The organism is Mesorhizobium sp. ESP7-2 (assembly GCF_020164715.1).
In the GTDB taxonomy this organism is placed as follows: domain Bacteria; phylum Pseudomonadota; class Alphaproteobacteria; order Rhizobiales; family Rhizobiaceae; genus Mesorhizobium.
In genome coordinates this window covers 1-169877 of record NZ_JAIUGQ010000011.1, presented here as the reverse complement: position 1 = coordinate 169877, position 169877 = coordinate 1, and the positions used below count along the sequence as shown (strand labels likewise).

Sequence of the window (169877 nt, the reverse complement as noted above, 5' to 3'; positions counted from 1 at the left end):
GCCGACGTCCAACCCTCAGCAGCGCGCCGCGTCCTCTGGCATGGCGCCAAAAACACAAAACCCGCCTTGCGGCGGGTCGTTGGCGCAAATCAGCACCACGGACGAATATGTAGCATGGCTGCCCTCACCCGGTCAACGATTTTCTAGGAAAAAATTCACATTCGGCCGAAAGGGCATGGAGCCGGCGCTGACACTGCATCCGGCTTTTCATCAGCCGGCTCCTGTGAAATCATCGGCGCCAGCTCATGGAATGATTCCCGTCGCACGGCCTTGTGGAGAGGACGATGGACAGACCAGCCATGGCATCCGTCTTCAGGATGAGGCATGCTCCGGCCACGGTTTCCGGTGTGCGCAGCACTGGCCAGGGCCAGGCGGATCCGATCATCCGGGTGCACTCGCTTGGCGAAGCGATCCGCTTCGTCGCCGGCGCTTACCCCAACTACGACATCGGCACCGTTGCCATAGACTGCGGCGACCCTTCGATCCCGCGCCTCGGCAGCCTGGAGGTCAGGGCGCTGTGGCGCGAATATGGCGAGCGCCTGACGCAGGAGTAGAGGCTTCCGGCCGACCGGCGTCCTGGGATCGGAAACGGCGCTGACGCGTTTCCACTGCGATCAATGGAGGGAGCAATCCATGAACGTCGCCAACCTGCAACTCGAAGGCCTGCTGATGGCCGTCGCCTCGATCAACCAAGTCCTGGTCAAAAAGGGGGTGCTCACATCGGAGGAGATCGATATCGCCCTGCGCAAGGCCGAGGCCTCGGAAACCGGCGAGGAGCGGTCCGGAGGCATGTCGGCGTCGAGCCGCGACGCCGTCAATTTTCCGATCCGGCTACTGGAACTCGCCAACCAGTGCCAGCCGGAGGCGGACATGCCGTCCTTTTCGAAGCTGGCCCGCATGGTCGGCCAGATGAAGGAGCCTTATAACGATCAGATGTAAGGCCCTCCTTACGCCCTGCCCCGGCGAGCGTCATGCCCTGCCCCGGGCGGGCCTACGCCCTGCCCGGCCATCCCAGGTTCAGCGCCAGAATCCTTCCCGGTCCGTGGACCGCCGCGAACAGCAGTCCGGCCAGGAACGAGAAATGGTCGACGAAAAAGCCGAACTCGGCCTGGTTGCCGGTCCAATGGCTGGGTCCGTGGAAGGCAAAGGCCAGGAACAGCACATAGGCGGCGGCGACCAGGGCGGCCTGCGAAAAGAAGGCGCCGCTGAGCAAACACAGCACCAGCGCCACCTCCAGGATCGCCGCGCACCAGGCGAGGAAGAGCGGGAACGGGAAACCGGCGGCCGCGATATAGCCTGCCGTGGCCTCCATGCCCATGAACTTGAAGGTCACCGCCATCAGGAAGACGGCGGCGAAGATCACGCGGGCAACGAGAAGGGCCGCGGTCTGCCACGGCGATTCTGCGATTTGAGACATGGTTGTATTCCTCCAGTTTCATCAGCCCCAAGGACGCGCCGCCGCGCGCGGATCCGACATCTGCCAGTGATTTTTCATGGCCAGCGATTTTTCATGGACCCGCGATTTTCCTCCCGGTTTGCCGGCCGCCGCGACACGCGCCAGGCGTTCACGAACGATTAACGATGCTGAAACTTGTCCGTAACCAGCAACGGGATATCGTTAGCCGGGGCTAATGCACGGCGTGTCCTGTGCAGTAATTTTGGGCGGGTTGAGTTCGGGCGCAAGTATCAGCTTGGGGACGAAGTCCTATCTGGTCAGGTCACCGGTTCTGGAGTGCGATGGCTGCGGCGGCACCGGACAGGTTTTCCAGTGCCCGCGCTGGACGAGTTCCAACGGCCTTTGCTGTCCCGCCGGCACGCATTACCGCGGCTGCCCCGGCGCCAGCGCCCCCTGCGCCGAATGCGGCGCAACCGACAGCCACAGCGCCGACCCGGCCCCTCCATCGGCCTGAACCGGGCCGGCGGTAAGCGCTGGCGGTCACCGCCACCCGCCATGGAACCAGCATGGCCGATCCGTGTTATGTCTGACCGCGACATCTAGGCGTCCGCGCGACCATGCGGCTTACAGAAAGTGAGGCCCGACATGCCCGACGACAAATCGAAGACCAAACAGGACCGCAAGCTGGTCTCGAGCGAGGAGACTTACGAGGTCGCCGACTTCGCGCGCAAATACGGCATTCCGCAGAGCGAGGCCCAGACCATCATCAAGCGCTACGGTCCTTCGCGCAAGAAGCTCGACAACCACATGGCCGCGCGCGGATAGAAAGGGCCGCGAGGCGGCAACCATTTCGCCGGCGTCGCGTGGGGGATGCCGTGGGCCGCGTCAACGGGGCCCGGCGGTAAGCTGAACAGGATGTCTTTTTCCCGGGTTCTCATCCTGGCCAACGAAATGGCGGACGAACATCTGTCGGCTCGTGGCATGCCAAACTGACAAAGCCATGCAGGCGAAAAAAACGGAGGGCGCAACCATGTCCGAGACAACACGCAGGACCGGTAGCTGCCTGTGCGGCGGCGTGCAGTTCGTCGTCACCGGCCAGCCGTCGCGGGTTGGTCTTTGCCACTGCAAGGACTGCCGCAAGGCGGGCGGTTCGGTCTATTCGGCCTTTGCCATCTGGCCGCGCGATGCCTTCGAGACATCGGGCGAAGTGGCCAGCTACGGCACACGCAGCTTTTGCCCGACCTGCGGCAGCCGCCTCGCCTGGGTCGACGACAACGAGGCCGAGGTGATGCTCGGCAGCCTCGACGTCGCACCGACGGACCTGGCACCGCAATATGAATTGTGGACCGGCCGGCGCGAACCCTGGCTGCATGCCTTGCCCGACGCCGAGCAGTTCGAGCATGACCGGCCACAGGCGCAGGGCGCGGATTTGCCCGTGCCCAGGCCGTTGTCGGACGCCGTCGCGCGCGACTGAAAGCAGATTGAAAATTGATCGTTCGGGCTTGGAACCCTCCCCTGGCGGCGACGTTATCCGCCGCTTCCTCTGTGCATGGTCCTGCCCGGGTCTTGGCCGACATGCACGATTCATGGAGACGACCGTTGAACGACAAGATGTTTCCCCGACCGATCCGCTTGAAGTTCTTCCACGGGCGGGAGCGCGTGGTGCGCAGCGCCTGGGAGGGGCTGGAATGCCTCGGTGACTGGCCGGCCGGCCGAGGCCGGCGCTACCGGGCGGCACTGCGCAGCTGCCGCGATGCGCTGGATGGCTGGGCGCCGCCGGAAAAGGCGATGCGGGCGATGATCGACGCCGCGCGCGAGGCGCGCATCCTCCAATAGCGGGAAAAACAATGGCCGATTTGATGCTGTCGACACCGCTGCGGGTCAAGCCGCATGGCTCGGACACGATCCGTGAGGTGGCCACGCTTCAAGACGCCAGTGAAATCCTGATCGACTGGCCACACGCCAAGCGCGGCCCTTTCTACCAGGCCGCGCGCGGAAAGGTCGAGTCGGCGCTGGAGAACGATGAAAGCGCGGCGCAGGCGCAGGAGGCCTTCACCGCGCTGTGCGAGCACGCCGGCCTTCTGGTCAGGTAAGTCAAGCAACTCCACAAAAAGCAGGCGTACTCGCCTGCTTCGCGGAACTGGGTTCGATCCCAGCTTCGATCATTGTGTGGGCAGATCACCGTCCACGATCGGGTGGGAGCTCTCGAAGCCGACGCTCTTCGGCGCCATCAGCATCAGGACGATCACGGCGGCAATAGAGACAAGCAACGTAGCGATCCTGGCAATATCTTTCACATTCTCATCCTTCCCGGATCCGGTTTTGCCATAGAAACGTCTCCTGATCTGCGAGGTTCCGCTGCCGCGATGGCAATGTTGCCTGACAAGCTCTACTGCTTCGGGGGCTGGGGCGGCACTTCGCCCGGCTTGATTATCGGCGTCTTGCCTTCGTCGGGCGCCGGCGCGGCCATGCCCTGATCGCCAGTGGCCGGCGGCTTCAACACGCCGCCGCAATCGTTGAGCTTTTCGCTCAGGCCGCCGCCGCCGGGCTGCTGCTTGCCGCCCTGATCCGTTTGCGCCCGGCATTTGTCGGCCTGCTGGTCCGGCGCCTGCTGAACCGTCTGTGCCACAGCCGGGACCGCCAGGGCCAGCATAATGGCGCATGACGCAATGGCGAGAGGTTTCATCTCGGCCTCCTTCGTTGAACAGCCGCCCGCGGCGGCCTTTCCCTTCATGGGGACAACGCCCGTCGGCCCAAAAGGTTGGCCCCAAGGGTTGGCTCCAAGGGTTGGCCCCAGGGGTTGGCGAAGAGAGGCCTGTTCGCGGGACCGGCCGTTGGAGCCGGTGCGGCTTTCTTGTCGCCCTCTTCCGAAAGCTCTGCCTGGGTTCGAGCCGGTGCAGAAGCCCTACCACGATCAGCACGATCAGCGCGGCGCCCGGCTCAGCCGGGACCACTTGTCGGCGGCCGCAAATAGCCGTCGCTTGCGCAAAAGGCGCTGCAACCAACCCCGTTCTCCAACCGTTGCCTGTGCCGGAGGCCGGCCATGTTCGAGCATTTCCAAGCCATGGACGTCGACATCGGGGACGCCGACATCTTCGTGCGCAGCGCGGGTGGCGGACCGGCGGTGCTTTTGTTGCACGGCTTTCCGCAAACCCATCTGATGTGGCGCGATATTGCGCCGGTGCTCGCCGAGCGTTTCACCGTCATATGCGCCGACCTGCGCGGCTATGGCCGCAGCGCCTGCCCGGCATCGAGCGCCGATCATGCGCCCTATGCCAAGCGGGCCATGGCGTCGGACATGGTGGCGATGATGGCGGAACTCGGCTTTACCTCCTTCATGGTCGCCGGCCATGACCGCGGCGGGCGTGTCGCCTACCGCCTGGCGCTCGATCATCCAGATCGTATCGAGAAACTCGCCGTGCTCGACATCGTGCCCACGGCCGACGCCTGGGACCGGGCCGATGCCCGGCTGGCCCTCGGCTACTGGCCGTGGTCGTTGCTGGCGCAGCCCGAGCCCTTGCCGGAAAAGATGCTGGCGGGCGCCGCCGATGCCATAATCGACAATGCGCTGGGCGGCTGGGGTTCGTCGCCCGATGTCTTTCCCGCCGGCATCCGCCAGGCCTATATCGATGCCTTGCGCGATCCCGCCCATATCCACGCGATCTGCGAGGAATACCGGGCGGCGGCAACGCTCGACCGTGAACACGACCGGGCGGACAAAGCCGCCGGCCGACGCATCGCCTGCCCGGTTCTGGCCTTGTGGAGCGGGCAAGGCGCGCTCGCCGAATGGTATGCAGGCGAAGGCGGACCGCTGGCGCTATGGCGGAACTGGGCTGATGACGTGCGTGGCCACGCGATGTCAGGCGGACATTTCTTTCCCGAGGAAGCGCCCGGGCAAACGGCTGCCGCGCTGATCGATTTCTTCGGCAAGGTCAAGGCGGGGGCCGGTTAGCCACCGCCACGGCCACCTCGGATCAGCCGGCTGATTCCTCCGATGTAGACTCGCCGTCGGGTTCACCAGGCCGGCAAGGATCGGATCTTCGCGGACACTCCTCGAAACCATGGTCTCGGCCGCCGCAGAAGGAACAGCACATCGCCTCACGGCCCTCGTTTCCGGGCCGCCATTGCGGTGTTTCGTAAGGCTTCCTGCCGTCCATGCCCAGCAATGCGCGACGCCCGATTTGGTTGCGCGGCCGCCGGCGCCGCGCCCGAAGGCGCACGCCGCACGGCCTGTCGCGGAACCAACGGACACGATGCGGGTTGTGTGCGACAATGGATGCGGTCATTCCAGCGCTAATCCGGACCGGCCGCGCGCGCAATCGTGTCAAACCAAAGAGAACCTCCATGTCCGCTCGTATTCCGACCCTGTTGACGGCGATGGGCGTCGTGCTCGCGGCGACCGGACTGGCCGATGCCCGGCCCGACAGCCGCTCCATGAACTGCGGCGAGATCCGGGCCATGATCCAGAGCCACCGTGCCGTGGTGCTGACCACCGGCCCCAACACCTATGACCGCTATGTCAGGCAGTTCGGCAACGAGTGCGACTGGCCTGAAGTGCCGATGTCGGCCTATGTCCCGTCCCGCGACGGCGACTGCCCGGTCTATCGCTGCGAAGAGCCGGTCAACAATTTCCCGAATTGACCGCAAGCTGCCTGGGCGCCATAACGTCCTGCTTCTCCCGCTTCGTCTAATGGTAGGACAGCGCCCTTTGAAGGCGTGAATCGTGGTTCGAGCCCATGAGCGGGAACCAAGCAGATGATCTCAATCAACCTAGCGTGAACGGAATCTGGTCGGGTCGCTCCCGATCCTCTCCCATCAATTCGGACACAATCCGGGACAGGTAAAGGACCGGCCGTGATCCTGCCGGGCAGGAGGAAGGTGGCTTCCGCCCAGGACCTCGCTCGCGATTGACGGCAAGTTAACGTTACGTTAACTTCAAATTAGCCCATCCTAAAATAGGAGATCCTGATGAAGATCGCCTTTGTTTGTCTGGCGCTCGTCCTCGCCGGGTCGAGTGTCGCTGCGGCGCATGGAAAAAAGGCAAGAGTCACCGCTGACAAGGCATGTGCTCGTCTGTCGATCAAGGCGGCAGTGGCGGCAAAATTGGACTGCAATGCAACGGGAACCGCCACATCGACCCAGACCGACGCAACGAATGCTAAGCCGCGCCTTGGCTACGAAAACGCTTGGACGATATCCTCGTTTGGCCTTTAACGTTCCCAGCATTTCCTCTACCCAAAAGGCCCGGACCGGAGCGCTGGGCCTTTGTAAAACGTGAGTGGCGCTATCAGATCTCGTCCTTGACTCTTCCCAGCCCCCTGGGCTTCTCGACAAATCAGACCAACTGATTGAGGGTCGACCGCTTCCATGAGCGGGAACCAAATAGTTTCGATTGCAGCGTTAAGTGCAGCCGAATGCCCGGAACCTCAATCGGTCTAAGCCATCGCGAGCGCTCGGTCCTGATCAGCATGAAACCTCGCGGCCTATTGCGCGTTCATTGTCGGCCAACAGGAGAATTCCATGGACCCGGCAACCGCGGCGGTGATGATTATGCTTTCATGCAGCGCATCGCTCTGTCGGCCCACGGAGTCGCGCCCGGCCGTCTACCCATCGATGGAAGAATGCCAGGCGGCACTTGAAGTCAGATTGGCACCGTGGCCGAACGGCGAAATGATCGGTCGATGCAAGCAGGTCGACCAGACGGCGACCGGCTCGATTCCACCGGAGGGCTACGCCGCGGTTCAAGTCACGCGGGGGATAGGCAGCGATGCGGTCACCACCAACTACTTCGTTCCGAGAGCCGACAACTAGGAAGCCCGGAAGCCGAAGCTGTCGGCCGTTGACAAGTTCGCAGTTGGCGAACCGCTAGACATCGACGGGCTCTTGGGTTTGGCCCGACCCTCCGGAAACCATTTCAGGGACCCGGCGTTAACGGCCGGCATGGCCAGACACAGGAGACATTCCCATGACCGTCAATTGCCGCATATCCATCGACAACCGGCCTGACGCGACCAACGCCACTTTCCAGGCTGTGCCGCGCATTGGCGAGACGGTTTCCCTGTCGGTCGACGGAAGCCCGCAGGATCTCAGGGTCTCGCGTGTCGTGCATGTTCCCAACGGTGGACTGGAAGGCGCCGCGATCATCGTCGAGGTGACGACCAACATCCTCTAGACCTTGTTTCGCCGCGAGATGCCCGGAGAGTTCACGCTACAGTGATCGGCGCGATGAAACCTCGCGCGGCCAAGCGCGTTCCATGCCTGCAACAGGGTCCAGGTTCCAATGCAAACCGCGTGGTTCTCCAAGCCCGTCGTGGTTTCGGTCGGCGTTACCGGAGCCACCCGCAACCTGTCCAACACACAACAGGCCATCGAGCTGCTGACGACCCATTGGCGCGATGCCGGCAGCCTGAAACATCAGTCCGCGCTGCGCGCCTGCCGCCGGGCAACGAGCGGCGACGTGCCCCCCGACATCGCCAGGGAGGCTTTTGTCGAGGCCGCGCGCGAGGCGCATATCCTGGTCGAGTAGGTCGAGCTGATACGATTTTGGGCACGGATTTGGGCGGCGTTCCAGACCGGCAGATTTATCCTAGATGCCGAAACCCGGCGAAACGTCGTCGGCCTCACTGCCGGCGTGCGCCACGATGATGGATGCCAAGGGCGCGCTCAGCCGCCATTTGAGATGGCCGGGCGACCGCTCCAGAATGGCGGAGCCGCCTAGCGACTGCGGCGCCACGCGCTGTAGCACGACGGTGCCGAACCCCTTGCGCGTCGTCTGGTCCCGCCGGTCGCCGGGATGCGGCGTCGACGTCTCCTCCCAGGTCAACTGGAATTCACGCTCGCCCGCTGAGCCGGGGTCTTGCGCCCCGGAGTCGATTGTCCAGGTGATCTCCACCCGGCCGCCTTCGCTGCCCAGCGCGCCATATTTGGACGAGTTCGTGCCCAGTTCGTGGAAGGCCATGCCAAGGTTCTGCACCGCGTTCGACTGCAGCGTCAGGACCGGGCCGGAGAGCAGGATCTGCTCCTCGCGGCCAAAAGGCTTGAGATGTTCCTGGATCAGGTCGAACAGGCTCGCGCCCGCCCATTCCGAGGTGACGAGCAGATCGTGCGAGCGCGACAGCGCCATGATGCGGGCGCGGATCAGTTCCTCGAACTCGCTTGGATCGCTCGAACGTTTGCTGGTCTCCCGGACCATCGACAGGATGACCGCGAACTGGTTCTTGACGCGATGGTTGACCTCGCGCATCAGCAGCCTGATCCGGCGCTCGCTCTCCTTGGCGGTGGAAATATCGCGGGCGATTTGCGAGGCGCCGACGATCTCGCCATTGCTGTTCTTGATCGGCGAAATCGTCAGCGAGACGGAAATCGGCACGCCATCCTTGCGCCTGCGCGTCGTCTCAAAGCTCGCCACCCGGTCGCCGCTGCGAATCTTGTTGATGATCTCGATCTCCTCGTTCTTGAGGCGATCGGGGATCAGCATCAGGATGGATTGGCCGATCGCCTCCTCGGCGGTGTAGCCGAACATGCGTTCCGCCGCCTGGTTCCAGCTTTGAATGATGCTGTTCAGATCCTTGCTGATGATGGCATCGAAGGAGGAATCGACAATTGCCGCGAGCCGGGCGTCGGCAGTCGCCCCCTGTCTGTCGCTGCCGTCAATGTCGTTCATCGCCATCCGCAATTGCATCTTCTCCCAATCAGATAAGGCGCAAACCGGTCAAGGCAATCGCAGGCGCGAGAATGGACAACTTTATCCCGTTTCACTCCGCCTGTTCCGGCGGCGCCTTGCCGTCGCCACTGGGCATGAGCACGCCGAACTCCTGCGACTTGGCACCCATCTCCGCCGTCAGGAAGCCGTCGGAGGCAAGACCACGGCGCAGCAATTCGCGCACCGCCGCCGAACGGCTGGGCATCCGCTTGTCGAAACGCCAATTTTCCAGCGCTGCCAGTTCATCCTGTGTCAACATGACCTGCAATCGTTCCGGGCGTTCCAGTTCCATGTGCGCCTCCCCGCGCGAGATTTGCTGAGTTAGTAACTATCTCATTCCACTTACAGTTAGGAATTCCCTCATCGTACGTCAAGTGTGGGCAATGAGCGAATGCAGCGTTGTATCAACGATGAGGATCGAGCGCAGGTTGCGTATTCGCATAACTCTACTAACTACCTGATTTTGTTTACGGATTTTTCAATTTTAACTTGCCAGGCCCCGATATCGGGCGCATCTTGCAGACTTGAGGAAACCAACTCGCTTTGGGAGGTTTCGATGCGATACGACTATTCCACCATGCTGCGTGAAGACGTCTATTCGACCGTCTGCACCGCATTCAAGACAGTGGGCATCATCAACGTGTCTGTGGTGGCGGAAAGGATCAGGATCAGGAATCTGGCAGAGAATGTCGCCCTCGAGGACATTGAGCATCTGGTCCTGCAGGCTGCCCAATTGATTGGAGCGGCAATCGAATTCGATGCTTGGTCCAATGGACTAGCTTGGCCTGGAAACGATGGCGTCGAGAATGGCAAGGAGAGTGCCAACCTCCCGCCCGATCTTGGTCGATCGGCCTCGATGCAATAGCCAAAGCCGCCCTCCTCCCGCGACGTCGCTTCAAATATGTGAGCACGGTGCGCTTACCATCAGACTTGGCCGAGCGGTCCCGGCGTGACCGCGACGCCGCCGATGAGCTGATGGCGAAGCCGGCGCGTAAAGCGTCATGCCCGATGCTATCCGTCGAGACCGCGCCGAACACCCTGTGGGAATTGAGCGAGCGCCTTATATGATCCTGGTCATCTCCTTCCTTCCCTCTCGGAGCTCCACCCATGACCCTCAACACACGCAAGCTCGGCAGCCAGGGGCTGCAGGTCTCGGCCATTGGTCTCGGCTGCATGGGCATGAGCCAGTCCTACGGCCCGGCTGACGAGGCCGAATCCATCGCCACGCTGCACCGCGCCATCGAACTTGGCTGCACGTTCCTCGACACCGCCGAGGTCTATGGCCCGTACACCAACGAGGCCCTGCTCGGCCGGGCGTTGAAGGGCAAGCGCGACAAGGTGACCATCGCCACCAAGTTCGGCTTCCTCATCGAAAACGGCAAACAGGTGGGGGTCGATAGCCGGCCCGGGCATATCCGCGAGGTCGTGGAAGCCTCGCTCGGCCGTCTCGCCACCGATCATATCGACCTGCTCTACCAGCACCGCGTCGACCCCGCGGTGCCGCTGGAGGATGTCGCGGGCGCTGTCGGCGAGCTGGTCGCACAAGGCAAGGTGCGGTTCTTCGGCCTGTCGGAGGCAGGTGCCGCCAACATCCGCCGGGCGCATGCCGTGCATCCGGTGTCGGCGTTGCAGAGCGAATATTCGCTGTGGGAGCGCAATCTGGAGCCGGAGATCATCCCGCTGCTCGGGCAACTCGGCATTGGTCTGGTGCCGTTCTCTCCACTCGGCCGCGGTTTTCTCACCGGCGAGGTCAAGCGCGCGGAGGACTACGCCGAGGGCGACTACCGCCGCAACGACCCGCGCTACCAGGGCGAAAACTACGACGCCAACGTCGACGCGGCGGCCAAGGTGCGCGACATCGCCACGGCCCGCGGCGTCAAGCCCGGCCAGGTCGCGCTGGCCTGGCTGCTGGAGAAGGGCAACGGCTTTGGCGTCGACATCGTGCCCATCCCCGGCACCAAGCGGATCAGATATTTGGAGGAAAACGTCGCCGCCGCGTCATTGAAACTCGGCGCCGCCGAAATGGCCGCGCTCGACGATGCCCTGGCGCCGGGAAAAATCTCCGGCCCGCGCTACACCGAGCGCGGCATGGCGATGGTCGATCGGTAGGCGCTCGGAGCGCAAAGATCCGAACACCGGGATCATCCTGGCTTGTATCTCGATCGGCGAAGACTTCAGACTGTGCGCCTCGCATGCCTCGCCAGCGCGTGCTCGATCAGCGCGTCGATGACCTCGCTGTAGCCGATGCCGTTCGCCGCCAGCGCCTTGGCGTACATCGAGATGTCGGTGAAGCCGGGCAGCGTATTGACCTCGTTGATCAGCAGGGAGCCGTCGGCGCGCAGGAAGAAGTCGACGCGCGCCATCGCCTCGCAGCCCAGCGCCTTGAAGGCTTGCCCCGCCATGTCCCGCGCTCTGTCGGCGATCGCGGCGGGGACGTCGGCGGGCACTTTGACCACCGCGCCGTCGGCATCGAGATATTTGGCCTCATAGGTGTAGAAGCCATGCTTGCCGGCCGGGATGATCTCCCCGGGCAGCGAAACCGTCAGCGAGCCATCGGCCCGTTGCAATACCGAGCACTCGATTTCGCGGCCCTCGACGAACTCCTCGATCAGCGCCTTGCCGTCATAGCGGAAAGCCGTTTCGACGGCCTCTGTGAAGCCATCCCTGTCGTCCACCTTGCTCACGCCGAAGGACGAGCCCTGGCGCGCCGGCTTGGCGAAGAAAGGCAGCCCAAGCGCCCCGGCGATTTCCTGGAACGAACCGACATCGCCTCTACGCACGGTGACCGAGCGGGCGACGGCAAGGCCGGCTTCGCGCAGCAGTCGCTTGGCGACGTCCTTGTCCATGGCGGCGGCCGAAGCGAGGATGCCGCAGCCGACATAGGCGACATCGGCAACCTCGGCATAGCCCTGCACCGAGCCGTCCTCGCCGAACGGACCGTGCAGCACGGGAAAGACGACATCGACCGGCGTCAGGTCGGTTGCCTCGTGCGACGCCGAGATCAGCCGGCCCTTGCCGCCGGGCAGCAGGGCGACCTCCACGCCGTCCTCCGACACTGGAGCCCCTGCCCCTTCGCCTGCGGCCTCTGACGTCGGCTGCTGAAGCAGCCATCTGCCGTCCCTGGAAATCGCGATCGGCACCACCTCGTAGCGGCTCCGGTCGATCGCCTTCAGCACATTGGCTGCCGACAGTCGCGACACGTCATGCTCGGCCGAGCGACCGCCGTAGAGGATGGCAACCCTGATCTTTCCGGTCATCGAAATCCCTCAACTGTCGAAAATCAAATGGCGACGGCAATGCCGCGATTGGCGAAGAAACGATCGAAATCGGCTGGCGCCAACACTGCGTTTGCCTGTGTGGCGCTGGTATGGCCGGATGGGTTGTGAAAGCGAAAACCGTCGTGCGACGCCGCCGTGACCAGCACCAGATGACCGCCCTTCGACGGCGGCTCGCGCTCCGGCCAGCGGATCGAACTGCTGACCGAAGCGATGAAGAAGCGCGACCCCGCCAGGATCGCCGGAATGTCGGTTGCCGCGACATTGGTCATCACCTCGGCCTCGAGGCCGAATTCCTGCTTCACGAAGGTAACGAAGGGCGCGTAGATCAGGCCCTTGATCGAGCCTTCATTGACGACATAGCCGCCATATCCGGTGCACCGCCTTGCCAGCTCGATCGTCGGCACGATCTGGCCACGCGTCGCCAGGATCATCTTGAGACACGCCATGCCGCAGACATTGGCGGCCCAGACCGCGTATTCGTCGAGCGTGCCGGCACCTGATCCCTGCCACAGCGGATCCCGCCGCAACGCGGCGTCGGCGCCATCGGCGAGCACCGCCAGCGTCATGTCGGGCGTCTCCCACTGACTGAAAAACGGCACGGCTTCAGGCAGTGGACTCATGCGGACTCCTCGGGCAGCCGATCCATCTTCCGCCTTCTTTCGACAGCGAGGAGATTGGTCGGCGCGCCGTGCAGCATCACCTCGCCTTCGAAGCGAAAGCCGCATTTTTCCAGGACGCATCGCGAGGCGGGATTGGCCGTCCGCACCAGTCCTATGACCCGTTCGGCATGCAGGTCATCGAAGGCGAAAGCCAGCGCCGCGCGGACCACCTCGGTGGCATAGCCATGCCCCCAGCTTTCGGGGTGCAGATGATAGGACAGATTGAGCCCCTCGAATTCCTTGGACACCGTGACGCCGCCGAAGCCGACCGGCGCGCCGTCGGTCTCGATCGCCCAGCGCCCAAATCCATGCTCGCGCCAATGGCCGATGTCGCGCAGCAGCCGGTCGGTGCTTTGCCGCGCCGTGTCGGGGCTGGGATCGGGCCGATGCGCGACCAGTTCCGGCCGGGCGAACAGCCGCGTCACGAACGCAAGATCGTCCGCCGCCGGCTGGCGCAGCAGCAGGCGGGCGGTGCGGAGGCTGCCGGTTTGCCGGGCGTCACCGCGATAATTCTCGGGCATGGGCTGTCATCGCTTGTGCTGGCCGGAATGAATTGCCTCCAGTCATGCAGCCAATTGCGATGCAATCATGGCAGCGCCTTCCAGCCGTGCCGCCATCCTACTTCGTGTTGATCACCGAAGCCGGCCAGTAGGTGTCCATGGTCGCCCCGTTGCGGTCCTCGTCGAAGAGGGAGTCGCTGCCGAAGCTGGCGCGCAGGCCGATGACCACCTTGTTGGCCCTGATGTCCTGGGTAGACGTTTCGAACTTTCTGCTTTCGAATTCATAGCGTCCGAACACCGCCCACGCCGCGACCTGCTGTAGAGCGGTCAGCGATTCAATGAAGCAATGAATCGCTCTACCTGGCGCCACTCGGCGTCGAGCCGAAGCGACGGCGAAAACAGCGGTTGAAATAGGAGACGTCGGAAAAGCCGCTCAACAGCGCGATCTCGCTGACCCGCATGCGGTCGTTGCGCCGGTCGCGCAGCATGCGATGGGCTCTTTGCAGGCGCAGTTCGAGAATATGCTCGGCGAAACTGGAGCCCGTTTCCTGCAGGAGGTCATGGACGTAGCGCGCGGAAAGCCGCAAATGCTGGGCGATGTGCTGGGCCGAGATGGCGGGATCGGCGAAGTTGTCCCGCATCCTCTGCAGGATGGCCTGCAGCCTTGCCGCGCGCAGGCCACGCACGCCCGCCAGCTCGGCGATCTCGCCCTTGGCGCCCGTCGCCAGTCCGATCAGGTCGACGATCGTCTCGGTGGCGTGGGCGACAAGATCGGGCGAGAGCAATGCCGGTCCCGCTTCCAGGAAGCCGCAATAGCGCTTGAGCATATCGAGCGCTTCATTGTCGGCGCCGATGGTCAGCGCCAGGCGATCCTCGACATGGGCGAAGGCATTTTCCAGGATTTCGCGGGGCACCACGACATTGGTCCAGACATTACGGTCGCCACCTGTCATTCCAGCGCTTCCGAAGCCGAGACCAACGCGCCCTCGCCCCTGCCTATGCCGTAGTCGCGGCCGGCCTGCACACCGCTCAGCCTGGTGTCGCCGTCATTGACCAGCAGCAGATAGCCGTCGCGGCCGTCATCGGCGATGTTGCGTGTCTTGCGGCTGGCATGCCTAATCGTCCCGGCCATCCGCCCGAGCACCAGCGGCCGGATGGCGGTGGCCTCGATATCCGCCTGGAACGGCACGTATCCGGAGATGGCGTATTCGACCGACCATATCTCCGCGACATGGATGTCCTGCCAGAGCGCGAAGCGCGCGCGGTCGTCGAGATGCGGCGGCAGGTCGACCGATGAGAAGACGTTCTTTTTCAACGAGCAACCGGCCTTTCCCGCGCACGCGTCTTCCCTGAAGCCGCACCGTATGGGACCGATTTGCCTCTTGTCCAGAGACGGCGACATCCATGCCTTGCAGGACAATTTCAGTGCCGCCCAGGTCAAGAATCCGATCGGATTCGCCGGCCCGGCGTCCGATTTCCAAAACACGCGGAATGCGGCATGGGAATCACCCGGCCTCGCCTGGCGCGGTGTCGCCAGCCGGCCGAGTGCACCTAGAATGTGATCTTCACGGAGGCCGCACTCCGGTTGGCCGGACCGTGGTGGACGGCCTCGATGTTGTTGCCGTCCGGGTCGAGCAGGAAGGCGGCATAATAGCCGGGATGATAGGGCCGCTCGCCCGGCGCGCCATTGTCCGTGCCGCCGGCCGCCAACCCGGCTTCGTAGAAGGCATCGACCATGGCGTGATCCCTGGCCTGGAAGGCCAGATGATGCCGGCCGGTCAGCTTTCCCAGTGCCGCCCGGCTGTCGAGGCTGGAGATGAACAATTCGTCGGCCCAGAAATAATCCTCGCCGGTGCCGCCGATCGGGACACCAAGCACCTGGAAGAGCGCCTCGTAGAAACGCCGGCTGGCGGGGAGATCCCGGACCACGAGCTGGAGGTGGTCGATGAGCCGGCCGCGATGCAATTCCTGGGTTTCCATGAAAAGCTCCTCCTCGCAAGGCCTCGAATTTAGGCCCGGGCGGCAGGGCGTCAACGCGGGGCGCGTGCGTCTGCTGACAACCGGCGACAAATCTTCGGGTCCGACGGAACTTTTCGGCTGACGGCAAGTTTGGTGGCGCGGCGGGAGGAATAGCGATTGGATTGTTTCAGAAGCTTGAAGCACTGGTCGACGGCGCCAATGCCGGCGGCATCGAGGAAGCGAACGCTTTGCTGCGCCGGTTCAAGGACAGGTCCGAACAGACCGCGCGGGCCATCGACGAGTTCATGCTGGACTTCAAGACATTGGTCTTCGTCGTCGAAACCGGCGAAGAGGGTTTCCAAAAGCCGATCCGTAAGCTCGCCCGCGCCAGGCTTGCGACGCTCGAGCAGCTGGTGAACGTGCCGGCGTAGTGGAACACGCGCAAGCTGTCGCGGCCCGCATCAGCGCAAAGCCGCCCTCACCTTTCGCGCCGTACCTTACCGAAATGTATGAGCCGACCGGTTGTCAAACCGTCGAACCGGGTCGATGCTTCGTTGAGCCTGTAACGATTTTCGGCCGCGCACTCACGGCCATGAAGGATCGACCGACAGATGCGTTTCGTGATCAAGTCCGGCGACGCATGCTTCGGCCCGGCGCGCCGGCAATTCCTGCTCGGCGCTGCCGGCGTGCTGCTGACCGGCCTTCGGCCGGCCGCCGCCAACGTCCCTGTCGCCCATGACCCCAACGCGATCCCGCCGATGGACAGCCGCGTCAGTTTCATCGACTGGATGAGGAAGAACCGCGGCGAGGATGCCGGCTTCCTCGGCCAGCGCTGGGATCGCTTCCAGGCACTGGTTACGCACAAGGATGTTTGGGACAAGCGCGACATGCGCGCCTATCTGATGACGCCGCGGGAGGAGTTCGTCACCGGACCCAACCGCGGCCGCGCCTATGAATGGCACTATCTCGACATCGGCTACGGCGTCACCATCACAGGCCCGCACAGCGTCGCGCGCATGACCAATTCGCTTGAGATACACCCTGGCGACAAGGTGCTCGAGATCGGCACCGGCTCCGGTTACCAATCTGCCTATCTGTCCAACCTCACCGACAAGGTGTTCTCGATCGAGATCATCAAGCCGCTGGCGGCGAGGACTCGCGCGCTTTACGACAGGCTGATCACGGAAGGTTATTCCGAGTACAAGGCGATCACCACTCGCAATGCCGACGGCTATTATGGCTGGCAGGAAGAGGCGCCGTTCGACAAGATCATCGTCACCTGTGGCATCGATCACATTCCGCCGCCGCTGCTGAAGCAGTTGAAGGCGAATGGAATGATGGTCATCCCGGTCGGTCCACCCGGTGCGCAGCATGTGCTGAAGATAACCAAGCACCAGGAAGCGGACGGCACGTTCAACGTCGTGCGCGCCGACATCTACAATGGCGGAACGCTGTCCTTCGTGCCCTTCACCAAGCTGGAAGGAGGCGCCATAAAAGGCACCCACAACGGCCCTTGAGCGCGGGACAGGGAGGCTTACCCCTTGAGCAGCGCCGCCAGCCTTGGAATGCCCTCGCTCACGGCGCGGCGGTCGGCCAGCGTGAAGGACAGCCGCAACGTGTTGCGTCCGGTGCCGTCGGCATGAAAAGCATTGCCGGGCACGAAGGCGACGCGCGCCTCCTTCACCGACCGCGCCAGGAGTTCCGTGGCATCAGTGCCTTCCGGTAGCGTCACCCAGACGAACATGCCGCCTTCCGGGCGGCTCCAGCTCACGCCCTTCGGCATGTTGGCTTCCAGCGCGCCAAGCAGGCCGTCGCGCCGCCCGCGATAGGCGCCGATGAGCTTTTCCACCTGGCCGTCGAACACGGATTCGGCGGCGCGGTGCATCACCATCTGGTTGACCGACGGGCTGTGCAGGTCCGAAGCCTGCTTCATCAGCACCAGTTTTTCGATCACGTGGCGCGGCCCGCAAACCCAGCCGACGCGCATCCCTGGCGACAGGATTTTCGAGAACGAGCCGCAATAGAGCGTGCGCGCCTTGTCGATGCCGCCGGAACGCGCGCAGTCGAGCGCCAGGATCGGCGGCACACCCTCGCCGTCGTAGCGCAGCGCCCGATAGGCGGCATCCTCGATGACGGCGATGTCGAGCTCGCCGGCAAGGTCGAGCACGGCCTCGCGCTGCTTCCGGTCCAGCGTGTCGCCGGTCGGGTTGGCGAAATCGGGCACCAGATAGGCGAATTTCACTCGGCCGCCATTCGCGGCGGCAGCGGTGTGGTAGGCTGCCGGCGTCATGTTGCCACCGTCGGGCCGCAGCCGGTCGTAGCGCGGCTCGTAGGCGTTGAAGGCCTGCAGCGCACCGAGATAGGTCGGCCATGTCACCAGCGCGGTATCGCCCGGCGACAGGAACAGCTTGCCCAGATAATCCAGCGCCTGCTGCGAGCCGGAGGTGATGAAGATGTTGGCCTCGTCGCAGGCGATGCCGAGCTTGCCCATCTGCCCGGCAAGCCAGCGCCGCAGCGGCAGATAGCCTTCCGAGACCTGGTATTGCAGTGCTGCCCCCGCCTCCGCACCGCCGAGCACATCGGCATAGGCCTCGCGGATGGCATCGGCCGGAAACAGCGACGGATCGGGAATGCCGCCGGCAAACGAGATGATGTCGGGCTGGTCGAGCAGCTTCAACAGCTCGCGGATTTCCGAGGCTTTCATGCGCGACGAGCGCGAGGCCAGGAGGTTCATAAGGGTCACGACACGCCTCCCCAGACGTTTTTACAATAGGTCAATCTAGCTGACCTATATCCGCTTTGCCGTGCGATTTGAATAGTGCCTGAAGGGCTTCCGCTATACGCCAGTCGCCGCCAGGCCGGAACCGGCGACGGCGCGCGGGCGTCCGTTAAAGGCTCTTCTTGTAACCGATATGGCTGGCGGTGAAGCCGAGCCCGTTATAAAAGCGGTGCGCGTCCGCCCGGCCCTTGTCGGTAGTGAGCTGTACAAGGCCGCAGCCCCGCGCCCGGCATTCGTCGATCGCCCATTCGAACATCTTCTTGCCGATGCCGTCGGAGCGCCTGGCGCTGGCAACGCGAACCGCCTCGATCTGCCCGCGCCAGCCGCCCTTGCGCGAAATGCCGGCAAGGAAGGTGATCTGCAAGGTGCCGATCACCTCCGCGCCGTCCACAGCCACCGCCAGCAGCTGGCTGGGGTCGGCGTCGATGGCGTTGAAGGCATCGAGATAGCCCTGCGCCAACGGCAAGGAGGCATCCTCGCGGGCAGCCCCCAGCGGATCATCGGCGAGCATGGCGACGATGGCCGGCAGATCGGAGGCTTGCGCCTTGCGGAATTGGATGTTGGTCATGGGCGGATGAGATACGGCCGGCAGTACACCAGGGCAAGCCGCTAATGGAATGGAGATCAATGGGCGGAAGCTTGCGCTGCCCCTCATCCGCCTGCCGGCACCTTCTCCCCGTATAGGGACAGGGAGAAGAATGCTGTGCCATCCCTCGGCGCCTATTCCTCAGCGTCGGCAATTGGCGAAATCGCCGGCGACAGCGTCTTTCTCCCCGTCCCTATACGGGGAGAAGTGTCCGGCAGGACAATGAGGGGCAGCGCAACCTCTCGAGGCTCAATCCCCGTCACCTGCCGGCTTGGCCTTGCCGCATTGCGCCAGCACCTTGCCGATGGCGCCGCTCGAGCCCTTCAGCGGAAAACTGATAGCGCCATATTTGGCCGCGCTGACCGACAGATCCCCCTTCGAACGCAGCAGGTCGAGCAGCGGGTCGGCCTTGGTCAGGTCCGCCACGAAATAATTGTACATCTCCTCCAGTTGCAGCGTCTTCGTCACCGTCTTGCCGTCGGCCTTGAAGTCGAACGAGCCGCTGATGCCCGGTTCCAGCTGGGGGCCGCTGGCACCAAGATCGTAGCTCAGCACCGGATTGTCGAAACAGGTCAGCATCAGATACGCGTCGCCTTTCGGCCCGCCGCAGACGGAAGCGGTCAACACGCTGCCGCCCTCGTCTTCTTCCATCTTCGCGCTCCAGCCGCAGGACGCGGCAAAGGCCGGCTGCGCGCCGAGCAAAGCCGCCAAGGCACCGGCGGCAACGAGACATCTTCTCATGACTTCCCCCTCCGGGCATTTGCAGCACCCGCCGGCAGCATATAGGAAAAGCCGTTGAATGGCATTGCTTGTCCAGCAAGGCCGCGCCTTGGAGAGAGCGGTGTTGAGAGTCCGCCTGTGTCTTCTGACAGCCGCCCTGGTGGCGTCGCCGCTCGCCGCGCACGCCGAATGGAAGCCGGTCGAGAAGGTCGAGACCTACGCCATTTCAGGCCAGTCCGGGCTCGAGCTCTACCGGTCGATCGGCCAGAACGGACCGAATGTCGGCATTGCCCGCGCCATTGCCTTCACCAATTTCAAGCTGACCTGGGGAGTCAGGGACTACAAGCCCAGGGGCAAGGGCTGCGTGCTGACGGCGGCGAAGCCGAAACTGATCATCACCTACACATTGCCAAGCCCCTCCGCGCCGCTGCCGCCGGCCGTCCAGAAGAGCTGGGAGGTATTCATCGCCGGCGTCAGTGCCCACGAGAAGGTCCACGGCGCCAGTATGATACAAATGGTCCATGACATCGAAGCCGCGACAGACGGCCTGACCGTTGCCGATGATCCCAAATGCAGCAAGACCAGGGCCGAGGTGGTCCGTCGGCTCGACGCAATCTCGAAGGCGCGGGTGCAGGCAAGCCGCGATTTCGACCGCGTCGAACTCGGCCAGGGCGGCAATCTGCAGAAGCTCATTCTTGCGCTTGTGAATGGCGGCTGAAAGGCCACCGCGCCCTGCGGCGCGACGGCATATCGGCGTTTCGCCCGGTCCCTATCGGCTCAGATCGAGCGCCGCTGAGAGATCGCCCATCGGCGGCTGGTCGTTGTTGCGCAGTGCCTTGTCGCGGGCGACGATGCCGGTCAGCACCGGCAGATCGAAGCGCGCGGTGATGAAGCGCAGGATCGATGTGGTGTCGTATTGCGTGTGGTCGACCGTGCCCATCTTGGCATAGGGCGAGATGATGAAGGCCGGGATGCGGTTGCCCGGGCCCCAGCGGTCGGCCTTGGGCGGCGCGACGTGATCCCAGAAGCCGCCATTCTCGTCATAGGTGACGACGACGAGCATGTGGCTCCATTGCGGGCTTTTCTCCAGATGCGAAACGACGTCGGCCAGATGCTGGTCGCCGCTCGCCACGTCGGCATAGCCGCCATGCTCGTTGAGATTGCCCTGCGGCTTGTAGAAGGCGACTTGCGGCAGCTTGCCGTCATCGATCGCCTTGATGAACTCGGCGCCGTCCAGGCCGCCATCCCTGAGATGCTCGGTGCGCGCGGCGGTCCCGGGCGCGTAAGCCGCGAAATAGTTGAACGGCTGGTGGTGGAACTGGAAGTTCGGCACCGGCGTCGCGTTCTTGCCGTCCAGCGTTGCCTGCCAGGCGCCGGCATACCAGGCCCAGCTCACCCCCTTCAGCGACAGGAGATCGCCGATGGTGATGTCGTGCTGCGGCGGCAGCGTGGTGGGCGCGGCCGGGTCGGCGAGCGCCTTGTCGCCGCCCTCGGCCGGCTTGTTGTGGCTCGGCTGGTAGGGTGGCTGCATGGTGTTGACGGCGTAGAAGTCGGGCGTGATGGCGCCGTCATTGACGAATTTCGGCGCGCCGCCGAGCGCCGAGGCCGGCGAATTGTCGGCAACCTTCAGTGTCACGCCGTCGGGCTCGACGACGGCGATCTGGTCCTTCACCGGGCTGGTGTCGGCGTTGGGATAGACCGGCGTACAGGCGCAGGCGAGCTGGAAATGGTTGAGGAACGAGCCACCGAAGGCGCCCTGGAAGAAATTGTCGGCCAGCACGTATTTCTTCGCCACCGCCCACATCGGCAGGATCGAACCATCATAATGACCCATGACCAGGCCGCCGGAATCGGCCCAGGCGACGAATTTGTCGTTCTTGCCGCCGTCGATCTGCATCTGCTCCTGATAGAAACGGTGCCACAGATCGTGGGTGATGACGTTGGTGCCCTCGTTGAAACCCTTGGGGTCGTCTATGGCGAAGGCGGCGTTGGCGAGATGCGCCGTCTGCGCCTCCGTCACCGCGGGCGTGACACCTTTTCCGGTCAGCCCGCCCCAGGCCGGCGGAAGTTCGGCGAGCGGCTTGCCGTCGCGGTCGAACTGGCGCGCCTGATCGGTCGAGACATTGGCCAGCCCATTGGCGCCGGGGAAGCCGCCATAGAGATTATCGAAGCTGCGGTTTTCGGCATAGATGACGACGACCGTGTCTATCTTGTCGAAGCCGGGAGGGGCGGCATTGGCCGCCGCGAGAGGAATGAGGGCCGAACCGGCCAGACAGAAGGAAGTGAGGAGCTTGAGCCTCGTCATGGAAAGACCTCGTGGCTTGACGGTGGCGGGAGGAACGCGGGGAACCATAGCGGCAGGTAACGTGGATGCCTTGTCACCTTTGTGACATCCGCCGCCTCGGCGAACACGGTTTCGTGAGCACTGGGGCCGGTCATCAATCCGTTGCACTGCATTCCTATTTCCGGGCCAAAGCGGACCATGCCCCATGAAGACGAGACGATGGAAAAGCCTGATGATCGCGATTGCCGCGATCTCGACATTCGGCTTTGCTGCGCCCGCGAATACGGCGGACGGCGTCCATCCCGGCCCGCTATCGCGCGCGCAGGCGTTCGCGCGCGCCGAGGCGCTCACCGCCTTGGGGCGAAAAATGTTCTTCGACCCGGCGCTGTCGGCCTCGGGCAAGCAGGCCTGCTCGTCCTGTCATGATCCGCGCCACGCTTTCGGTCCGGCCTCGGCATCTCCGGTCGAGATGGGAGGCCCGAACCTCGACCAGCCGGGCGTGCGCGCCGTGCCGTCGCTGCGCTATCTCCAGGCGGCACCGGCCTTCACCGAGCATTTCCACGATTCCGAGGACGAAGGCGACGAGAGCGTCGACAACGGTCCGACCGGTGGCCTGACCTGGGACGGCCGCGCCGACCACGGCAAGGATCAGGCGAAAATCCCCCTGCTCTCGCCCTTCGAGATGGCCAACAAGGATGAAGCAGCCGTCTCCGCCTCCCTGCGCAAGACCGCCTATGCCGATGACTTCAAGGCCGTGTTCGGGCAGGATGTCTTCGAGCGCCCGGGCGACGCCTTCACCGCCGCCGCCGAGGCGCTTGGCACGTTCGAGCAGAGTGCCGCCGATTTCTATCCCTATTCCAGCCGCTACGACGCCTTCCTTGCCGGCAAGGCGACGCTGTCGGCGCTGGAACAGCGCGGCCGCGCCCTGTTCGAGGACGAGGCGAAAGGCAACTGCGCCTGCTGTCATATCAGTGAACCCGCCAATGACGGCGAGCCGCCGCAATTCACCGATTTCGGCCTGATCGCCATCGCCGTGCCGCGCAATCCGGCCATCCCTGCCAACGCCGACCCCGCCTATGCCGATCTCGGCCTATGCGGCCCGCTGCGCACCGATTTTCGCGGCCGCGCCGATTATTGCGGCCTGTTCAAGACACCGACGCTGCGCAATGTCGCTCTGCGCAAGAGCTTCTTCCACAACGGATATTTCCACACGCTGCGCGACGCCGTCGCCTTCTACGCCAGCCGCGACACCGACCCAGGCCACTGGTATCCCAGGAACGCCGACGGCACGATCAGGCAATATGACGATCTGCCAAAGGCTTACTGGGGAAATCTCAACCAAGAATCGCCCTTCAACGGCAAGAAACCCGGCGACAAGCCGGCGCTGAACGACGCCGAAATCGACGATATCGTGGCGTTTCTGCAGACGCTCACCGATGCCGATCAGCGGACCGAGCCAGCGAATTGAACCCTTGGACCTCGCGCGGGCCGACGTGCCGGATTGGCCGCGCCCGCGAACCAGTTTCTGGCCTTGCCGGATTGCCGCGCGGGCCGGGAGGAACGGTAAAGAAGGACATTCGTCATTAGGGCTTCCTAAACTGCTCTGGGGTATCCCTTGCCAATCGATGGTAGGACGCCGATGAACGCATTCGGGCGAGCAGTCGGATTTGTTGTGATCCTTGTCACCGGCGCAGCAATGCTGGTGGCTTTGCACATCGATGCCCAGCGGGATTACGCGCTTGCCAGGGAACGTTATCTGGAAAACTCCCGGGCGGCATCGCGCGCGACCGCCAAGACCGTCGAAGACGCCTTGCGGTCCGTCTACGAAAATGTCCGGACCCTGACCTATCTGCCAAGCGTCAGGAACCTCGACCGGCACGGCACCAATCTGGGCGACGAAGGCCGTGCGACCATCCAGCAGATCTACAATAACCTCGCTAACAACGTCTCCATTTCCGAGGTCTACTTCCTGCCGCTGGATTTCGACCCGGACCGCTTCGACGCCGTGACCGGCAAGCTCGAGGAGCCGATCCTCCAGTTCGACCAGTTGATCGTGAATGCCAGGGCAAGGTCAGACGCCGCCGCGGACACAAAGCCCGTCAAGCTGGATGACAATTCGCTGATCCGTCCGCCCGAAGAAGTTGAAACCTATGAATACCATGAGCTGGTCAAACAGCTTGCCTGGCTGAAGGCGAACTATCCCAATTCCAGCAACATCGACGGGCTGGATGTGCCGGTCATCGGCACGAAGGAACTCATCACCTGCGACAACACCGATTTCATCCATACCGGCAATGACGCTGATCGCTCCGGCTTCATTCTTTCGGTCCCGGTCTTCGGCCAGGATGGCAGACTGCGCGGCTCCGTCTCGGCGATCATGCTCACCTCGGCGTTGAGGAAACTGTTGCCGAGCAGCGACTATGTCATCGTCAATTCAGGCTACGGGTTCGAATCCGACCAGCACAAGATGTCGACGGCCCTGGCGGCTGATTCCCACGCTTTCACGGCTGCGGACCCCAATCTGATCTATTCCGAAGTCCTCCCGCTCTCGCTCAACGATCCTAGAAGTGCCTGGGGTCTCTGGGCCGGTTTTCCCAACAGCAGATTCGACGACAACATGGACGCCCAGGCCGTGCGGGAATTCGAACTGGCCGGCTACGCGGCGGTCGCGGTCGTCACGCTGCTGGCGCTGGCCTGCTGGTATGCGATCGGGCGCACGATGACGATGCAGGCCGATGCCGCCGAGACCCTGGAGCGGCGGGTCGAGGAACGCACCATCGAGATCCAGCACCTCGCCACGCACGACATCCTTACCGGCCTGCCCAACCGGGGTCTGTTGGCCGGCACGATGGACGAGGCGCTGAGAAGCCTCAGGGAGGGCGAGAAGCTGGCCGTCCATTGCGTCGATCTCGACCGTTTCAAACCGGTCAATGACACGCTCGGCCATCCGATCGGCGACCGGCTCCTCAGTGAAGTGGCGAGGCGCCTGCAGCAGCAGGCCGGTGAGACCGCCATGGTGGCAAGGATCGGCGGCGACGAATTCGTCATCCTCCAGCTCTTGCTCGATGGCAGTGACGAGGCCGGCGTGCTGGCGAGCCGGGTCATTCACGCCCTGGCCGGCGAATTCTTGATCCAGGGCCACAAGATCAACATTGGCAGCAGCATCGGCATCGCCGTCTTCCCGGACGATGGGCAAAGTTCGGAAATCCTCATCCGCAATGCCGACCTTGCCTTGTACAAGGCCAAGATGGAGGGCCGCGGGACCTGCAGGTCTTTCGAGGCAGGAATGGACGCAAGACTGCGGGAGCGGCGCCAGCTCGAGTCCGAGCTTGCTCTCGGCGTCGCGAACGAGCAGTTCGTCCTGCACTATCAACCGCTGCATGACGCACAGACCTCGGAACTGACGGGCTTCGAAGCGCTGGTGCGATGGGAGCATCCGCGCCTCGGCCTGCTCCAACCATCGGAGTTTATCCAGATGGCCGAGGAGACGGGCGTGATCGAGGCGCTTGGCGAGTGGATCTTGAGGCGTGCCTGCGTCGACGCCGCGAAGTGGCCCGCGACCATCAAGGTCGCGGTCAATCTCTCGCCGGCCCAGTTCAAACAGCAGACGCTGCCGCTTCAGGTTGCCTCGGCGCTCGCGGCCTCGGGCCTGCTGCCGTCACGGCTCGAGCTGGAAATCACCGAGTCGGTGCTGCTTGCGCACAATGAAAACACGATAACGACGCTCCACCGCCTGCAGGATCTGGGCATCAGCATAGCCATGGACGATTTCGGCACCGGCTATTCCTCGCTGAGCTATCTCAGGTCGTTTCCGTTCAACCGCATCAAGATCGACCGCAGCTTCGTCAGCCTGATGTGCGAGAGCAGCGAAAGCCGGGCGATCGTCAAGGCCGTCGCCGAACTCGGCGCGACGCTCGGCATGACCACGACCGCGGAAGGCGTCGAGACCGAGGACCAGTACAGGCTGGTCAAGGAAAATGGTTGCACGGATGTCCAAGGCTGGTTCTTCGGCCGCCCAATGCCGTGCTCCGAGGTTCATAGACTTTTCGAAAGGCCAAATGCCTTGAGCGCGTAGGCGATGCGGCGCGCCGGAGACACCGACACTGCGCGACGCCGTCGCCTTCTACGCCAGCCGCGACACCGATCCCGGCCGGTGGTATCCCAGGAATGCCGACGGCACGATCAGGTAATATGACGATCTGCCAAAGGCTTACTGAGGAAATCTCAACCAAGAACCACCCTTCAACGGCAAGAAACCCGGCGACAAGCCGGCGCTGAACGACGCCGAAATCGACGATATCGTGGCGTTTCTGCAGACGCTCACCGATGCGGATCAGGTAGCGAAGCCGTCGCAGTGAATGCGTGGCACGGATAACGCAGGGCTAGTTTCCGGTCTTAATAGCCAATTCCGAACGCAGCCGGGCCACTTCCGCCAGCAATGCCGGAATATCCTGCCGTGCCGCGGCAATGAAGTCTTGATCGGCGTTGGTGGCTCCCAACAATTCTATGTCGGCATCGCCTCCGGTTCCGATCATATTCGACCCCGAAGTGTGATCGCGACCCTCAATCCAGGACTTCCATGGCCCTGGTGTGGCACGTAAGCATCGCTCTGCAATTTCCTTGAGTTCCTGCTCTTCCATAATCCATCCCGGGCGTCAGAGGTGCTGCCAGATCACCTTCAGCGGTGAACCCATGGCTTGTTCAATCGTCCGCAACTGTTCACTGCTTACGGAGTTCACGCCCGGACTGATGACCGTAAGCGCACAAACGCCAAACGCCGCCGGCCAGACGTAGCGCAGATCGTTCAGCGAGGTCGGCCTGTGGCAGCATGGCGTGGTGACCGAAAGGTCCTCGAAGCGCGACTCAGCCGCCTGGTTCATCGCGTCGCCCCACCATTCCTCGATATCGCTGCCGCAAAACGGACAATGGACGCTTTCCGTATTGGCACCGGCATCGAAGAAAGTCGCCCCTTGCTCGTATTCGACAGCAATATGTCCCGCAGCTGGAAACAGCCCGTGCGCAGCGTTCACAGCCGCAGTCGCCGCGTGTTGAGCCGGATACCACCGTGGATCATAGGGCACCAGTCGCAGGTAGTTGTCAGACATTGCTCGCTCCGTTTCGGGTCAAGGATGAGCGTTCAACCAACAGCATGCAACAGCCACGAGACCCTTCAAGCTCGACAACGAGGGTCTCGTTCCTTGGCGCCCCCCGCTGTTCCCCGGCGTCTGCGAAAAATTCTGTGTCGCGATATTCGGCTTGAGCCCCTGTCGTCACAGCGCCCGGATCACGCCCCCATCCACGCGGATATTCTGCCCCGTAATATATCCCGCCCCATCCGAGGCCAGGAACGCAATCGTCGCGGCGATCTCCTCACTCGTCCCGTAGCGCTGCATCGGCACGTTGTCGCGGCGCTCTTCGGTGCCGGGCAGGCTGTCGATCCAGCCGGGCAGCACATTGTTCATGCGCACATTGTCGGCCGCATAGGTGTTGGCGAAAATCTTGGTGTAGGCGGCAAGGCCGGCGCGGAACACGGCCGAGGTCGGGAACATCGCGTTCGGCTCGGCGACCCAGGCCGTCGAGATGTTGATGATGGCGCCGCCCTTCTGCTTGACCATCTGCGGCGCCACGATGCGCACCGGTCGGATGACGTTCATCAGGTAGACGTCCATGCCGGTATGCCACTGCTCGTCCGTGATCTCCAGGATCGGCGCGCGCGGGCCGTGGCCACCGCTGTTGACCAGCACGTCGATGCGGCCATAGCGCTCCAGCGTCAGGTCGGTGAGACGCTGCAGATCGTCGTTCGACTGGTTGGAGCCGGTGACGCCGAGCCCGCCAAGCTCCTTGGCCAGCGCCTCGCCCTTGCCGGACGAAGACAGGATCGCGACCTTGAACCCATCCGCCGCCAGGCGCTTCGCCGCCGCCGCCCCCATGCCGCTGCCGCCCGCCACGATGACGGCTGTCTTTTCTGAATTCATCGGGATTTCCTCATTGGGTTGGCGGGACTTGCGGTTTCAGCGGTCCTATAGCCGGTTTCGCCGCGCAGTTCGAACCAGAAAGACTGAATCGAGCTGCAGAAAACTTGCGCGGTGAGCTGCGCCCCCTACCCCTCCACCGTTTCCAGCACGCTCAGCAGGGTGCCTTCCATGTCAGGCTCGTCGCCGGAGCAGACGCACAGCATCTCGGCGTCGCCCTCGCCCACCGAGAGATAGGCGTGGCCCATGGTGGAATCGATATAGACGCTCTCGCCCTCTCTCAGCCGCACCGGAGCGTACTGGTCGGTGTGCAGTTCGATCTCGCCCTTGAGCACGATCAGGAATTCCTCGCCGGCGTGCCTGGTCAGCGGGCCGAATTCTTCCGGCGTGCGGGCGCGCGCATAGGCATGGATCGGCACCATGCGTTTGCGCACCAGGTCGGTGGCGAGATACCGGTAGTCGTAGTTGCGGGTCAGCTGGCGCAGCGTGTTGGATTGCGAGGTCACCGAACGGCGGGTGCGCGACGCCGGCTGCTTGCGGTCGCCGCTGAGCAGTTCCGTCACATGGATGCCGAGCCCCTCGCAAATCTGCAGGAGCTTGTCATAGCTCAGCGACATCTGGTCGTTCTCGACCTTGGACAGCGTCGACACCGCGACGCCGGTGAGAGAGCTGACCTCCTGCAAGGTCCAGCCATGGGTTTTTCTCAGGGCCCGCAGACAATCACCGAGGTTCGGTTGCTCCGACATTGTCAGCTCCATGGCGCGGCGGTCCAGCCGCTTCTCCACTCTAGCTATTCGAACTCCCCGCCGTCATCAACAACGCCAATAATTTTCCTATACGCTAAATATTGACTGGATACGAAATTATTTTTACGACTGATGGATGCAGTCGAATTCTCCCATCATCGTCATCGGCGGCGGCATCGCCGGCCTCTCGCTTGCCGCCGAGGTGGCGGATTGGGCCGAAGTCACCGTCATCGAGCGTGAGCCGCATCTCGGCTACCACGCCAGTGGCCGTTCCGCCGCTCTGTTCACCGAGACCTATGGCAACCGCCTGGTGCGCGCGCTGACGCTGGCCAGCCGGCAGGCAATAGTTGAAGGCGGCTTCGTCGCCCATCGGCGTGGCGCGCTGCACGTCGGCTGGGTCGGCGACGATACCGCCATCGACAAGCTGGCTCATGAATTGCAGGCGCTGGTGCCGAGCGTGCGGCGTCTGTTGGCGGCCGAACTCCACGCACTGGTTCCGGTCATTGCCAGGGAAAACACCTGCGGCGGAGTCTATGAACCGGACGCGGTGGATGTCGATACCGGCAAGATGCTGGGGTCCAGCGCCTCGGCTCTGAAGGCCAGTGGCGGCATCATCCGCACGGGCGAGGAGGTCCGCGCCATATCACGCGACGGCAGCGCTTTTCGGGTCGAAACGAGCGCCGGCGTCTATTCCGCCGACATCGTCGTCAACGCCGCTGGCGCCTGGGTCGATGTTGTCGCCGGCATGGCGGGGCTCCCGAGCCTCGGCTTCCAGCCCAAACGGCGCACCGCCTTCCTGTTCGATCCGCCCGCCGACATGGACATCGCCAATTGGCCGCTGGTGGTCGACTTGCACGAACAGTTCTACTTCAAGCCCGATGCCGGCAGGCTGATCGGTTCGCTCGCCGACGAGACCGATTCCGAGCCTTGCGATGCCTGGCCGGAAGACATCGACGTCGCCATCGCCGTCGACCGCATCGAACAGGCGACGTCGATGCGCATCGGCCGTCCGGCGACGCCATGGGCGGGCCTGCGCACCTTCGCGCCCGACCGCACGCCGGTCACCGGCTTCGACCCGCGCCTGCCCGGCTTCTTCTGGCTCGGCGGTCAGGGCGGCTACGGCTTCCAGGTCTCGCTGACGCTGGCAAGGCTGAGCGCGGCGCTGATGCGCGGGCAGTCTTTGCCCGGGGATGTTGCGGCACTCGGCGTCACCGCGACGGCACTGGCACCCGATCGCTTCCTGGCCCCGGCGTCGGCTCCATGAATTTCACGCCCTTGCCTCAACCCGTAAAATGTCATCAGGAGCGTTTGCGATGAAATCCACCGTTCCAGAGCGCCTATGCCGACCGCGCCTTCTATGGGCACCAGGGCAGCATTCCGGGCTACGTCGCCGTCATGCTGCACGACCCGGAGGCGGACCTCACCATCGCCATGACCAGCGATGTCGGCTCCGGCAATCGCCTCTCCTTCCAGGCCAGCGGCCTGCACCCGGTGGTCGATCAGGCGATCCGCATCATTCTCGACTGACCGCGTTCAGCCGCCCTGCCCGGACGATGGATCGGGCAGGCCCGGCAGCATCTGGCTCAGCACCCGGTCGCGAAGGAAGACGTGATGGAAGATGGCAGCGGCCGCGTGCAGGCCGGCGAGCCACATGATGATATCGCCAAGCGTGCCATGGATCTGCGCCAGCGGCGCGCCCCAGGAGCCGGCAAACGGACCGATCGCTCCCAACCCATAGAGCGTGACCGGGTGGCCGCCGAACAAGGCGCCGACTATGGCTGTCGCCGGAACCGCGAACAGCAGAGCGTAAAGCGCCCAGTGCGTTGCTTTCGAAGCAATCTCCATCCAGCTAGGCATGGCCGGCGAATCGGGAATGCGATCGAAAAAGCGCCAGAGCAGGCGAATGCCCAGCAAACAGAGAACCGAGAAGCCAAGCGACTCGTGCAGCAGCAATGTCGATGCCCTGGCCGTGGAATAGACGCGTTCGGGCGGCCCTCCGGCGGATACGAGGAAGGCGGCGAGCACCAGCAAAGCCGTCAGCCAATGGAGAGCCTGGGCAACGCGTCCATAACGGGTTGTCGAGCCGGAAAGCGACATGCGAAAACTCCCAAAAAGGTGAGAAAAATCCTGGCGAGGATGAACGTGCAGCTATTTTCCCGGTTCCTCAAGTAACATCAGTTTACCGCCCATGTCGGTTGCGTCGCTGCCGCTGGCGGCGCTGCCTGACGAGACGAAGTCCCTAGAGCGGTTCAGTGTTTGTTGAAATCGCCGAACCGCTCTAACTCTTTGTTTTCACGCAATTCCCTAGGGAAAGCGCTACGCGCTTTTCCCGGGAAAACCGCTACGCACTTTTCCTGGAATTGCTCTAGCCTTGCTCCGTCCAGATCAGACGCAGGAGGCGAAGCAGCGTTGCCCGCTCCTTGGCTGTCAGCCGATGCAGGAACCGGTCTTCATGCCGGCGAACCTGTCGCCGCCATCCGGGCATGGCCTTCCTCGCGGCCGGTGTCAGGCTCAGCACCTGCACGCGCTTGTCGTCCGAATGGTCGTCGCGCTCGACCAGCCCTCGCCCTTCGAGCTCGGCAAGCAGCGGCGCCATGTTGGCGCTCTTCATGCCGAGCTGGCGGCAAAGTTCGGCGGCGCGGATACCGGGTTGTTCGTCGATCAGCGCCAGCATGCCGTAGGTGACCGGGCGCAGCGCCGCATCCGCCAGCTCGACGGCGAAATCATTCAAGGCCAAAGTCGAGGCACGCCTGAGATTGTAGCCGATCTGCGCGTCGAGCGCATCTTCGGTAATCGACCCTAATGCCCCGGGATCGGGGTGCGCACTGGGATCGGCGTGAATTTCCGTCTCGTCCATGCTCGAACCGATCGCCGTGATCAAAGCCCTTGTCAAGCAAAAAAGACTATGCGACATAGCAAACTAGATCGCTATATCGCATAGCAATTTTCGCGACCGTCGCGCCGCATGGGAGGACACTGACCATGACCGAAGAGCCCGTTGCCTTCGATGTCGAGAACGGCATCGCCTGGGTGCGTTTCAACCGGCCGGACAAGCGCAATTGCATGAACCCCGCGCTCAACCAGCGGATGATGGAGGTTCTGGGCGAACTCGAATTCCGTGACGATGTCGGCGTGCTGGTGCTGTCGGGCGAAGGCAGCGCCTGGTCGGCGGGCATGGACCTCAAGGAGTATTTCCGCGAGACGGAAGCCAAGGGCCTCGGCGCCGTCCGCAAGGCGCAGTTCGAAGCCTATGGCTGGTGGCGGCGCCTGCGCTGGTACCACAAGCCGACCATCGCCATGGTCAATGGCTGGTGTTTCGGCGGCGGCTATGGCCCGCTCTTTGCCTGCGACCTCGCCTTCGCCGCCGATGAGGCGCGGTTCGCCCTGTCAGAGATCAACTGGGGCATACTGCCCGGCGGCGGCGCCACCAAGGTGGTGGTCGATCTGCTCTCGATGCGCGACGCCATGTACCATGCGCTGACCGGCGAGCTCATCGACGGCAGAAAGGCCGCCGCCTGGAAGCTGGTCAATGAAAGCCTGCCGCTGGCCGACTTGAAGACGCGTGTCACCGAGGTCGCGAACGTCCTTTTGAAGAAGAACCCGATTGCCCTGAAGGCGACCAAGGACGCCATCCGCCGCGTCGCCGAGATGACCTATGACAATGCCGAGGATTATCTCGTGCGTGCGCAGGAAGCGGCCAACTCCCATGACAATGACGGCCGCAAGGAAGGCATCCGCCAGTTCATCGACGAGAAGAGCTACAAGCCGGGTCTTGGCGCCTACGACAAGGCCAGATGACGCGATAAACCATCGACGCAATCTGGGAGGAGATGCGAATGCCGGCCTGGACGACATCGGATCCCGTGGCCTTGCACGCCAAGATGCAGCCGGACCGTCTTGCCTGCGTCGACCTGGCATCCGGCAGGCGCTGGACTTATGCGGCGCTCGACCGGGCCATCCAGCGCGCCGTCGGCGTCCTCGAAACCGCCCGTGGCATCGAAAGGGGGCAACGGGTCGCCACGCTTGTCCGCAACAGCGCCGACCTGCTTGTCCTGCAGCAGGCCGCCATGCGGCTCGGCGCCATTTTCGTGCCGCTCAACTGGCGGCTCGCCGGCGCCGAACGGCAGGCGATCCTTGCCGATTGCGGCCCGGTTTTGCTGCTGCATGACGCAGCGCTCGAAATGACGTTGCCGGCGGGCTGCCTATCGATCGAAGTCGCGACCTTCGCCAAGGCGGTTGAAGCCCAGGCACCGGCGCCGCGCCGTCCCCCGCCGGACGGCGATACACCGTCGATCATCCTCTACACATCGGGTACGTCGGGCCGGCCGAAAGGCGTCATCGTCACGGAGGCCAACGCGTTGGCCACCGCGGTCAATTTCGGCGTACTGGGGCGCGTCGGCAATGCCAGCGTCTTCCTCTGCGATGCACCGATGTTCCATGTCATCGGTCTCATCACCAGCCTGCGTCCGCCGCTGCTGCAAGGCGGCACGGTGCTGATCTCGCCCGGTTTCGACGCCGGTGTGACCAACCGCCGCCTGGCCGACCCCGGCCTCGGCATCACCCATTATTTCTGCGTGCCGCAGATGGCCAGGATGCTGCGTGAACACCCCGACTTCGCGCCGGCGCGCTGGACGTCCCTCACCGCCATCTTCACCGGCGGCGCGCCGAACCCGGCCATCGATATCGATTGGTGGCTGGCACAAGGGGTCCGCATGGTCGACGGCTTCGGCATGACGGAAGCCGGCACCGTGCTTGGCATGCCGGTCGAGGCCGAGCGGATAGCCCGCAAGGCCGGCTCGGCCGGCCTGCCGGCGCCGACGATCGGCCTGCGTATCGTCGACGACGACGGCCGGGACGTCGCCGCCGGCGAACCGGGCGAGATATGGCTGTCCGGCCCCTCGATCACGCCGGGCTACTGGAACCGGCCGGAAGAGACGGCGCGCGCCTTCACCGCCGATGGCTGGTTCCGTACCGGTGACATCGCGCGGCGCGATGACGAAGGCTTCGTCACCCTCGTCGACCGTCGCAAGGACATGTTCATCTCCGGTGGCGAGAACGTCTATCCCGCCGAAATCGAAATGGTGCTGCTCGACCATCCCGACATCGCCGAAGCCGCCGTGATCGGCATCGCCGACGAGCGCTGGGGCGAAGTCGGCCGCGCCTTCATCGTGGTCAAATCCGGCCGGGTCCTGGATCCGGCAGCTCTGGCAAGCCATTGCGGCGCCCGCATCGCCCGCTACAAGGTGCCGAAGCAGTTTCTGCTCACCGAGGCGCTGCCGCGCACCGCTTCCGGCAAGATCCAGAAACACATTCTTCGCGGGTGGGCGGCCGGCGGATAGGCCTGACGCAAGATCGCCACGGCGTTCGCCTAACCTTTTATGAGCATATCGACGCTAGGGTCGGCGCGACACCAACGGAGGGGGCTCCTTGCTCACCGTCACCGAGGACGATTTCTCCGAATACCATGTGCCGCCCAGACGCATGCTCATGCATCATCCCCGGCACGGCCTGTCATTGGAGAACCTGTCCAGGGAACGGCTGGCGGCGCTCAATTTCCTCGACCTTCCGCATGTCGACGAACTCTACGCCGAATATGACGCCTTCGCCGCGCTGATCGGAAGCCATGTCGACACCCTCTATCTCGATGACGTGCTTGCCGACCATGAGCCGTACCGGCTAGAAGCCGCCGGCAATCCGAACCTGATTTTCATGCGTGACAGCTCGGTGACCTTGCCGTGGTCGCCCTCGACATTCATTCCGACCCGGCCGGCTCTGCCGAGCCGCGCCCGCGAGGCTGAAATCGTCACCGCCGCCCTGCAAAGACTGGGCATGAAGCCGCTCACCCGTCTCGAGCATGACGAATATCTGGAGGGTGGCGACGTTCTGCCGGTAACCTTCGACGGCCGGCGCGTGTTGCTTGTCGGCTTTGGCGTGCGCACCACCAAGGCGGCCGCGATCAAGCTGGCGCTCGACCTCATCCCCCACCATGTCGACTATATCATCGGCCTCTCGCACGATCCCGAGTTGCTGCATCTCGACACCGGCTTCACCGTGCTGCCCAACAAGGTCATCCTGGCGGCGGCCGGCATGTTCGGCGCTGGCTTCCTCATCGACGAGGATCGCCGGCTGAGCCCGGTGAACCCGCTTGCTTATGCAGAGGCGCTGGGCTGTTCAATCGTTCGCTGCGACAAGGCCGATGCCATCGCCCATGAACGTTGCAACCTGTTGCCGCTGGGCAATCGCAGCTACCTCGCCTTCGACCTCCCGGCCGAACTCAAGGCCACGCTGGAAGCGGCCGCCGGCGTAACAATCCATCTCGTCAAGGGCACCGAGATCGCCAAGGCGACCGGCGGCGTCCATTGCCTGACTAGGCCATTGTACGCCTGACACGGGAAGCCGGCTGGCCGGCCGCTGATCGGCTCGTCGACCCCAAGTGCGGTCAGAGAAGTCACAGTCAGAGAGATCGCGGTCAGAGAGGTCGGCGTCAGAGCTTGTCGTATTTGATGTTGGAGGCGACATACTCGTTCTTCAGCCGTCGCTGGCCGCCTTCGAACGGACCGGTGTTGAAGGCAAACACCTTGAGCTCCGGCATGTTCTCCGGCGTTGCCGTGCGCTTCCAGGCGTTGAGGAAATCGCCGTTCATGGTGGCCAGCCTCTCGAACACCGTCTCCTGCAAGGTTTCGACCGGCAGCGGCAGTGTCGCCCCCTCGACCAGTTCGACAGCCACTTCCATGCGCTTGTTGTGGGCGGCGTCCTCATAAGAGATCAGGCGGAAGGTCGACAGCACCGGCGCCAGCACGTCGAGGCCGAACAGGATCTCGCGCAAACTGTCCGGCGTGACCTTGGCGCCGTAGTATTCGATCGACATGTCGGAGCGGCCGTAGATGAACAACAGCGGCAGATCGAGGATGCGACCGCTGTTTTTCAGCATGTCGCCATGTCCAGTGTCGCGCAGGATGCGCTTCAATTCGCCGAAGCGCAGCACATGGCCGCGATCGTGGATGTTGTAGCGGATCTTGGGCGATATGTTGTAGGGCCGCGAAATCGTCGCCACCAGTTCGCCCTTGGCGTTCTCCTCCAGATAATAGGCCAGCGGATTGTACTGGAAAACCATCGGCGTGACGCCGTAGCCGACACGGATGATGGCCTCGCGCAACCGTTCGTCGCCGAGCAGTGCGCGGCGCAAATTGATGGTGAGTTCGCTCTCGAGCGCGAGATTGACCTCGAGATCGGAGGCGCCGTAGCTGCCGACGACGCGGCGGAATTTCTTCAGGAGATAGTCGCGCAGGCTTTCCGAGATCCCCTCGCCGCCAAAGGCGGCATCGATGGTGAATTTGGACCAGTCGAGACGCGGATCGTCGACGAGCGTCTTCAGGAACGGCGGGTAGCCCATGACCACATAGCGGAAGCGCGGGCCGAACTCGTGGATCGTGTTGACGATCTTGTCAAGGTTCGGGCCCGTCGACTTCAGGATCGTCGTGTCAGTCAGGGAGATCGCGACGTTCATGCCGGTCGCCCACGCGCCGAGCGCGAAGGCGTTGAGGATGAACAGGGTTTCGTTCTCGCCAGTGATGCGCAGGAACGTCATCTGCATCATCTGCTTGGTGATCAGCCGTTCGGTCTTGCCCCGGACCCAGCTTGTCGGCATGCCGCTGCTGCCGGAGGATTCATCGACCATCACCCCCATCGACGGCAGCTTGCCACCCAGCAGCCGCTCTTCCTGAGGGTATTTCTTGACGTAGCTGTCCTTGTCCATTTCCGGAATGGACGTCAGGTCCGGCTTGGTGACGTGGTCGAGCATAATTTCGGGCTTGCCGCCCAGCCTGTCGATATAATCGCGATAGGCCGGGACCTTGGCGTAGGCATGATAGAAATTCGCCCAGGCGCGCCAGGCGCCGACGCCCCACCGCAGCCGCTCGAAACCCGGGATGAGCAGGATCTTGTAGGCATGCCGCGACGAGGCGAAGGTGCGCTCGACGACGTTGACGAGCGCGACCAGCGCCAGGAAGAAAGGCCGCACCGCTTGCTTGATCAGCCGCATAGGATGATGTCCTCGAACGGGAGCCGGTAGCTCAGGGGTGGGGTTTGGCTCTTGCCGAGCCGCAGCAGCAGCCAGACCATGTCCGCGCCGCCTTTTTCATCCGGCATGCCGAAATAGCCGATCATGTTGGTGCGCGCCTCGTCCGAGGTGATCACCGAACCGTAAGGCTGCCAGTAGTAGCCATGGCGGGTGACGATCAGCCAGAGACGGAACATGGTGGTGCCGGCGTTGAACCAGTCCTCCATGGTCACGTAGGGACCGCGCAGCCAGCCGATGGTGCCGACGCCCTTCATGCTGCGGCCATAGACGAAACCGACAAGGCTTTTGATGCCGGGCAAGGTCCAGAAGCCGGGGCTGGTGAAGAAGCTTTTGAGCAGCCGGGCGGAGAAACCGAGACAGCGTGCCGACAGGCCGTCGCCGGTAATGTCTTCCTCGCGCGTGCCGAAGCGCAGCCAGCGCACCAGCTCGTTGCGGATCGGCGCGTTCATCATGTCGTGAAAGAGTGCCTGGCGGTTGAGCTCGATCACCCAGTCGATGGCCTGGGCATCGCTGCGTGCCTCGAAGCGGTGGCCGGTGCGCCGCGCTTCGGCCTCCATGTCCAAAAGCAGCGCTTCGGGGATCGCCTGCCCGTCATAGGGAAGCCGGGAGGTGTGGCGATCGAGAATCAACTGGCTGTCGAAATCGGCCACGGGAGCCGCCGCCGGCCTCAGCGTCAGGCGTGAGATGATTTGCGGCGTCTCGGTATCGCCGCCGGGATACATCGCGGAGAAATCCGTGCGGCAATCGAGCTCGTAGCCCAGGCCATGCGCGGCGATGGCGCAAACCTGGGCGAAGATGCCCGCGGTCAGCCAGGTAAAGCGGCCATGCGGATCGGCCACCCATAAACCGCGGCGCGGCAGAAAGATGATGTCCGCCTCGCTGTCGCTGCGGATGCGCAGCCGGAAAGGTTGCGTGTTGTGAGGACTGGGGCAACTGACCGCGTAGCGGGCAATTTCCCGCCAGATGGCCGGTATCGTTACATTGCTTTCGGTCAAGGTATCGCCCTCCACGCGCGCCTTAGCAAGTAACAAACAAACAATACTGAAATGTGATTTCAGATGACTAACAAACGCTTATGCAAATGTACGGGATACTGCCGGTGTCAGGGACGTCGGGCACCCGCCTCGACCTTGAAGTCAGCTGAATCGCCGGGCAAAAACCGCGGCGGCAGCGGCCACGATCTCCGCATTGTCCCTAGCCACCGAACCGCGCAAAGCCGTCGCGCCGTCACTCCTGACACGACGGCGCCGCCGTCACCCGTGCCTCTTCACGGCACTCGCGGCATTTGAATAAAAGGCGCCTGTGGATATTTACCCAGCGTTGCGCCAGGCCGGCCAAGATAACATTAGGGCGGGATCATGGAGGGACCATTGACCAGCGATTTTTCAGCCGCCCGTCTCCATCTCGAACGCGCCTACCATTATCTTCGCGGCAATGACGAGACGAGCCGTTCGACATGCGAGGCCCTCGACCTGTTGATCGAGATGGTGGCGGAAGCACAGCACAGGAAGCCGGAACCCGGGCTGCTGGAATTTCCGCGAGCGGCGGCGCGCCGGCACGGTTGAACAAAACGCGCCGTGTTCAACGGATTCAGGCCGCGCGCATCAAGTCTTCATCTTCTTCACGCATGTCGCTTTGGAGCGACATGCATTTTGTCTGTCAGGACGCTCTGCGTCTCGATGCGTCGTCGGCCATTGGTGCCGCGCGCGCCACGATCCGCTCCAGCGGTTCGGGCCGGTGCAGCAGGAAGCCCTGGCCGAACTCGACGCCGATGTCGCCCAGCATGGCCACCGTGTCCTGCCGTTCGATCTTCTCGGCCACGACGGCGCAGCCGAGGCTGCGGGCGATGCTGGTGATGGCCAGCACGATCTCGCGGTCGAAGCGGCTTTCCGTGATATGCTCGATGAAGGAGCCGTCGATCTTGATGGCATCGACCGGAAAGCGCCTGAGATATTCAAACGAACTCATGCCGGCGCCGAAATCGTCTAGGCTGACCCTGCAGCGCCGCTCGCGCGCCTTGCGCACGAAGGTTTCGGCGGCATCGAAATTGGTGACGGCGGCGGTTTCGGTGATCTCGAAGCCGATGCCCGAATGCGGCGCCCCGGTTTCCTCGATGATGCTGTCGACGAAGTCCCACAGCCCAGGATCGCTCAGCGTCTGTGCCGACAGGTTGAAGCCGAGCGTGATCACGCCGGATTTCATCGCCGCGCTATGCTGCGACAGCGCGGTGCGGATGATCCAGCGGTCGAGCCGGGCGGCAATGCCGAAGCGCTCCGCCGCCGGTATGAACTCGCCGGGCGAGATCAGCCGGCCGCCCTTCCCGGCAAGCCGCGCCAGCACCTCGACATGGCGGTTCTCTTCCCAGGGCCTGCCCAGCCGGTGGATCTCCTGGCCGAACAGTTTCAGCCTGCCGTCATCCATGGCGTCCACCGTGTCGGCGGCGAGCCGTGCCGCGTTGAGGCCGCCCGAACCCGAGATGTCATCGGTCGAAAACAGCGCGAAGCGATCGCGCCCGGCGGCTTTGGCCGCGTAGCAGGCATCGTCGGCACAGGCCAGCGCGTCGGCAACCGTGGTGACACGGTCGCGGACAATGGCGATGCCGATGCTGGCCGCCAGTCGGCGCGACGTCGCGGCAAGGCCGAGATCGGCGTCGCGCACGGCCGCCAGGATGGCGCAGGCCAGCCGCTCGGCTTGCACGGTGTCGCAACCGGGCACCATCAGCGCGAACTCGTCGCCGCCGAGCCGCGCCGCATGCGCCGACGGCGGCAGGCAACGGCCAATACCCGCCGCGACGCTCTTCAGCGCCAGATCGCCCGCGGCATGGCCGGCGAAATCGTTGAGTGCCTTGAAGTAGTCGAGGTCGATGTAGAACACCGCAAGCGTCACGCCGGTGGCGATGTGGTCGGCGAGCAGCCTGTCGAAGGCGGCGCGGTTCCACAGTCCGGTCAATGCGTCGTGGCGGGCGGCGAAGGCAAGCTCCTGCTCGCGCAGCTTGTCCTCGGTGATGTCGCGCACCGTGCCGAGGACTTGACCGGCGGCACCGGCGGCGGCGATGAGACGCAGCAGCGATTCGACATGGCGGATCTGGCCGTCGCGCTTGATAATGCGGTACTGCGAGACGATGACGCCGTCGGTTTCCAACGGCACCCTGTGGGCGCGTTCGGCGGCGTCCTTGTCGTCGGGATGCAGGTAGCTGTGCCAGAGATCGGCCGTCACCTCGTCGGTCACCGCCACGAGGCCGAATATCTCCCTTGTGCGCGCGTCCCAATAGCTCTTTTTGGTGGCGATGTCGTAGTGCCAGATGCCACTGCCGCTGGCGGCGAGCGCCAGGCGAAACCGGATATTGACCTGTTCGAGCGCGGCTTCGGCGGCCTTCTGCTTCGAGATGTCGGTCTGCACGCCCATCAGCCTGAGCGGCTTGCCGTCGGCGTCGCGCTCGACGATGCCGCCGCGGTCGAGCACCCATATCCAATGGCCCTGCTTGTGCTTGAGCCTGAGTTCGGTCTCGATGGCGTCGGTCAGCCCGGCAATGTGGCGGTCGCCGCTGGCCAGCGCCCGTTCCCGGTCGTCGGGATGGGTCAGTTGCAGCCACAGGTCGCTGGCATTGGCAAGTTCGCCCTCCTCGTAACCCAGCATCCGGGCCCAGGTCGCCGAATAGAAGCAGTCGCCGGTGCTGAGATCCCAATCCCAGACGCCAAGATCGGCGCTCTCCAGGGCCTTGGCCCAGAACGCTCCGTTGCGACTTTTCTTGCCCTGATCCGCCATCGTCCGTTTCGCCTGCCCCACCCCGCCGGCAATCTGCGGCAAAACCAGAGAAGAAACAGTTACCGGGGCAGCGAAGGGGCGGAGTGTCTACTCTCCCGGCGGCAATCGTGACTGCAGCCTTTCGATTGGCGGACAAGAACCGGAGTTTTGCGCGCCTCGAACGATCCTAGGAATGCCCGAGGTCACCAGCCAGTCCGGTGATCCCAACGCAAACGAGAAGAGGATCCTCCCATGACCAAGCAGGAAGACAACAAGGCCGTCGTCGTCAAATGGTTCACCGACTTCTGGGGTGAAACCTGCGATCTCTCCGTTGTCGACGCCATCGCCGCGCCCGACATGCTGCTGAAATATTCGCTGCACGAGCCGCGCCGCGGCCGCGACGACATCAAGGCCTTCATGACCGATTTCCGTGCCGCCTTCCCCGATCTCAACTTCTGGGCGACGGCGGACCTCATTGCCGAGGGCGATTACGTCGTTGGCCAGTGGGAAGGTGGCGGCACGCATACCGGGCTGGCCTTCGGCGATTTCCTCGCCGGCTCGCTGCCCGCCGCCACCGGCCGCACCATGCGCTTCACCGGCACCACGGTGCTGAAGGTGATCGACGGCAGGATCGTCGAGGAAATCGGCCTCGACGACGGCGTCACCGCCCTCACCCAGCTCGGCCTGATCAAGGCCGCCTGAGAAACTTCGCGCAATATCGAGGCTTCGGCCAGGCGGATTGGTGCCGCCTGGCCGTGCCGGTTACTGGGTTGGCGCCATCGCGTGCTCGCATGACACTTTGGGGTTCATGTCGGCGAACGTGCCGGTTGGGTTGCCTTTCCAGGCCCAGACATGCAGCTCGTAGAATTCACCCAGGCCATAGCGGTTGGGCGCGCTGTTGAAGTTGAACAGCTGCCCTTCGAGGGAGACCGGCCCCTTCGAGGTGATGTACTCGACCGCCACCAGCTTCAGCGTGCCGTCGGCCATCGGCTCGTACATCACCGCTTCGGGACGGGCGATGTCTACCTTGTCGACCTTCAGATACCCGCCATTGACATAGTGGATGCCCATGGCGCCGCCGGTGATGCCGCTGGCGCAGGGAATAGGCGCATAGCCTTCCGCCGTCGCGGCATTGACGTCGAGAAACCGGCTGTTGGCTGCCCGCACCTTCTCGGCCAGCGGACTGGCATCCGGCGCGCCCGCTGGCGCCTCCTGATGTGCCTGTGCGAAGGTCGTGCAGACGACCAGCATGGCCCCCGCCATGAGAAGCCCGTTGCGAAAGTTCGATTTCATATCCATTCCGTTCCTGTTGAAAAAGCACGGCTGGCCGGCCGCCGACAATACGGCGGCGCGACAGGCAAGCGCCGTGGCTGTTGTTGCGTGGAGATCCCGAAAACCCGGCGAATGCCGGTCATCCCTTCGGCAGATACGGGATCGTTCCGGCCAGATCGGTGTCGTCGATCAGCTGGAAACGGCTGTCGCTGCCGTCCTGGCGGGCCGAAACGAAAGGCGCATAGGCCGGATCGTTGGTGAAGGCGCGCGCCGCGGCTTCCGACGGGAAAGCCATCAGGGCGATCAGCGTCGTGTCGAGCGGCTTGCCTTCGAGCGTCTTCACATTGCCGCTGCGCGACAGATATTTGCCGCCATGCTTGTGGACGAGGTCGTGCACCGAGGCGGCATAGGCCGGGACCCATTTCGGATCCTTCATCTTGATGTCGGCGATAACGTAAGCAGTCATTGTGGTCTCCTGGTTGCGCGCACAGGGGTATCCCGTGCACCGGCCAAAGGGCTCGCATGGCAGGACCCACGCCAGCCAGTCCGCGATCTGTACTGGGCCGGTACAGTTTCTGTACTCGCCGCTTCAATCATGAAGGACTAATGTTCTCCCAAGGTTCGAGGGAGAGGCACAAGTCATGACCCAGCACGGATACAAGCAGTTCTGCCCGCTATCGATGGCCGCCGAGGTGCTGTGCACCCGCTGGACGATGGTGCTGATGCGCGAGCTCGTGGCGGGTTCGACCCGCTTCAACGACCTGCGCCGCGGCGTGCCCAAAATGTCGCCGACCCTTCTGTCGCAACGGCTGAAGGAGCTTGAACTGGCGGGGATCGTCGAGCGCAAGGAGGTCCAGGGAGAAAAAGGGATCTTCGACTACCGGCTGACCGAGGCCGGCTGCGATCTGCGCCCAGTCGTCGAGGCGATGGGGTTCTGGGGCCAGAAATGGGTCGAATCCCGCCTGTCCCTCAAGAACCTCGATCCGTCGCTGCTGATGTGGGACATGCGGCGCAACCTGAACCCCTCGCCGCTGCCGGAAGGACGCACGGTGATACAATTTTTGTATCAGGAACTCCCCGCCTCCAAACGCTCATGGTGGCTGATCGTCGAAAAGCACGGGGAAGTCGACCTGTGCTGGTACGATCCGGGCTTCGACGTCGACCTCTATGTCTCGACCGACCTGCACACGATGACGGCGATCTGGATGGGAGTGCTCACCGTCGAGAAGGCCGGCGCGAAGGTCACCCTGACCGGCGATCAGGCCATCGGCAGGAAGATGCAGGCCTGGCTCGGGCTCAGCCCGTTCGCGGTGGAACCCAAACGCGCGGCGTAGGAGCCAGTGCTGTCGTCAAGCGCGTGAAGAAGGCCTATTCGGTTGCCCGAGGCGATGATCCGATCACCTCGGCCGAAGCCTTTCGCGACAGGGTTGAACTATCGCATGTGCGAATGAATGGGTTCACCGGGATCGTGCCTGAATCGGGTAGTGCTTATCCTCGTAAGCCTCGATCAGGGTTGCGAGAACGTCGAAGCGATCGCCGTCGGGAGAGCCGATCTCCGGCTCATGCTCGAAGTATTTGGTGATTTCGGCGATCGCCCAATCGTAGTCGGCCTCGGTCTTAATGGGTCGAATGTCTTCCATCACACCTTCTCCGGATCAATCTTGTCATACTTTGCCGGAATTGGGGGGAAATTGGCTGTATCGCGGTTTGAAATCAGATCGTTGGCCAAAGCGCCCATTCAAGGCATCTCCTCTAGGTCGCTATGTAGTGCACCCGGCTACCGCTGGCGTAGACGGTGAAACACTTGTTGCCCAAGCGGTCGCTTTTGACAGTGAGCGAGGTGGTCGGGGAGCGTTTCGTGGCAATGGGGTCGTGACGGGTGGCAGATGGCTAGCAGCCAGCCGTCCGAGAAGCAGAACTAATTGCCCTTCCGCCAGGGACTTCTCCGGGATGGAATCCTCCCATCGGTCGGGTGTCCCGTGGCGTGGCGTACAATCTTCCAAACTCGCGCCATATCTCCCACCCATGCTTTCCGCTAAGCATCCAGCACTTTCGTCTATGCGGGCAAACCGGAATAGACGCCTTAGATATTTCGATTTCAAACTGCGACACTACTGGAAATTGTACAGCATTCCGATCGCCCCGCCTTAACGCCACGAACATCGAACAAGCTTCCCTTCCTGACACTTGTCAGGAAACGGGTGGCGAGGCCCGGCTTTTGGCGGCTTCAACGCGCTTATGTTCATCACCCTGGCCAAACATCTGCAACCCGCGCCGCTGCCGGCGGCCGACGATCCGCGCTGGGCGCGCATCGTCGCGCGCGACAAGTCGGCCGATGGCGCATTCTGGTATTCGGTGGCGACGACCGGTGTCTATTGCCGGCCGTCCTGTCCGTCGCGGCGCGCCAACCCCGCCAATGTCCAGTTGCACGACACTTTACAACAGGCGAAGGCGACCGGCTTTCGCCCATGCCGGCGATGCAATCCGGACGGCCCTTCGCTCGAGGCCGCCAATGCCGCGATGGTCGCCGATGCCTGCCGCAGGATCGAGCAGAGCGAGGTGGAACCCTCGCTCGCCGAACTGGCTGATGCCGCCGGCCGCAGCCCCGGCTATTTCCATCGCGTTTTCAAGGCGGTCACCGGGCTGACGCCGAAAGATTACGCGGCGGCCCGGCGTGCCGCCCGGGTCCGCCAGGGCCTGGAAGACGGCGTCAGCGTGACATCGGCGATCTACGATGCGGGCTTCAATTCGAGCGGGCGTTTCTACGAAAAATCGACCGGCATGCTCGGTATGACGCCGACGCGCTATCGCGCCGGCGGCGCCAACGAGGAGATCCGCTTCGCCGTTGGCGAAACCTCGCTCGGCACCATTCTCGTCGCCTCGAGCCGCAACGGCGTCGCCTCGATCCTGCTCGGCCAGGATCCCGACACGCTGGTGCGCGACCTGCAGGACCGTTTCCCCAAGGCGCGGCTGGTCGGCGGCGACAGCGACTACGAGGCGCTCGTCGCCCGCGTCGTCGGCTTCGTCGAGGCGCCGGCGCTCGGTCTCGACCTGCCGCTCGACCTACGCGGCACCGCGTTCCAGCAGCGCGTCTGGCAGGCCTTGCGGGGCATCCCGGCTGGCCGCACCGTCTCCTATGCCGAGATCGCCCAGCGTATTGGCGCGCCGAAGGCGACCCGCGCCATCGCCGCCGCCTGCGCCGCCAATCCCCTTGCGGTCGCCATCCCCTGCCACCGCGTGATCAGGAAGGACGGCGCCCTGTCGGGCTATGCCTGGGGCGCGGAGCGCAAACGCGCGCTGCTCGACCGCGAGGCCGGCGCGCCGGTGAAGGCAACCGACAGTGCCTGCCGGCCCTCGCGGGCCTGACGAGGACCCGGCAATGCGCGCGATGGCCAGGTCTTCCTCCACCGGTGCGAACAGCCAGATCGCCAACGGCGAGGCCGTCAACCGAGAGGACGCGAAGGCACTGGTGATGGATGCCATGGGAGAGCTGGTCGAGGATGGCCAGGCCGAATGGGGCCGCACCGCGACCGGCGAGTTCGAGCTGCGGTTGATGTCGGGTGAAGTGTTCGTGCTCGGCGAGGTGTCCGTCCGGCGTGTTGCGTAAATACACTCAGCACATACCCCGGCTCCCACCAGGCCCAGCGCCCGACATTTCAATTTGAAAGCAAGCACCGGAGTGAGGAACATCCGGCACATGGCTAGGGTTCAGGCACAACAAGGAGTGAAGGCAATGAACCACATGCAAGCCCATATGCCGGCGACAGCCGCCAGCGCCGCCCTCAACACCATCACCTATGCCGTCGGCCAATCCGCCCTTGGAGCCATCCTCGTGGCGCGCAGCCCCATCGGCGTCTGCGCCATCCTGATCGGCTCCGACGCCAATGCGCTGGACCTGGACCTCGCCGACCGCTTCCCCGGCAAAGTGCTGCTCGAAGACGAGCCTGGCTTGCGCGACGATCTCGCGGCGATAGCGCGCTTCATCGAAACGCCCAGCGCCGGTCTCGACCTGCCGCTCGACATGCGCCACGGCACGCCCTTCCAGCAGCGCGTGTGGGAGGCGCTGCGCACCATCCCGTGCGGCGCCACCACCACCTACACCGCCCTTGCCAGGCGCCTCGGCATGCCGGACGGCGCCCGCGCCGTGGCGACGGCCTGTGCCGCCAACGCCATCGCGCTCGGCATTCCCTGTCACCGCATGCTGCGCGCCGACGGCTCGCTGTCCGGCTACCGCTGGGGGATCGAACGCAAGCGCGCCTTGCTGGAAAGGGAGGCTGCGATATGAACGCCGACGCCAGGGTTGCACCATCGCTGGTCGAAGCCGCCGAGAGGCGCATCGCCGTCTACGACTGGCCGGCGCTCGCCGCCGAGCTCGACGGCTTCGGCTGCGCGGTGATGGAAAAGCTGCTCTCACCGCAAGAGTGCCGGCAGCTCGCCGGCCTCTACCCCCAGGAGCAGCATTTCCGCAGCCACGTCCACATGGCCAGGCACGGCTTCGGCAAGGGCGAATACCGTTATTTCCGCTATCCCTTGCCCGACCTCATCGGCGGCCTGCGCGGCGCGCTGTATCCGAGGCTTGCCGAGGTCGCCAACCGGTGGAACGAGCGCATGGGGATCGCCATGCGCTACCCCGGCACGCATGCCGCGTTTCTCGAACAATGCCATGCCGCCGGCCAGGCCAGGCCGACGCCGCTCTTGCTTCAATATGTACCTGGCGACTTCAACTGCCTGCACCAGGACCTCTACGGCGACCTCGCCTTCCCGCTGCAGGTGGCGATCCTGCTTTCAGAGCCCGGCGAGGATTTCACCGGCGGCGAATTCGCGCTGACCGAACAGCGGCCGCGCATGCAGAGCCGGGTCGAGGTGGTGCCGCTACGCCAGGGCGATGCGGTGGCTTTCGCCGTCCACAACCGGCCGGTGCAGGGAACGAAAGGCAATTATCGCGTCAATCTGCGCCACGGCGTCAGCCGCCTGCGCTCGGGCATGCGCCATACCGTCGGCATCATCTTTCATGATGCGAAGTAAGGTGCGAGCAGGAGTCCTCGCCGGCCTCGGCGGGTCATTTCGCCGGAGCGCAATTGCCGACATCCCGCGTGTTGGGCTTGCCAGCCTTCAAATCCGAAAGCTGGGGTATGGCATCGTCATGTCCCCCGGCATGGCTTTCGTAGACCTTGCGATTCAGTGGGACCTGCGCGCCTGCGGAGGTAAACCCAATCATCTTGGTGCTGCCCACATAGGCCATCCCCACGTGCATTTTGCAGAAGAACTTCTTCTCGCCACTGGAAACGAACCAGCCCAGACTACCCGAGGCACCTCGCGTCAGCTTGCTGGTCTTGTAGCCCGTGCTTTGCAGGTTGGAGTAAGATTCGGCGTTGGACGGAAAACCCGACCCCAGAAGAAACAAAGCCGCTGAAGCAGCCCCCATCCAATACGGCAATCTCCCGATGGCCATGCGCGCCGCTCCCTGTTTAGTCCGCGTCTATCCTGCTCCGAATACGGCCACGTTGCGCCTTTGGTGTCAAACCTCACATGGATGTTTTCGGAAGGTCTTCGACGCCCAGCTTCCTTATCCGTCGGCGGCCACCATCTCCAGGATCCAGGGACACGCATAATAATCGGCAATGCTTTTGATGACGCCGCCATCGGCACGGATTCGAACCAGATATGCCTGCCGCCAGGCCTCGCCATATTGCCTGTCGACAAGCAGCACCATCTCCCCTTCGAACACGCCCGGCCGCATGCGCCAGGGCAGCTCGCTGCGCTCATATTCGACGAAGTAGGGCGAAGCCGAGAGCAGGCCGTTGTAGCAATCCGAGACCCGCAGCCTGGCGTCGGCGCTGGTCAGCGCCCGTACGCCGTCCCAGTCCCTGGCGTTGAAGAGCGCGACATAGCGATCCAGCAGCCGCCCCAGTTCAGGATCGTGTGGCGGCGCCGCGACCAGTTGCGCGGGCAAGGCGGCGAGCTTGGCGCGGCCGCGATTGAGCGCCGACTTGACGCCGCCTGGTGTCGAGCCGACCAGGTCGGCGATCTCCTCCAGCGAATGGTCGAAGACATGCTTGAGCAGCACGCAGGCGCGTTCCTTCGGCGGCAGATGCACGACCAGCCGCTCGATGGCGCGGCCGGCGCCCGGGCCGGCCGGCTCCACCGGCAGCACGATGTCGTCGCCAGCATAGAAGGCTTCGGCCGCGTGCCGCGTGCGGCGGTTGCGTATGAAATCGATGCACCTGTTATGCGCGATGCGAAACAGCCACGGCCGCAGCGCCTGCGCATCGTCGAGCAGCTCGATCTTGCGATACGCCTCGAACAGCGCTTCCTGCATGATATCCTCGCCATCTAGCGCCGAGCCGGTCATGCGCGCGCAGTAGCGATGCAGCCTGGCGCGCAGATGCGAAACCGTCTCCAGGAAGGCGGCGTAGCGCAGGTCGAACACACGGTCGGGCTCCGGCCAGGCCCGCATGCCTTGTGTCGTGTCGGGAGATTTGCGGATCTGCTGGTTCATCGCGGCACATAGGTCAGGGTCACCACGCCATTTGCGAAGCGATTGATGTCGACCAGTTCGAGATCGACCGGTCCGACATCGTCGAAGGCGTGCTTGCCGTGCCCGACCCATGTCGGCACGATCGACAGATGATACTCGTCCACCAGCCCTGCGGAAAGCAAGGTGCGGTCGAGCTGCGACACGCCATATTTCAGGATGTCGCCGCCCGGCTGGCGCTTCAGTGCCGCGAGCGCCTCGGCGACGTCGCCTTCGATGAGCGCGGCATTCCACGACACCGTCTCCAGCGTCGTCGAAGCGACCAGCTTCTTCAGGCCGTTGATGCGGTCCATGTACGGCCCCTTGATCTCGGGCCAGCGCGCGAAGAACATCTCGTAGGTGACGCGGCCAAGCAGGAAGAACTCGACGTTCGAAAGCGCCTGCAAGGCATGGTCCACATTCTCTCCGACGAAGAAAGGCGAGGCCTAGGTCATCGGCCCCTCGACGACGCCATCCAGTGAGACGAAACTCGACACGATCAGCCGCCGCACGCTCACGCCGCCTTTTCGCTGGTCTTTTCACCGGCAGCCGGCAGTCCCATTCTCGGCCGTACCCAGGCGGCGAAGCGGGCAATGGCATCGTCGGCCTCCGGCGCCCGCCCCGCCATCATCTGGAAGGAATGCAGCATGCCGTCAAAGACATCGAGCCGCGTCTCGACGCCCGCCTGCCTCGCCCGCTCGGCGAACATGAGGCTTTCGTCGACCAGCGTCTCATCGGCTCCAGCCTGCAGGAAGACGGGTGGAAAACCGGAGAGATCGGCGTAAAGCGGGCTGACCTCGGGATCGCGCCGATCGGCATTGCCGATGAATTTGGCCGCCAGCCAGTCGACGGCTTCCTTGGCAAAGGCCGGATCCTTTTCACGGTTGGTCTCGTAGCTGGCAGCGGTCATCGCCATGTCGAACCAGCCGGAGATGATCAGCGCGGCGACCGGCAGCGGCCGTCCCTGCGCACGCAGCCGCTGCAGGACGCCATAGGTCAGCACCGCGCCGCAGGAGTCGCCGGCGATCACGACACGTCCGGGGTCGAAGCCCTGGTCGGCGAGCCAGTTCCAGGCCGACATCGCCGCCTTGAGCTGGGCCGGGTGCTTGGCCTGATGCGCCAGCGGATAGTCGTAGAGCAGCGCCCGGCAGCCCACGGCCTTGGCGAGATGGCCGACCATCTTGCGGTGGGTGTAGATCGAGCCGCCGATGAAGCCGCCGCCATGCGCATAAAGCAGCACCCGCTGCTCGTCGGCGCCTTTGGGCACGACCCACATCGCCGCCACGCCGCCGGCATCGACCTCGATATAGTCGACGCCGCGCGGCTCGCCGGTCAGCGCCGTCCAGTGGATATCGTTGTGGTCGATGATCGCCTGCGGGCTGGTCAGCTTGCCCGCATTGGCCGCGATCGCGGCGTAATGGTTCCTGTTTGCCTCGCTCTCGATGCTCGCCATGATATTCTCCCGGGGTTGCGGGTCGCGGAAGGCGCGACCTTCGGAAGGCAGAGACGTACGGGCAGGCAAAAAGGATACGTGGCGGTGGGCGCTTTTTTGCGGACGCGCTTTAGCCTCCGCCAAATATGGCAGCATGCCGCCGGGCGAATTCAACGAACGGCGTCGGCCGCACGCCGAACATCTCATGCGTCGCCAGATGCACGCGCGATTTCGGCCGCCGCAGCCGCTCGGCCAGTTGCTCGTCCAGCGCATCGGCGAAGGTGAGAGAAATGCCGCTGGCCAGCAGATTGCGCCGGCGCTCCTGCGGGCTGATATCGACATAGCGGACCGGCTTGCCGATCGCCTGCGAAATCCGCGCCGCGATGTCGCTCATGGTCAGCGCCTCAGGTCCGGTCATGTCAAGGCTCTCGCCTTCGTGGCCACTGTCGCGCAGCAGACGGACGGCGACCTTGGCGATGTCCTCGACATCGACCGGCGACAGCTCGGTGTCACCAAGCGCCAGATGGAAGGCGCCTTCGGCGGCAATGGTCGGCGCGTCGCGCAAATAGACCTGCATGAACTGGCTGGGGCGAAGGTGGGTCCACGCCATTCCGGCGGCTTCGAGATAGCGCTCGATGTCCTCATGCATGCGCGTGAAGCGGAACTTCGTCGCGTCATAGCCGATGTTGGATTCGGCACCGGAAAACTTCACCACATGCGCGACGCCGGCCTGCCTGCAGGCGTCGATGAAACGGCACTGCGTCTCGACCATGTCTTGCGCCGCGGTCGAAATCATCAGCACGCGATCGATGCCGTCGAGTGCCGCGCCAAGCGTCTCCGCCTGGTTCATATCGCCCTCGACCAGTTCGACGCCGGCCAGTCCGCCGAGCCCTGCCGCCGATGCCCGGTCCAGATCGCGAACCAGCGCCCTCACTTGATGCTTCTGCCGCGCGAACTCGCGCACGATTGCCTTGCCGTTCAGGCCGGTGGCGCCTGTCACCAGGATCATGGTCTGTCTCTCCATTCAGCGTTGATGCGGCCGCCCTTCAGACGACCGCACCTTGAAGACGAAGAGAAGCGGGCAAAGGATTCCGGCCAAACGGCTTTTTATCGGCGCGAGGCTATGCGCCGATCAGCCTGCCGGCGCGTAGCGGCTGACCACCATGCCGCAGGCATAGGCCTTCGAACCGAGCAGCCGCAGGTTTCGGAACCCGCCCTGGTCAAAGATGCGGCGGCCCGCGCCCAGCACGGCAGGATTGACGAACAGCTGCAACTCGTCGACCAGCCCTGCCGCGATCAGCGCCGAGGCGAAGCTGGCGCCGCCGAAGACGGCCATGTCGCCGCCCTCGCCCGCCTTCAATGCGTTGACCTCGCGCGACAGGTCGCCGCTTACCACCGTCGTACGCTCCCATCGCGAGGCCTCGAGCCTGTCGCTCGGCACCACCTTGCGCGCCTCGACGACACGCCGGGCGAAGGCATAGAACGGATCGGCCGGATATTTCCTCGCCGCATTGCCCCAATGGGTGAGATAGCCCTCCTCGGCCATCTTGCGGCTGAGCAGGATGGTGTCGATGCCGGCGAACACGGCGTTGAAATCGCGCTTCAGTTCGGCGTCCCAGCCATTGTCGTCGCCCCATTCCCAGAGTTGCCATGGGTGGTCAGCATCGGCGCCGACGAAACCGTCGACCGACATCTGCATCTGCAGGATGAGCTTCTTCATCAGGTTGTCCTCGTCAGGTTTGGCCGGAAACGATTTACTTTCGGAACCATTTGACCCGCGCGAAAAATGATGTCAATAGTAAAGTGATTTAAAAATGGAACCATAGGGAATGTCGACGCGCGAAAGATCCGGTTGCCCGATCAACCTGTCGCTGGAACTGCTCGGCGACCGCTGGACGCTGCTCATCATCCGCGACCTGATCTTCGCCGGCAAAAGGCATTTTCGCGAGTTCCTGCAATCCGATGAAGGCATCTCCTCGCGCACATTGGCGGAGCGGCTGCAGACACTGCAGGATGAAGGCATCATCACCCGCAGCGGCGACCCGAGCCACGGGTTGAAGGCAATCTACCGGCTGACCGAGGCCGGCATCGACCTCTTGCCGGTGCTGGCCACGCTCGGCGCCTGGGGCAGCAAGCACCGCAAGGCCGATGACAAGCGGGCCCGCATCGCCGACGAACTGGCGGCCGGCGGTGAGCCGGCGCTGGAGCGAATGAAGGCAACGCTGCGGGCGGAGCATATTGTCTAGGCTCCGCCTCGCCTGTGGGCAAGGGACGAGCCCTCGGCGCTTCGCATTGACAAAGATCCGCATTTGTTCTCTATATGTTCTTATCTATCAGCAATCGCGGATGAGCGGAACAGGATGGAAACGACGGCCACCATCCTGCATGCCGATCTCGACGCCTTCTATGCCTCGGTCGAGCAGTTGCTGGACCCGGCATTGCGCGGCAAGCCGATCGCGGTTGGCGGCGGCGTGGTGCTCGCTGCCTCCTATGAGGCCCGTGCCTTCGGCGTGCGCGGCGGCATGCCGGGGCGCAAGGCGCGCGAGCTTTGCCCGCAATTGACCTTCGTCGGCGGTAATTTCAGCCACTACCAGCGGCTGGGCGATGCGGCGATCAAGGTGCTCGACGATTTCACGCCGGTGGTCGAGCGCATCTCCATCGACGAGGCCTTTGCCGATGTCGCCGGCTGCACTCATCTGTTCGGCTCCCCCCGGGAGATCGCGACGGCGATCCGCCGCCGTGTGCGGGCAGAACTCGGTCTGCCGATCTCGATCGGCGTGGCGCGCACCAAGCATCTGGCCAAGATCGCCTCGCAGGTCGCCAAGCCCGACGGGCTGGTGGTGGTCGACCCCGGTACCGAGCTTGCCTTCCTGCACGACTTGCCGGTCTCGCTGATGTGGGGCGTCGGACCGGCAACCAGGGCGCGGCTGGCCGAGATCGGCGTCGAGACCATCGGCGAACTGGCCCGAACGCACAGCGGCGCGCTGACGCGGCTGCTTGGCCCCGCAGCCGGCGAAAAGCTCGCGGCCCTGTCGTGGAACCGCGATCCGCGCAAGCTGGAGACGAAGCGCCGGGCGCACTCGGCCGGCGCGCAGTCGGCGCTCGGGCAAAAACCGGCCGTTGCGCGGGTGATCGTGCCGACACTGCTGCATCTGGCCGACCGCGTCGCCAGCCGGCTGCGCGCCAGGAACCGCCCCGGCCGCACGGTGACGGTGCGCGTGCGCTTTGCCGATCTCAGCGCCGTTACGCGCTCGATCACGCTGGAGCAGCCGATCTCGGCGACCATCATGCTGGCCGAGATCGCGGGGGATTTGGTGCGCGGCGTGCTCGTCGATCATCCACGGGAGAAGACGATCTCGCTACTGGCGATCTCGGTCTCGCATCTGGAGGAGAGCGTCGAGCTGCAGCTTGACCTGCCGCTCGGCCTCGCCGACGAGAAGCGCCGCCCGGGCAGCCAAAAAGGGCTCGCCCGTTTCGGCGCCGACCGCGCCATCGACAAGATCCGCGAGCGCTTCGGCAAGCAGGCGGTCGGCTACGGCACGGTGGCGCTGGAGGCGGCGCGCTCGGTGCCCGATGAATTCAGGGAGTTGGCGGAAAAGGAACTGTGAGCGGAGGAGCCTCAGCCCCTCGCCGCTACTTTCCGGTTCAACGTCCGGAGCTAACCGGCGCGGCGGTCACGGCGGACAGCAATTCGCGCTTCACCAGCACCGGCTTTTGATAGATTTTCTTCACGGCAATTCCCCAAGCCCGAGCGGCTGGTGCAGTAACATCCAGCAGGCATGGCTTGTCAAGAACGCGAAATTGGGTAGCAGGTCAGTTTGCAGATCGCGGACATCGTTGCAATGATCGAAGCTATGTATGTCGCCCGGAAGTGTTTTCGGTTCCGGGACAACGACATGCATAAAATCAGAAGCTTACAGCAGATCGGGCGAATCCTATCCGCCGCGACATGCTGTAAGGAGCGGAGACGCTGATCGTTAGCGGGTCTTATAAGGAGAGCTGCCGCGTGACTGTCCTTGACAAGGCAAAGCAGTGGGCGAGGGCCATCAAGCGCGATGTGGTGGCCTTGTGGCTGGCCGCCCGCGACCCTCGCGTTCCCTGGTACGCCAAAGTTGCCGCCGGGGCAGTCGCCGCCTACGCGCTCAGTCCTATCGATCTGATACCCGATTTCATTCCCATACTTGGATATTTGGACGATCTGATCATCGTACCACTCGGCATCCTGCTTGCGGTGAAGTTGATCCCCGCCGATCTGATGGCGGAGTTTCGCGCGGAGGCCATTCGCCGATCCAAACCGACCAGCCGCGGCGGTCTCGCATTCATCGTCGGAATTTGGGTTCTGACGGCCGCCGCGCTCATCTGGTTATTCTGGCCAGGGCGCTCGGCCTAGATTTTATCGCTCGACCGCCCGCGGACCACAAACGATGTTGGTGACCTGTCGAAAGACCCACCTCAAAGCCGCGCGGTGCCGAAAACCCGATCCCAGAATATCGACGTCACGCCGAAATTGGCGTTGTCGTCGAGATGGTGGTGCACCGCGTGGCGGCGCTTGAGCGTATAGAGATAGCTCGGATGGGTCGGATGCCAGTGATGGATCATGTGGTGGACGCTGACGTACCAGAGATAGCCCAGCATCAACCCGCAGCTCACCGCGCTGGCGGTCGCGAAATCCGACACCATCCAGACAGGCAGGAACGCCACCAGAGCATGCACGCCCAGGCTGAGCCAGGTGGGCGTGCCCACCGGACTGCGCTCCTCGACATGGTGACGGTCATGCAGGTCCCGGATCCAGGGGACGTGGTGCAGCACGAACCGGTGCAGGACGTATTCGATCAGCGTCCACAGGCCAAGGCACATCAGCGCCGTGCCGATCCAGTCCGGCGCGCTTTCCTCTCCGACCTCGATCAACCCGGCCACGCCCAATATGGCAATCACCAGGGGATAGACCACGAAGTCGCTGTAGTAGCCGATCAGACCCAGCTGCATTCGGACGCCTCACCTGACTTTCGACGCCGCCCCAAAAACGATGCTATCAGATTGCCGGACTCGCGCATGAGGTGCAATGCAGATGCGACTGACATAGCGTCGCAATTTCCCGGTGCAAGGGCGGAAATGATCGACGCGGGATCGGCCGGCTTCGCACCTCTGCCGCAAACGGACATGCAAACATGGCAAAACGCAGCGCGGGCCTGCTGATCCATCGCCGTAGCGGGGGTGACATCCAGGTGCTGCTGGTGCATCCCGGCGGCCCGTTCTGGGCGAAGAAGGACGATGGCGCCTGGTCGATCCCGAAGGGCCTTGTCGACGAGGGTGAGGACCAACTGGCGGCGGCACGACGCGAGACCGAGGAAGAGCTCGGCGTGAAGGTCGAAGGCCCCTTCTCGCGCCTTGGCGACTACCGGCAACCGGGCGGAAAGACTGTCACCGCCTGGTCCGTCGAGGCCGACATCGATGTGGCCGCCATCAGGAGCAACATTTTCACCATGGAATGGCCGCCGCGATCCGGAAGGATGAAGGAATTCCCGGAGGTCGACAGAGCCGGCTGGTTCACATTGGCTGAAGCCGAGGTGAAGATGCTTGCGGGGCAACGCCCGATGGTGGTGGACTTGGCGGAACGGCTGGGGGCGGCATGATGCGGTCGCGATAAGCTGCCAACCACCCCTACAGCATGTCGCGGCGAATAGGATTCGCCCGACCTGCTGTAAGCTTCTGATTTTATGCATGTCGTTGTCCCGAAACCGAGGACACTTCCGGGCGACATGCATTAGGAGCGGGGAGATTGGCTGTCGTTCCTCAAACGTCGTCGTCGTCCACGCCGCATCCCAGTGCGCCATCGGCATGCGCGATACGTACCGGCGTAAGTGGCGCCGGGCACCGCATCTGCGATGACCGCGCCAGTTACCCCTGCCAGTTGCGACACATCGCAAGGCCCTGGGATTGACGTGCACGCCCGCTCACTGCAATCTACGTTAACCAGCTGTTTACCATGCCGCGGCTGAGATTGGGGGACAGTTGGAACCGTTCTTGGACACGAACCTCCTGAATTGGGACGATCGGGCCGAACTGCACGCGACCGACAGAACCGGCAGCTATCGTATCGAGAACGTGCTGGCTGGTGGATCCAATCTCTATGAGCTGGAAACGCGCGAGATCGGTGACTTATTCGGCAAGGACATCGTCCATCTGCAGTGCCACATCGGGCTCGACACGATCAGCCTCAGGAATCTTGGCGCCGGCAGTGTGACCGGCCTGGACTTTTCACCAAGGGCGATCACCGCGGCGCGAGTTTTCGCCTCCAAGGCGGGCAGCGACGTTCGCTTCGTCGAAGCGCCGCTGTACGAGGCTGTCGAAGCGCTCGACCGGACCTATGACATCGTCTACGTTACCTGGGGATCGGTGAACTGGCTTGACGATGTCTTCCGTTGGGCCCGGGTGGTTGCCGATCTTCTGCGGCCCGGCGGCCGGCTCTATATGGCCGAGGGCCATCCCTTGATGTTCCAGTGCAATCGCAAGGCTGCTGCGCTCGAATTGAAGGACGATTGGCGAACGCCGGTAGCGCGACCTCTCGTCTGGAACGAAGAGCTGACCTACACCGGCGATGAGCGCACCTTGAAGCATCCTCGCTACTATGAATGGATTCATCCGATCAGCGACGTGGTGAACGCCTTGATCGCTGCGGGCCTGACGCTTGATTTCCTCAATGAGCACGACACAGTTTCCTGGCAGCACTTTTCATTCGCGGTAAGGGCCGGCAAGGATATGTACGGCCTGCCGGAAAACGCCCCCAAGATTCCAATGGCCTATTCAATCGGGGCAACCAAGCGCGGCGTCGGAACGTATCGGATCGCCCAGAAGAAAGTCGATAGCCACTAGTTTCGCCATGTGGCGAAATCTGGTGCGGTCCGCGCGCGGTGTCCGAAGGCGCAAAAATTTTAAGGACTGTGAAGGCTAAAATTAAGTTATAGCGAACTAATATTCCCTTGATGAGGCTTCAAAGAGCCTGACTAACACAGGGAATCTTGTTTTATTGGCTGTTTTCGCCGACATGTCCGGCCGCATGAAGGGGGCCGTCTTTTCCCCGGCGAGGATTCCGGTGGCGATCGCGGTTGTGGTCATTGCCGTTTGCGCGGCGTTCGCTGACCATCAAAACAAAGTCGTTGCGGACCAGGCCGCCCGCGCGGATGTCCTCGCCGAAGTCAATGTCGTTCGCGCCAGGCTCGAAGGGAACATCAACGGCAACCTCCAGCTGGCGCGAGGACTGGTCGCGGCAGTCACGACCGAACCCTACATGGGGCAGCAACGTTTCGCTGAGCTTGCCAGCAGATTGTTCAACGAAGAGTCTCAACTTCGCAATATTGCCGGCGCGCCCGACCTGGTCATTTCCTTGATGTACCCGATGGCCGGCAACGAGAAAGCCATTGGTCTCGATTACCGCAAGAACGACCAGCAGCGTGCGGCTGCCTTGCGTGCGCGTGACGAGCGCAAGCTTGTTCTCGCGGGCCCGGTCGATCTGCAGCAGGGAGGACAGGGCTTCATCGGCCGGTTTCCGGTATTCGTAAAGAGTGCGGGAAATACCGACCGGTTCTGGGGAATCGTTTCCGCGGTCGTCGACGTGCAACGCCTCTACCAGGCGAGCGGACTGCTCGACAAGAATCTCGGGATTGAGGTCGCGCTCATCGGCAATGACGCCCCCGGCGCGAAGGGAGTCCGGTTCTTCGGTGACGAACGTGTCGTCAAAGGCGATCCGGTGACGGTCGACATTCTTGTCCCGTCAGGCTCCTGGCGGATCGCGGCGATTCCCAAGGGCGGTTGGCCCGCCACGCCCGCCAACGCCTGGCGGCTCCGGGCGATCATGGCGGCGGCAGCGGCACTGATTTTGTTTCCCTTCCTGGCGGCCGGCCGCCTGATCAATGAAAGGCAGCGAAACTACTGGGAACTAAATCGGCTGTCGCGACGGCTGGAACTTGCCCTGGAGGCCTCGGCCATTGGCGTTTGGGAACACGACCTCGAAACCAACCATCTTGCCTGGGACGACCGCGTCAACGAAATATATGGCAGGGAGGCTGATGGCGGACCGCGCGGATATACCGACTGGGCCGGGGCCATTCATCCCGACGATCTGCCTCAGGCGCTTACAGACTTCGACAATGCCGTGACCGGGCGAGGCACATATTCATCGGAATACCGGGTTGTTCGTCCAGACGGCGAAATTCGCCATGTCCGGTCCAGGGCGATCTTTTACGAGACCGCGAACAATTCACCGCGAATGGTGGGGGCCGAATGGGACGTGACGTCAGATGTAATGCTGAACACCGATCTGGTTCGCGCAAAACAGCTGGCCGAGTCGAAAAATGCGGAACTCGAAGCTGCCAAGGCGCGCACAGAACATGTCGCCATGCACGATTCGCTGACGGATTTGCCCAATCGGCGCTACCTGGACCAGGTGCTGAATGATTACGCGGCAAAGGCCAGGCTGAACGGCGGCCATGCCGCACTGCTTCACGTCGATTTGGACCGCTTCAAGCACATCAACGATACGCTCGGCCACGCGGCGGGCGACGCGATGCTGGTGCATGCCGCATCCGTTCTCAAGTCCAACGTCGGCGATCGAGGTTTCGTCGCTCGGGTTGGAGGAGACGAATTCGTAGTGCTCTGCACGGTAGGCGGTGAAGATGCCCAGGCGGCCGCGCTTGCGGACCGCATTATCGAAGAGATGCGCAGGCCCGTTTATTACCACGGTCACCAGTGCCGTTTTGGCGTCAGCGTCGGAATTGCAATCGACGATGGTACGGGCGCCGAAACCAGACAGTTGCTGGTAAATGCCGATATCGCCCTTTACCGGGCAAAGAGACGTGGCCGCAACCGGTTTGAATTCTTCACTGGCGAGTTGCAAAGCGAAATCGTCAACACGAAGAGAATTGCCGACGAAATTCTCGCCGGCCTCGAACAAAATCAATTCATCGCGTTCTACCAGCCTCAATTTAGCGCCAGGACGCAGGAGATCGTGGGAGTTGAAGCGCTGGCTCGGTGGAACCACCCTGAGAAGGGTATTCTGACACCCGACGTTTTCCTGAAGACCGCCGAAGAACTGAACGTCGTCTCGATAATAGACCAGAAAATCCTCCAGCAATCGCTTTTGGATTTCGAAGCATGGTCCGCGCAGAAGATTGGCGTTCCGCGCGTGTCAGTCAACGTTTCGGCACGGCGCCTTCACGATGAGCAACTCATAGCGAGTTTGCGAGATCTCGACATCAGGAAGGGAACGTTTTCCTTTGAGCTCGTCGAATCCATCTTCCTCGACGACAACGATGACCTGGTCACGTGGAACCTCGAGCAGATCAAGCAACTCGGTATCGACATCGAGATCGACGATTTCGGCACCGGCTACGCCTCAATCGTCAGTCTGCTCAAATTGCAGCCTCGCCGCCTGAAGATAGACCGCCAGTTGGTCGATCCAATCGTGAATTCACCCCAGCAGAGGCAAGTCGTGTCTTCGATCATCGAAATCGGCAAATCCCTCGGCATCGAGATCGTAGCAGAGGGTGTCGAGACGATGGAGCACGCCCGTCTGCTTAAAGCGCTTGGCTGCGACATTCTGCAAGGCTACGCCTTCGCGCAGCCCTTGGATTCCGACGGGCTGAGCAGATTCGTTCGATCTCGTCGGTTGTCCGTCGCCGGCTGATTCCGTTCGAATTCCCAATGCATGTCGCCCGGAAGTGTCCTCGGTTCCGGGATAACGACATGCATAAAATCAGAAGCTTACAGCAGGTCGGGCGAATCCTATTCGCCGCGACATGCTGTAGGCTTGGCGTGACCTCACCTGAACAGGGCAGCCGTCCACGCTCCACCCGCCGCGTTCGACGCCACCGCCGCGGCGACGAACTTCACGCCGCGCGCGCCGTCGACCACGTCGGGCACCTGCGCCGCGCGGGCTGGATCGACCGCGCCTCCCGAGCGGTGGGCGCGGATGATGTCGGCGGCGTCGCGATAGAAATTGGCGAAGGCCTCGATATAGCCTTCCGGATGTGCCGCCGGCATGCGCGACACGCGGCGGGCTTCAGCCGTCGAGCCATGGCCGCCGCGCACCAGCGTGCGGGTTTCCTCGCCATGGACGGAAAAGCGCAGTTCCTCCGGCCGCGCGCCCGACCATTCGAGCCCGGCTCTGTCGCCATAGATGCGCACGGAGAGATCGTTGTAGTGGCCGGGCGATGTCTGGCTGGCCAGGATCGTACCGCGCGCGCCATCGGTCCAGCGCACCAGCACATGCGCATTGTCATCGAGCCGGCGTCCGGGCACGGCGGTGAACAGGTCGGCCGACACAGCCTCGGCCTCGCGGCCGGAAATGAAGCTTGCCAGGTTGAAGGCGTGCACGCCAATGTCGGCCAGCACCGCCGACTGCCCTGCCCTCGCCGGATCGGTGCGCCACTCCGCCTGCTTCTGGCCGTCGGCGTCGATCGGCTTGGTCAGCCAGTCCTGGATGTAGGCCCCATGCACCGACACGATCCGGCCGAGCTCGCCCGTCATCACCATTTCGCGCGCCTGGCGCACCATGGCGTAGCCGGTGTTGTTGAGCGTGACGACGAAGCGGCGCTTTTTCGCCTTCGCGAGCGTCACCAGCGCTTCGGCGTCACCGAGCGTCGTCGACAGCGGCTTGTCGCAGATCACGTCGATGCCGGCTTCGAGAAAGGCGGTGGCGATCGGCGCGTGCAGATGGTTGGGCGTGACGATGACGACCGCCTCGATGCCATCCGGCCGCGCGGCTTCGGCCTTTGCCATGGCGCGGTAGTCGGCATAGCTGCGCTCCGGCGCGATGCCGATCTCGGCGGCCGAGGCGGCGGCGTTGTCCGGATCGGACGATAGCGCGCCGGCGACCAGCGCGATCTGGTCATCGAGGCGCATGGCCAGCCGATGCACGGCGCCGATGAAGGCATTGCGGCCGCCGCCGACCATGCCGACCCGCAGACGCTGGCGCGTCGATCCATCCGATGTTGCGTAGACCATGTTTTCTCCTCAGGGCCTGACTGTTTTAAGGGGCTGAATCCCGATGTCGAGTTCTACGGCGCCCTCGTAGAGCGCCAACTTTGAACCGTTTACATCCCTCGCTAAGACATCCAAGCGAACACAATTTCCAATTTCCATATTGTAAAACGATCGTATCGCGCTAGCCTGAATTCATGAGCGGGGCGAGAAAACCGTCCGGACGATCCGGCGAGGCGGCGACGCGCAAGCGCGGGCGTTCGCTGGCGGCGCTTGGCTATATGCAGCCGCGAAACTATGAGGAGCTACGCGCGGTGCTGTCCTCCGGCACGGTGCATTTTCCCAAGCGCCTGCGCCAGGTGGCGATTTTCCTGTGGCAGCATCCGAGCGAGGTGGCGCTCGGCACCATCGCCCAGGTGGCGGCACAGGCCGGCGTGCAGCCCTCGACGCTGGTGCGCTTTGCCCAGATCTTCGGCTATTCCGGCTTTTCCGATTTTCAGGGCCTGTTCAAGGACCACATCAAGGGATCCTGGCCGGAAGGCCGCGGCGAGCAGCGCGCCGAGGCCGAGCCCAACACCGCCCTGCATTTCCTGCACGGCATGGTCGGTGCCTCGCAGGCCTCGCTCGGCCGCATCGAAAGCGGCTTCGATGTCGAAAGCTTCGAGAAGATGGTGACGCTGCTGGCCGAGGCGGACCTGATCTACGTCATCGGCTCCAAGCGCGCCTTCCCCGTCACCACCTATCTGTCGCTGACGCTTTCGCAGCAAGGCGTGCGCAATGTGCTGGTCGACAATGTCGGCTCCTCCGCGCTCGACCAGGTCGGCTGCATTGGCGCCCGCGATGCCGTGCTGGCGGTGTCCTTCAGCCCCTACAATTCGATCACGCCGGACCTCGTCGCGGTGGCGCATGAGCGCGGCGCCCGTATCGTCACCATCACCGACAGCACGTTCTCGCCGCTGATCCGGCTCTCGGACAGCTGGCTGGAAGTGGTGGAATTCGACTTCGCCGGGTTCCGCTCGCTGGCCGCCTCGCTGGCGGTCGGCATGGCGCTGGTCCAAGGCGTCGCCGCGCGCCGCGGCACATGAGGCGTCGCTGGCACAATTGACTAGCGGGAATTATCGTTCCATATTCCAAAAAATAGAAACTTTGTTCCGGGAGGAGGAATGGAGACCAGGCTCGACGGCAAGGTGATACTGGTCACCGGGTCGACGCAAGGCATAGGCCGGGCGATCGCCGAAACGGCTGCGCGCTCCGGCGCTGAAGGCCTGGTGATTACCGGCCGCGACAAACTGCGCGGCGCCGAAGCAGCGGGAGCGATTTCAAGGTTGGGCGTTCCTACCGTGATCGTTCCGGCCGATCTCTCCGACCCTTCCGCCCCGGCACGATTGGTGGATTTTTGCGTTTCCCACTTCGGCCGCATCGACGGCCTGGTCAACGCCGCCGGCCTGACCGACCGCGCTTCCTTTCTCGACGCGACGCTGGACGACTGGGCGGCGCTGTTCGCGGTCAACGCGCGCGCGCCGTTCTTCCTGATGCAGGCCGCGATCACCGACATGAAGAAACGCGGCCAGCCCGGCGCGATCGTCAACATCCTGTCGATCAACGCTCATTGCGGCTCGCCGGAGTTGGCCGTCTATTCCGCCACCAAGGGCGCGCTGGCGACGCTGACCAAGAACGCCGCCAACGCCCACCGCTTCGACCGCATCCGCGTCAACGGCATCAATGTCGGCTGGACCGACACGCCGGCCGAGCGGGTGATGCAGGCCGAGACGCTGGGCAACGGCCCGGGCTGGCTCGACGCCGCCAATGCCGCGCAGCCCTTTGGCCGGCTGCTCGAGCCGGACGATATCGCCAACCTCGCCGTCTTCCTGCTTTCCGACGCGGCCGGGCCGATGACCGGCGCGGTGATCGACCAGGAGCAGGCGGTGATCGGGGCGAACCGGTGAGCAGCATCGAAACGCTCGGACCCAGGCTGCTGGAGCGGCTTCCCGCCGCCGTGCAAAGACCGTCCTATGACCGGGCGTCGCTGGCTCCGGGCATGGCCCATCTGGGCGTCGGCGCCTTCCACCGCTGCCACCAGGCCGAATTCACCGACGACCTGCTCTCGCTTAAGCTCGCGCGCTGGGGCATCGTCGGCATCAACATCCGCCCGCCCACCCTCGCCGACACGCTTGGCCGGCAAGGCGGCCTCTATACAAGGCTGATCCGCGAGAACGACCATGTCGAGGCGCGCGTCATCGGCAGCATTGTGAAAGTGGTCGACAGCCAAGCCACTCCTGGCCCGGCACTCGCCGCGCTCTCCTCACCCGAGATCGAACTGGTGACGATGACGGTGACGGAAAAAGGCTATTGCCACATCCCCTCGACCGGTGCGCTCGACCTCGGCCATCCCGACATCGTGCATGACCTCGCCAATCCGGACGCACCGCGCAGCGTGCCCGGTATCCTGACGCGAGCGCTGGAGCAGCGTAGGACCACACATGGCCAGAGGCTGACTCTGCTCTCCTGCGACAACATTCCAACCAACGGCCTCATCCTGGAAAATGTCGTGCGGAGCTTTGCCGAACGGCGCGGCAACGGGCTCGCCGACTGGATCGCGATCAATGCCGCCTTCCCCTGCGCCATGGTCGACCGCATCGCTCCGGCGGTGACACAGGACGATCTCGACAGCGTCGAGCAATGGTTCGGCTACCGCGATGCTGCCGTTGCCGTTGGCGAACCGTTCCGGCAATGGGTGATCGAGCAGAAATTCGCCGGCCGCATGCCAAGCTGGGACCTCGTCGGAGCAACCTTCGTCGATGACGTTACGCCCTTCGAGCATCTCAAGATGCGGGTGCTGAACGGGGCGCAAACGACGCTCGCCACGCTCGGTGTGCTGGCGGGGCTCGAACACACATTCGATGCCATCGCCGACCCGCTCCTTTCGGTCTTCGTCAGGCGCATGCTGGTCGAGCAAACGCTGCCGACGCTGATGCCGGTGCCTGGCATGGAGCCACTGGCTTATGTCGACCAGAGCCTCGGCCGCTTGCACAACACCGCCATCCGCCATCGCAACCACCAGATCGCCACCGATGGCTCGCAGAAGATCGTGCAGCGCCTGCTCAACCCCATCCGCGACCGGTTGAGCCGCGGCGCCAGCATCGGCCTGCTGTCGGTTCCGGTCGCCGGCTGGATGGCCTATCTGATCCTGGCCTCGTCCCGCTTCGGCAAACGCTGGCCGGTGTCCGATCCCTATGCCGGCAAGGTCGCCGCGATTGCCGACGAAATCGGACGCGATGCGCCGGCGCTGGCTTCCGCCATCCTGGCTATCGAAGGGATTTTCGATCCTGGCCTTGCCGCTAACGAAACCTTCCGCAGGGCGATCACTTCGGCGGTTGGCGAACTGCTGTCGGACGATCCGATGGCGGCCGTCCGTCACGGTCTCGGACAAGACGGGGTCGCGAGGTTGAAGCGATCCAAACAATCGGCATTATAGGCATCGATCGCGGGCTCGCGGTCAGGGAGGCATGATGAAACTTGGACTGCTCACCGCACCGTTGGCGGAGACGCCGCTTGGCGAGGTCGCCGGCTGGGCAAGCTCCGTCGGCTTCGAGGCGCTGGAAATCGCCTGCTGGCCGAAAACCTCCGGCGCCACCCGCCGCTATGCCGGCACCAGCCATATCGATGCCGACGGCACGTCGGCCTCGCAGGCAAAAGAGATTGCCGCCGCGCTGGCGGAAAAGAACATTTCCATCTCCGGCCTCGGCTACTACCCCAACCCGCTGCATCCCGATGCCGCTCACCGCGAGGCGGTCATCGGCCACCTGAAGAGGGTCATCGTGCTGGCCGCCAATATGGGCGTTCCCTTGGTTAACACCTTCTGCGGCGGCGATGCCTCGAAAGCCGTCGACGTCAACTGGCAGGATGCGCTGAAAATCTGGCCCGAGATCGTCGCGTTCGCGCGCGGCCATGGGATAAAACTCGCCTTCGAGAACTGCCCGATGATCTTCAGCTATGACGAGTGGCCAGGCGGCCACAACATCGCCTATTCGCCGCAGGTCTGGCGTCGCATTCTCGAAGCCTGGGGCGGCGAGGTCGGCATGAATTTCGACCCCTCGCATCTGGTCTGGCAGATGATCGACCAGGCGCGCTTCATCCGGGAATTCGGTCCCTACATGCTGCATGTCCACGCCAAGGACCTGATGATTGATCATGATGGTTTGTACGAGCGCGGAATCCTTTCGGCCGGGATAGGCTGGCAGGTGCCGCGCATGCCGGGGCTGGGCGATGTCGACTGGAGCGGCTTCTTCTCCGGCCTCTACCGCGCCGGATATGATGGATCGGTCATCATCGAGCACGAGGACAGGCGATTTGAAGGCAGCGACGAGCAGGTCAAGCGAGGGTTTCTGCTCGCCCGCGACGTGCTGCGTCCCTTCGTCAAATAACGGCAAGACGCACCACTTGACTCTGTTTGTGAGTGGCACGGCTTAACGGATTAGAACTGAACTGAAAAACAAATGTGGAGGAAGACTGAAATGAAGACATATATGACCATGGTTCCGCTGCTTGCCAGCGCGGCGCTGCTGGCCTCGGTGGGCATCTCGTCCGCTGCCGGCAAATACACGATCGGCATTTCCAACACCGTGCAGGGCAATGGCTGGCGCGAGGAGATGGTCTGCGCCATGAAGGCGCAGGCGCTCGCCTCCGGCGAAGTGACCAAGCTCAATATTGCCCATCGCAACACCGATGCCGCCGGCCAGCTCGAGGACATCCGCAACCTGATCAGCGCCAAGGTCGACGCCATCGTCGTCAACCCGGCCGATCCGGCCGGCATCAAGGCGGGCCTCGAGGAAGCCACCAAGGCCGGCATCGTCGTCGTCGCCGTCGACCAGGCGGTCACCGAACCGTCGGCCTACATCATTTCCAACGACCAGGAGCAGTATGCCTATCTCGGCGCCAAATGGCTGTTCCAGCAGATGGGCGGCAAGGGCGAGGTGTTTTACATGCGCGGCGCCGCCGGCGCATCGGCCGATAGCGATCGCGACAAAGGCTTCAAGAAGGCGCTGGCCGAATTCCCCGACGTGAAGGTCGCGCAGGAAGTCTTCACCGGCTGGCAGCAGGACCAGGCCAAGCAGCAGATGCTGTCGTTCCTGGCCACCGGCACGCCGTTCAACGGCGTGTGGACGTCGGGCATCGACAACGTCATCGTCGACGCGCTGGTCGAATCGCAGGCGCCGCTGGTGCCCGTGGTCGGCGCCGACAATGCCGGCTTCGTCGGCCAGCTGAGCTCGGTCAAGGGTCTCGTCGGCGCGGCGGTCACCAACCCCGGCTCGATCGGCGGTGCGGGCGTGACGCTCGCCCTGCAGATCCTCGACGGCAAAAAGCCGGCGCAGCAGACCGTGCTGGTCGACCCGCAGCTGTGGGACAACGCCACCGACGAAGGCAAGGCCAAGCTGAAAGCCGCCGCCGATCCGTCGCTCAGCCCCGAATGGCCTGTCTCGATCATGATCCCGGGGTGGACGACGTATACCAAGGACCAGATCGTGGCTTGCAAGGGCCCGGGCGAGTAAGCAGCGGTTTCGCTGACCACCGTCGGCGCTGCCCCTCACTGTCCTGCCGGACATCTCTCCCCGTGAACGGGGAGAGAGAAGCTGGCCGCAACGCCGGCGACAAGCCTCCTCTCCCCGTCTCTATACGGGGAGAGGATGCCGGCAGGCAGGTGAGGGGCGGCGCCGACATTCGCAGTTTACTTGAACACACAACCCCGAGAACCAAACAATTTGACCACCAACCCTATCCTCGACGCGTCGGGCGTCGCCAAGAACTATGGCGCGGTTGCCGCCTTGCGCAACGCGTCGCTCTCCGTCCTGCCTGGCGAGGTGCATGCGCTGATGGGCGCCAATGGCGCCGGTAAGTCGACGCTCGTGAAGATCCTGACCGGCGCCATCCATGCCAATGCCGGCCGCATCCTGATCCGTGGCGAGGCGCGCGACATACGCTCGCCCGCGGCCGCGCGCCGCGCCGGGCTGCTACCGGTCTACCAAGAGCCGTCGCTGATCCCGGACCTCGACGTGCTGTCCAATCTGCGGCTGACCGGCACGCCGGTCGAGCCGTTCCGCGCCTGGGTGCGCGAACTCGGCATTCCCGACCTCGATTTGCGCGACACCGCTCGTGACATTCCGCTGGCGGTGCTGCGCGTACTGGACCTTGCGCGCGCACTTGCCGTCGAGCCCGACGTGCTGCTGCTCGACGAGATGACGGCGGCACTGCCCGCCAACCTTGCCGAAAAAGTGCTGGAGGTGGTGCGCCGCCAGGGCGACGCCGGCCGCGCCGTGATCTTCATCTCCCACCGCTTCGTCGAAATTGCCGCCCTTTGCGACCGCGCCACGGTGTTGCGCGACGGCGCGACCGTCGGCGTCGTCGACATTGAACCGGGAGTCGAGGAAAAGATCGTCGAGCTGATGCTCGGCGACCGCATCGAAAAGGCCAAGGTCGCCGCCCGCGGCGCTGCCCAGAAGGCGGCGCCCGCCCCTGCCAGCCCGCGCATCGCAGTGCGAAACCTGAGCGTCGGCACCAAGCTCGGCGACGTCTCCTTCGATCTCGGCGATGGCGAGGTCGCCGGCGTCGTGGCACTGGAAGGCCAGGGCCAGGACGAGCTGTTCGCTGCCCTTGCCGGCTCGATCAGGCCATCGGGCGGCACCGTCGAGGTCGACGGCTATCAGGTGAAATTCGCCCACCCGATCGACGCCATCCGCGCCGGCATCGCCTATGTGCCCGGCGACCGGTCCGAGGCGCTCGCCATGAAGCGCTCGGTGCGCGAGAACATTGCGCTCCCCTTCAGCGCGGCACTGCGCAACTGGGGTCCGATTGCCATGCGCAAGGAACGCGCGACGGTGCAGAGCGCCATCCAGCGCCTGCAGATCGACACCCGCGCCCAGGGCGAGGTGCAGCGCCTATCCGGCGGCAACCAGCAGAAGGTAACCATCGCCCGCTGGATCGCCGCGGACGCCCGCACCATCCTGTGCTTCGACCCGACACGCGGCATCGATGTCGGCACCAAGCAGGAGATCTATCGTCTGCTGCGCGAACTTGCCGGACATGGCAAGTCGGTGCTGTTCTACACCTCTGAACTCGAAGAAGTGCAGCGCGTCTGCGACCGCGTCATCGTCATCTTCGGCGGCCGGCTGGTCGACATCTTCCCGGTCGAGGAAGCCGACGAACCAGCGCTGATGCGCGCCGCCTACGGCCTGCCGCGCGGCGCCAAGGCCGACATCGGCATCCTGGCCGATCCCCAGTCCCCGTCTTCGGGGACGATACCATGAGCCATTTCCTGCGCCGCCAGGGCTGGGTAACAGGCCTGTTCGCCCTGCTCATCGTTCTGTTCATCGCCACCAAGTTAATCCAGCCCGGCTATGGCAGCGGCGATTTCGGCTCGCTGGCGCGCGCGGTGCTGCCTTACGCCTTCGCCGTCGCTGCCCAGACCGTCGTCGTCATTGCCGGCGGCATCGACCTCTCGGTCGCCGCCATGATGGCGCTGACCAGCGTCACCGCGGCCTCGATGATGGCCGGCGCCAGCGAGGAATACGCGCTGATCGTGGTGCCTTTCGTGCTGGCCATGGCTCTTGTGCTGGGCGCGCTCAACGGCCTGCTCATCGTCGTCACCCGCGTGCCCGACATCGTCGTCACGCTGGCCATGCTGTTCGTGCTGCAAGGGGCGGCCCTACTGGTGCTCGGAGCGCCGGGCGGGGCGGCGGCCGAATGGCTGAAAGCGATGATCTCGGACACCGTGCCGATACCCGGCCTGCCTGATACGATCGACGCCTGGCTGCCCAAGGCGCTGCTGGTGCTGATCGTCTGCCTCTGCGCAATCTGGATTCCGCTGCGGCGCTCGCGCCTTGGCCTCTCCATCTACGCCATCGGTTCGAGCGAACTGGCGGCGTTCCGCAGTGGCGTACCCGTCGCCCGCACAAGGGTCATCGCCTACGCGCTGTCCGGGCTGTTCGCGGCCATGGGCGGGCTGGCGCTGACCATGAGCACCGGCATTGGCGCCCCCATCCCCGGCCCCTATCTGCTCGCCAGCGTCGCGGCGGTCGTGCTGGGCGGCGTGGCGCTCGGCGGTGGCAAGGGTGGCCTACTCGGCCCCATCGTCGCCGTCTTCGTGCTGCGCCTGGTGCGCACGGACCTTACCCTGCTCGCCATAGACCCCAACGTCACCGCCATCATCGAAGGCCTGATCATGGTCGCCGTGGTGATGTTCGGTGCGTTTATTACGATGCGGGGGCGGCAATGATGAGTGGACATGAATTGACGCGCAGCGCTCTACGGCGCCCCCCTCTGTCCTGCCGGACATCTCCCCCTCAAGGGGGGAGATTGGCAGCTTTGGCGCCTCGCTCATTCTTGCAACGCGGACAATTGGCGAAAGCCGTCACGACATCCAATCTCCCCACTAGAGGGGGAGATGGCCGGCAGGCCAGAGGGGGGCGCCGTAGAGCGCCACCCTTCCCCTGCAATGCCACCAAACCCACCCCGTCGCGAGCAGGAGCCGCCCCATGAGCAGCACCGCGATCACGCCCGTCCCCTTCGGCCGCCGCCTAAAACGCTTCATGGCCGACCGGCCGCTCATCCCGCTGGTCATCCTGCTCGTCATCCTGGTGTTGATCCTGCAGATCCTGCGGCCTGGCATCGTCAACGAGCGCTGGATCGCCAACACCATCAAATTCGCCATTCCGCTGGCGATCCTCGCCGGCTGCCAGACCATGACCATGCTGACCGGCGGCATCGACCTGTCGGTCGGCACGGTGGCGACGATGAGCGCCTTCATCATGGCGACGCAAGTGCTGAACCAGGACCCGGCGGTGGCGTTCCTGCTGGCGATGATGCCGGCGGTGCTGATCGGCCTCGTCAACGGCATCGGCGTCGGCGTCTTCCGCGTCCACCCGCTGATCATGACGCTGGGCACCAGCCTGATCGGCACCGGCTGCCTGCAGGTCTACCAGCGCACGGTGATCGCCTCGGGCGCCAAAATCCCCGACTTCCTCGCCTGGCTCGGCACCGGCGTCACCTATGGTTTCCCCAACGCCTTGCTGCTGTTCGTGCCGCTGGCGGCGCTCATCGTCTTCACGCTCGCCCGCACCGGCTTCGGCCGGCTGCTCTACGCCGTCGGCGACAATGAGCGCGCGGCGCGCCTCTCCGGCGTCCAGTACTGGCAGGTCATCACCGCGCTCTACATCACCTCCAGCGTGCTCGCCGGCATCACCGGGCTGCTCTATATCGGCCTGATCAAGGCGCCTTCGCTCTCGCTCGCCGAACCGCTGGTGCTGCCCTCGGTGGCGGCCGCCGTCATCGGCGGCACCTCCATCTTCGGCGGCCGCGGCGGCTACACCGGCACCATCATCGGCGCCCTGATCCTCACCGTGCTGACGACGCTGTTGACCATCCTGCAGATGCCTGAGGGCGCGAGAAGGATCTTGTTCGGGCTGATCGTGCTGTTCGTGACGGCGGCGTATTTGCGGATCGTCGAGGAGCGGTAGGCCGAGCGATACGTCCGGGCCGTTCGACATTGAGTGTGGTCGCCCCAGGCGACAAGGGAGGTGACTTCATGGAAAAGATCATCCTGGACTGCGACCCTGGGCATGATGACGCTATCGCCATTCTGCTGGCGGCAGGCAATCCACAGATCGACCTTCTCGGCATCACCTCGGTTTCGGGAAACCACAATGTCGAGAACACCACACACAATGCGCTGGCCGTATGCACCGCATACGGCATCAAGGTGCCGGTGGCGAAGGGCTCTCCCGGCCCGCTCATTGGCGACCAGGTGCTGGCCGTCGAAATCCACGGCGATACCGGGCTCGACGGCCCCGTCCTGCCACCCGCCTCGTTCGAGCTCGACAAGCGGCATGCCGTCGACTTCATCATCGACACGGTCATGGCGCATGAGCCGAAAACCATCACACTCGTGCCGGTCGGTCCCTACACCAACATCGCGCTCGCCATCCGCAAGGATCCAAGCATCATCGGGCGGGTGAAGCGGGTCGTCGCGATGGGTGGAGCCTTCACGCGCGGCAACATCACGCCTACGGCGGAGTTCAACATCTATGCCGACGCCGAGGCCGCCGACGTCGTGTTCCGCGCCGATTGGGACGTCACCATGGTCGGCCTCGACCTCACGCATCAGGCGCTGGCCACTCCGGACCTGCAAAACAGGGTGCGCGCCATCGGCGGCCCGATCGCCAGGTTCATCCTCGATATCTGGGAGTTCATAGCCACCACGCATGGTGGCCTCCTGCAGATCGAATATCCCGCCATCCATGATGCATGCTGCGTCGCGGCCATGATCGACCCGACCGTCTTCACCACCGAGAAGGCGGATATCCGCGTCGAAATCGCCGGCCGGTGGACCAAAGGCATGACGGTCTGCAATTTCGAGAAAATGGGCGGCATGCACCATTTCGGTGGCACGGCAAGCGAGCAAGTCGACTTCCGCCATACCGTGGCGATGAAGCTCGACCATTCGAAATTCTGCGACCTGATCGTCGATGCACTCGAGCGCCTGACCAAAAGCAAGGCATAACGCCTCGCGTTGCCAGCGCGCCCGGCGGAAAGCGGGCTATCGTTCTCACGTGAAGATTGTATTTGCCGTGCGAACCGCACGCCATTGTCAATCCGGAGAAACTCCAACTGAAAAAAGAACCCGCCCCGGCGTTAACCGAAGACGGGCGCTCTTCGGCTACCGATCTCCAACGGCCGAGTGCGTTCCACTGAGGCGATGCTATTGCGTCGATCTGCTCGGGGCGCTCGTGCCGAGGCAGGGCTTGTGCCGGGCAAGCTTTGCACTCTGGAGTTCGGCGAACTCAGTCTTTCTTCCACGCCGCCAGCAGCGGGCCTTTGCTTCCATAGACGGGGTCCTTGCCCGGACGACCTACCCTGGGGATCGTCACCACCGCCTTGGCGTGATCGGCGGCGGTCGTGCATTCGTCATAGGTGCCGGACGGCGGATAGGCGCCAACCACGAGAAAGTCGTCGGAGGCGAAGATGCGCTGGTGCCCGGTTCCGGCCGGAAGAACCGCGACATCGCCGGCCTTCAGCGCCAGCGTTCGTCCCTTCTTGCCGCCGAACCGGACTTTCGCGATACCGCGCGCCACGCCCAGCACTTCGTGGATGCGCGAATGGTAGTGGACATAGTCGTAGATGCCGTTGCGCCAACTGTCCCCCCATCCGTTGGCCGAGAAAAGCTCCTCCATGACGGTCGCGGGATCGAAGTCCACCGGCAGCGTGACGGCGCCGCGATAAACCACCAGCGGCCAGGACGGATGGTTGGGCACCAGCCCATCGTCCCCAAACCTGAACTCGTTCGATTTTCGTCGCCTGACAAGATCGGCCGCCTGTTGCCTGTCGGATCTTGCGGCACCGGTCACCTGTTCGGCTGCGTTCTTGATGCTTTGCAGGATGCTCATGACGTCGCCTCGTCTCGGGGAACCCAATGCTGACTTAACCTGCGTGGCCGTCGCTTGGTTCCCCGCAGGCTCAGCGCCCGCGAAGCCGGGAACCGATCGCCGCACACCAGACGGACCGGCTCATCATCCCATCGGAATGGCGGGCGGTCGACGGTGTCATCCAGTAAGGGTGGCGTTCTCGCACGGCTGGCCTTCACCGAAATCCGATAAGCGACCGCACCCGGCCGGTCTTGCAGGGTGCCCGCCTGATCAGCCCGAGGTTGAACGTTTCATGGCGCCCTCACAGCGCCAGACTTCCCCGCTCCGCCCCTTCGGCGTTGGGGTCGCCGGGCGCGGTTGCCCAGGCGAGTTCGACCAGCGTCACCGTGCGCCGGCCGGCGCCGTCGAGCTGGCAGACGATGAGGCCCTGCTCCTCGATATAGGTCAGCAGCCGCCGGGCGCGGCGCATGGAGTGCGAGCCATAGGCGCGGGCGATCGCGGCGTCGCTCGGGCACGGCCAGCCCTCCTTCGCCGCGCGCGCGATCATCATGAACACGCCCTGCATGTCCTCCGGCAGCAGCGAGGCGCGCACCGAAACATCCCGCCACGCATCATCCTCGGCCATCTCGGACCCCACCCCGGCGCGGGCGCGTGTCAGCATGCGCCGGAATTCCTGGAGATCTGGCACCACCGAAGCCAGCCCCTCGATGCGGCAGCGCACGACGAACTCCTGGTAGAGAACGCCGATGACGCGAAATCCCGCATCGGGCTCGACCAGGATGGCGCGCAGGATGCGGTCCATCCGCTCGCGCCGTTCGGCCAGATCCTCGGCGCTGATCGGCGGCTCGACCGGTTCGGGGCGGATGTCGCGCGGCGCCGATTTCGCCGCCATCAGTTGCTCCAGCAGGTCCGGCGACGCCACCCGGCGCGGCGCGCGCATCGTCTCCGGCGGCGGGGCGGCCAGGATGATGGCGCGGGCATCCTCGAGCGCCGCCTGCGGCAGCGGCATCAGCCTGGGCGTGCCGTTGCGCGGGCTGGTGTCGGTCGGGCCGATGCGAAGGCCGAGCGGGCGGCGCGACAGTGCCGGCCCCAGCGCCATGAACTGCCCGCGCTCCAGATCGCGAAAGGCCTCCGCCTGCCGCCGCTCCATGCCCAGGAGATCGGCGGCGCGCGCCATGTCGATATCGAGAAAGGTGCGGCCCATGAGGAAGTTGGAGGCTTCCGCCGCGACGTTCTTGGCGAGCTTGGCCAGCCGCTGCGTGGCGATGATGCCGGCGAGCCCCCGCTTGCGGCCACGGCACATCAGATTGGTCATGGCGCCGAGCGAGAGCTTGCGCGCCTCGTCCGACACCTCGCCGGCCACCGCCGGCGCGAACAGCTGCGCCTCGTCGACGACCACCAGCATCGGGTACCAGTGGTCGCGCGCGACCTCGAACAGCCCGCCGAGGAAGGCGGCGGCACGCCGCATCTGGTTCTCGGCATCGAGCCCTTCGAGGTTGAGCACGGTCGAAACACGATGGATGCGCGCCCGCTCGCCGGCCGCCTGCAGGCCGCGCTCGGTATGCTCCTCGGCATCGATCACCAGATGGCCGTAGCGTTCGCCCAGCGAAACGAAGTCGCCTTCCGGGTCGATGATGGTCTGCTGCACCCAGGGCGCGCTCTGTTCGAGCAGCCGTCGCAAGAGATGTGACTTGCCGGAGCCCGAATTGCCCTGCACCAGAAGGCGGGTCGCCAGCAACTCCTCGAGATCGAGGTTCGCCGGGGTGCCCGCCGTCGTGTTTCCCATCTCGATCGCAACGGTCATGCCAGACTCATCAACTCCTTCGCAGACGGGCTTACCAACCCGATCGCGGCCCGTCGAGCGGCGCGGAGCCTGCGATTCGCGTTGCGCACAGCCGATAGAACGATGACGTGGCCACGATGGACGACCGGAAACCGGCGGGCCGCCTGCCGTTTACAGCCGCGGCCCTGTGGATAGTAACCACCTGTTCACCATGGGCCGGTGTTCCAATTGCGGACACCAGGCATCCGCCTAACCTGACCCTGCATCGCGCCCCAATGTGATGCACCCAACGCCCCCAAATGGCGACCGGCGTCTTCAAGTTCTTCTGTGTATGCGCCGGTCGTCAGCACGTCACGTCATCGCATCCTGCCGTGATACCGGCGGCAACTGCGGTGCGGCTGGTGCAATCCGACAATCATACATGCCCCGCGGACCGGGCGGAACAAGCAGCCCCATCGAAACAGGATGGGCGTGCAAAGTTTGGGTTGACCGCCTCCGATGGCGAGGCGACACTTCATCCCACAGCAAGGCAGGAGGAAAAACGATGGATGAGCCCGACCGCTGGCGCCACATGTCCAGCGCGCCGAAAGACGGCAGCCGGATACTCGTTACGGTCCGCCCGTCCGAACAGGGGCCAGCGGAAGTCGACCTCGCCTACTGGTCACGCGCCGATCAGTTCGGTGACGAAGGCTGGCGTGCCTCCGATTCCTCGCCCGGCCGCGTCGTCGAATATGTCGAGCCGGAGCTGAAATGCTGGATGCCGATGCCCTCGGCCAATCTCAGCCGGGGCGCCTCGATGCCGGCGCCATGGGAAGGCGACGACGCGCAACAGCTGGACGGGTCGGGGATTTAGGGCGCCGAGGGCTATGGCGCCGATCTCCCCCCTCGTGGGGGAGATGTCCGGCAGGACAGAGGGGGGCGCCGTAGAGCGCCAACCTCAATCACAATCGAAACTGCCATGCCTCATACGCCATTGCCCCCACAAAACCGCGCAAACGCTCGATCGATGCGCAAGGTCATGACCGACGCGGAGTTGAAGCTCTGGAATGAACTTCGCGCGCATCGGCTGATGGGACTTGGCTTTCGAAGACAATTTCCGATTGCCGGCTATATCGCCGACTTTGCGTGCCCGCAGAAGAAGCTCGTCGTCGAACTCGATGGATCGCAGCACGGCGACGCAGAGCTTGCAGCGGTCGACACCTTCAGAACGAAGCGGCTGGAACAGGACGGCTGGACCGTGCTCCGGTTTTGGAATGACGATGTCATCCGCGACATCGACAATGTCTGCCAGCATATTGTCATTGTGGCGGGTTTGGGTGGTACTGACTGAGTGGCCGGCGGGACAGTGCCCCCCTCTGCCCTGCCGGGCATCTCCCCCACGAGGGGGGAGATTGGCAAGCTTCAACGCCAGCTCCTTTAAAACAAAAACGCTGCCGTCGCCGGGTTCGGCCCGTTACGGCCGTCGGCCGAATCCATGCCGCCGATCGTCTCCAGGTCCCGCGCATCCAGTTCGAAATCGAAGACGTCGAAATTGGCCGCGATACGGTCCTGGCGCACAGACTTCGGGATGACGATCAGCCCTTGCTGGAGATGCCAGCGGATCATCGTCTGCGCGGCGGACTTGCCGTGTTTGCGGGCAATGCCTGATATGGTCGGGTCGCTCAGCAAGCGGCCGCTGCCCAGCGGGCTCCAGCTTTCCGTATGGATGTCGTGCCGGGCGTGAAACTCCCTGAGCGCGCGCTGCTGGAAGCGCGGATGTAGCTCGATCTGGTTGACGACGGGTGTCACGCCCGTCTCGCCGATGATGCGTTCCAGATGATCAGGATTGAAATTCGAGACGCCGATCGACTTGATGCGGCCGGCCTGCTTCAGCTCGACGAGCGTCTTCCACGCCTCGACATATTTGTCCTGGCTGGGCACCGGCCAGTGGATCAGGAACAGGTCGAGCTGCTCGACGCCGAGCTTTTGCATCGTGTCGTCGAAGGCACGAAGCGCCGCATCGCGCTGGTGGGCGCCGTTGCGCAGCTTCGAGGTGATGAACAGCGCGCTTCGCGGCACGCCGGCGGCACGGATCGCCGCGCCGACCCCTTCCTCGTTCTGATAGCCCTCGGCGGTATCGATCAGCCGGTAACCGGCCTCGATCGCCCAGCCCACCACTTGCGCGGTGATGTCGTGATCGACCTGCCACACGCCAAGGCCAAGCTGGGGAATGGCGGCGCCGTCGTTCAACGTGATCTGTTCGGGCATGGTCTGGTCCTTTTGCGGGGATGGTCCAGCCTATCTAGGCTCGACATCGCGCAGCGGCCAGTCGGTGGGGGAAAATTCGTGTCCCTCACTTTGGTCGGCGCACCGCCCGCACCACGCCGGCGTTTCCGCTGCCGCAGAAGAGGCGGTCGCGGCCATCGGATTCCAGCCCCGAGACGCCCATGCCGGCAGGCATGTCGAGCTTCTCCAGAACCTTGCCTGTCCGTGGGTCGATGCGGCGCAGATCGCTTTCGTCGCCCTCCCAGGTGGCATGCCACAACTCGCCGTCGACCCAGGTCACCCCGGTGACGAAACGGTTGGATTCGATGGTGCGCAGGATCGCCCCGGTCTCGGGATCGATCTGGTGGATCTTGCGCTCCCGGTGCTGTCCGACCCAGAGCGCGCCCTCTGCCCAGGTGAGCCCGGAATCGCCGCCATTGCCGGGTGCCGGAATGGTGGAAAGCACCTCCCCCGTGTCGGGATCGATCTTCTGGATGCGGTCCTTGGCGAGCTGGAAGAAATGCCGGCCGTCATAGGCGGTGCCGGCATGTGCCGCGACATCGATCGAGCGCAACGCCTGACCGCTCTCCGGATCGAAGGCGTTCAGCCTGTCGCCCGAGGCAAACCAGACGTTCTTGCCGTCAAAGCTCACCCCGGCCACCGTATTGGCACCGGGAAAGGGTCCGTATTCCCTCAAAATTTCGGCCGCTGAATGTTTCATGTCTTGATCCTCGATGGTGGTCCTCATCGCTTCCTAGTCGTTCGGTAGCGGCGCCGGGAGTAACAAGGTGGTCGTGAAACCCGCCACCGGCGGCGTCATCCAGCGGCGCGCCCGGCCATGGCCGAAGGACTGCACCTTGCCGGCCTCGGCAAGTGGCTCGAGCGCCCGCTGCACGCTGCGCTGGCCGGTTCCAAGCGCCAGCGCCAGGGCCGAGCTCGACCAGGCCTCGCCGTCGGCCAGCAAGGCCAGCACGGCCGCGTGCCGCTCTTCGATCGGCCGCGCCAGCACCATCACCGCGCGCGCCTGGCGCGGCCCCAGCGTGAAGCCATGCTTGGTGGCGCTGATGCCGGCCAGTGCGCGAAGCTCGGCGCGCAGCCGCCCGATCTCGACGCGCAGGCGCGCGCGGTGCGATTCATCGGCATGCCTGCCGCCGAAGGCCCGCGCCACGAGTTCCCCCCGCGACACGTCCCCGGGCCAGGCTTCGGCGAGCGACCGTGCCAGCGAAAACAGCACCGGCCGGCTCGCCAGCGAGATCGTGACCCCGCTGCTGCGCACGGCGTAGCGGAAAGCATCGACGACCAGCGCCGGCGATCCCTGCAATGCCTCGACCTCTTCGAGCAGCAGCGGCTGCTCCCTGCCCTGCACGATCAGCCGCGCAGCGGGTGTCTCCAGCGCCAGCCATGCGCTGTCGACCTCCGCGATGAGGCCGGGAATGCCGGCCTTGCGGGCGGCATGGCGTGCCCACTCCAGCGCCGCGCGCGCCGGCCTGGTCCGCAGGCGCCGCATGGCGATGCCGGCGACGGCGAGCTCGTGCGCGGCTCTGGCCGCCGGCGGAAGCGGCGCCGGGTCGAGCCCGGCCAGCACATGTTCGGCCTCGTCGAGGCGGCCGATCAGCAGCAACCGCCGCACCTTGAGATGGCCGGCATGCGCCGCGTTCAACCGGTCGCCATGCTTTTCCAGCGTCGTGCGGGCCGCGTCGAGCGCCTTGGCCGGCCAACCGAGATCACGCGAGACCAGCGCGATCTCGGCCTCGGCGACGACGCATCTGGCCCGCGCGACGGCCTCTTTCGGGGAGAAGGCGCGCACGGCCCGCCGCAACAAGAGCTTGGCGCGATCGAAGTCGCCGAGCTGCGCCATCGCGATGCCGCGCAGCGCCAGCGCCGGCGCGTCCTCGCGCAGGGCGACGCGATCGAGCGCGCCGAGCGGATCGCCGGCCGCCAGCGCCAGCGCCGCCGAGGTGATCAGCGAGTCCATTCAAATCCCGTCATACTTGTAACTCCCACCTCGGCGCCGCGCCGCCCTAACTTAAGTCAGTACCGTCAACCAGCAAGTCGGCAATGACGGCACGCATAGGAGAACAAGAAGATGCCTGCTTCCACCGACCTCGATCTCGACGCCGACGCGTCGAATGATACGGCCAAGCACGCCGCACGCCACCCCTGTTGCGCCGGACCGGATCTCTCGGATCCCACCGCGCCTGCGGCACCCCGGCATACCCAGGCAACACCACACCGCAACGACGCCACGACTGGCCAAGGAGAAGACCAATGACCATGACGATGAAGACCCCGCCGATCGTTTCACGGCAAGACTGGGAAGCCGCGCACCAAAAGATGCTGGTGAAGGAAAAGGCGACGATGCGGGCCAGGGACGCGCTGTCGGCCGAACGCCGGCGCATGCCATGGACGGAAGTGGACAAGGCTTACGTCTTCGTGGGTCCCGACGGCAAGGTGAGCCTGCTCGACCTGTTCGAAGGCCGCCGCCAGCTGATCGTCTACCGCGCCTTCTTCGAGCCCGGCGTCTATGGCTGGCCGGAGCACGCCTGCCGCGGTTGCTCGCTCGGCGCCGACCAGGTCGGCCACCTCGCCCATCTCAACGCCCGCAACACCACGCTTGCCTATGCCTCGCGCGCCCCGCAGGCCGACATTGCGCGGCTGAAGCAACGGATGGGTTGGGAGATGCCCTGGTACACGATCACCGACAGCTTCGACAAGGATTTCGGCGTCGACGAATGGCACGGCCACAACGTGTTCATCCATGATGGCGACCGCATCTTCCGCACCTATTTCATCAACAACCGCGGCGACGAGGCGTTGGGTACTGTCTGGAGCTATCTCGACGTCACGCCGCTCGGCCGCCAGGAGACCTGGGAGGACTCGCCCGAAGGCTACCCGCAGACCCCGCTCTACAGCTGGTGGAACTGGCACGATAATTACGAAGCCGGGGCCGACAAGAAATGGGCCGAAGTGTCCGCCGCCGGCGAGGCCGCCTTCCGCGACAAGGCCAACCAGTAGCCGGCGCAAGACTGTCCAGCCTGGGTTCCCCTCCCCCCTCCGGCAGGGCCGAGGAACCCAGGTCCCGACGGGTCGCAACCACCAAGGGAATAAGACCATGAGCGATATCCATTCCGGCATCGGCAGCGCCGAAAATGCCGCCCCTCGTGGCATCGCCGACTGGCTGTGTCTCGCCGCGGCGCCCACCTTCGCGGTGATGGCGCTGGTCTCCTGTCTTCAGGGTGGCGATGCCGCCATGCTATGCATGGGCGCTAATCCCTCGCCGCTGGCCGGCCCAATCCTGACCGGAATGCCTGCCATGTATCTGCTGATGAGCGCTTTCCATCTGGCGCCCTGGCTGCGGGTGATCTCCCGCCGGTAGGCGCCTGCCCACCTCACATGGCGATGTCGTTGACCGGCAGCAAGGGCTTGGGAAGGTCGCTCTCGCCGAGCCCGGCGCGCATCTCGATCTCGATGTCGCGGCAGATCTGCGAGATCGGCACATCGTTGGCGTTGCCCTCGAAGGGGTTGGCGCTGCTCTCGCCGACCTGGTCGAGGGACATGTAGGCCCAGCCCAGCAACGTGCTGAACGGGATCGTCAGCCAGATGGCGATGGAGCCGAGCATGCCGTCCAGTTTGCCCATGCCGGCGAACACCGGAACCACGCCGAACGGCAGAAGCGTGCAGAAGATCATCACGAACATGGAACTGACGATGGCGTATTGCCGGGGATAGGGATTGTTCTTGATGCGGTCGCAGCGCGCCTGCTGGTCGTGGAAGTCGCGGATCAGCTTCGTCAGTTCGACATAGACCTGCGGCGGGACCTTGGCGTCCTTGAGCAGCCCGTTGACCTGGACCGACTGCAATTCGAGCAAGGCTATCGCCGGACGAGGCGATTTCAGGACAGCCGCGGTCTGGTCACCCAGCAGCGGGCGCAAGTCGTCGGCGATCGAGCCCTTGTCCTCCTGGATGTGGTAACGCCGCCGGTATTCGATATTGGCGGCCTTCCCCATCGATTCCCACGGCATCGGCCGCCGCAGCGCGTATCGCAGCGCCGTCATCCAGGCGATGTGGCGGTAGATGAGCTGCCGAGCCGTCGGCGCATCGAGGAAGTCCCGGCAGAAATTGGACCACATCCGGCTGCTGGCCGTGATCTGCGTGAAAGCCTGCAGCGCCTCACCGCTGCGGGTGAACACCTGCGAATTCTTGAAGCCTGCGACCAGCGACACCGTGGTGCCGAGCACCAGCACCACCGACCATGGCACGGAGAACCCGGCAATGCCTGGCAGGCGGTAGGCCGCCACGGCCAGCCCGCTCACCACCACCATGTAGAGGACGCTGCGCCGCGACCAGAGCGCGAAATCGACCACCTTGTAGGAACGGCCTACATACATTGAATGCCCTCGAAAACGTGGATAGCGGACAAATCGAGCTATCCTGCCGTGACGCCTGGCGCAATTCCAGGACACGCTCCGCCGCTCTAGCATGCCGCATGTCCGGGATGAATGGCCGTTCTTGGTAGAGAGCCGCACAAGGCCGGCGCATGTGGTCGCGCGCCGTCCGGGTCCTCGGGCTCCGGCCCGGTGGCCTTGAGCGGACCGTCCTTGGCGATCTCGATCGCCGACTGCGGGCCGGGATCGACCGCGGCGATCGACGACAGCCCTTCCAGCCGGCATTCGCGAGGGCGCCTCGCCGCTCACTGGCCCCAGCAATTGCTAATTGACAGGTCGAAGGAAACGGCGCTCACTCGCTCGCGAAGGTGGATCGCTGCGAAAGGCGGGATCTCGACCGTCGGCGTCACCTCGGGAGGATGCCATGCCGACAGTCATTGCCCACCACAACATCACCAAAGATGCCAAGCACTGGCTCAATTCACCCAAGCGGGCGGAGCTTTTCGGTGCGCTCGGGGTAACCAACATCCGCACATTCATCGATCCCCAGAACCCGACCCGGGTGGCGGTGATGATGGACGTTCCCGATATGGCTAAGTTGGCGGGAATGATGCAGAGCAAGGCTGCCGCCGATGCGATGGCCCATGACGGCGTGGTGCCGGAATCCCTCGTGGTCCTGGTCGAAGCGAGGAAATAATCGCTTCGCTACAGCGTCGAGAGGAAGTCTTGGCGTCGTTGCGGTTCGGCTTGACCTTCAAGCACGCGGACACGACACCGTGACCGCGGCGGCGCGGACCGCCGCACGCCGCGACCGTTCACAGTCCAGGCGGCCTGACAAAGCCGTCGGTGAGCCTGGCCAGTGCCCGAGCAATGGCAAGCAGTCTCAGGTCCGCGTGGCGGCGGCCGACGAGCTGGACGCCGATCGGCAGGCCCTCAGGGTCGAGGCCGATCGGGATGACTGCGACCGGATGGCCGGTCAGGTTGAAGCGGCAAGCGTGGCTCAGCGCGGCCCAGTACGGCGTTTCGACGCCGTCGACCGGGATCGGCACGCCCGTCTCTTGGTGGAGGAAGGCCGTGCACATCGTCACCGGGCAGACGAGCACGTCCCAGTCGTCGAAGAAGCGCTCCCAGGCGAAGATGAATTCATCGCGCTGGTTGAGCGCCTCGATATAGGCCGCCAGCGACGGCGAAGCGTCGCGCGGCAGCTGGAAGACCTGCGAGTACCAGGTGATCAGGTCCGAGAACAGCGCCCGCTCGGCAGCGAAATCATGCGACGGCAAGGCCTGCCCCACGCGCGCGCCGCCGGCCTCGATGACGGCGGCGAAGCCGGCGATCGCATCGGCGATGTCGAGCGCGACCGGCACCCGGGGAAAAGTCGGCGCCCAGGCGACCCTCAGCCGGTCCAGCGGCGGCTCCGGCGCTTCTTCCAGCGCGACCGGCGGAACCTCCGTATCGAGGCCGTCGGCGCCGGCGATGATGCGGTGAGCGAGGATGAGATCGTCGACATCGCGGGCCATCGGCCCGATGCCTAACAGCAGGCGGAAGCTGCGCGGCATGTCGGGCGGATCGCCATAGCTGCCGGTGATCGGCACCGTCGCCTCCGTCGGCTTGAAGCCATAGATGCCGCAGAAATGAGCCGGTATCCGGATCGAACCGCCGGCGTCGCTGCCGATCTCCAGCGGCACCAACCCGACGGCGACCGCGGCCGCGGCGCCGCCGCTGGAGCCGCCCGGCGTGCGTGCGACATCCCAGGGATTGAGTGTGCGGCCGAAGATCGGGTTCCAGGTCTGCAGGTCGCGGAGCCTGGGCGGAACATTGGTCTTGCCGATGATGATGGCGCCGGCCTTGCGCAACCTGGCGGCAATGGTGCTGTCCGTTGTCGGAATGTGATCGGCCCAGGCCGTCAGGCCGACCGTGGTGCGCATGCCCGCGGTGGCGTGGCCGTCCTTCAGGGTAATCGGCACGCCATGCAGCGGGCCGACGGCATCGCCGCGCGCGATCGCCATATCGGCGGCCTTCGCCCCGGCGCGGGCCGCCGCCTCGTCGAGAGTGACGATGGCGTTGATGAGCGGATTGACCAGGGCGATACGGGCCAGCTGCGCCTCCATGGCCTCGCCGGCGCTGATCCGCCGTTCGCGGATCGCCGCCGCCAGACGGGTGGCGGTCATGAAGGTGGAGTCGTTGGCGAGGGCGTCGTTCATGTCCTTATCCTCACTGAGGAGGGAACTGGGGAATAGGGAGCGCGGATCGACCACATTCCCTATTTCCCTTTTCCCCCATTCCCCTATTCCCCTATTCCCTTACTCCCCGGCCATCTCCTTCTTGAACGTGTCGAAATCGACCTGCATGCCATTGAAGATGGTGCTCCAGTGGCGCGTCAATGCCGACATGGCGACCGCCTCCTGGATCTCCTGGTCGGTGGCGCCGGCCTTCCTGGCGGCCTGCGTGTCCGACCAGATGCAGTAGCTGCACGGGATTTGCGCGGCGACCGCCAGTGAGATCAGCGACTTCACCTTCGGCGACAGCGCTGTGTTATCGCTGAACTCGATGGCCTTGACCTCGGCCCAGGCGCCGGGCAGGCCGGCCTTCGGGAACTGCTTCACAAAGCTCGGCACGCCGCCCATGGTCGACTGGATGTCCTTGAGGGTGGCGTCGTAATCGTCGGCATGGGCGGGAGCCAGGGCCGGAATGGCGAGGACCGAGCCGAGAACCATGGCGCGGGCGAGAGTGTTGCGAATACGGCTGACGGCAGACATGATATTCCTCCTTTGCTGTGGGTTGGCGCGCCGGAAGCCGGCCGCGTGACCCAGAAAGGATGAAGCGGCCAACCGGAAAGTTCGCCGCTGCCGGATTTTCACGAAGACGTTATTCCCCCGAGTGGGCCGGCCGTGCGGAATTGTAGATGCGCATGCCGCGCACCTGGTGCTCGCCATGGAACAGAACGAAGGCAAAGCCCGGCGGGCAGTGGAACGGATCTTCCGGCGGATTGAGGAAATTGCCTTCGAGCACGGTGACATTGCCGCTGGCCAGCGCCCGCACCGGCTCGGCGCGCACGCCATCGCCGGTGTCCCCGTCGACGATCTCGGCAAACAGATGACGCCCGAGGCGCCGCGGCCCCCCCGCCAAGCCGATTTCGAGGTCGTCGGCGTAGTGGGCCAGGAAGCGGTCCCTGCCACCGCGATAGAGCGAGCGGAATTCCGCGACATAGAAAGCAAGACGCTCTGCCACCAGCTTCTGGTGATCCTTGTCGGACAGGCCGGCCGATGCCAGCAAGAGCTCCGAAAGCCTGACTTTGGCGTCGGACAGCCGGCTGCGCACCGTGCCGACCGGCACGCCCAGGATGGCTGCAATCTCCTCATAGCTCGGCGAGCTGCCGAAATAGCGCAACATGACGGTGGCGCGTTGCATCTCCGGCAGCCGGCCAAGCGCTGCCCACACCCAGTCCCGCAGGTCGCGGCTTTCGATCCGGCTTTCGATGCGCTCCTCGTCCGCGAGCTCGCGGAAAACACGGTCGGTTTCGGCCGGCTTGGCGCAGGGCCGGCGCCGGCGCAGCGCCATCAGGCAGTGGTTCCTGAGGATGGAATGCAGCCAGCCGCCGACCGCGGCGGGATCGCGTAGGCCATCCAGCCGTGTGAGCGCGGTGACGAAAGTTTCGTGGACCGCGTCCTCGGCATCGCTGGTGTAGCCTAGCATCGACAAGGCGATGGCATAGAGCTGCGGCCGGTAGCGTTCGAACAGCAGGCCGAGACTGGGCGCCTCGCCACCGCGTGCCGCCATCACCAGCTCCGCGTCGGGCTTGCTACCGTCACGGTGAAAATTGGGCTGCCCCATGTCTGCATTCCCTGCCGCGATCATATCACAAATGGACAGGATGCGCTGAGGGGTCGGAAAGTTCGGCGGGGAAAGCTGGCGCGTCGGACCCCTCGCCAGGAAGCGTGATCGAATTATGCCGGGCCGGAGTTCAGATGCTGGATGCCGCTGCTTGCGGCCAGCCCATGGCTAGAGCGAATCCGGCGTGCAAGCCCGATTGCGCAGCGCCGATGCCGATCGTCCGAACTGTTCTCATTCCGGCCGCTTCCCGGCCCCAAACCGCAACCCGTCCATCAACAGCTTCACCAGCCGGCGCGAGCGGTCGCGCCATTCAGGCGTGTCGGGCGCCGAGTAGATGCCGCCGAGCGCATGCAACACGTCGGAGGCATCGACGTCGCCGCGGATCGTGCCGTCGGCCACCGCCGCCTCGACCAGTTGCCGCAAGGCCTGCGACACGCGTCCCGACGTGTCGGAAAACAGCGTCGAATTGGTGGTGAACAGGATGCGCAGGCTGGTCGCCAGGCCGCGCTTGGTGGCGATATAGTCGACGAAGCGGTGCATCCACTCTTCCAGAGCGACATCGGAGGGATGTTTTGCCGCAAGCTCGCCGCCGGCGGCGCACAGCGCCTCCGCCTCGCGGCGGTAGACCACCTCGACCAGATGCTCGCGCGTCGGGAAATGCCGGTAGAGCGTGCCGATGCCGACGCCGGCGCGCCGCGCGATCTCCTCCAGCGAGGCGTCGATGCCGCGTTCGGCAAACATGATGGCCGCCACCTCGACCAGCTTGTCGCGGTTGCGCCGCGCGTCGGCGCGCAACGGCTTGTCTGCGGCGGCGGGGTTTTGTTCGACAGTCGTGACAGGCTCAAAAGCCAATTTTTTTCTCCACCAGGGATATGGGGGCTTGAACCATGCGTGGCCAGCCCCCACGTAAATAAACGGAGGCACCTCCGCTTTTAGTGGAGAACCTTTATCATATAATCAGGGAGCCCGGTATGTCACGTCTTTCGAAGCCGCAAGCTGTCACCTTCCCCGCCCGCGGCGGATTGGCTGTCGCCTGACCTTGTCCTTCCCTCCCAAAGCGCCAGATCATCCCCCTCAGCGTCAAGCAACTGGAGCCAGACGCCCATGACCACCCTTCCCCTCTCGCTTACCGTCAACGGACACCACCATGAACTCGAGGTCGACACCCGCGTCACCTTGCTCGACCTGCTGCGCGAGCGGCTTGAGCTCACCGGCACCAAGAAGGGCTGCGACCGCGGCCAGTGCGGCGCCTGCACGGTCCTGGTCGACGGCAAACGCATAAACTCCTGCCTAGCGCTGGCGGTCAGCCATGACGGCGCCGAGGTGCTGACCATCGAAGGTGTCGCTCACGGTGAAGAACTGCATCCGGTGCAGGCCGCCTTCATCGCCCATGACGGCTTCCAGTGCGGCTTCTGCACGCCCGGCCAGATCATGAGCACGCTCGGCCTGATCGCCGAAGGACAGGCTGGCGCCGATCCCGAGCGCATCCGCGAGGGGCTGAGCGGCAACATATGCCGCTGCGCGGCGTATGGCGGCATCGTGGAGGCCGTTCTGGAGGCCCAGCAACAACTTGCCAGAACCGACCGGAGGACCGCGGCATGAGAGACTTCGATTTCGTCAGGCCGGCCACCATCTCCGAAGCCATAGCGGCGGCGGCCGGACCGGGCTCGGCCTATCTCGCCGGCGGCACCAATCTGCTCGATCTGATGAAGGGCGGCATTACCAGCCCCGAACGGATCGTCGACATTACCCGCCTGCCGGAACTCAATCGCATCGAAACGCTCGATGATGGCGGCTTGCGCATCGGCGCGCTGGTCCGCAATGCCGATCTCGCACACGATCCGGCCTTCGCCAAGGCCTATCCTGCGGTGGCCGAAGCGCTGCTTTCGGGCGCCTCGGCGCAGCTTCGCAATGCCGCCACCGTCGGCGGCAATCTGCTGCAGCGCACGCGGTGCAGTTACTTCTACGACACCGCCAGCGCCTGCAACAGGCGCGAACCCGGTTCCGGCTGCTCGGCACTGGGCGGCGAGAACCGCCTGCACGCCATCCTGGGTTGGAGCGATGCCTGCATCGCCACCCATCCCTCCGATTTCTGCGTGCCGCTGGTGGCGCTGGATGCCGTGGTCGAGATCGAGGGCAAGCAAGGCCGGCGCCATGTGACACTGGAGGAATTCCACCGGCTTCCTGGCGACACCCCGCAGCGCGAGACTGTGCTGGAGCCGGGCGAGTTGATCGTTGCAGTGCGCCTGCCGGCGGAAGCAGCCTCCTTCGCCGCTCACGCCCGGTATCTGAAAGTGCGCGAATGCACCTCCTATGCCTTCGCCGTCGTTTCGGCGGCCGCGGCACTTGTCGTCGATGGCGGCAAGATCCGCGGCGCAAGGTTGGCGCTGGGCGGTGTCGCGGCCAAGCCATGGCGCGCGCGCTCGGCGGAAGCCGCTCTGCTGGGCGCCGATGCCGACGAGGCGAGCTTCGTTCGCGCCGCGGACGCCGCGTTGGCCGACGCCAGCCCCTCCGGCGACAATGCCTTCAAGATCGAGCTTGCCCGCCGCATCGTCGTCAGGGCGCTGATATCAGCAAAGGCCGGAACGCCCGAGCGGATGCCGGCCCTTCCTGCCTCACCCTTTTCCTCCATTCCCGGAGTGCGCCATGACGCTTGAACTCAGCCTCAACCAGCAACCCGCCCATACGCGGCAGGGCTCCAGCATCGGCCAGCCGCTGACCCGCCGCGACGGATTCTTGAAAGTCACCGGCACGGCGCGCTACGCCGCCGACAACCACCCGCCCGGCATGCTCTATGCGGTGCTCGCCGTCTCGAACATCGCGCGCGGCCGGGTCGTGTCGCTGGATATCGAGGCGGCCAAGGCGCATCCGGGCGTGGTCGAGGTTATGACGCCACTGAACCGGCCGGCGCTCGCCGTCGATCCGGATGCCAAGGACCATCCCTTCATGTTCCGGCTCGACCTGCTGCAGAACGATGCGGTTCGCTACGCCAACCAGAGTATTGCCGTGGTGATCGCGGAGACCCTGGAAGCGGCGACCGAAGGCGCGGCGCTGCTTTCGCCGCGCTATGAAGCGGAGCCGGCGCGCGTCGGTCTCGACGGCGCCAAAAGCTTCGTGCCCCGCGGTGTTGGCGTCGGCAACCCGGCGGTGCAGCGGAAGGGCGATGTCGAAGCCGGCCTCGAATCGGCAAGGACGCGGATCGAGGCGACTTACGAGACGCCGGCCCAGTACCACAACGCCATGGAGCCCCACGCAATCGTCGCCGCCTGGGATGGCGACCGGCTGTCGATCGACACGCCGAGCCAGGGCCTTGCGATGGCGCAGGGCCGCATCGCCGGCCTGTTCGGCATCGCACCGCAAAACGTTCATATCCGCAGCCCGTTCCTGGGTGGCGGTTTCGGCTCCAAGGGCATGATTTCCGGTCCGCAAGTGCTGGGCATACTGGCGGCGAAGCTCGTCGGCCGCCCGGTCAAGCTGGTGCTGCGGCGAGAGCAGATGTACGGCCCGGTCGGCCATCGCGCCCCGACGCGCCAGACATTGCGCATGGGCATGGATGGCGAAGGGCGACTGACCGCGATCTCCCATCACGCCAGGACCACATCGAGCACGTTCGACGATTTCTTCGAACCGGCGGCCGACGCCTCGCACACGCTCTATGCCAGTCCGGCCATCGCCACCTCGCACGATGCCGTGCGGCTGGACACCGGCACGCCGCTGTTCATGCGCGCGCCGGGCGAGGCCACCGGCTCGATCGCGCTGGAAAGCGCCATCGATGAGGCGGCGTATGCCTGCGGCATGGACCCGCTGGAATTCCGGCTCAGGAATTATGCCGAAGTCGAGCCCATGACCGGCAAGCCGTTCTCCTCCAAGGCGCTGCGCGAATGCTACGAACAGGCGGCCGAGGCGTTTGGCTGGGCGAGCCGCCCGCTGCAGCCGCGGCGGATGCGCGACGCGGATGGTTTCCTCACCGGCTGGGGCATGGGCACGGCGACGTTCCCGGCCCTCATGTTCCAGGCCGAGGCCCGAGCCGTGCTGAGGGCCGACGGCAGCGGCTTGATGGAGACCGGCGCTCAGGACATGGGCCAAGGCGCCTGGACCGCCTTTGCCCAGATTGCAGCCGACGGGCTCGGGCTCGACATCGACCAGGTCGATTTCAGGGCCGGCAGTTCCGACCTGCCCAATGCGGGCATCGCCGGCGGGTCGGGTCACACGGCGACGGCCGGCATGGCCATCCACAATGCGGGTGCGGCGGTCATCGCCAGGCTTGCCGATCTTGCCACCGGTAACGAAGCCTCGCCGCTGTTCGGCGCCGGCAATGAAGGTGTCCTGGCGCGCGGCGGACGCCTCTACCGGCGCGACGACGAAAGCCGCAGCGAAAGCTATAGCGAGATCCTTGCCCGCGCGGGCCTTGCCGAGATCGAAGGCCATGGCAAGGGTGCACCGGATCCGGCGTCGCAGGAGGCCTACGCCAAGCACGCGCATGGTGCCGTCTTTGCCGAGGTCAAGGTCGACCCGGATTTGGGCCAGATCCGCGTCACCCGGCTGGTCGGCGCATTCGCTGCCGGACGGGTCATCAATCCGCGGCTGGTGCGCAGTCAGTATTATGGCGGGATGATCTGGGGCGTTTCCTTCGCGCTGCATGAGGAAGCCGTCACCGACCGGCGCTCCGGCCGGATCCAGAATGCCAACCTCGCCGAATACCATGTCCCGGTGAATGCCGACGTGCCGTCGGTCGAGGCGCTGCTGGTTCACGAGGACGACCCTCACGTGAACGCCCTCGGCATCAAGGGCGTCGGTGAAATCGGCATCACCGGCACGGCCGGCGCCGTCGCCAATGCGGTGTGGCATGCGACCGGCGTGCGCCCGCGGCGCTTTCCGATCCGGATCGAGGACCTGCTGGGGTGAGGAGCGGTCCGTCCGAAGCAACGGTTGGACCCTCCCTACCCCTAACTCCAATCCAGCCCCCAAGCGTCAAGCAACTGGAGCCAGACGCCCATGACCAGCAAGACCACAATTCCCGTCCATCTCGATATCAACGGCCAGCATCACACGCTGGAACTCGAACCGCGTGTCACGCTGCTCGACGCCCTGCGTGACCGGCTCGGCCTGACCGGCACCAAGAAGGGTTGCGACCATGGCCAATGCGGTGCCTGCACCGTCCATGTCGACGGCGAGCGCATGCTGGCCTGCCTGACACTGGCCGCGCAAGCCGAGGGCCGCACCATCACCACCATAGAGGGGCTTGCACGGGAGGGCGAACTGCATCCCATGCAGGCTGCCTTCCTCGAACAGGACGCCTTCCAGTGCGGCTATTGCACGCCAGGCCAGATCATGTCGGCGGTCGCCTGCATCCGCGAGGGCCATGCCGGATCGGACGAAGAGATCCGCGAATACATGGCCGGCAATCTCTGCCGCTGCGGCGCCTACCCGCACATTGTCGCCGCCGTGCGCCAGGCAGCGCTGGAGGCCGCGTCATGAGGGACTTTTCCTATCTTCGCGCCACCTCGGCCGACGCCGCCCGCCAGGCGGCCGCTCTCCCCGGCGCCATGCTGCTTGCCGGCGGCACCACGTTGATCGACCTCGCCAAATGCGGCGTCGCCAACCCCGACACGCTGGTCGACATCACCCATCTCGAGGGGCTGGACCGGATCGAGATCGACGAGCGCGGCGCCATCATCGGCGCGCTCGCCAGGATGGGCCATGTCGCCGACCACGCGGACATCAAGAACCGCTTTCCCGCCATCTCGGAGGCGCTTTGGCAAGCAGCCTCGGCGCAGATCCGCAACATGGCAACCATTGGCGGCAATCTCATGCAGCGCACGCGTTGCCCCTATTTCCGCGATCCGTCGAATTTTGCCGCCTGCAACAAGCGTGTATCAGGCAGCGGCTGTTCGGCGATCGGCGGCGTCACCAGGGGCCATGCCGTGCTCGGCACCAGCGAAGCCTGCATCGCCATGTATCCCGGCGACCTCGCCACCGCGCTCGTCGCCTTCGACGCAATAGTCCATCTCAGCGAACGGCGCATCCTGGTCGACGACTTTTTCCTGTCGCCTGGCACGACGCCGGACAAGGAACACGCGATCGAGCCGGGCGAGATGATCACCGCCATCGAAATCCCCTCCTCCGCCGCCGCCCGCCGTTCGACCTACCTCAAGATCCGCGACCGGCAATCCTATGAGTTCGCCGCGGCCAGCGCCGCCGTCGGGCTCGAACTGGAATCCGACGGACGCACCATCCGCGACCTGCGCGTGGCGCTCGGTGGCGTCGCCACCAAACCGTGGCGGGCGCGCGCCGTCGAAGACGCGCTGAAAGACAAGGTGCTGGAGCCGGAAGCTGTTCGCGCCGCAAGCCTGCTCGCCGTCGAAGGCGCCGTCGACCATGGCGCCAACCACTACAAGATCGAGCTCGCGCCGCGCGTCGTCGCACGGGCTATTCTCAAGATGGGAGAAACGGCATGACCGTTCACAGCATCAGAGTTGGTGAACCGAAACGGGGCGACGCCTCCGACGGCGGCGCCGAAGCCGTCGGCGGCCGGCTGTCGCGCGTCGACGGCCCAGCCAAGATCACGGGTGCGGCCAAATACGCCGTCGAGCAGCAGCTCGAAGGCCTCGCCTACGCCGTGCTGGTCGAAAGCACGATTGCATCCGGCAAGGTGCGCGCCATGGACAGCGAGGCGGCCGAGGCAGCACCGGGCGTACTCAAGGTGCTGACACCGGACACGACCATCAGCCTGAAAACCGCCTCGGACTGGTTCGGCACCCCGCCGCCCGACAAACCCTACTGCCCGCTGGCGCGCGACGTCACCTTCTCGGGCCAGCATGTCGCCGCCGTCGTCGCCGAGACCTTCGAGCAGGCCGTGGCCGCCGCAGCGATGGTCAAGGTCAGCTATGACGAGACGCCGGCAATCGTCGACCTCAGCGATGGCAAGGCCGGCGACGGCATTCCGATCGACGCCATGACCAAGGAATGGGGCGACGCGCAGGCCGCCTTCGCCTCCGCCCCGGTGCGCATCTGTGCCGCCTACAACACGCCGCGCGAATACCAGGCGCCGATGGAACCGCATGGCCTTATCGCCCGCTGGGAGGGCGACCACCTCACCGTGTGGGAGCCGAGCCAGTGGCTGGACGGCATGGCGCGCACCTATGCCGAATGGTTCGGCGTGCCGTTCGAGAATGTGCGGCTGGTGTCGCCCTATATCGGCGGCGGCTTCGGTTCCAAGGCGTTGGCGCTCAGCCATGGGGCGATTGCCGCAAGTGCCGCGAAAATGCTCGGCCGGCCGGTGCGGCTGGTGATGACGCGGCCGCAGACCTTCACCGGTTATGGCGGCCGCGCCGCGACCCGCCAGACGGTGACAATCGGCGCCGACCATGACGGCATGATCCAGTCGATCGTGCATCGCGGCGTCAACGAAACCTCGATCGACGGCATATGGGTCGAGCCGCTGGGCTCGGTCACCTCGATCATGTACGCGACGCCGAATTTCTCCTCGAAACAGAATGTCGTGCGGGTGAACTCGGTGGTACCGGGCGCCATGCGCGCGCCGGGCGAAAACCCGTCGGCCTTCGGCACCGAAAGCGCCATCGACGAGCTCGCCTACGAGGTCGGCATCGATCCGCTGGAAATCCGGCTGCGCAACTATGCCGAACAGGATCCGCATGCGAAAAAAGCCTGGTCGACCAGGCAGTTGCGTGAAGCTTTTGCAGTGGGTGCCGATCGCTTCGGCTGGGCCAGGCGCACGCCTGAGCCACGCTCGATGCGCGACGGCAACCATCTGGTCGGCTGGGGCGTGGCCGCCGGCACCTATCCGGTGCGGCGCGCCTATGGCAAGGCGATCGTGCGGATCCTGGCCGACGGCTCGGTCGAGGTCGAGAGCTCCTCGATCGACATGGGCCAGGGCACCTACACCATCCTGGCGCAGACCGCCGCCGAGACGGTCGGCGTGAGCGCCGACGACGTCGTGGTGAAGCTCGGCGACTCCCGCTTTCCCCGTGCCGGCGTCGCCGGCGGCTCACGGCTGGCCGGCGTGATGACGGGCGCTGTCCACAAGGCGGCGACCTCGGCACTCGACCATCTGATCGGTCTGGCGATCAGCGATCCGCGCTCGCCCTTCCACGCGCTGCAGGCCAACACTTTGGTCGTCGCCAATGGCCGCATCACCGCACCACGCGGCGAAGGCCCCGATGTCTCGATCGCCGAACTGCTCAAAAGCGTCGGCCGCGACCGCATCGAGGCGACCGGCGACACCATGCCGGCAAATTCGAGCGCCGAGGATCGCTACAAGAACTACACCACCATCGCCATGGCTCTGCCGCACACCGAGGGCGACTATTCCCGCCATTCCTGGTGCGCGCATTTCGTCGAGGTGCGTGTCGACGAGGATTTCGGCACGGTGCGCGTGTCGCGCGTGGTGTCGGCGCTGGATTCGGGCCGGCTCTACAATCCGAAGCTGGCCGAAAGCCAATGGAAGGGCGGCATCATCATGGGTATCGGCCAGGCGCTGCTCGAGGAAGGCATCGTCGACCGCCGCCACGGCCGCATCGTCAACAACAACCTCGCCGACTATCTCGTCCCCACCAATGCCGACATCCCCGACATCGAGGTGATTTCGGTCGGCATCCCCGACCTGCACTCCTCGGTGCTTGGCGGCAAAGGCGTCGGTGAACTGGCGATCGTCGGCATGGCGCCGGCCATTGCCAACGCTGTATTCCACGCAACGGGCAAGCGAATCAGGGATCTGCCGATCACGTTGGAGAAGCTGATCTGAGGGTGGAACTGCCAATCTCCCCCCAAAGTGGGTCCCAAGTGGGGAGATGGCCGGCAGGCCAGAGGGGGGCGCTGTCCCGCCGGCATGTCAGCAGTTTGCGAGCACAAGTTTATGCAGCTCCTCAGCGCTCTCAGATTGACCGAAAGGCCGCGATCCTTCGCGCCCCCTCTGCCCTGCCGGGCATCTCCCGCACGAGGGGGGAGATCGGCTGCTTCACCACTCCAGACCGAACACCAGCTTGCCGAAATGCAGGCCGCCGGCGGCCATGTGGGTGTAGGCTTCGGTCGCTTGATCGGGTGAAAACATCTTGTCGACCACCGGCTCGATCCGGGCCGCGCCGATGGCACGGGCGGCGTCGAAGAGATCGGACACGGATCCGGTGTTGTTGCCGACCACCTTCAGCGCCTTGATAATGATCGGCAGCAGATTGACCGTGGCCTCGGCGCCAGTGACGAAGCCGATGGTGAACAGCGTGCCGCCGGGCGCGGTGGCGTTGACGGCGCGGGCGAAGGTTGCGGTTCCGCCGGTCTCGACGATGAGGTCGGCGCCGAGACCGCCGGTCAGCTCCAGCACCTTGCCGTCCCAGTCGGGCGTCGCGCGGTAGTTGATGAGATGATCGGCGCCGAGTGCCTTCGCCCGCTCCAGCTTTTCGTCCGACGACGAGGTGATGATGACCGTGGCGCCGGCGGCCTTCGCGAGTTGCAGGGTGAAGATCGAGACGCCACCCGTGCCAAGCAGCACGACGACCGAGCCTGGCCCGACATTGGCGGCGCGGATGGCGTTCCAGGCGGTGGTGCCGGCGATCGGCAGCGTCGAGGCCGCCTCGAAGGAAAGATGCGCCGGGACCGGCACCAGCGAATTGGCCGGCAGCGCCACATATTCGGCCAGCGATCCCGGCAGCGAGATGCCGCGCATCTGCGTCATCTCGTAAGGCCGCGGCGGCCCACCGATCCAGCGCGGCTTGGCATGCGCGACGACGCGGTCGCCGATGGCGAATCTGGTAACGCCCTCGCCCAGCGCTACGATCTCGCCGGCGGCGTCGGCGACGGGGATGAGCGGAAAGCTCGGTCCGGGATAATTGCCGCTCGCCACCGCCACATCGACGAAATTGAGGCTCGCCGCGCGCTGACGGATCAGCACCTCCCCACGCTGCGGTTCGGGGGTTGCAACGGTGACGGCGCGGAAGGCGTCCAGCCTGGGCTGGCTGAGTTCGATGGCTTTCATGGTTTCACTCCGACGATTTGATGGATTGAGTGAACCTATTTGCTGCGCTATCTCTGGATAATCCTTGTTTTTTGCAATTGAGAACTGTGAATGATGCAGCAATCTCACGAACCCGCGGCCCTTGCCGAGATGGCCGCCTTCGCCGCTATCGCGGAGGCGCGCTCCTTTACCCGCGCGGCGGCGCGTGTCGGGCGCGATGCGACCATCCTGTCGCGGCGCCTGCAATCGCTGGAAGCGCGGCTGGGGGTGAGATTGCTCTCGCGCACGACGCGCAGCGTGTCGCTGACCGAAGCAGGCGCCGAATTCCTGGTACGCGTGCGCGCCATCCTCGCTGCCGTCGACGAGGCCGAGGCCGTCGCGTCCGCGCATGCCGGGGGCGGCCCGCGCGGCGTGCTCAGGCTGGCCCTGCCCGGCACGTTCGGGCGCATGTGGATCGGGCCGCTGCTGCCTCAATTCCTTGCCGAATTTCCCGATGTGCGCATCGAGGCCGAATTCTCCAACCGCTTCACCGATCTGGTCGCCGAGAATTTCGATGTCGCCGTGCGGCTGGGCAGCCTGGAGGATTCGCGCCTGGTGGCACGCAAGGTGGCGACGCGACGCCGGCTGCTCTGCGCCGCTCCCTCCTATCTTGCCCGCAGGGGCAGGCCGGAGACACCGCAGGCACTGCTCGACCATTCCTGCCTGGGCTTCTCGGGCTTCCAGACCTTTCCGGCCTGGGAGATGACCGACCGCGAGGGCCGGCGCGCGCGCGTTGAGGTTTCCGGGCCATTGGTCAGCGACGACGCCGAGGTGCTGGTCGACGCCGCCGTGCAAGGCGTCGGCCTGATGATGAGCACCGACTGGCTGGTCGGCCGCGAGCTTGCCGATGGACGGCTGGTGCCCGTGCTGGAGGAGTGGACGCTGGCGGACGAAGGCGCGGTCTATGTCGTCACGCCCTCGGCCAAGGGAAAGGCCGCCAAGACCCGCGCCTTCGCCGACTGGATCGGCAAGCGCTTCGCGCCGGAGCCGCCCTGGCGGCGGTAAAGCCTCTGACCCGCTGGCGGTAGAGACCACGCGCTCCGCCCTCAGGGTCCATGAGCCGCCAGCGGCGTGCCGATGTCCGACACGAGTTTGACGAGGTCGGCTTGGCGTCTCGTGCCGGTTTTGGCGAAAATTCGATTGAGGTGGGTCTTCAAGGTGTTTTCACCAATGCCGAGCGACGACGCGCTCTTGGAGGCTGACAATCCGCCGCCGATCCGCAGCAGCACCCGCGCCTCCGCGGGTGTAAGGTCGAACAGCGTGATCAGAACGGCTTCCGGGAGGGGAGAAGCCGATGTCGTCGTCGATATGAACACAGCCGCGCATGCCGGCCGGAAAACCGCGCGCGCCGTTCCTTCATTCAGCGGCAACACATAGGCAACGGCGGGCGGCTGGCCCTGGGCCGAAACCGGCAGCCCTATGCCGCGCGCGCCAAGCGAAGCATCCGGCCACAACACCGACAACGGCGCCAAGGCAGATCTCAGCGTCAGGTTCTGACAGTGAGAAAAGATCAGGCGGACCCAGCAAGGACGCAAATATCTGGCGGGACAGCGCCGTTCCTGCCGGGCGACCGCCCAGGGATGGACAAAAGAGACCTCGCGGCCCTGCGGACCGCGAGGTTCAGCGATGCTAAAAGGCTTGGTAGCCGCTCTAACCTATCTGGCCTTGCCAAGGCACGGATCGAACACCGGGATCAATGCCAACAGCACCGCGGCTTCCTGGATCAATCCGGCCAATGCATGGTCGGCGAGCACGCAATCAGGACACAGCTGTCGCACCCTTTTCATCACATAATTAGTGGAAATTACTGAGCGGCGACGATAGCCCCGCAATGTAAGGAGAATGGCTGTCTGAAGCTCCATTGCCCCATGATGTACCGATTTTGACTGCTCGGACAGGCTATCCTGTTTATTCCGGTATTCTGAACTCAAATGAAGGGTCGACATCCGCCATCCTCTCCAAAATATCGCAGCGGACGCCCTGTTACCCGAAGAAACCACTCTCGACTTTGATCTAGGACAAAGACTTATGGTTTATTTCTCACTTATTTTGAGTGTGCCTTGCAGTGCGTAAGAACGCCTTCTTGACGGAAACTGTTCCACATTTTTCCTGGACTTGTTGTTGTAGCGTTGAGCCAGACCAGGCCGAGCCGAGGGTGGACGATATCGAGAGCCCGGAAGCGAGCGTATTTGACGTCCGTGGGACCGGAAGCGCAGGAACCTGCAGGCTGGCTGAACTCACCCAGTTGGGAGGCGGAAAGGGGGTTGCTTACTTCCCCTGCCCCTTCAGGAATTGACCGAGCAGGTCCACCGGCAGCGGGAACACCACGGTGGAGGAGCGCTCGCCGGCGATGTCGTGCAAGGCCTCGAAATAGCGCAGTTGCATGGCCTGCGGCTCGGCCGCCAGCATGCGGCCTGCCTCGACCAGTTTCGCCGCCGCCTGCTGCTCGCCTTCGGCATTGATCACCTTGGCGCGCCGCAGCCGCTCGGCCTCGGCCTGCTTGGCGATGGCGCGGACCATGTTCTCGTTGAGGTCGACATGCTTGATCTCGACATTGGACACCTTGATGCCCCACGCATCGGTGCGCTGGTCGAGGATTTCCTGGATGTCGCTGTTGAGCCTGTCGCGCTCGGCCAGCATCTCGTCGAGTTCGTGCTTGCCGAGCACCGATCGCAGCGTGGTCTGCGCCAGCTGGTTGGTGGCGGCCATGTAGTCCTCGACCTGGATGACCGCCCGTTCGGCGTCGACGATGCGGAAATATAGCACGGCATTGACCTTCACCGAGACGTTGTCGCGCGAAATCACGTCCTGCGGCGGCACGTCCTGCACCACCACGCGCAGGTCGACCTTCACCATCTGCTGGACGAAGGGAACGAGGATGATGAGCCCGGGCCCCTTGACCCCGGTGAAGCGGCCGAGCGTGAAGACCACGCCGCGCTGATATTCCCGGAGGATGCGGATGGCCGCGGACAGGAATATGACCACAATTAGCGCTAGTACCAGATAGGCCACATAGCCGATGTTCATTGCCTTGCTCCATTCCTTCCCGCGTCGCGCCGCCGCACGGTCAGCACGAGGTCGCTGATGTCCGTCACCTCGACGCTGTCGCCGGCCGCGACGGGTTCATCGGCCTTCGCTCGCCAGCGCTCGCCCAGGGCCAGCACATGGCCCTCGCCGCCCTGCCAGTCGAGGATCTCGGCCGGCTGGCCGCGCATCGCTTCGCCGCCGACGCGCGGCGGGTTCCGGCGCGCCGCCCAGAGATAGGTACCGCTCAGCAGCGCCAATCCAAGCGTCAGCGCGGCGGCCGGACCGATGACGGCCCATGACATGGCAAAGCCCGGCCCCTCGACCCGCAGCAGCATGGCGGCACCGAACAGAAACGCGGCCACGCCGCCAAGCCCGAGCACGACGGTGGGATTGAAGGCCTCGATGATAAGGAAAACGATGCCGAGCAGCATTAGGGCAAGGCCGGTATAGTTGATCGGCAGGAGATCGAGCGCATAAAGGCCGAGCACGAGACAGGTGGTGCCGATGACGCCGGGCGCGACCGCGCCCGGGCTGGTGAACTCGAAGACGATGCCATAGACGCCGACCAGCATCAGGATGACGGCGGTGTTCGGATCGGTGATGACGGAAAGCAGCTGGATGAACCAGCCCGGCTCCAGCGTCTCGACCGGCAGCCCCTTCGTCGCCAGCACCACTTTCTTGCCGGCCACATCGACGGTGCGCCCATCGGCCAGTTGCAGGAGCTCGGTGGTGTCGCGGGCGACGAAATCGATCACATGTTCCTGCAATGCCGCATTGGCCGACAGGCTCGCCGCTTCGCGCACGGCCTTCTCGCCCCAGTCGCCATTGCGATTGCGCAGTTCGGCGAGCGAGCGGATCAGGGCGACCGCGTCATTGGTCACCTTGGTCATCATCGCGTCGCCCGCCGGCCGTCCGGTGGTATCCTTCTGGTTGTCCTTCTGGTCGCCCGGAAGCGCCGGCAGCCCGCCCATCTCCACCGGTGTCGCAGCACCCAGATTGGTGCCGGGCGCCATGGCCGCGACATGGGTGGCATAGAGGATGTAGGTGCCGGCACTCGCCGCATGGCCACCGGCCGGCGCGACATAGCCGATGACGGGCACCGGCGAAGCCAGGATATCGGAGATCATCTGGCGCATCGAGGTGACCAGCCCGCCGGGCGTGTCGAGTTGAAGGATGAGGACCGCGGCGTCCCGCTTGGCGGCGACGCCAAGCGCTTCCTCGAGCTGCCTTGCGCTTGCCGGCCCGATGGCGCCATCGATCGCCACGCTCAGCGCAACCTTCTCGCTCCCGGCCGAAGGGAAGAGAGAAACGACAGCCGCGGCGACGAAGGCCGCGGCGAAAAGGGCCACCCGCGCGAAGGTCACGCTCAAACTCCTACCCAAGATATGGGTTCGATCTCATCGAAATCCATGAGCAGGCCTCCCGTTCGCAAGCGGGTGGCCAGATCGGCACGGGCGGACCGGCAAAAGGATGCCGGCACCGGAGCGCCAGCCCAAATTTCGCGTACCTTGGGCGCCCATTCCAGATCTGCGGGAGGAGCCCGTCACTCGCGCGCCGAGCCCCCACCCTTGGTCCGTCCCAGATCACGCGTGCGCGTGCGGGTGACGGAAGTCCCAGACGGCCCAGCCGGATACGGCAACTACCAGCACGCCGAGAACGACGTCGGTGGCCATCGCATGTGTGTTCGCCATGAAACCGAGTAGCCAGGGCGAAACGATCAGCCAGAGCCCGAGAACGACACTCACCCATTCTTCCCACTCGGCGAATGCGGTAAGCGCTGCCAGAGCCATGACACCCAGCACGACGCCAACAACCCAGGCGTTCCATGCAGGTGCGGTCTCAGCAGCGAAGCCGATTACCCAAGGTGAGATGAACAGGCAGATGGCAAGGACCAGATTGAGCCAGTCCTGGCCCTTCTTTCCTTCCATGAGCATATTAGCCATGACAACCTCCATAGATGAAGCTTGACCAAAGCAATTCGCGTGCGACGCACGCTTACCCATTGATGTAATTATGCTTCACGTGGCCTTCAAGAGCTGCTCGGCGGCAGGCTCGGCCGGGCGTAGCTAGGGTTCCCTGCACCCTTTGCGGTCGCCTCGCTCCCGAACGGGATCAGTGCGCGGCATTCCCAGTGCAGGGATTGCAGCCGAGGTTTTGCCCCGGGGCGCGAATCCCAGGGTTGTCGTTGCCGACAATCGTGAGAAATTCGAAGCGCGGCACCTTCTCCGCTGGTGCTTGACAGTGCCGGGCAACGGCGTAGCGTATGCCTACTGGTCTGGCGCGCCGATCGTTCGCGGGGTTGGACTGTCTGCCGCTCGAAAATGCAAGGAAAAGCGGCGCCACCTGGCCAAGAAAGCGGCGATATTCCGGCCCGCCTCGCACTCGGGAGGAGCCAATGGCAACCAGTTGGCAGTTGTCCGGAAATTATTTCGAAAATTGTAACTGCGACGTCGTCTGTCCCTGCCTGATGTCACCCAAAGCGCAACTGACGTCAAAGCCGACGCAGGGCGTCTGCGACGTTGCCCTGGCCTTTCACATCGACACCGGCAATTTCGGTGATGCGCGGTTGGACGGCCTCAACGTCGCGATGGTCGCGCGCACGCCCGGTCCGATGGCGGAGGGCAACTGGACGGCCGCTGCCTATATCGACGAACGGGCCGATGACACGCAAATGGAGGCGCTGGGCGCGATCTTCACCGGCGCCGCTGGTGGCCCGATGGCTATGCTCGCGCCGATGATCGGCACGAACCTGGGAGCCAAAAAGGCGCCGATCAGGTACCAGATCGATGGCAAGAAGCGGTCGGTGGAGATCCCGGGGGTCATGCATGTTGCGGTCGAACCGCTGCCGACGATGCGCGAGGACGGAGAGATGTGGGCGGCCACCGGCCATCCCATCAACCCCGACAAGCTGTTCATGGCGATGGGCGTGCAGGACAGCACGTTCAGCGACCACGGCATGCGCTGGGACAATTCCCGCCGCAACGGGCACTACGCTTCGATCAACTGGTCGGGCCAACAATAGGTCCGGCCGCCAGAGCGGGACGCTCCATTCGGTCAATGGGTCCCGCTCCGTCTCTTTGTTTCAGGGGTGTTTCTGCAATGCCGGCGGACTGAGTTCGGCTGCGAAATGCTCGATCGGAACGGACTTGGGCCATGCTCGATGCTGGGACCCCGCCACTGGCGCTGCAGCGAAACATCATCGCTGCGCTGCTGATCGCCGTTGCCGCCGCGGCCTGGGCCATGCTCATCCGGTGGCAGATCGGCATGGACATGCCGATGGCCATGAACACGCCCACGATGGGCATGAATGCGCTACTGTTCCTCGTCGTCTGGATCATCATGATGGTCGCCATGATGTTCCCGACGGCCGCCCCCATGATCCTGACGTTTCACCAGGTCCAGGCCGGGCGGCGGGGGCCCGGCGCAACCTTTGTCTCGACCTGGGTATTCGTGGGGGGGTATATGCTGGTCTGGGGCCTGTCGGGCGTACTCGCTTTTGCCGGCGCGGCGGGCGCGGAGAATATTGCCGGGCGAGAGGGAATGTCCACAGCGACGGCCGCTCGCATCGGCGGCGCGCTGCTGATGGTTGCGGGTGCCTACCAGCTCTCGCCGCTGAAGGATTTGTGCCTGGCCAAATGCCGTACTCCAATGAGCTTCATCCTGACCTCATGGCGCGACGGGCACTGGGGCGCGGTGCGCATGGGCTTGGAGCATGGGCTCCTTTGCCTGGGCTGCTGCTGGCTCCTGTTTCTCACTCTCTTCCCGCTCGGGATCATGAACATCGCGGTCATGGCCGTGGTCACGCTGCTGGTCTTTGCGGAAAAGACCTTCCCGATGGGAGAGAGGGTAGCAAGGCTGGCGGGCGCCGCCTTGCTGCTCTACGGCGCGGCGGTGCTGGTCGTTCCACGGTTACTGCCGACTTTTCCGGCAGCCGAAGCCATGGCTGGAATGTGATGGCTTGATCGCATTCGACGGCGCCCTCTACAGTCAGTCTGGTATCGTGCCACGGTCACCGGTGACCACCTCGCCGCCTTCCTTGGTGAAATGGTTCACCGGATGGTCGAGCAGGTCGAGCACAAGCTCGGACGGCCGGCACAGCCGCGTCCCCCTCGGCGTCTCGACGATCGGCCGGTTGATCAGGATCGGATGCTCCAGCATGGCATCGAGCAGTTGCTCGTCGGTCCATTTGGCATCAGTCAGGTCAAGCTCGGCATAGGGCGTGCCCTTTTCGCGCAGCAAGGCGCGCACCGAAATTCCCATCGCGGCGATAAGCTGGCGCAGGCGGTCCCGGCTGGGCGGATGTTTCAGATATTCGACGACGACCGGCTCCTCGCCACTCGCCCTGATCATGGCAAGCGTGTTGCGCGAGGTGCCGCAGTCGGGATTGTGATAGATGGTGACGGTCATGGCCTGGCCTCGACGACAAGAGGTTGGATTTCGGATTGCGGTTGCAGCAGCCACGTCATCAACGCCAACGCTAAGCCGGCGCCGGCGAGCTCGGCGGCGATGAAGCCGGGAAGGCTTGCCCAGCTGATTCCGGAATATGTGTCGGTGAACGCCCTCGCCACCGCGACCGCGGGATTGGCGAAGGACGTCGAGGCGGTGAACCAGTAGGCAGCGGTTATATAGAGGCCGACAAGCCAGGGCACGGCCGCACGTTCGAAGCGCAGGCCGGCCAGAATGACCGCGAGCAGGCCGAAGGTGGCAACGCCCTCCGAAAGCCATTGCGCGGCGCCGGTGCGGCCATGCGTCGACAGCGCCAGCGGCGCTAGGCCGAACATCAGATGAGCGATCATTGTTCCGGCAATGCCGCCGGCAAGTTGAGCCAACATGTACAAGATGCAATCGCTGGCCGACAGGCGGCGCGAAAGCGTCAGGGCGAGCGACACTGCCGGATTGAAATGGGCACCGGATATTGGGCCGAGGATTGTGATCAGCACGACCAGGCTCGCACCGGTTGGCAGCGTGTTGCAGAGAAGTGCCAGCGCGCCGTCGCTCGTCAGCGACTGCGCCATAATGCCTGAACCGACGACCGTAGCCACCAGCAGCGCCGTGCCGAGGCCTTCGGCGACCAGGCGTCGCGGCAGGTCGAATTGACGCTCGACTGTCATCGAACCGTCTCCTGCGCATCGGCCGCGCAGCAGCTCGGCGCCAGCGCCGGAGCGCAGATTTCGGGCCTTCCGGAGCAGCAATCCTCCATCAAAAAGCGGATCAGCCCGCTCAGCGCGTCATATTCGGCGCTGTAGACCATGGATCGGGAATCGCGGCGCACGCTCACCAGCCCTGCCCGCCCGAGCTCCTTCAGGTGGAAGCTCACATTGGAGGCCGAGACCTCGACCCTCTCTGCGATAGCGCCTGCGGCAATTCCATCCGGACCCGCAATCACCAGATGCCGCAGGATGCGCAGACGCGTCTCCTGCGAAAGGGCCGCGAAGGCAGACAGGGCTTGACGTTCATCCATATTTCAACAATCCTAGAAATGTTGAAACAAGGATTACCGCACATGCTCGTCTCTGACAATCGGGAATTTGAACCCACCATCGTCAGTGATCCCGAGGACATCGCCATCGCTGGCCTCCTGGGCTTTCTGGCCGGTCACAAGGACAGGCCGTTGGTGTTTTTCCATGATGGCCGACCGGTAAAGCCCGGCTACCACGTCACCGAGGTGAAGGCGGGCACGTTCGCCGCGCTGGATTGCGGCGCCAATCCGGAAGCCTGGGTCGAGATCTTCATCCAGCTCTGGGACGTCGACGAGGGCGACCGCACGCATATGCCGGCCGGGAAATTCTCCGCGATCATCCGCAAGGTGACCGAGCATGTCGACCTCGATCCGTCCGCCCGGCTCACTTTCGAGGTCAGCGACGGTGTACGCCCGATCGCGCTTTATCGGGCCGCCCTTCCCCGGCTGGCCGACGGCGCGGTACATGTCGAGCTTTCGCCCCGGCCTGCAAGCTGCAAGCCGCGCGACCGTTGGCTGGAGGAAGAGCGGAAAGCCAAGGCCTGTTGCGAGCCTTCCGCCGGCTCGCAACCTTGCTGCGGATAAGTCGCTCGCCGCAAAGCAGGAAAGGCCCTCGCCTCACTCAGAGATAGGGTGCTCGCGCTCCCAGGTTCAGCCGGAGAAGGACACGCCCCTGTGGCGCATTCCCGCCTGCACGCCGCGCACGATCAACCGGGACAGGACTTCCATGTCCAGCGGCATTCCTGGACGCCAGACGTCGAGCAGCAGCGCAATGCGGGGCTCGTCGGCGTTGTTCAACACCTCGTGCGGGAAAGTGTCGTCCCAGAGCAGGCCTTCGCCATCCGTGATCCGCTTCTCCTGATGATTGATCATCATGATGGTCGCCGGGCGGCCATCGGCCTGCCGCGGTATGACCAGGCCGAGGTGAAAGCGCATGATGGCGCGAAACGGTCCGCGATGGCTGGGAATGTGCTTGCGCGGCGCCAGGAACGAGACGGCCGCCGATTTGACTTCGGGGCACTCGGCCAGTAACTGGCTCAGAACCGGCATCCGCGCCAGGTTTTCGGGTATGCCGATGTCGTAGGCCTTGAGCACGAACATGCGCCAGTCGAGACCGTCATTGGCCGAGATGTCGGCCTGTTCCGGCATGATGTCGTGGAAGCGCGGCGCCCCGCCCAGCCGCACGGCAAGCGCTTCGTCGCGTATGCCGCGCCAGGCGGCGATGAATTTCGCCGCGTTCGGAAAATCGCTGGCGGCATCGAGGATAGCCGGCGCGTCTATGCGCTTTTCATAGACACGCCGGACCCCATTGGATGCAAGATCGTAGATGCGCGACATCTCATTGCCTCGAGGACACCATAAACGGGCCGCCGATGGTTCGGGTTGCACATTTTGTTCATTGCGTCGTGAGCGTCGATACTATCCGTGGCCCGGTCCCGACATCGACGATCTCAGGCCTGGTGCTATCGACCGCGCCGTTCCAGCCGCCGCCGAGCGCCTTGTTGAGGGCGATGTAGTTGGTCGCCAGCAAGACGCGGCTCTGCAACAATGAATCCTCGGCCGAGTAGAGCGAGCGCTGGGCGTCGAGCATGTCGAGAAGACTGGTCTCGCCGGCCTTGTAGAGCGTGCCTTCGAGACGTGCCGCATCGCCATAGGATTTCGCCGACGCGGCAAGCTTGCCGAAGCGGATACGCTCCTGCGCCAGCGCAACGAGTGCGTTCTCGACATCCTCGAGCGCGGTCAGCACCGAAGACCGGTAGGCGATGAAATACTGGTCGCGCTGTGCCTGGGCGACCTCGACGGCCGCTTTCAGCTGCCCGGCATTGAACAGCGGCACGCTGAGCGTCGGCCCGAAGGACCAGCCGATGGACGAATTCTTGCCGAGGTCGCCGAGATTGAGGGCCGCCGTACTGATGTTTCCCGTCAGGCTGACCGTGGGATAGCGCGCGGCCTCCGCCTGGCCGACCTTGGCGTTGTATTGCGCGTATTGCCGCTCGGCCATGCGCACGTCGGGACGCGACAGCAGGATATCGGCGGGAATCCCGGTCGGCATCGGCAGGCGTGGCGCCGGGATCGGCTTGCTGCGCTTCAGGCGCTCGTTGAGTGCCGCCGGCGGCCGGCCGGTGAGCACCGACAAGCGATGCAGCGCTTCGGCATAGCTTGCCTCCAGCGTCGGCACCGCGGCCTCGGTGCTGGCCGCTTGGCCCATCGCCTTGGCAACATCGGCGGCGGTCGCAGTGCCCGCCTGCGCCATGGTGCGGGTGAGTTCGGCGGTCTGCCGCTGCGACGCGGCCGAACGCCGGGCGAGCGCGATGCGCGCCTGATAGCCGCGTGCCTGGGTGTAGTCGGACGCGACATCGCCGACCAGGGTCAAAAGGGTCGAGCGCAATTCCTGCTCGGACGCGTCCACCCCATAGCGTGCCGCCTCGACACCTCTGCGGTTGGCGCCGAACAGGTCGAGTTCCCAGCTGGCGTCGAAGCCGGCCTGGTATTCCGCGTAGACGGAATTGGTGCCAGATGTCGTCTCGGCTGACTTGTTGCGCGTGACCGAGCCGGATCCATCCACCGACGGCAGCAATGTGCCGGCGGACTGGCGATAGCTGGCGCGCGCCTCGCGGATCTTGGCCTTCGTCGTGGCGACATCGAGATTGCCGGCGACCGCTTCCTCGACAAGCGTGTTGAGCTGCGGGTCGCGCAGGCGCTGCCACCATTGCGAAAGCTGCGCCGGATGGACGGATTTCGTCGGCTTCTGGCCGCTCCAGTTTGCCGGCATCGGCAGGATGGCCGTCCGGTAGTCCGGCCCGACGACGCATCCCGCGAGCAAGGCCGCGCCGAGAATAGGCGCAAGGAGCCGCCCCGCGGCCACCGAGCCACGTTCAAGACCTGTCATGTGAAGAACCCTTATTGCTGGTTGGCCGTCACCGGCGTTTCGCCCGTATCCTGCCCAGGATCTGGTTTGGCCACCCTGCCCTTGAAGATGCGCCGCACCGTGACGAACAGCAGCGGCACCAGGAACACGCCGATCACAGTCGCCGCGATCATGCCGCCCATCACGCCGATGCCGACGGAGTTCTGCGCGCCTGAGCCGGCGCCGCTGGCGATCGCGAGCGGCGTGACGCCGAGGATGAAGGCCAGCGACGTCATCAGGATCGGCCGCAATCGTTGTCGCGCCGCCTCCAGCGTCGCCTCCACGAGCCCCATGCCGGCCGTCTGCCGCTCGATGGCGAACTCGACGATCAGGATGGCGTTCTTGGCGGCGAGACCGATCGTGGTCAGCAGACCGACTTTGAAATAGACGTCGTTGGTCTGGCCGAACAGGCTTGCCGCCGCCAACGCGCCGAAGATGCCGATCGGCACCGACAGCATGACCGCGAACGGGATCGACCAGCTCTCATAGAGCGCCGCCAGGCACAGGAACACGACCAACGCCGAGATCGCGTAGAGCGACATCGCCTGGTTGCCCGAAAGCCGCTCCTGATGTGACAGCCCGGTCCATTCATGTGAATAGCCGGCCGGCAGTTGCGCGACGAGTTTGTCGATCTCGTCCATCGCCGCGCCCGAGCTCACGCCCGCTGCCGCTGCGCCCTGGATCTCGACCGCCGCCGAACCATTGTAGCGTTCGAGCCGGGGCGAGCCGAATGTCCAATGGCTGGAGGCAAAGGCCGAGAACGGCACCATGGCGCCGCTGGCATTGCGGACCTGCCATTTGTCGAGATCCTCCGGCTGCATGCGGAAATTCGCGTCCGACTGCATGTAGACCGGCTTCACCCGCCCGCGATCAATGAAGTCGTTGACATAGTCGCTGCCCCAGGCGCTGGACAGCGTGTTGTTGATGTCGGCGAGGCTGACGCCCAGCGCGCTCGCCTTCTCCTGGTCGATGTCGACCGAGAATTGCGGCTGGTCCTCCTGGCCGTTGGGGCGCGTGTTGGCGAGCAGCTTGCTTTGCGCCGCAAGACCCAGAAGCTGGTTGCGCGTCTGTATCAGCGCGTCGTGGCCGGCGCCATTGACGTCCTGCAGGTAGAAATCGAAGCCGTTGGTGTTGCCGAAACCCTGGATGGCGGGGGGCGCCAGCGCGAAGACCTGCGCATCCGTGATCTTGCGGAAGGCGCCCATCGCGCGCCCGGCAATCGCCTGTGCTGCTGACGCCGGCGACTTGCGCTGGGCGAAATCCTTCAGCCGCACGAAGCCGATGCCGACATTCTGCCCGGCGCCGCCGAAACCGAAGCCGGAGGCGGTGAAGACCCCGTCGACCACATCCTTTTCGTCCTTGAGATAATGATCGGTCACCTCAGCCAGAACGCGCTCGGTTCGGTCCTGCGTCGCACCGACCGGCAGCTGCACGCTGGTGATCAGGATGCCCTGGTCTTCTTCCGGCAGGAACGAACTCGGCAGGCGAGCGAACATCCAGCCCACGGCGATGACGATGGCGAGGAAGACGGCAAGAAATCGCCACGACCGGTTGATGATGCCGTGCGAGCCGTCGCGATAGGCCGTCGTGCCGCGATCGAACATCCGGTTGAACCAGCCGAACGGACCCGTCTGCGTCGCATGGTCCTTCGGCCGCCGCAGGATCGTGGCGCACAGGGCCGGCGTCAGCACCAGCGCCACCAGCACGGACAGCACCATGGCCGAGACGATGGTCACCGAGAACTGCCGGTAGATGATGCCGGTCGAGCCGCCGAAGAAGGCCATCGGCACGAACACGGCCGACAGCACGGTGGCGATGCCGACCAGCGCGCCGGTGATCTCGTTCATCGATTTTCGCGTCGCCTCTTTCGGCGACAAGGCTTCCTCCGCCATGACGCGCTCGACATTCTCGACCACGACGATGGCGTCGTCCACGAGCAGGCCGATGGCCAGCACCATGGCGAACATGGTCAGCGTGTTGACGGAATAACCGAACAGCGACAACACGCCGAACGTGCCGAGCAGCACCACCGGCACCGCGATGGTCGGGATGATCGTCGCCCGCAGGTTCTGCAGGAAGATGAACATCACCAGGAACACCAGCACGATCGCCTCGGCCAGCGTCTTGACCACTTCCTCGATCGACAGCCGCACGAAGGGCGAGGTGTCGTAGGGGTAGACGACCTCGACCCCTTGCGGGAAGGTCGAGCTCAGCCGGTTGATCGTCGAGCGCACCGCTTCGGCGGTGCTGATGGCGTTGGCGCCGGTCGCCAGGTTGACGGCGACGCCGGCCGCCGGCTTGCCGTTGTAGTGGGCCTGCGTCGTATAGCTTTCGGCGCCGAGTTCGACGGTGGCGACGTCGTTGAGGCGGACCAGCGAACCGTCCGTCTGGCTCTTCAGGATGATGTTGCGGAACTGTTCGGCGGTTTGCAGCCGGCTCTTGGCGGTCACCGTGGCGTTGAGCTGCTGGCCTTTGCGCGCCGGCAGGCCGCCGAGCTGGCCGGCCGAAACCTGCGTGTTCTGCGCCTCGATGGCGCTCGCCACGTCGTTCGGCATCAGCGCGTATTTTGCGAGCTTGTCCGGGTCGAGCCAGATGCGCATGGCATAGCCCGAGCCGAACAGCTGCGTCGAGCCGACGCCTTCGACGCGTTTCAGCGTGTCGTTGACCGTGGCGTCGACATAGTCCGCGAGATCGGTCGAGTTCATCTTGCCGTCGCCGGAGACGAAGCCGATGACCATCAGGAAGCCGGTCGACGATTTTGAAACCGTGATGCCGTTGCTCTGCACCACCTGCGGCAATTGCGACTGCACCAATTGCAGCTTGTTCTGCGTCTGCACCTGGGCCGTGTCGGGATCGGCCGAACTGGTGAAGGTCAGCGTGATCGAGGCCGAACCGGTCGAGGTCGACGTCGCCGTCATGTAGTCGAGATTGTCGATGCCGGTCATGCCTTGCTCGATGATCTTGGTCACCGAATTCTCGACCGTCTGCGCGTCGGCGCCGGGATAGGTGGCGCTGATGTTGACCGTGGTCGGCGCGATCTGCGGATATTGCGAGATCGGCAGCGTGGTGAGCGCGAGCAGGCCGCCCAGCATGATCACGATGGCGATCACCCAGGCGAAGATCGGCCGGTTGATGAAAAATGCTGACATCGTCTCAGTTCCCGGTCGAGGCGGCGGGTTGCTGGCTCGTGCTGGCCATCTTGGATGGGGCCGGCAAAGCCGATGTCTGACCGCGGTCCTTGATCTCCCCGGTCGCCTCGTCGATCGTCACTTCGACGCCGGTCGCGTCGCCGCCGGGGCGCACGAGCTGCAGCCCCTCGACGATGACGCGGTCGCCATCGCCGACACCGCTGTCGACCAGCCAGTTGTTGCCGACGGTGTTGCGCACGGCGAGCACGCGCGTCTCGACCTTGCCCTGCGCATTGATGACCATGGCCGTCGCCTCGCCCTTCGTGTTGCGGGTGACGCCGCGCTGCGGCACCAGAAAACTGTTCTGGGCGACGCCCTCCTCGACCAGCGCCCGCACATACATGCCGGGCAGAAGCAGGCGGTCGGGATTGGGAAACTCGGCTCTCAACGCGAATGTGCCGGTGGTCGGGTCGACATTGGCGCCGGCGAATTCCAGCTTGCCGGTCTGCGCGTAGATGGTGCCGTTCTCGAGTTTCAGCTTGACGCTGACATTGGGTCCGCTGAACTTCAGCCGCCCTTCCGAGATCGCCTGGCGCAGGTTGAGCAAATTGGTGCTCGACTGCGTGACGTCGACATTGATCGGATCGAGCGAACGGATCGTGGTCAGCACCGTCTCCTGGTTGGCGGTGACCAGCGCGCCCGGCGTCAGCGTGGACTTGTCGATGCGACCGGCGATCGGCGCGGTGATCGAGGTGCGGTCGAGGCTGATGCGTGCGGTTTCGGCGCTGGCCTTGGCGGAAGCCACATCCGCCTGCGCCTGCGCCAACGTGGCGGCGGCGTCGTCATAATCCTGTTTGGAAACAACGTTCTGCTTCAAGAGGCCGGCATAACGGTCGAACTTGGCCTGCGCGGTAGGCACCGCCGCCGCCGCCTTCTGCTGCGCCGCGACCGCACTGTCATAGGCCGCCTTGTAGCTCGCCGGATCGATGAGGTAGAGCGGCTGTCCCGCCGCCACCTCGCTGCCTTCCTTGAACAGGCGCTGCTGGATGATGCCGTCGACCTGCGGGCGTACCTCGGCGATCAACGACGCCGCCGTGCGCCCCGGCAGTTCGGCCGTGATCGCCACCGATTGTGGATGCAGCGTGACGACGCCGACTTCCGGCTTGCCGACGCCGCCCATGCCCGCGGGAGCCTTGGCTTGCTCCTGTGAGCAGGCCGCCACGAGAAGGGCTGCGGCAAGCGCCGTCCAGGGCGCGAGCCGGCGAACCGGCGGGAAGGACTGGCTGGACTGGATAGACATGGGCTGAATGATCTTTCGCTTGAGGTGCGGTGGCTGCCTGGGCATGGGATCGTGCAAGGAGGGGCGAGGCCGAACGCTGGCGGTGTCGAGCAGTGCTTCGAAGCGGCTCATGTCGCGCTCCTGCTTCGCGGGTGGAGCGCACTCGAGGATCGAGTGGCTGGCTGCGATGCCCCTGCGTCATTATGCCGATCAGCGCCGACATGCCAAGCGCCTTGCCAAGTCTCACGCGATCTTGCGGTCATGATTTTCGTCGGGCCGGTGCGCAAGCGGGAGCGACAGGCGCCAGGCGGCGAATTCCAGCCGGATCGCGCCCTTCAGCGTGTCGGCGGGCAGCGCCGCGTCGTTGGCGCGCCCGGGCAGCGCCGCATGACTGGCGCGCCCGGCATGGCCGAGCGATGCGATCAGCCGCAAGAGCATCAGGGCTTCCCACATTGTCGTGCCTTGTTGCATGAGGGTGAATCCGGGATGGCGCGATCCACCACCCCGGAAGGGAAACCGGCCGGCCCGGGAACGGGTTGAGTACCGGAGCCGGCCGGCGCAGCCGGTCTGTTGTCAGCCGTTCCCGGGCCGGGGAGGCGACATCGAGCCTTCATTGGGCGGGCCTGCAGGACCGACTGCATCATTCGACGGGCCGCCCCAGGGACCGGGGGGTGGTCCGTGGGGGCGTTCCGCCGAAGCGAGGATTTCGAGTTGTTCTGGCGTGAGCTTGGCGCGCAGCTCGGCGATCGCGTCCTTCAGCTTCGCGGCCGAGGCGGCGCGCGCCGTGACGTCGTCGGCCAGCCTTTCCTGGAAGGCGAAGGGATCGGGCGTGCCGCCAGCACCCGCATCGGGGCCTTTCGCCTGCGGACCACGATCAGGCCGCCGCGGCGACAGCACCACCTGCAGCGCGCTGGTGTAGTCGCGCCAGGCGTCGAGCTGTTCGCTGCGGATGCCGACGCGGGTTTCGAGCGCGGCAAGCCAGGCGGCCAGCATGAATTCCGGCGGCGGCCCCAGGCGGCGGGGGCCAAAACCTTCCGGCCCGAAACCGTGCGGGCCAAAACCCTGCAGGCCCCAACCTTGCGGACCATGCCGCATCGGGCCATGGTCTGGACCATCCTGCATTGCCATGACCGGCGGCTCGCCGGGTGCCGCGCCAGGATCGGGTTGCGCCGCCAGCGCGGGGTGAATGGCGGCGGCGGAAAACAGGCCGAGCGCAAGAAGTCTGCTTCGCATGACGGTTCCTTTCATCCATGCCTTGGACGCCGGGAGGATAGGAAGCGTGTTTGTCTGCTTCGCGTCGGCGTGTTGCCGAAGGTTTCCGCAAAAGGGCAATTTGTTTCCGAACGTTTCCATGAGCCGGCCGGAAACATTGCGTTGCAATTTTCCATGCCGCTTGCGCGCGCTCTCCCTATAATCGGCGCCAAGCAGAGGGCACGGCAATGCAGTCACAACCCCATATCCTCGTCGTCGACGACGACCGCGAAATCCGGACGCTGCTCGGGCGCTATCTCGACGGCCAGGGTTTTCGCGTCTCGGTGGCGGCCGACCGGCGCGAATGCGAGCAGAAGCTGGCCTCGGGCCAGTTCGACCTCACCGTGCTCGACGTCATGCTGCCGGATGGTTCTGGGCTCGATATCTGTCGCGCCTTGCGCGACCGCAAGCCGCATATCCCCGTGATCCTGCTGACGGCGCTGAAGGAAGATGTCGACCGCATCATCGGGCTGGAGCTCGGCGCCGACGACTATCTCGGCAAGCCGTTCAACCCGCGCGAGCTGACCGCCCGCATCCGTGCCGTGCTCAGGCGCTCGACCCCGGAAGAGGCGGCGCCGGCGCCCCCGCCCCGCGCCTACCGCTTCGCCAGCTACAGGCTGGAGCCGGACACCCGCAAGGTGACGGATGCGCAAGGCGCGGCCGTCGATCTCACCGGCGCCGAATTCGACCTGTTGCAAGTCTTCCTCGACCGCCCCGGCCGGCTGCTGTCGCGCGACCAGCTGCTCGATCTCACGCAAGGCCGCGAGCGCGACCCGCTCGAACGCTCGGTCGACGTGCTGATGAGCCGGCTGCGCCGCAAGTTCACCGACACCGGCGACGGGCCGCTGTTCAAGACCGTGCGCAATGGCGGTTACCAGCTCACCGCGCGCGTCGAGACGGTGGAGGCGCAGGCGTGAACTCGCTGCGCCGCCGCCTTATCCTGTTGCTGGTAGCTTCGATCGTCGGCGTCGTCGGCCTGGCGACGGTGGCCGTGCTCAGCGTGCGCGGCGGCGGGCCGCCGCCGGAACTCGTCGTGCCCTGGGTTGCCCAGCAGATGGAGCTCGTGGTGCGGCTGCTGCCGGGGCCCATACCCGATGTGCTGCGGGTGCAATTCAGCGACCGACCGGCCGATGGCAAGGTGGACCGGCAGGAGACGGCGATGCTCAATGATCTGCTGCGCCGGCGAGGTTTCGACGTCCTGGCCGTCGTCAGCGACAAACCGGGTGAACCCGCCCAGCGTGCCTCCATGCGCCTGCCCGACAGCCGTTGGGCGATCCTGGAAATTGCCCATATCGATCCGCCCAGGCGCGAATGGCTGGTGCTCGCCGGCTGGATCTCGCTGATCGTGGCCGGCGCCACCGCCGTCTCGGTCTATTTCACATCGGTGCTGATCCGGCCGCTCGAAATGCTGGAGGCCACCGTCTCCAAGATCGGCAGCGATGGCGTGCTGGCGCCGGTGCCCGAGGTGGGCTCGGCCGAGGTCAAGGCGACCGCGCATGCGCTGAACCAGCTCTCGTCCAGGCTGAAGACGGCGATGGAAAGCCGCATGCGGCTGGTGGCCGCCGCCGGCCATGACCTGCGCACGCCGATGACGCGCATGCGGCTGCGCGCCGAATTCCTCGACGAGGAGCGCGACAAGTGGCTGCACGACCTCGACGAGCTCGACCGCATCGCCGACAGCGCCATCCGCCTGGTGCGCGAGGAGGTCAATCAGGATGCCGTCGAGCCGCTGGACCTGGAAAAGATGGTGCGCGACATATCAGCCGAGATGGCCACGCTCGGCCATTCCGTCTCGATCGGGCATCTCGACAAGGTTTCGGTGCGCGCCGGCGCGCTCGGCCTGCGCCGCGCGCTGCGCAACCTGATCGTCAACGCCGCCACCCACGGCAAGGCCTGCACGATCGCGCTCAATGTCGCCGACGGGCGCGCCATACTTTCGATTTCGGACATCGGCCCTGGCATTCCGCCCGACCTCATCAACAAGGCCTTCGAGCCCTTCTTCCGCGTCGACCCCGGCCGCCAGCAATCCATTCCCGGCGCCGGCCTCGGCCTCGCCATCGCCAAGGAAATCATCGAGCGCTACGGCGGCACCGTGACGCTGGAGAACCGCCAGGGCGGCGGACTGGCGCAGACCGTGGTGTTTGACGCGGTGTGATTGCGTCCAGTCGGCGGCCGGCCGCGTCGTCAAAGGCAGCCCAAACCAAGCAGCGAGGCCTGCGCAGCGAGCTACGACGTGGCGCGCAGATTTCTGCGCATGGTCCGCCTGCCCGTCGCACGGGCTTTCTCGGCCACCACGGCGGCGATCTCGACCACCTCGCCCTCGCGCGATCTGCCGTTGGTGGCTTTGTGGAGCCGCTCGTAGGGCAGCAATTCCTTGATCCGGGCGTTGAGCGACGCGATTTCGGCCCGCAGGTCCTCGCATTCCTGCCGCTGGACATCCCGCTGTATGTCTTCCGATGCCTGTTGCAGCGCAATCTGCGAAAGATTGGCGTTCGCTTTGGAAAGGCTCATCTTGTCGGTTTCGTTCTCGTCCGTGAGCGCCGACAATCTTTCATCGGCGATCTTCTTTTCAGCCACTGCGTCGTCCAGTTCGGTCTTGAGCCTGGCGATCTCGGCGGCGGCCGCGCTGTTCTCGTTCGAGGCCCGCTCCAGCCGCGATTCCAGGTCCTGTATCTCGGAACGCAATCCGCGCATTTCCGTCTGGCCGCGAGCCCGTTCGGCTTCCCAGTCGCCTTCCATCATGCTGGCCGACTCGGTCTTTTCCGCCAGCTTCGCCTGCGTGGCCTCGAGCGCCTTCTGCAGCCGGATCTCCTCTTTCTCGCTCTTGCCGAGCGCCGCCATCAGTTCGGCAAGCCGCGCCGCTTCGCTGGCGTGGATTGCCGAAAGCTCGTCCAGCCTGTGGCGCGTCTGGGTCTCCCGCTTCAGCACCTTGTCGAGCTCGGCCGACAGGCTGACATGTTTCTCCCGCAGCATCTTGCTCTCGCGCAGGCGCCTGTTGGCCTCGACCGTCCTGGCCGTCAGCCGGTTGGCGATGTCGCCGAACTCCGCGTCGCGTTTGGCGTTGGCATTGGCCATCTCCGCGAGTTCGAGCCTTACCGCTGCGAGCGTTGCGCGAAGCGTCTCCCGGTCCTGGACCAGGGTCGTCTCGCGCTGCTGCAGCAATTCGCACGCGCCGTCACGCTCGCGCAGCTTTGCCGCCGTGTCGTGCAGCTTTTCCGACAGCGTTCTCTGCTCCGCGATCAGGCCGGCATTTGCGAGCTCCAGCTCATTGGCGCGAAGAATGTCGGTGTGGAGGATGTTGAGGAATTCCCGCGTCAGATGGTGCGAGGTCGAGATCTCCGACAGTTTGCCGTTGATCTCGTCCAGATAATCCCTGGCGTCGTGGAACATCCCTTCGAAGGCATTCAGTGCCGCCAGCCGGGTCTGGGCATGAGGCGTCAGTCGTGGCGCGGTTTCGGCGGTCTCGGCGTTGCCCGCCGCATCGGGAGCGTCCGCGGCATCCGCTTGTGGCGCATCGGCTTGGACTGGCGAGGCGTCGGCGCCTGACGCAGGATCCGGGACATCGTCGCCCTTTGGCGGGTCCTCGAATTCGCTATCGAGGCTGGCATCCAGGGCGTCGGCCAGATCGTCCTGTAACTCCTGGAGTGCGTTGTCTACGTCTTCAGCACGCTTGATCAGGCTCTTGAAGTTCATACGGAACTCCCTCTTACGCAACCAAACCCAGATATTTAATAAACTGCTAATATGTATCCTTACATCCGCTTATTCCGCAAGGGAAGGCCCCGGTGGAAAATGTAAATTTGCAACATTGGCGATTTGGATGCCGCAAGCAGCCGGCGTTCGCGACGGTGTGAACGTCGCGTGCAGCCTGATATGCAGCCGGCAAACGGCCTGCAGGTCGAACGGGAGGGCGTGGAGATGTCGATCAAGGTGATCGGAACCGGCTTCGGCCGGACGGGCACGGATTCGATGCGCGAGGCGCTGGCCATTCTCGGCTTCGGCCCCTGTCATCACATGCATGAAGTGATCGGCAACGAGGAGCAGAAACGGATGTGGCGTGCGCTGGCCCAAGGTGCCGCGCCGAACTGGAACCAGCTGCTCTCGGGCTATGTCTCCTGTCTGGACTGGCCCTCGGCGTATTACTGGCGCGAACTGATCGAGTTCTATCCGGATGCCAGGGTGATCCTGACCTACCGTTCGGCCGAAAGCTGGTGGGAGAGTTTTGAAAAAACGATCGCGGCGGGTCTTGAGCAAAGCGTGGATCAGGAATCGCTGGGCCTTGCCCTGATCGCCAGGCAGGTGTTCGGCGGCCGGCCCGGCGATCGAGCGCATGCCATTGCCTGCTACGAGGCCAATGTCCGTGCCGTGTACGCCGGGGTGCCACCGGAGCGGCTGCTGGTCCACGCTCTTGGCGATGGCTGGGAACCGCTGTGCACCCATCTCGGCGTTGCGATACCGGATCAGGACTATCCCAATCGCAACAGCGCCGCGGGCTTCAGGTCGAGATTTTCGCTGAACTGACCTGGACGAATGCCGGCGGTGCCGGGCCGGCAGATCCGGGTACCTCGCCCCCTCTGCAGAGGGGCGAGGAAACAGCGCGGCGTTTTACCCCGCCATGGCCAGCGGCACGGCGCTCTTGTTGGGGATCTGGATGTCGATTTCCAGCGTCGACATGGTCTCGCCGCGATCCATCGAGACCTGAAGGTAGTCCTGATCGATCTGCACATGCTTGGCGATCACAGCCATGATCTCCTCGCGCAGGATGGAGACGAGATCGGGCTGGCCACGGCTGCGGCGCTCATAGGCGAGCAGCACCTGCAGCCGCTCGCGCGCCACCGGCGCGCTGGTGCGCCGCTTGAAGAGGTCGAGGATGCTCATGCGGCCCTCCTTCCGAGCAGACGGTCGAGAAAGCCCTTGCGTTCGAAGGGCACCACCACCGGCAGATCTTCGCCTTCCAGCCGTCTTGCCGCTTCGAGATAGGCCTTGGCGGCGTTGTTGAGCGGCTCCGACAGCGTCACCGGCGAACCGAGGTTGGAGGCGCGCAGCACATCCTGGCTTTCCGGGATGATACCGAGCAGCGGCACCGACAGGATTTCCAGCACGTCGTCGATCGACAGCATTTCGCCCCGCGCGGCGCGTGCCGCGTCATAGCGGGTGACCAGCACGTGCTTGGCGATCTGCTCGCCCTGTTCCGCGCGCATGGTGCGGGCGTCGAGCAGGCCGATGATGCGGTCGGAATCGCGCACCGACGACACTTCGGGATTGGTGACGATGACCGCCTCGTCGGCAAAGCGCATGGCGAGCTGCGCGCCGCGCTCGATGCCGGCCGGGCTGTCGCAGAAGACATAGTCGAACACCGAGCGCAGCTTGTCGATCACCTCGCCGACGCCCTGCTCCGTCAGCGCATCCTTGTCGCGCGTCTGCGAGGCCGGCAGCAGGAACAGCGTGTCGACGCGCTTGTCGCGGATCAGCGCCTGCGACAGCTTGGCTTGCCCCTGGATGACGTTGACGAGGTCGAAAACCACGCGCCGCTCGGCGCCCATGATCAGGTCGAGATTCCTGAGGCCGACGTCGAAATCGACCAGCGCCACCTTCTTGCCGGTCTTGGCGACCGCGGCACCCAGCGCGGCCGTCGAGGTAGTCTTGCCGACGCCCCCCTTGCCCGATGTGACGACCACTACCTTGCCCATGGAAAAAGCCTCCGTTGCCTGTTGTCGTTGCCGTGCGCCGCACGGTTGTTGTCAGAGCCTGCCATCATGCCATCCCAAACCGGTCCGAGGCTTGCGCCCGGCGATGGTGCTCCGGCGCCTGTCGGGGCCGGAACCGTGAAGCCGGGCGTCCGCATCGCGCCGCCCTAGTTCAGCGGCACGACGGCGAGCATGTCGCCTTCGAGGAAGGCCTGCACCGCCTTGCCGCGCGAGACGCCTTCCATCTCTTCGGCCGTCGTGTACCAGCCATCGACCGAAATCAGTTCCGCCTCGTTCTTGCGGCAGAAGATGCGCGCCGACCGATTGCCCTGCGAGCCGGCGATGGCGCGGCCGCGCAGCGTGCCATAGACATGGATCGAGCCCGCCGCGATGATTTCCGAGCCCGACGCGACCGAGCCCAGCACGATGACATCGCCATGCGGATGGAAGATCGACTGGCCCGACCGGATCGGCGACTTGACCATCAGTGTGCCGGCCTGGACAGCATCCACCGCGCCGGCTTCAGCAGCCTTGGCAGCCTTGCCCTTGCCGGCCTCGGCCTTGATCTCGACCGGCTTGCCCTCTGCGGGCTTGCCGGCATCCTTGCCGCGCTCCGAAAACACCGTCTCCAGCTTGCCGGCTTCATCAGCCGCCTCCGCCTTGCCCTTGCGGCCGGAAAGCAGGCCGTCCGAAGTCGCCTCCTTGGCGCCGGTTAAGAGCGGCGGCAGGTCAAGCCCCAGCGAAGCCCCTTCGAGCTCAATCGCATAGACCCGGATGCCACGCGCACCGAGCGAAGCGACCAGCAGCGCGATATCGGCGACCTCAGGCTTCAGCACATTCAAATCGAGCACCACCGGCCGCCCGGCAAAATACCCCGGCGAATTGCCGATCCAGTGATCCAGCCCCTCCAGCCAGGCGGAAATCGGCGCCTCCGGGGTGAGCGTGAAGGCCACGAACGAACGGGCGCGAAAGCGAATGGATTTTGTTTCGACGGGGGCGGCAAAGGTCACGGCCAGCGAATCCTTACTGAGAGGTAAACGCTAGGGGGTTAATGGTTAACGAATGGTTAATGGGGAGGGATCAGAGAGAGCTAGAATGAGGTTTCTTGACAGCTTCCACGAGAGCCGCGCTATCGTAATTATCCGCTGCGCACGCCCTTAGCAGAGAGAGTGAAATAGCCAAGAACCAAACTCGCTGCCACGATGGCCATGGCGACTTGCCAAAGGCCTTTGCTTGAAAGCAGGGCCGTAAGAAAATTCTAGGCGGTCCTGCCGCTTACAGCGTCCACCTTACTGCTACCATCCTTATCATTACTCATCTCTATCGAGCCCCACCTTCGGAGCAGAATTCTCGCTTGCCCGCAGAAAGTCATTCAGAGTTCCATCCAGTAATTGCAACCAGGCTCTAGTCACGTATGCTGGTCGGCGGCAGGCAGCCGATGGCGAGCAAAGTACCGCAGCTAAGCTTGTGCCAATGCAAGCTGCTGAGGGATCCTGGAGTTAGGGGGGAAATTCATGCAAGAGGTTAATTTTAGCTCCGTTGTAAGGTGGGGACCTCAAGGGGCGGCGGGCGCGCGGGCACCTAGTGTGATTAGTGGCATATGTCCGCACTGTAACGAGCGGGTGATTTTCTCACTGAGTCACCATACTGAAGACCCCAACCGGACAACGATAGCGGCAAACGCCGTCTGCCCCGCGTGCCAGCGCGGGGTCCGATTTTGGTCTGTGCGTAACACCCCAAAGCCGAAAGATGAGGTAGGCAATCCCATCGCCGTTTTTATGTACCCACCAGCCGTTGCCCAATATCCCTATCCGACTTTGTCGGACGGAATCCCTGAACGCCTGCGCAACTCTCTTTTCGCAACGATAGATGCGTTCAATGCCAAAATTTACGGGGCTACGGCGGTGGCCGGTCGCGTGACGTTGGAAGGCATTTTTAAATACCGAGTTCCGGAAGGGAAGCGAAAAGAGTCCCTTATGAAGCTTATCGAAATCGTGAAAGCTGATTCCAGTCTCGCGGAACCGCTGACAGCTTTATCACATGTGATTCGAACGGGAGGCAATCTTGGCGCCCATTTTCACGAAGAACGTGAACCTACAGAAGCCGTAGCTCGGGGCATAGTCGAATTGCTGGATTATTTGATATCTTATCTCTACGTGTTGCCTGAAAAGATCAAAGCACTTGAGAAAGATCTTGGAGCAAAACCTGCAACTCCTCTGTCGCCCCCAGACGGGGCTCCGCCGTCCTAGGAGAGAAGTTTGCCCCATTAACTAGGCAGAGAATTGTCTGTCTGTTTCGCAGACTAGATAGACGCTCACCCCCTCAACCCCGCTTAAAATACTGCACCTCCCTTTCATGCTTCTCCGCCGCTTCCCGCGTATCGAACGTCCCCAAATTCCGCCGTTTCCCCGTCTTCTCGTCCTTCTTCCTTGAATAAAGCCGGTATCTTCCGTCTTTCAGCTTCCTGATCATCGGTCTCTCCCTTGGAAAAGACGAAGGGCCCGGCCGTCGCCGAGCCCTTCTTTTTGTCAGTCGCGGTGTTCGGGCATGGCTTTCAGCTGGTCCTTGGTCCAGTTGGTCACGGCGTGGACGTCGCCGTCCTCGTCACGCATGAAATCGAGTTCGTTGGCGGCGACGGCGACCGGTTTGGCGCCGATGCCGAGGAAGCCGCCGACATCGATGACAACCAGGCCGCTGCCATGCATATGGTCGACAGAGCCGATCTTCTCGTCGTGGGGGCCGTAGATGGACGCGCCTTCAAGCGTGTCCGGTGTCAGTTCGGCGGGGCGGAGCCTTACGTGATTTGCGTGGTCCATCAGTGCATCTCCTCTCGGGTTTGGACAGGGTGAACCTCCGAGGCGGCCAAGGGTTCCGACCGATTTCATGTCGCCGATGCCTTTGGGGTGACGCCGGACAGACCGCACCAGACCGCCGGCGCCGGGTACCGGCGGCGCCGCGTTTTCGTGCGCTGGTCAGGGCAATTCCAGGAAAAGCCTGAAACGGTTTTCCCTTGGAAATTGGGTGGCCTAGCTGCGCTTCTTCGCCTTGAGGCTGCGCGCGGCCTGCTCGATCGCGGCGCGGTCGTTGCCCAGGCGGTCGAGCAGCTCCTGCGCCTCGTCGCCCGATATGCCCGTGCGGACGGCCAGTTCCTCCACCGTCAGAACGTCGGTGCTGGCGATCTCGCCGGTCTGCGGCAGCGCGTCGCCGGCCGTGAGCGGCAGGGCGGCCTCCCGGTCGATCTCCATCTCGGCCTGGCGCCAGTGCCGGTCATGGTCGCCATGCGCGCCGCCTTCGCGTTGCCAGATCTCGTAGGCGCGGTTCCTGATCTTGTCGTCGCGGTCGTCGCTCATTTCGATTCCTCCACTCATGTGAGGCATGAACGCCGCGCCGATCCGAACGATCCAAAAAATCTGCGTGATCGCCGGGCATCGCAAGGCGCCGCCTTTCAGCCGCGCCCGGTCCCATCCGGCGGCTACTCGCACTGGCGCCTGGGTCCGCCGGAATAGGGCTGATAGCTGTTGTCTTCGGGCCGGTAGGAGCGGTAGCGGCTGAAGCAGGAATCGACATGATCGGGGGAAAGCGCCGTCGTGGAAGCGGCGTCGCCCGTCTCGGCATAGCTGACTTCGGCTGAAGCGCCCCGGTCGGCGCCGGCGTCGAGATAGGGCGAGACGCAGGGGCGCAGCCGCCCGCTATAGGACATGTAGCTGTTGTCGTCGGGATGGTAGGAGCGGTAATGGCTGGCGCACCACTGGAGATGCGACGCCGGCAGTTCGGCCGCTGCGGGCGCGGTCGAGCCGGTCGCGGCCGGGTCGGGTGCCGGCTCCTTGGCCGCGATATCAGGCGGCGCGGGCTGGTCGGCCGGCAAGCGCTGGAGGTTCTGCGCCGCCTTGTTCACCGGCCGCGCGTTCCTGGTCCACAGCTCCGCCACGCTGACGGTCGGCCTTGCCTCATGCGGGGACTTGGCGGCAAGCAGCCAGGCGGCAAAGCCCAACCCGCTGCCGAAGACCGCAAGGGTCAAGACGAAGCCGCCGACCAGTGCCAGAATCGCTTTCACGTCACGCTCCTTCAGTCACTGCTCATAGAATGCGGAGCATCAAGGCTGGTTCCAGCACAGCGCGCGCAAGCGTGCGTGGGCGCGCGGGCTCAGCTCGTCCTCAAACCGGCAGCCTCAGGGAAAACTGGTTCTCGACCGCCAGCAGCGCCGCCACCATGTCCTTGTCGCGCCGCCGCTGCTGCAAATAGCCGGCCAACAGCCAGTCCAGCGAGAACCGGCCCGCGCCGGCAACGGCCAGCACGAACATGCCGCCTGATATGGCCAGATCCTTCTCGAAATGCAGCAGTTCGTTCTGGCTGGCGAAGTTGGTGTGGAACAGCATGGCCGTGGCCAGGCAGAACAGGCCGAGCCCGACTGCGCCCGGCCGCGTCAGCAGGCCCGTTGCCACCGAGAGCCCTGCCCCCAGTTGCAGTGCGATGGTGGCGATGAACAGCGGCAGGCCGACGCCAAGGGCTGCCATGGCCTTGGCGGCGCCCTCGAAATGCGTGGCCAGCGTGACGCCCTCATGCAGGAAGATGAAGGACATAAGCATGCGCCCGACAAGCAGGGTCACATCCCTGACATAGAGTTTGGTGGCGAGGGTGTGCAGCTTCGCGGCGCGTTCGTTCAGGGTCATGGTCGGGCTCCGATATTTCTACACCATGCGGGCGCGCGCGGGGATGGCGCTTGCCGAATGTGATGCTTGAAAGGGCCGGAGCCGGCTCGAGGGAGAGGCGCCGGCTCCGGCAATGGGCGCCAGCCACGAGCGCCCGAACTTTGGTTCATTTCGCGTTGAGGTTCACGCCAAGGCCCCCTCATCCGGCCGCTGCGCGGCCACCTTCTCCCCGCCGGGGAGAAGAGGCTTGCGCTTGTGCCGGCTCCTCCTCTCCCCTTGGGGAGAGGTCGGATTGCCCCGAATTGCCCTTGCAATTCGGTTGGCAATCCGGGTGAGGGGGAACTTGCGCCGCCGCCCTACTTCGTCACCTTGGTGTCGATGGCCTTTTGCAGGTCGGAAAGCTCCTCGCAGCCGGCGGGACACAGTTTCTGCAGCGAGGCCAGCTGCTCATTGGCCTTGGCCATGTCGCCGGTCTCGACATAGAGCTCGCCCAGATACTCACGGGCGGCCTTGTGGTCGGGCTTCAGCTCCAGCGCCTTGTTGTAGTAGGTCAGCGCGGTGGCGGTGTCGCCGGTCTTGCGCAGCGTGAAGCCGAGCAGATTGTAGACATCGGCCTGCTGGTTGTCCTGCGCGAGGTCCCGCAGGTCCGCCAGCGCGCCCTTATAGTCCTTGGCGTCGAGCTTGGCCTTGACGGCAGTGAGGTCGGGCGCGTCGGCGCCCTCGATGTTGTCGACCGCATAGGCCGGCATGACCGTGGCGACGGGAACGACGGTCAACACGGCAATGGCGCCGAGCAGGCCGAACAGGGCGTGCTTGCCCAGGTAGGATTGTTTCATTGTCTTTCTCGCTTGGTTGAGTGCTGGCATTGAGAGACCGTTTCGAAATTCGCTCCGGCGAGTCATTTGATGGTGGTTTCGAGAACCGTAGCGCAGCGGACGTTTGGGTCCGTGAGCAACGGAAGCGCAGAAAACGCCTTCAGATGGCCGCCAGAGTAGAGTTTCCAAACGGTCTCAAATCTGGACGGGAGTGAAGCCGTAGGCATTGCCGTCCTTGACGAAAACGCCGGTGCCCGGGAACGGGAAGTGCGAGCCGGAAATGCGGATGTTGTCCGCGATCACCCGGTCGATGAGCTTGTGGCGCGTGGCGATCGCCGTCGGCCCGTCCTGGTCGTAAGCGCCCTGCCATTCCGGGTGCGGCGCCAGAAGCGCCGGCACATACATGGTGTCGGCCGAGATCATCAGTTGCTCCTTGCCGGAGTTGGCGAGATAGACGGAATGACCCGGCGTGTGGCCGGGTGCGGCGATGATCTGAATGCCGGGCACGACCTCGGCGCCATCCTCGACCAGCCTCCAGTTCTTCCATTTCGGGAAGTTTTCGGCGATGCGCTTGCCCGCCGGCTTGCGCCCCTCGGGCAGCTTGGCCAGGCGGCTGGGATCGGTCCACCAGGTATATTCGGTGGCGTTGACGATCAGCTCGGCATTGGGGAACACTGGCGTGTTGGTGCCCTTCTCCATCAGGCCCCAGACATGGTCGGGGTGGAAATGCGAGATCATGATGGTGTCGATCGCCTTGTAGTCGATGCCGGCGGCGGCCATGTTGGCCGGCAGATGCGTGGCATTGGCCTGCCACTGGCCGACGCCCGAGCCCGCATCCATCATGATCAGCCTGCCGCCCATCTTGAGCACGGCGACGGTGAGCGGAATGGGCATGAAGTCGGTGGTCAGCCCGGCCTTGGCGAGTGCCGCCTTGGTGTCGTCGACCGAAACATCCCTGATGAAGGCCGGGTCGTGCGGCTTCTTCCAGATGCCGTCATAGATAGCGGTCACCTCGATGCCGCCGACCGAGTACTTGTAGAAGCCGACTGTGGGTTCCACCGGCATCTGCGCGAAGGCGGGCCGGGTGAATTCGAGCTTGCCGGCAAGGCCGAAGGCGGCAGCGGCGGCGGCGGATTGAAGCACTGTGCGGCGTGACATGCTGAACATGGCGTATTCTCCTGTGGGTTTCGGTGGCGGTGGCGGTGCAGGTGACGGAGGAGCCACGCCACATGGCCCTCCGTCCTGATTGCGGACGGGGTCAGGACCTGGAGAGGATGGTCCGAACCCCTGAACTCAGTTGCCCCAGATGCCGTGGCCTGGTTCATCCGCATCAGATTTCATCGTCGCCCGCATGCCGTGGCGGACAATCTCCGGCTTGGCGGTCGAGGCGGTGTAGGTGTTGTCGACGGTGGTGAGCGTCTGGTCGGCGGCGCTCGTGCCAAAATGGTCGCTACCGGCAAAGGCGAAACTCGAGGCGAGCAACATCGCAGCCACGCTGAGAGCGAGCTTGGTCATTTCGGTAAATCCTTGTTTCGTTTCTTCGCGTCGCGGGCCGATTGGCCCCGCTGATGACAAGACCCGGAAGCGCCGCGCTTTATTCCCCGGCACCGAAATTTTTTTTCAAAAGGCCGGAAAACCGGCGGCAGCGGCCATGCGGAAGCGCGCCCAGACACAATCCAGAAACAAGTTTCAACAGTTCAGAAAAACTGGCGAAAAGATCGGGTGGCATAAGCATCCCTCAACGGCCGGAAATCTGGCCGCCGCACAGGGCGCACGGACACAAGCGCACGGGGTTGGGCACGGGCGATGCTACGAGGTTCGAACGGACGGATGGGGGCCCTGCCTTGCATGTCGCCCGCCGCCGGCAGCCTCCAGGCGATGCGCACGCCTGCGCCCCGCGCCCATGCTGCCGAATATGTGAAGACAGGGCGGCCGATTCCGTGATAACCGCCCGGCCAAAGAGGATCCAGCGGTCAGCGATCGCCGGTCGGGATTCCGGAATCTTCCGTTTTGGAAGCTTCGGTCATTCCACCTCCATCAACCACGATCAAATTGCAGCGCCGGCACAGCCGACAATGCCTGCTCGAGCGGCGGCATGATCGAGATGTGCCTGTGACGGCTTCGCCAGCACGAGAAAGTTTGGAAATGGACCACGGTATCGATATCGCCGAACTGGACAGGGAAGCGGCAAGATCGGGCGGAGAGCCCGAGACCAGACCCGACAGCGCCGATGCACTTGCGGAACTTGCCTCGGTAGCGCGCAGCCAGGTCCTGGTGGGTGCCGACTTTGCCCGGGCAGGTCAGCCGGACGAGCGGCTCGACAAGGTCTTCGAGCAACTCGCCGAAACATTCGCCACGCTGCCGGCGGTGATCTCCGAAGGCCGCACCTGGACGTATCAGGAGCTGGACAAGCGCGCCAACCAGTTCGCCCGCCTGCTGGTCAAGCGTGGCGTGCGGCCGGGTCACCGGGTCGGGCTCATCCTCGACCGGTCCGCGGAAACCTATGTGGCCCTGCTTGCCGTGGCGAAAGCGGGCGCCGCCTTCGTGCCGCTGGCCACCGCCTTTCCTGAAGAGCGCATGGCGCTCATCGTCGAAGACGCCAGCGTCAGCCTGATCGTCACCATTGCCACCTACGCATCGCGTGCCGGCCAGTTGCCGGTTCCGCACCTGTTGATCGACAGTGCCGCCGCCGAGATCTCAGCCCAGTCCGACGCGCCGCTGAAGCCGCACAAGGCGCCGGCCGCAATCGAAGACATCTGCTATATCCTCTATACGTCGGGCACGACCGGCAGGCCCAAGGGCGTGGCCATCCGCCACCAGAGCTTCGTCAACTTCATCCGCGTCGCCGCCGCATCCTACGGCTACAAGCCGGGCGACCGCGTCTACCAGGGCATGACCATTGCCTTCGACTTTTCCTCCGAGGAGATCTGGGTGCCGTTCGTCGCCGGCGCGACCGTCGTGCCAGCACCCGGCCAGATGCCTCTCGTGGGCGAAGAGCTCGCCGATTTCCTGCGCCATCACGACATCACCTGCATGGCCTGCAGCCCGACGCTTCTGTCGTCCATGACATCTGATGTGCCCAGCCTGCGCACGCTGCTGGTGGGCGGCGAGGCCTGCCCCCACAATCTGGTCGTGCGCTGGTCGAAGCCCGGCCGGCGGATCCTCAACACCTATGGCCCGACAGAGGCGACCGTCACCGCAACCATGGGTGCGCTGACGCCGGACCGGCCGGTGACGATCGGCGCGCCGCTGCCCACCTATTCAATCGTCATCCTCGACCCTTCGCTGCCGCAGCTTGCCGAGCCTGGTGAGCTGGGCGAGATCGGCATTGCCGGCATCGGGCTGGCGGTCGGCTATCTCAACCGACCGGACCTGACCGAACAGAAGTTCATCGCCGATTTCCTCTCCCTGCCGAACAATCCGTCGAAGCGCATCTACCGCACCGGCGACCTTGGCCGGATCAACGACGCCGGCGAGATCGAGTATGCCGGGCGCATCGACACGCAGGTTAAGATCCGCGGCTATCGCATTGAACTCGGCGAGATCGAGGCCGTCTTGCTGGACCAGCCTGAGATCGCGCAGGCCGCCGTCACCACCTGGGAGATCGAGCCCGGCCGCGTCGAGCTCGTTGCCTATTACGCACCCAAGGCCGGCCAGCCGGCGCTCTCGCGCGCCGACATCGCGCAGACGATGAAGCGCCGGCTGCCGGATTACATGGTGCCCGCCTATCTGGAGGAACTGCCGGCGATCCCGATGACGGTCTCCAACAAGGTCGACCTTCGCCAGCTTCCCAAACCGACCAGCGTCAGGCTGTCGGCCGACCGCGCCTTGGTGCCTCCCGGCAATGACGACGAGCGTTTCCTGGCCGACGCGCTGTGCGCCGTGCTGAAGTTCGACGACGTGTCGGTCGAGGACAATTTCTTCGACGATCTCGGCGCCAACTCGCTGCTCATGGCGCATTTCTGCGCCCGCGTCCGCACCCGCAAGGAATGGGCGACGACGTCCATGCGCGACATCTATCTCTATCCGACCGTGGCGCGCCTGGCCAAGCACCTGAGCGTGGCTGAAGAGATGATGACGGCCATCAACGAGCCCGTTCTCACCCGCCAGGCGTCCAATATCGTCTACTGGACCTGCGGCGCGGCGCAGCTGCTGTTTTACGCGCTTTACAGCTACGTGGCGCTGTGGGCGATCAACGGCGGCCTCAACTGGGTCTATGACACGCTCGACGATCCGCTTCAGCTTTATGTCAGGTGCGTGGTGCTCTCGGCCGGCGTGTTCTTCGGCATGTCGGGCTTTGCCGTCGTCGCCAAATGGGTGCTGGTCGGCCGCTGGAAGGCGGAAGCGTTCCCGATCTGGGGCCTGCGCTACTATCGCTTCTGGGTCGTCAAGACCCTGATCCGCTCCGCACCCGTCGTCCTGTTCCGCGGAAGCCCGCTCTACAGCCTGTACCTGCAGCTCCTTGGAACCAGGATCGGGAAGAACGTCGTCATCGAATCCCGCGCAGTGCCCGTGTGCACGGACCTGATTTCGATCGGCGACCGAACGATCCTGCGCAAGGAATCGCTGATCCTCGGCTACCGCGCCCAGGCCGGCTATATCCACACCGGGCCGCTGACCATCGGCCGCGACGCATTCGTCGGCGTCGGCTGCACGCTCGACATCGACACCGCGATCGGCGACGGCGGCCAACTCGGCCATTCCTCCTCGCTGCAGCGCGGGCAAAGCATCCCCGACGGCGAACACTGGCATGGATCGCCGGCGGTGCCGACCACGGCGGACTATTGCAAGGTGCGCAACGTCAACCCTCCCCGCATCCGGCGCTTCCTCTACGAGGCCGTGCAGCTGATAGGGCTGTTTGCGATCGTCACCCCGCTGCCGCTTTTGTTCCACAGCTATTGGGAGAATGTCGGCGACGACTATCAGGAGACGATCGGCCTTGTGGCGATCGGCACCACGGTCACGTTTTTCGGCTACATCGCCGTGGCCTTTTTCGCCGCCACCGTGGTACCGCGCCTGTTCAGCCTGATCCTGAAACCCGGCCGCACCTACACGCTTTACGGCTTCCGCTACTGGCTGCAGACGGTTGCCGAGTTCACGAGCAACTCCCGCGTGCTCGGGCTGCTGTTCGGCGACAGCTCGGCCATCGTCCATTACATGAGCGCCATCGGCTGGAACCTCAACAAGGTGGTGCAGACCGGCTCGAATTTCGGCTCCAACCAGCAGCACGAAAACCCGCTGCTGTGCGAGATCGGCACCCAGACCATGGTGTCGGACGGGCTTTTCATGATCAACATGCACAAGTCCGCTTCCGCGTTCCGGCTCGAGCCGACGCGGATCGGCGAGCGCAACTATCTCGGCAACAACATCTACTATCCGCCGGATGGACGCACGGGCGACAACGTTCTGCTCGGCACCAAGGTGATGGTCCCGATCGACGGGCCATTGCGCGAGAATGTTGGCCTTCTGGGCTCGCCCCCCTTTGAAATCCCGCGCATGGTGAACCGCGACAAGGAACTCATCGCCGGCATCGACGAGGAAGACCGGCGCCAGCGTATCCCGCTCAAGAACCGTCACAATCTGGTAACGATCCTCCTGTTCTTGGCGACGCAATGGATCATGCTGTTCGCCACGCTGGCGATCTGGGACCGGGCGCTGAACTATTATACAGAATGGGCGGAAATCGCCCTCTTCGCGGCGGTGCTTTTGACCTCGGCGATCACCATTCCGTTCTACATCTTCGTCGAGCGGGCAAGCCTCGGTTTCCGCAAGCTGAAGCCGCAGATAACGACGATCTACGACGTCACCTTCTGGCGCCATGAGCGCCACTGGAAGCTCGCAGATTCGCCCATCGTGCGCCTGTTCGCCGGCACGCCGTTCCGGCCGATGATCCTGCGCATGCTGGGTGTCAAGGTGGGCAAGCGTGTGTATGACGGCGGGGCCAACCTGACCGAGCGTTCGCTGGTGGTGATCGGCGACGACGCCACGCTCAACGAAGGCTGCGTCATCCAGGCCCACTCGCTGGAGGAAGGCGCGTTCAAGTCCGATTTCATCCGCATCGGCGATGGCTGCACGCTGGGGCCGTCCGCCTTTGTCCATTACGGCGTGGTGATGGGCAAGGGATCGATGGTCGATGCCGATTCCTTCGTGATGAAGGGCGAGGAACTCGAGCCCAACTCGATCTGGCGCGGCAACCCGGCCAAGCTGCATCGGTTCGTCGAGCCGATCATGGAAGACTGCTCCAGGGCGTCGTCCTGACGCTTGAGCCCGATATCATCGGAGGCCACGTGGCACAGCGATCCGGAAGCACCGTGGGCATCCATATCGCCCCCGTGACCAAGGCCAATCGCGCCTTGGTCACGGCCCTGCAGCTGGCGCCGGAGCAGATGGACTTCGTCGCCAGCAATGCGGACTCCCTGCGCGAAGCCAGATCCGATCGGGACGCGCGGCCACGCGCCGTCATAGTCGGGGACCAGCCTGTCGGATTCCTGATGTACGAGGCGCCGCGGGACGACGACGAGGCGCGCATCTACCGCTTCATGATCGACCGTGCCTGGCAGGGCCGAGGCTATGGCAAGGCCGCGCTGCGTAAGGTGCTGGAGGAAATCGGCGGGCTCGGCCATATCAGGCACGTGTCGATCTGTTACGAACCGGAGAACGAGGCGGCGCGGCGGGTCTATCGCAGCGCCGGTTTCGTCGAAGAGGGGCTCGACGAGGACGGCGAAATGATCGCCGATCTCCTCCTCCCAGCCGGCGACCGATGACGCCATCAGCCGATCCGTCCGAGGAAATCGCCCTGGCGCGCGCCATGGCGGCCATGGCCCCGGCCGGGGTCCGCACCGGTTGCCGGATGATCCGCGACGGCGACGAGGCCCATCTGTTGCCGGCGGAGGCAAGTTCCATCCCCGCCCGCCAGGCGGCCATGCGGCGGGCCAGTGGCGCGGCGCGCTGGATCGCGCACCGGCTGCTCGCGAATGCCGGTTTCGACGGTTTCGCCCTCTTGCGCACGCCGTCCGGTGCACCGGCCTGGCCCGAGGGGATGACGGGCTCGCTCGCGCATGACGACGACATGGCCGTGGCGGCGGTCGCGACTGTTGCCGGCATCGGCTCGCTGGGCATCGATGTCGAGCCAGCGCTGCCCCTGCCCGATGACATTTTCTCCCTCGTAGCCATTCCCGCCGACCGCATGGGTGCCGCCGACCGGCATCTCGCCGGCCGCATCCTCTTTGCCGCCAAGGAAGCGGTTTACAAGGCTGCCTATCCGCTGGATCGCGAGGTGCTGGGCTATGAGGATATCGCCGTGGATCTCGAGACTGGCCACGCGACGACGAGCACCGGCCGCAAGGTCAGCCTCGCATACTGTATCGTCCCCCGCGTGGTCGTGCTGGGGTTTGTGGGGGAATAACGCCTATTCGCCAACCACTTCGCGATAGGTCCTCACCTGCCCGTCCAGACCGCGTATCCGCCAGCTCTGCCCGTCCTGTTGCTCGACATGGCAAGGTCCGAGTGGCACCTTGCCTCCCCCATCCGGCAGGTCCAGCACATAGACCGGATTGCAGATGCCGGACAGCCGTGCGCGCAGCGCTTCGGCCAGCGCCTGGCCCTGCGCGATCGTGGTGCGCCGGTACGCCATGCCACGCGCCAGATCGCCATGGTGCAGATAGTAGGGTTTTATCCCCAGCCGGTACATCAGCTCGCGGCACAGTTCTTCCAGCACCTCGACACTGTCGTTGACCCCCTTCAAGAGAACGCTCTGGTTGAGCAGCACGAAGCCCGCCTGCCGCAAGGCGCGGCAAGCTGCTTCGGTGGCATCGGTGATCTCGCGCGCGTGATTGAAGTGGGCGACCACCGTCACCATCAGCCGGCCCTGCAGCGCCGCGACCAGCCCTGGCGTGATGCGCGACGGCAGCGCCACGGGCACCCGCGTGTGGATGCGCAGCAGCCGCACATGGGGGATAGTCTCGATGCGGGCGCGGATTTCGGCGAGCGCTGCGTCGGGCAGCGACAGCGGATCGCCGCCGGTCAGGATCACCTCGCGGATTTCGGGGTGGCCTGATATATAGGCCAGCGCCGGCTCCAGCGCCTCGCGCGTATAGCCCCGGCCGATCGATGTCAGCGATTCCTTGCGGAAGCAGAACCGGCAATAGACCGCGCATTGATAGGTCGGGAACAGAAGCACCCGGTCGGCATGGCGATGCGTCAATCGCGGCACCGGGCTGAATTCGTGATCGGCGATCGGATCGCCAAGCTCGCCCTCCGCCTCCTCCAGTTCCCCAGGCGACGGGATCACCTGCGCCCGGATCGGATCGGCGGGATCGTTCCAGTCGATCAGGCCGAGATAGCTTTTTGGCGCGCGCACCTTGTGCAGCGTGGCGGCGGCTTGCGCGGCTTCGCGTTCGGCCGGCGAGAGCGGCAAGGAGGCGAGGTCGCGCATATGGCGCACGCCTGCGCGGACATCGTCCTGCCAGGCGGTGTCGGCGGCGCGGGTTGCATCTTTGAGGTTGGTCATTGGCAGATCTCGGGCTGTTCGCGCGGACCTATCGGCCGGATGGGCTGTCGGGTCAACCACAAGGAAGCCAACGACGCCCACCGCGCCCTACGGCGCCCCCCTCTGTCCTGCCGGACATCTCCCCCTCAAGGGGGGAGATCGGATGTTGCGACGGCCTTCGACAATCTTCAAGGTTACAAGGGGAACGCCGGCGCCCGAGCTGCCAATCTCCCCACTTGAGGGGGAGATGTCCGGCAGGACAGAGGGGGGCATCGTAGAGTGCCAGCCTCTGCCAAGAACCCTAATCACAACCTCCGCCCACCCTTAGCCAGCCATCGCCACAAAAGCGCTCTCGATGCTTTGAAACCTCAGCTCCGGATAAAGCGTCCCCGCTTCCGGGGTGGCGGTCTCGAGCGCGGTCTCGCCGCGGATCCAGAATGCCCGCAGCAATCCCAGGCCGGGAACCGCCGCGATCAGAGCCTCAAGCTCATCGGCGCTCATCTGCTTGACGCGCGGCGAGCGGCCGCTCACTTGCCGCCACAGGTCGATCATCGCGCTCTGCGTTATCTTGTTCTGCGCGATGCGAATTTCGCTGCGAACAGCGTTGGGATCCTCCAGCGCGCGCAAGGTGACCGCCGCGATATCCTTCTCGCTGACAAACGTCGCCGGAACATTGCCCTCGCCATAGAGTGTCACCTCATCGGGCGGCAGCGGCGACGAGCCGAAGCGCGTCAGGTCACCCAGTGTCGCCACCCAGGTCGAGAAGAAGCCGTTGGTGTAGATCACGATATAAGGCAGGTCGGCCTCCCGGACCGCGTCGAAGACGGCCCGCTTGATGTCGAGCGGTTCGATCGAGCCGCGTGCCGCTGCGGCAAAGTCGAGGCCAAAGCCGGCCGACGGCACATAGCGAGAGACGCCGGCATCCCTGACGGCGCGCACCAGCGTCATCTCGCTGGCCGACCCGACATGCACCGAGCTGATGACGCGATCGACCTTGCCGACGGCGCGAACGAGGCTGTCATAATCGTCGAGATCGCCGACATGCACCGTGGCGCCCAATTCCATCAGAGGGCGCATCCGCGCTTCATTGACTGATGTGGCCGGCCGGACGAGGACGTGCAGGCTGTCGCCATTGCGGGCGCTGGCCTTCGCCATCTCGCTGCCGAGAAGCCCGGTCGCGCCGATGATCAATGTGCTGGTCATATCGTCCTCCCGTTGCCCAGAATTCCTTTAGCAAGAATGGAGCCGTCCCAGTCGCGTTCGAGGCCGATGTCATGCAAACGGCGATCGGAAAGCCGGGAGATCTGGCGCAGCGTGCGGCGGCGCTCGAACGCTGCCGCGCTTCGCAGGGCGAGGCCGCTCATCGCGGCGCCGATGGGTCGAAGGGTCAAGCTCATAATCCGTCTCCTTTGTCTCACTGGGCGCAAGCCTGCCGATGTCGCCCGAGCGGGGCGAGCCTGACGATTGCTCACACTTGTCTGGTCAATTCAGCGCATCGATGAACCGAAAGTCCGGTATGGATGCTTGGTACGCCTGAATATTGGGCCGTTATGGGCTGGACGACAAACGACTCTTTGTGCAGGATTTGTGAGCAACGCTCACAGATCGAACCCATGCCGCGCAGATTGCCGCCCCTCACCGCTTTGCCCGCCTTCGACGCGGCGGCCAGGCATCTGAGTTTCTCCAAGGCCGCGGAGGAGCTCAACGTCACCCATGGCGCCGTCAGCCGGGCCATCCGCAACATCGAGGACAGGCTGGGCATCCAGCTCTTCGATCGCGGCACACGCTCCGTGCGCCTCACCGCTGTCGGCGCGGCCTATGCGGCGGAGGTCGGCAAGGCGCTCGACCAGATCGCCGCCGCCACCATCGCCGCAACGCCCGACCGCTCGACGCGCATCCTCAACGTCAGCACGTCGGACGGCTTCGCCGGCCGCTGGCTGGTGCCGAGGCTGCATCGCTTTCATGGCGCCAATCCCGACATCGACGTGCGGCTGGCGACCTCGGGCGTGCTGGCCGATTTCGTCAGCGACGGCATCGACATATCCATCCGCTACGGGCGCGGCGGCTATAGCGGAGTGACGGCGGAATTCCTCGCCGACGAGGAGGTCTTCCCTGTCTGCAGCCCGGAGCTCCTGCAAGGCGAGCATCCGTTGCGCCTACCCGAGGATTTGAGGCATCACAAGCTGATCCACGATGCCTTTCGCATCGACTGGGCGACATGGCTTGAACAGGCCGGCGTCGAAGGCATCGACCCCAAACGCGGCGTGCGCTTCGATTCCGCCACCTTCGCCGTCGAGGCCGCCGTACACGGCGAAGGCGTGCTGCTTGGCCGCAGCGCGCTGGTCTCGGCCGACCTCGCGGCAGGCCGGCTGGTCCGGCCCTTCGACCTCGCGTTGAAATCAGCCGCCAGCTACTACGTCGTCTATCCCGAAGGCGCGCTGCGCCAGAAAAAGGTCAGGGCGTTCCGCGACTGGCTGTTCGCCGAGATCGCGACCGACTGGGACGGCGCGAAGAAGAGCGGGTGATGCGGCGAACGCCCACCTAAATTCCCCCTCCGGTCGGGCGAGATATCGCCGTCCGCTCCAGAGCGGAGGCTGCGCAACCAGTCAGCCCGACGGGTCGTCAGGCAGCTTGGGCATCACGATCTGGATGGGACGGCTGCCGATCGGCGCTCCGGTCCCGCGATCGATGCTGACCGGGTCGATTTCGGTTCCTGTCTCGGCGTCGAAGAACCGGGTGAAATTGCCACCGCCCCGGTGCTTTGCCCCCCAAGCGGCGAGCGAAAACAGCACGGGAAGCAAATCCTGACCGGCCTGGGTCAACACATATTCATCGCGTGGCGGCCGCTCTGAATATCGCCGTTTCTCCAGCAGTCCTTCTTCCGTCAGGGCTGCCAGCCGGCTGGTCAGCATCGTAGGGGCGATGCCGAGGTTCTTGCGAAATTCGTCGAAACGGCTGAGCCCCGCATGGGCGTCGCGCATGATCAGCATGCTCCACGTGTCGCCCACCGAGCCGAGGCTGCGAGCGATCAAACAGGGCTGATTGGAAAGATTCTTCACGTCGATACCATTTTGATAGTGACTTACTACTAATTTGATAGTATCAGATCCCGCGAAGCCGTTCCACCGAAAAGTGAGGTGACGGCCGGTCATCGCGCCGCTGGAGTCCCAAATGAAATTCTATCTGTGCAAGTACATCCCGCCCCGTGCTGACTTTCTCGCGACCATGACCGGCGACGAGCGGGAATGGATGAAGCAGCACGGCGCCTTTCTAGACGAGTTGCTCGACCGCGGACTGATCGTCGCCCATGGTCCGGTGATGGATCCAGGCGGCGGCTATGGCCTGTCGCTCTACCGGATCGCCGACGACCAGGACATCCAGGCGATAACCTCGCAAGACCCCATCGTGAGGAATGGCGCCGGCCATTACGAACATCACCCCATGCTTCATCTGAGCGTACGCGGCTGACAAGTCCGTCAGCACAGGCGCCATCATCATGCATCTCGAAGGATATTGAAATGAACACCAAAAATCGCGGCGTCGTCGTCGTCGTCACTGGGGCAGCGGGTGGCATCGGCCTTGCGACCGCCAAGGCCCTTCTGTCGGCAGGCTACCGCGTCTTCGGCACGAGCCGGAAAGCCGCAACCGGGTCGCAAGCCGGGATCACCATGCTGAGCTGCGATGTAACCGATGCGGAGTCCGTCGCACGCATGGTGTCGGAGGTCATAAGTCAGGCCGGGCGCATAGACCTGCTCGTCAACAATGCTGGCAATGCCCTGATCGCGGGTGCGGAAGAATCGTCCGTCGAACAGGCAAAAGCCCTTTTCGACGTCAACGTCTTCGGCCTCATCCGTGTCACAAACGAGGTGCTGCCGATCATGCGGCGCCAGGGCAGCGGCCGCATCATCAACATCAGCTCGGTCGTCGGCTTCGTCCCCAGTCCGTTCAGCGCGCTCTATACATCCACGAAACATGCAGTCGAGGGTTATTCCGAATCACTGGATCATGAGGTCCGCCCCTTCGGCATTCGCGTCCTGCTGGTCGAACCCGCGTTCACCCGCACGGCTCTCGACCACAATGCGACGAAGCCGGACAGGATGATGAGTATCTATGATCAGGCGCGGGCAACGGCAACCGCAGTCTGGAACCATGCCATCGAAGCCGGCGATGCTCCCGAGATCGTCGGCCAGGCGGTCGTCACCGCAGCCACTGCGACATCGCCGAGGCTGCGTTATCCCGCCAGCAAGCAGGCGCGCCGCCTGTACCTGCTGCGACGGTTTGTTCCCGCGAACGCGTTCGACAAAAGCCTTCGAAAACAGATGAACCTGCCGGCGTGACAAAAGCGCGTAGCCACTGTTCGTCGGCCAGTTCTGAAACGCCAGGCTGAAGCGAGACAGGTGGACAGAAGAGCTGCCCACCCGGCCCACGCCGCTAATACATGTCGCCCCGCGGACAGAGTGAACCGTGGGGTGCGCGGCGACCAGTCGTCATATGACGGGTATCCCGTTTGTGGCCTATTCCTTGGCGCGAAAAGCTTCCAGCACGACGAACACCTCGTCGGCGCGGCCATAGCCGCCGTCGGCAACTTCCTCCACCAGCACAATCGTGTAGGGCCGCACGCCTTCGCCGAAAAAGTCGACGAACATGGCTGTCGTGCGATGGATGAGGTCTTCCTTCTGCGCCTTGGAGAGGGCCGCCTGCGGCATCTTGATGTTGGCGAATGGCACGCTGGTCGAGGTGCTGGCCGAGTACCCGCCCTCGCCGACACCACTGTCGGCGCTCTACCCACAGAACCGCCAGCTCTCGCCGCGCCTGCGCGTCTTTCTCGACTGGGCGGCACGCATCTTCGCCGAGGCGAACCTGTAAGAGCCATTCCAGGAAAACTATGTAGCGGTTTTCCGCCCGGAATTGCGTCAACACCGGGGAACAGGCACTCGCCGTTGCCCATCGGCGCCATCTGGTGTCAATGTCGCCGCGACAGCGCGCCATGGGGAGATGGCGCACCGCCAGGGAGGATTTTCATGACCACGACACAGACCGGCCTGCCGCGCTATGACGATGCCGTTGCGGGCTTTCGTATCGAGGATGAGGTTGCCAGACTGCAGGGCGACCCGGCGACCGGCATCAACGCCTATGTCGAATGCTGCGGCCGCCACACCGGCGCGAACCGCCTGGCGCTGCGCGCCATCTCGGCCGGCGGCGAACTCAGCGAATTCAGCTTCGAGGATCTCGCCGACATGTCCGGCCGTGTCGGCAATCTGCTGAACTCGTTTGGCGTCGGCCCCGGCGATGTCGTGGCCGGCATGCTGCCGCGCGTTCCCGAACTGGTGGCGCTGATCCTCGGCGCCTGGCGCATCGGCGCCTTCTACCAGCCGCTGTTCACCGCCTTCGGCCCGAAGGCCATCGAGCATCGCCTCGGCTACAGCGCGGCTAAGCTGGTGGTGACCAATCCCGCCAATCGCGGCAAGCTGGACGAGGTCGAAAACCCTCCGCGAATCGCCACCATCCTCGGTGCGGGCGAGGCCCTGCCCCCGGGCGACATCGATTTCCGCGCCGCCCTTGCCGCCGCCTCCCCCGACTGCGATCCGGTGATGCGCAAGGGCGAAGACCTGTTCATGATGATGTCGACCTCGGGCACCACCGGCCTGCCCAAGGGCGTGCCGGTGCCGCTCGGCGCGCTCATGGCCTTCGGCACCTATATGCGCGACGCGATCGGCCTGCGCGCCGACGACGTCTTCTGGAACATCGCCGATCCGGGCTGGGCCTACGGCCTCTATTACGCCATCACGGGGCCCCTGCTGCTCGGTATCGCCACCACCTTCAACGAGGGCGCCTTCACCGCCAGGAGCACCTATGACGTCATCGAGCGGCTCGGCGTCACCAGCCTAGCCGGCTCGCCCACAGCCTTCCGCCTGCTGCTCGCCGAAGGTCCCGATGCCGCCGCGCGTGTAAAAGGCCGGCTGCGCGTGGTGAGCAGCGCCGGCGAGCCGCTCAACCCGGAAGTGATCCGCTGGTTCGACGCCCATCTCGCCGCCCCCATCCATGACCACTACGGCCAGACCGAGAACGGCATGATGGTCAACAACCACCATGGCCTCGCGCATCCCGTGCGCGCGGGCTCCGCCGGCTTCGCCATGCCGGGCTACCGCATGGTGGTACTGGACGAGGCCGGCAACGAGCTTGGCCCCAACCAGCCCGGTATCCTCGCCGTCGACATCGCCAATTCGCCGCTGCGCTGGTTCGCCGGCTACCACCAGGCGGAGACACCGGCCATTTCAGGCGGCTACTATCGCACCGGCGACACCGTGGAATACGAGCCGGACGGCTCGGTCTCCTTCATCGGCCGCGCCGACGACGTCATCACCTCATCCGGCTACCGCATCGGCCCCTTCGACGTCGAAAGCGCGCTGATCGAACACCCTGCGGTCACCGAGGCGGCGGTGGTCGGCGTACCTGACCCGCAGCGCACCGAGATCGTCAAGGCGTTCGTCATCCTGGCCCCCGCCTACCAAGGCAGCCCGGAGCTCGCCGAGGAACTGGCGCAACATGTCAAAAAACGCCTCTCAGCCCACGCCTATCCGCGCGAGATCGACTTCGTGACGGAGCTGCCGAAGACACCAAGCGGCAAGATCCAGCGGTTTCTGCTGCGCAAGGCCGAGGTGGAGAAGAGGAAGGGGTGAAGGGCTGGCGCGCGGGCGGGAAACGGTCAGAATAGCACATTTCCAAAGCGGGTCATTTTAAGCAGCGCTTCCGACACCTCGTATCCTGCGGCAAAGCAGAAGGCGAAATCGATGTCACAGTCGCAGCGGCCTCTATCGAGAGCACCATCCTCAGCTTGATTGCGCATTCAGAATGAACGCGCGCATCAGCGCCACGCACTCCTGATGGTGAGTCTCGAGCAGCAGATGCGCCGCGTCGTAGATATGCATGTCTAGCCGGTCGAGCTCGCGGGCATAGGCGAGCACCTCGTCAATCTCAAAGTACGGGTCGTGCCGGCCCCAGAGCAGCAGGGCGGGCGGTTGGTGGTCGCGGTGATAGGCCGAGATCTCGGGAAAGCGGGCGACGTAGCGGCCATAGTCGGCGAAGATGCGAAACTGTATCTCGACGAGCCCCGGCCGGCTCATCCGCTCCCAGTCGAGATGCCAGCCTTCAGGCGCGAACTGCGGCTTGAGCCGATCCGGAATGTCGCCGACATAGGTGCGCCGCACGCCCTCGAAGTTCAGCCACTCGGGGAGTTTTGCGCGGTTCCCAGGGGTCGGATCGGCCCAGTAGGCCTTGTTCGGCTCCCAGTCCGGGCCAAGGCCCTCCTGATGAGCATTGCCGTTCTGGATGATAAGCCCCAGCACACGCTCGCGACGCGCCAGAGCCAGATAATAGGCGACCGGTGCTCCGAAATCGTGGCTATAGAGGAAGAACCGCTCCAGCCCGACCTGCCGCGTCAACGCGTCGATCGTCCGCGCGATAGCTTCGAACGTGTAGGGATAGTCGTCGGGCGCATCCGTGAAACCGAACCCGGGCAGGTCAGGCGCAACAACCTGCGCCACTTGTGCCAACGGGCTGATGACGTGGCGGAAGTAGTACGACGAGCAGGGCTGGCCATGGAGAAGCAGCACGCCGGGCGCGTCACGCCGCCCAGCTTCACGATAGAACAGCTTCACCCCATCCACCTCGACCCTGTGATGCTTGGCTTTCTCAACGTCCAGCATGCCGTATTCCTTCTGCTGTTTCCAATCGGCGATGAACCTGATAATTCAACTTATCCGGTTACGCATGTAACCGACCAACGCGCTTTTAAAGGTTACGTTCCCTGTCGAGCCATCATACGGCCTGGGTGCCGGAGCACTTCATAGGCGGCCACCCCGCCCTCGACCTTTCGAACGCCGTGTTTGATAGGCGCGACCCGCCGCCCCACAATGAACTCTTCACGTCCCCTTGGGACGTCGGGGCGTGGTTGCTCGCTGCCGGGCTGGCCGACGAGGGGGAAGCAGGAGCGGTCGCCGAAATACGGGATCGGCAGTTCCTCATCGACGTTCGTGAGATACGGGAATCGTCCTACGCGCTGTTTGAGGCGATCGCCTCGGATGTGGAAACGCCATTGCGGCCGCTTGGTCTTCTATTCACACGCGCCGCACGTGCGCTGGGAACCGAGCAAGTCGGATGCGATGGGACGCGGCTCGATCTCTCCTCCCATCAATGGGCCGACCCCGCCCTAGTGACCGCATTCCTTGCACATCTATCGATCGAGGCTTTTTTTACGCTGCCTCGCGCGAGGCTGCATGCGTGCCCACGGTGTGGGTGGCTATTCGTGGACACCTCACGAGGCGGGAAGCGCCGCTGGTGCAGCATGCGGACTTGCGGGAATCGCGAGAAGATAGCCCGCCATCGGGGCCATCCGCCATCTTAACCGTCAAGACCGACAATGCGTTCCGGGCGCGATGGCGCGATTGGTGGCTGGGACGTCCGCTCTTCGAAACGACCAGGAATCACTCGACGGCTGGTACTGGACTCAAGCCGCACAAAGGCAATGGATTCCAGGAAACTTCCGAGACCGGAGAGAGTGCGGCATCATCATGATTGCGATCGGAAGGAACAATGCGGAAAGGGCCTCGTTGGTGGGGTGGCACGTTTGCTTGTAGATTGCTGCTGATGAAACTCGAGGACGAAGCCCGCCACAAATCTGAAGATGTGGACAATGCCGTCCTCAAGGACTTCGTGCTTGCCTTGCAGCGGCGGGTCGAGGTGAACCACGACTTCGATATCCCTTATCTTGCCGGTTACAGCGAGGATGGGCGAACCGTCTATATCGACCGCCACTTACCGCGAACCATGGCGTCGAAAGGCCGGGCAGTAAGGCTTGCGCCCTTTTTGGTCACGCATGAGGTGGTCGAGAAATCGCTCTTGGATAAATTGCGACTTCACTATCTGCATGCCCACCAAATAGCGCTGCGGACGGAGCGAGATGCCGTCCTCGCAGCCCGTGTTTCATGGCAGGCTTACCAGGCCCTGATGAAGAGCAACGAGAAGCCCATCGACGAGGAGAAGGTGAAGGCCGTCCCTCACGACCTCGACCTGACGCCCTATCGAGATTTGAAAGATTTCCCAGTGCTGGATCGGTTGGTCAAAGCAGCCCAAGGATCGAAAGGGGAGAGATCGCAGCCGTCAGCGAAGAACCGCGCCAGATGATGAGTGGGCGAAAGGGCGCTGGACCTCCTTCGCTGTCAAGGCGTTGAGGCGCTACGCTCCCGTTTCGCCGACTGCTCGGATCAGCGATTGACACCGCGCGTGGCGTGAATGCGGCGCAAAGCCAGCATTGATCGGCTCAAGAAGGGAAGAAGCGAGACTTTCTTGAATCCAGAACGCCCACGCCATCCCCTCCCCCTCACACCGCGATCTGCAGCGTCCCGTGGCGCCGCACCTCGGCCTCTATCTCCCTCACCAGCGTGTCCAGCGCGGGGTTGCGGGCGTTGCGGGCGCGGCGGATGACGTAGGCGAGGTCCGGGGGCTTGGGGAACTGCTTGTCGACTATCTCCATGCCGGGCTGCAGATGCCGCTGGCTGAGCAGCGCGACGCCGAGCCCGGAGGTCACGCCGGCGATGATGCCAGCGGCACTCGAACATTCGAACACGATCTCGAACACCGTTCCCTCGTCCTGGCCGAGATCTAGGCCCCAGCGGCGATAGAAGCAGTTGTCGTCGAAGGACAGGAACGGCACCGGGTCGCCTTTCACCAAGGTCAGTTCGGGCGACTTCACCCAATGCAGGCTCTCGCGGAAGAGCAGGATGTCGGTGGGCCGGACCTCGTGCTGGAACACCTGGATGATGGCCGCGTCGAGCGCCCCCTCGCCCAGCAGCTTCTGCAAGGCAAGGCTCATGCGCACTTGCGTGCGCACGCTCACCTCTGGGTAGAGCCGGCGAAACCGGCCAAGGATGCGCGAAAGATCCGTGCAGGTCGTGTCCTCGGTCATCCCCAACGCGATCTTGCCTTGCAGCGTGCTTTTCGACAGGCTCAGGATCGCCTCGTCATGGATGCCCAGGATGCGCCTGGCATAGCCCAGCAGATCCTGCCCTGAACTGGTGAACATCGGCGCATTGGCCTTGCGGCTGAGGATTTCGCAGTCGAGGCTCGCTTCCAGCCGCCTGATCTTGTGGCTGACGGCCGACTGCGACAGGCCCAGCACCTCGGCCGCACGGGTGACCCCGCCATGTTTCTCGATCGCCACCATCGCCCGCAAGGCATCGACATCCAGGCGGCGGCTCATCACTCCAGCCATGACAATCCTCGTTTGAAACGAAAGCGGCGCTCCAGGTCCTGGCGCGGAACCGGTTTTCGAGCAAATGAATATGCCAGATTTCGTGGCAATTTCATGGATGCATCGAAATTTGTCATGTGCAAACGCGTGCGTGCCGCCATAAATCCGCCCCGGCACCCGCTTCGACGAAGAGACCGCATGACGCTCCCGAAACATCAGCCCCTGCTCTGGCCGCTCATGGCGGCCGCGCTTGTCGTCAGTTGGAGTTCCGGCTTCGTCGGCATCCGCTACGCCAGCGAGAGCGCCAATGTGATGCTGGTCCTGTTCTGGCGGACCCTGATGTCGGGACTGGTACTTCTGCCCTTCGCGCTCATGGTCGGGCCGCGCATCGGCGCACGTGCCTTGATACAGCAGATGGCGTTCGGCGTGGCGATGATGTTCCTCTATCTCGGCGGCTTCGCGCTCGCCATCGGCCAGCGCGTGCCGACCGGCCTCGTCGCGCTGATCTCGGACCTCGTCCCCCTCGCCATCGCGGCACTTTCGCAGCCCGTTCTGGGTCACCGCCTAACATCGAGGCAATGGACCGGAACGGCGCTCGGTGTGCTCGGTGTGCTGATCGTCTCGCTGAACAGCCTCAGCCTCGGAACGGCGCCGGCCTGGGCATATATTGTGACCATCGCCTCCATGATGGTCTTCGCCCTGGCGACCGTGCTGCAGAAGCGGATGGCGACAATCGACATGCCCATCCACCAGAGCCTTTGCATCCAATGCCTGACGGCGGCGATGCTTTTTGCCGTCTGCGCCGGCTGCAATGGCGGGCTGATGCCGCCCCTCGATGGCCGGTTCGAGTGCGGCATCGCGTGGCTGGTGCTGTTTTCGACCTTCTTCTGCTACGGCGTCTATTATGTGAGCCTGCGCCTCCATAGCGCCGCGCAGGTCAGCAGCGTGATCTATCTCAGCCCGCCGGTGACGATGCTCTGGGCCTGGCTGCTGTTCGGCGAGCCGCTTTCATCGGCGATGGTCCTCGGCCTTGCGGTGACACTGTTCGGCGTCTGGCTGACGTCGTCGCGCGGCACCGCATCGAAGGCAGGTCCGAGCCCGGTCGGGCAGCCCGCCGGGCAACCGGCCGATTGATCGTGATCCCGCACCAAACCAACCATCCAACCCAAGGGAGTGAACCCCATGAAGCTGACTGATTTCAAGGCCCTCACCTTCGACTGCTACGGCACCCTCATAGATTGGGAATCCGGCATGATCGACGCCCTGAAGCCGCTGACCGCGCGAGTTGGCCGCGGTCTGAGCCGCGACGACATCCTGCAGGCGCATGCAAGGCATGAATCCAGCCAGCAGAACTGGACGCCCCAAAAACGCTACTGCGATCTTCTGGCCGTCGTCTACAAGCGGCTCGCCGAGGAATGGGGCGTCGCGGCCACGCCGGAGGAATGCATCGCCTATGGCCAAAGCGTGAAGGACTGGCCGGCCTTTGCCGACACCCCCGCAGCCCTGCAATACCTCAAGCAGCACTACAGGCTGATCATCCTCTCCAACGTCGACAATACGAGCTTCTCCTTCAGCAACAGGAAACTCGGCGTCGATTTCGATGCGATCTACACGGCGGAGGACATCGGCTCCTACAAGCCGTCGCCCCGGAACTTCGACTATATGCTCGAAAAGCTGGCGACGCTCGGGATTGGCGACAAGCAAGTCCTTCACACGGCCGAGAGCCTGTTCCACGATCACACCGTCGCCAACCGGCTGGGCCTCGCATCATGCTGGATCCACCGCCGGCACGCCGATCAGGGTTTTGGCGCCACGATGCATCCCGGCGACATGCCGAAGGTGGACTTCCGCTTCGACAGCATGGCCGACCTCGCGAAGGCACATAGGGAGGAATTGCGCGCCTGACGGAAGAGCCGCCGGCCATCCCAGCGGAAGCCCAACTCGCCTGACGGCATCAAGTCTTTTTACGGGCGGTGCCGGCGTGCTCATGCGGCCTTTCGGCCGGCGCGCCGGAACCCCACAAGGCGCGGCCGAGCAAGCCCCTGCGCCTGCGCGGGACAAGATCGATATCGCTGACGAGCTTGGCGCCGCCCTTGCGCCGCTCGAGCGTGATCTTGCGGCTGTGGAACGCCTCCAGTTCGGCCCGGTGCGCCACGCTCAAGATGGTCACATTGGGCAGTTCTTGGATGATGGTCTCCATCATCCTGTCCTGGCTCTTCTCGTCGAGCGCCGCCGTTGCCTCATCCAGCACGACGATGTCGGGCGCGTGCAGGAGGAGCCGCGCGAAGGCCAGCCGCTGCTTCTCGCCGCCCGACAGGGTCTGGTCCCATGGCGCCTCTTCGTCGATCCGGTCGCCGAGATAACCGAGCCCCACCTTGTCGAGGGCGGCCCTGATCTGTGGAACCGTCCAGTCATCGGCGGCGCCGGGATAGGCGGCCGCCCGGCGCAGCGTGCCCGAGGGAATGTAGGGACGCTGCGGCAGCATGAACAAGCGCTTGCCGGGGTGGAAATCGACGCTGCCGCCACCCCACGGCCACAGCCCCGCTATCGCCCGCACCAGCGTGCTCTTGCCCGTACCGGATTCGCCGGCCACCAGCAGCCGCTCGCCTGGTTGGATCACGACCTCGGTTTCCTTGACCACGGCGGTGCCGTCATCGAGTGACACGGAGAGATCGTTCAGGCTGAGCATCGTATCGTCCTTGGTCTCGCCATGACTGATGCGTCCGAGCGCGTCGCTTTCTTCCGCGCGCTCGAGCCCGTCGAGCGACATCATCAGCGAGGCGATGCGCCGTGCCGAGGCGTTCCAGTCGGCGAGACGCGGGTAGTTGTCGACCAGCCATCCGAACGCGCCCTGCACTATGGCAAAGGCCGATGCCGCCTGCATGACCTGCCCAAGCGACATCGAGCCATCGAGGAATTTTGGCGCGCTCAAAAGTACCGGCACCACGGGCGCGAACAGGCTCGACCCCTGGGAGACCAGCGCCGTGCGCATGTGCTGGCCAGCAAGCATCGCCCACCGCTTCAGCACGCCGGCGAAGGTCCTGTCGATGCCGCTGCGCTCCTCCTCCTCGCCGCCGAGCAAGGCAATGCTCTCGCCGTTTTCGCGCACGCGCGTGAGCGTGTAGCGAAATTCCGCTTCCACCTGGTTCTTCTGTTCGGAGAGTTCGACGAAATGCCGGCCGATGACCACCATCGAGGTGGAAGTGATGGCCGCATAGATGACCGCGGTGATGACGAGGAAGCCTGGAATGGTGATATTCGCCCCGCCGATCGGCAGCGTCAGCGCGCCGCCGATCGTCCACAGCACGACGATGAAGGTCGAGGCCGCCAGGAAGGCGTTGAGAACGCCGGAGACGAAATCCACGGGCGATTCGGTGGCGATCCGCAGATCCTCGGATATACGGGCCTCCGGGTTCTGGTGATCGCCGCGGACGAGATTGAGCTGGTAGTAGCGGCCGTTGGTGAGCCAGCGGCCGATGACCGATGTGGTGAGCCAGGAGCGCCAGCGACGCTGGATCGTCATGCGCAGATAGACCTGCGCGACGACGAGGCTGACGCTTCCAAGCACCAGCGGCACGAACACGGCGCTCAGGAAATAGACGGTCGGCGCATTACGCTGTTCGATGGCGTCGAAGATCGCGCGGTTCCAGACATTGATGCCGTATTGGAAACCGACATTAACGCAGATCAGGATCAGGAGCCCGATCGTGCACGGCCAGGCGAGCTTGTCGCCGCGCCGGCTCCAATAGCCGCGCGCGCTGATCCAGAAACGCTTCAGCAGGTATTTCTTGCGCGCCTGCTCGGCCTGTTCAGGGGTCAGTTGCGGATCGGGTTCCACCGCCGCTGGCGGCGGCGGCGCCTCGCCCACGACCTCGGATGCGACCTCGACATCGGGTGCCTTCTCCCGGCGGGGCTTCCTGGCACCGTTTGGCTTGGCGCCGCCGGCCGGCTTCGGTTTGGGTTTGATGTCTGTCACGAGGGCCATAACGGCGTGGAAATCGGAAGGTTTCATCGTCCTTCGCCATAGGACGCCTCCGGCCGTGCGAAGGCTATCCTGGTGCCCCGATATCTGCCACGCCTCGCCAGGCCTCACCGCCGCACAATCGCCACCAAGCCACGCGAAGAGCTTGTAAAAACGGAGGTTCCGCGATGCGTCTGGTCTGGACTTTGGTGTTCGCGCTGGCGAGCGGTGCGGCCTATGCGGCTTCGCCGGAGGACGACTACATCGCCGCGCGCGACAAGGCGATATCGGCCATCGCCGCGATGGAAAGCGCGAACGCCCCTGTCGAAACGCTCGATGCGGCCAATGAGAAGGCCCGCGCCGATCTCGAACAGCGCCTTTCCGCGCTTCTCGGGCCTTTCACGGTCCAGGGTTTTCCGGCGGCCGGCACGATCAACATCGAAAGCCTCAGTTCCTCCGATGTCGGCTTCGGCATGCTGGACGGACTTCGCCACGGCACCGAGGACGGCCCCAGCATCGTGGTATCGACGCGCGGGCTGGTCGAGCGCTGGCTGCGGTCACGCGCCGCCGAGACCGACGCCGATCTCAAACTGCCCACCGACTTCGACGCGGCGCTGAAGCTCGATGCTTTCTACACCCAGGCCATCGGCAGCGATGCCGCGTTCACCGGCACGCTCGACTTCACCGTGAAGAAGCCTGACGGCGCCGACATGGCGATCGCCCGCCTCGGCGGCTGGGCACAGGATGTCGGGCCGAACTACGACCAGGAGGTCGTCGTCACGGTCGTCAAGGGTAACAGCGTCATGATCGCCGAGGCGCCCGCGACCGTCCCGAAAATCGCTGCCTGCGACGCGGTCTGGACCGCCGCCGATGGCGCCGCCCAGAAATTGATCAAGCAAACCACCGGCGACAGCGACGAGAATACATCCGATGCCGCCGACGCCGCCTGGGCAAAAGGCGACAGCGACTTCCGCGCCTGCATGGGCAAGAACCTGCCCGACAACCCCGTCTTCCCCGCACTGCTCGCCCAGGCACAGACGCTTGCCGACCACATGGCCGGTAAGTAGGGGCGCGGCGCAAAAGCTGCCAATCTCCCCACTTGTGGGGGAGATGGCCGGCAGGCCAGAGGGGGGCGCTGTCCCGCCGACATCTCAGTCGACGCCCGTACTGCTCCCATGTTTTTTGGTAAGCCGTGATCCCTTGCGCCCCCCTCTGCCCTGCCGGGCATCTCCCCCACGAGGGGGGAGATTGGCTGTTTCGCCGTTTCCGCCCCTTGTCACCCGCGCACCCCATTACGATATTGTCGGCGCGCTGGCCTCGCTGAACGCGGTTGCCAGCACGGTTGAAAATGGTTGAAAGGAAGTCCCGGACGCGCCATGGCGCGACGGGCGGATGAACAGCGTGGGAAACTCGGCAATGACGACAGACACAAAAGCGACGGAAACCAAGGCATTCGAGGCGGATGTTTCGCGGCTGCTGCATATGATGGTGCACTCGGTCTATTCCGATAAGGACGTCTTCCTGCGCGAATTGATCTCCAACGCCGCCGACGCCTGCGAGAAGCTGCGCTTCGAGGCAGTCAGTCGTCCGGAGTTGCTGGTCGACGATCCCAAGCCGCGAATCTCGATATCGGCCGATCCCGACAGCAAGCTGATCACCGTCGAGGACAACGGCATCGGCATGAGCCGCGACGACATGACGGAGGCCCTGGGCACGATCGCGCGCTCGGGCACGCGCGCCTTCATCGAGCGCGTCGGCTCCGGCACCGAAGACACGCAGCTCATCGGCCAGTTCGGCGTCGGCTTCTACTCCGCCTTCATGGTGGCAACCCGCGTCGACGTGATCAGCCGCCTGGCGGGAAGCGACGAAGCCTGGCGCTGGTCGTCGGATGGCAAGGGTTCCTACGAGATCGCGCCCGCCCCGCTCGAAGCCGCACCCAAACGCGGCACCCGCGTCGTGCTGCATCTCATGGACGACGCCGTGTCCTACACCGGATCCTACCGGCTCGAGCAACTGGCCAAGTCGCAGTCGGGCCATGTGCCGGTGCCGATCACGCTCATCGAGAAGCCCGGCGCCGAAGCGCGCGACATTGCCGACGGCACAGCCCTTTGGATCAGGCCGAAGAGCGAGATCAAGCCCGAGGAATACACGGATTTCTACCGCAGTGTCGCCGGCCAGTATGACGAGCCGGCCGCCACGATCCATTTCCGCGCCGAGGGCCGGCAGGAATACAGCGTGCTCGCCTTCGTGCCAAGCTCGCGTCCCTTCGATCTCTTCGACCAGGACCGCAAGGGCCGCATCAAGCTCTATGTGCGCCGCGTCTTCATCACCGACGATGCCGATCTGTTGCCGCGTTACCTGCGCTTCATGCGCGGGCTGGTCGATTCCGCCGACCTGCCGCTCAACGTCTCGCGCGAGATGATCCAGGAAAGCCCGCTGCTGGCCGCGATCCGCAAGGGCCTGACCAACCGCGTGCTCGGCGATCTCTCAAAGCTCGCGGAGAACGAGGCCGAGACCTATGCCAAAATCTGGGAAAATTTCGGCGTCGTCCTCAAGGAAGGGCTCTACGAGGATCATGAACGCCGCGAGCAGTTGCTGAAGCTTGCCCGCTTCCGTTCGACCGCCTCGGGCGAAAATTGGCGCGGCCTTGCCGACTATGTCTCGGCGATGAAGGAAGGCCAGAAGGCGATCTTCTTCATGGCCGGCGACGACCGCGCGCGGCTCGAAGCCTCGCCGCAGCTCGAAGGGTTTCGGGCACGCGGCATAGAAGTGCTGCTGCTCACCGACCCCGTCGACAGTTTCTGGACGTCGATGGCGCCGGAATTCGACGGCAAGCCGTTCAAGTCGGTTACGCAAGGGGTGGCCGAACTCTCCGAGATTCCCTTGCTCGATGATGCCAAGAAGCCGGACGCGGCGGCGACGCCCGAAGTCGATGGCTTCCTGGCCTTCGTCAAAGCGGCGCTTGGCGACGCCGTGTCGGATGTGAAGCCTTCCGACCGCCTGACCGAAAGCGCGGTCTGCCTGGTCGCGCCCGAGCACGGTCCCGACCGCCAGTTCGAGCGGCTGCTCAACGCCGCCGGCCGCCTCGACAAGACGGCCAAACCGATCCTCGAAATCAACCCCCGCCACGAGCGCATTCTGGCGCTCGCCGGCCTCGGCGAAGACGAGAAGGCCTTCAGGGACGACGCCGCCCACCTTCTCTACGACGAGGCGCGCGTGCTCGATGGCGACAAGCCCGCGGATGCCAGGGCGTTTTCTGACCGCCTTGCCCGGCTGATCGCGCGGGGTATCTCCAAAGGCTGAGGCGCGCCGGCCAGCCCTCCTCGACAGGTTTGTCGATCGGTCGCAAGGCGGCGCTGCGCAGCGAACGCCGCCTTCAATATTTCGGCGTCTCTCGCAGCCAGCGGCGCGCTGAAGTCTACTGGCTCAATCGCCTGGTGTAGACATCGCGCCTCCAATCACCCAATCTTGGCCCCGGGAACAAAACAGGCGCTTCAAAGAAGGCGCGGACGTCCGGGTGCTCATGAAACGACGATGGACATTGTATGATCCACGGCTGGCCTGGATGCTCGTCGCGCCGGTGCTCCTGCTGCTGATTTTCTTCCTGGTGCTGCCGATCGCCGTGATGGGCGCCTACACCTTTTTCACCTTCGTCACCGCCGGCGTCGAAACCAGCGCGCTGACGACGGCGAACTGGCACGAATTCCTCACCGACAGCTATTATCACGGCTTCCTCCTGAAGACGTTGAGGGTCGGGGCCATGACGGCGCTGCTCTGCGGAGTGCTCGGCTATTTCCCCGCTTATTTCATCTGGGCCACGACCTTCAAGCACAAATGGCTGCTGCTGCTTTTGCTGATCGTGCCGTTCTGGATCAGCTTCACCATCCGCACCTTTTCCTGGATCAACATCCTGGGCGAACAGGGCGTCATCAACGTCGCGCTGCTCAAAATGGGCATCATCCATGAGCCCTTGCAGATGCTCTACAATGAAGGCGCGGTCATCCTGGGCATGCTGCACTTCCTGCTGCCCTACATGATCCTCAACGTCTATGTCAGCCTGGAAAGCATTGATCGCACGTTGATTTCGGCGGCTCGCTCAATGGGCTGCACGAGCGCGCAGGCGTTCCGCGAGGTCACGCTGCCCCTGTCGCTGCCCGGCCTGGCGGCGGGCCTGCTGCTCTGCTTCGTGCTGGCAGCCGGCAGCTATGTGACGCCGCAGCTCCTCGGTTCGGGCCGCGACGCGCTGTTCGGCAACCTGATCTACGACACCATCATGGGTGAGCTGAACTGGCCGATGGGCGCCACGCTTTCGATCGTGCTGTTCGTCGTGCTCGGCTTCTTCGCCGCCGTCTACACGCGCTACATGGGCATGTCTCAGATCGTCAAGGGGCTGGGCGGATGACGGGGCTTGGAGGATGAGAGGAACGCGGCGCAAGCAGGAAGGCAGATGGGCCTGGCGGCTGACCGGCGTCGTCACGGTCTGCGTCTACATCTTCATGTTCGCGCCGATCGTGGCGACGGTCATCCTGTCGTTCAACGCCTCGATGTTCGGCGGCTTCCCGATGACCGGCTTCAGCCTGCAATGGTACGGCAAGCTGATGGCCAACGAGGCGGTGCTGGCCGCCTTCCACACATCCTTGTGGATCGCATTGGTCACGGCGATCGTCACTACCGCCATCGGCGTCACCACGGCATTTGCCTTGGTCCGCTTCGATTTTCGCGGCAAGCAGGCGCTGAGCACTCTGGTGATCCTGCCGGCGCTGGTGCCCGAAACCATCCTCGGCGTCGGCCTGCTGGTGCTGATCAAGGCCGTCGACCAGCCGAGGACGATGCTGCTGCTGGTGCTCGGCCATATCCTGCTTGCCGTGCCCTATGTCGTGCTGATCGCCCAGGCGCGCATGATCGGCATCCGGCGCGTCTATGAGGAGGCGGCACTATCGCTTGGCGCGTCGCGCTTTTCATCCTTCCGCGAGATCACGCTGCCGCTGCTCATCCCGGCCGTGGTGGGCGGCGCCCTGCTCGCCTTCACCATCTCCTTCGACAACACCTCGGCCAGCCTGTTCTGGCGGCCGGCCGGCGTCGAAACCATGCCCACCCAGATCCTTTCCATGCTCAAGATCTCGATCAGCCCGGAAATCAACGCGCTCGGCACCGTGATGATCCTGGTGACCGTCGGCATCCCGCTCATCGGAGGCCTGATCCTGCAAAGCCTGACAAAACTGAGAAGACGTGGCGAACCAAAGGAGGAAACACAATGAAAATCACCACCACGAAGCGGCTGGAACGGCTGCACGATCGATATGCCAGTGGCGACCTGAGCCGCCGCACTTTCCTGACGCTGACCGCCGCCGCGGCAGCATCGGCGGGCCTTTCCATGCCGTGGATGGGCCGGGCGCTCGCCGCGGTCCAGGAGGTTCGCTTCGACGGCTGGGGCGGCACGGTGCAGGACGCGATCGACAAGTTCGCCTTCCAGCCCTACACGGCCAAGACCAAGATCAAGGTGGTCCAGGGCACGTTCGGCGACGAGGACGAGATCATCACCAAGATCAAGACCGCCAAGCCCGGCGACTACCAGGTCATCCATTCTTCCGGCGTCAACTACTACATCAAATATGTGAATGGCGGCCTGACCTCGGAGATCAACGAGGCCAACATTCCAAATATGGCCAATGTGCTGCAGCCGATGATCGAGCCGTTCCGCAAGCTGACGCCAAAGCTTTCGGCCGTGCCCTACGACTACGGAACGACGGGCATCGCCTACAACACCAAGGTGATCTCGCCGGAGGAAGCCAAGGAAAAGGGCGCCGGGCTCCTGCTCGACAAGAAATATGCCGGCAAGGTCGGCGGCTATTCCGACATGACGACGCGCGTCTGGTACGCGGCGCTCGCCACCGGGCAGGACCCCAACAACCTCAAGGACATGGACGCCATCTGGGCCAAGGTGCGCGAGACGCGCGACCTCGCCAAGAAGTTCTGGAGCTCCGGCGCGGAACTGATGGACCTGCTTTCCAAGGGCGAGATCGTGGTGACCGACGCGTGGTCGGGCCGCGTCGCCGCGCTGCAGGACCAGGGCCATCCGATCGGCTATCTCGATCCGGCCGGCTCCTATGCCTGGATGGAGGACATGCTGATCCTGAAGGGCTCGCCCATGGCCGAGTGCGAAGAGCTGATCAACTTCATGCTCGACCCGGCGACCTCGATCGCGGTGGCCGAGGGCCAGAGCTATCCCCCGTCGCTCGACCCGAACAAGGTCAAGCTGACCGAGAAGATCGAGAAGCTGCCGGCATTCGACAAGACCGGCACCATGAAGTCGCTGACCTTCGCCGATCCGACCTACTGGGCGACCAACGAGGACGCCTGGACCAAGCAGTGGAACAGGATCTCCAAAGGTGCCTGAAAGCCAAGGCACGACACTCCATCCCCGGCCTGTCCTGGCCGGAGTAGCCGGCGCGAGCGCGGCCGCCGAGGCAAACAGCCCGGCGGTCGAGTTCCGCGACATCGACATCGCCTATGGCAAGTTCGTCGCGGTGCGCGATTTCTCGCTCTCGATCCGCAAGGGCAGCTTCGTCACCCTGCTCGGGCCCTCGGGCTGCGGCAAGACCACGATCCTGCGCTCCATCGCCGGCCTGGTCGATATTTCGGGCGGCCAGATCATGATCGACGGGCGGCGTGTCGACGACGTCCCGATCTACAAGCGCAACATCGGGCTGGTCTTTCAGAGCTACGCGCTGTTCCCGCACAAGAACGTGTTCGACAACGTCGCCTTCGGCCTGAAGTACCGCAACGTGCCGAAGCCCGAGATCGCGCGCAAGGTCGGCAAGGCGCTCGAAATGGTGCGGCTGCCGGGCAGCGAGAAGAAGCTGCCGTCGCAACTGTCGGGCGGGCAGCAGCAGCGCATCGCGCTTGCCCGCGCCATCGTCTTCGAGCCGCAGGTGCTGCTGCTGGACGAACCGCTATCGGCGCTGGACGCCAACATGCGCGAGGAGATGCGCGTCGAGATCAAGAAGATCCAGAAGGAAACCGGCATCACCGCCATCTTCGTCACGCACGACCAGGAAGAAGCGCTCTCCATGTCGGATCGCATCGTGGTGATGAACGCGGGCGCCGTGGAGCAGATCGGTACTCCGGAGGAGGTCTATGAGACGCCGGCCACGGCCTTCGTCGCCGACTTCCTTGGCAAGGCCAACATGCTTGCCGGGACCGTGAGCAGGTCCGGCCAAGGGACGGCAGCGGTGGTGCTTGGCACCGGACAGACGATCAACGTGACCTGTCCAAGGCCGCTCGGCGACGGCAGCAAGGTCACTGTCGTGGTGCGGCCGCAGAAATTTTCGGTCGGTGCCGGAGCGAGCGCCAACCGGCTCACCGGCCGCGTCGTCTCGGCCTCGTATCTGGGCGGCAGCGCAATCTACGAGATCGACATCGGCGGCAAGACCAACCTCCGCGCCAACGCGCCGATCACCGGCCGCGTCCTTCGCGAAGGCGAAACGGCCGACCTCGGATTCGATGCCGAGGGCTGCGTTCTGCTCGACGAGGGCGGGCAGCGGATTTCATAGGCGCCGCACTCACGTCGCGAACTTCATTGTATCGCCGCATCGCCTGGCATGCGGTTTGGATGCCTGAGATGGGTCGGCGTGATGCCGATCTGCTGGCGGAACACGCGGCTGAAATGACCGGCATTGGTAAAGCCGCAGCGGTAGGCGATTTCGCCGATCTGCAGGTCGCTGCCTTCGAGCAGCGACTTCGCATGATGCACTCGTAACGCGAGATACGCCGCCATCGGGCCGATGCCGAGTTCCAGCCCGAAGAGCCGTTCGAGCTGGCGCCGCGAGCAGTTCAGGCGGCTCGCGATCTCGACGACCGACAGTGTCTCCTGGAGGTTGCTCTCCATCAACAGCAAAGCGCGCTTCACCGCCCGGCTCGACGCCTCCGGAAACAGGTCGCCAACGGGCTGCACGTCCCTGCTGCTTCTGATGCGGTCGAGCACCAGGATCTTGGCGGCCTTTTCCGCTGCCTTCTGGCCGATGAACTGGGACACGAAATGGCCCGCGAGGTCGGCGGCACCTGTGCCGCCCGCGCATGTCGAGCGGCCCCGGTCGACGGAAAACAGGCTGTCGGCGTGAGCGTTGACCTCCGGGAACCGGCTGCGGAAGTCCTTGATGTGGAACCAGCTGACGGCGGCGCTGTAGCCGTCGAGCAGGCCGTAGCGCGCCAGCACGAAGCTTCCCGTGCAGAGCGCCGTCAGCGGCACCCCCTTCCCAGCTGCCCGCAACAGGAAGGCCTCCTTTTCGGAACTCAGGCTGCGGTTGGTGTCGAGCAGGCCGCCGACCACGACGACATTGTCGAAATCCTCGGGATTGCCGATGCCCCCGGTCGGCAGCAATTCGACGCCGCAACTTGCCCGGATCGGCAGACCGCGTTCGCCGACGATCTGCCAGTCGAACTCTATCCTGCGGCTGCGGTCGCCCTCATCGCCCGCCAGCCGCAGCGTGTCGATGAACAGCGACAGCGGCGACAGGGTGAAGTCGCGAACGAGGAGAAACGCAAATCGCCTGGCCATTGTTGTTCGGAACCGCCTTCTAGCTTATTCAGCCAGCACAATATGCTGGAACACCGGACGATGTGTTTGCCAAAAGCGCCACCGGACTCGCTAAGGCTGGGTAGCGCCATCTGGACACCAAAGCCTAGGATGTCGCATCCTCTTCTTGGGACAAGGGGAGACTGCAATGGCCAGCAAAGTCAGGGCTATCCCAGCTTACACTGCCAAGGATTATCCTCATATCCGCCAGCTTCCCGGAGCCGATGATATGCCGGCGACTTGGGAAGAGTGGCATGCGGCTTTCGAAGCTGCCAAGACGGAGAGGCTCCGCCGGCGCGAATTTACCCACGCCAAAGTCCTCATCAGACCTGGAAAATTCAAAGGGTGGCTTGATGACAACTCACTTTCGGCTTTGGAGCATACGAGACAGCTCTACGCTCAGGAGCTCCTGGATACGAAACTGGCGAGAGACGGGAAGCGGACCGCGAGATGGAGCGAATGTTAATCGTTTCGCAACGACAATTGCTATTCTATCGGCCGCGACGCGTAGCGTACCACGACCCCGTCACCAAAAGCTCATTCGGTCTGATCCATGCGGTCATAGCCGGCTTATATCTCGCCTGGCTGGCACATCATTGGCTTGGTTGAACCCGCGTGCCATCTCTCATAAAGCGCGGGCTAAGTTTGCAGATTTCAAACTGATGCACTACCCCCGCCTGCGCATGCCTGGGGAACTGTTGATCCTGATTTCGGTTGTCTGTCGTGCGAACGATCGTTCCACGGCAGGCACCTAATGAGCGCAAAAAGAGACATGAGCCCTGCACACAAGAAGCGCGGCTCCTTTCGGAAGATCCTGAGCGGCATCGCGGCGAAAATTGCCACCGCCCCCCATTGCAGGGCCGAGCAAGGCACGGGCACCGCGTCGATGGTTGCCGAATGGCCGCTGCCACCATCGGCGACACTTGGGTCTTCCTTGCGCCTGAAGGGGATCGAACGCGAAGTTCGAGCCAAGCTGCCGTGGACGGTGCGGAAATTTGCCAAGGCCGAGACGGGCCGCATTGTCTTGCGCATGGTGCAGACCGACGCGGATGCGTTCGAGGCCGCCTCGGCAACGATCTCCAGAACGCTGGAGGGGATCGAAGCCCTGCCCGTGCTTCCGCGAGAGGCGGAGGACATTCTCGCCATCTCCTCGCGCGAACGACACAAATGGCTCAGGGATGGTCGCCTGAAAAGCATCGGCACGCGCACCGTGAAGATGCGCGGGCGATCCAAGGCCGTGACCTTCCATGTCTTCGATCCACGCCACATCGAGGACGTTCTCGATCGCGACCTGGCGACCGCCTGGCGGGAGGAGGATGCGCTGGAAGCGTCCGAAAACAGACGGCGCGGGGCCGGCAAGGCCGCACTGACGCGAGCAGGCAAGCGCACCGGCAACGCTCGCCGTACCAGAAATTCCGAAAAGGATGATGCGCCAAAGCTCGAAGGTTGGGACACGTTCGAGGCAGAAGGATTGCTACGCTAGAAGCAAATCCGTGGCGGTTTTCAGGTTATGGATATTTCGCCTTGTCTGGGCCGGCGGGGCTCAAATCGCCCTGTAACTCCTTCGGCAGGGGAAGGCTCGAACATTGCAGGTGCACGTTGCGGGCGAGCAGCTTTCGTTGCTTCTGCTCGTGCTCCTTGGTGGCCGCTATGATCCCCAACCCGTAGGGGCCAAGTGCGACGAATTCCCAACCCGGGTGCTGTTTTTCACGGACCGCGTAGTCCGAAGCCGCCGCCCGGGCTTGCTGGCATTGCGGCGTCGCCCATTTCTGGTCCTGCTGCGAAAGCGAGGCTCCATAGTCGACCGGAGAGGTCGCGCATCCAGCCATCGTCGCGGCCAATGCCGACAATGCAAGCCCCGTCACAATTCTCATCCCAAACCCCTTGCCAACCACCGTAGAAAGTACACGGGCGCCTCCATCCCACAACGAGACCGCCGCGACCAGAGAGCCGGCTCGTTTCGTTGCGGTCTTCCCGCCGCCGGCTGAGAGAGAACGGGCGAAGGTTTTCTCGGAACGCCGTTTCCTCGCCGCTCAATTCGTTCGCGAAGTAAATTGGCCCTGCCAGGGAACAATCCATCATTTCGAGGGTTGGAGCGTCATATCCGATGGACGCTTCCCATGCCCGCGAACACTTTCAGTCGCCGCCAGATCCTTACAGTTGGAGCCTCGGCGGCGGCATCGGTGACGCTCGGCGCGAATGCGGCCGCTGCACGGGAAATCAAAGGCGGCGTCGACGACCCCTGGCTGCCGCATCAGGCGGATGCGCCCGTGCCGCTCGAAAACCCTGGGTTTGCCTTCTTCACGCCCGCCGAAGCCGCGTTCGTGGAGTCGGCGACTGAAAGACTGATCCCTGAGGACGACCTCGGTCCCGGCGCCAAGGCGTGCGGGGTGGCACTTTTCATAGACCATCAGCTTGCCGGCGCGTATGGCCGCGCGGGCAATTGGTACATGCAGGGCCCGTGGGCAAAGGGCGAGAAAACGCAGGGCTTTCAGTCGCGAATGACGCCCGCCGATCTCTATCGCGCGGCTATCAAGGCGATCGACGAACATACGATGTCGGCGCAGGGGGGCAAGCTGTTCGCGGACCTCCCGGTTGAAGCGCAAGATGCGATGCTTTCGGACCTCGAGGGTGGCAAGGTCGATCTCGGCGGGGCAGACGCCAAGACCTTCTTCCAGATGCTTTGGCAAAACACCAAGGAAGGGATGTTTTCGGACCCGATCTATGGCGGCAACAAGGACATGGCTGGCTGGAAGATGCTGGGCTTCCCGGGCGCGCGCTACAACTACCTGGATTGGGTTGATCGGCACGGTGAACGCTATGACCAGCCGCCGGTCGGCATTCGCGGCAGGCCGGCGTGGAACGGCGCGGGATAACAGGCATGGCGCAAAGGCTTCCCGGCGTCGACGTGCTGCTGGTCGGGTTCGGCTGGACCGGGGCGATCATGGCGCAGGAGCTTACCGCCGCCGGCCACGACGTGCTGGCGATCGAGCGCGGCAGCTGGCGCGAGACCAGTACCGATTTCGCGCCGTCCTTCATCCAGGATGAATTGCGCTATCGTTACCATGGACACCTGTTCGAGCAGACCGCGCAGGAGACACTCACCTTCCGCAACACGCCCGACCAGACGGCCTTGCCGATGCGACGCCTCGGTTCGTTCCTGCCGGGTACCGGCGTCGGTGGCTCGATCCTGCACTGGAACGGCCAGGCGTTCCGTTTCCTGCCTTACGATTTCGAAATCCGCCGCCAGACTGCCGCTCGTTACGGGGAGGCGATGATCCCTCCGGATATGACGCTTCAGGACTGGGGCGTCACCTATGACGAACTGGAGCCTCACTACACGCGTTGGGAAGAGCTGTGCGGCATCTCGGGCCAGACGGGCAATCTGAAGGGGCAGAAACAGGCCGGAGGCAATCCTTTCGAAGGCCCGCGCTCCAAGCCGTACCCGACACCCCCGATGAAGCAGACTTATGGCCCCATGTTGTTCGGCGAAGCGGCCGCATCGTTGAAACTGCACCCGTTTCCATGCCCTTCGGGCAACATGTCACAAGCCTATACGAATCCGCTGGGCGTCAGCATGGCGCCCTGCACCTATTGCGGCTTCTGCGAGAAATTCGGCTGCGGGAACTATTCCAAGGCGAGCGCCCAGACGACCATCCTGCCGGTGCTCATGCAGAGGAAGAACTTCACCCTGCGGACAGAGTGCGAGGTGACGCGGATCAACCTCGACGGTTCCGGCGCGCATGCCACTGGCGTGACCTATGTCGACGCCCATGGCAACGAATTCGAGCAGCCGGCCGAGCTCGTCATCGTCTGCGCCTACATCCTGCACAACGTGCACCTTTTGATGGCCTCGGGCATCGGCACCAGATACGATCCGGCGACCGGGCAAGGAACGCTTGGCAAGAACTACTGCTACCAGCTCACTCCTTCCGTCGACGTTTTCTTCGACGACAAGCTCCTCAATCCCTTCGTCGGCGCCGGCGCTCTGGGCATGATCGTCGACGACTGGAACGGCGACAATTTCGACCATGCCGGCCTCGGCTTCATCCACGGCGGCTACATTGGCGGCTATATGACCACCGGCAGGCCGATCGAGACGGAGCTGCTGCCGGAAGGCACGCCGAAATGGGGGGCCAAATGGAAGCAGGCGTTCGTGAAGAACTACCTGACCTCTATGTCGCTGTCCCTGATGGGGTCGGTAATGCCCAACAAGGCCAACTATCTCGACCTCGACCCGACCTATCGCGACGTCTACGGGCGCCCGCTGATGCGCATGACCTACGATTTCAAGCAGAACGAGTTGAAGCTGCAGGATTTCGCCATGGGCAAGATGGTGGACATCGCAAACGCTATGAAACCGCGCGAAATCAAGAAATCGCCACGCGGTCCGCACTACGACATCGCGCCTTATCAGTCCACGCATAATACGGGCGGGGCGATCATGGGCGTCAACCGGCGGGAAAGCGTGGTCAACCGCTATCTCCAGCACTGGGACGTGCCGAACCTCTTCGTCGTCGGCGCCAGCGCCTTCCCTCATAACAGCGGCTATAATCCGACCGGCACGGTGAGCGCGCTTGCCCTATGGGCGGCAACGGCAATCCGCGACCAATATCTCAAGCATCCCGGCCCATTGGTCCAGTCATGAGGCAGCGCGTGCTCCTCACCCTTGCCGCCAGCGGCGCTCTGATCGGCGCGGGAATGCTGGTGTTCGGTCCGCTCGCGCATGGCCAGATCGGCGATTTCTCCAGACAGGAGCGCGGCCGCGAGCTCGTCGCCGCAGGCGATTGCGTGGCCTGCCACACGGCGCCCGACGGCAAACCCTTCGCCGGCAACAGGCCGATCGGAACGCCTTTCGGCACGATCTACTCGGCCAACATAACCCCCGACGCGGAGACCGGCATCGGCGCCTGGAACGAAGAGCAGTTCTACCGCGCCATGCATGAAGGAGTTGCCTCCGACGGCAGGCGGCTCTACCCGGCTTTCCCCTACCCGTGGTTCACCAAGGCGACGCGCGGAGACGTCGATGACATTCGCGCCTATCTGCGCACGCTGGAGCCGGTGCGATCGGCGCAGCGTCCCAATGAATTCACCTGGCCGTTGAACCACCGCATCGCAATGGCAGGATGGAACCGCTTGTTCTTCACTCCAGGCGAATTCAAGCCTGACAAGAACCAGTCGGCCGACTGGAACCGTGGCGCCTATCTGGTCGAAGGCCTTGGCCATTGCGGCGCATGTCACACGCCGAAGGACGTCTTCGGCGCCGACAAGACCTCGCAACGCTACCAAGGATCCGAGATACAGAACTGGTTCGCGCCGAACCTGACCAGCGACAAGCGCACCGGCCTCGGAACTTGGAGCGATCAGGATATTGTCGCCTTCCTGAAGGCCGGCCATAACAACCGCACCACCGCATACGGCCCGATGGCTGAGGTCGTGAAAGATTCCACCTCCAAAATGAGCGATGCGGATCTGAAGGCGATTGCGATCTACCTCAAGTCGCTGCCGGCTGCCCCCGCCGAGGAGCCGTCCGCTGCCCAAGGGACTGCGATGAGCGCGGGAAAGAGCATCTATGGCGACCAATGCTCAGCTTGCCACCAACTCGGAGGTGACGGCGTAAAGAACATGTTCCCCTCGCTGAAAGGCAGCGCTGCCGTACAGTCCCGCCAGCCGCTTTCGGTCGTGCGGCTCATCCTGAACGGCGGCCATCCCGCGTCCGGTCCGGCAATTCCGAACGCGCTGTCGATGCCGTCGTTCGGGTGGAAACTCTCGGACGATCAGGTCGCCGCGGTGGCGACTTACATCCGAAATGCCTGGGGAAATCAAGCCGAGCCAGTCTCCGCTGGGGACGTCAAGGCGCTGCGCGATTCAGTGCAGGCCGTAAACAGCGCCTACTAAGGCTGAACCGGGTGTTCCGGCGAGAGCGCCGCCGCCAGATTCAGACCGCCGCTTGGAACCAATGATGGGCAAGACTGTTCAGTTGTAACTTTGATGCCACGCTGACATTCTTGCCGACGGCCACCTTCAGGAGCTCCATCATGACTATTTCGTCCGGATTTCGTTCAATCGCCGTAGCCGTGATCGCCACAGCGGGCGTCAGCCTTGCCAGCGCCGCGCATGCCGACAGCGGTAAGATCCGCTTCTCCGTCTACAAGGCGGCTTTCTTTGTCGGCGGTTCCGGTGGCGAGGGCACGCTGACCTTTCATGGCCGCAGATATCCGATCTCGATCGGCGGCGTCTCGGGCGGCCTCGCCTTCGGCGTCTCCAAGACCTATTTCCAGGGCACCGTGCGCCACATCAAGCGCGCTCGGGACGTGACTGGCGTATATGGCGCGGCCGGCGGCGGCGGCGCGCTCGGCAGAGGCGCCCAGGTGATCGTGATGACCAACGACAGGGGCGCCCAGCTCGAACTCACGGGCAGACAGGTGGGCCTGCAGGTCAACGCCGATCTCAGCGGCATGAGCATCTCGCTGAGGTAGGAGCATCATTTCCAGAAGCGCGTCGCCATGATCATGCGACGCGCTTCGCGCATCCAATGAAAACTCGAATCAGCTCCGCAGGCCCGGCGCTTCCTGTCCCGTGCGCTCGACATATTCGGTGTAGCCGCCGCCATAGGTGTGGATGCCTTCGGGCGTCAATTCGAGCACGCGGTTCGACAGCGCGGCCAAAAAGTGCCGGTCGTGCGAGACGAACAGCATCGTGCCTTCATATTGCGACAGCGCCTCGATCAGCATCTGCTTGGTGGTGATGTCGAGGTGGTTGGTCGGTTCGTCCAGCACCAGAAGGTTGGGCGGGTCGAACAGCATCAGCGCCATCACCAGCCGCGCCTTCTCGCCGCCCGACAGCACCCGGCATTTCTTCTCGATCTCGTCACCGGAAAAGCCGAAGCAGCCGGCGAGCGCCCGAAGCGGCGCCTGGCCGGCCTGCGGGAAATTGTCCTCCAGCGTCTGGAACACGGTGCGCTCGCCTTCGAGCAACTCCATGGCGTGCTGGGCGAAATAGCCCATTTTCACGCTCGGTCCCCGCGCCACCGTGCCGGTGTCGGGATCGGAGGCGCCGGCCACCAGCTTCAACAGCGTTGACTTGCCGGCACCGTTGACGCCCATGATGCACCAGCGTTCGCGGCGGCGGACCTGGAAATCGAGCCCTTCATAGATGGTGCGGCTGCCATAGGCCTTGTGCACGTTCTTCAAGGTGACGACGTCTTCGCCGCAGCGCGGTGCCGGCTGGAACTCGAAATTCACCACCTGGCGGCGCTTTGGCGGCTCGACGCGGTCGATCTTGTCGAGCTTCTTCACCCGGCTCTGCACCTGGGCTGCATGCGAGGCGCGCGCCTTGAAGCGCTCGATGAAGGCGATCTCCTTGGCCAGCATCGCCTGCTGGCGCTCGAACTGCGCCTGTTGCTGCTTGTCGGCGATCGCCCGCTGCTGCTGATAGAATTCATAGTTGCCGGAATAGGCGGAGAGCGATCCCGCATCGATCTCGACGATCTTGTTGACGATGCGGTTCATGAACTCGCGGTCGTGCGAGGTCATCAACAGCGCGCCGTCATAGCCCTTCAAGAACTGCTCGAGCCAGATCAGGCTTTCCAGGTCGAGATGGTTCGACGGTTCGTCGAGCAGCATGACATCGGGGCGCATCAGCAGGATGCGGGCCAGCGCCACGCGCATCTTCCAGCCGCCCGACAGCTTGCCGACATCGCCGTCCATCATCTCCTGGCTGAAGCCGAGACCGTCCAGCACTTCGCGCGCACGTCCGTCCAGCGCATAGCCGTCGAGTTCCTCGAAGCGGTGCTGCGCCTCGCCATATTGTTCGATGATCTCGTCCATCCGGTCGGCCTGGTCTGGATCGGCCATGGCAGCCTCGAGTTCGGCCATCTCGGCCGCCACGTCGCTCACCGGCCCGGCGCCGTTCATCACCTCGGCCACGGCGCTGTGGCCCGCCATATCGCCGACATCCTGACTGAAATAGCCGATGGTGACGCCGCGATCGACCTGCACCTGGCCCTCGTCCGGCTGTTCCTGGCCCGTGATCATACGAAACAAAGTCGTCTTGCCGGCGCCGTTGGGACCGACGAGGCCAATCTTCTCGCCCTTCTGCAGCGAGGCCGACGCCTCGATGAAGACAAGCTGACGGCCGTTCTGCTTGCCGATGTTTTCCAGTCTGATCATGGGAATTCCAAGGGGTATCGATGCGGAATTGGGATTTGTCCGCGCCCTTACGCGAATGACGATGCCGGGGGAAGAGGCAGAAGCGCCGCAGATGCCTGACGGGGCGCGAGGCGCCGATCTCCTCAGCGGGGGAAATCGGCTGTCTGCATAGCCGCTCTCCCCTGCCCGCGCACATAAAAATCGACCGGCGGTCGAAATCCGCCAATGTCGAACGACTTCGGGTTGGCGGCCCGCACGGCCCGACCATCGACAACAACAGGACAGGACCACGGCAATGGCCAAGATGCTTGTGATTTACAAAACCCCGGCCGATCCGGCCGCGTTCGACCGGCACTATTTCGACGTTCATATACCGCTCGCCAAGAAGCTCCCCGGCCTGCGGCGCTACGATGTCAGCAGGCGGCCCATGATCAAGCTCTCGGCGGGCGAGATGCCGTATCTGGTCGGGACATTGTATTTCGACAGCCTCGATGACATCCGCGCCGCATTCGCCAGCGAAATCGGCGTTGCCTGTGCCGCCGACCGGCGGATATTGGCCCCGGGCGACGACGATCTGACGATGCTGCTGTTCGACGCCGACGAAGTGTGAACCCAGCCTCCAGACACACTCCAGAAACAAGATTCAACATCCGGGAAAAACTGGCGAAAAGATCGTCTGCGATAACGATCCCGTGGCGGCCGGACAGCGGCCGCCGGACAACGCCAAGGGATATCGCCTGCAATGCAACGGGGATGGATGGGCGCCGTGATTGGCATTTCGCTTGCCATGCTCCCGGTCGCACAGCCGGGCGCGGAGGCGGCTGTCACTCGCAGCGAATATTGCAGCCGGCTCGGTCTTCAACTCGACGGCGCTATCCGGACCAAGGCCAGACCGGGTGCCAGTGCGAGCCAGATCGCAGAGGCAACGGCGCTGCAGGACAAGGCGAACCGGTTCTGTGCGGAGCGCAAGCAAGCGCAAGGCATCCGGACCTACGCCAACGCCCTGAAGCTCCTCGGCGTGACACCGGTCGACCTCGACCAGTGACGGCAGCCCAAAAGGTCTGGCTATTGCGCTCGGTCCCGCCGTGTCAGTTGTCGGCGTAAGCACGATCGCAGCCATCGTGCGACCGACTGCATGAATTCGTTGCGCAGGAATCGGGTGTCGGCAGGCGTCGCGCCATGCGATCGTTGATCCATCAAGAGGACCGGTCATGCTCACGCTTCACGATTATCTGCCGTCGCAGAACGGTTGGAAAGTCCGGGTCCTGCTCGGGCTGCTCAAAATCCCTCATGACAGCCACCTGGTCTCAATCTTCGAGGGCGAGAGCCATACCAACGCCTTCCTCGCACTCAATCCGGCAGGCGCGGTTCCGGTCCTTCAACTCGAGGATGGCAGCGCCATCGCCGAATCCAATGCAATCCTCACCTACCTTGCCGAGGGCACACCCTTCCTGCCGTCGGACCGCTATCGGCGTGTTAAGGCCATGCAGTGGCTGTTCTTCGAACAGTACAATGTCGAGCCCGTCATCGGTTCGCTGCGCTTCTGGACCCTGACCGGACGGCTCGAACGCAGCCATGCCATGGTTGCCGGCAAGCGCGAAGCCGGAGCCCGCACGCTCGCCGCCATGAACCGCAGCCTTGGCGAGACACCGTTCCTCGCCGGCAGCGATCTCACCATCGCCGACATCGCCGTCTATGCCTACAGCCATCTTGCCGGGGACTGCGGCTTTTCGCTCGCGGACTATCCGGCGTTCGCCGCATGGACCGACCGCGTACGCGATGCCATCGGACCTGGCTACCCCGTCCATTCCTATAGCATCGACCCGCATTCGGGCGCCTGAGTCATCTACTTCTTTCCCTGCGGATAGATCGTCTCGCCACGCTTCAGCATTGCCACGAAGGTTTCGATCTTCTTCTTGCGGCCGGCCTCGGTCTTCATGTTGTGGGTGCGGAAGGCGAGCGAGAAGCGGTTCTGTGCGCTGAGCTTTTCCAGCATCGCCTTGGCCGCCGGCTCGGCATCGATCGCCGTTTGCAAATCATCGGGGATTTTCATCTCCTTGCCACTGCCATAGGCGCGCGCCCAGCGCCCGTCGGCCTTGGCTGCCTCGACCTCTCTCAACCCATGCTCGGTCATGCGGCCCTCCTCGACGAGGCGCGCGACATTGTCGACGTTGATCTTGCTCCAGATGCTCTTTTTGCCGCGCGGCGTGTAGCGCTGCAGGAAACTGTTCTCGTCCAGCCCCTTCCGCACGGCATCGATCCAGCCGAAGCACAGCACGACATCGATGGCCTCCTTCGGCGTGATCGACTTCAGTCCCGCCCCCACCTTGTGCACCTTGATCCACACTTCGGTTTCCGTGGCGTGGTGCTGGTCAAGCCAAGTGTAGAAACTGGCCGCGTCGGGAAATTCCCGCACCTTGTCGGGATCGACCTTGACCGGCGCCATCAGTGCGCTTGCCCAATCAGTGTCGTTGTCGCTAGCGTTGCTGTCATCTTGCCTCCGGCATCGTGCGATTCCCGGCATCATGGCATGGTTCACTACCAATTTTCGTCAGCAGTAAGGGCACGCTGCGCCAGGCAACGGAACGCACCATCCATCGCCGCGTTCCGGCAGGAGTGCAATCGCCATGGAGGATCGCGATGGCCGTGCAGACGGTTTTTGCCCATGTCAGCTGCTCCGACCTCGAGCCCAGCATCGGTTGGTACGAAAGACTCTTCGGCAAGCCGCCGCTGCGCCGGCCGATGCCCGGCCTTGCCGAATGGCAGTTCACGGAAAGCGCCGAGGTGCAGCTCTTCGAGGACAAGGAAAAAGCCGGCACCTCGACGCTGACGCTCGGCGTCCTGCCGCTGGCGCCGGAGCGGCAGCGACTGGTGGATGCAGGTCTCGAACCCGGCCCGATCGAGAAAGCCGACAATTTCTGGATCATGCGCATGCGCGATCCCGATGGCAATCTGGTGGTGTTCGCGAGTGCGGAGCGGGAATAGAGCCGCCGCAGCCCCAGGAGCTGGAGCTCGCGCTCTACGCCGGTGTCGGTGCCGCCGGCGTCAGGCCGTGGCGGCGCATGATCTCCATCATGCTGGCCTTGTCCGGCGGGCCACCGGCGGCGGCATGGAACATTGCGAAAATCTCGCGAAAATAGTCTGGGCCGATCGCCGCCGGTGTCACGACACACAGTACCGTTGCGTCGTCGGCACCCTTGTTGTCGAACCGGTGGACGGCACCGCGTGGAATGCATAGCGCCTCTCCCGGCCCGACATCGATCGCCTTGCCGTCGACGGTCCAGGTCAGCACCCCGTCAACGCCGTAGATCGTCTCTTCATAATGATCGTGGCTGTGCGCCGGCGCCAGCAGCCGCGATCCCCCAGCCACTTTTAACTCGAAGGCGGCGATGCTGCCGTTCGAACTGTCGCCCGTCACCAGGAAGCGAATCGATAGCATCTTGTCGCCGATGGTCTCTTCGGCTGGATTGACCTGAAGATTCATGGATGACATTGCGCAAACTCCTCCGGTAAATTACATTTACTCGCAATCAGTAAACTCAATTTACCGGATCGTCAATGGCCACCTCCACCGAAGTACTGCAGACCAAGACCGAGGACCTGTTGATTGGCGCCTTGCTGCGCGTGCCTGCCCAGGCAATCCAGCGCCGGCTGATCAAGGAGCTCAACGCCGCCGGTTTCGACGAATTGCGCCTGCCGCACATGGCGGTGCTGCAGTTTCCCGGCCCGGATGGCGCGCGGCCCGGCACGATCGCCGAGCGTGCCGGCATGAGCAAGCAGGCCATCAACCAGTTGCTCAGCAGTCTGGAGAGCTATGGCTATCTCCTTCGCTCCGACGGCGAAGGCAGCGCGCGCGTGGTGCGGTCCACCGAGCGCGGCCACGCCGCTTTCTGGAAAATGGTCGACATATTGCGTGACATCGAAGAGGAGTGGCGCACCGAACTCGGACCGGAGCGCTTTGCCCAACTGAAGGCACTGCTGTTCGTCGTCTGGGACAGCCCGCTGGTGCGCTGAGAGAGATGGCGCTCATATGCCGCCGGCACCATCGGCATCTCCGATGACACCATCGGTTTCTTCCGTTTCCGCTTTCCGCCTCGACCTGCCAATCCCCTGCCCTTGTCCCAATCCAGCAAAGGCAGAGCGAAATGCATCTTTCAAACCAGAAAATCCTGATCGTCGGCGGCGGCTCCGGCATGGGTCTCGCGCTTGCAAGGCGCTGCCTCGAAGCCGGGGCCAAAGTCGTCATCGCCGGGCGCGGCGAAGACAGGCTGCGGCAGGCACGCGAGGCGCTGGGCAATCCCGCCGCCCTCGAAACAGCCATTGTCGACATCACGCGGGAAGACCAGGTTGCGGCGTTGTTCGCCGAGATCGGCGGCCTCGACCATATCGTCAGCACCGCCGCCGATATCGAAGGCGCCTACCGGCTGTTGCCGGAGCTCGATCTCGAGGCGGCGCGACGTGTGGTCGACAGCAAGCTCTTCGGGCCGCTGCTGCTCGCCAAGCACGGCGCGCCACGCCTGGCAATGGCCGGCTCGATGATCTTCGTCTCGGGCATCGCCGCCTATCGCCCGGCCGCCCGCGGCTCGGTCGTTGCCGCCGTCAATGCCGCGCTCGAAGGGCTGGTGCGGGCGTTGGCGATAGAGCTCGCGCCGGTCCGCGTCAACGCTGTCTCGCCCGGCTGGGTCGATACCGGGATTTGGACGCAGGTGGCCGGCGACAGGAAGGCAGAGACGCTTGCGGCGATGGCCGAGCGGCTGCCGGTCGGCAGGATCGGCCAGCCCGAGGACATCGCCGACGCCATTTTCTTCCTCATGGGCAATGGTTTTACGACCGGCACGACGCTGCATGTCGAGGGCGGGCATCGCTTGGTCTAGCTGACGACGGCTTTCCCGGAATTGTTTGCAAACAAGGCCTTGGGGCGGTTCGCCGATTCAGATCCTGAGCCGGCACCGGAGCTTGCCGGCGCCAGTGTGTCGCGCGCGGCGGCAAGCAGGTGCCGGAGCGCCGGCGGCTGGACGCGCCGGCGCCGCCAGATCATCGTCAGCGGCGCCGCTTGGGCTCGGCCAGGCCACGGCAGTTCGATCAGTTCACCACGCTCGAGCGCGTCGCTGACAGCCAGACGTGGAACGAGGCCCAGCCCCACGCCGGCCGCCACTAGCCGGGCAATGGCGCCGATGCTGCCGACTTCGGCGGCAAGTTCCGAGGCACCGATGCCCGCCTCGGCGAAGGCGGTATCGAACATGTGCCGGTAGATGCATCCAGGCTCCGTCGCCACGAAACGTTTTGCGGCAAGGGCGTCAAGGTCGCACGGAACCAGGTTCTGCCCCGGCGCTGCGACCAGCACCAGCGGTTCGGCCGCTATCGTGTGCCTGGCGAAGCGTTGATCGGCACCGCCCTTCGAGGCATCGCGGCGATCGAAGCAGAAGGCGACATCGATGTCGCCGTCCTCCAGCTGGCGCAGCAGCGTGCCGCTGTCGGTCACCTTCATCCGCACCGCAATGTCGGGATGACTGGCCTGGAACCCTGGCAGCCAGGGCGCCAGCCGGGCCGAGGCAATCGTCTCCAGCGCACCGATGGTCAACGCGCCGCTGGTCTGCCCGGACGCCGCCTGAACAGCGGCACGCGCCTCGCCGTCGAGCCGCAGCAATTCTTCCGCGACGGGCTTCAGCGCCAGACCGGCCGGCGTCAGTTCCAGCCCCGATTTCGAGCGTGTGAACAAGACAGCACCCAGCTCGGCCTCCAGCGACTGGATCTGGTCGCTGACGCTCGACTGGGCGAGATGAACCGTCTCGGCGGCGCGCGTGATGTTGCGGCTGCGCGCCACGGCAAGAAAGGTCTTGAGCAGTCTGGGATGCATTATCGATGCAACGCCGCTACTGCAGCTGCGGCTTCTTCAAAAAACTGCCGCGATCGGCGGACTTGACGCGCAGCCAGGTCTCGCGGCCGTCACGCACCACCCGCATCGGGATCTCGGCACCGGCCGAACCGCTTTCCCAAAGCTTGCGATAGAAATCGGCGAGCCCATCGACCGTACCGTCGCGGACCTCGGAAATGACGTCGCCTTCGCGAAGGCCGGCCTTGGCCGCCGGGCCGCCCTCGGTCACACTCATCACCACCACCTTGCCGTCGCTTTCGGCCGAGAGCGCGCCGAGCCACGGGCGCGGCGGCTTGGCCACGTGGCCACGCGTGAGCAGGTCGTCGAGGATCGGCGGCAACAGGTCGATCGGCACCACCATGTTGATATCGGCAACCTCGCCGGCGCGGCTCATCTGCAGGCGCAGCGAACCGATGCCGAGCAGCGCCCCCTCGGCGTTGAACAACGGCGCGCCGCCCCAGGACGGATGCGCCGGCGCGATGAAGATCGCCTCGTCGAGCAGATACTCCCAATAGCCGGCGAATTCCTGCTTGGTGACGATCTTGGCCTCGACCGCCCGACCGATGCCGTCGGCAAGCACCACCGAGTCGCCGATCCTGGCCTTGCCGGCATCGCCCAGCGCGACTGCCGGCAGACCGGTCGGCGCCAGCGCCTGAACGAGGCCGAAGCCCGATTCCTGGTCGTAGGCCAGCGCGTGCGCCGGGATGACGCGCCCGTCATGCGAGGTCAGCCAGACTTCCTCCGCCTCGGTGATGAGATAGCCGATGGTCAGCACCAGCCCGTCATCGCGGATGACGACCCCGCTGCCTTCCCGGAGTGTGCCCAGCGCGCCGGCGGTAAACGCGTCCTCCGGAACGGTCGCCCGCACGGCAACCACGGAGCGCGGATTGGGATTGATGGTCATGATTTTGTCCTGCGATGCGAATGCCTGGCGGCTTCTTCTATAGGTATGCCACGGGGGAGATGCTGCAAGGGGTGAGAAGCGGTGGCCATAGGGCGAACGCCCGGCAGGGCGATGCGTCGCGCCCCGCATTGACAATAGTTCAACACAAGTTGAACTTCTCTCTCCGCAGCCCTAGCTATGGGTGACCTGCCCCTCCTTCCACGATACGAGAGCCGACATGACCGAATACACCCCGCCGAAAGTATGGACCTGGAACAAGGGCAATGGCGGCGCCTTTGCCAGCATCAACCGGCCGATCGCCGGACCGACGCATGACAAGGATTTGCCCGTCGGCAAGCACCCGCTGCAGCTTTATTCGCTGGCGACGCCGAACGGCGTCAAGGTGACGGTGATGCTCGAAGAGCTCCTGGCGCTTGGCCACGAGGGCGCAGAATACGATGCATGGCTGATCCGCATCAACGATGGCGACCAGTTCGGCAGCGGCTTCGTCGACATCAACCCGAATTCCAAGATCCCCGCGCTGATGGATCGCAGCGGCAAGACCCCGGTGCGCGTCTTCGAATCCGGCTCGATCCTGTTCTATCTCGCCGAAAAATTTGGCGAATTCCTGCCGGCCGAACAGCCGGCCCGTGCCGAAGTCCTGTCCTGGTTGTTCTGGCAGATGGGCTCGGCCCCCTATCTGGGCGGCGGCTTCGGCCATTTCTACGCCTATGCGCCGGAGAAGATCGAATATGCCATCGACCGCTTCTCGATGGAGGTTAAGCGTCAGCTCGACGTGCTCGACCGCCGTCTGGCCGAGGTGGAATATCTTGGCGGCACCGGCTATTCGATCGCCGACATGGCGGTCTGGCCCTGGTACGGCGGGCTGGCGCTCGGCCGGCAGTATAATGATTCCGCCACCTTCCTTTCGGTGCACGAGTATAAGAACGTGCAGCGCTGGGCGAAGGCGATCGACAAACGACCCGCGGTGAGGCGTGGCCGCATGGTCAACCGCGCCTTCGGCGAACCGGCCATGCAGCTGCACGAACGCCATGATGCCAGCGATTTCGACACGAAGACACAGGACAAGCTGGCCGCCGAGTAGATTCGGGACAGCTGTCGAAGGCCGGCGTCAAAACAAAAAGCCCGTCACCAGTGAACTGACCCCGTAAAGTTGGACGGTTCATTGATCTGGTAGATTTAAGGGCTGGGTCCTGTATTGCACAGGGGC

At 64.3% G+C, this 169877-nt stretch carries 183 protein-coding genes, 1 tRNA gene and 2 pseudogenes; 98 read left to right on the top strand and 88 right to left on the bottom strand.

Features of this window, described 5'->3' with window-relative positions; translation table 11 throughout:
• The first annotated feature begins 284 nt into the window (after window positions 1-284).
• Window positions 285-554 carry a hypothetical protein gene (locus LB543_RS13870; RefSeq protein WP_140809808.1) on the top strand — a complete coding sequence of 90 codons (270 nt, stop codon included), beginning with the start codon at window positions 285-287 and terminating at the stop codon, window positions 552-554.
• Window positions 555-633: 79 nt separating this feature from the next.
• Entirely contained in the window at window positions 634-939 is a 306-nt protein-coding gene (locus LB543_RS13865) for a hypothetical protein (protein WP_140809810.1), read from the top strand.
• 52 nt (window positions 940-991) lie between these two features.
• On the opposite strand, the gene LB543_RS13860 is transcribed toward LB543_RS13865, so the two are convergent.
• Window positions 992-1417 (bottom strand): DoxX family protein, encoded by a 426-nt coding sequence (locus LB543_RS13860; protein ID WP_224614486.1) that lies wholly within the window; start codon window positions 1415-1417, stop codon window positions 992-994.
• A gap of 624 nt (window positions 1418-2041) precedes the next feature.
• Here LB543_RS13860 and LB543_RS13855 point away from each other — a divergent pair.
• The 4 genes from LB543_RS13855 (at window position 2042) to LB543_RS13840 (ending at window position 3489) form a co-directional block, all read left to right on the top strand.
• Window positions 2042-2221, top strand: coding sequence for a DUF3606 domain-containing protein (locus LB543_RS13855; protein ID WP_140763456.1), 180 nt, complete (start codon window positions 2042-2044; stop codon window positions 2219-2221).
• 205 nt (window positions 2222-2426) lie between these two features.
• Window positions 2427-2870, top strand: a complete 444-nt coding sequence (locus LB543_RS13850; RefSeq protein ID WP_140809814.1) for a GFA family protein — start codon at window positions 2427-2429, stop codon at window positions 2868-2870.
• 125 nt (window positions 2871-2995) lie between these two features.
• Window positions 2996-3232 (top strand): DUF982 domain-containing protein, encoded by a 237-nt coding sequence (locus LB543_RS13845; protein ID WP_140763463.1) that lies wholly within the window; start codon window positions 2996-2998, stop codon window positions 3230-3232.
• Between the two features lie 11 nt (window positions 3233-3243).
• Window positions 3244-3489: a DUF982 domain-containing protein gene (locus tag LB543_RS13840; protein ID WP_140809816.1), complete on the top strand. Its 246-nt coding sequence runs from the start codon at window positions 3244-3246 to the stop codon at window positions 3487-3489.
• 69 nt (window positions 3490-3558) lie between these two features.
• Here LB543_RS13840 and LB543_RS33910 read toward each other — a convergent pair whose 3' ends face one another.
• Together LB543_RS33910 and LB543_RS13835 are read right to left on the bottom strand one after the other, a co-directional pair.
• A complete protein-coding gene (locus LB543_RS33910; protein ID WP_263489072.1) occupies window positions 3559-3693 on the bottom strand; it encodes a hypothetical protein in 135 nt (44 codons plus the stop codon).
• A 92-nt stretch (window positions 3694-3785) separates the two neighbouring features.
• Window positions 3786-4082: a hypothetical protein gene (locus tag LB543_RS13835; RefSeq protein ID WP_224593501.1), complete on the bottom strand. Its 297-nt coding sequence runs from the start codon at window positions 4080-4082 to the stop codon at window positions 3786-3788.
• Between the two features lie 357 nt (window positions 4083-4439).
• Here LB543_RS13835 and LB543_RS13830 point away from each other — a divergent pair, with 357 nt between their 5' ends.
• The 7 genes from LB543_RS13830 (at window position 4440) to LB543_RS13800 (ending at window position 7922) form a co-directional block, all read left to right on the top strand.
• Window positions 4440-5348: an alpha/beta fold hydrolase gene (locus tag LB543_RS13830; protein WP_140763469.1), complete on the top strand. Its 909-nt coding sequence runs from the start codon at window positions 4440-4442 to the stop codon at window positions 5346-5348.
• A gap of 392 nt (window positions 5349-5740) precedes the next feature.
• Window positions 5741-6037, top strand: coding sequence for a hypothetical protein (locus LB543_RS13825; protein ID WP_224614485.1), 297 nt, complete (start codon window positions 5741-5743; stop codon window positions 6035-6037).
• A 35-nt stretch (window positions 6038-6072) separates the two neighbouring features.
• Window positions 6073-6146 (top strand) — tRNA-Gln (locus LB543_RS13820).
• Between the two features lie 218 nt (window positions 6147-6364).
• Window positions 6365-6610: a hypothetical protein gene (locus tag LB543_RS13815; RefSeq protein WP_140809820.1), complete on the top strand. Its 246-nt coding sequence runs from the start codon at window positions 6365-6367 to the stop codon at window positions 6608-6610.
• Window positions 6611-6916: 306 nt separating this feature from the next.
• Entirely contained in the window at window positions 6917-7207 is a 291-nt protein-coding gene (locus LB543_RS13810) for a hypothetical protein (protein WP_224614484.1), read from the top strand.
• A gap of 154 nt (window positions 7208-7361) precedes the next feature.
• Window positions 7362-7568 carry a hypothetical protein gene (locus LB543_RS13805; RefSeq protein WP_140763476.1) on the top strand — a complete coding sequence of 69 codons (207 nt, stop codon included), beginning with the start codon at window positions 7362-7364 and terminating at the stop codon, window positions 7566-7568.
• A gap of 108 nt (window positions 7569-7676) precedes the next feature.
• Window positions 7677-7922 carry a DUF982 domain-containing protein gene (locus LB543_RS13800; protein ID WP_140763479.1) on the top strand — a complete coding sequence of 82 codons (246 nt, stop codon included), beginning with the start codon at window positions 7677-7679 and terminating at the stop codon, window positions 7920-7922.
• Between the two features lie 60 nt (window positions 7923-7982).
• On the opposite strand, the gene LB543_RS13795 is transcribed toward LB543_RS13800, so the two are convergent.
• On the bottom strand, window positions 7983-9059 hold the full coding sequence (locus LB543_RS13795) for a sensor histidine kinase (RefSeq protein WP_224614483.1): 1077 nt from the start codon (window positions 9057-9059) through the stop codon (window positions 7983-7985).
• Between the two features lie 91 nt (window positions 9060-9150).
• Complete coding sequence (locus LB543_RS13790) at window positions 9151-9390, bottom strand: hypothetical protein (RefSeq protein ID WP_140763485.1); 240 nt, start codon at window positions 9388-9390, stop codon at window positions 9151-9153.
• A gap of 264 nt (window positions 9391-9654) precedes the next feature.
• On the opposite strand from LB543_RS13790, the gene LB543_RS13785 reads away from it, so the two are divergent.
• Window positions 9655-9963, top strand: a complete 309-nt coding sequence (locus LB543_RS13785; protein ID WP_140763488.1) for a hypothetical protein — start codon at window positions 9655-9657, stop codon at window positions 9961-9963.
• A 242-nt stretch (window positions 9964-10205) separates the two neighbouring features.
• Complete coding sequence (locus tag LB543_RS13780; RefSeq protein WP_224593077.1) at window positions 10206-11207, top strand: aldo/keto reductase; 1002 nt, start codon at window positions 10206-10208, stop codon at window positions 11205-11207.
• Between the two features lie 65 nt (window positions 11208-11272).
• Here the strand turns inward: LB543_RS13780 and LB543_RS13775 are convergent, their stop codons facing one another.
• The 7 genes from LB543_RS13775 to LB543_RS13745 all read right to left on the bottom strand — a co-directional run bounded on the left by LB543_RS13775 (window position 11273) and on the right by LB543_RS13745 (window position 15515).
• Window positions 11273-12355, bottom strand: a complete 1083-nt coding sequence (locus tag LB543_RS13775) for a D-alanine--D-alanine ligase family protein (protein WP_224593079.1) — start codon at window positions 12353-12355, stop codon at window positions 11273-11275.
• A 23-nt stretch (window positions 12356-12378) separates the two neighbouring features.
• Window positions 12379-12996 carry a C39 family peptidase gene (locus tag LB543_RS13770; RefSeq protein ID WP_224614482.1) on the bottom strand — a complete coding sequence of 206 codons (618 nt, stop codon included), beginning with the start codon at window positions 12994-12996 and terminating at the stop codon, window positions 12379-12381.
• Window positions 12993-13556: a GNAT family N-acetyltransferase gene (locus tag LB543_RS13765; protein ID WP_224593093.1), complete on the bottom strand. Its 564-nt coding sequence runs from the start codon at window positions 13554-13556 to the stop codon at window positions 12993-12995. The genes LB543_RS13770 and LB543_RS13765 overlap by 4 nt, the downstream gene beginning before the upstream one ends.
• A 97-nt stretch (window positions 13557-13653) precedes the next feature.
• On the bottom strand, window positions 13654-13833 hold the full coding sequence (locus LB543_RS13760) for a hypothetical protein (RefSeq protein ID WP_224614481.1): 180 nt from the start codon (window positions 13831-13833) through the stop codon (window positions 13654-13656).
• Window positions 13834-13891: 58 nt separating this feature from the next.
• Window positions 13892-14488 (bottom strand): AraC family transcriptional regulator, encoded by a 597-nt coding sequence (locus tag LB543_RS13755; RefSeq protein WP_224614480.1) that lies wholly within the window; start codon window positions 14486-14488, stop codon window positions 13892-13894.
• Window positions 14485-14850, bottom strand: a complete 366-nt coding sequence (locus LB543_RS13750; protein ID WP_224614479.1) for a hypothetical protein — start codon at window positions 14848-14850, stop codon at window positions 14485-14487. The genes LB543_RS13755 and LB543_RS13750 overlap by 4 nt, the downstream gene beginning before the upstream one ends.
• A 236-nt stretch (window positions 14851-15086) precedes the next feature.
• Window positions 15087-15515: a VOC family protein gene (locus tag LB543_RS13745; protein ID WP_224614478.1), complete on the bottom strand. Its 429-nt coding sequence runs from the start codon at window positions 15513-15515 to the stop codon at window positions 15087-15089.
• A 161-nt stretch (window positions 15516-15676) separates the two neighbouring features.
• Here LB543_RS13745 and LB543_RS13740 point away from each other — a divergent pair, with 161 nt between their 5' ends.
• Window positions 15677-15925, top strand: coding sequence for a hypothetical protein (locus LB543_RS13740; RefSeq protein WP_224614477.1), 249 nt, complete (start codon window positions 15677-15679; stop codon window positions 15923-15925).
• Window positions 15926-16105: 180 nt separating this feature from the next.
• On the top strand, window positions 16106-17011 hold the full coding sequence (locus tag LB543_RS13735; protein WP_224614476.1) for a protein-L-isoaspartate O-methyltransferase family protein: 906 nt from the start codon (window positions 16106-16108) through the stop codon (window positions 17009-17011).
• Between the two features lie 17 nt (window positions 17012-17028).
• Here LB543_RS13735 and LB543_RS13730 read toward each other — a convergent pair whose 3' ends face one another.
• The 3 genes from LB543_RS13730 to LB543_RS13720 form a co-directional block, all read right to left on the bottom strand.
• On the bottom strand, window positions 17029-18228 hold the full coding sequence (locus tag LB543_RS13730; protein WP_224614493.1) for a PLP-dependent aminotransferase family protein: 1200 nt from the start codon (window positions 18226-18228) through the stop codon (window positions 17029-17031).
• Window positions 18229-18382: 154 nt separating this feature from the next.
• Window positions 18383-18841 carry a GNAT family N-acetyltransferase gene (locus LB543_RS13725; RefSeq protein WP_224614475.1) on the bottom strand — a complete coding sequence of 153 codons (459 nt, stop codon included), beginning with the start codon at window positions 18839-18841 and terminating at the stop codon, window positions 18383-18385.
• A 267-nt stretch (window positions 18842-19108) separates the two neighbouring features.
• On the bottom strand, window positions 19109-19600 hold the full coding sequence (locus LB543_RS13720; protein ID WP_224614474.1) for a hypothetical protein: 492 nt from the start codon (window positions 19598-19600) through the stop codon (window positions 19109-19111).
• Window positions 19601-19658: 58 nt separating this feature from the next.
• Here LB543_RS13720 and LB543_RS13715 point away from each other — a divergent pair, with 58 nt between their 5' ends.
• Window positions 19659-20297, top strand: a complete 639-nt coding sequence (locus LB543_RS13715; protein WP_224614473.1) for a DUF922 domain-containing Zn-dependent protease — start codon at window positions 19659-19661, stop codon at window positions 20295-20297.
• Between the two features lie 51 nt (window positions 20298-20348).
• On the opposite strand, the gene LB543_RS13710 is transcribed toward LB543_RS13715, so the two are convergent.
• Window positions 20349-21884, bottom strand: a complete 1536-nt coding sequence (locus LB543_RS13710) for an acid phosphatase (RefSeq protein WP_224614472.1) — start codon at window positions 21882-21884, stop codon at window positions 20349-20351.
• Between the two features lie 211 nt (window positions 21885-22095).
• Between LB543_RS13710 and LB543_RS13705 the strand changes: the two genes are divergently transcribed.
• The 3 genes and pseudogenes from LB543_RS13705 to LB543_RS13695 all read left to right on the top strand — a co-directional run.
• Window positions 22096-23331, top strand: coding sequence for a cytochrome-c peroxidase (locus LB543_RS13705; protein WP_224614492.1), 1236 nt, complete (start codon window positions 22096-22098; stop codon window positions 23329-23331).
• A gap of 204 nt (window positions 23332-23535) precedes the next feature.
• A complete protein-coding gene (locus LB543_RS13700) occupies window positions 23536-25938 on the top strand; it encodes a putative bifunctional diguanylate cyclase/phosphodiesterase (RefSeq protein WP_224614471.1) in 2403 nt (800 codons plus the stop codon).
• A gap of 25 nt (window positions 25939-25963) precedes the next feature.
• Window positions 25964-26221: pseudogene (locus LB543_RS13695) on the top strand (c-type cytochrome); the annotation flags it as partial.
• A gap of 24 nt (window positions 26222-26245) precedes the next feature.
• Here LB543_RS13695 and LB543_RS13690 read toward each other — a convergent pair.
• The 4 genes from LB543_RS13690 to LB543_RS13675 all read right to left on the bottom strand — a co-directional run bounded on the left by LB543_RS13690 (window position 26246) and on the right by LB543_RS13675 (window position 28581).
• Window positions 26246-26503, bottom strand: a complete 258-nt coding sequence (locus LB543_RS13690; protein ID WP_224614470.1) for a hypothetical protein — start codon at window positions 26501-26503, stop codon at window positions 26246-26248.
• A 15-nt stretch (window positions 26504-26518) separates the two neighbouring features.
• On the bottom strand, window positions 26519-26968 hold the full coding sequence (locus LB543_RS13685) for a hypothetical protein (RefSeq protein WP_224614469.1): 450 nt from the start codon (window positions 26966-26968) through the stop codon (window positions 26519-26521).
• A 165-nt stretch (window positions 26969-27133) separates the two neighbouring features.
• Window positions 27134-27838, bottom strand: a complete 705-nt coding sequence (locus LB543_RS13680; protein ID WP_224614468.1) for an SDR family oxidoreductase — start codon at window positions 27836-27838, stop codon at window positions 27134-27136.
• A 125-nt stretch (window positions 27839-27963) separates the two neighbouring features.
• A complete protein-coding gene (locus LB543_RS13675) occupies window positions 27964-28581 on the bottom strand; it encodes a helix-turn-helix domain-containing protein (RefSeq protein ID WP_224614467.1) in 618 nt (205 codons plus the stop codon).
• A gap of 136 nt (window positions 28582-28717) precedes the next feature.
• Between LB543_RS13675 and LB543_RS13670 the strand changes: the two genes are divergently transcribed.
• Window positions 28718-29845 (top strand): NAD(P)/FAD-dependent oxidoreductase, encoded by a 1128-nt coding sequence (locus LB543_RS13670; protein WP_224614466.1) that lies wholly within the window; start codon window positions 28718-28720, stop codon window positions 29843-29845.
• Window positions 29846-29976: 131 nt separating this feature from the next.
• Entirely contained in the window at window positions 29977-30108 is a 132-nt protein-coding gene (locus LB543_RS33905) for a hypothetical protein (RefSeq protein ID WP_263498696.1), read from the top strand.
• A 6-nt stretch (window positions 30109-30114) separates the two neighbouring features.
• Here the strand turns inward: LB543_RS33905 and LB543_RS13665 are convergent, their stop codons facing one another.
• Window positions 30115-30678 carry a cytochrome b gene (locus LB543_RS13665; protein WP_224614465.1) on the bottom strand — a complete coding sequence of 188 codons (564 nt, stop codon included), beginning with the start codon at window positions 30676-30678 and terminating at the stop codon, window positions 30115-30117.
• Window positions 30679-30946: 268 nt separating this feature from the next.
• Entirely contained in the window at window positions 30947-31438 is a 492-nt protein-coding gene (locus LB543_RS13660) for a MarR family winged helix-turn-helix transcriptional regulator (protein WP_224614464.1), read from the bottom strand.
• A 125-nt stretch (window positions 31439-31563) separates the two neighbouring features.
• On the opposite strand from LB543_RS13660, the gene LB543_RS13655 reads away from it, so the two are divergent.
• From LB543_RS13655 to LB543_RS13645, 3 genes are all read left to right on the top strand, one after another.
• Window positions 31564-32379 carry a p-hydroxycinnamoyl CoA hydratase/lyase gene (locus LB543_RS13655; RefSeq protein WP_224593169.1) on the top strand — a complete coding sequence of 272 codons (816 nt, stop codon included), beginning with the start codon at window positions 31564-31566 and terminating at the stop codon, window positions 32377-32379.
• A gap of 32 nt (window positions 32380-32411) precedes the next feature.
• Window positions 32412-33920: an AMP-binding protein gene (locus LB543_RS13650; protein ID WP_224614463.1), complete on the top strand. Its 1509-nt coding sequence runs from the start codon at window positions 32412-32414 to the stop codon at window positions 33918-33920.
• Window positions 33921-34008: 88 nt separating this feature from the next.
• Complete coding sequence (locus tag LB543_RS13645; protein ID WP_224614462.1) at window positions 34009-34968, top strand: dimethylarginine dimethylaminohydrolase family protein; 960 nt, start codon at window positions 34009-34011, stop codon at window positions 34966-34968.
• 97 nt (window positions 34969-35065) lie between these two features.
• Here LB543_RS13645 and LB543_RS13640 read toward each other — a convergent pair whose 3' ends face one another.
• Both LB543_RS13640 and LB543_RS13635 read right to left on the bottom strand, forming a co-directional pair.
• Window positions 35066-36622: a phenylacetate--CoA ligase family protein gene (locus LB543_RS13640; protein WP_224614461.1), complete on the bottom strand. Its 1557-nt coding sequence runs from the start codon at window positions 36620-36622 to the stop codon at window positions 35066-35068.
• A complete protein-coding gene (locus LB543_RS13635) occupies window positions 36613-37656 on the bottom strand; it encodes a hypothetical protein (protein ID WP_140765314.1) in 1044 nt (347 codons plus the stop codon). The genes LB543_RS13640 and LB543_RS13635 overlap by 10 nt, the downstream gene beginning before the upstream one ends.
• A gap of 375 nt (window positions 37657-38031) precedes the next feature.
• Between LB543_RS13635 and LB543_RS13630 the strand changes: the two genes are divergently transcribed.
• On the top strand, window positions 38032-38226 hold the full coding sequence (locus LB543_RS13630) for a hypothetical protein (protein WP_181178825.1): 195 nt from the start codon (window positions 38032-38034) through the stop codon (window positions 38224-38226).
• Window positions 38227-38320: 94 nt separating this feature from the next.
• Here LB543_RS13630 and LB543_RS13625 read toward each other — a convergent pair whose 3' ends face one another.
• Entirely contained in the window at window positions 38321-40426 is a 2106-nt protein-coding gene (locus LB543_RS13625; RefSeq protein ID WP_224614460.1) for an EAL domain-containing protein, read from the bottom strand.
• A 231-nt stretch (window positions 40427-40657) separates the two neighbouring features.
• On the opposite strand from LB543_RS13625, the gene LB543_RS13620 reads away from it, so the two are divergent.
• Entirely contained in the window at window positions 40658-41107 is a 450-nt protein-coding gene (locus LB543_RS13620) for an ester cyclase (RefSeq protein WP_224593180.1), read from the top strand.
• 60 nt (window positions 41108-41167) lie between these two features.
• Here LB543_RS13620 and LB543_RS13615 read toward each other — a convergent pair whose 3' ends face one another.
• Window positions 41168-41704 carry a hypothetical protein gene (locus tag LB543_RS13615; RefSeq protein WP_224614459.1) on the bottom strand — a complete coding sequence of 179 codons (537 nt, stop codon included), beginning with the start codon at window positions 41702-41704 and terminating at the stop codon, window positions 41168-41170.
• A 112-nt stretch (window positions 41705-41816) separates the two neighbouring features.
• Window positions 41817-42143, bottom strand: a complete 327-nt coding sequence (locus LB543_RS13610; protein WP_140509541.1) for a DUF1330 domain-containing protein — start codon at window positions 42141-42143, stop codon at window positions 41817-41819.
• Between the two features lie 175 nt (window positions 42144-42318).
• On the opposite strand from LB543_RS13610, the gene LB543_RS13605 reads away from it, so the two are divergent.
• Window positions 42319-43011 carry a winged helix-turn-helix transcriptional regulator gene (locus tag LB543_RS13605; RefSeq protein ID WP_224614458.1) on the top strand — a complete coding sequence of 231 codons (693 nt, stop codon included), beginning with the start codon at window positions 42319-42321 and terminating at the stop codon, window positions 43009-43011.
• Window positions 43012-43134: 123 nt separating this feature from the next.
• Here LB543_RS13605 and LB543_RS13600 read toward each other — a convergent pair whose 3' ends face one another.
• Window positions 43135-43317 carry a type II toxin-antitoxin system HigA family antitoxin gene (locus LB543_RS13600; RefSeq protein ID WP_224614457.1) on the bottom strand — a complete coding sequence of 61 codons (183 nt, stop codon included), beginning with the start codon at window positions 43315-43317 and terminating at the stop codon, window positions 43135-43137.
• Between the two features lie 598 nt (window positions 43318-43915).
• Here LB543_RS13600 and ada point away from each other — a divergent pair.
• The 4 genes from ada to LB543_RS13580 all read left to right on the top strand — a co-directional run bounded on the left by ada (window position 43916) and on the right by LB543_RS13580 (window position 46702).
• Window positions 43916-45043: a bifunctional DNA-binding transcriptional regulator/O6-methylguanine-DNA methyltransferase Ada gene (gene ada, locus LB543_RS13595; protein WP_224614456.1), complete on the top strand. Its 1128-nt coding sequence runs from the start codon at window positions 43916-43918 to the stop codon at window positions 45041-45043.
• A gap of 13 nt (window positions 45044-45056) precedes the next feature.
• Window positions 45057-45284 carry a hypothetical protein gene (locus LB543_RS13590; protein ID WP_224614455.1) on the top strand — a complete coding sequence of 76 codons (228 nt, stop codon included), beginning with the start codon at window positions 45057-45059 and terminating at the stop codon, window positions 45282-45284.
• Between the two features lie 126 nt (window positions 45285-45410).
• Window positions 45411-45962 carry a methylated-DNA--[protein]-cysteine S-methyltransferase gene (locus tag LB543_RS13585; protein ID WP_224614454.1) on the top strand — a complete coding sequence of 184 codons (552 nt, stop codon included), beginning with the start codon at window positions 45411-45413 and terminating at the stop codon, window positions 45960-45962.
• The gene (locus LB543_RS13580; protein ID WP_224614453.1) at window positions 45959-46702 is read left to right on the top strand and encodes a 2OG-Fe(II) oxygenase; all 744 of its coding nucleotides are present in this window, start codon (window positions 45959-45961) and stop codon (window positions 46700-46702) included. Before LB543_RS13585 ends, LB543_RS13580 begins: the two co-directional genes overlap by 4 nt.
• A gap of 34 nt (window positions 46703-46736) precedes the next feature.
• On the opposite strand, the gene LB543_RS13575 is transcribed toward LB543_RS13580, so the two are convergent.
• From LB543_RS13575 to LB543_RS13550, 6 genes are all read right to left on the bottom strand, one after another.
• A complete protein-coding gene (locus LB543_RS13575) occupies window positions 46737-47129 on the bottom strand; it encodes a hypothetical protein (RefSeq protein ID WP_224614452.1) in 393 nt (130 codons plus the stop codon).
• A gap of 114 nt (window positions 47130-47243) precedes the next feature.
• Entirely contained in the window at window positions 47244-48176 is a 933-nt protein-coding gene (locus LB543_RS13570) for a sigma-70 family RNA polymerase sigma factor (RefSeq protein WP_224614451.1), read from the bottom strand.
• Window positions 48173-48610: a dihydrofolate reductase family protein gene (locus LB543_RS13565; protein WP_224614450.1), complete on the bottom strand. Its 438-nt coding sequence runs from the start codon at window positions 48608-48610 to the stop codon at window positions 48173-48175. The genes LB543_RS13570 and LB543_RS13565 overlap by 4 nt, the downstream gene beginning before the upstream one ends.
• 95 nt (window positions 48611-48705) lie before the next feature.
• The gene (locus LB543_RS13560; protein ID WP_224614449.1) at window positions 48706-49644 is read right to left on the bottom strand and encodes an alpha/beta hydrolase; all 939 of its coding nucleotides are present in this window, start codon (window positions 49642-49644) and stop codon (window positions 48706-48708) included.
• A 109-nt stretch (window positions 49645-49753) separates the two neighbouring features.
• Complete coding sequence (locus LB543_RS13555) at window positions 49754-50632, bottom strand: SDR family oxidoreductase (RefSeq protein WP_224614448.1); 879 nt, start codon at window positions 50630-50632, stop codon at window positions 49754-49756.
• 123 nt (window positions 50633-50755) lie between these two features.
• Window positions 50756-51343 carry a dihydrofolate reductase family protein gene (locus LB543_RS13550; protein ID WP_224614447.1) on the bottom strand — a complete coding sequence of 196 codons (588 nt, stop codon included), beginning with the start codon at window positions 51341-51343 and terminating at the stop codon, window positions 50756-50758.
• 109 nt (window positions 51344-51452) lie between these two features.
• Between LB543_RS13550 and LB543_RS13545 the strand changes: the two genes are divergently transcribed.
• The 3 genes from LB543_RS13545 to LB543_RS13535 all read left to right on the top strand — a co-directional run bounded on the left by LB543_RS13545 (window position 51453) and on the right by LB543_RS13535 (window position 54013).
• Window positions 51453-51869, top strand: a complete 417-nt coding sequence (locus tag LB543_RS13545; RefSeq protein WP_224614446.1) for a winged helix-turn-helix transcriptional regulator — start codon at window positions 51453-51455, stop codon at window positions 51867-51869.
• Window positions 51870-51983: 114 nt separating this feature from the next.
• Window positions 51984-53231: a DNA polymerase IV gene (dinB, locus tag LB543_RS13540; RefSeq protein ID WP_224614445.1), complete on the top strand. Its 1248-nt coding sequence runs from the start codon at window positions 51984-51986 to the stop codon at window positions 53229-53231.
• A gap of 398 nt (window positions 53232-53629) precedes the next feature.
• Window positions 53630-54013, top strand: a complete 384-nt coding sequence (locus LB543_RS13535; protein ID WP_140809902.1) for a YkvA family protein — start codon at window positions 53630-53632, stop codon at window positions 54011-54013.
• Between the two features lie 62 nt (window positions 54014-54075).
• On the opposite strand, the gene LB543_RS13530 is transcribed toward LB543_RS13535, so the two are convergent.
• A complete protein-coding gene (locus tag LB543_RS13530) occupies window positions 54076-54609 on the bottom strand; it encodes a sterol desaturase family protein (protein WP_224614444.1) in 534 nt (177 codons plus the stop codon).
• A gap of 182 nt (window positions 54610-54791) precedes the next feature.
• Between LB543_RS13530 and LB543_RS13525 the strand changes: the two genes are divergently transcribed.
• The 3 genes from LB543_RS13525 to LB543_RS13515 all read left to right on the top strand — a co-directional run bounded on the left by LB543_RS13525 (window position 54792) and on the right by LB543_RS13515 (window position 59305).
• Window positions 54792-55256, top strand: a complete 465-nt coding sequence (locus LB543_RS13525) for an NUDIX domain-containing protein (RefSeq protein ID WP_224614443.1) — start codon at window positions 54792-54794, stop codon at window positions 55254-55256.
• Window positions 55257-55647: 391 nt separating this feature from the next.
• Window positions 55648-56496 (top strand): class I SAM-dependent methyltransferase, encoded by an 849-nt coding sequence (locus LB543_RS13520; RefSeq protein WP_224593243.1) that lies wholly within the window; start codon window positions 55648-55650, stop codon window positions 56494-56496.
• A 184-nt stretch (window positions 56497-56680) separates the two neighbouring features.
• Entirely contained in the window at window positions 56681-59305 is a 2625-nt protein-coding gene (locus tag LB543_RS13515) for an EAL domain-containing protein (protein ID WP_224614491.1), read from the top strand.
• A 134-nt stretch (window positions 59306-59439) separates the two neighbouring features.
• Here the strand turns inward: LB543_RS13515 and LB543_RS13510 are convergent, their stop codons facing one another.
• On the bottom strand, window positions 59440-60624 hold the full coding sequence (locus LB543_RS13510; RefSeq protein ID WP_224614442.1) for a Gfo/Idh/MocA family protein: 1185 nt from the start codon (window positions 60622-60624) through the stop codon (window positions 59440-59442).
• A gap of 173 nt (window positions 60625-60797) precedes the next feature.
• Here LB543_RS13510 and LB543_RS13505 point away from each other — a divergent pair, with 173 nt between their 5' ends.
• The 9 genes from LB543_RS13505 (at window position 60798) to LB543_RS13465 (ending at window position 71152) form a co-directional block, all read left to right on the top strand.
• Window positions 60798-61685, top strand: coding sequence for a MurR/RpiR family transcriptional regulator (locus LB543_RS13505; protein WP_224614441.1), 888 nt, complete (start codon window positions 60798-60800; stop codon window positions 61683-61685).
• Window positions 61686-61763: 78 nt separating this feature from the next.
• Window positions 61764-62546: an SDR family oxidoreductase gene (locus LB543_RS13500; protein ID WP_224614440.1), complete on the top strand. Its 783-nt coding sequence runs from the start codon at window positions 61764-61766 to the stop codon at window positions 62544-62546.
• Window positions 62543-64075 carry a mannitol dehydrogenase family protein gene (locus LB543_RS13495; protein ID WP_224614439.1) on the top strand — a complete coding sequence of 511 codons (1533 nt, stop codon included), beginning with the start codon at window positions 62543-62545 and terminating at the stop codon, window positions 64073-64075. The genes LB543_RS13500 and LB543_RS13495 overlap by 4 nt, the downstream gene beginning before the upstream one ends.
• A 34-nt stretch (window positions 64076-64109) precedes the next feature.
• Entirely contained in the window at window positions 64110-65024 is a 915-nt protein-coding gene (locus LB543_RS13490) for a sugar phosphate isomerase/epimerase family protein (protein ID WP_224614438.1), read from the top strand.
• A gap of 90 nt (window positions 65025-65114) precedes the next feature.
• Window positions 65115-66149, top strand: a complete 1035-nt coding sequence (locus LB543_RS13485; protein ID WP_224614437.1) for an ABC transporter substrate-binding protein — start codon at window positions 65115-65117, stop codon at window positions 66147-66149.
• A gap of 210 nt (window positions 66150-66359) precedes the next feature.
• A complete protein-coding gene (locus LB543_RS13480) occupies window positions 66360-67901 on the top strand; it encodes a sugar ABC transporter ATP-binding protein (protein WP_224614436.1) in 1542 nt (513 codons plus the stop codon).
• Window positions 67898-68869, top strand: coding sequence for an ABC transporter permease (locus tag LB543_RS13475; protein WP_224614435.1), 972 nt, complete (start codon window positions 67898-67900; stop codon window positions 68867-68869). The genes LB543_RS13480 and LB543_RS13475 overlap by 4 nt, the downstream gene beginning before the upstream one ends.
• Window positions 68870-69128: 259 nt before the next feature.
• Window positions 69129-70109, top strand: coding sequence for an ABC transporter permease (locus tag LB543_RS13470; RefSeq protein ID WP_224614434.1), 981 nt, complete (start codon window positions 69129-69131; stop codon window positions 70107-70109).
• A 68-nt stretch (window positions 70110-70177) separates the two neighbouring features.
• A complete protein-coding gene (locus LB543_RS13465) occupies window positions 70178-71152 on the top strand; it encodes a nucleoside hydrolase (protein WP_224614433.1) in 975 nt (324 codons plus the stop codon).
• Between the two features lie 280 nt (window positions 71153-71432).
• Here the strand turns inward: LB543_RS13465 and LB543_RS13460 are convergent, their stop codons facing one another.
• Window positions 71433-72035: a cupin gene (locus LB543_RS13460; protein WP_224614432.1), complete on the bottom strand. Its 603-nt coding sequence runs from the start codon at window positions 72033-72035 to the stop codon at window positions 71433-71435.
• Between the two features lie 280 nt (window positions 72036-72315).
• Window positions 72316-73818 carry an ATP-binding protein gene (locus tag LB543_RS13455; RefSeq protein ID WP_224614431.1) on the bottom strand — a complete coding sequence of 501 codons (1503 nt, stop codon included), beginning with the start codon at window positions 73816-73818 and terminating at the stop codon, window positions 72316-72318.
• A 523-nt stretch (window positions 73819-74341) separates the two neighbouring features.
• Between LB543_RS13455 and LB543_RS13450 the strand changes: the two genes are divergently transcribed.
• Both LB543_RS13450 and LB543_RS13445 read left to right on the top strand, forming a co-directional pair.
• Window positions 74342-74650 (top strand): hypothetical protein, encoded by a 309-nt coding sequence (locus tag LB543_RS13450; RefSeq protein WP_140762202.1) that lies wholly within the window; start codon window positions 74342-74344, stop codon window positions 74648-74650.
• Between the two features lie 153 nt (window positions 74651-74803).
• Complete coding sequence (locus tag LB543_RS13445) at window positions 74804-75127, top strand: endonuclease domain-containing protein (RefSeq protein ID WP_263498695.1); 324 nt, start codon at window positions 74804-74806, stop codon at window positions 75125-75127.
• Between the two features lie 86 nt (window positions 75128-75213).
• Here LB543_RS13445 and LB543_RS13440 read toward each other — a convergent pair whose 3' ends face one another.
• The 3 genes from LB543_RS13440 to LB543_RS13430 form a co-directional block, all read right to left on the bottom strand.
• Window positions 75214-76044, bottom strand: a complete 831-nt coding sequence (locus LB543_RS13440) for an aldo/keto reductase (RefSeq protein WP_224614429.1) — start codon at window positions 76042-76044, stop codon at window positions 75214-75216.
• A gap of 85 nt (window positions 76045-76129) precedes the next feature.
• On the bottom strand, window positions 76130-76762 hold the full coding sequence (locus tag LB543_RS13435) for a DUF5074 domain-containing protein (protein WP_224593261.1): 633 nt from the start codon (window positions 76760-76762) through the stop codon (window positions 76130-76132).
• 33 nt (window positions 76763-76795) lie between these two features.
• Window positions 76796-78016 (bottom strand): helix-turn-helix domain-containing protein, encoded by a 1221-nt coding sequence (locus tag LB543_RS13430; RefSeq protein ID WP_224614428.1) that lies wholly within the window; start codon window positions 78014-78016, stop codon window positions 76796-76798.
• A 293-nt stretch (window positions 78017-78309) separates the two neighbouring features.
• On the opposite strand from LB543_RS13430, the gene LB543_RS13425 reads away from it, so the two are divergent.
• Entirely contained in the window at window positions 78310-79056 is a 747-nt protein-coding gene (locus tag LB543_RS13425; RefSeq protein ID WP_224614427.1) for a DUF899 domain-containing protein, read from the top strand.
• A 97-nt stretch (window positions 79057-79153) separates the two neighbouring features.
• Window positions 79154-79417, top strand: coding sequence for a hypothetical protein (locus LB543_RS13420; protein ID WP_224614426.1), 264 nt, complete (start codon window positions 79154-79156; stop codon window positions 79415-79417).
• 13 nt (window positions 79418-79430) lie between these two features.
• On the opposite strand, the gene LB543_RS13415 is transcribed toward LB543_RS13420, so the two are convergent.
• Window positions 79431-80429 carry a bestrophin family protein gene (locus LB543_RS13415; RefSeq protein ID WP_224614425.1) on the bottom strand — a complete coding sequence of 333 codons (999 nt, stop codon included), beginning with the start codon at window positions 80427-80429 and terminating at the stop codon, window positions 79431-79433.
• A 421-nt stretch (window positions 80430-80850) separates the two neighbouring features.
• On the opposite strand from LB543_RS13415, the gene LB543_RS13410 reads away from it, so the two are divergent.
• A complete protein-coding gene (locus tag LB543_RS13410; RefSeq protein WP_140762182.1) occupies window positions 80851-81123 on the top strand; it encodes a hypothetical protein in 273 nt (90 codons plus the stop codon).
• Window positions 81124-81241: 118 nt separating this feature from the next.
• Here the strand turns inward: LB543_RS13410 and LB543_RS13405 are convergent, their stop codons facing one another.
• The 4 genes from LB543_RS13405 to LB543_RS13390 form a co-directional block, all read right to left on the bottom strand.
• Entirely contained in the window at window positions 81242-82627 is a 1386-nt protein-coding gene (locus tag LB543_RS13405; RefSeq protein ID WP_224614424.1) for an amidase, read from the bottom strand.
• 99 nt (window positions 82628-82726) lie between these two features.
• Complete coding sequence (locus LB543_RS13400; protein WP_224614423.1) at window positions 82727-83182, bottom strand: carboxymuconolactone decarboxylase family protein; 456 nt, start codon at window positions 83180-83182, stop codon at window positions 82727-82729.
• 109 nt (window positions 83183-83291) lie between these two features.
• The gene (locus LB543_RS13395; protein ID WP_224614422.1) at window positions 83292-84257 is read right to left on the bottom strand and encodes an RNA polymerase sigma factor; all 966 of its coding nucleotides are present in this window, start codon (window positions 84255-84257) and stop codon (window positions 83292-83294) included.
• 231 nt (window positions 84258-84488) lie between these two features.
• A complete protein-coding gene (locus LB543_RS13390; protein ID WP_224614421.1) occupies window positions 84489-85109 on the bottom strand; it encodes a TetR/AcrR family transcriptional regulator in 621 nt (206 codons plus the stop codon).
• A gap of 252 nt (window positions 85110-85361) precedes the next feature.
• Here LB543_RS13390 and LB543_RS13385 point away from each other — a divergent pair, with 252 nt between their 5' ends.
• From LB543_RS13385 to LB543_RS13360, 6 genes are all read left to right on the top strand, one after another.
• On the top strand, window positions 85362-85859 hold the full coding sequence (locus LB543_RS13385) for a (2Fe-2S)-binding protein (protein WP_140762169.1): 498 nt from the start codon (window positions 85362-85364) through the stop codon (window positions 85857-85859).
• Window positions 85856-86914 carry an FAD binding domain-containing protein gene (locus LB543_RS13380; RefSeq protein ID WP_224614420.1) on the top strand — a complete coding sequence of 353 codons (1059 nt, stop codon included), beginning with the start codon at window positions 85856-85858 and terminating at the stop codon, window positions 86912-86914. Before LB543_RS13385 ends, LB543_RS13380 begins: the two co-directional genes overlap by 4 nt.
• Window positions 86904-89162, top strand: a complete 2259-nt coding sequence (locus tag LB543_RS13375; RefSeq protein WP_224614419.1) for a xanthine dehydrogenase family protein molybdopterin-binding subunit — start codon at window positions 86904-86906, stop codon at window positions 89160-89162. Before LB543_RS13380 ends, LB543_RS13375 begins: the two co-directional genes overlap by 11 nt.
• 90 nt (window positions 89163-89252) lie before the next feature.
• The gene (locus tag LB543_RS13370) at window positions 89253-89735 is read left to right on the top strand and encodes a (2Fe-2S)-binding protein (protein ID WP_224614418.1); all 483 of its coding nucleotides are present in this window, start codon (window positions 89253-89255) and stop codon (window positions 89733-89735) included.
• A complete protein-coding gene (locus LB543_RS13365; RefSeq protein ID WP_224614417.1) occupies window positions 89732-90715 on the top strand; it encodes an FAD binding domain-containing protein in 984 nt (327 codons plus the stop codon). Before LB543_RS13370 ends, LB543_RS13365 begins: the two co-directional genes overlap by 4 nt.
• Complete coding sequence (locus tag LB543_RS13360) at window positions 90712-93021, top strand: xanthine dehydrogenase family protein molybdopterin-binding subunit (protein ID WP_224614416.1); 2310 nt, start codon at window positions 90712-90714, stop codon at window positions 93019-93021. Before LB543_RS13365 ends, LB543_RS13360 begins: the two co-directional genes overlap by 4 nt.
• A 213-nt stretch (window positions 93022-93234) precedes the next feature.
• Here LB543_RS13360 and LB543_RS13355 read toward each other — a convergent pair whose 3' ends face one another.
• Window positions 93235-94245 carry a zinc-dependent alcohol dehydrogenase family protein gene (locus LB543_RS13355; RefSeq protein ID WP_224614415.1) on the bottom strand — a complete coding sequence of 337 codons (1011 nt, stop codon included), beginning with the start codon at window positions 94243-94245 and terminating at the stop codon, window positions 93235-93237.
• A 93-nt stretch (window positions 94246-94338) separates the two neighbouring features.
• Here LB543_RS13355 and LB543_RS13350 point away from each other — a divergent pair, with 93 nt between their 5' ends.
• Window positions 94339-95268, top strand: a complete 930-nt coding sequence (locus tag LB543_RS13350) for a LysR family transcriptional regulator (protein ID WP_224614490.1) — start codon at window positions 94339-94341, stop codon at window positions 95266-95268.
• 41 nt (window positions 95269-95309) lie between these two features.
• On the opposite strand, the gene LB543_RS13345 is transcribed toward LB543_RS13350, so the two are convergent.
• From LB543_RS13345 to LB543_RS13325, 5 genes are all read right to left on the bottom strand, one after another.
• The gene (locus LB543_RS13345; protein ID WP_224614414.1) at window positions 95310-95735 is read right to left on the bottom strand and encodes a helix-turn-helix transcriptional regulator; all 426 of its coding nucleotides are present in this window, start codon (window positions 95733-95735) and stop codon (window positions 95310-95312) included.
• 183 nt (window positions 95736-95918) lie between these two features.
• Window positions 95919-96209, bottom strand: coding sequence for a hypothetical protein (locus LB543_RS13340; RefSeq protein WP_224614413.1), 291 nt, complete (start codon window positions 96207-96209; stop codon window positions 95919-95921).
• Window positions 96210-96531: 322 nt separating this feature from the next.
• The gene (locus tag LB543_RS13335) at window positions 96532-97290 is read right to left on the bottom strand and encodes a slipin family protein (protein WP_140762146.1); all 759 of its coding nucleotides are present in this window, start codon (window positions 97288-97290) and stop codon (window positions 96532-96534) included.
• Window positions 97287-98654: an NfeD family protein gene (locus LB543_RS13330; protein WP_224614412.1), complete on the bottom strand. Its 1368-nt coding sequence runs from the start codon at window positions 98652-98654 to the stop codon at window positions 97287-97289. The genes LB543_RS13335 and LB543_RS13330 overlap by 4 nt, the downstream gene beginning before the upstream one ends.
• A gap of 219 nt (window positions 98655-98873) precedes the next feature.
• Window positions 98874-99233 (bottom strand): SPW repeat protein, encoded by a 360-nt coding sequence (locus LB543_RS13325; RefSeq protein ID WP_140762141.1) that lies wholly within the window; start codon window positions 99231-99233, stop codon window positions 98874-98876.
• A gap of 452 nt (window positions 99234-99685) precedes the next feature.
• Between LB543_RS13325 and LB543_RS13320 the strand changes: the two genes are divergently transcribed.
• Both LB543_RS13320 and LB543_RS13315 read left to right on the top strand, forming a co-directional pair.
• Complete coding sequence (locus LB543_RS13320) at window positions 99686-100312, top strand: DUF1326 domain-containing protein (protein WP_140762138.1); 627 nt, start codon at window positions 99686-99688, stop codon at window positions 100310-100312.
• Between the two features lie 131 nt (window positions 100313-100443).
• Window positions 100444-101244, top strand: a complete 801-nt coding sequence (locus LB543_RS13315; protein ID WP_224614411.1) for a DUF2182 domain-containing protein — start codon at window positions 100444-100446, stop codon at window positions 101242-101244.
• A gap of 33 nt (window positions 101245-101277) precedes the next feature.
• Here the strand turns inward: LB543_RS13315 and arsC are convergent, their stop codons facing one another.
• The 3 genes from arsC to LB543_RS13300 are packed head-to-tail and all read right to left on the bottom strand — an operon-like array spanning window position 101278 to window position 102751.
• A complete protein-coding gene (gene arsC / locus LB543_RS13310) occupies window positions 101278-101697 on the bottom strand; it encodes an arsenate reductase (glutaredoxin) (protein WP_224614410.1) in 420 nt (139 codons plus the stop codon).
• Entirely contained in the window at window positions 101694-102401 is a 708-nt protein-coding gene (locus LB543_RS13305) for an aquaporin (protein WP_224614409.1), read from the bottom strand. Before LB543_RS13305 ends, arsC begins: the two co-directional genes overlap by 4 nt.
• The gene (locus tag LB543_RS13300; RefSeq protein WP_224614408.1) at window positions 102398-102751 is read right to left on the bottom strand and encodes an ArsR/SmtB family transcription factor; all 354 of its coding nucleotides are present in this window, start codon (window positions 102749-102751) and stop codon (window positions 102398-102400) included. The genes LB543_RS13305 and LB543_RS13300 overlap by 4 nt, the downstream gene beginning before the upstream one ends.
• Window positions 102752-102793: 42 nt before the next feature.
• Here LB543_RS13300 and LB543_RS13295 point away from each other — a divergent pair, with 42 nt between their 5' ends.
• Entirely contained in the window at window positions 102794-103333 is a 540-nt protein-coding gene (locus tag LB543_RS13295) for a DUF6428 family protein (RefSeq protein WP_224614407.1), read from the top strand.
• A 66-nt stretch (window positions 103334-103399) separates the two neighbouring features.
• Here LB543_RS13295 and LB543_RS13290 read toward each other — a convergent pair whose 3' ends face one another.
• The 6 genes from LB543_RS13290 to LB543_RS13265 form a co-directional block, all read right to left on the bottom strand.
• On the bottom strand, window positions 103400-104086 hold the full coding sequence (locus LB543_RS13290) for an aspartyl/asparaginyl beta-hydroxylase domain-containing protein (RefSeq protein ID WP_224614406.1): 687 nt from the start codon (window positions 104084-104086) through the stop codon (window positions 103400-103402).
• Between the two features lie 58 nt (window positions 104087-104144).
• Entirely contained in the window at window positions 104145-105638 is a 1494-nt protein-coding gene (locus LB543_RS13285) for an efflux transporter outer membrane subunit (protein WP_224614405.1), read from the bottom strand.
• Between the two features lie 11 nt (window positions 105639-105649).
• A complete protein-coding gene (locus LB543_RS13280) occupies window positions 105650-108805 on the bottom strand; it encodes an efflux RND transporter permease subunit (RefSeq protein WP_224614404.1) in 3156 nt (1051 codons plus the stop codon).
• A gap of 4 nt (window positions 108806-108809) precedes the next feature.
• The gene (locus tag LB543_RS13275) at window positions 108810-110084 is read right to left on the bottom strand and encodes an efflux RND transporter periplasmic adaptor subunit (RefSeq protein ID WP_224614489.1); all 1275 of its coding nucleotides are present in this window, start codon (window positions 110082-110084) and stop codon (window positions 108810-108812) included.
• A 222-nt stretch (window positions 110085-110306) separates the two neighbouring features.
• A complete protein-coding gene (locus tag LB543_RS13270; protein ID WP_224593363.1) occupies window positions 110307-110534 on the bottom strand; it encodes a hypothetical protein in 228 nt (75 codons plus the stop codon).
• Between the two features lie 102 nt (window positions 110535-110636).
• Complete coding sequence (locus LB543_RS13265) at window positions 110637-111296, bottom strand: hypothetical protein (protein ID WP_224614403.1); 660 nt, start codon at window positions 111294-111296, stop codon at window positions 110637-110639.
• A 206-nt stretch (window positions 111297-111502) separates the two neighbouring features.
• On the opposite strand from LB543_RS13265, the gene LB543_RS13260 reads away from it, so the two are divergent.
• Window positions 111503-112231: a response regulator gene (locus LB543_RS13260; RefSeq protein WP_140762106.1), complete on the top strand. Its 729-nt coding sequence runs from the start codon at window positions 111503-111505 to the stop codon at window positions 112229-112231.
• Complete coding sequence (locus LB543_RS13255; protein WP_224614402.1) at window positions 112228-113469, top strand: ATP-binding protein; 1242 nt, start codon at window positions 112228-112230, stop codon at window positions 113467-113469. Before LB543_RS13260 ends, LB543_RS13255 begins: the two co-directional genes overlap by 4 nt.
• Window positions 113470-113540: 71 nt before the next feature.
• Here LB543_RS13255 and LB543_RS13250 read toward each other — a convergent pair whose 3' ends face one another.
• The gene (locus tag LB543_RS13250; RefSeq protein WP_140762100.1) at window positions 113541-115007 is read right to left on the bottom strand and encodes a hypothetical protein; all 1467 of its coding nucleotides are present in this window, start codon (window positions 115005-115007) and stop codon (window positions 113541-113543) included.
• 180 nt (window positions 115008-115187) lie between these two features.
• Here LB543_RS13250 and LB543_RS13245 point away from each other — a divergent pair, with 180 nt between their 5' ends.
• Window positions 115188-115835, top strand: a complete 648-nt coding sequence (locus LB543_RS13245; protein ID WP_224614401.1) for a sulfotransferase family protein — start codon at window positions 115188-115190, stop codon at window positions 115833-115835.
• Between the two features lie 84 nt (window positions 115836-115919).
• On the opposite strand, the gene minE is transcribed toward LB543_RS13245, so the two are convergent.
• From minE to minC, 3 genes are all read right to left on the bottom strand, one after another.
• The gene (gene minE, locus LB543_RS13240) at window positions 115920-116192 is read right to left on the bottom strand and encodes a cell division topological specificity factor MinE (RefSeq protein ID WP_023774842.1); all 273 of its coding nucleotides are present in this window, start codon (window positions 116190-116192) and stop codon (window positions 115920-115922) included.
• A complete protein-coding gene (gene minD, locus LB543_RS13235; RefSeq protein ID WP_027144292.1) occupies window positions 116189-117004 on the bottom strand; it encodes a septum site-determining protein MinD in 816 nt (271 codons plus the stop codon). The genes minE and minD overlap by 4 nt, the downstream gene beginning before the upstream one ends.
• A gap of 164 nt (window positions 117005-117168) precedes the next feature.
• Window positions 117169-118011 (bottom strand): septum site-determining protein MinC, encoded by an 843-nt coding sequence (gene minC / locus LB543_RS13230; RefSeq protein WP_224614400.1) that lies wholly within the window; start codon window positions 118009-118011, stop codon window positions 117169-117171.
• 714 nt (window positions 118012-118725) lie between these two features.
• On the opposite strand from minC, the gene LB543_RS13225 reads away from it, so the two are divergent.
• Window positions 118726-119250, top strand: coding sequence for a DUF4145 domain-containing protein (locus LB543_RS13225; protein WP_224593376.1), 525 nt, complete (start codon window positions 118726-118728; stop codon window positions 119248-119250).
• A gap of 73 nt (window positions 119251-119323) precedes the next feature.
• Here LB543_RS13225 and LB543_RS13220 read toward each other — a convergent pair whose 3' ends face one another.
• From LB543_RS13220 to LB543_RS13185, 8 genes are all read right to left on the bottom strand, one after another.
• Window positions 119324-119473, bottom strand: coding sequence for a hypothetical protein (locus LB543_RS13220; RefSeq protein ID WP_224614399.1), 150 nt, complete (start codon window positions 119471-119473; stop codon window positions 119324-119326).
• A gap of 56 nt (window positions 119474-119529) precedes the next feature.
• A complete protein-coding gene (locus LB543_RS13215) occupies window positions 119530-119817 on the bottom strand; it encodes a PRC-barrel domain containing protein (protein WP_140759623.1) in 288 nt (95 codons plus the stop codon).
• A gap of 210 nt (window positions 119818-120027) precedes the next feature.
• Window positions 120028-120351: a DUF2934 domain-containing protein gene (locus tag LB543_RS13210; RefSeq protein WP_140759626.1), complete on the bottom strand. Its 324-nt coding sequence runs from the start codon at window positions 120349-120351 to the stop codon at window positions 120028-120030.
• Window positions 120352-120473: 122 nt separating this feature from the next.
• Complete coding sequence (locus tag LB543_RS13205) at window positions 120474-121055, bottom strand: BA14K family protein (RefSeq protein ID WP_224614398.1); 582 nt, start codon at window positions 121053-121055, stop codon at window positions 120474-120476.
• Between the two features lie 100 nt (window positions 121056-121155).
• Entirely contained in the window at window positions 121156-121671 is a 516-nt protein-coding gene (locus LB543_RS13200) for a DoxX family protein (RefSeq protein ID WP_224614397.1), read from the bottom strand.
• Between the two features lie 335 nt (window positions 121672-122006).
• Window positions 122007-122486: a tetratricopeptide repeat protein gene (locus LB543_RS13195; protein WP_224614396.1), complete on the bottom strand. Its 480-nt coding sequence runs from the start codon at window positions 122484-122486 to the stop codon at window positions 122007-122009.
• A gap of 174 nt (window positions 122487-122660) precedes the next feature.
• A complete protein-coding gene (locus LB543_RS13190; protein ID WP_224614395.1) occupies window positions 122661-123632 on the bottom strand; it encodes an MBL fold metallo-hydrolase in 972 nt (323 codons plus the stop codon).
• A gap of 126 nt (window positions 123633-123758) precedes the next feature.
• Complete coding sequence (locus LB543_RS13185) at window positions 123759-123980, bottom strand: DUF680 domain-containing protein (RefSeq protein WP_140809950.1); 222 nt, start codon at window positions 123978-123980, stop codon at window positions 123759-123761.
• Window positions 123981-124610: 630 nt separating this feature from the next.
• On the opposite strand from LB543_RS13185, the gene LB543_RS13180 reads away from it, so the two are divergent.
• The 3 genes from LB543_RS13180 to LB543_RS13170 are packed head-to-tail and all read left to right on the top strand — an operon-like array spanning window position 124611 to window position 129870.
• The gene (locus LB543_RS13180) at window positions 124611-128723 is read left to right on the top strand and encodes a Pls/PosA family non-ribosomal peptide synthetase (protein WP_224614394.1); all 4113 of its coding nucleotides are present in this window, start codon (window positions 124611-124613) and stop codon (window positions 128721-128723) included.
• Window positions 128724-128782: 59 nt separating this feature from the next.
• The gene (locus tag LB543_RS13175) at window positions 128783-129229 is read left to right on the top strand and encodes a GNAT family N-acetyltransferase (protein WP_224614488.1); all 447 of its coding nucleotides are present in this window, start codon (window positions 128783-128785) and stop codon (window positions 129227-129229) included.
• The gene (locus LB543_RS13170) at window positions 129226-129870 is read left to right on the top strand and encodes a 4'-phosphopantetheinyl transferase (RefSeq protein WP_224614393.1); all 645 of its coding nucleotides are present in this window, start codon (window positions 129226-129228) and stop codon (window positions 129868-129870) included. Before LB543_RS13175 ends, LB543_RS13170 begins: the two co-directional genes overlap by 4 nt.
• A gap of 3 nt (window positions 129871-129873) precedes the next feature.
• Here LB543_RS13170 and LB543_RS13165 read toward each other — a convergent pair whose 3' ends face one another.
• The 3 genes from LB543_RS13165 to LB543_RS13155 all read right to left on the bottom strand — a co-directional run bounded on the left by LB543_RS13165 (window position 129874) and on the right by LB543_RS13155 (window position 132350).
• The gene (locus LB543_RS13165; protein ID WP_224614392.1) at window positions 129874-130974 is read right to left on the bottom strand and encodes a KamA family radical SAM protein; all 1101 of its coding nucleotides are present in this window, start codon (window positions 130972-130974) and stop codon (window positions 129874-129876) included.
• 303 nt (window positions 130975-131277) lie between these two features.
• A complete protein-coding gene (locus tag LB543_RS13160) occupies window positions 131278-132156 on the bottom strand; it encodes an NmrA family NAD(P)-binding protein (RefSeq protein ID WP_224614391.1) in 879 nt (292 codons plus the stop codon).
• On the bottom strand, window positions 132153-132350 hold the full coding sequence (locus LB543_RS13155; RefSeq protein ID WP_140759654.1) for a DUF1127 domain-containing protein: 198 nt from the start codon (window positions 132348-132350) through the stop codon (window positions 132153-132155). Before LB543_RS13155 ends, LB543_RS13160 begins: the two co-directional genes overlap by 4 nt.
• 216 nt (window positions 132351-132566) lie before the next feature.
• Here LB543_RS13155 and LB543_RS13150 point away from each other — a divergent pair, with 216 nt between their 5' ends.
• Window positions 132567-133478, top strand: a complete 912-nt coding sequence (locus LB543_RS13150) for a transcriptional regulator GcvA (protein WP_224614390.1) — start codon at window positions 132567-132569, stop codon at window positions 133476-133478.
• Between the two features lie 81 nt (window positions 133479-133559).
• On the opposite strand, the gene LB543_RS13145 is transcribed toward LB543_RS13150, so the two are convergent.
• Entirely contained in the window at window positions 133560-134012 is a 453-nt protein-coding gene (locus LB543_RS13145) for a winged helix-turn-helix transcriptional regulator (protein ID WP_224593525.1), read from the bottom strand.
• Window positions 134013-134124: 112 nt separating this feature from the next.
• Between LB543_RS13145 and LB543_RS13140 the strand changes: the two genes are divergently transcribed.
• Both LB543_RS13140 and LB543_RS13135 read left to right on the top strand, forming a co-directional pair.
• A complete protein-coding gene (locus LB543_RS13140; RefSeq protein ID WP_027144273.1) occupies window positions 134125-134421 on the top strand; it encodes a YciI family protein in 297 nt (98 codons plus the stop codon).
• A gap of 50 nt (window positions 134422-134471) precedes the next feature.
• Window positions 134472-135290 carry an oxidoreductase gene (locus LB543_RS13135; RefSeq protein WP_224614389.1) on the top strand — a complete coding sequence of 273 codons (819 nt, stop codon included), beginning with the start codon at window positions 134472-134474 and terminating at the stop codon, window positions 135288-135290.
• Window positions 135291-135467: 177 nt separating this feature from the next.
• On the opposite strand, the gene LB543_RS13130 is transcribed toward LB543_RS13135, so the two are convergent.
• Complete coding sequence (locus LB543_RS13130) at window positions 135468-135680, bottom strand: tautomerase family protein (protein ID WP_224593406.1); 213 nt, start codon at window positions 135678-135680, stop codon at window positions 135468-135470.
• On the opposite strand from LB543_RS13130, the pseudogene LB543_RS13125 reads away from it, so the two are divergent.
• Both LB543_RS13125 and LB543_RS13120 read left to right on the top strand, forming a co-directional pair.
• Window positions 135667-135819 (top strand): annotated as a pseudogene (locus LB543_RS13125) (LysR substrate-binding domain-containing protein); the annotation flags it as partial. The gene LB543_RS13130 and the pseudogene LB543_RS13125 overlap by 14 nt on opposite strands.
• A gap of 155 nt (window positions 135820-135974) precedes the next feature.
• Window positions 135975-137633 carry an acyl-CoA synthetase gene (locus tag LB543_RS13120; RefSeq protein WP_224614388.1) on the top strand — a complete coding sequence of 553 codons (1659 nt, stop codon included), beginning with the start codon at window positions 135975-135977 and terminating at the stop codon, window positions 137631-137633.
• A 150-nt stretch (window positions 137634-137783) separates the two neighbouring features.
• Here LB543_RS13120 and LB543_RS13115 read toward each other — a convergent pair whose 3' ends face one another.
• Window positions 137784-138659 (bottom strand): alpha/beta fold hydrolase, encoded by an 876-nt coding sequence (locus tag LB543_RS13115; RefSeq protein ID WP_224614387.1) that lies wholly within the window; start codon window positions 138657-138659, stop codon window positions 137784-137786.
• Between the two features lie 125 nt (window positions 138660-138784).
• Here LB543_RS13115 and LB543_RS13110 point away from each other — a divergent pair, with 125 nt between their 5' ends.
• Entirely contained in the window at window positions 138785-139357 is a 573-nt protein-coding gene (locus LB543_RS13110) for a CGNR zinc finger domain-containing protein (protein WP_140809959.1), read from the top strand.
• 242 nt (window positions 139358-139599) lie between these two features.
• Window positions 139600-140136 (top strand): hypothetical protein, encoded by a 537-nt coding sequence (locus LB543_RS13105; RefSeq protein ID WP_224614386.1) that lies wholly within the window; start codon window positions 139600-139602, stop codon window positions 140134-140136.
• 196 nt (window positions 140137-140332) lie between these two features.
• Here LB543_RS13105 and LB543_RS13100 read toward each other — a convergent pair whose 3' ends face one another.
• Complete coding sequence (locus tag LB543_RS13100; protein WP_224614385.1) at window positions 140333-141223, bottom strand: LysR family transcriptional regulator; 891 nt, start codon at window positions 141221-141223, stop codon at window positions 140333-140335.
• 177 nt (window positions 141224-141400) lie between these two features.
• Here LB543_RS13100 and LB543_RS13095 point away from each other — a divergent pair, with 177 nt between their 5' ends.
• Both LB543_RS13095 and LB543_RS13090 read left to right on the top strand, forming a co-directional pair.
• Window positions 141401-142336 carry a DMT family transporter gene (locus LB543_RS13095; RefSeq protein WP_224614384.1) on the top strand — a complete coding sequence of 312 codons (936 nt, stop codon included), beginning with the start codon at window positions 141401-141403 and terminating at the stop codon, window positions 142334-142336.
• A 48-nt stretch (window positions 142337-142384) separates the two neighbouring features.
• Window positions 142385-143107 (top strand): haloacid dehalogenase type II, encoded by a 723-nt coding sequence (locus LB543_RS13090; RefSeq protein ID WP_224614383.1) that lies wholly within the window; start codon window positions 142385-142387, stop codon window positions 143105-143107.
• Between the two features lie 49 nt (window positions 143108-143156).
• On the opposite strand, the gene LB543_RS13085 is transcribed toward LB543_RS13090, so the two are convergent.
• On the bottom strand, window positions 143157-145178 hold the full coding sequence (locus LB543_RS13085; RefSeq protein ID WP_224614487.1) for an ABC transporter ATP-binding protein/permease: 2022 nt from the start codon (window positions 145176-145178) through the stop codon (window positions 143157-143159).
• A gap of 173 nt (window positions 145179-145351) precedes the next feature.
• Between LB543_RS13085 and LB543_RS13080 the strand changes: the two genes are divergently transcribed.
• The 6 genes from LB543_RS13080 to LB543_RS13055 all read left to right on the top strand — a co-directional run bounded on the left by LB543_RS13080 (window position 145352) and on the right by LB543_RS13055 (window position 152716).
• Entirely contained in the window at window positions 145352-146230 is an 879-nt protein-coding gene (locus LB543_RS13080; protein WP_224614382.1) for a hypothetical protein, read from the top strand.
• A 349-nt stretch (window positions 146231-146579) separates the two neighbouring features.
• A complete protein-coding gene (gene htpG / locus LB543_RS13075) occupies window positions 146580-148466 on the top strand; it encodes a molecular chaperone HtpG (protein WP_224614381.1) in 1887 nt (628 codons plus the stop codon).
• Between the two features lie 220 nt (window positions 148467-148686).
• On the top strand, window positions 148687-149565 hold the full coding sequence (locus LB543_RS13070) for an ABC transporter permease (protein ID WP_140759686.1): 879 nt from the start codon (window positions 148687-148689) through the stop codon (window positions 149563-149565).
• Window positions 149566-149578: 13 nt separating this feature from the next.
• A complete protein-coding gene (locus tag LB543_RS13065) occupies window positions 149579-150421 on the top strand; it encodes an ABC transporter permease (RefSeq protein WP_224614380.1) in 843 nt (280 codons plus the stop codon).
• Window positions 150418-151560, top strand: coding sequence for an ABC transporter substrate-binding protein (locus LB543_RS13060; RefSeq protein ID WP_224614379.1), 1143 nt, complete (start codon window positions 150418-150420; stop codon window positions 151558-151560). Before LB543_RS13065 ends, LB543_RS13060 begins: the two co-directional genes overlap by 4 nt.
• Complete coding sequence (locus tag LB543_RS13055) at window positions 151553-152716, top strand: ABC transporter ATP-binding protein (protein ID WP_224593430.1); 1164 nt, start codon at window positions 151553-151555, stop codon at window positions 152714-152716. Before LB543_RS13060 ends, LB543_RS13055 begins: the two co-directional genes overlap by 8 nt.
• 23 nt (window positions 152717-152739) lie before the next feature.
• On the opposite strand, the gene LB543_RS13050 is transcribed toward LB543_RS13055, so the two are convergent.
• Window positions 152740-153720 carry a GlxA family transcriptional regulator gene (locus tag LB543_RS13050; protein WP_224614378.1) on the bottom strand — a complete coding sequence of 327 codons (981 nt, stop codon included), beginning with the start codon at window positions 153718-153720 and terminating at the stop codon, window positions 152740-152742.
• 166 nt (window positions 153721-153886) lie between these two features.
• On the opposite strand from LB543_RS13050, the gene LB543_RS13045 reads away from it, so the two are divergent.
• Window positions 153887-154204, top strand: a complete 318-nt coding sequence (locus LB543_RS13045; protein WP_224614377.1) for a hypothetical protein — start codon at window positions 153887-153889, stop codon at window positions 154202-154204.
• A 306-nt stretch (window positions 154205-154510) separates the two neighbouring features.
• Window positions 154511-155221: a hypothetical protein gene (locus LB543_RS13040; RefSeq protein WP_224614376.1), complete on the top strand. Its 711-nt coding sequence runs from the start codon at window positions 154511-154513 to the stop codon at window positions 155219-155221.
• Window positions 155222-155246: 25 nt separating this feature from the next.
• On the opposite strand, the gene LB543_RS13035 is transcribed toward LB543_RS13040, so the two are convergent.
• Window positions 155247-155612, bottom strand: coding sequence for a hypothetical protein (locus tag LB543_RS13035; RefSeq protein ID WP_224614375.1), 366 nt, complete (start codon window positions 155610-155612; stop codon window positions 155247-155249).
• Window positions 155613-155858: 246 nt separating this feature from the next.
• Here LB543_RS13035 and LB543_RS13030 point away from each other — a divergent pair, with 246 nt between their 5' ends.
• From LB543_RS13030 to LB543_RS13015, 4 genes are all read left to right on the top strand, one after another.
• Window positions 155859-156614, top strand: coding sequence for a gluconate 2-dehydrogenase subunit 3 family protein (locus tag LB543_RS13030; RefSeq protein WP_224614374.1), 756 nt, complete (start codon window positions 155859-155861; stop codon window positions 156612-156614).
• 5 nt (window positions 156615-156619) lie between these two features.
• The gene (locus LB543_RS13025) at window positions 156620-158386 is read left to right on the top strand and encodes a GMC family oxidoreductase (RefSeq protein ID WP_140759706.1); all 1767 of its coding nucleotides are present in this window, start codon (window positions 156620-156622) and stop codon (window positions 158384-158386) included.
• Window positions 158387-158394: 8 nt separating this feature from the next.
• Window positions 158395-159636, top strand: coding sequence for a c-type cytochrome (locus LB543_RS13020; protein WP_224614373.1), 1242 nt, complete (start codon window positions 158395-158397; stop codon window positions 159634-159636).
• A 140-nt stretch (window positions 159637-159776) separates the two neighbouring features.
• Window positions 159777-160217, top strand: a complete 441-nt coding sequence (locus LB543_RS13015; RefSeq protein WP_140759712.1) for a hypothetical protein — start codon at window positions 159777-159779, stop codon at window positions 160215-160217.
• A gap of 69 nt (window positions 160218-160286) precedes the next feature.
• On the opposite strand, the gene LB543_RS13010 is transcribed toward LB543_RS13015, so the two are convergent.
• Entirely contained in the window at window positions 160287-161909 is a 1623-nt protein-coding gene (locus LB543_RS13010) for an ABC-F family ATP-binding cassette domain-containing protein (protein WP_224614372.1), read from the bottom strand.
• 274 nt (window positions 161910-162183) lie between these two features.
• Here LB543_RS13010 and LB543_RS13005 point away from each other — a divergent pair, with 274 nt between their 5' ends.
• The 3 genes from LB543_RS13005 (at window position 162184) to LB543_RS12995 (ending at window position 163729) form a co-directional block, all read left to right on the top strand.
• Entirely contained in the window at window positions 162184-162498 is a 315-nt protein-coding gene (locus LB543_RS13005) for an EthD family reductase (protein ID WP_140759718.1), read from the top strand.
• Window positions 162499-162645: 147 nt separating this feature from the next.
• Window positions 162646-162933, top strand: coding sequence for a hypothetical protein (locus tag LB543_RS13000; protein ID WP_140759869.1), 288 nt, complete (start codon window positions 162646-162648; stop codon window positions 162931-162933).
• A 166-nt stretch (window positions 162934-163099) separates the two neighbouring features.
• On the top strand, window positions 163100-163729 hold the full coding sequence (locus LB543_RS12995) for a glutathione S-transferase family protein (RefSeq protein WP_224614371.1): 630 nt from the start codon (window positions 163100-163102) through the stop codon (window positions 163727-163729).
• Between the two features lie 5 nt (window positions 163730-163734).
• Here the strand turns inward: LB543_RS12995 and LB543_RS12990 are convergent, their stop codons facing one another.
• Entirely contained in the window at window positions 163735-164334 is a 600-nt protein-coding gene (locus LB543_RS12990; RefSeq protein WP_224614370.1) for a YdeI/OmpD-associated family protein, read from the bottom strand.
• A 194-nt stretch (window positions 164335-164528) separates the two neighbouring features.
• Here LB543_RS12990 and LB543_RS12985 point away from each other — a divergent pair, with 194 nt between their 5' ends.
• Window positions 164529-164873: a VOC family protein gene (locus tag LB543_RS12985; protein WP_224614369.1), complete on the top strand. Its 345-nt coding sequence runs from the start codon at window positions 164529-164531 to the stop codon at window positions 164871-164873.
• Between the two features lie 34 nt (window positions 164874-164907).
• Here the strand turns inward: LB543_RS12985 and LB543_RS12980 are convergent, their stop codons facing one another.
• Entirely contained in the window at window positions 164908-165381 is a 474-nt protein-coding gene (locus LB543_RS12980; protein WP_224614368.1) for a cupin domain-containing protein, read from the bottom strand.
• A gap of 65 nt (window positions 165382-165446) precedes the next feature.
• Here LB543_RS12980 and LB543_RS12975 point away from each other — a divergent pair, with 65 nt between their 5' ends.
• Together LB543_RS12975 and LB543_RS12970 are read left to right on the top strand one after the other, a co-directional pair.
• Entirely contained in the window at window positions 165447-165902 is a 456-nt protein-coding gene (locus LB543_RS12975; protein ID WP_224614367.1) for a MarR family winged helix-turn-helix transcriptional regulator, read from the top strand.
• A 131-nt stretch (window positions 165903-166033) separates the two neighbouring features.
• The gene (locus tag LB543_RS12970; RefSeq protein WP_224614366.1) at window positions 166034-166762 is read left to right on the top strand and encodes an SDR family oxidoreductase; all 729 of its coding nucleotides are present in this window, start codon (window positions 166034-166036) and stop codon (window positions 166760-166762) included.
• Here the strand turns inward: LB543_RS12970 and LB543_RS12965 are convergent.
• Both LB543_RS12965 and LB543_RS12960 read right to left on the bottom strand, forming a co-directional pair.
• Window positions 166759-167745 (bottom strand): LysR family transcriptional regulator, encoded by a 987-nt coding sequence (locus LB543_RS12965; protein ID WP_224614365.1) that lies wholly within the window; start codon window positions 167743-167745, stop codon window positions 166759-166761. The two genes, LB543_RS12970 and LB543_RS12965, sit on opposite strands and share 4 nt — an antisense overlap.
• A gap of 16 nt (window positions 167746-167761) precedes the next feature.
• Window positions 167762-168667, bottom strand: coding sequence for a S1C family serine protease (locus LB543_RS12960; protein ID WP_140759741.1), 906 nt, complete (start codon window positions 168665-168667; stop codon window positions 167762-167764).
• Between the two features lie 217 nt (window positions 168668-168884).
• Between LB543_RS12960 and yghU the strand changes: the two genes are divergently transcribed.
• On the top strand, window positions 168885-169751 hold the full coding sequence (gene yghU / locus LB543_RS12955) for a glutathione-dependent disulfide-bond oxidoreductase (RefSeq protein ID WP_224614364.1): 867 nt from the start codon (window positions 168885-168887) through the stop codon (window positions 169749-169751).
• Window positions 169752-169877: the final 126 nt, after the last annotated feature.

Excerpts from the sequence above, each read along its gene's own strand:
- LB543_RS13830 (WP_140763469.1), top strand. The coding sequence starts at position 4,440 with ATGTTCGAGCATTTCCAAGCCATGGACGTCGACATCGGGGACGCCGAC.
- LB543_RS12985 (WP_224614369.1), top strand. The coding sequence starts at position 164,529 with ATGGCCGTGCAGACGGTTTTTGCCCATGTCAGCTGCTCCGACCTCGAG.
- LB543_RS13025 (WP_140759706.1), top strand. The coding sequence starts at position 156,620 with ATGGCGCAAAGGCTTCCCGGCGTCGACGTGCTGCTGGTCGGGTTCGGC.
- LB543_RS13065 (WP_224614380.1), top strand. The coding sequence starts at position 149,579 with ATGAGAGGAACGCGGCGCAAGCAGGAAGGCAGATGGGCCTGGCGGCTG.
- LB543_RS13010 (WP_224614372.1), bottom strand. The coding sequence starts at position 161,909 with ATGATCAGACTGGAAAACATCGGCAAGCAGAACGGCCGTCAGCTTGTC.
- LB543_RS33905 (WP_263498696.1), top strand. The coding sequence starts at position 29,977 with ATGCTGCACGACCCGGAGGCGGACCTCACCATCGCCATGACCAGCGAT.
- LB543_RS13800 (WP_140763479.1), top strand. The coding sequence starts at position 7,677 with ATGCAAACCGCGTGGTTCTCCAAGCCCGTCGTGGTTTCGGTCGGCGTT.
- LB543_RS13250 (WP_140762100.1), bottom strand. The coding sequence starts at position 115,007 with ATGAACTTCAAGAGCCTGATCAAGCGTGCTGAAGACGTAGACAACGCA.
- LB543_RS13465 (WP_224614433.1), top strand. The coding sequence starts at position 70,178 with ATGGAAAAGATCATCCTGGACTGCGACCCTGGGCATGATGACGCTATC.
- minE (WP_023774842.1), bottom strand. The coding sequence starts at position 116,192 with ATGAGCATCCTCGACCTCTTCAAGCGGCGCACCAGCGCGCCGGTGGCG.
- LB543_RS13650 (WP_224614463.1), top strand. The coding sequence starts at position 32,412 with ATGCGAATGCCGGCCTGGACGACATCGGATCCCGTGGCCTTGCACGCC.
- LB543_RS13710 (WP_224614472.1), bottom strand. The coding sequence starts at position 21,884 with ATGACGAGGCTCAAGCTCCTCACTTCCTTCTGTCTGGCCGGTTCGGCC.
- arsC (WP_224614410.1), bottom strand. The coding sequence starts at position 101,697 with ATGACCGTCACCATCTATCACAATCCCGACTGCGGCACCTCGCGCAAC.
- LB543_RS13135 (WP_224614389.1), top strand. The coding sequence starts at position 134,472 with ATGAACACCAAAAATCGCGGCGTCGTCGTCGTCGTCACTGGGGCAGCG.
- LB543_RS13780 (WP_224593077.1), top strand. The coding sequence starts at position 10,206 with ATGACCCTCAACACACGCAAGCTCGGCAGCCAGGGGCTGCAGGTCTCG.
- LB543_RS13470 (WP_224614434.1), top strand. The coding sequence starts at position 69,129 with ATGAGCAGCACCGCGATCACGCCCGTCCCCTTCGGCCGCCGCCTAAAA.
- LB543_RS13835 (WP_224593501.1), bottom strand. The coding sequence starts at position 4,082 with ATGAAACCTCTCGCCATTGCGTCATGCGCCATTATGCTGGCCCTGGCG.
- LB543_RS13245 (WP_224614401.1), top strand. The coding sequence starts at position 115,188 with ATGCAGCCGGCAAACGGCCTGCAGGTCGAACGGGAGGGCGTGGAGATG.
- LB543_RS13585 (WP_224614454.1), top strand. The coding sequence starts at position 45,411 with ATGAACCACATGCAAGCCCATATGCCGGCGACAGCCGCCAGCGCCGCC.
- LB543_RS13720 (WP_224614474.1), bottom strand. The coding sequence starts at position 19,600 with ATGAGAAGATGTCTCGTTGCCGCCGGTGCCTTGGCGGCTTTGCTCGGC.
- LB543_RS13430 (WP_224614428.1), bottom strand. The coding sequence starts at position 78,016 with ATGGACTCGCTGATCACCTCGGCGGCGCTGGCGCTGGCGGCCGGCGAT.
- LB543_RS13165 (WP_224614392.1), bottom strand. The coding sequence starts at position 130,974 with ATGACCAACCTCAAAGATGCAACCCGCGCCGCCGACACCGCCTGGCAG.
- LB543_RS13735 (WP_224614476.1), top strand. The coding sequence starts at position 16,106 with ATGCGTTTCGTGATCAAGTCCGGCGACGCATGCTTCGGCCCGGCGCGC.
- LB543_RS13325 (WP_140762141.1), bottom strand. The coding sequence starts at position 99,233 with ATGGCTAATATGCTCATGGAAGGAAAGAAGGGCCAGGACTGGCTCAAT.
- LB543_RS13810 (WP_224614484.1), top strand. The coding sequence starts at position 6,917 with ATGGACCCGGCAACCGCGGCGGTGATGATTATGCTTTCATGCAGCGCA.
- LB543_RS13220 (WP_224614399.1), bottom strand. The coding sequence starts at position 119,473 with ATGATCAGGAAGCTGAAAGACGGAAGATACCGGCTTTATTCAAGGAAG.
- LB543_RS13675 (WP_224614467.1), bottom strand. The coding sequence starts at position 28,581 with ATGTCGGAGCAACCGAACCTCGGTGATTGTCTGCGGGCCCTGAGAAAA.
- LB543_RS13405 (WP_224614424.1), bottom strand. The coding sequence starts at position 82,627 with ATGAACGACGCCCTCGCCAACGACTCCACCTTCATGACCGCCACCCGT.
- LB543_RS13510 (WP_224614442.1), bottom strand. The coding sequence starts at position 60,624 with ATGGTCTACGCAACATCGGATGGATCGACGCGCCAGCGTCTGCGGGTC.
- LB543_RS13045 (WP_224614377.1), top strand. The coding sequence starts at position 153,887 with ATGGCCAGCAAAGTCAGGGCTATCCCAGCTTACACTGCCAAGGATTAT.
- LB543_RS13850 (WP_140809814.1), top strand. The coding sequence starts at position 2,427 with ATGTCCGAGACAACACGCAGGACCGGTAGCTGCCTGTGCGGCGGCGTG.
- LB543_RS13280 (WP_224614404.1), bottom strand. The coding sequence starts at position 108,805 with ATGTCAGCATTTTTCATCAACCGGCCGATCTTCGCCTGGGTGATCGCC.
- LB543_RS13865 (WP_140809810.1), top strand. The coding sequence starts at position 634 with ATGAACGTCGCCAACCTGCAACTCGAAGGCCTGCTGATGGCCGTCGCC.
- ada (WP_224614456.1), top strand. The coding sequence starts at position 43,916 with ATGTTCATCACCCTGGCCAAACATCTGCAACCCGCGCCGCTGCCGGCG.
- LB543_RS13690 (WP_224614470.1), bottom strand. The coding sequence starts at position 26,503 with ATGGAAGAGCAGGAACTCAAGGAAATTGCAGAGCGATGCTTACGTGCC.
- LB543_RS13200 (WP_224614397.1), bottom strand. The coding sequence starts at position 121,671 with ATGACCCTGAACGAACGCGCCGCGAAGCTGCACACCCTCGCCACCAAA.
- LB543_RS13640 (WP_224614461.1), bottom strand. The coding sequence starts at position 36,622 with ATGCGGCTGATCAAGCAAGCGGTGCGGCCTTTCTTCCTGGCGCTGGTC.
- LB543_RS13380 (WP_224614420.1), top strand. The coding sequence starts at position 85,856 with ATGAGAGACTTCGATTTCGTCAGGCCGGCCACCATCTCCGAAGCCATA.
- LB543_RS13115 (WP_224614387.1), bottom strand. The coding sequence starts at position 138,659 with ATGCTGGACGTTGAGAAAGCCAAGCATCACAGGGTCGAGGTGGATGGG.
- LB543_RS13725 (WP_224614475.1), bottom strand. The coding sequence starts at position 18,841 with ATGACCAACATCCAATTCCGCAAGGCGCAAGCCTCCGATCTGCCGGCC.
- LB543_RS13355 (WP_224614415.1), bottom strand. The coding sequence starts at position 94,245 with ATGAAAGCCATCGAACTCAGCCAGCCCAGGCTGGACGCCTTCCGCGCC.
- LB543_RS13730 (WP_224614493.1), bottom strand. The coding sequence starts at position 18,228 with ATGAACCTCCTGGCCTCGCGCTCGTCGCGCATGAAAGCCTCGGAAATC.
- LB543_RS13505 (WP_224614441.1), top strand. The coding sequence starts at position 60,798 with ATGAGCGGGGCGAGAAAACCGTCCGGACGATCCGGCGAGGCGGCGACG.
- LB543_RS13545 (WP_224614446.1), top strand. The coding sequence starts at position 51,453 with ATGTCGACGCGCGAAAGATCCGGTTGCCCGATCAACCTGTCGCTGGAA.
- LB543_RS13840 (WP_140809816.1), top strand. The coding sequence starts at position 3,244 with ATGGCCGATTTGATGCTGTCGACACCGCTGCGGGTCAAGCCGCATGGC.
- LB543_RS13285 (WP_224614405.1), bottom strand. The coding sequence starts at position 105,638 with ATGACAGGTCTTGAACGTGGCTCGGTGGCCGCGGGGCGGCTCCTTGCG.
- LB543_RS13370 (WP_224614418.1), top strand. The coding sequence starts at position 89,253 with ATGACCAGCAAGACCACAATTCCCGTCCATCTCGATATCAACGGCCAG.
- LB543_RS13170 (WP_224614393.1), top strand. The coding sequence starts at position 129,226 with ATGACGCCATCAGCCGATCCGTCCGAGGAAATCGCCCTGGCGCGCGCC.
- LB543_RS13475 (WP_224614435.1), top strand. The coding sequence starts at position 67,898 with ATGAGCCATTTCCTGCGCCGCCAGGGCTGGGTAACAGGCCTGTTCGCC.
- LB543_RS13155 (WP_140759654.1), bottom strand. The coding sequence starts at position 132,350 with ATGAGCTTGACCCTTCGACCCATCGGCGCCGCGATGAGCGGCCTCGCC.
- LB543_RS13360 (WP_224614416.1), top strand. The coding sequence starts at position 90,712 with ATGACCGTTCACAGCATCAGAGTTGGTGAACCGAAACGGGGCGACGCC.
- LB543_RS13550 (WP_224614447.1), bottom strand. The coding sequence starts at position 51,343 with ATGAAGAAGCTCATCCTGCAGATGCAGATGTCGGTCGACGGTTTCGTC.
- LB543_RS13440 (WP_224614429.1), bottom strand. The coding sequence starts at position 76,044 with ATGCCCGAACAGATCACGTTGAACGACGGCGCCGCCATTCCCCAGCTT.
- minD (WP_027144292.1), bottom strand. The coding sequence starts at position 117,004 with ATGGGCAAGGTAGTGGTCGTCACATCGGGCAAGGGGGGCGTCGGCAAG.
- LB543_RS13785 (WP_140763488.1), top strand. The coding sequence starts at position 9,655 with ATGCGATACGACTATTCCACCATGCTGCGTGAAGACGTCTATTCGACC.
- LB543_RS13270 (WP_224593363.1), bottom strand. The coding sequence starts at position 110,534 with ATGCAACAAGGCACGACAATGTGGGAAGCCCTGATGCTCTTGCGGCTG.
- LB543_RS13870 (WP_140809808.1), top strand. The coding sequence starts at position 285 with ATGGACAGACCAGCCATGGCATCCGTCTTCAGGATGAGGCATGCTCCG.
- LB543_RS13805 (WP_140763476.1), top strand. The coding sequence starts at position 7,362 with ATGACCGTCAATTGCCGCATATCCATCGACAACCGGCCTGACGCGACC.
- LB543_RS13555 (WP_224614448.1), bottom strand. The coding sequence starts at position 50,632 with ATGATCCTGGTGACAGGCGCCACCGGCCTGAACGGCAAGGCAATCGTG.
- LB543_RS13625 (WP_224614460.1), bottom strand. The coding sequence starts at position 40,426 with ATGGCGGATCAGGGCAAGAAAAGTCGCAACGGAGCGTTCTGGGCCAAG.
- LB543_RS13790 (WP_140763485.1), bottom strand. The coding sequence starts at position 9,390 with ATGGAACTGGAACGCCCGGAACGATTGCAGGTCATGTTGACACAGGAT.
- LB543_RS13485 (WP_224614437.1), top strand. The coding sequence starts at position 65,115 with ATGAAGACATATATGACCATGGTTCCGCTGCTTGCCAGCGCGGCGCTG.
- htpG (WP_224614381.1), top strand. The coding sequence starts at position 146,580 with ATGACGACAGACACAAAAGCGACGGAAACCAAGGCATTCGAGGCGGAT.
- LB543_RS13340 (WP_224614413.1), bottom strand. The coding sequence starts at position 96,209 with ATGTCGACCCTTCATTTGAGTTCAGAATACCGGAATAAACAGGATAGC.
- dinB (WP_224614445.1), top strand. The coding sequence starts at position 51,984 with ATGGAAACGACGGCCACCATCCTGCATGCCGATCTCGACGCCTTCTAT.
- LB543_RS13140 (WP_027144273.1), top strand. The coding sequence starts at position 134,125 with ATGAAATTCTATCTGTGCAAGTACATCCCGCCCCGTGCTGACTTTCTC.
- LB543_RS13295 (WP_224614407.1), top strand. The coding sequence starts at position 102,794 with ATGCTCGTCTCTGACAATCGGGAATTTGAACCCACCATCGTCAGTGAT.
- LB543_RS13685 (WP_224614469.1), bottom strand. The coding sequence starts at position 26,968 with ATGTCTGACAACTACCTGCGACTGGTGCCCTATGATCCACGGTGGTAT.
- LB543_RS12960 (WP_140759741.1), bottom strand. The coding sequence starts at position 168,667 with ATGACCATCAATCCCAATCCGCGCTCCGTGGTTGCCGTGCGGGCGACC.
- LB543_RS12965 (WP_224614365.1), bottom strand. The coding sequence starts at position 167,745 with ATGCATCCCAGACTGCTCAAGACCTTTCTTGCCGTGGCGCGCAGCCGC.
- LB543_RS13365 (WP_224614417.1), top strand. The coding sequence starts at position 89,732 with ATGAGGGACTTTTCCTATCTTCGCGCCACCTCGGCCGACGCCGCCCGC.
- LB543_RS13590 (WP_224614455.1), top strand. The coding sequence starts at position 45,057 with ATGCGCGCGATGGCCAGGTCTTCCTCCACCGGTGCGAACAGCCAGATC.
- LB543_RS13060 (WP_224614379.1), top strand. The coding sequence starts at position 150,418 with ATGAAAATCACCACCACGAAGCGGCTGGAACGGCTGCACGATCGATAT.
- LB543_RS13655 (WP_224593169.1), top strand. The coding sequence starts at position 31,564 with ATGACCGAAGAGCCCGTTGCCTTCGATGTCGAGAACGGCATCGCCTGG.
- LB543_RS13745 (WP_224614478.1), bottom strand. The coding sequence starts at position 15,515 with ATGGAAACCCAGGAATTGCATCGCGGCCGGCTCATCGACCACCTCCAG.
- LB543_RS13560 (WP_224614449.1), bottom strand. The coding sequence starts at position 49,644 with ATGGCGAGCATCGAGAGCGAGGCAAACAGGAACCATTACGCCGCGATC.
- LB543_RS13530 (WP_224614444.1), bottom strand. The coding sequence starts at position 54,609 with ATGCAGCTGGGTCTGATCGGCTACTACAGCGACTTCGTGGTCTATCCC.
- LB543_RS13160 (WP_224614391.1), bottom strand. The coding sequence starts at position 132,156 with ATGACCAGCACATTGATCATCGGCGCGACCGGGCTTCTCGGCAGCGAG.
- LB543_RS13660 (WP_224614464.1), bottom strand. The coding sequence starts at position 31,438 with ATGGACGAGACGGAAATTCACGCCGATCCCAGTGCGCACCCCGATCCC.
- LB543_RS12980 (WP_224614368.1), bottom strand. The coding sequence starts at position 165,381 with ATGTCATCCATGAATCTTCAGGTCAATCCAGCCGAAGAGACCATCGGC.
- LB543_RS13315 (WP_224614411.1), top strand. The coding sequence starts at position 100,444 with ATGCTCGATGCTGGGACCCCGCCACTGGCGCTGCAGCGAAACATCATC.
- LB543_RS13320 (WP_140762138.1), top strand. The coding sequence starts at position 99,686 with ATGGCAACCAGTTGGCAGTTGTCCGGAAATTATTTCGAAAATTGTAAC.
- LB543_RS12990 (WP_224614370.1), bottom strand. The coding sequence starts at position 164,334 with ATGGCGCCGGTCAAGGTCGATCCCGACAAGGTGCGGGAATTTCCCGAC.
- LB543_RS13855 (WP_140763456.1), top strand. The coding sequence starts at position 2,042 with ATGCCCGACGACAAATCGAAGACCAAACAGGACCGCAAGCTGGTCTCG.
- LB543_RS13120 (WP_224614388.1), top strand. The coding sequence starts at position 135,975 with ATGACCACGACACAGACCGGCCTGCCGCGCTATGACGATGCCGTTGCG.
- LB543_RS13435 (WP_224593261.1), bottom strand. The coding sequence starts at position 76,762 with ATGAAACATTCAGCGGCCGAAATTTTGAGGGAATACGGACCCTTTCCC.
- LB543_RS13350 (WP_224614490.1), top strand. The coding sequence starts at position 94,339 with ATGCAGCAATCTCACGAACCCGCGGCCCTTGCCGAGATGGCCGCCTTC.
- LB543_RS13670 (WP_224614466.1), top strand. The coding sequence starts at position 28,718 with ATGCAGTCGAATTCTCCCATCATCGTCATCGGCGGCGGCATCGCCGGC.
- LB543_RS13490 (WP_224614438.1), top strand. The coding sequence starts at position 64,110 with ATGAAACTTGGACTGCTCACCGCACCGTTGGCGGAGACGCCGCTTGGC.
- LB543_RS13185 (WP_140809950.1), bottom strand. The coding sequence starts at position 123,980 with ATGACCAAGCTCGCTCTCAGCGTGGCTGCGATGTTGCTCGCCTCGAGT.
- LB543_RS13570 (WP_224614451.1), bottom strand. The coding sequence starts at position 48,176 with ATGAACCAGCAGATCCGCAAATCTCCCGACACGACACAAGGCATGCGG.
- LB543_RS13400 (WP_224614423.1), bottom strand. The coding sequence starts at position 83,182 with ATGTCTGCCGTCAGCCGTATTCGCAACACTCTCGCCCGCGCCATGGTT.
- LB543_RS13425 (WP_224614427.1), top strand. The coding sequence starts at position 78,310 with ATGACCATGACGATGAAGACCCCGCCGATCGTTTCACGGCAAGACTGG.
- LB543_RS13090 (WP_224614383.1), top strand. The coding sequence starts at position 142,385 with ATGAAGCTGACTGATTTCAAGGCCCTCACCTTCGACTGCTACGGCACC.
- LB543_RS13030 (WP_224614374.1), top strand. The coding sequence starts at position 155,859 with ATGCCCGCGAACACTTTCAGTCGCCGCCAGATCCTTACAGTTGGAGCC.
- LB543_RS13610 (WP_140509541.1), bottom strand. The coding sequence starts at position 42,143 with ATGACTGCTTACGTTATCGCCGACATCAAGATGAAGGATCCGAAATGG.
- LB543_RS13410 (WP_140762182.1), top strand. The coding sequence starts at position 80,851 with ATGCCGACAGTCATTGCCCACCACAACATCACCAAAGATGCCAAGCAC.
- LB543_RS13500 (WP_224614440.1), top strand. The coding sequence starts at position 61,764 with ATGGAGACCAGGCTCGACGGCAAGGTGATACTGGTCACCGGGTCGACG.
- LB543_RS13305 (WP_224614409.1), bottom strand. The coding sequence starts at position 102,401 with ATGACAGTCGAGCGTCAATTCGACCTGCCGCGACGCCTGGTCGCCGAA.
- LB543_RS13335 (WP_140762146.1), bottom strand. The coding sequence starts at position 97,290 with ATGAACATCGGCTATGTGGCCTATCTGGTACTAGCGCTAATTGTGGTC.
- LB543_RS13795 (WP_224614483.1), bottom strand. The coding sequence starts at position 9,059 with ATGAACGACATTGACGGCAGCGACAGACAGGGGGCGACTGCCGACGCC.
- LB543_RS13385 (WP_140762169.1), top strand. The coding sequence starts at position 85,362 with ATGACCACCCTTCCCCTCTCGCTTACCGTCAACGGACACCACCATGAA.
- LB543_RS13150 (WP_224614390.1), top strand. The coding sequence starts at position 132,567 with ATGCCGCGCAGATTGCCGCCCCTCACCGCTTTGCCCGCCTTCGACGCG.
- LB543_RS13395 (WP_224614422.1), bottom strand. The coding sequence starts at position 84,257 with ATGGGGCAGCCCAATTTTCACCGTGACGGTAGCAAGCCCGACGCGGAG.
- LB543_RS13825 (WP_224614485.1), top strand. The coding sequence starts at position 5,741 with ATGTCCGCTCGTATTCCGACCCTGTTGACGGCGATGGGCGTCGTGCTC.
- LB543_RS13705 (WP_224614492.1), top strand. The coding sequence starts at position 22,096 with ATGATCGCGATTGCCGCGATCTCGACATTCGGCTTTGCTGCGCCCGCG.
- LB543_RS13515 (WP_224614491.1), top strand. The coding sequence starts at position 56,681 with ATGAAGGGGGCCGTCTTTTCCCCGGCGAGGATTCCGGTGGCGATCGCG.
- LB543_RS13290 (WP_224614406.1), bottom strand. The coding sequence starts at position 104,086 with ATGTCGCGCATCTACGATCTTGCATCCAATGGGGTCCGGCGTGTCTAT.
- LB543_RS13015 (WP_140759712.1), top strand. The coding sequence starts at position 159,777 with ATGACTATTTCGTCCGGATTTCGTTCAATCGCCGTAGCCGTGATCGCC.
- LB543_RS13815 (WP_140809820.1), top strand. The coding sequence starts at position 6,365 with ATGAAGATCGCCTTTGTTTGTCTGGCGCTCGTCCTCGCCGGGTCGAGT.
- yghU (WP_224614364.1), top strand. The coding sequence starts at position 168,885 with ATGACCGAATACACCCCGCCGAAAGTATGGACCTGGAACAAGGGCAAT.
- LB543_RS13620 (WP_224593180.1), top strand. The coding sequence starts at position 40,658 with ATGACCAAGCAGGAAGACAACAAGGCCGTCGTCGTCAAATGGTTCACC.
- LB543_RS13180 (WP_224614394.1), top strand. The coding sequence starts at position 124,611 with ATGGACCACGGTATCGATATCGCCGAACTGGACAGGGAAGCGGCAAGA.
- LB543_RS13300 (WP_224614408.1), bottom strand. The coding sequence starts at position 102,751 with ATGGATGAACGTCAAGCCCTGTCTGCCTTCGCGGCCCTTTCGCAGGAG.
- LB543_RS13755 (WP_224614480.1), bottom strand. The coding sequence starts at position 14,488 with ATGACAGGTGGCGACCGTAATGTCTGGACCAATGTCGTGGTGCCCCGC.
- LB543_RS13665 (WP_224614465.1), bottom strand. The coding sequence starts at position 30,678 with ATGTCGCTTTCCGGCTCGACAACCCGTTATGGACGCGTTGCCCAGGCT.
- LB543_RS13765 (WP_224593093.1), bottom strand. The coding sequence starts at position 13,556 with ATGCCCGAGAATTATCGCGGTGACGCCCGGCAAACCGGCAGCCTCCGC.
- LB543_RS13525 (WP_224614443.1), top strand. The coding sequence starts at position 54,792 with ATGGCAAAACGCAGCGCGGGCCTGCTGATCCATCGCCGTAGCGGGGGT.
- LB543_RS13575 (WP_224614452.1), bottom strand. The coding sequence starts at position 47,129 with ATGGCCATCGGGAGATTGCCGTATTGGATGGGGGCTGCTTCAGCGGCT.
- LB543_RS13860 (WP_224614486.1), bottom strand. The coding sequence starts at position 1,417 with ATGTCTCAAATCGCAGAATCGCCGTGGCAGACCGCGGCCCTTCTCGTT.
- LB543_RS13260 (WP_140762106.1), top strand. The coding sequence starts at position 111,503 with ATGCAGTCACAACCCCATATCCTCGTCGTCGACGACGACCGCGAAATC.
- LB543_RS13680 (WP_224614468.1), bottom strand. The coding sequence starts at position 27,838 with ATGAATTCAGAAAAGACAGCCGTCATCGTGGCGGGCGGCAGCGGCATG.
- LB543_RS13070 (WP_140759686.1), top strand. The coding sequence starts at position 148,687 with ATGAAACGACGATGGACATTGTATGATCCACGGCTGGCCTGGATGCTC.
- LB543_RS13210 (WP_140759626.1), bottom strand. The coding sequence starts at position 120,351 with ATGAGCGACGACCGCGACGACAAGATCAGGAACCGCGCCTACGAGATC.
- LB543_RS13445 (WP_263498695.1), top strand. The coding sequence starts at position 74,804 with ATGCGCAAGGTCATGACCGACGCGGAGTTGAAGCTCTGGAATGAACTT.
- LB543_RS13215 (WP_140759623.1), bottom strand. The coding sequence starts at position 119,817 with ATGGACCACGCAAATCACGTAAGGCTCCGCCCCGCCGAACTGACACCG.
- LB543_RS12995 (WP_224614371.1), top strand. The coding sequence starts at position 163,100 with ATGCTCACGCTTCACGATTATCTGCCGTCGCAGAACGGTTGGAAAGTC.
- LB543_RS13600 (WP_224614457.1), bottom strand. The coding sequence starts at position 43,317 with ATGGAAGACATTCGACCCATTAAGACCGAGGCCGACTACGATTGGGCG.
- LB543_RS13375 (WP_224614419.1), top strand. The coding sequence starts at position 86,904 with ATGACGCTTGAACTCAGCCTCAACCAGCAACCCGCCCATACGCGGCAG.
- LB543_RS13005 (WP_140759718.1), top strand. The coding sequence starts at position 162,184 with ATGGCCAAGATGCTTGTGATTTACAAAACCCCGGCCGATCCGGCCGCG.
- LB543_RS13420 (WP_224614426.1), top strand. The coding sequence starts at position 79,154 with ATGAGCGATATCCATTCCGGCATCGGCAGCGCCGAAAATGCCGCCCCT.
- LB543_RS13715 (WP_224614473.1), top strand. The coding sequence starts at position 19,659 with ATGGCATTGCTTGTCCAGCAAGGCCGCGCCTTGGAGAGAGCGGTGTTG.
- LB543_RS13195 (WP_224614396.1), bottom strand. The coding sequence starts at position 122,486 with ATGAAACAATCCTACCTGGGCAAGCACGCCCTGTTCGGCCTGCTCGGC.
- LB543_RS13580 (WP_224614453.1), top strand. The coding sequence starts at position 45,959 with ATGAACGCCGACGCCAGGGTTGCACCATCGCTGGTCGAAGCCGCCGAG.
- LB543_RS13080 (WP_224614382.1), top strand. The coding sequence starts at position 145,352 with ATGCGTCTGGTCTGGACTTTGGTGTTCGCGCTGGCGAGCGGTGCGGCC.
- LB543_RS13450 (WP_140762202.1), top strand. The coding sequence starts at position 74,342 with ATGGATGAGCCCGACCGCTGGCGCCACATGTCCAGCGCGCCGAAAGAC.
- LB543_RS13190 (WP_224614395.1), bottom strand. The coding sequence starts at position 123,632 with ATGTTCAGCATGTCACGCCGCACAGTGCTTCAATCCGCCGCCGCCGCT.
- LB543_RS13605 (WP_224614458.1), top strand. The coding sequence starts at position 42,319 with ATGACCCAGCACGGATACAAGCAGTTCTGCCCGCTATCGATGGCCGCC.
- LB543_RS13275 (WP_224614489.1), bottom strand. The coding sequence starts at position 110,084 with ATGTCTATCCAGTCCAGCCAGTCCTTCCCGCCGGTTCGCCGGCTCGCG.
- LB543_RS13050 (WP_224614378.1), bottom strand. The coding sequence starts at position 153,720 with ATGGCCAGGCGATTTGCGTTTCTCCTCGTTCGCGACTTCACCCTGTCG.
- LB543_RS13100 (WP_224614385.1), bottom strand. The coding sequence starts at position 141,223 with ATGGCTGGAGTGATGAGCCGCCGCCTGGATGTCGATGCCTTGCGGGCG.
- LB543_RS13775 (WP_224593079.1), bottom strand. The coding sequence starts at position 12,355 with ATGACCGGAAAGATCAGGGTTGCCATCCTCTACGGCGGTCGCTCGGCC.
- LB543_RS12975 (WP_224614367.1), top strand. The coding sequence starts at position 165,447 with ATGGCCACCTCCACCGAAGTACTGCAGACCAAGACCGAGGACCTGTTG.
- LB543_RS13615 (WP_224614459.1), bottom strand. The coding sequence starts at position 41,704 with ATGGATATGAAATCGAACTTTCGCAACGGGCTTCTCATGGCGGGGGCC.
- LB543_RS13415 (WP_224614425.1), bottom strand. The coding sequence starts at position 80,429 with ATGTATGTAGGCCGTTCCTACAAGGTGGTCGATTTCGCGCTCTGGTCG.
- LB543_RS13105 (WP_224614386.1), top strand. The coding sequence starts at position 139,600 with ATGAAACTCGAGGACGAAGCCCGCCACAAATCTGAAGATGTGGACAAT.
- LB543_RS12970 (WP_224614366.1), top strand. The coding sequence starts at position 166,034 with ATGCATCTTTCAAACCAGAAAATCCTGATCGTCGGCGGCGGCTCCGGC.
- LB543_RS13040 (WP_224614376.1), top strand. The coding sequence starts at position 154,511 with ATGAGCCCTGCACACAAGAAGCGCGGCTCCTTTCGGAAGATCCTGAGC.
- LB543_RS13460 (WP_224614432.1), bottom strand. The coding sequence starts at position 72,035 with ATGAGCATCCTGCAAAGCATCAAGAACGCAGCCGAACAGGTGACCGGT.
- LB543_RS13770 (WP_224614482.1), bottom strand. The coding sequence starts at position 12,996 with ATGAGTCCACTGCCTGAAGCCGTGCCGTTTTTCAGTCAGTGGGAGACG.
- LB543_RS13000 (WP_140759869.1), top strand. The coding sequence starts at position 162,646 with ATGGGCGCCGTGATTGGCATTTCGCTTGCCATGCTCCCGGTCGCACAG.
- LB543_RS13095 (WP_224614384.1), top strand. The coding sequence starts at position 141,401 with ATGACGCTCCCGAAACATCAGCCCCTGCTCTGGCCGCTCATGGCGGCC.
- LB543_RS13265 (WP_224614403.1), bottom strand. The coding sequence starts at position 111,296 with ATGCGAAGCAGACTTCTTGCGCTCGGCCTGTTTTCCGCCGCCGCCATT.
- LB543_RS13035 (WP_224614375.1), bottom strand. The coding sequence starts at position 155,612 with ATGAGAATTGTGACGGGGCTTGCATTGTCGGCATTGGCCGCGACGATG.
- LB543_RS13455 (WP_224614431.1), bottom strand. The coding sequence starts at position 73,818 with ATGACCGTTGCGATCGAGATGGGAAACACGACGGCGGGCACCCCGGCG.